Annotated in this window: 212 protein-coding genes, 2 tRNA genes, 2 rRNA genes, 2 pseudogenes and 1 riboswitch (1 of these 219 running past the window's edge); of the genes and pseudogenes, 99 read left to right on the top strand and 119 right to left on the bottom strand. The window is 59.8% G+C overall.

What is annotated here, in order from left to right; all coding sequences use genetic code 11:
* Positions 1–229: 229 nt before the first annotated feature.
* Entirely contained in the window at positions 230–766 is a 537-nt protein-coding gene (locus AC5YUO_RS10530; RefSeq protein WP_496153261.1) for a peroxiredoxin, read from the bottom strand.
* Positions 767–989: 223 nt separating this feature from the next.
* Between AC5YUO_RS10530 and AC5YUO_RS10525 the strand changes: the two genes are divergently transcribed.
* Entirely contained in the window at positions 990–1,493 is a 504-nt protein-coding gene (locus AC5YUO_RS10525) for a hypothetical protein (RefSeq protein ID WP_496153260.1), read from the top strand.
* Positions 1,490–1,816, top strand: coding sequence for a hypothetical protein (locus AC5YUO_RS10520; RefSeq protein ID WP_496153259.1), 327 nt, complete (start codon positions 1,490–1,492; stop codon positions 1,814–1,816). Before AC5YUO_RS10525 ends, AC5YUO_RS10520 begins: the two co-directional genes overlap by 4 nt.
* A gap of 18 nt (positions 1,817–1,834) precedes the next feature.
* Here AC5YUO_RS10520 and ureC read toward each other — a convergent pair whose 3' ends face one another.
* The 10 genes from ureC to urtE form a co-directional block, all read right to left on the bottom strand.
* On the bottom strand, positions 1,835–3,544 hold the full coding sequence (gene ureC, locus AC5YUO_RS10515) for an urease subunit alpha (RefSeq protein ID WP_496153258.1): 1,710 nt from the start codon (positions 3,542–3,544) through the stop codon (positions 1,835–1,837).
* Positions 3,545–3,548: 4 nt separating this feature from the next.
* Positions 3,549–4,193, bottom strand: a complete 645-nt coding sequence (locus tag AC5YUO_RS10510) for a Urease operon accessory protein (protein ID WP_496153257.1) — start codon at positions 4,191–4,193, stop codon at positions 3,549–3,551.
* Between the two features lie 5 nt (positions 4,194–4,198).
* Entirely contained in the window at positions 4,199–4,621 is a 423-nt protein-coding gene (locus tag AC5YUO_RS10505) for a lysozyme inhibitor LprI family protein (RefSeq protein WP_496153256.1), read from the bottom strand.
* A gap of 3 nt (positions 4,622–4,624) precedes the next feature.
* A complete protein-coding gene (locus AC5YUO_RS10500; protein WP_496153255.1) occupies positions 4,625–4,981 on the bottom strand; it encodes a GFA family protein in 357 nt (118 codons plus the stop codon).
* A 1-nt stretch (position 4,982) separates the two neighbouring features.
* Complete coding sequence (locus tag AC5YUO_RS10495) at positions 4,983–5,288, bottom strand: urease subunit beta (RefSeq protein ID WP_496153254.1); 306 nt, start codon at positions 5,286–5,288, stop codon at positions 4,983–4,985.
* A gap of 21 nt (positions 5,289–5,309) precedes the next feature.
* A complete protein-coding gene (locus AC5YUO_RS10490) occupies positions 5,310–5,567 on the bottom strand; it encodes a DUF1272 domain-containing protein (RefSeq protein ID WP_496153253.1) in 258 nt (85 codons plus the stop codon).
* Between the two features lie 10 nt (positions 5,568–5,577).
* Positions 5,578–5,880, bottom strand: a complete 303-nt coding sequence (locus AC5YUO_RS10485; RefSeq protein WP_063948239.1) for an urease subunit gamma — start codon at positions 5,878–5,880, stop codon at positions 5,578–5,580.
* Between the two features lie 107 nt (positions 5,881–5,987).
* Positions 5,988–6,842 carry an urease accessory protein UreD gene (locus AC5YUO_RS10480; protein ID WP_496153252.1) on the bottom strand — a complete coding sequence of 285 codons (855 nt, stop codon included), beginning with the start codon at positions 6,840–6,842 and terminating at the stop codon, positions 5,988–5,990.
* Positions 6,746–8,002, bottom strand: a complete 1,257-nt coding sequence (locus tag AC5YUO_RS10475; RefSeq protein ID WP_496153251.1) for a CE1 family esterase — start codon at positions 8,000–8,002, stop codon at positions 6,746–6,748. The genes AC5YUO_RS10480 and AC5YUO_RS10475 overlap by 97 nt, the downstream gene beginning before the upstream one ends.
* Positions 8,003–8,255: 253 nt before the next feature.
* Positions 8,256–8,951: an urea ABC transporter ATP-binding subunit UrtE gene (gene urtE / locus AC5YUO_RS10470; RefSeq protein ID WP_496153250.1), complete on the bottom strand. Its 696-nt coding sequence runs from the start codon at positions 8,949–8,951 to the stop codon at positions 8,256–8,258.
* 256 nt (positions 8,952–9,207) lie between these two features.
* Between urtE and AC5YUO_RS10465 the strand changes: the two genes are divergently transcribed.
* A complete protein-coding gene (locus AC5YUO_RS10465; protein WP_400819550.1) occupies positions 9,208–9,492 on the top strand; it encodes a GIY-YIG nuclease family protein in 285 nt (94 codons plus the stop codon).
* Between the two features lie 206 nt (positions 9,493–9,698).
* On the opposite strand, the gene urtD is transcribed toward AC5YUO_RS10465, so the two are convergent.
* The 5 genes from urtD to AC5YUO_RS10440 form a co-directional block, all read right to left on the bottom strand.
* Complete coding sequence (gene urtD / locus AC5YUO_RS10460) at positions 9,699–10,460, bottom strand: urea ABC transporter ATP-binding protein UrtD (protein ID WP_496153249.1); 762 nt, start codon at positions 10,458–10,460, stop codon at positions 9,699–9,701.
* Between the two features lie 7 nt (positions 10,461–10,467).
* Positions 10,468–11,643: an urea ABC transporter permease subunit UrtC gene (gene urtC / locus AC5YUO_RS10455; RefSeq protein ID WP_496153248.1), complete on the bottom strand. Its 1,176-nt coding sequence runs from the start codon at positions 11,641–11,643 to the stop codon at positions 10,468–10,470.
* Positions 11,640–13,253, bottom strand: a complete 1,614-nt coding sequence (gene urtB, locus AC5YUO_RS10450) for an urea ABC transporter permease subunit UrtB (RefSeq protein WP_496153247.1) — start codon at positions 13,251–13,253, stop codon at positions 11,640–11,642. Before urtB ends, urtC begins: the two co-directional genes overlap by 4 nt.
* Positions 13,254–13,537: 284 nt before the next feature.
* The gene (urtA, locus tag AC5YUO_RS10445) at positions 13,538–14,827 is read right to left on the bottom strand and encodes an urea ABC transporter substrate-binding protein (RefSeq protein ID WP_496153246.1); all 1,290 of its coding nucleotides are present in this window, start codon (positions 14,825–14,827) and stop codon (positions 13,538–13,540) included.
* A 345-nt stretch (positions 14,828–15,172) separates the two neighbouring features.
* The gene (locus AC5YUO_RS10440; protein ID WP_496153245.1) at positions 15,173–15,379 is read right to left on the bottom strand and encodes a DUF2735 domain-containing protein; all 207 of its coding nucleotides are present in this window, start codon (positions 15,377–15,379) and stop codon (positions 15,173–15,175) included.
* Between the two features lie 479 nt (positions 15,380–15,858).
* Here AC5YUO_RS10440 and AC5YUO_RS10435 point away from each other — a divergent pair, with 479 nt between their 5' ends.
* From AC5YUO_RS10435 to AC5YUO_RS10415, 5 genes are all read left to right on the top strand, one after another.
* Positions 15,859–16,893 carry a glutamine synthetase beta-grasp domain-containing protein gene (locus AC5YUO_RS10435; protein ID WP_003520621.1) on the top strand — a complete coding sequence of 345 codons (1,035 nt, stop codon included), beginning with the start codon at positions 15,859–15,861 and terminating at the stop codon, positions 16,891–16,893.
* Positions 16,894–17,103: 210 nt separating this feature from the next.
* On the top strand, positions 17,104–17,874 hold the full coding sequence (locus tag AC5YUO_RS10430) for an SDR family oxidoreductase (RefSeq protein WP_496153244.1): 771 nt from the start codon (positions 17,104–17,106) through the stop codon (positions 17,872–17,874).
* Between the two features lie 391 nt (positions 17,875–18,265).
* On the top strand, positions 18,266–21,661 hold the full coding sequence (locus tag AC5YUO_RS10425; RefSeq protein WP_496153243.1) for a hybrid sensor histidine kinase/response regulator: 3,396 nt from the start codon (positions 18,266–18,268) through the stop codon (positions 21,659–21,661).
* A complete protein-coding gene (locus AC5YUO_RS10420) occupies positions 21,658–22,587 on the top strand; it encodes a response regulator (RefSeq protein WP_496153242.1) in 930 nt (309 codons plus the stop codon). The genes AC5YUO_RS10425 and AC5YUO_RS10420 overlap by 4 nt, the downstream gene beginning before the upstream one ends.
* A gap of 281 nt (positions 22,588–22,868) precedes the next feature.
* Positions 22,869–23,402, top strand: coding sequence for an AAA family ATPase (locus AC5YUO_RS10415; protein ID WP_496153241.1), 534 nt, complete (start codon positions 22,869–22,871; stop codon positions 23,400–23,402).
* 95 nt (positions 23,403–23,497) lie between these two features.
* On the opposite strand, the gene AC5YUO_RS10410 is transcribed toward AC5YUO_RS10415, so the two are convergent.
* The 6 genes from AC5YUO_RS10410 to AC5YUO_RS10385 all read right to left on the bottom strand — a co-directional run bounded on the left by AC5YUO_RS10410 (position 23,498) and on the right by AC5YUO_RS10385 (position 29,181).
* Complete coding sequence (locus AC5YUO_RS10410; RefSeq protein WP_004430064.1) at positions 23,498–24,616, bottom strand: branched-chain amino acid ABC transporter substrate-binding protein; 1,119 nt, start codon at positions 24,614–24,616, stop codon at positions 23,498–23,500.
* Positions 24,617–24,734: 118 nt separating this feature from the next.
* Positions 24,735–25,088, bottom strand: a complete 354-nt coding sequence (locus AC5YUO_RS10405) for a DUF6867 family protein (RefSeq protein ID WP_400819581.1) — start codon at positions 25,086–25,088, stop codon at positions 24,735–24,737.
* A gap of 182 nt (positions 25,089–25,270) precedes the next feature.
* Positions 25,271–25,999, bottom strand: coding sequence for an ABC transporter ATP-binding protein (locus tag AC5YUO_RS10400; protein ID WP_400819584.1), 729 nt, complete (start codon positions 25,997–25,999; stop codon positions 25,271–25,273).
* A complete protein-coding gene (locus AC5YUO_RS10395; RefSeq protein WP_149741187.1) occupies positions 25,999–26,877 on the bottom strand; it encodes an ABC transporter ATP-binding protein in 879 nt (292 codons plus the stop codon). The genes AC5YUO_RS10400 and AC5YUO_RS10395 overlap by 1 nt, the downstream gene beginning before the upstream one ends.
* Complete coding sequence (livM, locus tag AC5YUO_RS10390) at positions 26,877–28,229, bottom strand: high-affinity branched-chain amino acid ABC transporter permease LivM (protein ID WP_496154840.1); 1,353 nt, start codon at positions 28,227–28,229, stop codon at positions 26,877–26,879. The genes AC5YUO_RS10395 and livM overlap by 1 nt, the downstream gene beginning before the upstream one ends.
* Positions 28,230–28,278: 49 nt before the next feature.
* Positions 28,279–29,181: a branched-chain amino acid ABC transporter permease gene (locus AC5YUO_RS10385; protein WP_004430050.1), complete on the bottom strand. Its 903-nt coding sequence runs from the start codon at positions 29,179–29,181 to the stop codon at positions 28,279–28,281.
* Between the two features lie 335 nt (positions 29,182–29,516).
* On the opposite strand from AC5YUO_RS10385, the gene cysQ reads away from it, so the two are divergent.
* From cysQ to AC5YUO_RS10365, 4 genes are all read left to right on the top strand, one after another.
* Positions 29,517–30,305, top strand: coding sequence for a 3'(2'),5'-bisphosphate nucleotidase CysQ (gene cysQ, locus AC5YUO_RS10380; RefSeq protein WP_496153240.1), 789 nt, complete (start codon positions 29,517–29,519; stop codon positions 30,303–30,305).
* Between the two features lie 369 nt (positions 30,306–30,674).
* Positions 30,675–31,715, top strand: coding sequence for a DUF2793 domain-containing protein (locus AC5YUO_RS10375; protein ID WP_496153239.1), 1,041 nt, complete (start codon positions 30,675–30,677; stop codon positions 31,713–31,715).
* Positions 31,716–31,906: 191 nt separating this feature from the next.
* A complete protein-coding gene (sciP, locus tag AC5YUO_RS10370; RefSeq protein ID WP_003491799.1) occupies positions 31,907–32,182 on the top strand; it encodes a CtrA inhibitor SciP in 276 nt (91 codons plus the stop codon).
* A gap of 223 nt (positions 32,183–32,405) precedes the next feature.
* Positions 32,406–32,687, top strand: a complete 282-nt coding sequence (locus AC5YUO_RS10365) for a GNAT family N-acetyltransferase (RefSeq protein ID WP_496153238.1) — start codon at positions 32,406–32,408, stop codon at positions 32,685–32,687.
* Between the two features lie 249 nt (positions 32,688–32,936).
* On the opposite strand, the gene AC5YUO_RS10360 is transcribed toward AC5YUO_RS10365, so the two are convergent.
* Complete coding sequence (locus tag AC5YUO_RS10360) at positions 32,937–33,140, bottom strand: DUF1059 domain-containing protein (RefSeq protein ID WP_003522925.1); 204 nt, start codon at positions 33,138–33,140, stop codon at positions 32,937–32,939.
* 295 nt (positions 33,141–33,435) lie between these two features.
* Positions 33,436–33,786 carry a flagellar export protein FliJ gene (locus AC5YUO_RS10355; protein WP_003491821.1) on the bottom strand — a complete coding sequence of 117 codons (351 nt, stop codon included), beginning with the start codon at positions 33,784–33,786 and terminating at the stop codon, positions 33,436–33,438.
* 479 nt (positions 33,787–34,265) lie between these two features.
* Between AC5YUO_RS10355 and ctrA the strand changes: the two genes are divergently transcribed.
* Entirely contained in the window at positions 34,266–34,970 is a 705-nt protein-coding gene (gene ctrA, locus AC5YUO_RS10350; protein WP_003522926.1) for a response regulator transcription factor CtrA, read from the top strand.
* Positions 34,971–35,044: 74 nt separating this feature from the next.
* On the opposite strand, the gene AC5YUO_RS10345 is transcribed toward ctrA, so the two are convergent.
* Complete coding sequence (locus AC5YUO_RS10345) at positions 35,045–36,196, bottom strand: DUF418 domain-containing protein (RefSeq protein ID WP_496153237.1); 1,152 nt, start codon at positions 36,194–36,196, stop codon at positions 35,045–35,047.
* A complete protein-coding gene (locus tag AC5YUO_RS10340) occupies positions 36,186–36,791 on the bottom strand; it encodes a TetR/AcrR family transcriptional regulator (protein ID WP_496153236.1) in 606 nt (201 codons plus the stop codon). Before AC5YUO_RS10340 ends, AC5YUO_RS10345 begins: the two co-directional genes overlap by 11 nt.
* Positions 36,792–36,937: 146 nt before the next feature.
* On the opposite strand from AC5YUO_RS10340, the gene AC5YUO_RS10335 reads away from it, so the two are divergent.
* Entirely contained in the window at positions 36,938–37,453 is a 516-nt protein-coding gene (locus tag AC5YUO_RS10335; protein WP_496153235.1) for a GNAT family N-acetyltransferase, read from the top strand.
* A 50-nt stretch (positions 37,454–37,503) separates the two neighbouring features.
* Here AC5YUO_RS10335 and AC5YUO_RS10330 read toward each other — a convergent pair whose 3' ends face one another.
* The 3 genes from AC5YUO_RS10330 to chpT all read right to left on the bottom strand — a co-directional run bounded on the left by AC5YUO_RS10330 (position 37,504) and on the right by chpT (position 39,942).
* A complete protein-coding gene (locus tag AC5YUO_RS10330; RefSeq protein WP_496153234.1) occupies positions 37,504–38,550 on the bottom strand; it encodes an alpha/beta hydrolase family protein in 1,047 nt (348 codons plus the stop codon).
* A 133-nt stretch (positions 38,551–38,683) separates the two neighbouring features.
* Complete coding sequence (locus AC5YUO_RS10325; RefSeq protein ID WP_496153233.1) at positions 38,684–39,211, bottom strand: GNAT family N-acetyltransferase; 528 nt, start codon at positions 39,209–39,211, stop codon at positions 38,684–38,686.
* Positions 39,212–39,294: 83 nt separating this feature from the next.
* Entirely contained in the window at positions 39,295–39,942 is a 648-nt protein-coding gene (gene chpT, locus AC5YUO_RS10320; RefSeq protein WP_269340271.1) for a histidine phosphotransferase ChpT, read from the bottom strand.
* 251 nt (positions 39,943–40,193) lie between these two features.
* Here chpT and AC5YUO_RS10315 point away from each other — a divergent pair, with 251 nt between their 5' ends.
* Both AC5YUO_RS10315 and AC5YUO_RS10310 read left to right on the top strand, forming a co-directional pair.
* Positions 40,194–40,790 carry a DUF1134 domain-containing protein gene (locus AC5YUO_RS10315; RefSeq protein ID WP_400819613.1) on the top strand — a complete coding sequence of 199 codons (597 nt, stop codon included), beginning with the start codon at positions 40,194–40,196 and terminating at the stop codon, positions 40,788–40,790.
* Positions 40,791–41,107: 317 nt separating this feature from the next.
* On the top strand, positions 41,108–42,349 hold the full coding sequence (locus AC5YUO_RS10310; RefSeq protein WP_496153232.1) for a coiled-coil domain-containing protein: 1,242 nt from the start codon (positions 41,108–41,110) through the stop codon (positions 42,347–42,349).
* Between the two features lie 63 nt (positions 42,350–42,412).
* Here the strand turns inward: AC5YUO_RS10310 and AC5YUO_RS10305 are convergent.
* The 4 genes and pseudogenes from AC5YUO_RS10305 to AC5YUO_RS10290 all read right to left on the bottom strand — a co-directional run.
* Positions 42,413–43,578: pseudogene (locus AC5YUO_RS10305) on the bottom strand (IS481 family transposase); the annotation flags it as partial.
* Positions 43,579–43,862: 284 nt separating this feature from the next.
* Positions 43,863–44,765, bottom strand: coding sequence for an RNA polymerase sigma factor RpoH (rpoH, locus tag AC5YUO_RS10300; RefSeq protein ID WP_003522581.1), 903 nt, complete (start codon positions 44,763–44,765; stop codon positions 43,863–43,865).
* Between the two features lie 167 nt (positions 44,766–44,932).
* Positions 44,933–45,757, bottom strand: coding sequence for a class I SAM-dependent methyltransferase (locus tag AC5YUO_RS10295; protein WP_496153231.1), 825 nt, complete (start codon positions 45,755–45,757; stop codon positions 44,933–44,935).
* Between the two features lie 286 nt (positions 45,758–46,043).
* On the bottom strand, positions 46,044–47,066 hold the full coding sequence (locus tag AC5YUO_RS10290; protein WP_496153230.1) for an RluA family pseudouridine synthase: 1,023 nt from the start codon (positions 47,064–47,066) through the stop codon (positions 46,044–46,046).
* A gap of 38 nt (positions 47,067–47,104) precedes the next feature.
* On the opposite strand from AC5YUO_RS10290, the gene AC5YUO_RS10285 reads away from it, so the two are divergent.
* Together AC5YUO_RS10285 and AC5YUO_RS10280 are read left to right on the top strand one after the other, a co-directional pair.
* On the top strand, positions 47,105–47,497 hold the full coding sequence (locus AC5YUO_RS10285; protein ID WP_496153229.1) for a hypothetical protein: 393 nt from the start codon (positions 47,105–47,107) through the stop codon (positions 47,495–47,497).
* Positions 47,487–48,341 (top strand): TrmH family RNA methyltransferase, encoded by an 855-nt coding sequence (locus AC5YUO_RS10280; protein WP_496153228.1) that lies wholly within the window; start codon positions 47,487–47,489, stop codon positions 48,339–48,341. The genes AC5YUO_RS10285 and AC5YUO_RS10280 overlap by 11 nt, the downstream gene beginning before the upstream one ends.
* Positions 48,342–48,406: 65 nt before the next feature.
* Here the strand turns inward: AC5YUO_RS10280 and AC5YUO_RS10275 are convergent.
* The 3 genes and pseudogenes from AC5YUO_RS10275 to AC5YUO_RS10265 all read right to left on the bottom strand — a co-directional run.
* Positions 48,407–49,572 (bottom strand): annotated as a pseudogene (locus AC5YUO_RS10275) (IS481 family transposase); the annotation flags it as partial.
* 329 nt (positions 49,573–49,901) lie between these two features.
* Complete coding sequence (locus AC5YUO_RS10270; protein ID WP_496153227.1) at positions 49,902–52,220, bottom strand: hypothetical protein; 2,319 nt, start codon at positions 52,218–52,220, stop codon at positions 49,902–49,904.
* A gap of 70 nt (positions 52,221–52,290) precedes the next feature.
* Positions 52,291–53,589: an adenylosuccinate synthase gene (locus AC5YUO_RS10265; protein WP_496153226.1), complete on the bottom strand. Its 1,299-nt coding sequence runs from the start codon at positions 53,587–53,589 to the stop codon at positions 52,291–52,293.
* A 240-nt stretch (positions 53,590–53,829) separates the two neighbouring features.
* On the opposite strand from AC5YUO_RS10265, the gene AC5YUO_RS10260 reads away from it, so the two are divergent.
* A complete protein-coding gene (locus tag AC5YUO_RS10260; protein WP_496153225.1) occupies positions 53,830–54,717 on the top strand; it encodes a DMT family transporter in 888 nt (295 codons plus the stop codon).
* Between the two features lie 92 nt (positions 54,718–54,809).
* On the opposite strand, the gene AC5YUO_RS10255 is transcribed toward AC5YUO_RS10260, so the two are convergent.
* Positions 54,810–55,343, bottom strand: coding sequence for a transglutaminase-like cysteine peptidase (locus tag AC5YUO_RS10255; RefSeq protein WP_496153224.1), 534 nt, complete (start codon positions 55,341–55,343; stop codon positions 54,810–54,812).
* A 661-nt stretch (positions 55,344–56,004) separates the two neighbouring features.
* On the opposite strand from AC5YUO_RS10255, the gene AC5YUO_RS10250 reads away from it, so the two are divergent.
* The gene (locus AC5YUO_RS10250) at positions 56,005–56,589 is read left to right on the top strand and encodes a transglycosylase SLT domain-containing protein (RefSeq protein WP_400819638.1); all 585 of its coding nucleotides are present in this window, start codon (positions 56,005–56,007) and stop codon (positions 56,587–56,589) included.
* A 197-nt stretch (positions 56,590–56,786) separates the two neighbouring features.
* Here AC5YUO_RS10250 and AC5YUO_RS10245 read toward each other — a convergent pair whose 3' ends face one another.
* The 5 genes from AC5YUO_RS10245 to AC5YUO_RS10225 form a co-directional block, all read right to left on the bottom strand.
* Entirely contained in the window at positions 56,787–57,401 is a 615-nt protein-coding gene (locus tag AC5YUO_RS10245; protein WP_496153223.1) for an alpha/beta hydrolase, read from the bottom strand.
* A 257-nt stretch (positions 57,402–57,658) separates the two neighbouring features.
* Positions 57,659–58,603, bottom strand: a complete 945-nt coding sequence (locus tag AC5YUO_RS10240) for a VOC family protein (protein ID WP_496153222.1) — start codon at positions 58,601–58,603, stop codon at positions 57,659–57,661.
* A gap of 194 nt (positions 58,604–58,797) precedes the next feature.
* A complete protein-coding gene (locus AC5YUO_RS10235) occupies positions 58,798–59,874 on the bottom strand; it encodes a siderophore-interacting protein (protein WP_400819645.1) in 1,077 nt (358 codons plus the stop codon).
* Between the two features lie 71 nt (positions 59,875–59,945).
* Positions 59,946–60,659, bottom strand: coding sequence for a uracil-DNA glycosylase (gene ung, locus AC5YUO_RS10230; RefSeq protein ID WP_400819647.1), 714 nt, complete (start codon positions 60,657–60,659; stop codon positions 59,946–59,948).
* Between the two features lie 18 nt (positions 60,660–60,677).
* Positions 60,678–61,073: a VOC family protein gene (locus tag AC5YUO_RS10225; RefSeq protein ID WP_080815914.1), complete on the bottom strand. Its 396-nt coding sequence runs from the start codon at positions 61,071–61,073 to the stop codon at positions 60,678–60,680.
* Between the two features lie 282 nt (positions 61,074–61,355).
* Here AC5YUO_RS10225 and AC5YUO_RS10220 point away from each other — a divergent pair, with 282 nt between their 5' ends.
* Positions 61,356–61,712 carry a YbaN family protein gene (locus AC5YUO_RS10220; protein ID WP_400819669.1) on the top strand — a complete coding sequence of 119 codons (357 nt, stop codon included), beginning with the start codon at positions 61,356–61,358 and terminating at the stop codon, positions 61,710–61,712.
* A gap of 16 nt (positions 61,713–61,728) precedes the next feature.
* On the opposite strand, the gene AC5YUO_RS10215 is transcribed toward AC5YUO_RS10220, so the two are convergent.
* From AC5YUO_RS10215 to AC5YUO_RS10205, 3 genes are read right to left on the bottom strand one after another with little or no spacing between them, the layout of a single operon-like run.
* The gene (locus tag AC5YUO_RS10215; RefSeq protein WP_496153221.1) at positions 61,729–62,511 is read right to left on the bottom strand and encodes a heme ABC transporter ATP-binding protein; all 783 of its coding nucleotides are present in this window, start codon (positions 62,509–62,511) and stop codon (positions 61,729–61,731) included.
* Positions 62,508–63,596, bottom strand: coding sequence for a FecCD family ABC transporter permease (locus tag AC5YUO_RS10210; protein WP_496153220.1), 1,089 nt, complete (start codon positions 63,594–63,596; stop codon positions 62,508–62,510). Before AC5YUO_RS10210 ends, AC5YUO_RS10215 begins: the two co-directional genes overlap by 4 nt.
* Positions 63,593–64,486: a heme/hemin ABC transporter substrate-binding protein gene (locus AC5YUO_RS10205; RefSeq protein ID WP_496153219.1), complete on the bottom strand. Its 894-nt coding sequence runs from the start codon at positions 64,484–64,486 to the stop codon at positions 63,593–63,595. Before AC5YUO_RS10205 ends, AC5YUO_RS10210 begins: the two co-directional genes overlap by 4 nt.
* Positions 64,487–64,673: 187 nt before the next feature.
* Here AC5YUO_RS10205 and hmuQ point away from each other — a divergent pair, with 187 nt between their 5' ends.
* From hmuQ to AC5YUO_RS10175, 6 genes are all read left to right on the top strand, one after another.
* Entirely contained in the window at positions 64,674–65,021 is a 348-nt protein-coding gene (hmuQ, locus tag AC5YUO_RS10200; protein ID WP_003522597.1) for a heme-degrading protein HmuQ, read from the top strand.
* Positions 65,022–65,030: 9 nt separating this feature from the next.
* Positions 65,031–65,555: a heme utilization cystosolic carrier protein HutX gene (hutX, locus tag AC5YUO_RS10195; RefSeq protein WP_496153218.1), complete on the top strand. Its 525-nt coding sequence runs from the start codon at positions 65,031–65,033 to the stop codon at positions 65,553–65,555.
* 338 nt (positions 65,556–65,893) lie between these two features.
* The gene (locus AC5YUO_RS10190; protein ID WP_496153217.1) at positions 65,894–66,670 is read left to right on the top strand and encodes a YbaY family lipoprotein; all 777 of its coding nucleotides are present in this window, start codon (positions 65,894–65,896) and stop codon (positions 66,668–66,670) included.
* A 238-nt stretch (positions 66,671–66,908) separates the two neighbouring features.
* Positions 66,909–67,793 (top strand): formyltetrahydrofolate deformylase, encoded by an 885-nt coding sequence (gene purU, locus AC5YUO_RS10185; protein ID WP_496153216.1) that lies wholly within the window; start codon positions 66,909–66,911, stop codon positions 67,791–67,793.
* Positions 67,794–67,838: 45 nt separating this feature from the next.
* Positions 67,839–68,135 (top strand): type II toxin-antitoxin system RelE/ParE family toxin, encoded by a 297-nt coding sequence (locus AC5YUO_RS10180; protein WP_400819842.1) that lies wholly within the window; start codon positions 67,839–67,841, stop codon positions 68,133–68,135.
* Positions 68,136–68,139: 4 nt separating this feature from the next.
* The gene (locus tag AC5YUO_RS10175; RefSeq protein ID WP_496153215.1) at positions 68,140–68,445 is read left to right on the top strand and encodes an addiction module antidote protein; all 306 of its coding nucleotides are present in this window, start codon (positions 68,140–68,142) and stop codon (positions 68,443–68,445) included.
* Positions 68,446–68,457: 12 nt separating this feature from the next.
* Here AC5YUO_RS10175 and AC5YUO_RS10170 read toward each other — a convergent pair whose 3' ends face one another.
* Both AC5YUO_RS10170 and AC5YUO_RS10165 read right to left on the bottom strand, forming a co-directional pair.
* Positions 68,458–69,852 (bottom strand): sensor histidine kinase, encoded by a 1,395-nt coding sequence (locus AC5YUO_RS10170; protein ID WP_496153214.1) that lies wholly within the window; start codon positions 69,850–69,852, stop codon positions 68,458–68,460.
* A complete protein-coding gene (locus tag AC5YUO_RS10165) occupies positions 69,849–70,529 on the bottom strand; it encodes a response regulator (RefSeq protein ID WP_003491888.1) in 681 nt (226 codons plus the stop codon). Before AC5YUO_RS10165 ends, AC5YUO_RS10170 begins: the two co-directional genes overlap by 4 nt.
* Positions 70,530–70,714: 185 nt before the next feature.
* On the opposite strand from AC5YUO_RS10165, the gene AC5YUO_RS10160 reads away from it, so the two are divergent.
* On the top strand, positions 70,715–71,794 hold the full coding sequence (locus AC5YUO_RS10160) for an ABC transporter substrate-binding protein (RefSeq protein ID WP_496154839.1): 1,080 nt from the start codon (positions 70,715–70,717) through the stop codon (positions 71,792–71,794).
* Positions 71,795–71,809: 15 nt separating this feature from the next.
* Here AC5YUO_RS10160 and AC5YUO_RS10155 read toward each other — a convergent pair whose 3' ends face one another.
* Positions 71,810–72,640 (bottom strand): hypothetical protein, encoded by an 831-nt coding sequence (locus AC5YUO_RS10155; RefSeq protein ID WP_496153213.1) that lies wholly within the window; start codon positions 72,638–72,640, stop codon positions 71,810–71,812.
* Between the two features lie 362 nt (positions 72,641–73,002).
* Here AC5YUO_RS10155 and AC5YUO_RS10150 point away from each other — a divergent pair, with 362 nt between their 5' ends.
* The 9 genes from AC5YUO_RS10150 to dps all read left to right on the top strand — a co-directional run bounded on the left by AC5YUO_RS10150 (position 73,003) and on the right by dps (position 81,217).
* The gene (locus AC5YUO_RS10150) at positions 73,003–73,947 is read left to right on the top strand and encodes a Bug family tripartite tricarboxylate transporter substrate binding protein (protein ID WP_400819835.1); all 945 of its coding nucleotides are present in this window, start codon (positions 73,003–73,005) and stop codon (positions 73,945–73,947) included.
* Positions 73,944–74,438 carry a tripartite tricarboxylate transporter TctB family protein gene (locus tag AC5YUO_RS10145; protein WP_496153212.1) on the top strand — a complete coding sequence of 165 codons (495 nt, stop codon included), beginning with the start codon at positions 73,944–73,946 and terminating at the stop codon, positions 74,436–74,438. The genes AC5YUO_RS10150 and AC5YUO_RS10145 overlap by 4 nt, the downstream gene beginning before the upstream one ends.
* A 106-nt stretch (positions 74,439–74,544) precedes the next feature.
* On the top strand, positions 74,545–76,062 hold the full coding sequence (locus tag AC5YUO_RS10140; protein WP_020809148.1) for a tripartite tricarboxylate transporter permease: 1,518 nt from the start codon (positions 74,545–74,547) through the stop codon (positions 76,060–76,062).
* Positions 76,063–76,189: 127 nt separating this feature from the next.
* Positions 76,190–76,447, top strand: a complete 258-nt coding sequence (locus AC5YUO_RS10135; protein WP_496153211.1) for a hypothetical protein — start codon at positions 76,190–76,192, stop codon at positions 76,445–76,447.
* Between the two features lie 321 nt (positions 76,448–76,768).
* Positions 76,769–77,707: a siderophore ABC transporter substrate-binding protein gene (locus AC5YUO_RS10130; protein ID WP_496153210.1), complete on the top strand. Its 939-nt coding sequence runs from the start codon at positions 76,769–76,771 to the stop codon at positions 77,705–77,707.
* Positions 77,708–77,924: 217 nt separating this feature from the next.
* Positions 77,925–78,890, top strand: a complete 966-nt coding sequence (locus AC5YUO_RS10125) for an ABC transporter permease (RefSeq protein WP_496153209.1) — start codon at positions 77,925–77,927, stop codon at positions 78,888–78,890.
* Positions 78,883–79,851 (top strand): iron chelate uptake ABC transporter family permease subunit, encoded by a 969-nt coding sequence (locus AC5YUO_RS10120; RefSeq protein WP_496153208.1) that lies wholly within the window; start codon positions 78,883–78,885, stop codon positions 79,849–79,851. The genes AC5YUO_RS10125 and AC5YUO_RS10120 overlap by 8 nt, the downstream gene beginning before the upstream one ends.
* Positions 79,848–80,606, top strand: coding sequence for an iron ABC transporter ATP-binding protein (locus tag AC5YUO_RS10115; protein ID WP_496153207.1), 759 nt, complete (start codon positions 79,848–79,850; stop codon positions 80,604–80,606). The genes AC5YUO_RS10120 and AC5YUO_RS10115 overlap by 4 nt, the downstream gene beginning before the upstream one ends.
* Positions 80,607–80,728: 122 nt before the next feature.
* Entirely contained in the window at positions 80,729–81,217 is a 489-nt protein-coding gene (dps, locus tag AC5YUO_RS10110) for a DNA starvation/stationary phase protection protein Dps (RefSeq protein WP_400819817.1), read from the top strand.
* Positions 81,218–81,293: 76 nt separating this feature from the next.
* On the opposite strand, the gene AC5YUO_RS10105 is transcribed toward dps, so the two are convergent.
* Positions 81,294–81,515: a hypothetical protein gene (locus AC5YUO_RS10105; RefSeq protein ID WP_004443464.1), complete on the bottom strand. Its 222-nt coding sequence runs from the start codon at positions 81,513–81,515 to the stop codon at positions 81,294–81,296.
* A gap of 387 nt (positions 81,516–81,902) precedes the next feature.
* Here AC5YUO_RS10105 and AC5YUO_RS10100 point away from each other — a divergent pair.
* Positions 81,903–81,977, top strand: a tRNA-Gly gene (locus AC5YUO_RS10100).
* A 150-nt stretch (positions 81,978–82,127) separates the two neighbouring features.
* On the opposite strand, the gene AC5YUO_RS10095 is transcribed toward AC5YUO_RS10100, so the two are convergent.
* Both AC5YUO_RS10095 and AC5YUO_RS10090 read right to left on the bottom strand, forming a co-directional pair.
* The gene (locus AC5YUO_RS10095; protein WP_496153206.1) at positions 82,128–82,961 is read right to left on the bottom strand and encodes an aldo/keto reductase; all 834 of its coding nucleotides are present in this window, start codon (positions 82,959–82,961) and stop codon (positions 82,128–82,130) included.
* A gap of 59 nt (positions 82,962–83,020) precedes the next feature.
* The gene (locus tag AC5YUO_RS10090; protein WP_496153205.1) at positions 83,021–84,202 is read right to left on the bottom strand and encodes an MFS transporter; all 1,182 of its coding nucleotides are present in this window, start codon (positions 84,200–84,202) and stop codon (positions 83,021–83,023) included.
* Between the two features lie 221 nt (positions 84,203–84,423).
* Between AC5YUO_RS10090 and AC5YUO_RS10085 the strand changes: the two genes are divergently transcribed.
* Positions 84,424–85,323 (top strand): LysR family transcriptional regulator, encoded by a 900-nt coding sequence (locus tag AC5YUO_RS10085; protein WP_496153204.1) that lies wholly within the window; start codon positions 84,424–84,426, stop codon positions 85,321–85,323.
* Between the two features lie 24 nt (positions 85,324–85,347).
* Here AC5YUO_RS10085 and AC5YUO_RS10080 read toward each other — a convergent pair whose 3' ends face one another.
* Positions 85,348–86,247 (bottom strand): LysR family transcriptional regulator, encoded by a 900-nt coding sequence (locus AC5YUO_RS10080; RefSeq protein WP_400819809.1) that lies wholly within the window; start codon positions 86,245–86,247, stop codon positions 85,348–85,350.
* Between the two features lie 248 nt (positions 86,248–86,495).
* Here AC5YUO_RS10080 and AC5YUO_RS10075 point away from each other — a divergent pair, with 248 nt between their 5' ends.
* The 4 genes from AC5YUO_RS10075 (at position 86,496) to AC5YUO_RS10060 (ending at position 92,370) form a co-directional block, all read left to right on the top strand.
* On the top strand, positions 86,496–87,302 hold the full coding sequence (locus tag AC5YUO_RS10075) for an alpha/beta hydrolase fold domain-containing protein (protein WP_400819807.1): 807 nt from the start codon (positions 86,496–86,498) through the stop codon (positions 87,300–87,302).
* Positions 87,303–87,359: 57 nt separating this feature from the next.
* The gene (locus AC5YUO_RS10070; protein ID WP_003522618.1) at positions 87,360–88,550 is read left to right on the top strand and encodes an efflux RND transporter periplasmic adaptor subunit; all 1,191 of its coding nucleotides are present in this window, start codon (positions 87,360–87,362) and stop codon (positions 88,548–88,550) included.
* A 131-nt stretch (positions 88,551–88,681) separates the two neighbouring features.
* Positions 88,682–91,876: an efflux RND transporter permease subunit gene (locus AC5YUO_RS10065; RefSeq protein WP_496153203.1), complete on the top strand. Its 3,195-nt coding sequence runs from the start codon at positions 88,682–88,684 to the stop codon at positions 91,874–91,876.
* Positions 91,877–92,166: 290 nt separating this feature from the next.
* On the top strand, positions 92,167–92,370 hold the full coding sequence (locus AC5YUO_RS10060) for a hypothetical protein (protein ID WP_400819802.1): 204 nt from the start codon (positions 92,167–92,169) through the stop codon (positions 92,368–92,370).
* Between the two features lie 48 nt (positions 92,371–92,418).
* Here AC5YUO_RS10060 and AC5YUO_RS10055 read toward each other — a convergent pair whose 3' ends face one another.
* Positions 92,419–93,264 (bottom strand): endonuclease/exonuclease/phosphatase family protein, encoded by an 846-nt coding sequence (locus AC5YUO_RS10055; protein ID WP_400819800.1) that lies wholly within the window; start codon positions 93,262–93,264, stop codon positions 92,419–92,421.
* A gap of 49 nt (positions 93,265–93,313) precedes the next feature.
* Positions 93,314–94,774: a phospholipase D-like domain-containing protein gene (locus tag AC5YUO_RS10050; RefSeq protein ID WP_496153202.1), complete on the bottom strand. Its 1,461-nt coding sequence runs from the start codon at positions 94,772–94,774 to the stop codon at positions 93,314–93,316.
* 226 nt (positions 94,775–95,000) lie between these two features.
* On the opposite strand from AC5YUO_RS10050, the gene pdxY reads away from it, so the two are divergent.
* The gene (gene pdxY / locus AC5YUO_RS10045) at positions 95,001–95,876 is read left to right on the top strand and encodes a pyridoxal kinase PdxY (protein WP_496153200.1); all 876 of its coding nucleotides are present in this window, start codon (positions 95,001–95,003) and stop codon (positions 95,874–95,876) included.
* 174 nt (positions 95,877–96,050) lie between these two features.
* Positions 96,051–96,692, top strand: coding sequence for a carbonic anhydrase (locus AC5YUO_RS10040; protein WP_035224474.1), 642 nt, complete (start codon positions 96,051–96,053; stop codon positions 96,690–96,692).
* 188 nt (positions 96,693–96,880) lie between these two features.
* Here the strand turns inward: AC5YUO_RS10040 and AC5YUO_RS10035 are convergent, their stop codons facing one another.
* The 3 genes from AC5YUO_RS10035 to AC5YUO_RS10025 all read right to left on the bottom strand — a co-directional run bounded on the left by AC5YUO_RS10035 (position 96,881) and on the right by AC5YUO_RS10025 (position 99,310).
* The gene (locus AC5YUO_RS10035) at positions 96,881–97,696 is read right to left on the bottom strand and encodes a lytic murein transglycosylase (protein WP_400819791.1); all 816 of its coding nucleotides are present in this window, start codon (positions 97,694–97,696) and stop codon (positions 96,881–96,883) included.
* Between the two features lie 222 nt (positions 97,697–97,918).
* Positions 97,919–98,953, bottom strand: coding sequence for an aspartate-semialdehyde dehydrogenase (locus AC5YUO_RS10030; RefSeq protein WP_003522626.1), 1,035 nt, complete (start codon positions 98,951–98,953; stop codon positions 97,919–97,921).
* Positions 98,954–99,064: 111 nt separating this feature from the next.
* On the bottom strand, positions 99,065–99,310 hold the full coding sequence (locus tag AC5YUO_RS10025) for a hypothetical protein (RefSeq protein ID WP_400819787.1): 246 nt from the start codon (positions 99,308–99,310) through the stop codon (positions 99,065–99,067).
* A 152-nt stretch (positions 99,311–99,462) separates the two neighbouring features.
* Between AC5YUO_RS10025 and AC5YUO_RS10020 the strand changes: the two genes are divergently transcribed.
* The 3 genes from AC5YUO_RS10020 to AC5YUO_RS10010 all read left to right on the top strand — a co-directional run bounded on the left by AC5YUO_RS10020 (position 99,463) and on the right by AC5YUO_RS10010 (position 104,583).
* Positions 99,463–101,346 (top strand): MFS transporter, encoded by a 1,884-nt coding sequence (locus tag AC5YUO_RS10020; protein ID WP_400819785.1) that lies wholly within the window; start codon positions 99,463–99,465, stop codon positions 101,344–101,346.
* 197 nt (positions 101,347–101,543) lie between these two features.
* The gene (locus AC5YUO_RS10015) at positions 101,544–103,118 is read left to right on the top strand and encodes a Re/Si-specific NAD(P)(+) transhydrogenase subunit alpha (protein WP_496153199.1); all 1,575 of its coding nucleotides are present in this window, start codon (positions 101,544–101,546) and stop codon (positions 103,116–103,118) included.
* 19 nt (positions 103,119–103,137) lie between these two features.
* Positions 103,138–104,583: an NAD(P)(+) transhydrogenase (Re/Si-specific) subunit beta gene (locus AC5YUO_RS10010; RefSeq protein WP_496153198.1), complete on the top strand. Its 1,446-nt coding sequence runs from the start codon at positions 103,138–103,140 to the stop codon at positions 104,581–104,583.
* A gap of 271 nt (positions 104,584–104,854) precedes the next feature.
* Here AC5YUO_RS10010 and rutF read toward each other — a convergent pair whose 3' ends face one another.
* The 7 genes from rutF to AC5YUO_RS09975 all read right to left on the bottom strand — a co-directional run bounded on the left by rutF (position 104,855) and on the right by AC5YUO_RS09975 (position 110,133).
* Entirely contained in the window at positions 104,855–105,379 is a 525-nt protein-coding gene (gene rutF / locus AC5YUO_RS10005; RefSeq protein ID WP_496153197.1) for an NADH-dependent FMN reductase RutF, read from the bottom strand.
* 26 nt (positions 105,380–105,405) lie between these two features.
* On the bottom strand, positions 105,406–105,996 hold the full coding sequence (locus AC5YUO_RS10000; protein WP_496153196.1) for a malonic semialdehyde reductase: 591 nt from the start codon (positions 105,994–105,996) through the stop codon (positions 105,406–105,408).
* A gap of 16 nt (positions 105,997–106,012) precedes the next feature.
* Positions 106,013–106,804: a pyrimidine utilization protein D gene (rutD, locus tag AC5YUO_RS09995; RefSeq protein ID WP_496153195.1), complete on the bottom strand. Its 792-nt coding sequence runs from the start codon at positions 106,802–106,804 to the stop codon at positions 106,013–106,015.
* Between the two features lie 13 nt (positions 106,805–106,817).
* Positions 106,818–107,204, bottom strand: a complete 387-nt coding sequence (rutC, locus tag AC5YUO_RS09990; RefSeq protein ID WP_496153194.1) for a pyrimidine utilization protein C — start codon at positions 107,202–107,204, stop codon at positions 106,818–106,820.
* A gap of 26 nt (positions 107,205–107,230) precedes the next feature.
* Positions 107,231–107,971 (bottom strand): pyrimidine utilization protein B, encoded by a 741-nt coding sequence (gene rutB / locus AC5YUO_RS09985; RefSeq protein WP_496153193.1) that lies wholly within the window; start codon positions 107,969–107,971, stop codon positions 107,231–107,233.
* Positions 107,968–109,059 (bottom strand): pyrimidine utilization protein A, encoded by a 1,092-nt coding sequence (gene rutA, locus AC5YUO_RS09980; RefSeq protein WP_496153192.1) that lies wholly within the window; start codon positions 109,057–109,059, stop codon positions 107,968–107,970. Before rutA ends, rutB begins: the two co-directional genes overlap by 4 nt.
* Positions 109,060–109,521: 462 nt before the next feature.
* Positions 109,522–110,133, bottom strand: coding sequence for a biliverdin-producing heme oxygenase (locus AC5YUO_RS09975; protein ID WP_496153191.1), 612 nt, complete (start codon positions 110,131–110,133; stop codon positions 109,522–109,524).
* A gap of 301 nt (positions 110,134–110,434) precedes the next feature.
* Between AC5YUO_RS09975 and AC5YUO_RS09970 the strand changes: the two genes are divergently transcribed.
* The 9 genes from AC5YUO_RS09970 (at position 110,435) to AC5YUO_RS09930 (ending at position 119,437) form a co-directional block, all read left to right on the top strand.
* Positions 110,435–111,319, top strand: a complete 885-nt coding sequence (locus AC5YUO_RS09970) for a dihydrodipicolinate synthase family protein (protein ID WP_496153190.1) — start codon at positions 110,435–110,437, stop codon at positions 111,317–111,319.
* A 21-nt stretch (positions 111,320–111,340) separates the two neighbouring features.
* Complete coding sequence (locus AC5YUO_RS09965) at positions 111,341–111,997, top strand: GntR family transcriptional regulator (protein WP_496153189.1); 657 nt, start codon at positions 111,341–111,343, stop codon at positions 111,995–111,997.
* Positions 111,998–112,101: 104 nt separating this feature from the next.
* On the top strand, positions 112,102–113,433 hold the full coding sequence (locus tag AC5YUO_RS09960) for an ABC transporter substrate-binding protein (RefSeq protein ID WP_065114123.1): 1,332 nt from the start codon (positions 112,102–112,104) through the stop codon (positions 113,431–113,433).
* Positions 113,433–114,371 (top strand): carbohydrate ABC transporter permease, encoded by a 939-nt coding sequence (locus tag AC5YUO_RS09955; RefSeq protein WP_065114124.1) that lies wholly within the window; start codon positions 113,433–113,435, stop codon positions 114,369–114,371. The genes AC5YUO_RS09960 and AC5YUO_RS09955 overlap by 1 nt, the downstream gene beginning before the upstream one ends.
* 14 nt (positions 114,372–114,385) lie before the next feature.
* The gene (locus AC5YUO_RS09950) at positions 114,386–115,207 is read left to right on the top strand and encodes a carbohydrate ABC transporter permease (RefSeq protein WP_031233854.1); all 822 of its coding nucleotides are present in this window, start codon (positions 114,386–114,388) and stop codon (positions 115,205–115,207) included.
* A 101-nt stretch (positions 115,208–115,308) separates the two neighbouring features.
* Positions 115,309–116,367, top strand: coding sequence for an ABC transporter ATP-binding protein (locus AC5YUO_RS09945; RefSeq protein ID WP_496153188.1), 1,059 nt, complete (start codon positions 115,309–115,311; stop codon positions 116,365–116,367).
* Between the two features lie 20 nt (positions 116,368–116,387).
* Positions 116,388–117,347, top strand: coding sequence for a sugar kinase (locus AC5YUO_RS09940; protein WP_496153187.1), 960 nt, complete (start codon positions 116,388–116,390; stop codon positions 117,345–117,347).
* 144 nt (positions 117,348–117,491) lie between these two features.
* Positions 117,492–118,550, top strand: a complete 1,059-nt coding sequence (locus AC5YUO_RS09935) for a P1 family peptidase (protein WP_496153186.1) — start codon at positions 117,492–117,494, stop codon at positions 118,548–118,550.
* A 20-nt stretch (positions 118,551–118,570) separates the two neighbouring features.
* Complete coding sequence (locus AC5YUO_RS09930; protein WP_496153185.1) at positions 118,571–119,437, top strand: D-amino-acid transaminase; 867 nt, start codon at positions 118,571–118,573, stop codon at positions 119,435–119,437.
* Between the two features lie 65 nt (positions 119,438–119,502).
* Here AC5YUO_RS09930 and AC5YUO_RS09925 read toward each other — a convergent pair whose 3' ends face one another.
* The 7 genes from AC5YUO_RS09925 to AC5YUO_RS09895 form a co-directional block, all read right to left on the bottom strand.
* Entirely contained in the window at positions 119,503–120,399 is an 897-nt protein-coding gene (locus tag AC5YUO_RS09925) for a LysR substrate-binding domain-containing protein (protein WP_496153184.1), read from the bottom strand.
* Positions 120,400–120,642: 243 nt separating this feature from the next.
* Complete coding sequence (locus AC5YUO_RS09920) at positions 120,643–122,154, bottom strand: serine hydrolase domain-containing protein (protein ID WP_496153183.1); 1,512 nt, start codon at positions 122,152–122,154, stop codon at positions 120,643–120,645.
* Positions 122,155–122,367: 213 nt separating this feature from the next.
* Complete coding sequence (locus AC5YUO_RS09915; protein WP_065114131.1) at positions 122,368–123,108, bottom strand: ABC transporter ATP-binding protein; 741 nt, start codon at positions 123,106–123,108, stop codon at positions 122,368–122,370.
* Positions 123,105–123,935: an ABC transporter ATP-binding protein gene (locus AC5YUO_RS09910; protein ID WP_496153182.1), complete on the bottom strand. Its 831-nt coding sequence runs from the start codon at positions 123,933–123,935 to the stop codon at positions 123,105–123,107. Before AC5YUO_RS09910 ends, AC5YUO_RS09915 begins: the two co-directional genes overlap by 4 nt.
* Positions 123,936–123,938: 3 nt before the next feature.
* Entirely contained in the window at positions 123,939–124,841 is a 903-nt protein-coding gene (nikC, locus tag AC5YUO_RS09905) for a nickel transporter permease (RefSeq protein ID WP_004433196.1), read from the bottom strand.
* On the bottom strand, positions 124,838–125,851 hold the full coding sequence (locus tag AC5YUO_RS09900) for an ABC transporter permease (RefSeq protein WP_065114132.1): 1,014 nt from the start codon (positions 125,849–125,851) through the stop codon (positions 124,838–124,840). Before AC5YUO_RS09900 ends, nikC begins: the two co-directional genes overlap by 4 nt.
* 2 nt (positions 125,852–125,853) lie before the next feature.
* On the bottom strand, positions 125,854–127,449 hold the full coding sequence (locus AC5YUO_RS09895) for an ABC transporter substrate-binding protein (RefSeq protein ID WP_496153181.1): 1,596 nt from the start codon (positions 127,447–127,449) through the stop codon (positions 125,854–125,856).
* A 233-nt stretch (positions 127,450–127,682) separates the two neighbouring features.
* Here AC5YUO_RS09895 and AC5YUO_RS09890 point away from each other — a divergent pair, with 233 nt between their 5' ends.
* Positions 127,683–128,723 (top strand): dipeptidase, encoded by a 1,041-nt coding sequence (locus AC5YUO_RS09890; protein WP_496153180.1) that lies wholly within the window; start codon positions 127,683–127,685, stop codon positions 128,721–128,723.
* Between the two features lie 59 nt (positions 128,724–128,782).
* Here the strand turns inward: AC5YUO_RS09890 and AC5YUO_RS09885 are convergent, their stop codons facing one another.
* Positions 128,783–129,076 carry a hypothetical protein gene (locus AC5YUO_RS09885; protein WP_400819852.1) on the bottom strand — a complete coding sequence of 98 codons (294 nt, stop codon included), beginning with the start codon at positions 129,074–129,076 and terminating at the stop codon, positions 128,783–128,785.
* A gap of 275 nt (positions 129,077–129,351) precedes the next feature.
* Here AC5YUO_RS09885 and mprF point away from each other — a divergent pair, with 275 nt between their 5' ends.
* The 3 genes from mprF (at position 129,352) to telA (ending at position 134,887) form a co-directional block, all read left to right on the top strand.
* Positions 129,352–131,952: a bifunctional lysylphosphatidylglycerol flippase/synthetase MprF gene (gene mprF, locus AC5YUO_RS09880; protein ID WP_496153179.1), complete on the top strand. Its 2,601-nt coding sequence runs from the start codon at positions 129,352–129,354 to the stop codon at positions 131,950–131,952.
* The gene (locus tag AC5YUO_RS09875) at positions 131,949–133,319 is read left to right on the top strand and encodes a virulence factor (RefSeq protein ID WP_496153178.1); all 1,371 of its coding nucleotides are present in this window, start codon (positions 131,949–131,951) and stop codon (positions 133,317–133,319) included. The genes mprF and AC5YUO_RS09875 overlap by 4 nt, the downstream gene beginning before the upstream one ends.
* A 239-nt stretch (positions 133,320–133,558) precedes the next feature.
* Positions 133,559–134,887, top strand: coding sequence for a telomere resolvase TelA (gene telA, locus AC5YUO_RS09870; protein WP_496153177.1), 1,329 nt, complete (start codon positions 133,559–133,561; stop codon positions 134,885–134,887).
* Positions 134,888–134,934: 47 nt separating this feature from the next.
* Here the strand turns inward: telA and AC5YUO_RS09865 are convergent, their stop codons facing one another.
* The 7 genes from AC5YUO_RS09865 to graD all read right to left on the bottom strand — a co-directional run bounded on the left by AC5YUO_RS09865 (position 134,935) and on the right by graD (position 141,603).
* A complete protein-coding gene (locus tag AC5YUO_RS09865) occupies positions 134,935–136,221 on the bottom strand; it encodes an MFS transporter (protein WP_496153176.1) in 1,287 nt (428 codons plus the stop codon).
* A gap of 220 nt (positions 136,222–136,441) precedes the next feature.
* The gene (locus AC5YUO_RS09860) at positions 136,442–136,780 is read right to left on the bottom strand and encodes a YciI family protein (RefSeq protein WP_496153175.1); all 339 of its coding nucleotides are present in this window, start codon (positions 136,778–136,780) and stop codon (positions 136,442–136,444) included.
* Complete coding sequence (gene graB / locus AC5YUO_RS09855) at positions 136,777–137,664, bottom strand: hydroxyquinol 1,2-dioxygenase (RefSeq protein WP_496153174.1); 888 nt, start codon at positions 137,662–137,664, stop codon at positions 136,777–136,779. Before graB ends, AC5YUO_RS09860 begins: the two co-directional genes overlap by 4 nt.
* Positions 137,665–137,679: 15 nt before the next feature.
* Entirely contained in the window at positions 137,680–138,735 is a 1,056-nt protein-coding gene (locus AC5YUO_RS09850; RefSeq protein ID WP_496153173.1) for a maleylacetate reductase, read from the bottom strand.
* Positions 138,736–138,738: 3 nt separating this feature from the next.
* Complete coding sequence (gene tsdA, locus AC5YUO_RS09845; protein ID WP_400819717.1) at positions 138,739–139,722, bottom strand: gamma-resorcylate decarboxylase; 984 nt, start codon at positions 139,720–139,722, stop codon at positions 138,739–138,741.
* 46 nt (positions 139,723–139,768) lie between these two features.
* Positions 139,769–140,998, bottom strand: coding sequence for an FADH(2)-dependent resorcinol hydroxylase oxygenase component (gene graA / locus AC5YUO_RS09840; protein ID WP_496153172.1), 1,230 nt, complete (start codon positions 140,996–140,998; stop codon positions 139,769–139,771).
* Positions 140,999–141,063: 65 nt separating this feature from the next.
* Positions 141,064–141,603 (bottom strand): FADH(2)-dependent resorcinol hydroxylase reductase component, encoded by a 540-nt coding sequence (graD, locus tag AC5YUO_RS09835; protein ID WP_400819712.1) that lies wholly within the window; start codon positions 141,601–141,603, stop codon positions 141,064–141,066.
* Positions 141,604–141,807: 204 nt separating this feature from the next.
* Here graD and AC5YUO_RS09830 point away from each other — a divergent pair, with 204 nt between their 5' ends.
* Together AC5YUO_RS09830 and AC5YUO_RS09825 are read left to right on the top strand one after the other, a co-directional pair.
* Entirely contained in the window at positions 141,808–142,239 is a 432-nt protein-coding gene (locus AC5YUO_RS09830) for a MarR family winged helix-turn-helix transcriptional regulator (protein ID WP_496153171.1), read from the top strand.
* A gap of 122 nt (positions 142,240–142,361) precedes the next feature.
* On the top strand, positions 142,362–142,751 hold the full coding sequence (locus AC5YUO_RS09825; protein ID WP_496153170.1) for a hypothetical protein: 390 nt from the start codon (positions 142,362–142,364) through the stop codon (positions 142,749–142,751).
* A gap of 131 nt (positions 142,752–142,882) precedes the next feature.
* Here the strand turns inward: AC5YUO_RS09825 and AC5YUO_RS09820 are convergent, their stop codons facing one another.
* Positions 142,883–143,512 (bottom strand): outer membrane protein, encoded by a 630-nt coding sequence (locus AC5YUO_RS09820; protein WP_496153169.1) that lies wholly within the window; start codon positions 143,510–143,512, stop codon positions 142,883–142,885.
* On the opposite strand from AC5YUO_RS09820, the gene AC5YUO_RS09815 reads away from it, so the two are divergent.
* Positions 143,502–143,720, top strand: coding sequence for a hypothetical protein (locus AC5YUO_RS09815; protein WP_496153168.1), 219 nt, complete (start codon positions 143,502–143,504; stop codon positions 143,718–143,720). The genes AC5YUO_RS09820 and AC5YUO_RS09815 overlap by 11 nt on opposite strands.
* 77 nt (positions 143,721–143,797) lie before the next feature.
* Here the strand turns inward: AC5YUO_RS09815 and AC5YUO_RS09810 are convergent, their stop codons facing one another.
* The 3 genes from AC5YUO_RS09810 to AC5YUO_RS09800 form a co-directional block, all read right to left on the bottom strand.
* Positions 143,798–145,186 carry a sensor histidine kinase gene (locus tag AC5YUO_RS09810; RefSeq protein ID WP_496153167.1) on the bottom strand — a complete coding sequence of 463 codons (1,389 nt, stop codon included), beginning with the start codon at positions 145,184–145,186 and terminating at the stop codon, positions 143,798–143,800.
* A gap of 35 nt (positions 145,187–145,221) precedes the next feature.
* Positions 145,222–145,896, bottom strand: a complete 675-nt coding sequence (locus AC5YUO_RS09805; protein WP_496153166.1) for a response regulator transcription factor — start codon at positions 145,894–145,896, stop codon at positions 145,222–145,224.
* Between the two features lie 151 nt (positions 145,897–146,047).
* The gene (locus AC5YUO_RS09800) at positions 146,048–146,686 is read right to left on the bottom strand and encodes a TetR/AcrR family transcriptional regulator (protein WP_400819699.1); all 639 of its coding nucleotides are present in this window, start codon (positions 146,684–146,686) and stop codon (positions 146,048–146,050) included.
* A 141-nt stretch (positions 146,687–146,827) separates the two neighbouring features.
* Between AC5YUO_RS09800 and AC5YUO_RS09795 the strand changes: the two genes are divergently transcribed.
* Positions 146,828–148,864 (top strand): oxidoreductase, encoded by a 2,037-nt coding sequence (locus AC5YUO_RS09795; protein WP_496153165.1) that lies wholly within the window; start codon positions 146,828–146,830, stop codon positions 148,862–148,864.
* Positions 148,865–148,938: 74 nt separating this feature from the next.
* Here AC5YUO_RS09795 and AC5YUO_RS09790 read toward each other — a convergent pair whose 3' ends face one another.
* From AC5YUO_RS09790 to AC5YUO_RS09775, 4 genes are all read right to left on the bottom strand, one after another.
* Positions 148,939–150,000 carry an ABC transporter ATP-binding protein gene (locus tag AC5YUO_RS09790; protein WP_496153164.1) on the bottom strand — a complete coding sequence of 354 codons (1,062 nt, stop codon included), beginning with the start codon at positions 149,998–150,000 and terminating at the stop codon, positions 148,939–148,941.
* Complete coding sequence (locus AC5YUO_RS09785; protein WP_496153163.1) at positions 149,997–152,228, bottom strand: ABC transporter permease; 2,232 nt, start codon at positions 152,226–152,228, stop codon at positions 149,997–149,999. Before AC5YUO_RS09785 ends, AC5YUO_RS09790 begins: the two co-directional genes overlap by 4 nt.
* 85 nt (positions 152,229–152,313) lie before the next feature.
* Positions 152,314–153,339, bottom strand: a complete 1,026-nt coding sequence (locus AC5YUO_RS09780) for an ABC transporter substrate-binding protein (RefSeq protein WP_046801267.1) — start codon at positions 153,337–153,339, stop codon at positions 152,314–152,316.
* A gap of 113 nt (positions 153,340–153,452) precedes the next feature.
* Positions 153,453–154,481 carry an ABC transporter substrate-binding protein gene (locus AC5YUO_RS09775; RefSeq protein ID WP_496153162.1) on the bottom strand — a complete coding sequence of 343 codons (1,029 nt, stop codon included), beginning with the start codon at positions 154,479–154,481 and terminating at the stop codon, positions 153,453–153,455.
* Between the two features lie 210 nt (positions 154,482–154,691).
* Here AC5YUO_RS09775 and AC5YUO_RS09770 point away from each other — a divergent pair, with 210 nt between their 5' ends.
* Together AC5YUO_RS09770 and AC5YUO_RS09765 are read left to right on the top strand one after the other, a co-directional pair.
* Positions 154,692–155,438: a response regulator transcription factor gene (locus AC5YUO_RS09770; protein ID WP_046801265.1), complete on the top strand. Its 747-nt coding sequence runs from the start codon at positions 154,692–154,694 to the stop codon at positions 155,436–155,438.
* Positions 155,435–157,540: a sensor histidine kinase gene (locus AC5YUO_RS09765; RefSeq protein ID WP_496153161.1), complete on the top strand. Its 2,106-nt coding sequence runs from the start codon at positions 155,435–155,437 to the stop codon at positions 157,538–157,540. Before AC5YUO_RS09770 ends, AC5YUO_RS09765 begins: the two co-directional genes overlap by 4 nt.
* Here AC5YUO_RS09765 and AC5YUO_RS09760 read toward each other — a convergent pair.
* Positions 157,537–158,871 carry an aspartate aminotransferase family protein gene (locus AC5YUO_RS09760; protein WP_496153160.1) on the bottom strand — a complete coding sequence of 445 codons (1,335 nt, stop codon included), beginning with the start codon at positions 158,869–158,871 and terminating at the stop codon, positions 157,537–157,539. The two genes, AC5YUO_RS09765 and AC5YUO_RS09760, sit on opposite strands and share 4 nt — an antisense overlap.
* Positions 158,872–158,974: 103 nt before the next feature.
* Here AC5YUO_RS09760 and AC5YUO_RS09755 point away from each other — a divergent pair, with 103 nt between their 5' ends.
* On the top strand, positions 158,975–159,823 hold the full coding sequence (locus AC5YUO_RS09755; protein WP_496153159.1) for a LysR family transcriptional regulator: 849 nt from the start codon (positions 158,975–158,977) through the stop codon (positions 159,821–159,823).
* A 201-nt stretch (positions 159,824–160,024) separates the two neighbouring features.
* Here the strand turns inward: AC5YUO_RS09755 and AC5YUO_RS09750 are convergent, their stop codons facing one another.
* From AC5YUO_RS09750 to AC5YUO_RS09725, 6 genes are read right to left on the bottom strand one after another with little or no spacing between them, the layout of a single operon-like run.
* Positions 160,025–160,900 (bottom strand): endonuclease/exonuclease/phosphatase family protein, encoded by an 876-nt coding sequence (locus AC5YUO_RS09750; protein WP_496153158.1) that lies wholly within the window; start codon positions 160,898–160,900, stop codon positions 160,025–160,027.
* Entirely contained in the window at positions 160,897–161,610 is a 714-nt protein-coding gene (locus AC5YUO_RS09745; RefSeq protein ID WP_496153157.1) for a glycerophosphodiester phosphodiesterase, read from the bottom strand. Before AC5YUO_RS09745 ends, AC5YUO_RS09750 begins: the two co-directional genes overlap by 4 nt.
* A complete protein-coding gene (locus AC5YUO_RS09740) occupies positions 161,607–162,740 on the bottom strand; it encodes an ABC transporter ATP-binding protein (RefSeq protein WP_496153156.1) in 1,134 nt (377 codons plus the stop codon). The genes AC5YUO_RS09745 and AC5YUO_RS09740 overlap by 4 nt, the downstream gene beginning before the upstream one ends.
* 4 nt (positions 162,741–162,744) lie before the next feature.
* Entirely contained in the window at positions 162,745–163,824 is a 1,080-nt protein-coding gene (locus AC5YUO_RS09735; RefSeq protein ID WP_496153155.1) for a carbohydrate ABC transporter permease, read from the bottom strand.
* The gene (locus tag AC5YUO_RS09730; protein WP_496153154.1) at positions 163,825–164,736 is read right to left on the bottom strand and encodes a carbohydrate ABC transporter permease; all 912 of its coding nucleotides are present in this window, start codon (positions 164,734–164,736) and stop codon (positions 163,825–163,827) included.
* A gap of 60 nt (positions 164,737–164,796) precedes the next feature.
* Positions 164,797–166,164: an ABC transporter substrate-binding protein gene (locus AC5YUO_RS09725; protein ID WP_496153153.1), complete on the bottom strand. Its 1,368-nt coding sequence runs from the start codon at positions 166,162–166,164 to the stop codon at positions 164,797–164,799.
* Positions 166,165–166,279: 115 nt separating this feature from the next.
* Here AC5YUO_RS09725 and AC5YUO_RS09720 point away from each other — a divergent pair, with 115 nt between their 5' ends.
* The 3 genes from AC5YUO_RS09720 to AC5YUO_RS09710 all read left to right on the top strand — a co-directional run bounded on the left by AC5YUO_RS09720 (position 166,280) and on the right by AC5YUO_RS09710 (position 169,010).
* A complete protein-coding gene (locus tag AC5YUO_RS09720; protein WP_496153152.1) occupies positions 166,280–167,416 on the top strand; it encodes an ROK family transcriptional regulator in 1,137 nt (378 codons plus the stop codon).
* A gap of 275 nt (positions 167,417–167,691) precedes the next feature.
* Positions 167,692–168,744 carry an alpha/beta hydrolase gene (locus AC5YUO_RS09715; protein WP_496153151.1) on the top strand — a complete coding sequence of 351 codons (1,053 nt, stop codon included), beginning with the start codon at positions 167,692–167,694 and terminating at the stop codon, positions 168,742–168,744.
* A 17-nt stretch (positions 168,745–168,761) separates the two neighbouring features.
* A complete protein-coding gene (locus AC5YUO_RS09710) occupies positions 168,762–169,010 on the top strand; it encodes a hypothetical protein (protein WP_496153150.1) in 249 nt (82 codons plus the stop codon).
* A gap of 47 nt (positions 169,011–169,057) precedes the next feature.
* On the opposite strand, the gene AC5YUO_RS09705 is transcribed toward AC5YUO_RS09710, so the two are convergent.
* The 9 genes from AC5YUO_RS09705 to AC5YUO_RS09665 form a co-directional block, all read right to left on the bottom strand.
* Positions 169,058–169,366 (bottom strand): DUF378 domain-containing protein, encoded by a 309-nt coding sequence (locus AC5YUO_RS09705; protein WP_496153149.1) that lies wholly within the window; start codon positions 169,364–169,366, stop codon positions 169,058–169,060.
* Between the two features lie 56 nt (positions 169,367–169,422).
* Complete coding sequence (locus AC5YUO_RS09700) at positions 169,423–170,457, bottom strand: AI-2E family transporter (RefSeq protein WP_496153148.1); 1,035 nt, start codon at positions 170,455–170,457, stop codon at positions 169,423–169,425.
* A 51-nt stretch (positions 170,458–170,508) separates the two neighbouring features.
* A complete protein-coding gene (locus AC5YUO_RS09695; RefSeq protein WP_496153147.1) occupies positions 170,509–171,945 on the bottom strand; it encodes a metal-dependent hydrolase family protein in 1,437 nt (478 codons plus the stop codon).
* Between the two features lie 116 nt (positions 171,946–172,061).
* Entirely contained in the window at positions 172,062–173,306 is a 1,245-nt protein-coding gene (locus tag AC5YUO_RS09690) for an arginine deiminase (RefSeq protein ID WP_496153146.1), read from the bottom strand.
* A 17-nt stretch (positions 173,307–173,323) separates the two neighbouring features.
* A complete protein-coding gene (locus AC5YUO_RS09685; protein ID WP_496153145.1) occupies positions 173,324–174,754 on the bottom strand; it encodes a basic amino acid/polyamine antiporter in 1,431 nt (476 codons plus the stop codon).
* Between the two features lie 91 nt (positions 174,755–174,845).
* The gene (locus tag AC5YUO_RS09680) at positions 174,846–176,276 is read right to left on the bottom strand and encodes a basic amino acid/polyamine antiporter (RefSeq protein ID WP_496153144.1); all 1,431 of its coding nucleotides are present in this window, start codon (positions 176,274–176,276) and stop codon (positions 174,846–174,848) included.
* Between the two features lie 3 nt (positions 176,277–176,279).
* Positions 176,280–179,432: an efflux RND transporter permease subunit gene (locus AC5YUO_RS09675; protein WP_496153143.1), complete on the bottom strand. Its 3,153-nt coding sequence runs from the start codon at positions 179,430–179,432 to the stop codon at positions 176,280–176,282.
* On the bottom strand, positions 179,429–180,571 hold the full coding sequence (locus AC5YUO_RS09670; protein WP_496153142.1) for an efflux RND transporter periplasmic adaptor subunit: 1,143 nt from the start codon (positions 180,569–180,571) through the stop codon (positions 179,429–179,431). Before AC5YUO_RS09670 ends, AC5YUO_RS09675 begins: the two co-directional genes overlap by 4 nt.
* A 200-nt stretch (positions 180,572–180,771) precedes the next feature.
* Entirely contained in the window at positions 180,772–181,299 is a 528-nt protein-coding gene (locus AC5YUO_RS09665) for a YqhA family protein (protein ID WP_496153141.1), read from the bottom strand.
* A gap of 243 nt (positions 181,300–181,542) precedes the next feature.
* Between AC5YUO_RS09665 and AC5YUO_RS09660 the strand changes: the two genes are divergently transcribed.
* On the top strand, positions 181,543–182,244 hold the full coding sequence (locus AC5YUO_RS09660; RefSeq protein ID WP_496153140.1) for an MgtC/SapB family protein: 702 nt from the start codon (positions 181,543–181,545) through the stop codon (positions 182,242–182,244).
* Between the two features lie 195 nt (positions 182,245–182,439).
* On the opposite strand, the gene AC5YUO_RS09655 is transcribed toward AC5YUO_RS09660, so the two are convergent.
* The 3 genes from AC5YUO_RS09655 to AC5YUO_RS09645 are packed head-to-tail and all read right to left on the bottom strand — an operon-like array spanning position 182,440 to position 185,006.
* Positions 182,440–182,940 (bottom strand): flavin reductase, encoded by a 501-nt coding sequence (locus AC5YUO_RS09655; protein WP_496153139.1) that lies wholly within the window; start codon positions 182,938–182,940, stop codon positions 182,440–182,442.
* Positions 182,941–182,966: 26 nt separating this feature from the next.
* Positions 182,967–183,995 carry a methionine synthase gene (locus tag AC5YUO_RS09650; RefSeq protein WP_496153138.1) on the bottom strand — a complete coding sequence of 343 codons (1,029 nt, stop codon included), beginning with the start codon at positions 183,993–183,995 and terminating at the stop codon, positions 182,967–182,969.
* A gap of 27 nt (positions 183,996–184,022) precedes the next feature.
* Positions 184,023–185,006 carry a DUF1852 domain-containing protein gene (locus AC5YUO_RS09645; protein WP_496153137.1) on the bottom strand — a complete coding sequence of 328 codons (984 nt, stop codon included), beginning with the start codon at positions 185,004–185,006 and terminating at the stop codon, positions 184,023–184,025.
* 290 nt (positions 185,007–185,296) lie between these two features.
* Positions 185,297–185,499, top strand: a riboswitch (cobalamin riboswitch).
* Between the two features lie 63 nt (positions 185,500–185,562).
* Here AC5YUO_RS09645 and AC5YUO_RS09640 point away from each other — a divergent pair.
* From AC5YUO_RS09640 to AC5YUO_RS09630, 3 genes are all read left to right on the top strand, one after another.
* Positions 185,563–186,429, top strand: a complete 867-nt coding sequence (locus tag AC5YUO_RS09640; RefSeq protein ID WP_496153136.1) for an acyl-CoA thioesterase — start codon at positions 185,563–185,565, stop codon at positions 186,427–186,429.
* 2 nt (positions 186,430–186,431) lie between these two features.
* Positions 186,432–187,313: a LysR family transcriptional regulator gene (locus tag AC5YUO_RS09635; RefSeq protein ID WP_496153135.1), complete on the top strand. Its 882-nt coding sequence runs from the start codon at positions 186,432–186,434 to the stop codon at positions 187,311–187,313.
* A gap of 80 nt (positions 187,314–187,393) precedes the next feature.
* Positions 187,394–187,969 carry a GNAT family N-acetyltransferase gene (locus AC5YUO_RS09630; RefSeq protein ID WP_496153134.1) on the top strand — a complete coding sequence of 192 codons (576 nt, stop codon included), beginning with the start codon at positions 187,394–187,396 and terminating at the stop codon, positions 187,967–187,969.
* A gap of 818 nt (positions 187,970–188,787) precedes the next feature.
* Here the strand turns inward: AC5YUO_RS09630 and AC5YUO_RS09625 are convergent.
* Both AC5YUO_RS09625 and AC5YUO_RS09620 read right to left on the bottom strand, forming a co-directional pair.
* Positions 188,788–189,138 (bottom strand): carboxymuconolactone decarboxylase family protein, encoded by a 351-nt coding sequence (locus AC5YUO_RS09625; protein ID WP_496153133.1) that lies wholly within the window; start codon positions 189,136–189,138, stop codon positions 188,788–188,790.
* Positions 189,139–189,147: 9 nt separating this feature from the next.
* Positions 189,148–189,981: an SDR family NAD(P)-dependent oxidoreductase gene (locus AC5YUO_RS09620; protein WP_496153132.1), complete on the bottom strand. Its 834-nt coding sequence runs from the start codon at positions 189,979–189,981 to the stop codon at positions 189,148–189,150.
* Positions 189,982–190,087: 106 nt separating this feature from the next.
* Here AC5YUO_RS09620 and AC5YUO_RS09615 point away from each other — a divergent pair, with 106 nt between their 5' ends.
* The 8 genes from AC5YUO_RS09615 to AC5YUO_RS09580 all read left to right on the top strand — a co-directional run bounded on the left by AC5YUO_RS09615 (position 190,088) and on the right by AC5YUO_RS09580 (position 197,025).
* Complete coding sequence (locus AC5YUO_RS09615; protein ID WP_496153131.1) at positions 190,088–190,591, top strand: TetR/AcrR family transcriptional regulator; 504 nt, start codon at positions 190,088–190,090, stop codon at positions 190,589–190,591.
* Positions 190,592–190,623: 32 nt separating this feature from the next.
* The gene (gene gcvA, locus AC5YUO_RS09610; protein WP_496153130.1) at positions 190,624–191,550 is read left to right on the top strand and encodes a transcriptional regulator GcvA; all 927 of its coding nucleotides are present in this window, start codon (positions 190,624–190,626) and stop codon (positions 191,548–191,550) included.
* Positions 191,551–191,669: 119 nt separating this feature from the next.
* On the top strand, positions 191,670–191,951 hold the full coding sequence (locus AC5YUO_RS09605) for a hypothetical protein (RefSeq protein ID WP_496153129.1): 282 nt from the start codon (positions 191,670–191,672) through the stop codon (positions 191,949–191,951).
* Between the two features lie 38 nt (positions 191,952–191,989).
* Positions 191,990–193,126 (top strand): flavin monoamine oxidase family protein, encoded by a 1,137-nt coding sequence (locus AC5YUO_RS09600; RefSeq protein ID WP_496153128.1) that lies wholly within the window; start codon positions 191,990–191,992, stop codon positions 193,124–193,126.
* Between the two features lie 3 nt (positions 193,127–193,129).
* Positions 193,130–194,170: an alcohol dehydrogenase gene (locus AC5YUO_RS09595; protein WP_496153127.1), complete on the top strand. Its 1,041-nt coding sequence runs from the start codon at positions 193,130–193,132 to the stop codon at positions 194,168–194,170.
* Positions 194,157–194,837, top strand: a complete 681-nt coding sequence (locus AC5YUO_RS09590; RefSeq protein ID WP_496153126.1) for a cupin domain-containing protein — start codon at positions 194,157–194,159, stop codon at positions 194,835–194,837. Before AC5YUO_RS09595 ends, AC5YUO_RS09590 begins: the two co-directional genes overlap by 14 nt.
* A 52-nt stretch (positions 194,838–194,889) precedes the next feature.
* A complete protein-coding gene (locus AC5YUO_RS09585; protein WP_496153125.1) occupies positions 194,890–196,122 on the top strand; it encodes an MFS transporter in 1,233 nt (410 codons plus the stop codon).
* Between the two features lie 45 nt (positions 196,123–196,167).
* A complete protein-coding gene (locus AC5YUO_RS09580; RefSeq protein WP_496153124.1) occupies positions 196,168–197,025 on the top strand; it encodes an alpha/beta hydrolase in 858 nt (285 codons plus the stop codon).
* Positions 197,026–197,063: 38 nt separating this feature from the next.
* Here AC5YUO_RS09580 and AC5YUO_RS09575 read toward each other — a convergent pair whose 3' ends face one another.
* Both AC5YUO_RS09575 and AC5YUO_RS09570 read right to left on the bottom strand, forming a co-directional pair.
* The gene (locus tag AC5YUO_RS09575; RefSeq protein WP_496153123.1) at positions 197,064–198,488 is read right to left on the bottom strand and encodes an ATP-binding protein; all 1,425 of its coding nucleotides are present in this window, start codon (positions 198,486–198,488) and stop codon (positions 197,064–197,066) included.
* Positions 198,485–199,204, bottom strand: coding sequence for a response regulator (locus AC5YUO_RS09570; RefSeq protein ID WP_496154838.1), 720 nt, complete (start codon positions 199,202–199,204; stop codon positions 198,485–198,487). The genes AC5YUO_RS09575 and AC5YUO_RS09570 overlap by 4 nt, the downstream gene beginning before the upstream one ends.
* A gap of 174 nt (positions 199,205–199,378) precedes the next feature.
* On the opposite strand from AC5YUO_RS09570, the gene AC5YUO_RS09565 reads away from it, so the two are divergent.
* Together AC5YUO_RS09565 and AC5YUO_RS09560 are read left to right on the top strand one after the other, a co-directional pair.
* Positions 199,379–199,651 carry a hypothetical protein gene (locus AC5YUO_RS09565; RefSeq protein WP_496153122.1) on the top strand — a complete coding sequence of 91 codons (273 nt, stop codon included), beginning with the start codon at positions 199,379–199,381 and terminating at the stop codon, positions 199,649–199,651.
* A gap of 98 nt (positions 199,652–199,749) precedes the next feature.
* A complete protein-coding gene (locus AC5YUO_RS09560) occupies positions 199,750–201,198 on the top strand; it encodes a multicopper oxidase family protein (protein ID WP_496153121.1) in 1,449 nt (482 codons plus the stop codon).
* Positions 201,199–201,260: 62 nt separating this feature from the next.
* Here the strand turns inward: AC5YUO_RS09560 and AC5YUO_RS09555 are convergent, their stop codons facing one another.
* The gene (locus AC5YUO_RS09555; RefSeq protein ID WP_496153120.1) at positions 201,261–202,160 is read right to left on the bottom strand and encodes a LysR family transcriptional regulator; all 900 of its coding nucleotides are present in this window, start codon (positions 202,158–202,160) and stop codon (positions 201,261–201,263) included.
* 113 nt (positions 202,161–202,273) lie between these two features.
* Between AC5YUO_RS09555 and AC5YUO_RS09550 the strand changes: the two genes are divergently transcribed.
* From AC5YUO_RS09550 to AC5YUO_RS09525, 6 genes are all read left to right on the top strand, one after another.
* Entirely contained in the window at positions 202,274–203,512 is a 1,239-nt protein-coding gene (locus AC5YUO_RS09550; protein ID WP_496153119.1) for a MalY/PatB family protein, read from the top strand.
* 135 nt (positions 203,513–203,647) lie between these two features.
* On the top strand, positions 203,648–204,664 hold the full coding sequence (locus AC5YUO_RS09545) for an amino acid ABC transporter substrate-binding protein (protein ID WP_496153118.1): 1,017 nt from the start codon (positions 203,648–203,650) through the stop codon (positions 204,662–204,664).
* 112 nt (positions 204,665–204,776) lie between these two features.
* Positions 204,777–206,030 (top strand): amino acid ABC transporter permease, encoded by a 1,254-nt coding sequence (locus AC5YUO_RS09540; RefSeq protein WP_496153117.1) that lies wholly within the window; start codon positions 204,777–204,779, stop codon positions 206,028–206,030.
* A gap of 1 nt (position 206,031) precedes the next feature.
* Entirely contained in the window at positions 206,032–207,321 is a 1,290-nt protein-coding gene (locus AC5YUO_RS09535) for an amino acid ABC transporter permease (protein ID WP_496153116.1), read from the top strand.
* A gap of 10 nt (positions 207,322–207,331) precedes the next feature.
* Positions 207,332–208,123 (top strand): amino acid ABC transporter ATP-binding protein, encoded by a 792-nt coding sequence (locus AC5YUO_RS09530; RefSeq protein WP_496153115.1) that lies wholly within the window; start codon positions 207,332–207,334, stop codon positions 208,121–208,123.
* 18 nt (positions 208,124–208,141) lie between these two features.
* On the top strand, positions 208,142–208,762 hold the full coding sequence (locus tag AC5YUO_RS09525) for a DsbA family protein (protein ID WP_496153114.1): 621 nt from the start codon (positions 208,142–208,144) through the stop codon (positions 208,760–208,762).
* Between the two features lie 65 nt (positions 208,763–208,827).
* On the opposite strand, the gene AC5YUO_RS09520 is transcribed toward AC5YUO_RS09525, so the two are convergent.
* The 4 genes from AC5YUO_RS09520 to AC5YUO_RS09505 form a co-directional block, all read right to left on the bottom strand.
* Positions 208,828–209,925 (bottom strand): quaternary amine ABC transporter ATP-binding protein, encoded by a 1,098-nt coding sequence (locus AC5YUO_RS09520; RefSeq protein ID WP_496153113.1) that lies wholly within the window; start codon positions 209,923–209,925, stop codon positions 208,828–208,830.
* Positions 209,918–210,805 (bottom strand): ABC transporter permease, encoded by an 888-nt coding sequence (locus tag AC5YUO_RS09515; RefSeq protein WP_496153112.1) that lies wholly within the window; start codon positions 210,803–210,805, stop codon positions 209,918–209,920. The genes AC5YUO_RS09520 and AC5YUO_RS09515 overlap by 8 nt, the downstream gene beginning before the upstream one ends.
* Before the next feature lie 81 nt (positions 210,806–210,886).
* Entirely contained in the window at positions 210,887–211,885 is a 999-nt protein-coding gene (locus AC5YUO_RS09510) for an ABC transporter substrate-binding protein (protein ID WP_496153111.1), read from the bottom strand.
* 488 nt (positions 211,886–212,373) lie between these two features.
* Positions 212,374–213,405, bottom strand: coding sequence for a GlxA family transcriptional regulator (locus tag AC5YUO_RS09505; RefSeq protein ID WP_496153110.1), 1,032 nt, complete (start codon positions 213,403–213,405; stop codon positions 212,374–212,376).
* Between the two features lie 452 nt (positions 213,406–213,857).
* Between AC5YUO_RS09505 and AC5YUO_RS09500 the strand changes: the two genes are divergently transcribed.
* The 7 genes from AC5YUO_RS09500 to AC5YUO_RS09470 all read left to right on the top strand — a co-directional run bounded on the left by AC5YUO_RS09500 (position 213,858) and on the right by AC5YUO_RS09470 (position 223,852).
* Positions 213,858–215,192 carry an MFS transporter gene (locus AC5YUO_RS09500; protein ID WP_496153109.1) on the top strand — a complete coding sequence of 445 codons (1,335 nt, stop codon included), beginning with the start codon at positions 213,858–213,860 and terminating at the stop codon, positions 215,190–215,192.
* A gap of 104 nt (positions 215,193–215,296) precedes the next feature.
* Entirely contained in the window at positions 215,297–216,349 is a 1,053-nt protein-coding gene (locus AC5YUO_RS09495; RefSeq protein ID WP_496153108.1) for a proline racemase family protein, read from the top strand.
* A 103-nt stretch (positions 216,350–216,452) separates the two neighbouring features.
* Positions 216,453–216,797 (top strand): cupin domain-containing protein, encoded by a 345-nt coding sequence (locus AC5YUO_RS09490; RefSeq protein WP_496153107.1) that lies wholly within the window; start codon positions 216,453–216,455, stop codon positions 216,795–216,797.
* Between the two features lie 13 nt (positions 216,798–216,810).
* Entirely contained in the window at positions 216,811–219,852 is a 3,042-nt protein-coding gene (ydiJ, locus tag AC5YUO_RS09485; protein ID WP_496153106.1) for a D-2-hydroxyglutarate dehydrogenase YdiJ, read from the top strand.
* 173 nt (positions 219,853–220,025) lie between these two features.
* Positions 220,026–221,414: an NAD(P)/FAD-dependent oxidoreductase gene (locus AC5YUO_RS09480; RefSeq protein WP_496153105.1), complete on the top strand. Its 1,389-nt coding sequence runs from the start codon at positions 220,026–220,028 to the stop codon at positions 221,412–221,414.
* Between the two features lie 15 nt (positions 221,415–221,429).
* Positions 221,430–222,404 carry an NAD(P)-dependent oxidoreductase gene (locus AC5YUO_RS09475; RefSeq protein ID WP_496153104.1) on the top strand — a complete coding sequence of 325 codons (975 nt, stop codon included), beginning with the start codon at positions 221,430–221,432 and terminating at the stop codon, positions 222,402–222,404.
* Positions 222,404–223,852 (top strand): aldehyde dehydrogenase family protein, encoded by a 1,449-nt coding sequence (locus AC5YUO_RS09470; RefSeq protein WP_496153103.1) that lies wholly within the window; start codon positions 222,404–222,406, stop codon positions 223,850–223,852. The genes AC5YUO_RS09475 and AC5YUO_RS09470 overlap by 1 nt, the downstream gene beginning before the upstream one ends.
* Before the next feature lie 173 nt (positions 223,853–224,025).
* Here AC5YUO_RS09470 and AC5YUO_RS09465 read toward each other — a convergent pair whose 3' ends face one another.
* Positions 224,026–224,775, bottom strand: coding sequence for an SDR family oxidoreductase (locus tag AC5YUO_RS09465; RefSeq protein ID WP_496153102.1), 750 nt, complete (start codon positions 224,773–224,775; stop codon positions 224,026–224,028).
* A 114-nt stretch (positions 224,776–224,889) separates the two neighbouring features.
* Here AC5YUO_RS09465 and AC5YUO_RS09460 point away from each other — a divergent pair, with 114 nt between their 5' ends.
* Positions 224,890–225,522 carry a TetR/AcrR family transcriptional regulator gene (locus AC5YUO_RS09460; RefSeq protein ID WP_496154837.1) on the top strand — a complete coding sequence of 211 codons (633 nt, stop codon included), beginning with the start codon at positions 224,890–224,892 and terminating at the stop codon, positions 225,520–225,522.
* A 286-nt stretch (positions 225,523–225,808) separates the two neighbouring features.
* Here the strand turns inward: AC5YUO_RS09460 and AC5YUO_RS09455 are convergent.
* The 3 genes from AC5YUO_RS09455 to AC5YUO_RS09445 all read right to left on the bottom strand — a co-directional run.
* Positions 225,809–225,885 (bottom strand) — tRNA-Met (locus tag AC5YUO_RS09455).
* 162 nt (positions 225,886–226,047) lie between these two features.
* Positions 226,048–226,162, bottom strand: a 5S ribosomal RNA gene (gene rrf, locus AC5YUO_RS09450).
* Positions 226,163–226,416: 254 nt separating this feature from the next.
* Positions 226,417–227,431 (bottom strand): 23S ribosomal RNA (locus AC5YUO_RS09445); it runs 1,921 nt beyond the window's last position.

The raw sequence follows: 227,431 nt of genomic DNA, 5'->3' as shown, positions 1-227,431 counted from the left end.
CCTCCGTCATGCCGGTCCCCGGAACCAGCCCGAGGATGACCCGGCATCCAGCCACGGCGCGTCTGCGCCGTGAAAAGACTCCCACGCAATCAAGGACTTGATCGCGCTGGACCCCGGATCAGGTCCGGGGTGACGGAGCTTGGAGAGGCCCTTGCGCGAGAAAGCAGCACCTCAGAAAAAGAAAAGCCCGACATCGCTGCCGGGCCTTCAGAAAATCATGAAACCGAAATCACGCCGCAGCGCGTGCCTTGAGGTTTTCGAGAATGTTCTGCGGCGAGGAAACGCCGTAGGGGTCGGATTCGCAATTGTCGGAATAACCCTCTTCCTCGAACCACTGCTCCACCAGACCGTCATTGATGACGGCGGCGTAACGCCAGGAGCGCATGCCGAAGCCGAGATTGTCCTTGGCGACCAGCATGCCCATCTTGCGGGTGAACTCGCCCGAACCATCAGGAATGACCTTGACGTTTTCGAGGTTCTGACCCTTGGCCCAGGCATTCATGACGAAGGCATCGTTGACCGACAGGCAATAGATTTCATCGACGCCGAGCGAACGGAACTCGCCCGCCAGCTTTTCGAAGTCCGGCAGCTGATAGGTCGAGCAGGTCGGCGTGAAAGCGCCGGGCAGCGAAAACAGCACAACCTTCTTGCCCTTGAAATAATCGTCGGAGGTCATGTCCTGCCAACGGAAAGGGTTGGGGCCACCAACGGCTTCATCACGAACGCGCGTGCGGAAAGTTACGGCAGGCACTTTTTTGCCGAGCATGTCTTGTCTCCTGTTCTGGCGTTTTACGTGGGTCGCTTGGGATCGATCCACGCGGAATTCTTTTGCCGTTTCCATAACGCAAGATGCGCTGCGGTGCAGCATAAAAATCCGGTCTCAAAAGAGATTCGAACAGGCGGTTTTGCTACCTTATGCAACTATAAAGTATAGTTTACAAAAATACACTTTTAAGTAATATTCCGCACCCAAAAGGGAGATATAGAAATTGATTTTGAAAGACCGCGTCCTCAATCATCTCGACAGTACCCTCAGGGCCTATTTCGATTATAGCGACGGCCCGCAATGCTCCAACCTGCGTGGCTTCGTCGCCGGGTTGGTAACCGATGTCTGCGAGAGGCTGGATACCGAATTGCTGCGGAAAGTTGCGGAGAAGGTTGACGGCAAAAGTTTTGCCGAATGGCGATCCTGGTACATTGATGAGGCCGTGACCCTGCAGGCCAATGCCGTCGGCGCCTTCGCCCATCGTGTCATCGATGTGGAAACACTCAGCCCCTCGGCGCTCAGCCGGAAAGTGCCCTGTGAACTTGGTTACAAACACGCGGATGAATTCATCACCTGCTGGCAGGAAACCTATGGAAAGCGGCTGGCCGAAAAGGAAAGGCTACCTTCATCGAAAAAATTTCAGGACAAGCGTAGCAGCCATACGGAGCCGCCCTACCTGATGAAAGATATCCTGGGGCTGTCCTGGTGGCGCAAGCGGGCGAAATGAAGGACGGCAACAAGGAATCGACCAAGGAAATGCTGGCGGTTTTCCGCATCATCGCCAGCGCCGGGCTTTCGCTGATCCTGTTGTTGGCCACATTCAAGAACAGGACGCCGGACCTCTCCGATTGGCTGGTATACCCGGCTACCCTCTTTTTCAGTGCCTCGTTGCTGTTCTGTCTTTACCTGTTTCTGCAGGCCATAACCTTGCTGGCCAGCGAGACGGACGCCATCATCGATCAACCGAGGATCAAAATCCCGGCGCTGGCGGCGATGGGGCTTTTTATGGCCGGCATCGCGAGCCTGCTGGCCGCGCTCATTTGCATCTGAGCGCGGAGCAACCGTTCCTCAAAACAGGAAATAACGCTGCGCCATCGGCAGCACGGTGGCCGGTTCGCAGGTCAGCAGCTCGCCATCCGCCCGCACTTCATAGGTCTCGGGATCAACCTCGATATGCGGGGTCAGCGAATTGTGGATCATCGAGGCCTTGGAAATGCCGCCGCGCACATTCTTCACCGGCAGCAGCTTCTTGGCGACGCCAAGGCGCTGGGCAAGGCCGGCATCCAGCGACGCCTGCGAGACGAAAGTGACCGAAGAATTGGTGCGCAGCTTGCCGTAAGCGGCAAACATCGGCCGGTAATGCATCGGCTGCGGCGTGGGAATGGAGGCATTCGGGTCGCCCATCGGGGCTGCCGCAATCGAACCGCCGAGCAGCACCATTTCCGGCTTCACCCCGAAAAAGGCCGGGTTCCACAAGACAAGATCGGCACGCTTGCCGACTTCGACAGAGCCGATCTCGTGGCTGACACCCTGAGCGATGGCCGGGTTGATGGTATATTTGGCGATGTAACGGCGTACCCGGAAATTGTCGTTTTCGCCGGTCTCTTCCTTCAGGCGGCCGCGCTGGCGTTTCATCTTGTCGGCGGTCTGCCAGGTGCGGATCGCCACTTCGCCGACACGGCCCATGGCCTGGCTGTCGGAGGAAATGATCGAAAACGCGCCGATATCGTGGAGGATATCCTCCGCCGCGATGGTTTCCTTGCGGATGCGGCTTTCGGCGAAGGCGATATCTTCAGGAATGGACGGCGACAGGTGATGGCACACCATCAGCATATCAAGATGTTCGGCGAGCGTATTGACGGTATAGGGCCGTGTCGGGTTGGTGGAAGACGGAATGACATTCGGGTTGCCGCAGACCTTGATGATATCAGGCGCGTGCCCGCCGCCCGCACCTTCGGTGTGGAAAGCATGGATGGTGCGCCCCCTGATGGCGGCGACCGTGTCTTCCACGAAACCGCTTTCATTCAGCGTATCGGTGTGGATCATCACCTGCACGTCATATTCGTCGGCGACCGTCAGGCAATTGTCGATGGCGGCGGGCGTCGTGCCCCAGTCCTCATGCAGCTTCAGCGATGAAGCGCCGGCAAGGATCATTTCTTCGAGCGGCGCCGGCAGCGAGGCATTGCCCTTGCCGGCCAGTGCGAGGTTCATCGGAAAGGCATCGAAACTTTCGATCATGCGCTCGATGTGCCACGCGCCGGTGCAGGTTGTGGCGAGCGTGCCATGCGCCGGGCCGGAACCGCCACCCAGCATGCAGGTCACACCGCTCATCAGCGCTTCCTCGATCTGCTGCGGGCAGATGTAATGGATATGCGCGTCCATGCCGCCGGCGGTGAGGATCTTGCCTTCGCCGGCAATCGCTTCCGTCGAAGGGCCGACGATGATCGTCACACCCGGCTGCGTATCGGGGTTGCCCGCCTTGCCGATGGCGTGGATGCGGCCATTCTTCAGGCCCACATCCGCCTTGTAGATGCCGCTATGGTCGACGATGACGGCATTGGTGATGACGGTATCGACAGCCCCTTCGGCCCGTGTCGCCTGGCTCTGGCCCATGCCGTCGCGAATGACCTTGCCACCACCGAATTTCACTTCCTCGCCATAGGTGGTGTGGTCCTTCTCGATCTCGATGAAGAGTTCGGTATCGGCCAGTCGCACCTTGTCGCCAACGGTCGGGCCGAACATGCCGGCATAGGCGGCGCGGGAAATCTTGTAAGGCATGGGCTCAGGCTCCTTGGGACGCGGAGAAAATCGATGTGGGAGAAATTCGTGTCAGCCGGCCCTCGTTTGACAGGGCTTCGACCAGTTGTTGTTCGGCGGCAAAGGGATGACCGCTCCAGCCCTGATGGCCGAAACCGGCAATCGCCACCTCGTCACCATCGCCGCTCACGCTCTCGAGAACATGGGCAATGGCAAAAAGGCCGGTGCTGGGGCAGACATAGGGTGCCGGCGCATAGGCTTCGAGCGCCGCATCGAGCCTTTCATGCACAGCGCGTGGAATGACGATATGGCTCTTGCCGGTTTCGCGTGCGATGGCCGTAAAACCGGGGGTATAATCGGCGCAGAAATCGGTGAGCTCCGGCCAGCCCGCGCGGATGCCCGACTCCATCTCTGAAAACTTCGCGGGATCGCGCACCGACCATAGGGCGGAGGCCTGCCGCACGCCGTCATTTTCGCGCCAGTCGCTGCCTTCCGTCATCTCCTGGCCCGGCCGCCCGGTATTGCAGACGGCCACCACATCCGTGCGGCTGCCGCCGGCGCCCAGCGACCGGCAATCATTGAAGCGGATGACGATGTCGGAACGGTCGATGAAACCAGCCACACCCGGCGGCAGTTCCCCGTTTCCGACAATCATGATCCGCCGCCCCATGCCGTTCAGAAACCTTCCGACAACTGGCGCAATTCATCGGCGCGCTTGCTGCTCATATCGGCGAGGCAGGACGCGATCAGCATCGGCTCCATCGTGCCGCCACGCGCCTGAAAACCGGATAGCGCGCAATTGGCGTCGCGAAAAACCACCCATGCGCGCTGGGCCGTCACCAGAGCGTCGGTCGCACCCTTGCTGCTTGCGTCGGCCGTCTTGTCGCGCTCGGCAAGCTGCTTGCGAAGCTTCTGATAGGCGGCGTTCAGATCCTTGTCGGCCTTTTCATGGTCCTTGCCGGCGCAGATGGTCATATCCGCCTGCGTCTGCGGCGCCTTGCAATCGGGCTCGGTCTGCGCGGCGACCGGCATGGAGATGCCAGCAGTCACGCTGAAGAGGATGGCCGCCATGACGACGTTATTTCGGGTCATCGCCATCGCTCAAGCCGCCGCGCCGTCAAAAGCCTGCGATTTCAGCGCCCTTGGATCGACGCCGTCGAGACAATTGGCATTAACCGCCACCATGGGCGTACCGTCAGGCCCATCGGCATAGGCAAAGCTTTCAATGCCGCAGGTGGAGCAGAAGAAATGATGGATCTTGTGTTTGTTGAAGAGATATTCGCTCAGCTTGTCCTCGCCGGAAAGCAGGGTGAATTTCTCCCGCGGTGCAAAGGCGAGCGTGGAGCCGAGCCGCTTGCAGCGCGAACAATTGCAGATGACGGTATGGTCGAGATCGGCATCGACCTCGAAGCTGACGCTGCCGCACTGGCAGCTTCCATGATAATGCGCCGTCGTCATTTCATAACCTCCCCATGACCTGTTGACGGAAACCATAAACCTCACGCTTGCCGGAAAGCGGCACCAGCGTCACTTCCCGCTTCTGGCCGGGTTCGAAACGCACCGCCGTGCCGGCCGGAATATCGAGACGCATGCCGCGCGTTTTGTCGCGGTCAAACAGGAGCCCCGCATTGGTCTCGAAGAAATGATAATGGCTGCCCACCTGCACCGGCCGGTCGCCCGAATTGGCCACCTCGATCGTCACCGTCGGCTGGCCGGCATTGAGTTCGATGGTGCCTTCTGCGGCAATGATTTCGCCTGGCTTCATGGTGCTCCCCTTGTTTCTGTCTCAGGCGGCGGTCGCAGCCGCGCAGCCTTCGGCCTTCAGCACGCGCTTTGTGGACGCCGGATTGGTGACGAGTTTCACTGCGGGGCGAACCGGCCTGCGAACCAACTCGCCTCCGCAGTTCGGGCAGGCGCCTTTGAGCACATCCGTCACGCAATCGGCGCAGAAGGTGCATTCGAACGAGCAGATCATCGCATCCCGGCTATCGGGCGCAAGATCGCGGTCGCAGCATTCGCAATTGGGCCTCAGTTCCAGCGCCATGCCACCCTCCTCACCGGATCGGTTCGTGAACGGTCACCAGCTTGGTGCCATCAGGAAAGGTCGCTTCCACCTGCACATCATGGATCATCTCGGCAATGCCATCCATCACCTGATCGCGGGAAATCACATGCGCGCCGGCTTCCATCAGATCGGAAACGGCGCGGCCGTCACGGGCGCCCTCGACCACGAAATCGGTAATCAGCGCAATCGCTTCGGGATAATTCAGCTTCACGCCGCGCTCCAGCCGGCGGCGCGCCACCATGGCGGCCATGGAAATCAAAAGCTTGTCTTTTTCTCTTGGGCTAAGGTTCATCGTCGTCCCGCAGCTTGGCATCCGCTCCGCAAAGCAGCTTTGCAGGAGATCAGATCCGACATTTGACAGACCCCGAAGGATGCCCGTCACGCGGCGATCCGAAGGGATTACAGATTCCAGACTTTCGGCACTGGCGCGCCGTTTCGCAAGAGCGAAATGATCGGAAAAAGCAATTTTCTCAAGGAGAAACCATCGGCGGCGGCAACCCGCACCACGAGCTTGCCCTGCCATTCGCTGGCACCGCCGCTTTCCCCGGCAATCGCCCGGATTTTAGGCAGAAGCGCCTCGGAAAGAGGCCCGATATAGAGAAGCGTCGCAAAGGCGACCTGCCCGGCCAGAACCGCCGTCTTCGCCGTCAGCTCCGCCACCTCGCCCTCAAGCAGAAGCTCTTCGGCATGCACCAGCTTGCCGCCATGGCGAATGCGCCAGCGGTCGCGAAAAAGGCCATGCGTCATCGCCTCGCCCATGGCCTGACGGCCGAGCAGCACGGCTTCGACGGCGATGAATTCGGAAGATTGATCGAGATCGGCTTCCAGCCGGCGGGTGAGCGACGCCCGGTCGAAAAGGATGGTTTCCTGTGGCAGCCAGTGCAGTTTCGCACCCGGCCCGGCGGAAATGCGGGCGGTGACAGTGGCTGTGCCTGATGATGCCTTGTAAACCTTCTCGCAGGCCTGCGTGGTCACGACAAGCGACGTGCTGGCACCGGCGACCGCATGCCATTCGATCTCGTCTCCGCCGGTCAGCCCGCCGGAGGAATTGATGAGAATGGCTTCGGCTTCGTTCGAAAAAGTGTCCGGCAGGCGGATTTTGGCGCAGCCTTCCTGGAACAACTCGTCCAGCCGGCTGCGCCCTTCAACCGCCTTGGTTACAATGCGTCCTCTGCCACGGGCGCGTTGCTGCCGGACAGGTTGTTGAGCGTCTTCACAACCGGAAGGGCCGATGGCTTGCTGTTCTGGCTGCACGCGGTCTCCGAAGCACTTGCGGAAGCGGATCCGGCCTTGGCGCCACAATCCTTCTTGACGACGGCGTCCACCACCATCTGCCCTTCCGTGTTGCGGAAGAAATCCCACATTCTTTCGGCCGCATCAACCGTGCGCGTCACTTCGCCTGTGGGCATCTTGCGCTCCACGGCGGGTTCGGCCTTCGGGGTCTGCTCGCCGCCCGGCTTGCGGGTGACGACGGCGCTAGCGGCCAGCACTTCCGCCTTCATCGTCGCGCGCGGCCAGGCATGGTCCCAGTTCTCGATGACATAGGATTGAATGCGTGCACCAGCCTTGCAGACATCGTAGGAGTTGACGGTGAAGCTCTCGCCCACCTTGCTTTTGGCAGCGCCCTTGCAGCCGTCCATCTCGGCCCAGCGCTTCAAGGCAGTCTCACCGCCATATTGCCAATAGGACTTGCCGCCGCCCTGATAGGGATTGGCAGGATCCTTCAGCCCGGCAAAGGCGATGATCGACATCGGCCGGGCAGGCGTGCAGCTTGCCGCATCCGGTCCCCATTTGCCTTCGGTCTCCAGCGGATAACCGGCGCGCAGCGAGGCGACGAAGCCGGCAGCATTAAAATCCGCGTTGCCGCTGCAGATGAATTGCGACAGCATGCGCCCGCCGCCGGAATAACCGGAACCGTAAAAGCGCTCCTCATCCACGCAGAACCTGCCCTTCACCATGGCGATGGCATCGCGGATGAAACCGACTTCATCCAGCCCGCCCGGGCGCTTGGTGACACCGGGAACGTTCCAGGCATGGGTGCCGGGCAATTCGCCATTGAGGCTGCCGGCCAGCGCCACCACCACAAGGCCGTCACGCTCGGCCAGCTTGTCCCAGCCGCTGCGGTTCAGCTGGCCGTGCGGATTGCTGTTCGAGCCATGAAAATCGAATATGACGGGCAGCGGCTTTTTCCCGTCATAGGCGGAGGGAACAAAATAGACGCCGTCGCGTTTCTCGCCATTGGAGAGAATGGAAAAATCATGCCGACCCGGCTCCATGCCCGGGCCGATGCCCTGACCGCAGGTCGATGCCGACGCTGCGGCCCCTGCGCTTGCGCTGATCACCAGCCCAAGGAACAGGCTGCATGCGGAACGAACCAACCGGGAAGCCCGGCCCACTGCAAAGTCTTGAATCATTGACACGCCTTTATTGGCACAGTGTCCCGACGATACGTCGAGCGTGCAGGAAATGTAAGGGATCAACTGTCGCGGCGTGCGAATAGACTTTTCCTGTGTCTCGCATGCAGCATTTGCGCTGCCAATATCACAGGCTTTTATTCAACGAAATGCTAAAATTGCGCATAAAAGCTATGCTCAGGCGCATAGGCTTTCAAAATATTAATCGGCCGTTTGCACGCCGTGATCGGCGTGCGGTCCTTTTAGTCTCGATTTATACTGTCAGATGCCGCCGCGCCTCGGGCGTATCCAGCGTCTCGGCCAGCCCCTCATGCACGATTTCACCGCGATCCATGATGTAGACGTAATCGGCAAGTTCGCGGCAGAAATCCAGATATTGCTCGACCAGCAGGATCGCCATGCCGGTGGAATCGCGCAGATATTTGATCGCCCGGCCGATATCCTTGATGATCGACGGCTGGATGCCCTCGGTCGGCTCATCGAGCACGAGGATTTTCGGCCGCGTCACCAGCGCCCGGCCGATGGCAAGCTGCTGCTGCTGGCCGCCGGAGAGATCGCCGCCGCGCCGTGACAGCATGGATTGCAGCACCGGAAACAGGCTGAAAATATCGTCCGGGATGAACCGCTCCTTGCGCGGCAGCGGCGCATAACCGCTCTCCAGATTCTCCTGAACGCTGAGCAGCGGAAAGATTTCACGCCCCTGCGGCACATAGCCAACACCGCGCTTGGCCCGCTGATAAGGCGCCAGCCCGTCGAGCGTCGTATCGCCGAAACGTATGGTGCCGGCACTGGTGGCCTGCTGGCCGGTGACGGCCCGCAACAGTGAACTTTTGCCCACGCCGTTGCGGCCGAGGACACAGGTGATCTTGCCCATCTCCGCTTTCAGTGACACGCCGCGCAAGGCTTGCGCCGCGCCGTAGTGGAGGTTGATGTTTTCGACTGTCAGCATGGTGCTACCTTGTCTGAAAAAGCGTAGTGGGAGAGTGGGGCATGGATCCTCGGGTCAAGCCCGAGGATGACGTAGGGGCAAGCGGGACGCACAACAGCGCTGTCAAATACCGATTTCGGCGCGCAATTTCGCCGTGCTGACGGGTCACGACAGAGCGAAAATTTCCTGTAATATTCCCGGAGTAACCTCCAGGCATTACCCCCACCCAGCTGTCATCCTCGGGCTTGACCCGAGGATCCACTCCCAGGAACACACCGTGGCCGGCTTCGTCTATATCGTCGCGAGCGGCAGACACGGAACGCTTTATATCGGCGTGACGTCGAACCTTGAGCAGCGAGTTTACGAGCACCGCGAAGGACTGACCAAAGGTTTTACCAGCCTTTATGGGTGCACGAAGCTCGTCTGGTACGAAGAGCATATGAGCATCGGCACCGCGATCCAGAGGGAAAAATCCTTGAAACGCTGGTATCGCGACTGGAAGATCAAGCTGATTGAGGATTTTAATCCGGAGTGGCGTGATCTTTACGAGGAATTTGGCTGAGTGGGTGGCGATGGATCCTCGGGTCAAGCCCGAGGATGACGGCAGTGGGTTTCTCAATCTTGGAGGTTGACCACCACTCCATGTTTCCCAGAGCGGTGAAGGACAGTGTGGTACCCCTATCGACCAGTCCTCCACCGTCATCCTCGGGCTTGACCCGAGGATCCACCGCGACAAACGCCCAAATGTCGTTGTGATACGCCGCACCATCACCGCCCCAGATAATTCTCAATCACCTTCGGATCACTCGACACAAAATCGATCGACCCTTCCGCCAGCACCGAGCCTTCGGCAAGACACGTCACCTTCACCCCCAGTTCGCGGATGAAGCCCATGTCGTGCTCCACCACGACCACAGAGCGGGTCCTGGCAATCTCCTTCAGCAGCACGGCGGTTTCCGCCGTTTCCGCATCCGTCATGCCGGCCACCGGCTCATCCACCAGCAAGAGCTTCGGCTCCTGCGCCAGCAGCATGCCGATCTCAAGCCACTGTTTCTGGCCGTGCGAAAGATTGGCGGCGAGATCGTTGCGGCGATGGCTGAGGCGCACGGTGGCGAGGATTTCCTCGATGCGGGCCTTGTCTTCCTCGCTCAGCCGGTAAAACAGCGTGGCGAACACGCCGCGCTTGCGGTTCAGCGCCAGTTCCAGATTGTCCCAGACGGTGTGGCTTTCAAACACCGTCGGCTTCTGGAATTTTCGGCCGATGCCGAGCTGGGCAATATCCGCCTCATCCTTTTTGGGGAGGTCGATGCTGTCTTCGAACAGCACCGTGCCGGTATCCGGCCGCGTCTTGCCAGTGATGATATCCATCATCGTCGTCTTGCCCGCGCCATTCGGGCCGATGATGGCGCGCAGTTCCCCCGGCTCCACCACGAAGGAGAGGGAATTCAGCGCCCTGAACCCATCGAAGGAAACGGAGACGCCGTCGAGATAAAGCAGGCTCTTTGTTCTTTTTTCGGAAACCGTGTTCATATCCGCCTCACTCCGCCGCCTGTTGCGCCACTGTCGAGCCGCTGTCATTGCCCGGCTGTGCGCCGCCTGCCGCAAGCGCAACCCGCTTTTCGCGCCGCCCCGCCAGATAATGCTGCAGGGTGCCGACAATGCCCTTGGGGAAAAACAGCGTCACCGCAATGAAGAGCCCACCCAGCGCAAACAGCCAGAATTCCGGGAAAGCGCCGGTGAAATAGCTCTTGCCGCCATTGACCAGCAGCGCGCCGATGATCGGCCCGATCAGCGTGCCGCGCCCGCCCACCGCCGTCCACACCACAACTTCAATGGAGTTGGCGGGCGAAAATTCGCCGGGATTGATGATGCCCACCTGCGGCACGAACAGCGCACCGGCAATACCCGCCATCATGGCAGACACGACGAAGGTGAAGAGCTTGATGTTTTCCACCCGGAAACCGAGGAAACGCACCCGGCTTTCGGCATCGCGCACCCCCACCAGCACCTTCCCGAATTTGGAATTGACGATGCCCGACGCAATCAGCAACGAAAGCGCCAGCATCACGGCCGTCACGGCAAACAGCACGGCGCGTGTGCCATCCGCCTGCACGGAAAAGCCGAGGATATCCTTGAAATCGGTAAGGCCGTTATTGCCGCCAAAACCCATGTCGTTGCGGAAGAAGGCAAGCAGCAGGGCATAGGTCATGGCCTGGGTGATGATCGAGAGATAAACGCCGTTGACGCGTGAGCGGAAGGCGAACCAGCCGAACACGAAGGCGAGCAGCCCCGGAACGACAAGCACCATCAGCGCCGCAAACCAGAACATGTCGAAGCCTTGCCAGAACCACGGCAGTTCCTTCCAGTTGAGGAACACCATGAAATCGGGCAACACCGGATGGCCATAAACCCCGCGCGTGCCGATCTGCCGCATCAGATACATGCCCATGGCATAACCACCGAGCGCGAAGAAGGCGGCGTGGCCGAGCGAGAGAATGCCGCAATACCCCCAGACAAGATCGAGCGCGAGCGCCAAGAGCGCATAGGCCAGATATTTGCCGAGCATCGACATGATATAGGTCGGGATGCGGAACGCGCTGCCCTCCGGCAACAGCAGGTTGGAGGCGGGCACCAGCACGGCGATGGCCAGAATGATGCCGATGGCGATGGAGATGCGGCGATCGAGCGCGCGCAGGAGGAAGCCGGTAATCATGCTTCGATCGCCCTTCCCTTGAGTGCGAAGAGACCGCGCGGCCGCTTCTGGATGAACAGGATGATGAGGACGAGCACGAGGATCTTGCCGAGCACGGCGCCCACCGTCGGCTCGAGGAACTTGTTGAGCACGCCGAGCGACAGCGCCCCGACCAGCGTTCCCCAGAGATTGCCAACGCCACCGAACACCACCACCATGAAACTGTCGATGATGTAGCTCTGGCCGAGATTGGGCGAGACATTGTCGATCTGCGAGAGCGCCACACCGGCAAGACCGGCAACGCCGGAGCCGAGCGCGAAGGTGAAGGCATCCACCCAGGGGGTGCAGATGCCCATGGAGGAGGCCATGCGGCGGTTCTGGGTCACGGCGCGCATCTGCAGGCCGAAAGCGGAGCGTTTCAAGAGAACCAGCAGCGCGAAGAACACCGAGAGCGAGAAACAGACGATCCACACCCGGTTCCAGGTGAAATTGAGATAACCGACGCTGAAGGAGCCGGACATCCAGCTGGGGCTGCCGACTTCCCGGTTGGTGGGGCCGAAGATGGAGCGCACACCCTGTTGCAGGATGAGCGAGATGCCCCAGGTGGCGAGCAGCGTTTCAAGAGGACGTCCATAGAGGAAACGGATGACACCGCGCTCCATGACAAGTCCGACGCAGGCCGTGACCAGAAAGGCGGCTGGCAAGGCGATGGCGAGCGACCAGTCGAACAGGCCGGGGAAATGGCTGCGGATCACCTCCTGCACCATGAAGGTGGAATAGGCGCCGATCATCACCATCTCGCCATGCGCCATGTTGATGATGCCCATCACGCCGAAGGTGATGGCAAGGCCGATGGCGGCGAGCAAAAGCACGGAACCGAGCGACAGGCCGTACCAGACATTCTGCACGTAATCCCAGAAGGCAAGGGAGCTTTCGATGCCCGATATGGCGCTGTCGATATCCGGTTTCAGGCTCTGATCCACGGAGGGGGACGCCGCCATGAGAATGCCGATGGCATCGCGCCCGCCCAGGTTCTTGATGGTGGCGATCGCTTGCCTCTTGGCCTCCAGCGGGCGGTCGGAGGAGAGCAGCGAGACAGCCCGCGCCTCCTCCATCCGGGTCCGCACCTCTTGATCGGTTTCCCTTGATATGGCCGCTTCCAGCAATTCGAGATTTTCAGCGCTCGGCGCTTTCAGAACGGCATCGGCGGCGGAAAGCCGCACGGATTTTTCCGGGCTGAGCAGGGTCAAACCGCCAAGGGCTGCGCGGATGACGCGGCGCAGATTATTGTTGACCTTGATCTTGGTAACCGCCGCCTTCGGCGCCTCGCCCGCGCTTTCGCCCGTCAGCGGGTCGATCAGCGTAAAATTGGAGCCTGCCGGCTTGGTCATGAACACCAGATTGTCGGACTTGCGTACGTAAAGATCACCCGCCGCAAAAGCCTCGAGCGCCGGAACGACGCGCGCATCGCCGGTCGCGGCGATCTGGCCGATCAGGACTTCGGCCTGTTTGAAGTCAGCCGTGCCGAGCTGGTCGATCAGCGCCTTCGGATCGCTTTGGGCGAAGGATTGGGCGGCGATCCCCATGGTGAGCCAGAGGAAGATGGCTCCGAGAAAAGATCGGATCGTCATGTCGGGGTCCTTGGGCGTTTTACGGCGGGGCGTTTGTGTGGCGCCCGTTGAGTATGCGGCTTTACCCCCCTCTGCCCTGCCGGGCATCTCCCCCTCAAGGGGGGAGATCGATCTGCGGCGAGGTCCCGCCCATCTCAAAGTTCGAGAATGAAGTGGCGGGAAAGCGTCTTGCCGATCTCCCCCCTTGAGGGGGAGATGCCCGGCAGGGCAGAGGGGGGTAATTCTTGCTCAGCTTCGAATGATAAAACCGCCCCCCCAATAAGGGAGCGGCACCCACCCCGTTATCAGCTACCCTTACCGCCGCACTTGCCGCTGGCCACATTAAAGTTGCCGCAAGACATCGGCTTCCGCCAATCCGAGATCAGATCCTTCGAATCCGGCAGGTAATCCGACCATTCATCCCCCACCACCTGCGGTGTCTGCTGTACGATCTCAAACTGCCCATCGGCCTGGATTTCACCGATCAGCACCGGCTTGGTGATGTGGTGGTTCGGCATGACGGTGGAATAACCGCCCGAAAGGTTCGGCACCGAAACGCCGATGATCGAGTCGAGAACCTTGTCCGTATCGGTGGTGCCGGCGGATTCCACGGCCTTTACCCAGGCGTTGAAGCCGATATAGGCGGCTTCCATCGGGTCGTTTGTCACGCGTTTGTCGTTCTTGGTAAAGGCATGCCAGGTCTTGATGAACTCGGCATTGATCGGCGCATCGACGGACTGGAAGTAGTTCCAGGCGGCAAGGTGGCCGACCAGCGGCGCGGTATCGAGACCGGCCAGCTCTTCTTCACCCACCGAGAAGGCGACGACCGGGATATCCTCGGCCTTGATGCCCTGGTTCGCCAGTTCCTTGTAGAAAGGCACGTTGGCGTCACCGTTGATGGTGGAGACCACGGCGGTCTTCTTGCCGGCCGAGCCGAATTTCTTGATGTCGGACACGATCGTCTGCCAGTCGGAATGGCCGAACGGCGTGTAGTTGATCATGATGTCCTCTTCCTTGACGCCCTTCGACATCAGGTAGGCCTTCAGGATCTTGTTGGTGGTCTGCGGATAGACATAGTCCGTGCCGGCCAGAACCCAGCGCTCCACACCTTCGGTGCTGGCGAGATAGTCGACGGCCGGAATGGCCTGCTGGTTCGGAGCCGCGCCCGTATAGAAGATGTTGCGCGAGGATTCTTCACCCTCGTACTGAACCGGATAGAACAGGATCGAGTTCAGTTCCTCGAAGACCGGCAGCACCGACTTGCGCGAGGAAGACGTCCAGCAGCCGAATACGGCGGCGACCTTGTCCTGCGAAATCAGCTGGCGGGCCTTTTCGGCGAAAAGCGGCCAGTCGGAAGCCGGATCGACCACCACGGCTTCGAGTTTCTTGCCGAGCACGCCGCCCTTCTTGTTCTGCTCGTCGATGAGCATCAGCATGGCGTCCTTCAGCGTCGTCTCTGAGATCGCCATGGTGCCGGACAGCGAATGCAGCACGCCGACCTTGATCGTGTCGTCTGCTGCAAAAGCGCCATGAAAGGCGGTGGTGGACAGGATCGCGCCAAGCAGCGCGGCACTAAGCGTCTTGCGGAACATCATCGGAAGAACCCCTCTCCTTGTTGGCCTCTCGTGGAGGCTCAGCGGCATCTGCGGCCGCTGCTGGGAGGGACTATCGATCTCGCGGAGGCGAAACCGTATACGTCAATTGACGTAGGCGGGGTGGCGAAAGGTGCAGGGGGAGGTTTTGGGGGATTAGCGCCTAGGGCGGAACTGCCTATATGGAGAGAGACGTCTCCCCTTGTTTCTTCTCCCCGAGGGGGAGAAGTCCGCGGCAGCGGGATGAGAGGGCAAGGGTGGAGATGTACGGAGAGCGAGCCCCCTCATCCGACCCTTCGGGCCACCTTCTCCCCCTCGGGGAGAAGAAGCCTGCGGCACGGTCTCACATCACGAATGCGGCTTGCCGTCCCGCTCTTCGTCGCGGATCGCATCGTCATGATACCAGGAGCCGAAATCCACATGCGGCTCCTGCGCCTCACGTTCAAGCTTGCTCAGCCCGCTGTCGCGGAACTTGGAAACGCCCGCGCGCCCGCCGACCGGGAATTGATAGATCGTTGCCGTCTCGCGATGAAAGCCAGTTGCCATATCGGTCATCTCACTCTGTTTGCATCGAAGCACTTGTCTCTGGAACAAACCAGCAAAGGCCGGATTCGCTCCGTTTGATTAAAAAAAAATCACGTTGCGAAAAATATAGGCATTAATCGTCTCATCTACAAGAAAAACCATTCCGAAAGCGCCGGTTTTTGGGGCAAATGCCAATCCCTCGCGCGCAATCGAAATCATTGCGCCGCAGCAGGGCATTCCCCCGGAAGACGCCGGCTATCTATCAGGATTCAATGATGAAACATGAGGGGTGAATTTGCCTGCCGCAGTGCAGCAGAACCATCCCCGCGCGATATCCAGGCTCCTGCGCGACAGGGGGCCTGAAAGATTTTTCGAAAAAATCGTCGGATATCGCCAATCTGGCACGCGGCATGCATCTAAGGGGTCAGCCCTTGAACGCGAATGCGCTTCGGTGGCCAAAGCCACGGGAGGCCTCAAGGCTTCGCATTGTTACCTATGAGAGGTTCGTAATGACTAAGTTCAAACTCGAGTACATCTGGCTGGACGGATACAAGCCGGTCCCCAACCTGCGCGGCAAGACCCAGATCAAGGAATTCGACGAATTCCCGACACTCGAGCAGCTGCCGCTCTGGGGCTTTGATGGCTCCTCCACGCAGCAGGCCGAAGGCCATTCGTCGGATTGCGTGCTGAAGCCCGTCGCGATCTATCCCGACCCGGCCCGCTCCAACGGTGCGCTCGTCATGTGCGAAGTCATGATGCCCGATGGCGTCACCCCGCATGCTTCGAACAGCCGCGCAACCATCCTCGACGACGAAGATGCATGGTTCGGTTTCGAACAGGAATATTTCTTCTACCAGGACGGCCGCCCGCTCGGCTTCCCGGAACAGGGTTACCCGGCTCCGCAGGGTCCTTATTACACCGGCGTCGGCTTCAAGAACGTCGGTTCGGTTGCCCGCGAAATCGTTGAAGAGCACCTCGACCTCTGCCTCGAAGCCGGCATCAACCACGAAGGCATCAATGCCGAAGTGGCCAAGGGCCAGTGGGAATTCCAGGTCTTCGGCAAGGGCTCCAAGCGCGCCGCCGACCAGATCTGGATCGCCCGCTACCTGCTGCTGCGTCTTTGCGAACAGTACGGCATCGACGTTGAATTCCATTGCAAGCCGCTCGGCGACACCGACTGGAACGGTTCGGGCATGCATTGCAACTTCTCCACCAAGTTCATGCGCGAAGTTGGCGGCAAGGACTATTTCGAAGCCCTCATGGCCGCTTTCGCCAAGAACTGGAAAGAGCACATCGACGTTTACGGTCCGGACAACCACCTGCGCCTGACCGGCAAGCACGAAACCGCTCCGTGGAACAAGTTCTCCTACGGCGTTGCCGACCGTGGCGCCTCGATCCGCGTTCCGCATTCCTTCGTCAACAACGGTTACAAGGGTTACCTCGAAGACCGTCGTCCGAACTCTCAAGGCTGCCCTTACCAGATCGCTTCCGTCGTTCTCAAGACGATCGCAGAAGTGCCGCTCGCAAAGTCGGCTGCTGCCTGATTGATAAAGACATGGCGTCGCCCGAAGCCGGGCGACGCCATTTTTGTGTCCACCGAACGGCCGCAGGCTGGGGCGACCTTTCGTCAGCCGCCGCACGCGGCATAATCTTCCGGCGCGCCAACGGAGTGCGCGGCTTTCAACAACGGCATCGCATATTCGGCAAACAGCTGCATGTTTCCGCGCCGATGCCCTGAAGCAAGAAGGTGAGCGATGGGCATTCTCGACAAATTTTCTCTCGAAAACCGCACGGCCATCATCACCGGCAGCGGCCGCGGCCTCGGTTTTGAAATTGCCAGCGCCTTTGCCGAAGCGGGCGCCCATGTCTGGCTGACTGGTCGCAATGCCGAAACGCTGGAACAGGCGGCAGATGTGCTGCGCAAGGCCGGCGGAAAAGCCGATTACGCCGCCTTCGATATTGCCGATACGGCCGCCGGCAGCGCCCTTGTCCGCCGTATCATGGATGAAGCCGGCCACCTCGATATCCTCGTCAACAATGTCGGCGCGCGCGACCGTCGCCCGCTTGCCGAATTCAGCAATGATGACGTGCTGGAACTCATCCGCACCGACCTCACCTCCTCCATCTCCCTGTCGCGGGAGGCCGCAGAGGCGATGAACACCAACGGTTACGGCCGCATCATCACCATCACTTCCATTCTCGGCCACATCGTCCGGCCGGGCGATGCCATCTATCCCGTCGCCAAGCAGGGGCTGACCGGGCTGATGCGGGCGATCGCCGTCGAATACGGCGCACGCGGCATCACCAGCAACGCCATTGCGCCCGGCATGTTCGCCACGCAAACCAATGCCGCCCTTTCCGAAAACCCTGAGATGGTGGCCTTCGCCAAGCTGCGCGTGCCGCTGGAGCGCTGGGGCCGTCCGGATGAAATCGCCGGTGCGGCGCTGTTTCTGGCCAGCGACGCGGCCTCCTTCGTCAACGGCCATGTGCTGACGGTGGATGGCGGCATGTCGGTGCGGCTATGAGAGTGCCGAAATACTGGAGCGCCGGATGAAAAGCGGACACCACGGTACACGACACTATGCTTCGAGGCCGGTGCGCCGACGACGAAATTCGCTGTTTTCTCGTGCGCTTTCCTTCCCTCATCTCTGTGCTCGTCACAGAGATCCAGCCAGCCCAAGTCCTTGGGCTGAGAGGACTTTCTCTCGCCGCGCAGACGCGCGTCGGCTGGATTCCTGTGACAAGCACAGGAATGAGGTTAAGGGGGATGTTTCAACACACAAAACCTTGTGTCGTGTACGATGAGCAGAATCCCGTCCGCCGCTCTACCTTTCTGTTTAAGCATAGGATTTCTCCGAAAAGCGTGTGCGGTTTTTGGTCCGGTGCTCTATCCGCAGAAGGGCGTGGAATCCTAGCATGGCCGCACGGCAACGCATCATCCCCGTCAGGCGCGAATATAACCGCTGGGTCGCCAACCAGACGCTGGAAGATTATGCGCTGCGCTTCACCGCCAAAAGCGCCCGGCAATTTTCCTCCAACCGCATTTCCCACACCGCTATCGGCGCGATCTCCTTTCTGGCGCTGGAAGCCATCGGCGGCGCCATCACGCTCTCCTACGGCACCACCAACGCCTTTTACGCCATCCTCGTCGCCGCCATCGCCATGCTTGCCGTCGGCCTGCCGATCAGCCGTTATGCCATCCGCCACGGCGTCGATATCGATCTTCTGACGCGCGGCGCGAGCTTCGGTTATATCGGCTCCACCATCACCTCGCTGATCTATGCCGCCTTCACCTTCATGCTCTTCGCCATCGAGGCGTCGATCATGTCCGGGGCGCTGGAGCTGGCGCTCGGCATACCCTTGTGGATCGGCTACATCATCTCGGCCGTCATGGTCATTCCGCTCGTCACCCATGGCGTGCGCCTCATCAGCCGCTTCCAGATCATCACCCAGCCCTTCTGGATCGTGCTGAACATTCTGCCCTTCGTTTTCATCGCCTTGATGGACTGGGAAAAATACGATCTCTGGCGGGCCTTTGCCGGTATTCACCACGCCTCGGGGCCATCAGGCACGGTGGCGGATTTCAACCTCGTGGAATTCGGCGCGGCCTCGGCCGTCATTCTGGCGCTGATGTCGCAGATCGGCGAACAGGTGGATTTCCTGCGCTTCCTGCCGGCCGAAGGCCAGAGCCGCCTGCGACACCGCATCGCCGTCTTTCTGGCCGGCGCCGGCTGGGTGGTCGTCGGCGTACCGAAGCTGCTCGCCGGCTCCTTCCTCGTGGTCTTGACCTTCAGTTCCGGCGTCTCGGTGGATCGCGCCGCCGATCCGGCGCAGATGTATCTCACCGCCTTCGGTTACATGATCCCCAACGAAACCGCCGCCATGCTGCTGATGGTCGCCTTCGTCGTCGTCTCGCAGCTAAAGATCAACGTCATGAATGCCTATGCGGGTTCGCTCGCCTGGTCGAATTTCTTCTCACGGCTTACCCACAGCCACCCCGGCCGCGTCGTCTGGCTGGTCTTCAATGTGGCGATCGCGCTGCTTCTGATGGAACTCGGCATTTACCGGCTGCTGGAAGAAACGCTCGGCATCTTCTCCATCATCGCCATGGCGTGGCTGTGCACCATTTCCGCCGATCTCTTCATCAACAAGCCGCTCGGCCTTGCCCCGCCCGGCATCGAATTCAAGCGCGCCCATCTTTACGACATCAATCCCGTCGGCGTCGGCTCCATGGCGCTTTCGGCCACCATCGCGCTGATGGCGCATTTCGGCGCCTTCGGGCCGCTCGCCGCATCGCTCGCACCCTATCTGACGCTGATCGTCGCTTTCATCGCCTCGCCGCTGATTGCCTGGGGCACGAAGGGCAAATTTTATCTCGCCCGCAAGCCGCGCCAGAAGTGGCGTGAGGAAAGCAGCATCACCTGCTCCATCTGCGAGCACCCGTTCGAGCCGGAGGATATGGCGTGGTGTCCCGCCTATGCCGCGCCGATCTGTTCGCTCTGCTGCTCGCTGGACAGCCGCTGCCACGACATGTGCAAGCCGAAGGCCAAGCTCAACTATCAGGTCGCAACCGTCGCAAAAACCTTCCTGCCAAGGCAGCTGGTGGCGAAGCTCGCCACCCGGCTCGGGCGCTACGGCATGGCGGCGGCGATTGCCGTCACGGCCATCGGCGGCATTCTCTCCATGATCGCCCATCAGGTCGGCACCGCCTCGCCGGAAACGGCCGATGTGGTGAACCGCACCATCCTCATCGTGTTTTTCGTCTTCGCCGTCATTGCCGGCATCGTCTGCTGGTTCCTCGTGCTTGCCCATGACAGCCGGGTGGTGGCGGAAGAGGAATCGTCCCGCCAGAACACGCTGCTGCTGAAGGAGATCGCCGCCCACAAGAAGACCGACGCCGCCCTTCAGGACGCCAAGGAAACCGCTGAGGCCGCCAACCGCGCCAAGAGCCGTTACGTGGTCGGCCTCAGCCACGAATTGCGTACGCCGCTCAACGCCGTGCTGGGTTATGCCCAGATCCTCGAACGCGACGAGACCATTCCCCCTCCCCGGCAATCGGCGATCAAGGTCATCCGCCGCTCGGCCGATCACCTGTCCGGCCTGATCGACGGGCTTCTCGATATTTCCAAGATCGAGGCCGGCCGTCTGCAGGTCTATTCCAACGAGATCAACATACAGGACTTCCTCGACCAGATCGTCGACATGTTCCGCCCGCAGGCGCAGGCCAAGGGCCTGGAATTCCGCCACGACCGCTCCCGCGCCCTGCCGCAATATGTCCGCACCGATGAAAAGCGGCTGCGCCAGATCCTCGTCAACCTCATCTCCAACGCCATCAAATTCACCGATGAGGGCGCCGTCACCTTCGATGTCGGTTATCGCAGCCAAGTGGCAAGCTTCACCGTCTCCGACACCGGCCGTGGCATTGCCGAAAAAGACCTCGCCCGCATCTACGAACCCTTCCAGCGCGGCGAGGCAGAGAGCGTGCGCCCCATGCCGGGCCTCGGTCTCGGCCTCACCATCACACGGCTTCTGACCAATACGCTCGGCGGGGAGATTTCCGTATCCAGCGAAAAGGACGAGGGCTCCACCTTCCGCGTCCGCCTGATGCTGTCAGCCGTGCACCGGCCCAGCACGGCGCCTGCGGCGGAAAAGACCATCCGCTCCTATTCCGGCCCACGCCGCACCATCGTTGTGGTCGACGACAATGAGGATCATCGCGAGCTGATGCGGCAGGTGCTGGTGCCGCTCGATTTCGTGGTGCTGACCGCCCAGAACGGGCCGGAATGCCTGACGCTCATCGAAGGCGTGAAGCCCGATCTCTTCCTTATTGATATTTCCATGCCCGGCATGACCGGCTGGCAGCTTGTGACGAAACTGCGAGAAGCCGGGCAGACCGCGCCGCTCATCATGCTCTCGGCCAATATCGGCGATGGCACCGTCGCGGGCGCAGGCGAGGATAACCACAACGACGCCATCGCCAAGCCGGTCGATATCCGCCACCTTTGCGACAGGCTTGCGGTGCATCTCGGCCTGAAATGGATTTACGATACTGATCTGCCCATGCCAGCCGCGCCGCAGCCTGCACCGCAGATCATCCATCCCGGCGCAATCCATATCCAGGATTTGCAGCGGCTCGGCGAAATCGGCTACATACGCGGCATCGAGGCGAAACTCGCCGATCTCGCCCGCAATACGGAAAACCTGCCCTTCACGCAGGAGCTCGGCACCTATGTGCAGGCCTTCGATCTGGCCGGTTACGCGCATTTTCTCAAGCGGTTCGAAAACGGTGACAGGGGAGACGGCAAGGCATGAGCGGTCAGGCAACAGCGGCTCCGAGAGATATCGTCTTGCTGGTGGATGACAGCCCGGAAGCGCTCGGGTTCCTCACCGACGCGCTGGAGCAATCGGGCTTTTCCGCCCTTATCGCCACCTCGGGACAGGCAGCCCTCAACATCGCCGAGCGCATCACGCCCGATATCATCCTGCTCGACGCCGTCATGCCCGTTATGGACGGTTTCGAAACCTGCCGGCGCCTGAAGGCCAATGCGGCGGTGGCGCAGGTGCCGGTCATCTTCATGACCGGGCTGACGGAGACCGAACATGTGGTGCGGGCGCTGGAATCCGGCGGCGTCGATTATCTGACCAAGCCGATCAACATCGACGAGTTGCGCGCCCGCATCCGCGTGCACCTTTCCAATGCCCGCTCGGCCCAGAGCGCCCGCGTGGCGCTCGATGCCGCCGGCCGCCACCTGCTGGCCGTGCGTGCCAGCGGCGCGATCCACTGGTCCACCCCGCAAGCGACGCGACTGGTCAATGCCGCAACCGGCCGCGATGACGGCATGGAGACCGTCGTCACCCATATCGGCCGCTGGCTCGGCGAAAGGGCGGCAGCGGAAACCGGCCGCGATGCGCCGCTGACGATCACCGAGGCCGGACGGCCCGCCTTGCAACTGTCTTTCCTCGGCGCCATGGGTCCGGATGAATTCCTCTTCCGCCTCACCGCCGCCAATGAGAAATCCGGCGACCACCTGCTGCGCGAGCATTTTTCCCTCACCGCCCGGGAATCGGAAGTGCTGTTATGGATCGCCAAGGGCAAGTCCAACCGCGATATCGGCGATATTCTCGGCCTTTCCGCGAGAACGGTGAACAAGCATCTGGAACAGATCTATGTGAAGCTCGGCGTCGAAAACCGCGCTTCGGCGGCTGTGAAGGCAGCGCATATTCTGCATCAGGGGTGACGGCAGCGCTGGGTGTCGTAAGGTTCGACCAACATATATTTTCCGCTTGAGCGCATAACATCGGCTTTCAGTCCGAGCGGCGGCCCCTTGTTTCTTCTCCCCGCCGGGGAGAAGTCCGCGGCAGCGGGATGAGGGGGCAAGCTCTCCGAAATCCGGCAACGTTTCCCCCTCATCCGACCCTTCGGGCCACCTTCTCCCCGGCGGGGAGAAGAAACGCGCGGCCAACTATCACCCCAAAATCACCGTCCGATCCCCTGAACCCAACACAGGATTAAACACCCATGGACCGTTTCATCATACTTTCCGGCTGCTCCGGCGGCGGCAAATCCACGCTTCTCGCCGAGCTTTCCCGACGCGGTTTCGCCACCGTGGAAGAGCCCGGCCGGCGCATCGTCATCGAAGAAAACCGCAATGGCGGCACGGCCCTGCCGTGGATCGACATCGAAGCCTTCGCCCGCCGCGCCATCGCCATGGCCCTCGAAGACCGGCAGAACGCCCCGCCGGAACGCCGCGTCTTCTTCGATCGCGGCCTGATCGACGCCGCCTCGGCGCTTCGTCATATAAATGGCGATGCCTTCATCGAGACGCTGCGCCATGCGCATCGCTATAATTCTCTGGTCTTCCTTACCCCACCCTGGCCGGAAATCTACCGCGGCGACGATGAGCGCAAACACGGTTTCGATGCGGCGGTTGAGGAATATGAGCGGCTGGTCCGGGATTATGCCCGGCTGGATTATGAAACAGTGATAGTGCCGAAGGAGCCGGTTTCTGAGCGGGCCGCCATGATGCTGGAGCGCTTGGCCAAAGTTGTCTGAAAAGATGGCCGGGATGACGAAGGTCAGGAGGCTTAATTCGGAAAACAAAAAGCCCGGCATCGCTGCCGGGCTTCGATCATGTGTCGCAGAAGCGCTTAGCTGCCCTGCTGGATGTAGGTGAACTTGCCGTCCGGGCCCTTCTTCCATTCGTACATGACGTAACCGGGAAGCTTCGGGTCGCCCTTCTCGTCGAAGGAGATGTCGCCGAGCGCGGTCGGGAAGGTGCCGGACTTCAGGGCTTCGGCAACCTTTTCCGGCTCCACGGAACCGGCGGCCTTGGCAGCGCCTGCAATCGCCTGCATCGCGGCATAGGAGTAGAGCGTGTAGGCTTCCGGGTTGAAGCCGGCGGCCTTGAACTTCTCTACCAGTTCCTTGTTTTCCGGGCGCAGCGTCGGATCGGGGCCGAAGGTGTTGAGCGTGCCTTCGACGGCATCGCCGGCGATGGAAGCAAGTTCGTTCGAGACGATACCGTCGCCCGAAACGAGCTTGGCCTTCAGGCCCTGATCAGCCGCCTGACGGATGATGAGGCCGGCTTCGGTGTGCAGGCCGCCCCAGTAGATGATGGAAACGCCGGCTTCCTTCATCTTGGAGATCAGCGCGGAGAAGTCCTTATCACCGACGTTGACGCCTTCATACATGACTTCCGTTACACCAGCGGCATTGGCAGCCTTCTTGGTTTCATCGGCAAGGCCCTGACCGTAAGGGGTCTTGTCGTGAATGATGGCGACCTTGGCATCCTTGAAATGATCGGCCAGGTACTTGCCGGCGATGCCGCCCTGCTGGTCGTCACGGCCGCAGGTACGGAAGGTGTTCCACAGGCCGCGCTCGGTAAAGACCGGGTTGGTTGCGGCGGGGGTGATTTCGAGAATGCCGTTTTCGGCATAAACTTCGGACGCCGGAATGGAGACGCCGGAGTTGAAGTGACCGACAACGAATTTCACGCCGTCAGCGACGAATTTGTTGGCAACCGAAATACCCTGCTTGGGGTCGGATACGTCGTCGCCCAGCACGATCTTGATCTGTTCGCCATTGATGCCGCCGGCGGCGTTGATGTCTTTCGCGGCCTGTTCGGCACCCTTCTGGATCTGAGCGCCGAAAGCAGCGTTCGGGCCGGTCAGCGGTGCGCCGACAGCGATCACGACATCGGCCCAGGCCGAACCGCCAAACGCGACCATGGCGGTCAGCGCAACAGCGGAAAGAAGAGACTTCTTCATTACTTTACTCCCAGTTCCTTTGGATGGGTTGATTGCGAGAACCCATTCGGTACCCACCTTAACCGAACAGAAACGTTCCACTCTGCCGAGTATTAGTGACCCCGGAAAAGACCGGCTGTCAATTTTTCTTTTTATAGGAAAATGCCGACGTCCGATCGTAGAGCCAATAGTAGTTATTGACCATCTGGCTCGTCCGGCGCATGCGGAAACCGATGCTGGAAAAGACCAGAAGAAGAACGACGTCAAACACGTAATAAAAGCCGTTGATGAACGGCCCGTTGAAGAGCGCGTGATGCAGAAACCGCATCACCAGCCCCAGTGCGAGGGTGTAGATCACCACCCGCGTATAACCGCCCCAGCCATCGGCCACGGATTTGCCCGTGCGCCATGCCGTCCAGAAGCCCAAGAGGACAACCAGTGCGCGCAGAACATAACGCACGCCGTTATCGGTTTCGAAAAAAAGGCCCTGCATCTCTTTCCCCATCAGTGCCGGGCTGAAACGCCCTGGCCCTGCCTTGTCTGTCGTCCCGTCGTTTTCCCGCCGGGCATTTTATTGTTTGCGTCCCGCCATGGATCCTTAAGGTTTGGCCGAAAGGACAACAGGCCGCCGTTTGCAGTCTTGCGCCGCAAAATTTCCGGCGCAAGTAAAATCTTTCAGTGCCGTCCGCCTTCCAGATAGGCGGCGCGCACCTGCGGATCGGCCAGCAGTTCCCTGCCCGAACCGCTCATCGTCACCTTGCCGTTGACCATCACATAAGCGCGGTCGGAAAGCTTCAAAGCGGCAAAGGCGTTCTGCTCCACGAGGAAGACAGTCAGCCCCTCTTCCTGGTTGAGTTTCTTGATCGCCTCGAAGATGCCCTTGACGATCAGCGGCGCGAGACCCAAGGACGGTTCGTCCAGCAACAACAGCTTCGGCCGTGCCATCAGCGCGCGGCCGATGGAGAGCATCTGCTGCTCACCGCCGGAAAGCGTGCCGCCGCGCTGGCTCTGGCGCTCCTTCAGGCGCGGGAACATCACGAAGATCTTCTCGACGTCTTCCTTGAAATATTTCAGGTTATCGAGATTGGCGCCCATCTGCAGGTTTTCCAGCACCGTCATGCGCGGGAAAATCCGGCGGCCTTCCGGCGACTGGGCAATGCGCTTGCGCGCGATCAGGTGGGTCGGCAGATGGGTAATGTCCTCGCCGTCGAAGATCACCTGACCGGCACGCGCCTGCGGGCTGCCGCAGATGGTCATCATCAGCGTCGACTTGCCGGCGCCGTTGGCGCCGATCAGGCTGACGATTTCACCCCTGTTGACTTCGACATCGACACCGGCCAGAGCCCGGATATTGCCATAATAGGTTTCAACACCCTGGACTTTCAGAAGCGGTTCACCGGACATCAGGCCGCTCCTCCGTCGAGTTCTTCCGCAATCACGTCTTCCACTTCATCATCCTCGACACCCAGATAGGCGGCGATGACCTTCGGGTCGTTCTTCACATGGTCCGGCGTGCCGTCGGAAATCTTCTGGCCATATTCCAGAACCACCACATGGTCGGAAATCTGCATCACCACGGACATGTCGTGCTCGATGAGAAGCAGCGACGTGCCTTCATCGCGAATGCCGCGCAAGAGCGCGTTGAGCGCCAGCGATTCCTTCGGGTTGAGACCGGCGGCCGGCTCGTCGAGGCACAGAAGCTCCGGCCCCGTGCACATGGCGCGGGCGATTTCCAGACGGCGCTGTGCACCATAGGGAAGGTCGCCGGCCGGATCGTCGGCGCGGTCGATCAGATCGGCCTTTTCCAGCCAGTATTTGGCCTTTTCAATCGAGGCATCCACCGCCCGCCGGTAAGCGGGCAGGCCGAGAAGGCCGAGGATCGTGTAACCCGAGGCCTTCATCAGTGCATTGTGCTGCGCCACCAGCAGGTTTTCCAGAACCGTCAGCCCTGAAAACAGCCGGATGTTCTGGAAGGTGCGCGCCACCTTCGCCTTCTTGGTGATTTCGAAATCCGGCAGGCGCTCGAGAAGATGCGCCTCACCATTCTGCTGGCGCATGGTGATCATGCCCATGGTCGGCTTGTAAAAGCCGGTGATGCAGTTGAAGACCGTGGTCTTGCCCGCACCATTGGGGCCGATCAGCGCCGTGATCTCGCCGCGCTTCGCCTCGAAGGAGAAGTCGTTGATGGCCATCAGGCCGCCGAAGCGCATCGAGAGATGTTCGACCTTGAGGATCGTATCGCCAGTCGTATTGGGTGTCATTGTTGCCGTTCCGGAAGCCATCAACCGTGACCTTCCTTGGTAAAGCTGCCGGAGACGGCCTTGCGTTCTTTAAGGAAGGCCGTGGGTTCACGCGAACCGACGAAGCCGCGCGGCTTGAACAGCATGACGATGACCATGGCAAGACCGAAGAGCAGCATGCGGTAGAGTTCCGGCGTGAAATCGGGCCCGAAGACATGCTTCAGGAATTCCATTTCACGCAGCAGCTCCGTGCCGCCGACCATGACGAGCGCCGCAATGGCGATACCCGTCAGCGACCCCATGCCGCCGAGAACGACGATGGCGAGAATGACGGCGGATTCGAGGAAGACGAAGCTTTCCGGCGACACGAAACCCTGGCGCGCGGCAAAGAAGGAGCCGGCAAAACCGCCGAACATCGCGCCCGTGGCAAAGGCGGTGAGTTTGGTGATGACGGTATCGATGCCGAGCGAACGGCAAGCGATCTCATCCTCGCGCAGCGCTTCCCATGCACGGCCGATCGGCATGCGGCGCAGCTTGATCGTGACATAGGCCGTCAGCATGCACAGCAGCAGGATAACGTAGAACAGGAAGATCTTGTAATAGGCCGACGACATTGACAGGCCGAAGGCCTTGGCGAAATTGTTCGACGCGCCGACATCGAAGGACCAGATGCCGAAGACCGACGCCTTGGCAATACCGGAAATGCCGAAGGTGCCCTTGGTCACTGCCGTCCAGTTCAAAAGCACCAGACGGATGATTTCACCGAAGGCGAGCGTCACGATCGCCAGATAGTCACCGCGAAGTCTCAGAACCGGGAAACCGAGGATGATGCCCCAGAAGCCGGCGAGAATGCCGGCGACGGGCAGGAGCACCCAGAAGGACAGGCCGAAATGGCTCGACAGAAGCGCATAGGAATAGGCGCCCACCGCATAAAAGGCCACATAACCGAGATCGAGCAGGCCGGCGAGGCCGACGACGATGTTCAGGCCCCAGGCCAGCATCACATAGATCAAGATCTGGATGCCGAAATTATCGACGAATTTCAGCGAACCCTGAAAGCCGAACAATTGCACGGCAATGACAGGATAAAGCAGCAGCAGGACCAGCGCCAGCTTCAGGAAGTGCTTGTGGAAAAAGCCCTTTTGCTCGGAAATCTCCAGCACGCCGCTCTTGGCCTTGGCGAGCTTGCGACGGTCCAGCGACGGCTTGATGAAGCCGACCACGAGGAAGCGGCCAACGGCGGCAATGCCGACGAAAACCGCCAGAAGCCCCCAGCGGGTGCCCCAGATCAGCTGGTTGTTGATATCCTGATAGGTGACGATGCCGACATAAAGAATGAACATGCCGAACGAAATGAGGCCCGCAATCAGGCCCTCCTTCACAGCCGCCGCCATCAGGCTCGGGCTGGAAGCAGCGTTGTCGGAAGCGATATTGGTCATGGGATCACACCTTCTCGACTTCCGGACGACCGAGAATGCCGGTCGGCTTGAAGATCAGCACGAAAGCCAGAATACCGAATGCCGCGACATCCTTATAGGCGATGGAGAAATAGGCCGACCACAGCGATTCGATGAGGCCGATCAGCAGGCCGCCGAGAACGGCGCCCGGAAGCGAGCCGATGCCGCCGAGAACGGCTGCGGTAAACGCCTTGACGCCGGGAATGAAGCCATCGCTGAAGGAGGCAACGCCATAATACATCAGATACATGGTGCCCGCGACAGCAGCGAGCGCCGCACCCATGATGAAGGTGATGGAGATCGTCTTGTCGACATCAACGCCGAGCAGTGCGGCCATCTTGCGGTCCTGTTCGGTGGCGCGCTGCGCCCGTCCGAGCGGGGTCTTGTTGACGATGTACCAGAAGGCGAAAAGCAGTACCGAGGTGACGACCATGATGATCAGCTGCTTCAGCGATACGGTAATGGCGCCGAAATGATAGCTTTCCGTGACCATGGACGGGATCGGCTTGTTGCGCGGACCCTGCGTCACCTGAATGAAGTTGGACAGCGCGATCGACATGCCGATGGCCGTGATCAGCGGTGCGAGACGGAAGGAGCCTCTGAGCGGCCGATAGGCGACGCGTTCGATCACCCAGTTCCATAGGCCAGTCATCAGCATGGCGACGACCATCATCAGAAGCAGAAGCAGCGCCACCGGAATGCCGGCGACGAAGGATGTCACGATCAGGAAAACGATCAGCGCGGCAAAGCCGCCAAGCATGAAAATATCGCCGTGGGCGAAGTTGATCATGCCGATGATGCCGTAAACCATCGTATAGCCGATAGCGATGAGGCCGTAGATCGATCCAAGAGTCAGCCCGTTGATGAGCTGCTGGATAAAATACTCCATGTCTTTCCCCCGGGCACGACCTCGAATGGGCCACGCCTCGTTATGTTAATTATAGGAGCGCCCTTGCAGGCAGGCCCCCACCCCCAAAATGCATATCGTGTTCGTTAAAAATGTGAAGTCAAAAACGGGCGATCCTGCACAAAATTTGGAATTTCCACATGGACTGCCGCTTTCCCGGTCAAAAGAGCCATGATTTTGGCAGGAAGTGCTGAAAAAATGACGGCCGGATGCTTATTTTAGCATTGTCCAATGCCATTATTTGACGGGCAGCGGGCAAAGGAGTAGCGAAGATCGGAACGGCGAGATCCCGCAGACGGGATATAATTGGCGAAGAGATGATCGACATATTGACGAAAGCGGCGCTGGACGCCGGGCAGGCCATCATGGCGGTCCACCGCGCCGGCCCGCATGTGTCATACAAGGACGACTGCTCGCCGGTGACCGAGGCCGATCAGCGCGCCGAGACGATCATTCTTGCGGCGCTTGCTGCCCATTTTCCCGATATTCCCGTGGTTGCCGAAGAGGCGGTGTCGAGCGGCATCCTGCCGGAAACCGGTGCGGAGTTCTTCCTCGTCGATCCGCTTGACGGCACAAAGGAATTCATTTCCGGCAAGGACGATTTCACCGTCAATATCGCGCTCATCCGCGACGGCGTGCCGGTGGCCGGCGTGGTTTACGCCCCCTGCCGCGGGCAGGTCTGGACGGGCGAGGACAACGCCGCCGAAAAGCTCGCAATATCAGGCGAAGGTACGATCCTGTCGCGCCACCCCATCCGGGCACGCCGGCGCGGCGCCTCGCCCGTGGCGCTGATCAGCCGCTCGCATTGCACGGCGAAAACGGAAGCCTTCGTGGCCGAACACGGGCTGAAGGACTGCATCTCCGTCGGCTCCTCGCTGAAATTCTGCATGCTGGCGGAGGGTGCCGCCGATATCTATCCCCGCTTCAGCCGCACCATGATGTGGGACACGGCCGCCGGCGACGCCGTACTGCGCGCCGCCGGCGGCAGAACGCTCGATTGCGAGGGGCGGCCGCTTGCCTATGCCGTCAGCGGTAAGGGCGAGGATGCGCTGGCCAATCCGGATTTTATCGCCGAGGGGGCGATGGCGGTGGAGATCGCGGGGTAACAGGCGGTTGCCGTCTCCTGCGGCTGTCATGGTGCACAGCGTCAAATTTCTGCTTTGGTGAGCTTCGGCGTGTGCCGCTTTACCCCCCTCTGCCCTGCCGATCTCCCCCTCAAGGGGGGAGATCGGCAGGAGGCTCTTTCACTGCTCCATTCTCAAGCGTCGAGATGGGCGATACCTATCCGCGAGGCGATCTCCCCCCTTGAGGGGGAGATGCCCGGCAGGGCAGAGGGGGGTAAAGCGGCACACGCCGAAGCCCCAAAAAACCCCATCCCCGCCCCCCCAAAAATAATTCCACCCCCACTCATCCCCACCCCACGCCGCCACCCCACAATGCCCCGCAAACGAACACAACCGCGCGGAAGGCACATCATGACGGAACAGACGGCAAGACTTCAGCTTCCCTATATCCTCCCCTCGCAGGCACAGAAACACGTCACCCATAACGAAGCCCTGCAAAGGCTCGACGCAATCGTGCAGCTCGTCATCAGGGCCGTGGTCACGACACCACCCGATAACGTAGCGGAAGGCGACTGCTTCCTCCTCTCCGCCGATGCCGCGGGCGACTGGACCGGCAAGGGCGGCAGGCTTGCCTTCCGGCAGGATGGCGCGTGGCTTTCGATCACGCCGCAGCCCGGCTGGGCGGCGTGGTTTGCGGCCGAGAACAGGTATCGCATCCTGCGCGACGGCAGCTGGCGCGACATGCCGCTGCCGGCCACCGGCCGGCTGGAAAGGCTGGGCATCGGCACGGAGGCCGACGCCACCAACCGGCTGGCGCTCGCCTCCCCCGCCAGCCTCTTCACCCATGCCGCAGAAGATGGCAGCCACCGCATGACGGTCAACAAGGCGGGCAAAACCGATACCGCCTCGCTGCTGTTCCAGTCCGGCTGGAGCGGCCGGGCGGAAATGGGCCTTGCCGGCAATGACGGTTTTTCGATCAAGACCAGCAAGGATGGCGCCTCATGGCACACCGCACTTCTATGCAGCGGCGATGGCCGGGTCTCGATGCCGAACCGCCCGCTTGCCGTTGCCGGCCTGCCGGCGGGCACGACAAAACCCGCCAATGGCGCGGCGGCAGGTTTTTCCGTGCTCTCCATCGCCGAGGGCGGCTTTGCGCTCGGTGATGCGGTAAGCGGTGGCGGGCGTGAACTCGTCGTTCCGGCAAAGGGCCTTTATCTGGCGGCCTTGATGCTCGCCGTGGTTTCCTCGTCCGGCCACCGGGTGACGCTTTTCATCAACGGCATGGCGGCCAGCTTCGGCATCGCCGGCAATGCATCGACGTCAGGCACATCGCAGTCGGCAACCTCCATCCTTTCCCTCGATGCCGGCGACCGCCTGCGGCTGCAGCATGAGGGAACGGCGGAATTTACCCAGGGCAGCGGGAAAACGTGCCTATCGCTTGCGGCACTCTGAAGGAAACAACCGATGAGAGAGAAAAATTGCGATTTTTGGAAAAATTTTTTCCCGGCAAAATAAGGCGACTCGAACAAATCAGGCGAAACCGTTCAAATTCTTAATAAATTGTCACGAGCTGCTTAGGCAATTTTTAAAGGTACGGGGATAGAGTTGCCGTCATATGGTCTTGAGTTTGTATAGAGTGTCCAATGACCGAAATGATACGCCCACGAGTTAAATATGTCATCGGCCCCGATGGCAGCCCTCTGACGATTGCGGATCTTCCGCCTGCCAATACCCGTCGCTGGGTCATTCGCAGAAAGGCGGAGGTGGTTGCAGCGGTACGCGGTGGACTGTTGAGCCTCGAGGAAGCCTGCGAGCGTTATACGCTCACCGTTGAAGAATTTCTGTCCTGGCAGTCCTCGATTGCCGATCATGGCCTTGCCGGCCTGCGCACCACGCGCATTCAGCAATATCGCCACTAAACAGTGCGCCGGCGCGAAAACGCGCCCAGACCGAATGTCCAGAACGCCCCGCCGGATCATCGACGGGGCTTTCGGTTTGATTTTGGATTTCCCCTGAAAATTGCCTGACAGAGCCGGCGATTGTCGCCGGTTTGTGTCCGCTGCGTTCGCTATCGTGCTGTTTCAATTCAGGCTGAAGCCGTTACAGTGGCGGCAACGAACAGCAATGTGGAAGGCGCTCACCATGGACATCAAGACAACCGAAACCGGATCGCACGGCGAATATTCGGCAACCATCGACGGCCACAAGGCGGAGATGACCTATTCGCGCACCTCCCCTTCCCTCATCATCATCGACCATACCGGCGTGCCCGATGCGCTGCGCGGCAAAGGTGTGGGCCAGGCGCTCGCCGCCCATGCCATCGATGAAGCCCGCAAGGGCGGCTGGAAGATCATTCCGCTTTGCCCGTTCTTCAAGGCCCAGACGCTGCGCCATGCCGACTGGGCGGATGTGATCCAGGGGTAAGGGGCGCTTAATTCTGTAAAAGGGCAGAATATTCGCAAACATCGCGGCATATTTCTTCTCCCCGAGGGGGAGAAGGTGGCCCGAAGGGTCGGATGAGGGGGCTAGCTCTCCTGATATCTCTACCCTCACCCCCTCATCCCGCTGCCGCGGACTTCTCCCCGGCGGGGAGAAGAAACAAGCGGCATACGACCGGTCTCTCGCAGCCCCTTCCCATATTGTGCCATTCATAAATACGCGTCGAACCTCCCGTCACGCCACCTTCAGCGGCGGCGTCCCGGCATGCATGCTCCTGCGGACTTCTTCACGAAATTCCAGTGTATCCTTCGCGCCATGCACCGCCACGGCGTGCTGCACGGCCGCTTCCATAAGCTCCTCCGGAGAATCGGCGGAGATGGCGACGGTGCATCTGCTGTCGCTGGGGAATTCGCGGCAATCTATATATTGGCGGGCCATTTTTTCCTCCCTGAAATAGCCGCCCGCGCCCGCTTGAGGCGCGCGCGCAAAACTCCGGCTCATGGTCGGAACCTGCATAAAATACGCCTTTACCCACCCCCGGACAATCGAAATCGGGGTTGGTCGTCCGGCGCGAAACACCGGCGACACAGCAAAACAAAAGGCCGCTCCCCAGGGAGCGGCCTTTTAAAAAATTGCATGGCGTCCCGTCATTGAAAGCTGCCTCCTGATCCACCGGCAGCCGTCAATGAGGACGATCTTCGTAAACTCCTGCGCCAATCATCAGACGCGGGCGTCAGGCGCGGGCGCGGATGGCTCCGTCGCGGTTTTCGAGGGCCGCGGCCTTTTCATATTCGGCCTGCACCTCTTCCAGCGAAGCTTCCGCAGCTTCCTGCTGGGCCTTCAGTTCCCGAATGGAGACCTGAAGATTATCCGCCCGCTGGCGCGCGGCCTTGGCGAAGGTCGGATAGGCGAAATGTGTCGGATCGGTAATGCCCGACTTGCTTTCTTCCAGAGATATCTGATGCACCAGTTCCTTTGCCATCCGCTCGAATTCGGACATCATCTGCTGCAGCTGGTTAAGCTGCCGGCGTTTTTCATTGACCTGAAATTCCTTCAGGCGAACCAGGCTGTCACGCGACTTCATACGCAATACTCCATGGATAGCGAGACCCGGATCAAAAAGGCACTATGCCCCTTTGCTCGGCCCGTTTAACCCGCCCGTTTTTCCTTAAGGGTTGCCCCTGTCCCGGAATGATTCCCAAAAGTTACCCGACGTTAATAAAAAACCGCCGTCGTTAACCTTTCGTTTACGGGCATCGTTAATGATAACGACGATCATTTAAGGGTCGGTAAATGCCAGGTCCAAAAAAATGGGCCAGACGATGTAAGAGTCGATTGAATCACTTAGCGGGAAATCCTCACGTTAAGCTTCAATTTTGGCGATGGTGGATTCACGTGCAAAAACAGCGAAATGCCTAGTTTGCTTAATAAATTCGATACACCTTGCCAAAGGCAATTAGAATTTGTTAACCATTTGGTGGCAGCCTGCAAATCAGGCAACGTCTGGATCCGCATCGCGCGAGGCAATGATTTACCGGTTCGCGGGCGGCAAAGGGGATAATTATGCGGGTTCTACTGATTGAAGACGACAGCGCAACAGCGCAGAGCATTGAACTGATGCTCAAGTCGGAAAGCTTTAACGTCTACACGACCGACCTCGGCGAGGAAGGCGTGGACCTTGGCAAGCTCTACGACTACGACATTATTCTTCTCGACCTCAACCTGCCCGACATGTCGGGTTACGAGGTACTGAGAACGCTTCGCCTCTCCAAGGTCAAGACGCCGATCCTCATCCTCTCCGGCATGGCCGGCATCGAGGACAAGGTGCGCGGCCTCGGCTTCGGTGCCGACGATTACATGACGAAGCCGTTCCACAAGGACGAGCTTGTTGCCCGCATTCACGCCATCGTCCGCCGTTCCAAGGGCCATGCGCAATCGGTCATCGCCACCGGCGAGCTGATCGTCAATCTCGATGCCAAGACGGTTGAAGTGGGCGGCCAGCGCGTTCACCTGACCGGCAAGGAATATCAGATGCTCGAGCTGCTTTCGCTGCGCAAGGGCACGACACTGACCAAGGAAATGTTCCTGAACCACCTCTATGGCGGCATGGACGAGCCGGAACTGAAGATCATCGACGTCTTCATCTGCAAGCTGCGCAAGAAGCTCGCAAACGCCGCCGGCGGCGCAAACTACATCGAAACCGTCTGGGGCCGCGGCTATGTTCTGCGCGAGCCTGACGGCGCCACGGAATTCCTCGAAACCGCCTGATCCGTTTAAGGACAGGGCAGTTGTTAAAAACCCGCCGGGAACGGCGGGTTTTTGTTTGGCCCCTGCGGCAGATATCATCTGGTGACGAAGCGCAACAGCCATTCCACCGGCCCCTGACGAAACGCCCGAAGCCACAGGGTACTGACCGCAAGCTGCGCAAAAAATATCCCCCACGCGATACAAACGACCGGCAGCATATCCAGCCTGTCGATGAGGCCGAGGCCGAAACCATAAAAAATCGCCCCGCATAGGACCGATTGCAGCAGGTAGTTGGATAGAGCCGTCCGACCGGCATTCACCAGCCAATCATAGAGCTTCCCGCCGCGAATTCTCTGAAAAGCACCAAGAATGAGAGCGATATAAGCGGCGGCAAGCAAGGGCGCGGTGAGGATCGAAACGGCAAGACCGGCAGTTTCCCACGGCGTTCCGGCCGCAAGCTGCGTGGCTACAGCATATAAAAATGCGCCCGGCATGCCCAGGGCAATGCCATAACCGAGAACAGGCCGCAGATAATGGCGGAAACTCTCCGGCCTTGCGAGCAATTGCCTGCGGCCCGCGATATTGCCGAAGAGGAACATCGCGAAAGCGCATGGCGCCTGAACCAGAACCAGAAGCGGCACCGTTGCCGCCCAGTCCCGAATGTGCTGGCCGACAATGCCGGTAAAGTCACCTCGATAGGCCGAAAGCGCCGCGATGCCCTGCGCCGGGGGAAATGTCGCCGATTGAGCGCCCATACTCTCCCATTGCAGCATCGCGAGAAGCGCCCAAAGCGCGGAACAGGCAAAAATGAGACCCGCCGCGATCTGAACCTGCCTACGGTCGGAAAGACCCCTCGCCCACAGGAGACCGAGGCCAAGCACGGCGTAAGTCACCAGAATATCGCCATGAAACAGCAAGGCGGCATGCGCCAGACCGATAACAAGAAGCCCCGCCTGGCGCCGCAGAAAACGCGTGGGAAAGGATGCTCCGGCCTTCTCGGCGGATCGCACCTGAAGCGTGAAGCTGTAGCCGAAGAGGAAGGAGAAGATGAGATAGAACTTCAGTTCGAAAATAATCGAAATAAAAAGCTTCACGAGCAGGGTCGAGGCGGAGGACGCCACGGGCGATGGTAAGCCCGTACCATAATAGACCGATGAAAAGGCCAGAATATTGACCTGCAGGATGCCCAGCAGGGCAATCCCGCGAAGGGCGTCCACATCGCCGATACGGGCAACCCTATTGTGCATCGGCAACCCCGAGCGCTGCCGTGAGGATATTGCGAATTGAAGGAGCGGCCTGCGCCGCAGAATAATCGGGATCCGTGCTCGAGCGACTGAAAATACCGTCTATGACAACGAGCATGAAATCCGCAAACTGCGAAGGTGAAACGACGGGTGCGAATGCGCCAGTCTCAACGCCCTGCCGGACAATCGCCTCCAGCCCATGTCGCAGGGCCTCGTCGCCGGTCTTGCTCAAGGTTGCGACATCCACATCTCTGGCTGATTCGGCCGCGATTTCCAGGACAAGATTGCGTTCGGTGCCGTCGTCCACCGCCTTCACGATACCATCGAGAAAATGCTCCACGGCGCTGACCGGATCGTCCAGCCTGGACAATGCCTCCATGGCCGCCGCGATGTCGCGGCCTTCCTGCTCGACCAGCGCGAGAATGAGGGCTTTTTTGGTCGAGAAATAGTGGAAAAGACTGCCCGAACTGATGCCCGCCGCCTTGCAGATCATATCGGTGCTGGTTCGGTGAAATCCATGCCGGGCAAAAATGACCCGTGCGGAAGACAGAATTTCCAGTCGTTTTGCAAGGTGCTGATCGGGATCGACAATTCTCACGGCAAACCTCATTAATAAAGTGACTACTCGGTTTATTAATACCTCCCTGAATTCATTTCCAGCTTTTTCTCGCTTGCATCGATCCTTTCCGCCGATGATAGGAAAGGGGCACAGTCAGACCCGCCGCCGCCGAGGAAGAAAAAGACATGCAACACGCCATCCCCACACTTGGAACCGACCGTCTTTTATTGCGTCCGCAGGTCATGGCGGATTTTCCCGCCTATCTCGACTTCATGGCCTCGCCCCGCTCCGTCGGCGTCGGCGGCCCCTATGACCTCTGGAAGACATGGGGTGTTTTCTGTCACGATCTCGCCAACTGGCATTTCTTCGGCCATGGCGCGCTGATGATGGAACTTCGCGAAACGGGGGCGTGCGTCGGCCAGGTGGGCATCAATCATGGCCCCCTGTTTCCGGAGAAGGAGCTCGGCTGGCTGCTTTACGACGGCCATGAGGGTCGCGGTTATGCAGCGGAAGCCGCAATTGCGCTGCGCGACTGGGCTTTCAAGACCCTGAACCTGCCGACACTGGTCAGCTACGTCTCGCCGCAGAACCGCAAATCGGCAGCCGTCGCCGAACGAATCGGCGGCACTCTCGATCCCTCGGCGCCACGCTCCGACCCTGAGGACCTCGTTTATCGTTATCACCAGCTCAAGACGGCCTGAAAATCGCAAAGCTTCGGGGCCGCCACAGCCCCCGAAGCGCTTCAAAAGTCCTACCGCATTTCCACTTTCAGGAAGCCGAGGATGGCCTCGGAAATCTGTGCATGCAGGGCCGCGCGGTCCCTGCCGCCGCCATCGCGGCAGACGAACCCTTCGCCCGGCGAAAGCTCCTCGACGATTTTTTCGCCGTTCGGCTTGCAGATTTGCATGAAGCTGAAATGGCTGGCATCCGGTATTTCACGGTAGACGGTCGTGGCGCCGCGCAAATGCCGGGCAATATAGTCCGAATCGGCCTTGATGGCGGCAATCTCCGGCGTTTCCACACCCGCGGCCAGAACCAGAACCGGCACTTCCACCTGTTGCAACGTCTCCGGCAGAAAACCGGCGGCCGGCCCGAGATCGAGCGCCACGACCGCGCGGATGCGGGCATCTCGCCAGTCCATCGCAAGACGCGGATCGGCCTTGCCGTCACCGACGATGCCAACCTTGCCCAGCAGCCGCGGCGCCTTGCATTGCGGCGGGAGCTTTGCCCTGTTGCAATCCTTCAGGGCAAGATCGGCGCTGTAACGGGCGCCTGCCAGCTCCATCGCGGTCCAGCCGCCGAGCGAATGGCCGATCACGGCTATGCGCCCGCGGTCGATCCCGCCGGCAAGAGCGTCATGATCGAGCAGCACCGTCAGCGTTCGGCTGATATCGCGCGGCCGTTCCCACAGGGGAACGATCTCGGTCGCATCGGCCTCGGTAAATGATTCGCCCTTATGGTCAGGCGCGGCCACCACATAACCCTGCCGCACAAGCGCGCCGGCAATCCAGTTGAGATTGCGCCAGCTTCCGCCAAAACCGTGCGACATCAGGACAAGAGGGCGAGACCCCGTGAGGAAGGGCGCACCTGGCTGCACTTCAAGGCCATAAAAGGCGGCGTTTTCTCCGACGGTCTCGGTTTTGCCCAAGGGCGCGGCCGGATACCAAAGGGATATGGTGAGCGCATGCCCGCCGGCATCAGCATGCAATTCCGTCTGCTTGAAACCGATGGCGCTGTCAGCCATCGCAACGCGAAGGGTGGAAAGGACGGCGATTGCCGCCAGGAGGAAAAGACGCATGGGAGGCTCCGGAGTTGATATGGCCAACCCTTGCCTCAAACCGCCATCTGCCGAGACCTCAATCAGGTTCAAGCACGTTCTGAAACCTGTTCGAGGTCTCCGCCCCGCCATGTCCCCCGCCGCAATGCAGGCGCTATTTCCCGCCTACCCGCTCGAAAAGCCGGACAGGATTGTTGCGGAACATCGTCTCGCGAAACGGATGAAAGCCGAATCGGGCGGCAATCGCCAGCGACGGCGTGTTCAGCGCATCGATCATGCAGACGGTCCGGCGCGAAATTCCGCTCTCGTCGAACCAGCGCGTCGCGGCCTCAACCGCTTCGGTTGCAACGCCTTTGCCCGTCAGTTGCCCGTCGATTTTCCACATCGCCTCGGGCACCCCATCGAAATCGGCGCCGTTGCCGCGGCGCATATGGGCAAAGCCCACCTCGCCGACGATGCGCCCGGTGGCAAGCTCTTCCACCACGAAGGGGCCGAAACCGAAAACGGACCAATGGCCGATGAAACGCAACAGGCGCGCGAAGGCAAGTTCCGGGTCCAGCGGGGCAATCGACGTAACCCCCGCGATCGGCCGAACGGCCGCCCCCCAGAAGGCGCAATAAAGCGCCTCATCCGAAATGGCATGCGGCCGCAGGACAAGGCGGGCGGTTGCCAGACGCGTCATGAACATGCTCCCCAAAATAAAAAGGCCGGCGCGTCGGTTGACGCGATCCGGCCTCTCACAAATTCATATCGGTAATTGCACCGTCACTCGGCAACCGTCTTGGCGGTAAAGACGATGCGGTCTTCATGCACCTTGTATTCCACCGCCATATTGGCCTCTTCGGCCAGAAGCAGCGTGTAATAGGGCTGCACGGAATGGGCATCGACCGCCTCTTCCAGCCGGCCTTCGTAGATTTCCACGAACTTGGCCGGAACGCGCATCATCCGGCCCTTGACGGTGATTTCGAATCTGGCGTCACCATCAGGATTTTCCAGGAGCACATCCACATTGCCGCCGCGCGGTATGGCGCCATAAGCGACGAGGAAGAGGTTGAGCAGAAGTTTGACACGATTCTTCGCAACGATGGCGCGCGGGCCGTTCCAGCTCACTTCCGCTTTCTTTTCGGCGGCGGCGAAATCCTGGGCGGCCTTTTCGGCCTCGCCGGTGTCGATCGATGCACCGGCCGAGCCGGAAGCGCCGAAGGCAAGGCGGGCGAACTTAAGCCGCACGGATGCGTTAAGCGCTGACGTGCGGATGAGATCGAGCGCATCGTCATCCGTGCCGCCCTCGTCCAGCAGTTCGAGGCCGTTATTGATGGCGCCGACAGGAGAAATAACGTCATGGCACACACGGCTGCACAGAAGAGCCGCCAGATCGGGACCGGACAGCGTGATATTGAGTTTGCTCGTCATAAAATTCTCTCCTGCGCAAGGGAGGCGCGGACGGTGTGGAAATTGTTAAGCCATAATGACACCATATTTGGTAAACCGATTGTTAATAGGATGGTTTCAAAATGCCAAATGCCTTAACAGGCCACACTGGAGCCCCGTGTATCCGCAAGGATGCACGAAACATGCTGTAGAACTTTGACTCTGCGCAGCGGCCCCTGCGAAAACCGATTCGGGTTTGCGGGATTGTTGCGCTAACGAACAGACGGACGGACATGACGATGCGCCTTACGAAAACCCGCACCATTGCACGCCTCGGACTGGGAAAGATTGTCGCGCTCCTTGCGAGCCTCCTGATGTGGGTCGCACCGGCCGCGGCCCAGAACAGCGATCAATATTCTTTCCAGGAAGTCGTGGATGCAGGCCACGGATTCTTCGGTGAAACCACCGGCGGCCTTGCCAAGGTGGTGGAGCGCGCCTTCCAGCAATACGGCCTTCCGAACGGTTACATTCTCGGTCAGGAAGGCTCCGGCGCCTTCGTCGCGGGCCTCACCTATGGCGAAGGCACGCTTTACACCAAGAATGCCGGCCAGCACCCGGTCTTCTGGCAGGGCCCCTCGCTTGGCCTCGATTATGGCGGGCAGGGCACCCGCGCCATGATGCTGGTCTACAACCTGCCCTCGGTCGACGCGCTTTACCGCCGCTATGGCGGCGTCAGCGGCTCCGCCTTCATCGTCGCCGGCGTCGGCATGACCTATCTGAAAAGCAGCGATGTGACGCTCGCCCCCATCCGCACCGGCATCGGCGCGCGCCTCGGCATCAATGTCGGTTACCTGAAGCTCACCCAGCAGCCGACCTGGAACCCCTTCTGATTCGTTGAAGTCGAAGTGCAGCCGAGCCAACGGTGAAATAAAGGACGAGAGATTGCGGCAGTTTTCTTCTCCCCGCCGGGGAGAAGGTGGCCCGAAGGGTCGGATGAGGGGGGCTAGCTCTCCGTACATCTCCACCCTTGCCCCCTCATCCCGCTGCCGCGGACTTCTCCCCCTCGGGGAGAAGAAACAAGGGGCACCGACACCGCCTCTGTAATTGCCGGGAGACACCCCTCCCCATGGTTGCAATAATAGCGTAACGTGCTTTCGCGCCCCTCTTTCCGAATGCGCGCGTATCTGAGTTTCGGAGACTGTCCCGCGTGATCGAATATGCCATTCTCTTCGGATTGGGTTTTCTCACCGCAACCCTGCTGGCCCTGTTGATCGCACCCGCGATCCACCGCCGCATCGTCGCCTATACGGAAAACCGCATACGCGCGACCATGCCCATCAGCCCGCAGGAAGTGCGCGCCCAGAAGGACATGGCGCGCGCCCTTTACGCTGCCGAAAACGCCAAGGTCCGCCAGGAACTGGATACCGAACGGGAAAAAAATACCTCGCTGCGCCTCGCCAACGAGGCGGCGTCCAGCGATGCCTACCGGCTCGGTGAGCAGAATCGCGGCTTCTCCCTGAAGATCGAGGAGCTGACGCTGGAGATCGGCGAATTGCGCGCCGCCCTCGATGCCAGCGAAGAACGCGCCGGCACGATTGCGGCCAATCTCCTGCAGCAGGAACAGGCTGCCAACGAGCGCGCCAGCCAGATGTCCGATCTCACCGCCCGCCTCACCAATCTGACGCGCGAGCTGGATGATTCGAAAATCACCGCCGCCACCCGCGATCTGGAGGCCGAGCAGGCCAAGCAGAGTGCCACGCGTTTCCGCAAGGAAGGCGAGACCGCGACCCGCGAATTGCAGGATGTCGCCGCCCGCAACAAGGAAGCGATGACGGCGGTTGCCCGCGAAAGCCGCAAGGTCACCCGGCTGGAGGAACAGCTCGCCACGCTGATGGCGAAAAATGCCGATCTCGACACGATGCTGACCCTGCGCAATCAGGAGGTCGCCCGGCTGAAGGAGCAGCTTGCCGCAACCGGCGGCCGCGCCAACGACATGATCATCCGCCTGTCGAACCCGGCCGTGCCGGTGGAAAAAGCGGTGAACCCGCCGCAACCGGCAACAGCCCCAGCGCCCATCGCCGCACTGGAGACCGCGCCTGTGGTCGCGACAGAAGACGCGGCACAGACAGTGGCCGCAGAAGAGACCGCGGTCGCCCCGGTGGTTGAGCCAGCGGCAGCGGCGCCGGAAGGTCTGGAACAGGAAATCGAGGATATCCGCAATCAGGGAACGGCGCTCACCGAACGCCTGCTGAATGTGCGCGGCACCGGCAATGACGAACCGATCCGCCGCGAAATTGCGAGGATCGCCGCCGAGATGATCGCGCTCACGGCTGCGCAGGAGGGTGAGACATCGCCCATTCCGGGGTTGCTGGCCAAGGCGTCGGGTTCGTCAGGGCGGGAGAGCCTTGCCAAGCGGGCGACGGTGGTGATGGAGAAGCGGAAACGTTAGGTCTCGAGGGTGTGGTTTACCCCCCTCTGCCCTGCCGGGCATCTCCCCCACAAGTGTAAAGACCGGAGACATCCCTGACAGGTGTTCGGAGACATCCCTGACAGTCAGAGTTTGTCTTCGAGGTTGATCTTTGCGATCTGGGTTGCCCCGAAGAAGACGCCGAAAAGACCTGTGCGGTTAAGGGGCCGGATGGCCAGGCGCTCGCTTCTGAAGGCGTTGGGTATGCGCCATGTCTTGCCCTTGAAACTGACATAGCCTTTGGTGGAACTGACGCACCGAATGATCTCGCTTCTGTCGTAGACGGGCTCAGGAAGCTGGTGGGGAAAAGTGCGTGGGGAAGGTCGATAACGGCTTGCAGGAACGGCCATGCCGATCGCTTCATGCGGGCGATGGTGATTGTAGACCTCACGCCAGCGATCAAAGGCTCTCTGGGCATGTGTCTGATCGCTCAGCGTGGCGAAGTCCGTTACTTCAGCCTTGAGGCTGCGATGAAACCGTTCGTTTTTCCCACGCCCCTGTGGATGATAGGGTCGTGAATGGATCAATTCGATGCCAAGCTTCAAAAGCCAGACCCGCAAGCGTGTCCACTGGTTGGGCACACCCGCACCCCATGGATTGCCGTTGTCGCAGTAGATGGCCAGCGGCATGCCATAGCGGCGAAAGATCGTCTCCAGCTTGGCCTGTACGGTCTCTAGCTGCTCGTTGAGGCAGGCCTCGATGGCGATGGCAAAGCGGGAGTGATCATCGATGATCGTCAGAGGGTAGCACCAGTTGCCGCAGGCCATCTGTGCGCGCGCCTTGAAATCCATCTGCCAGAGAAGATTAGGGGCCTCACGCTCGAAGCGGCCCTCTGCCATGCGCTCACCTGCCTGCGTTCCGATCCGGCCATGGCGAGAAAGAACAGCATGTACGGTGGAGGCCGAGGGAGGCTCCATGCCCAGGTCCTGCATGCGCCTTGCGATCTTGCGAGCACCCCAGGCAGGGTGCTCGTCACGCATATCAAGAACACGGCGCTCCAGATCATCGGATGTACGTCGAGGGCTTGAATGCGGACGACGGGAGCGATCCTGTACAGCCTCTCCCGCCTTTGCCCGCCGCAGCCAGAGATAACCCGTCTGCCGACTGATCCCGAAGCGCTTGCACAGGGCCGAAACATTGGCCCCATCCAACCTCGCAAGCATCACAAACTCTTTGCGCTGATCCATGACAGACAACTCCCGCCAAGCCATCCCGACCTCCTCTGCCAAGCAGAAAAAGTGTCAGGGATGTCTCCGAACACCTGTCAGGGATGTCTCCGGTCTTTACACTTGTGGGGGAGATGTCCGGCAGGACAGAGGGGGGTAAGCGGCATCCCCCGAAGCGAGGATATTCTCCCTACCGCTTTTCCTCCAGCACGATCGCGGGTCTCAGAGGCAGACCATTTCCCATCGCCCGCCTTTTACAAACAAAAAATCCCCGGCCGAAGGCCGAGGATGATTCATGGTCAGCGCTTTGGCGTCGAGAGCGTGCTGCCTTACGCATCCACCACGCGCAAGGCACGCGCCGCTTCCAGCGCTTCCTTCTGTACCGCTTCCTGCACCTTTTCGAAGGCGCGAACCTCGATCTGGCGCACGCGTTCGCGGCTGATGTCGAACTCGGAGGAGAGTTCCTCCAGCGTCACCGGGTCTTCGGCAAGGCGGCGGGCCTCGAAGATGCGGCGCTCACGGTCGTTCAGCACGCCCATGGCCTTGGCCAGCATGCGGCGGCGGGTTTCCAACTCGTCCTGCTCGATCAGCACGTCTTCCTGGCTGTCATGGTCATCCACCAGCCAGTCCTGCCATTGGCCGGACTCGCCTTCGGACGCCTTGATCGGCGCATTCAGCGAGGCATCGCCGTGCAGGCGGCGGTTCATCGAGATGACTTCTTCTTCAGACACCTGAAGCTTCGTCGCGATTTCCTTGACGTGTTCCGGCTTCAGATCGCCATCGTCGATTGCCTGTATACGGCCTTTGAGCCGGCGCAGGTTGAAGAACAGGCGCTTCTGGTTGGCGGTCGTGCCCATCTTCACCAGCGACCAGGAGCGCAGGATATATTCCTGGATCGAGGCCTTGATCCACCACATGGCATAGGTGGCCAGACGGAAACCGCGCTCGGGATCGAACTTCTTCACCGCCTGCATCAGGCCGACATTGCCTTCGGAGACGACTTCGCCGATCGGCAGGCCGTAACCACGGTAACCCATGGCGATCTTGGCGACGAGACGCAGATGGCTGGTGACGAGCTTATGCGCGGCGTCGCGGTCGCCATGCTCAGCATAACGCTTGCCAAGCATGTATTCTTCCTGCGGCTCCAGCATCGGAAATTTACGGATTTCGTCGAGATATCTATTGAGACCGGCTTCGCCGGCTGTAATCGTAGGCAAACTATTGCGGGCCATAAAGCACCCCCTTATCTATGGTCTGGAACGGCACCCTCTTTGGCGTGGCAAATCGTCCGCCCGAGGCACACCGTAAGCTGCGGGTCGTTACCGACCCCGCACGAACCCATGTGACAGATATGTACGCGCCCGCCGCGTTTCAAGCGAACGCTGCGTTCACACATGCGTTATGTTCCGGTGACACCTTCTCTCACCTGTTTAACTTTCGAACGGTAGATTCGTTCCGAGAAACCGCCAAGGCCGGAGCGCACCATAAGCTCATACATGACCCGTCGGCGCATGGGATTGTGCAGGCGCACCACCTTCGAGCCGAGGAACTGCGTCTCGACATGGGAAAGCGCCTGCAGATCGGGATCGGCGGCAATCGCGTCCGCATAGGTCGCGTGAAATTCCCGGCGGCAGACATAGGTTTTGTATTTCGTCATGCCGAAGCAGACGAGGCTGTGGCCGTGTGTGCGCAGGAAATCCGCGACGCCCACCGTCACCTCCGGCCAGGCGGGGTTGAAGGTGTCATCGAAGACGATGATGCCATGCGGTGCGATCGCCTCCATCGCCAGCTTCGCATCGGCCAGCACATGATGCAGATGGTGGCCGCCATCGATGCTGAAGAAGCGCGCCGGGCCGATGCGCGCGGTGATCTCGGCAGGCGCCAGCCGGGTGCTGTCGCCTTTGATGATGAGGTCCTCATCCATTGGAAATCCCAGCCGGCGGCCGTTTTCCATCAGGCGCTCATATTGATCGAGGCTGCCATCGTCGGGCGGATCGAGATCGAAAAGATCGACGCCCAGCACCTTTTCCTGCGTCTGCGCGAATTTGCGCAGCAGGAAATAGGAGCGGCCATAATAAACGCCGATTTCCGCCATGCCGCCTTCAAGGCCGCTTTTGGTCTGGGCCTGCAACAGAGCCTTGAAGACAAGCGCATCGGGCGGGTCGATGTAACCTTCGACGCTGCGCAGATCCTGGAATATAAACCGGCGGTCTTCGATATTCATAGGTGATAAATCCCGTCATCATGCCGGTTCCGTTCGGGCTATGCGACTTGAACGAATGGCGTTTCCTGCGGCGTCTTTCCCGGCCAAGCTGTTGTGCGGCCACGGTTTTCACAGCGGCGCTTTCAAGCTTTGCGCGGGGCCGAGGAGGTGCGACGATTGAAGCGAAATTGGGGCGGTCTATAAAAAGGACCGACTGCGGAATATCGCTATCCGCTAATCTTTTTTTATTATCCGGGGCTTCCGGCGAAATGCATGGCGCAGTTTTTTGACCGCGCCATGCAGGTTTTTAGCTGCGCAGGGCAGTCAGCAACTCTTCCATGTCTTTGGGCATGTCGGTTTCGAACTCCATCACCTCGCCCGTGCGCGGATGTTCGAAAGCCAGCAGATAGGCATGCAGGGCCTGCCGCGGAAAGCCGCGGACGGTGCTCCTTGCCGGCTCTTCGAGAAGGTTCGCCTTGGTACGGAAGGCCGCGCCATATTCGGGATCGCCGATCAGCGGATGACCGATATGGGCCATGTGCACGCGGATCTGGTGGGTGCGGCCGGTTTCCAGCCGGCATTCCACCATCGAGGCGAGGCAGGTGGCATCGGGCCGTTCATGGTAACGCTCCATCACCTCGTAATGGGTGATCGCCTCGCGGGCGTCGTCTGAATCCTCATGCTTGACGGCGCGTTTGGTGCGGTCAGCGCTGCGGCCGAGCGCTGCGTCGATGGTGCCGCGCAGGGTGCGCGGGCGACCCCAGACGACGGCCTTGTAGGCCCGCTCCAGCGGCCCGGTGCGGCCATGGTCGGCAAATTGCGCGGCGAGATGGCGATGGGCATTGTCGTTCTTCGCCACGACCATGACACCGGAGGTTTCCTTGTCCAGCCGGTGCACGATGCCCGGCCGCTTGACACCGCCGATGCCGGAGAGGCTGTCGCCGCAATGGTGGATGAGGGCGTTGACCAGCGTGCCGGTCCAGTTGCCGGCGCCCGGATGCACGACGAGACCGGCGGGTTTGACCAGCACGATCAGGTCTTCATCCTCATATTCCACGTCGAGCGGAATATCCTCGCCCTGCGGCACGGGGTCTTCCGGCTCCGGCATGACGATCTCGATGCGATCGCCCGGATGCACCTTCTTTTTCGGCTCCGTCACCGGCTTGTCGTTGATGGAGACGGCGCCCTGTTCGATCAGCGCTTTCAGGCGGCTGCGGGAGAAGTCGCCGCCGACTTCGCCGGCCAGCCAGGAATCGAGGCGGCCTTCGGCGTCTTCCCCGGCAATCAGGACTTTCCTTGCGTCTCCGCCTTGTTTAAAGGGGTCGTTCATTCTTATTTTTCCGATCCATCAGCATTTCAGGGAACCCGATGACGCAGATCGAGCAAGACGAACAGGAAGACAAGCCGCTTGATCCGGCCATGGAAAAAGTTCGCCGCAAGATGATCCGTTTGCAGATCGTGTCGGGCTCCGTGATGTTTATCAGCCTTATGGCCGTCTTCGGTGCGGTTGTCTACAAGGCGATGGGGCCGTCGAAAACGGTTCAGACGCAAAGCGAAGCGCCGAACTTTGCGGTTCCCACCGGCAACGGACCGGTTGCCGTCACCGCCAGCCTGCCGCAGGGCTTTGTGATCGACAATGTCAGCTATTCCGGCGGCGACATGCTGTTTTACGGCCGGCTTGCCAACGGCACCCGCAAGGCGCTGGTCTTCAACGTCGCGGCTGGCCGGTTCCTTGCCGATGTGACGGTCGATGGCCAGTGAGGGCAATGACCGGCTGGAGGGTCGGGCGCTGATCCCGGTCGAGGATCCCGCCGATCCGCGCATCGCCGCTTTTCGCGACATCCGCGAGCGCGATCTCACCGGCCGGCAGGGCCGCTTCATTGCCGAAGGTACGGTGGTGCTGCGCATGCTGGCCGCTGCCCATAAAGCGGGCGGGGCCTTTGCGGCGGAAAGCATCCTGATCCTGCGCAACCGGCTTTCCGGGGTTGCGGATATTCTCGCCGATTTTCCTGATGACGTTCCCGTTTATGTGGCTGAAGCGCCGGTGCTGGACGGTATCGTCGGTTTTCACCTGCATCGCGGCATTCTGGCGCTCGGCCGCCGGGTGCGCGATGATGGGCTGGCGCAGATGACGGCGGCGCTTCCCGCGTCTTCTCTGGTGCTCGTGGGCTGCGGTATTTCCAACCATGACAATCTGGGCGCGATGTTCCGCAATGCGGCGGCCTTTTATGCCGATGCGGTGTTTTTGGACGAGACGTGCTGCGACCCGCTCTATCGTAAGGCGCTGCGGGTTTCCGTGGGATCGGTGCTGTCGGTGCCCTATCATCGCGGTGGCGGGGCGGTGGAGATGCTGGAGCGGCTCTCTGGGGCCGGATTTGCGATCTGGGGCCTTTCGCCTGACGGCAAGACGGAGATACGCGATATTCCCCGATCCGAACGCATGGCGCTGGTGATCGGCACGGAGGGCGAGGGGCTGCCGCAATCGGTGCTGTCACGTTTTCAGACGGCGCGGATTGCGCAGTCGCCGCAGCTTGATAGCTTGAATGCGGGGACGGCTTCCGGGCTGGCGCTTTATCAGATGGCGGGGGTGATGGGGCGGGTTTAGGTCTTCGGTGGCTGTAGCTTACCCCCCTCTGCCCTGCCGGGCATCTCCCCCACAAGTGTAAAGACCGGAGACATCCCTGACAGGTGTTCGGAGACATCCCTGACAGTCAGAGTTTGTCTTCGAGGTTGATCTTTGCGATCTGGGTTGCCCCGAAGAAGACGCCGAAAAGACCTGTGCGGTTAAGGGGCCGGATGGCCAGGCGCTCGCTTCTGAAGGCGTTGGGTATGCGCCATGTCTTGCCCTTGAAACTGACATAGCCTTTGGTGGAACTGACGCACCGAATGATCTCGCTTCTGTCGTAGACGGGCTCAGGAAGCTGGTGGGGAAAAGTGCGTGGGGAAGGTCGATAACGGCTTGCAGGAACGGCCATGCCGATCGCTTCATGCGGGCGATGGTGATTGTAGACCTCACGCCAGCGATCAAAGGCTCTCTGGGCATGTGTCTGATCGCTCAGCGTGGCGAAGTCCGTTACTTCAGCCTTGAGGCTGCGATGAAACCGTTCGTTTTTCCCACGCCCCTGTGGATGATAGGGTCGTGAATGGATCAATTCGATGCCAAGCTTCAAAAGCCAGACCCGCAAGCGTGTCCACTGGTTGGGCACACCCGCACCCCATGGATTGCCGTTGTCGCAGTAGATGGCCAGCGGCATGCCATAGCGGCGAAAGATCGTCTCCAGCTTGGCCTGTACGGTCTCTAGCTGCTCGTTGAGGCAGGCCTCGATGGCGATGGCAAAGCGGGAGTGATCATCGATGATCGTCAGAGGGTAGCACCAGTTGCCGCAGGCCATCTGTGCGCGCGCCTTGAAATCCATCTGCCAGAGAAGATTAGGGGCCTCACGCTCGAAGCGGCCCTCTGCCATGCGCTCACCTGCCTGCGTTCCGATCCGGCCATGGCGAGAAAGAACAGCATGTACGGTGGAGGCCGAGGGAGGCTCCATGCCCAGGTCCTGCATGCGCCTTGCGATCTTGCGAGCACCCCAGGCAGGGTGCTCGTCACGCATATCAAGAACACGGCGCTCCAGATCATCGGATGTACGTCGAGGGCTTGAATGCGGACGACGGGAGCGATCCTGTACAGCCTCTCCCGCCTTTGCCCGCCGCAGCCAGAGATAACCCGTCTGCCGACTGATCCCGAAGCGCTTGCACAGGGCCGAAACATTGGCCCCATCCAACCTCGCAAGCATCACAAACTCTTTGCGCTGATCCATGACAGACAACTCCCGCCAAGCCATCCCGACCTCCTCTGCCAAGCAGAAAAAGTGTCAGGGATGTCTCCGAACACCTGTCAGGGATGTCTCCGGTCTTTACAACAAGGAGGGAGATTGGCAAGACGCGCCCGCATTGCGCTATCTCGACTGTCAAGAAAGGCGAAACCTTGCCGCGAGTCGATCTCCCCACCTGTGGGGGAGATGCCCGGCAGGGCAGAGGGGGGTGAGCCACACTCACCAACATCTCCAAAACCCATCCCCCGACAAAGCAAAGACACCGCCGCAGCCGTTCAATAAGCCCGGCACCTGCTGTGTTAAAATGATAAGGGCGGCCCTGAGCCGCCCTTAAATCATCACTGCCCGGTCGCCGGCGTTGCCGCCGCCCATTCGCTGAGCGCCTTGTCGAAGGCGGCGATGCCGTCATTGCCCTTTTGCAGGGTCAGCAGCGCACGCCGGCCATTGCGGTAGGATACCGGAATGTCGATCCAGTTGCGCGTCTTCAAGAGCTCCAGATTGGTCTTCATCGCATCCGGGAAATCGTTGAGCGCGATCATGTGGAAATCATCGGTGATCTTGGCCGGAACCGCGATCAGCGCGTTGCCACGGTCCTGCTCGGTGCTCTTCATCGCGATGCGCTGGACGCTGTCGATAGCGCCACCTTCGAAGCCGGGCGAAACCGAGAAGACAATCTCGATCAGATGGCTGGCAGGCAGCGACGGATCGGTATTGCGCTTGAAGGTGATCAGCGCGCTGAGACCACGGCCGGGAACGGTGATCTGGCCCTGCACGGTGGGCGAAGGCTTGCCGTCACCGTCATTTTCCTGCTGCAGCGACCAGGAAACGCTGCCCTGAATGGCGGTCGGAACCGTCTGGCCCAGCACTTCCTCATAAAGGAACATGCGGTCGCCGGTGGCGGCAGCGGCAGGCTGCTGCGCCGGCGGGGTGCCGGCGGGCGCACCGGCAGTATTGGCCGGAGCCTCGCCCGCAGGCGGCGGCGCGACATTCTGCTCATAGACCGACTGGCCTTCGGCCGTCACCGGCTGGCCGTTCACACCCGTGGCAGGTCCCTCGTCACGCTCGGTGCCGTCGGCCAGAAGCCGCTGGGTAAATTTGGTGCCGGTGACGGAGCCGTCATCGCCATGGGTCGGCGTCTGATGGTTGGTCGGGGTTGTCGGCTGCTGCCCCGTGGCGGGCGGCTGCTGGGTCGCCGGCGGTGTCGAGGTCTGCGCCTCACCCGTACCGTTCGAAGCCGTCTGGCCATTGCCGCCGTTCTGCGCGGAACTGACCAGCCCGCCGACCATGTCGTTCAGCGCATCGCGGTTCATCCACACGGCATAACCGCCGCCGGCAAGCAGCGCCACGCCGACAAGGGCCAGCACCAGCGACGCATAATTGCGGCGCGGCTTCTTCTTGACCATATAGGCGGGCGTCGCGGCCACAGCGCCGATACCATTGGTTTCGTCCGAAGCCTGACGGGTGGAGGACGACGCGCCGTCATAACCGATCAGCTCGTCCAGATCGTCCCAGGGCGTCCGTTCCTTGTTGTCCTTTGCCGCTGCCTGATCGCCGAAGGGATCGTTATCCGCACGCGGCAGCGCCGGCGCGTCCTTGGCGGGAATGGCAATATCCGCATCCTGGAAATAGGACGAGAAATCCTCGACCACGGCCGCCTTTTTCGGAGCCTGCTCTTCCGTCCGGTGATGGTCGTCAAAATCGTGCCGGCCGCCAAACACCGGAGCATGCTCCACGGCGGCGGGGCCCAAATGGTCATCCGCCTCGCGCCGCTCATCCTTTTCATAAGGGGCGGGCTTTTCGTAAGGGGCGGGCTCGAAACTTACGTCCGGTTCCTGGTAATGCTGCGCGGCATAACCGGCAACGAGCGGACGTTCGTCGGTCTCGTTGCGAACCTCTTCATATTCCTCGGCGGCCGGACGCACATCCTCGCCCTGCGCTTCATCGAGCTTGCGCCAGTCATCCTCATCCACCGGCTGCGCCCAATGGGAGGGAACGGAATCATCGGCAGCACCGGGCGCCGCTTCAGGCTCCTGCTGGTGAGCCGGCTCTTCATCCGCCCGGGTGAAATAGGTGCCGACGGTTTCCTCGGAGGCGTGTGCCGGGGCAGGAGCTTTATGAACCGTTTCCGGCGCATCATAAAGCTCTTCCGGCTCGTGTTGACCGTGACGCTGCGCGTCATCGGCAACGGTATCAATGTGCCGGGGCTCTTCTTCTTCGGCGGCTTCTGCGTAAGCCGGCTCCGATTGTGCGGGTTCCGATTGTGCGGGTTCAGGGGGTGCGGGCTCTTCGTAGGCCGGCTCGTGCCGCTCCTCTTCCCGGTCGGCATGCTCTGCCGGTTCGGCGGCGCGGGCCTCGTCTTCGTCGGCAGCATCCCGCTGGTAATAGGATGCCGCCGTCTCTTCCGCGGCAGGCGAGACAGCGTCATCCTCCTCCAGCGCCGGAAGCGCCTCGGCATATTCGCTGTCCACCTCGGCAATGGCGGCGTCCAGCTTGGCGATCTGCCGGCGCAACAATTCTTCCGGCGGACGTGGCTTCATATTCTCGAGCTGGCGCACAACCGCACTGCGCGCCTTGTCGTAAACCTTCGCCCGGTTTTCGGGAGTATTGTTCGCCAAGCCATCCACGGCCTTGCGAATGACTGCTACAAAATCCGCCATAAGCACTTTCTCGTCGTGACCGGCGACGTACCGGCCCGATATGGTTTATGAATCTAGATCGCCGAGGACATTAATCCTCAAACGGATCAGTCACAAGTATGGTGTCGTCACGCTCCGGACTTGTCGACAGGAGCGCGACAGGCGCCCCGATCAATTCCTCGACCTGACGGACATATTTGATTGCCTGAGCAGGCAAATCCGCCCATTTTCGGGCACCGACGGTAGATTCCTTCCAGCCTTCCAGCGTGATGTAGATCGGCTCGACGCGCGCCTGTGCGCCCTGGCTGGCCGGAAGATGGTCGATTTCCTGCCCGTCAAGCTTGTAGCCGACGCAGATTTTCAGCTCATCGAGACCGTCAAGCACGTCAAGCTTGGTGAGCGCGATGCCGGTAATACCATTGGTGGCGACCGACTGGCGCACCAGTGCGGCGTCAAACCAGCCGCAGCGGCGCTTGCGGCCGGTGACGGTGCCGAATTCATGGCCCTTTTCGCCCAGGAACTGGCCGATCTCGTCATTCAGCTCGGTCGGGAACGGACCTTCGCCGACGCGGGTGGTGTAAGCCTTGGTGATGCCGAGAATGTAGCCTAGGGAACCCGGACCCATGCCCGAACCGGCGGCGGCCTGGCCGGCAACCGTGTTGGAAGAGGTCACGTAAGGGTAGGTGCCGTGGTCGATATCGAGCAGCGAACCCTGAGCGCCTTCAAACAGGATGCGCGCGCCGGCGCGACGCTTTTTGTCGAGCAGCAGCCAGACGGTTTCGCTGAACGGCAGGATGCGCTCGGCAATCGAGCCCAGCTCTTCCATGATCGTCTCATGCGCAACTTCGGCCGCGCCGAAACCACGGCGAAGGGCATTATGGTGCGTGAGGATACGGTCAACCTTGGCGGAAAGCGCCTCCATGTCGGCCAGATCCATGACGCGGATGGCGCGGCGGCCAACCTTGTCTTCGTAAGCCGGGCCGATGCCGCGACGGGTGGTGCCGATTTTCGTACCGCTGTTGGAGGCGGCGTCTTCGCGCATGCCGTCCAGTTCGCGGTGCAGCGAAAGAATAAGCGTGGCATTGTCGGCAATGCGCAGGTTTTCCGTCGTGACCTTGACGCCCTGCGCTTCCAGACGGCCGATTTCGGCGATCAGCGCATGCGGATCGACCACGACGCCATTGCCGATGACGGCGAGCTTGCCGGGACGCACGACGCCGGACGGCAGAAGCGAAAGCTTGTAGCTGATGCCATCGATGACAAGCGTATGGCCGGCATTATGACCGCCCTGATACCGCACGACGACATCTGCCCGCTCGGACAGCCAGTCGACAATCTTGCCTTTGCCTTCGTCGCCCCATTGCGAGCCGACCACCACAACATTCGTCATTTCTTGCTTTCCTGCTCATGGCGCTTGCGCGCCCGATAACCCGATGGGAAACCCAAACCCGCGAATGTATACTGTGTTGTTTTACGGAAAGCGACCCTGTTTCTTATGGAGAATTTTGCTTTTTCCGTGACAAGGCGCGGATTTCCCGCATTATCTCGCCCCGTGGGGGCCAGGCGCGGGCGCAAGGCCGCCGCTCACCCCTCTCCATTTTCCCGCCCCTTGCAGAAGCGAAACATCAGCGTGCCTTCGAAAGCCTATATCGCCCTCATCATCGCCACGCTCTGCTGGGGCGGCAACACCGTTGCCGGCAAGCTGGCCGTCGGCCACATCAGCCCCATGGCCTTCACCTTCTTGCGCTGGGTCCTCGCCGTCGCCATCATCTTCGCCATTTCCGTGCCGCAGCTCATCAGGGATTGGCCAGTGGTGAAAAAGCGCCTGGCCTATTTCCTCGTGCTCGGCAGCGTCGGTTACACCGCCTTCAACGTGTTTCTCTACACGGCGCTGCAGCACACCTCGGCCATCAATGCCGCCGTCATCCAGGCCGGCATTCCCATGGTCATTTTCGTTCTGAACTTCATCCTGTTCCGCACCCGCGTGCTGTTCGGCCAGATCGCCGGCTTCTGCCTCACCATCGCAGGCGTGGCGCTGCTTGCCTCGCATGGCGATCCTCTCTCGCTGCTGCAGCTGGAAATGAATGTCGGCGACGCCGTCATGCTGCTCGCCGTGCTGGTCTACGCCATCTATACCGTCATCCTGCGCTGGAAACCGGCCGTCGACTGGCGCACGCTGATGGCCATCCCCGCCTTTTTCGCCCTCCTCACCTCGGTGCCGCTGGTCTTCTGGGAGATTTCCCGCGACAGCGTCATCTGGCCGGATCAGAAGGGCTGGGTGCTGGTGGTCTATGCCGCCATTTTTGCGTCGCTCATCGCGCAGATCCTCTACATCAAGGGCGTGGAGCAGATCGGCGCCAACCGCGCCGGCCTCTTCATCAACCTCGTGCCCGTCTTCGGCACATTGCTGTCCGTTGTCGTCCTCAGCGAAACCCTGCATACCTACCAGATCATGGCACTCGTCATGGCGCTGGCTGGCATTGCCGTCGCGGAACGAAAAAAATCGCCGGCCTCCTGAACCAACAGGGTCAGGAAAACCGGCGCAGTCTGGCAGGCATGAAAGAATGGAGCGTCGGATCGAAAAATCTTTCCGATGCTCGAGCAGAAAGGTCAGAGCGCGGTTTCGCGCTTGGCCGGAGAAAAGACGGCATTGCCGAGAACGATATCGCCCTTGTCGGTGGTAACGATCAGCACTTTTTCGAGCGATCCGTCATTGTTCAGCGAAAAGGCAAGGCGCAGCGCGCTCGAAGACCAGCCGGCGCCGGCAAGGGCCGTGCGCTTGATGGCGGCGCAGTCACCGCAATCGCCAAGGCTCAACGATGGCGTTGCCGGAAGATCGGTCGCAAAACCGGAAAAATAATCGTCGAGCGCGCCCATGGTGGCGTTCACGTCGCGGTTGACGCGCAGCAGTTCCTCACGGCGCTGGACCGTCAGCGGCGCGGCGATGGTCGAAACGCATTGGCCGGCGGCAAGAACGCAGCCATCGAAACCGCCCGGCGCGGAAATACCGATCTGGGTGACGGCGGATTTCTCGGCGGCGGCGAAACCACGGGCAAAACCGGCAGCGCCGGCCGCATCGGCATGGTTGGACATGGAAGCAACGGCAATTCCGCAGATGGCGGCAGCAATAATCTTCTTCAGCATTTCATACCCCGTTTGCGATCCGCCGGCTTGTGCCGGTCTCGATTTCTGTTTTGCGGAGCACCTCTTTCAAGGCCGCTCCCCGTCTGTGATCCCACAATGGCACAGCACTGTTTTCGGCGGCTTTAAGCCGATTGCTACAATTTTATCGGTTTTCATTTTTGTACAGCGGACGCTTTTTTTCGAATATGCGCCGATACCGTCACCGCGAATTCCGCGGCGACGTTGGGAAGCAATGAAGGGGCCGCATCGCTGCGGGGGTATTGAAGGGTATTGCAGGGTTTGCAGACGATGCGGCCCCGGCTTGAAACATATGCCCGCCCGCCAAACCGGTTCCTGTTTGGAGGATGGGCATGTGCCGGCTGCCTTGACCGTGACATCGGGAAACTCCCCGGTTTCGGCCGCCTGCCCCGTCCATCCTGCGCCGCGCGCACGCCTGATGACCGGGATGGGCCAAGTATAGCCGGGCCGGCGGAACCGTGGACGCGCGGGGATAAATACATCTTGAAAAAAGGCGTCCGGAAGGCCGTTTCGCCCCATCCCGGACACAGGAATTTTCAGCGGGTTAACGGGCCTCCGATCGGCGGCATTTGAATTAACCTTGTCTTAAAACCCGACGTTAATGGTTAGCAATTTAAGAATAGCGGAACGAAAGGGTTCCGTTATGCGTGGCGTATCTGCCGTTGTCTTTCTGATGCTCGTCCTGGCCGGCTGCGCCACCGCACCGTCGCAGGTGACCAACGCCTGTGCGATTTTCGAGCAGCGGAACGGCATCTTCAACAATTGGCGGCGCGATGCGAAAGCGGCCGAGCGCGAATTCGGCGTGCCCGTACCTGTCATGATGGCGACGATCTATACCGAATCCGCCTTCCGCCCCTATGCGCGGCCACCGCGCACCAAGCTTCTCGGCTTCATTCCCTGGACGCGCCAGTCCAGCGCTTATGGTTATGCCCAGGCGCTGGACGGCACATGGAGCGTCTACCAGCGTGAAACCGGCCGCTGGTCGGCAAGCCGCACCGATTTCACCGATGCCATCCACTTCGTCGGCTGGTATCACGCCAAGAGCCGGCGCGAAAACGGCATTTCGCTGAACGACCCCTATAATCTCTACCTCGCCTATTATTCCGGCCATGCCGGTTATGCGAAGGGCAGCTGGCGCAACAATTCCGCCGTCCAGAAGGCCGCCCGCCGCTCCGCCAACATGGCCCTGCGTTACGAGGCGCAGCTGCAGCAATGCGGATATCGCTGAGGCGAGACTGGACAAGTTCACTTGAGAACAAGGGGCGGAGTAGCAAACATCCTCCGTCATCCTCGGGCTTGACCCGAGGATCCATGGTCACGCCGGGCGGTGGATCCTCGGGTCAAGCCCGAGGATGACGTTTTGTCGGGAGCGGCATGGTGCCGGAATGGTCGCGCCAGACGGAGAACGCCTGTGCAGCCACACGCCTATTCCCCATAAGCCGCCAGAAAACCCCTGACCGCATCGATCTCGCCGGAGCGGATTTCATGCCCGCCCAGGTGCCACACGGTTTCCACCGTGCCGCCCTGCGCTTTAAGGCTCCGTTCCAGCGCCGTCGTCAGCGGCACCGGGCAGATCGGATCGCGCTCGCCGGCCGTGATCAGCACCCGGCGCGAGGCCTTGGCAGGGGAGATTTTCGGTTCGAACGGGATGAGCGGATGCATCAGCACCGCGGCGTCGAAAAGCTCCGGCTGTTCGATCAGCACATTGGCGAGAATATTCGCGCCATTGGAAAAGCCGAGGCCGATGACCGGACCCGCCTGATAATGCTCCCGGTTCGCCTTGATGAAATCCGCCATCTTGACGGTCGCCCGTTGAAGATCGGCCATGTCGTAGACGCCCTCTCCCGTGCGCCGGAAGAAACGCGCCGCGCCGTGTTCGGAAACATCGCCGACCGGCGAGAGAATGGTGGCCTGCGGCAACAGACGCGCGCCGAAATCGAAGAACTGGTTCTCATCGCCGCCGGTGCCATGCAGCAAAACGAAGAGCGGTGCACCGGCAGCACCTGCGCGGGATTTGTGGAAATAACTGTCCTTGGTCATGGGACGATCCTTTCTGAAAGGAGGAGGTTCAGCGGCTTCCGCACGGCTTTTTCAGCCAGGCGGAGCAATGTCATGTGGAGCGAGCGAGCGCCGCTTGTTTCTTCTCCCCGCCGGGGAGAAGGTCGCGGCAGCGGGATGAGGGGGCGAGGGTCGAGATATCCGGAGAGCTAGCCCCCTCATCCGACCCTTCGGGCCACCTTCTCCCCGGACGGGGAGAAGAAATACGCGGCAATGTCCTGCCAAACGCTATCGAGAGGTTAGGCCGCCTTCTCATCCCCCAGCGGCTCCAGATGCTCCTCCAGCACGGAGCGCAGATGCGCGTGCTGGGTCGGCAGCTTCAGCGCCTCGCCGAGATGGGCAGTGTCCTCGTCGCGGTCGAAACCGGGTTCGTTGGTGGCCACTTCGAACAGCACGCCGCCCGGAGTGCGGAAATAGATCGCCCAGAAATAATCGCGGTCGATCACCGGCGTCACCTGATAACCGGTGTCCATCAGCGCCTTGCGCACCTCCAGCTGCTTTTCACGGTTTTCGACCGCAAAGGCGATGTGGTGCACGGACCCCGCACCCAGCCGCGCGCCAGAAATATTCGGCATGGTTTCGATGTCGATAAAGTCGGCGCCGTTGCCGCCGGGAATACCGAGGCGCAGCACGCCATCCTGGCGATCCACTTCCTGATAGCCCATGAATTTCAAAAGCTCGGCCGTCGCACCTTCGTCGCGAAGACGCAGCGACGCGCCCTGAAAACCATGGATCGCCTGATCCGCGCCGACGCCATTGCCGATCCATTGCGCACGGTTGTCGTCCCTGACCTCGACCAGCGCAAAGCCGTCACCATCGGGACCGGCGAAATGAAGGCGCTTGTTGCCGAAGGCTTGATCGGCCTTCAGGCCATCCACTCCGGCCTTCGAAAGGCGCTCCTGCCAGTAGCCGAGCGATCCCTCGGGAACGGAAAACAGCGTCGTGCCCACTTCGCCGGTGCCGGGACGGCCACGGGCGATATGCGGGAACGGAAAATAGGTCATGACGGAGCCGGGCGTGCCGATCTCATCGCCATAATAAAGATGATAGACGTCAGGCGCGTCGAAATTGACCGTCTTCTTCACCCGGCGCAGGCCGAGCGTATCGGTGAAAAAACTGTTGTTCTGGCGCGCGCTCGCCGCCATCGAGGTGACGTGGTGCAGGCCCTTGATCTGGTTGAGCATGATAAACCCCTTTTCGCCTGGCGGGCCTCGCATTGGGGCCTGCCCTGTTCATGGCGTAAAGATGGGGTAAGAGCGCTCTCAGGCATAGAGTGGGCAACGGGAACGGATTGTTCCCGAATGATGAACGATAAAGTTTACTGTTCAATCAGCCCCGCAAGGCAATCTCAAGGATCGTCGGCTCAGTGATCCTCGGCTCAATGATCGTCGGCGACGCCCATGGTCCAGTAACCGACGGCGCGCAGCGCCGCCTTCGGCAGGGCGATCTCGTCGGTGAGGAAGGATTTTGCCGCCCTCGCCTCGGATTTTTCGCAGGCGACAAGGACATGCAGGCCTTGATGATCCGCGCTCCAGGAATGATCGCGCAGCGCCTTTTCGATCAGGCCGGCGGTGCCGGCGGGCTTGCCACGACGATAAAGCCATGTCCATTCCACATCGGCCGCGCAGGCGATCTCCTGCCGCTCGGCTTCGTCGTCGATTTCGGCATAGACGCTGAGCTTTTTCCCGGCCGGCATTTCGGCCGCCATGCGCAGCATCACCGGCAGCGCGGTCTCGTCACCGGCAAAGACATAACGCTCGGCTTCCGGGCAGACACCGCTCGGGCCGATGATGCCGAGAACATCGCCGGGCTTTGCCGTCGCGCCGAAGGTCGCGCCCGGCATGTGGTCGCCCTCATGCATGACGAAGTCGATATCGACTTCACCGCGCGCGATATCGCCGGAGCGGATGGTATAGACGCGCCGTGTCAGAAGATCATCGCCCGCCGGCCAGACGATCGCCCCGGTGGGCGCAAGATAAGGCCAGACCGGCGCACGGGCCTGATCCGGCACCAGAAGCAGCCGCACATGCATGCCGCCGGAGAGCAGCCTTTCGATGCCGCTTTCGACGGACACCACCAGCCGGCGCATATGTGGCGTCAGATTATAGGCGCGGGCAACCTTGCCGACGAAAAGATTGGGCAGTTCACGCTGTTGCGCGCCATGGCCGCTCCAGCGGAAATCCAGCCCCGTCTCGCCGGAAAACTCGACGATATGCTCGGCCACCATGGCCTTTACCGACATCAATATATGTTCGGAAATGCAGCTGACGCTTGCCGCGAAACGGCCGCCCTCGGCGCTGAAGCTGCCATGGCCGTATTCCGTCTTGAACCGCACCGTAGCACCTTCGCGCTCCATCTCCATATGCTCGGAAAAATGATCCTCGAAAGCATCGACGATCGACAGCGGATCGGGCAGCGAGACGGAGGTTTCGGCAGACAGGAGAGACACGGGCATAATCCTTCACTTTATAGTCCGGTTATCTTTAATCCCGACAACCGCAAAGCGTAAAGGTATTTTATGAGTATCTAGAGAAGGTTTTTGTCGCTTCCCACCGTTTCCGGCAATTGCCAGTCGATCGGCTGGCGTCCGTGGGAGGCGAGAAAGGCGTTTGCCTTGGAAAAATGGCCATTGCCGAAAAAGCCGTTATGGGCCGAAAGCGGGGACGGGTGCGGCGAGCGCAGCACCAGATGCTTGCGTTGGTCCACGAAGGCCGCCTTCTTCTGGGCATAGGAACCCCAGAGCAGGAAGACGACATGATCGCATTCGTCGTTGACGGCGCGGATGACGGCGTCGGTGAACCTTTCCCAGCCCTGCCCCTGATGCGAGGCGGCGCGGGATTCCTCCACCGTCAGCACGCTGTTGAGCAGAAGCACGCCCTGTTTCGCCCAGCTTTCCAGAAAACCGTGAGCCACCGGGCGAATGCCGAGATCGCTCTGCAATTCCTTGTAGATATTGACAAGCGAGGGCGGAATGCGCACGCCGGGCTGGACGGAAAAGCACAGGCCATGCGCCTGGCCAAGCCCGTGATAGGGGTCCTGCCCTAAAATGACGACCTTGACCTCATCGAGAGGCGTGAGATCCAGCGCCCGGAAATATTCCGCGCCCTTGGGGAAGATGCGCTTGCCGGCGGTCTTTTCGGCAAGCAGGAACTCTTTCAGCTTGAGCATGTAGGGGCTGGCGAATTCGCCGGAAAGAACACGTTTCCAGCTATCCTCGAGTTTGACGCCTGCCTCTGCCATGCCTGCCTCCATCAGAGCTTATTTGAACCGGTTGCCGCGCTGCAGCACTTCGATCTTGTAACCATCCGGATCGCAGATGAAAAAGTATTTCGCGAAAGGCTGGCCCTTATAATCGGCTTCGATGATCTTTCCGGGGGAAAGGCCGATCTCGGTGAAGCGCTGGTGCTCGCCATCCACATCGGCCACGCTGACCGCAAGGTGACCATAGCCGTCACCCAGTGCATAGGGCACTTCGCGACCCCGGTTGACGGTCAGTTCCAGCTCGAAATCGCCTTCGGCATTGCTGAGATAGATCAGCGTGAAGTTTTCGAACTCGGCGCGTTCCGCAACCTCGAGCCCGAAAGCCTGCCTGTAAAATTCCACCGAACGCTTTTCGTCCAGCACCCGGACCATCGAGTGGATCAGCTTGGCCATGGTGTTTTCCTTCTTCTTCTTAACCTTTGACGGCCCGGTTGTGCTCCGGGCATCGCGGCCCAAGGGGATAAAGACTGCGTGCCTCGCTTTCAACCCTAAAGGCGCCCCCGACCGACGGGCGAAGCACCGATCACGATAAATGTGATGGAGAAAACCTTCGCTTCGCCCCGTGCGGTAAGGTTCCGCGGTAAGGCGCTGCGACAGGGGCCTGCGGCAACAGGGCTCGCAGATTTCGCACCGCCGCTCTATCATGAGTAGGGAACTCATGATACCGGCTTATGCATGCGCCTTCTTTATCTCTGTCTTGGCTGGCTTATGGTCGCGACCGGCATTGTCGGCGCGTTTCTTCCCGTTTTGCCCACCACGCCGTTCCTGCTTCTGGCGCTCTGGTGTTTTTCCCGCTCTTCGCCAAAACTCGAGGCATGGCTGCTGGCCCACCCCAGATTCGGCCCTTCTTTGCGGCGCTGGCGCGAACGCGGCGCAATCGCCCGCAAGGCCAAGATCGCGGCGCTTTCGGCCATGTCCGTCAGCTACGCCGCTTTCTGGTTCCTGAGCGAGCCGCCGCCGCTGCGCGCGGCCATCGTCGCCGCCGTCATGCTCGGCTCTGCGCTCTTCATCGTCACCCGGCCGGAAAGCTGAGGCGAAGCACGGCCCTTTAACGGTGGCGCGACTGCGGCAGCACGTAAGGAATATGCCGCGCCGGCAGCCGGCCGACGACACCGCCAATGCCATAGACCCTTGCAATCGTCTCGTCGCTGATCGTTTCCAGCGAGGGACCGCTCGCCGTCACCCGGCCGCCATGCATGACGATAAGTTGATCGGCAAATTCCGCCGCAAGGTTGAGATCGTGCAGGATGGCGAGCACCAGACCGCCGCCGCTTGCAAAGTCGCGCGCCGTTTCCAGCACGGCGATCTGGTGGCCGATATCGAGACTTGCGGTGGGCTCGTCGAGGAAGAGCGCCCGCGCCTCGCCATTTTCCATCGGGTTCGGCACCTGCGCCAGCGCCCGGGCAAACTGCACCCGCTGCTGTTCGCCGCCGGAGAGCATGTTGTAGGACCGCTGCTCGAAACCGCGCAGCCCGGCCTTGGCGAGCGCCCGGCGGGCCTGCTCTTCCGGCGCGCGGGACCCTTGTGCGACAGCCCCCATGCGCACGATTTCGAGCGCGGTGAAGGGGAAAGCAAGCTGGGTGCTCTGCGGCAGCACGGCCCTGAGACGGGCGAGCTGGACCGGCGTGAAGGCCGGCAGGTCGACATCGTTATAGGTCACCGAACCGCTTTCCGCCCGCATCTCGCCCGAGAGAACCTTCATCAGCGTGGATTTGCCGGCACCGTTGGGGCCGATGATGACATTGACCTTGCCGGGCTTCAGATCGACGCTGACCGCATCGAGAAGCCGGCGACCGGAGCGGATGAGGGTGAGGTTTTCGGCCCGGATCATGACATGTTCCGCATGGAAAAACCGCCGCGTCCCAACAGCAGGAACAGGAAAACCGGCGCGCCGATAAGCGCCGTGACGACGCCGATCGGCAGTTCCGCCGGCGCCGCCACCGTGCGGGCGAAACTGTCGGCCAGAAGCAGCAGCGCCGCCCCGCCAAGGGCGGAGGCGGGCAGCAGGAAGCGGTGCGACGGGCCGACGGCGAGCCGCAGCAGATGCGGCACGACGATGCCGACAAAACCGATGGAACCGGCCGCCGCCACACTTGCCCCGCAGGCGGCGGCAACGGCCAGAATGACGATCCGCTTCAGCCGCTGCACCGGGATGCCCATGTGAAAGGCCGCGGCATCGCCCAGAATCAGCGCATCCAGCCCGCGGGCAACGAAGGGAATGATGGCGAGTACGACGATGATGAAAGGCAAGGTGGCGAGCACCTTGGCGGGGGTCGCCCCGCCGAGCGAACCGAGCGACCAGAAGGTGATGTCGCGCAGCGCCCGGTCATCGGCCATGAAAATCATCAGCCCCGTCAGCGCAGCGCTGATCGCCGCCACCGCAATGCCGGCCAGAATGAGCGTGGTGGTGGAGGTGGCGCCATCCTTCGTCGCGATCAGGTAAAGCACCCAAGTGTTCAGCAGCCCGCCGAAAAACGCCATCAGCGGCAGGAAATGCGGGCCGAAAAACACGGCGACGGTGGCAAGCGCGCCTTCTCCGAGAGAAATGGCCGCGACCGCAAACAGCGCCGCACCCGAGGTGACCCCGACAATGCCGGGATCGGCCAGCGGATTGCGGAACAGGCCCTGCATCATCGCCCCTGAAACGGCAAGCCCCGCGCCGATCAACATGCCGAGCGCCGTGCGCGGCAGGCGAACCGCCTCGAGAATGATCCTGTCACGCGCATCGAGTTGATCCGCCCCACCGGTGAGGTAGGTCCAGAGTTCGGACATGCCGACGCCCGTGGGTCCGCTGACAAGCGACACACCACAGGCAAACAGCAGGATGCCGACGAGCACGGCGAGGGTGACGACCCCCTGACGGGATCTGTCGCCCGCGACCCTGCCTTCAGCCGAACTCAAGACGGCAAGGCTCACGGCTTCACCACGTCAGGATAGAGCTTGGCTGCCAGCTCGCGGCCCGCAGCGGGCGTGCGCGGGCCGAAACCGATGAGATAAAGCCCATCCATGTTGATGAGCGCCTTCTCCGCGGCGGCAGGCGTGGACTGGAAGGCCGGCAGCGCGAAGATCTCTTCCGCCCTGGCGGCATGGTCGCCGCGCGCCATGGTCAGCACCAGATCGGGTGCTGCGGCAATGACCGCCTCATCCGTCAGCGGCTTGTAACCATTGATCTCCTGAGCCGCATTGATACCGCCCGCCATTTCGATGATCGCGGCGGCTTCGGTATCCTTGCCCGCCGCCATGATGCGGCCGCCGGCGGTGGAAAGCACGAAGAGAACCCGCTTCCTGCCCTTTTCCGGGACGGCGGAGACATCTTTGGCGAGCGCATCGAGCCCGGCTTTGGTCTCGGCGGCCAGCGCCTTCGCCTTGTCCGAAAGACCCACGGCCGCGCCGACATCCTCGATCTTTTTGGGGATGGCGTCGCCGCTCGGCGGCGTATCGACGGTGACGAAAGGCACGGCACTTGCCTTCAAGATGGCGATGACATCGGCCGGGCCGGATCCGTCCTCGGAGAGAATGAGATCGGGCTTCTGCGACAGGATGCCTTCGGAGGACAGCGCCCGCATGTAACCGATGTCAGGCTTGGCAAGCGCATCGGCCGGATAGCTGCTGGTGCTGTCACGCGCCACGATGCGGTCTCCCGCGCCCAGCGCATAGAGGATTTCCGTCACCGTGCCGCCCACCGCAACGATGCGTTTCGCCTGCGGATTACCCTTGTCCGAAGCCATGGCGGCCGGTGCGGCAAAGGCGATGGCCGCGGGCACGAGGGCGGCGAAAACGAAGGTGCGAAGGCGGGAATTCAACATGGCGCTATCCTGAAACACGACCCGGCACAGCTTCGCCGGCGTCATTTAATCTTGAGTTCTTTACACATGTTTATGAGCCGCGCAATCGATAAGTGGAGTAAATTTGTTCGCTTTGTCGTGAACCCCTTCCCAACCTCCCTGCGGCTGGATATCCTGACTGAAACTGGAAACTTAAAGGGAGAATTTCATGTTTATCGCAATGAACCGCTTTCGCGTCGTGCCGGGTTATGAAGAAACCTTCGAATCCATCTGGCGCGAGCGCAAATCGCACCTCAGCGAATTGCCGGGTTACATCGAATTTCACATGCTGAAAGGCCCGAAGGCGGACGACCACACGCTTTATGCCTCGCACACCGTCTGGGCGACCAAGGACGATTTCCTTGCCTGGACGAAATCCGAACAGTTCCGCGCCGCCCACGCCAAGGCCGGCGAAAACCGTGGCAAGGTGGAATATCTCTCCGGCCCGCATTTCGAAGGCTTCGACGTCATCATCCATGAAGACAAGAATGGCGAACGCCGTTCGATTGCCGCCTGAGGCCATCAGATGAGCATTGCAGCCCAAAAGACCGACGACGACAGGCAGGCCCGCGCCGCCGCTGCGCTCGCCGAAAAGCCTGATGGCATCGTGGAGGCCATCGCCGCCAAGGCCGAGGTGACGCCGGCCGAAATTCTGGCGATCCTGCCCGAAGGTGCGGCCGTTTCCGCCGCAGCCGACCGCTTCGACGCCATCTGGAACGAGATGCGCGGCTGGGGCGAAGTCCTGATGATCGTGCAGACCGGCGATATCGTGCTGGAAGTGCCGGGCCACCTGCCGGAAGGTAGCGAAAGCCACGGCTGGTTCAACATCCACGGCGACAGCCCCATCGGCGGTCACATCAAGAAGGACAATTGCGCCGGCATCACCTTCGTCGACCGCGGCTTCCACGGCCGCCGTTCCTGTTCCGTCTGGTTCATGAACGCCACAGGCGGCGCCATGTTCAAGATTTTCGTCCGCCGCGACGAGAACAAGGAATTGCTGACGGAACAACTGGCGAAGTTCGAAGCGCTGCGGGACGGTTTTCGCGGCTGAGACCCTGGGGAGGCCGCTGGCAGGGACTTGTTCCCTTGGGCGATGCGGCCTCCCCTCTCTCCTCATTCCTGTGCTCGTCACAGGAATCCAGCCAGCCCAAGTCCTTGGGCTGAAAGGACTCTCCTCGCCGCGCAGACGCGCGTCGGCTGGATCCCTGTGACAAGCACAGGGATGAGGGGTGGAGCGGACGCAAACAGCATAGAACCCTGAAGCACTCCCTCGCCACCCACACCAAATGCCTTCGCCTGCACAGGTGTGAAAATCCGGTTCATCGCCCGTTCAGTGCCGTTTTTTATCATCCCCTGAAATTCAAACGGAACCAGCACGGAGCAAGCATCATGACCGACCAACAGCCTCTTCTTTCGCGCCGCAATTTTGCCGGTCTCCTGGCTCTCGCCCCGCTTTTTGCGGCGGGCGGCGCGGCGGCGGCGCCGGCAAGCCTGCGCGGCAGCGTCTCCTATCGCGAACGCATCGCCCTGCCGCCGGGCGCGACCGTCACCGTGCGCCTCATCGACGTTTCGCTGGCGGACGCGCCGTCGCAGACGATTGCCGAAACCACCATCCGCCCGCGCGGCCAGGTGCCGGTCCCCTTCGTGCTGCGTTATGATGACCGCGACATCCGTGGCCGCCGCTCCTATGCGCTGAGCGCCGAAATCCGCGACCGCGACCGGCTGCTCTTCACCACAACGCGCCGTTATTCCGTCCTGACCGGCGGTCGCGACGACACCGATCTGGTACTGGAGCGCGTCGGCGCGGGTCCGGGCAGGCCGGAGCCGGAAGCCGGCATCGACGGGCGCTGGCTGGTGCAGGAGATCCGCGGCGAGCGGGTTCGCGGCCGTCGTCAGGCGACGCTCGAAATTTCCCGCGAGGGCCGGGTTTCCGGTAATGCCGGCTGCAACGGCATCGGCGGTGAAGTGAAGATCAGCCGCAACCGTGTCGATTTCGGCCGGATGATTTCCACCCAGATGGCCTGCGCGCCTGACATCATGCGTCAGGAACGGCAGTTTATCGAAGCGCTAGAGGGTACCCGCTCCTTCCGGCTGGAGCCGCGCCGAGGCACGCTGGAACTGATCGACGGCCGCGGCCGCACGGCCATGCGCCTGCGCCGCGCCTGAGGCCCGTAACGCCCCCCGGTAAAACACCCGCGCCGCCGTGCTGGCCCCAACTGTGCTGGCCCCCAACTGTGCTGACCATGGAACATTCCATGTCGCTTCCGGCACGGCGCGCTCCCCTTTCCCGCCCTATGACTTTGGTTGTGTTCGTCTTGCCGCTTTGCTCCGCCGCCGAGCTGCGCTATGGAACGCGCCGAACTGCGCCGGTTGACGCCGGCGCGCCGTCTTTGAGGGAAAACGCATGACATCCTATGTTCTGACCGTAGCCTGCAAATCGACCCGTGGCATTGTCGCCGCGATTTCCGGTTATCTGGCGGAAAAAGGCTGCAACATCGTCGACAGTTCGCAGTTCGACGACCTCGAGACCGGCAAGTTCTTCATGCGCGTCTCCTTCATCTCCGAGGAAGGCGCTTCCCTTGAGGCCATCACCGACGGCTTCAAGCCGGTGGCGGAAAAATTCGGCATGGAGGCGGATATCTACCCGGACGGCCAGCGCATGAAGACGCTGCTGATGGTGTCGCGTTTCGGCCATTGCCTCAACGACCTGCTCTACCGCTGGAAGATCGGTGCGCTGCCGATCGACATCGTGGGCGTCGTTTCAAACCATTTCGATTATCAGAAAGTGGTGGTCAATCACGACATTCCCTTCCACCACATCAGAGTGACGAAGGAGAACAAGCCGAAGGCCGAAGCCCAGCTGATGGACCTGATCGAGACCAGCGGCACGGAACTCGTCGTGCTGGCGCGCTACATGCAGGTTCTCTCCGATGACCTGTGCCGCAAGATGTCTGGCAAGATCATCAATATCCACCATTCCTTCCTGCCTTCCTTCAAGGGCGCCAACCCCTATAAGCAGGCCTATGAGCGCGGCGTGAAGCTGATCGGCGCAACTGCGCACTACGTGACCGCCGATCTCGACGAAGGCCCGATCATCGAACAGGACACGGTGCGCATCACCCATGCCCAGAGTGCCGACGACTATGTCTCGCTTGGCCGCGATGTGGAAAGCCAGGTGCTGGCCCGCGCCATCCACGCCCATATCCACCACCGCACCTTCATCAACGGCAACCGCACCGTCGTCTTCCCGCCAAGCCCGGGAAGTTATGCTTCCGAGCGGATGGGGTGAAACCTTCGTCATTGACGAAATGACAACCGCAGTTTACATTCGGTCATGTTTACGATCCGGGAAACAAACGAGTTTGCCGATTGGATGGCGGGTCTGCGCGATGTGCAGGCGCGTGCCCGCATCGCACGGCGCGTTTACCGGCTGGCAGACGGCAATCCCGGAGATGTGAAACCCGTTGGCGAAGGCGTCAGCGAACTCAGGATCGATCTTGGCCCCGGATATCGGGTCTATTTTGTCCGGCATGGCGATGTCGTCATCATATTGCTGTGTGGTGGCGACAAGGCGTCTCAGACCCGCGATATTGCCAAAGCCAAGAAACTGGCCAGAGCGCTCAAGGAGTGAGAACATGCCACTTTTGACACGCGATTACGATGCTGCTTGCTACCTTGATAGTGACGAAGCGCTTGCGGCTTACATAGCAGACGCCACCGAGAGCGGCGACGCACAGGAACTTGCCCATGCTCTGGGCGTCGTGGCGCGGGCCAAGGGCATGACCGATCTTTCCAGACAGACCGGCCTTCCCCGCCAGACTTTGTACAAGGCGCTCAGCGGCGAAGGAAATCCTGAATTGGCAACGATTGCCAAGGTAGCTGATGCATTGGGCTACAGGCTCTCGCTGGTGGCGAAGTCATCCGCGGATACAGCCGCCTGACAAGCCCGCAGTCTACGACGCCTTTGCCGCCCCACCAAACACCACCCGCGCCCTCAGCCCACGCCCGTCCGCGCCATCCTCCAGCGTAAGCAGCCCCCCGAACAGCCCGGCAATCTCCTCGATGATGGCAAGGCCGAGGCCGGCGCCGGGGGCTGTGTTGGCTTCGCCGCGGGCGAAGCGCTGGCGCACCATGGCGCGTTTTTCCGGGGGGATGCCGGGGCCGTTATCTTCCACTTCCAGCCAGACGGCGCCCGTCTCCTTGCCGACGCGCACGGTGACTTCCGCGCCGCGCCCGGCATAGTTGATGGCATTGGAAACGAGATTGCCGATCAGCTCGCCGATCAAAAGCGGCTCGGCGAGAATGATCGCCTCGCCCTCGCCTTCGAAACCGAGATCGATACCGGCCTCCGCCGCCCGTGGCACGAAATCGGCCGTCACATTCTGCGCCACGGCCACGAGGTCGACCGCGGAAAAATCATGTTTCTCGCTGGAGCCTGCCGCATCGATATTGGCCATGCGCAAGAGCTGGGCGAGGATATGTTCGGCATGCGCCACCGAAGCGCCGCCCTTCAGCGCCGCCGCCTGCGCCTCCTCAAGACTTGCGGCACGGGCGGAAAGCGCAAGCTGGGTGCTGATGATGGCAAGCGGCGTGCGCAGCTGGTGGCTGGCATTGCCGGTGAAATGCCGGAGCGCATCGAGCGCCGATTGCAGCCGCACCATGAAGGAATTGACCGTCTCCACCAGATTTTCCACCTCCACCGGCACGGATTGGCGGATGGGGTGCAGATCGTTCGGGCTTCGCTCGGCGATCGCTTCGCTGAGCCGATAAAGCGGTCTGAGCGAAATCGTCACCGCGATCCAGACGATGATCGCCGCGCCCACGATCATCAGAAGCAGGCGCAGCGCGGAGCGCAGGATGATCGCCTGCGCCAGCTGGCTGCGGGCGATGGTGGTTTCGGCCACCGTGACGGAAAAAGGCACGGAATTGATGCCGGTCGAGGCAAAACGCCTGATGGCGGCGATGCGGATCGGTTCATCGCGGAACACGGCATCGCGATAGACGGGCATATCGCCCGCCGGGTTCGCAACCGTCGGCAGGTTCTGGTAGCCGGTGAGGAATTGCCCGTTTGGCCCGTCGACCCGGTAAAACACACGGTCCTGTGCGGCCGATGTCAGCATTTCCAGCGCCACATAGGGAATGTCGACTTCCAGCGAGCCATCCTCGGCCACCACCACCCGCTCGGCAATGGCGAGCGCCGAACCTGAAAGCACCCGGTCGGAGACGACATTGGCGGTACTGACCGCCTCGCGCCAAGTATCGGTAAGCGCGACACAGCCGATGATGGCGGTGGAAATGAGAAGCCAGCCTAAAAGTCGCCGCCTGAGCGAATAGGCGGCCTGTCTCATTCAGCCATCTCCGGCAGCTTTTCGAGATAATAACCGATACCGCGCGCCGTCTTCACCGTCAGCCCGTGGGGAGCGAGCCGTTTGCGCAGGCGGCTGACATATTGCTCGATGGCATTGGCGGAAATATCGTCGTCGAAGCCTGTCAGCGACTGGACGATGGCTTCCTTGGCGACGACCTTGCCGGCCCGCATGAACAGCACTTCGAGCAGCGCCACCTCGCGCGCGGGAATATCGAGCGGGCGCCCATCCGCCGAAAAGGTGCGGGAATTGAGATCGAACAGCACCTTGCCGAAACTGAGGGCGGAGGAGCGCAGCCCGGCATTGCGGCGCAGCAGCACCCGCACCCTTGCCTCGAATTCGGTGATATCGAAGGGCTTGATCATATAGTCGTCAGCGCCGAGATCGAGCCCCTTGACCTTTTCCTCCGGCGTGCCGCGCGCCGTCAGGATCAGCACCGCCGCCTTGTCCTGGCGCGAACGCATGGAGCGCAGCACCTCGATGCCGTCCATCTCCGGCAGGTTGAGATCGAGAATGACCAGATCGAAACTTTCAGCCGCAATCGCCGCATCGGCGGAAGCGCCATCGGAAACCACGTCCACCGCATAACCGCTGCCGCGCAGCAGCGCCGACAGCCCTTCCGACAGCACCTGATTGTCCTCGACCAGCAAAATACGCAAATCTTCCCTCCCGCAGCATGCGCAAGTTTAACCAAGCCGCCGATCACGCTTCAAGTCATAAGCTTGATAAACTTATGACTTGAAGCGTGATCCGGCTTATAAAATTGGAGCGGGATTTGAAACGAAAACCGCTGACACTTTTCGCAATCCCGCTCCGGCGCTTGTGAATGGCAAGCGCCTGCGGCATGATCTTTTCCATGCGTATCTGCCTTCTTCTTTGCCTCTGTCTTTGCATGGCCTTACCCGCGCTTGCGCAGGTGGCCGTTTTTCCCGCCCCGTCAGGTAAGGCGGATGCCGAAACACTGGTGGTCTATTCCTCGCTGGATGAACCGCTGGCGACGCCGATGATCGAGGGTTTTCAGAAGGCCAATCCCGATATCGCCGTCCATTATGAGGATATGCTGACGGGCGAGATTTACGACCGCATCGTGAAAGAAACCGACGCCGGCAAAAAGACCGCCGATTTCGCCTTTTCCTCGGCCATGGACCTGCAGGTGAAGCTGAGCAATGACGGTTACGCGCAGCGCTCGGATCTCGCCATGAGCGCCCGCTGGCCGGCCTGGGCGAACTGGCGCAACACGGCTTACGCGCTGACCTTCGAGCCGGCGGTCTTCGTTTATCACAAACCGAGTTTCACCGCGGAAAAACCACCGGCCACCCGCGCCGAATTCGTCGATTATCTCGAACGTCACGCAAAGGAGGTGCATGGCCGCATCGCCACCTATGACATCGAGCGTTCCGGTGTCGGCTTCCTGTTCATGTCGCGCGATCAGGAGCAGTTCGGCGATATTTGGAGCGTCATCAAGGCCATGGGCGCGGCGGGCGTGAAGGTCTATTCCACCTCCTCGGCCATTCTGGAGCGCGTGTCCGACGGGCGCTTCGTGCTGGGTTACAATATTCTCGGCTCCTATGCGGCGGACTGGGCCTCGCGCCACCCCGATGTCGGCATCGTGCTGCCGAAGGATTATACCGTCGTCATGTCACGTATCGGGCTGGTGCCGGAAGCCGCCGCCAACCCGGCGCTCGGCCGCCGTTATCTTGAATTCTTCATGTCCAAGGAGGGCCAGACGATCATGGCCCGACAATTGCAGATTCCCGCCGTCAGCCCGGAAGTGGCGGGGGAGAACACCGCCAACACCATGCAGGCCATCCACGGCGCGCAATTGCGTCCCGTCCCCGTCAGTCCCGGGCTTATGGTCTATCTGGACCAGGTCAAGCGCAGCCGGCTGATCGAGCGCTGGAACGAGGCGCTGCGCTCGCAATAGTTTCCCCGATGGTCTTCAGCCCATTGCAGTTGGGTTGAGTTCGGCGATCCTGCTCTGCACACGTTGCGCAATATCGGAAAATACCTGCAAAAGCCTAGATATGTGAGGCAGCGGATCCTCAATTGGTTGCCCTTCTTGAGTTAGCCCATTTCGGTGCACGCAGTCGTGACGGACACTTAACATTTTAAAAAGGAAAGCTTTGTCGTTTCGATCAGTTGGTAAGATGCCTATCCCCATAGCATGAAAGAAAAGCGAATTAGCACGGTCAAAATTATGGAAAGATACGGACTTCAAATGTTCCTGCAAAGTTTCGAAAACGAGCTGTGGAGACTTCTCTATTTGATAAAGTGAAAATTTCTTTTCTTTTAGTGCATCTATATTCTCAGCTAGCGCCAGTCTTGCGGGAGGGTAGTGGGTCACAAAATCGTCCAGGCTGTCATACAAAAAAGCTTCAAAATTCGAGAACGCCTGCATCAAGTACATTCGATGCAGCATAGGAATGGAGACATGAGAAAGCGACTTTATAACGGTCTCAAGACTTTGCAGCGCATGATAATATGATTCCAAGCCGCGATTGGCGGAGTTGAAGCTGCTAATGTACTTCACGTCGTGTGGGACTGGTTGAAGCGAACCACTTGGAAGTATTCGCATTTTAAAACCACCAATATTACCAGTAATTTCAATGTCTCTTATGCTTCCGCAATTTCCGCATTTCTCATGTAGCGTTGAAGTTGCTTCAATCTCGTTGACATATTGCGAGCCGGCAGCTTTGGGAGCCGGGCGTTCAAAACGAACGATCCCACCGCAATTCGGACAATTGATTATTCCAATAACTACAGTCTCCATTTGTTCCAATCCATTATGACGCTGACCAGCAAATCCGATCCATCTCTCCCTGTAACAAACACAGAATAAGGGAAGCGGCCCCCCGCGGTAAATCGCCCACACACGCCGCAGTAGACGCCCGGCGGAAATTAATAGAGAGTAAATGTGCAAGGACTTGCGTAGCGTCAGTTAGATGACAGCTTTTTGTGATGCTCTGCAATCCTTCTTCATTCCGTGGAGGCGGAAGAAGATGCGGGAGGAAATCCAGGACGATTGCCAAGGCTCCACGCTGAGTTTTCAGCGCCGGTACGGCTGCGTCTGAAATCCCTTCCGCATAAACGAAAAACGACGCCCAAAAGGGCATCCTGAGGAGGGTTTTCCAAGTGAAGCATTTTCTTATCGGCACATTTCTGGCGGGCGTGATCGCTCTTCCGGCCGTTGCGGCGGACTACACCATCATCGCGCCGGCCAATCCCGGCGGCGGCTGGGACCAGACCGCGCGTTCCCTGCAGACCGTGCTGCAGGAAGAAGGCATTTCCAAGAGCGTTCAGGTGCAGAACGTACCGGGCGCCGGCGGCACCATCGGTCTTGCGCAGTTCGCCAGCCAGCAGAAGGGCAACCCGAACGCCCTCATCGTCGGCGGCTACGTGATGGTCGGCGCGATCCTCACCAACAATGCGCCCGTCACCCTCAAGGAAGTAACGCCGATCGCCCGCCTGACCGGCGAATATGAAGCCATCGTCGTTCCGGCATCCTCGCCGCTGAAGACCATCGGCGACCTCGTCGACCAGCTGAAGAAGGACCCGGGCAGCGTGTCCTGGGGCGGCGGCTCTGCCGGCGGCACCGACCATATCGCCGTTGGCCTGATTGCCAAGGCGGCCGGCGTCGATCCGACCAAGATCAACTACATCGCCTATTCCGGCGGCGGCGAAGCGCTTGCCTCGATCCTCGGCTCGCAGGTTACGGCCGGTATTTCGAGCTATGGCGAATTTGAAAGCCAGGTAAAGGCCGGCACGCTGCGTCTGCTCGCCGTTTCCAGCGAAGAGAAGCTGGAAGGCGTCGATGCCCCGACACTCAAGGAAAGCGGTCTCGATGTCGTCGTCCAGAACTGGCGCATGGTCGCCGCTCCTCCCGGCCTGACGCCGGAACAGGAAAAGGCCGTTAATGCCGACATCGAAAAGCTGGTGAAATCCGCCAAGTGGCAGGAAACCCTGAAGACCAAGAGCTGGATGGATACCTATCTCGCCGGTGACGACTTCAAGGCGCAGCTTGCCAAGGATACCGACGCTACCGCCGCCATCCTCAAAGACATCGGACTGGTAAAATGAGTCAGGGTTCCAACCCTTTAGAGCATCAAAAGCGCCGCCCTGACTGGGCGGCGCTGGCGATCGCCGTCTTCCTCGTCCTCATCGCCTGCGTGATCTTCTGGGACAGCGCCCGTCTCGCCAGCGTCACCGGTTATTCGCCGGTCGGCCCGGCAACGGTGCCTTACGCCATCGGCTTCTGTCTTGTCGGCCTGGCGCTCTGGACGGCCATCGAGGCCTGGCGCGGTGATTTTCCCGAACGCGACAAGCAGGAAATCGCCCCGGTCATCTGGGTCGTCGCCGGCCTTGCCGCGCAGATGCTGCTGCTGAATGTGGCCGGTTTCTCCATCGCCACCGGCCTGCTTTTCGCCTTTACGGCGCGTGCCTTCGGCAAACGCAAGCTCTGGTATTCGATCCCCATCGGCATCGCGCTCAGCTTCTTCATCTGGTTCATCTTCGCGCGGCTGCTGCAGCTTTCGCTGCCCGCCGGGCCTCTGGAACGGCTGTTGTTCTAACAGCCATTCCGACCAAATTCGAGATCACAGGAAACCGCAGGCGCGCGATGACGCATACGCCAGCCGTTCCGCCCGCCCATCGGGTCCACTTGGGGGACATCTGTCCATGAGTACCTTTGAATTCCTGCTGCACGGTCTTGAGGTTGCCGCCCAACCCATGAACCTGCTCTATGCGCTGATCGGCGTCACGCTCGGCACCGCTGTCGGCGTTCTGCCCGGCATCGGGCCTGCGCTGACGGTGGCGCTGCTTCTGCCCGTCACCTACAGGCTCGACCCCGCCGGTTCACTCATCATGTTCGCCGGTATCTATTACGGCGGCATGTATGGCGGCTCGACCACCTCGATCCTGCTCAACACGCCGGGTGAAAGCGCCTCGATCGTCACCGCACTCGAAGGCAACAAGATGGCCCGCAAGGGCAGAGGCGGTCCGGCGCTCGCCACCGCCGCCATCGGTTCCTTTGTCGCCGGCCTCATCGCCACCATCGCGCTCGCCTTCATCGCGCCCTATATCGTCAAGCTGGCGCTGGTCTTCGGCCCGCGTGAATATTTCGCGCTGATGGTTCTCGCCTTCGTCACCGTTTCCTCCGCTTTCGGGGATTCGGCACTGCGTGGCCTCACCTCGCTGTTCATCGGTTTTGCGCTTGCCATCGTCGGCATCGACCAGCTGACCGGCCAGACCCGCATGAGCTTCGGCATTCCCGATCTGCTCGACGGTGTGGAAGTGACGACGCTTGCGGTGGCCATGTTCGCCATTGGCGAGACGCTGTTCATCGTCGCGCAGGGCAGCACCGGCCCGGACAAGGTCGAAGCCGTGAAAGGCTCGGTCTGGATGAGCGCGCAGGACTGGGCACGCTCCTGGAAAGCCTGGCTGCGCGGCACGCTGATCGGCTTCCCCATCGGCGCCATGCCGGCAGGCGGTGCTGAAATCGGCACCTTCCTGTCCTATGCCACCGAAAAGAAGCTGACCAAATATCCGGAAGAATTCGGCCATGGCGCCATCGAAGGCGTCGCCGGTCCGGAAGCCGCCAACAATGCGTCTGCCGCCGGCACGCTGGTGCCACTGCTGACGCTCGGCCTGCCGACGACGGCAACCGCCGCCATCATGCTCGCCGGCTTCCAGCAATATGGCCTGCAGCCCGGCCCGCTGCTGTTCGCCACCAATCCGCAGCTCGTCTGGGGCCTGATCGCCAGCCTGTTCATCGCCAACCTGATGCTGCTGGTGCTCAACCTGCCGCTCGTCGGCCTGTGGGTGAAGCTGCTGACCATTCCGAAGCCATGGCTTTATGCCGGCATCCTGCTGTTTGCGACACTCGGCACCATCGGCGCCAACCCGTCGGTGTTCGAACTCGGCATGCTGCTCGCCTTCGGTATCCTCGGCTACATCATGCGTATCTTCGGTTATCCGATTGCGCCTGCGGTCGTCGGCCTCATCCTTGGCCCGCTTGCCGAACAGCAGCTGCGCCGCGCGCTCGCCATCGGCCAGGGCGACCCGACGGTGCTGTTCACCTCGCCGATCGCCGTTGGCCTGTTCATCGTTGCGGCCGCCGCCTTCATCATTCCGCTGATCATGCGTATCCGCGGCCGTGGCGAAGTGCTGACCCAGCTTGCCGCCAACGAGGACTGAGAAACCAGGAACCTCCCAAGGCAACTGGCCCCGTATCTTCGGATGCGGGGCCTTTTTTATTCACGCCAACGGGATGTGTGATGCGCGCACGCCCATGATAGAATTGCGCCAACCGCAGGAGAAAAACATGCGCACGATCGCGATCATGATGGTTCTGGCGCTTACCGGCTGCACCACCGCCCCCGATGTCGAGCCCATTCCCGGCAGCATCACCTATGGCGGACAGCCCCGCACCAAACTGACCAAATCCCCCATCGGCAGCACGCTCAGCAACGAATTCGTGATGGGAGACGGGCGGCTGGCAATCGAGACCTACCGTATCCAACCGGATCGGTCGCTGAAGCTGGAGAGGCGCGACATCGTCGGCGACTGGCCACCGGATTGAGGGAAGCCTGTTTCCCTGTTGCTGCCATTGAGACCCCGTCATGCCGGCCTTGATCCGGCATCCAGCCAGCCCAAGTCCTTGGGCTGGCTGGACCCTCATCGCCGCGCAGACGCGCGTCGGCTGGATTCCGGCTCAAGGCCGGAATGACGAATGGGGGTCTGCTTCCTGCGCTGCACATTTCCCGCTCACCGCAATTCAGAACCGTTCTAAAACATAATTTTGATTTCCGCCGACCTTGCCAATAAAGCTGATCACCAACATCAAGTTAACCCGGCGGAACAACCTCCCGCCGGCTTTGAACATAGTGCAAGGGACATATAAGTGGCCATCAACTTCACCTTCCCCGTTCGGCTGCTGGCGGCAGCGGCCTTCAGCCTCGGCGCGATGACTGCGAGCGCTGAGGAAATGACGATCAAGCACGCGCAGGGCGAGACCGTGCTGAAGGCGGCGCCGAAGAAGGTTCTGGTTCTCGATATTCCCTCGCTCGACAATCTCGATGCGCTGGGCGTCGAACCCGCCGGTGTCGTCGGCTCCAACCTGCCGACCTATCTGCAGAAATATGCCGATGGCAAATATCTGAAGGTCGGTACGCTGTTCGAACCCGACTATGAGGCGATCAATGCGGCGGAAGCCGATCTCGTCATCGTCGGCGGCCGCTCGCGGGCGAAATATCCCGATGTCGCGAAGATCACGCCGGCCATCGACATGTCGGTCGATTCCAAGGAGTTCATCGCAAGCGTCAAGGCCAACATCACCAAGCTCGGCGATATCTTCGGCAAGCAGGAGGAAGCCAAGAAGCTCGATGCCGCGATCGATGAAAAGGTGGCGAAGCTGAAGGAAATCGCACCCAATTCCGGTACGGCGATGATCCTCGTCACCAATGCCGGCAAGGTCGGCGTTTATGGCCCGAGCTCGCGCACCGGCTGGCTGCACACCGAAATCGGTTTCAAGCCGGTTGCCGCAGATATTGATGACCGCTTCGACCGCGGCGATGTTGTCTCCTTCGAATATCTCGCCGAGGTCAATCCCGAATGGCTGTTCGTGATCGACCGCGACGCCGGCATCGGCCGCGCCACCGACCCCGGCAAGGCGGCCGCGCAGGTGCTGGACAACGAGCTGGTGCACCAGACCAATGCCTGGAAGAAAAAGCAGATCGTCTATCTCGATCCGCAGGCGGCCTATATCGTCAGCAGCGGTTATACCGCGCTCACCACTTTGCTCGATCAGGTCTACAAGGCCGTCTCCGAGAAGAAGTCTTAAAGACCGCAGGGCATCAGCTTGTGAAAGCTGCTTCACACGCGCTCTCGGAGGCTGCTCCACACGCGACGTCATCCTCGGGCTTGACCCGGGGATCGATCGTTGACAACAGCCTGTGGATCCTCGGGCCAAGCCCGAGGATGACGGTGGAAAGTTTGGCGCTCTCCCGGCAAGCTGCAGGATCGCTGAAAACCTCTGCCATTTTCGAAACACCATCGACGTGAAATCCCTGTCTCTCATCCTTGCCCTTCTTCTGGCTCTGCTGCTCGCCGTCACCAGCCTGTTCGTCGGCGTCAGCAACGTCTCACTGGCCACGCTCTTCGCACCGGACACCAGCACGGATGCGCTGCGGGTGTTGCTGGTCAGCCGCATACCGCGCACGCTGGCGCTGATATTGGCCGGCAGCTCGATGGCGATTGCCGGTCTCATCATGCAGATGCTGGTGCGCAACCGCTTCGTGGAGCCTTCGACGGCGGGCACGACCGAATCCGCCGGCCTCGGCCTTCTGGCCATCACGCTTCTCGCACCCGACACGCCGATCTTCGGCAAGATGCTGGTGGCCGCCGTCTTCGCGCTCGCAGGCACCGCGCTGTTCCTGCGGATCCTGCGGCAAGTGCCGCTGCGCGACGTGCTGCTGGTGCCGCTGATCGGCATCATGCTGGGCGGCGTCATTTCCGCGGTCACCACGTTCTTTGCCTATCGTTTCGATCTCCTGCAATCGCTCGGCGCATGGATGACCGGGGATTTTTCCGGCGTGCTGCGCGGCCGTTATGAATTGCTGTGGGTCGGTTTCATCCTGGCCATCGCCGCCTACCTCGCCGCCGACCGGTTTACCGTGGCCGGCATGGGCCGCGATTTCACCACCAATCTCGGCCTCAATTATCGCCGCGTCATGGCGCTCGGCCTCACCATCGTTTCGCTGGTCAGCGCCGTCGTGGTCGTCACGGTCGGCATGATCCCCTTTCTCGGCCTGATCGTGCCGAACGTCGTCAGCCTGATGATCGGCGACAATATGCGCCGCTCGGTGCCCTGGGTGGCAACACTCGGTGCGGTCTTTGTCCTCTCCTGCGACATCATCGGCCGCACCGTGCGCGCGCCTTACGAAATACCGATCGGAACCGTGGTCGGCGTCATCGGCAGCGCGCTGTTCCTCTATCTCCTGCTGCGGAAACGCCACCATGCATGAGAGACATCCCGACCGGCGCGCAAAAACCGTTCTTATCGTGCTTGCGGCATTCGCACTCATCTCCATGGCCGCCTTCATGACACTTGGCGCAAAGGGCAGCTGGAGTTTCGTGCTGCCCTTTCGCGGCATCAAGCTTCTGTCGCTGCTGCTGGTGGCCTATGCCATCGCCGTCTCCACCGTGCTGTTTCAGACGGTCACCAACAATCGCATCCTCACCCCGTCGGTGATGGGTTTCGATTCGCTCTACGTGCTGATGCAGACCGGGCTGATCTTCGTCTTCGGTTCGGCCACCGTCGTCATGATCGATCCGCAGGTGAAGTTTCTCGCCGAGACCGCCCTGCTCGTCGCCTTCTCCGCTTTGCTCTACCGCTGGCTTTTCGTCGGCGCGGAACGCAGCCTGCATCTGCTGGTGCTGGTCGGCATCGTCTTTGGCATCTTCTTCCGCAGCCTTTCGGGCTTCATGCAGCGCGTGCTGGACCCCAATGAATATACGGTGCTGCAGGATGTGCTCTTCGCCAGCTTCAACTCCATCGATCCCACCCTTCTTGCCGTTTCCGCCATCATCATCGGCGTGGTGACCATCATCGGATTGCGCCTGATGCACACGCTCGACGTTCTCTCGCTCGGCAGGGCAACGGCCATCAGCCTCGGGGTCGAATACAAACGCACGGTCACCATCATCCTCGTGCTGGTCTCGGTGCTCGTCGCCGTCTCAACCGCGCTGGTCGGGCCAGTCATGTTCTTCGGTCTCTTGGTCGCCGCCCTTGCCCATTATCTCACCGGCAACGGCAAACACGCCTATGTGCTGCCGGCGGCGATCCTCATTGCCGTGATCTGCCTTGTCGGCGGGCAGGTGGTGCTGGAGCGGATTTTCGCCTTCGATACGGCGCTCTCGATCATCATCGAATTTCTCGGCGGCATCGTCTTTATCGGTCTTATTCTGAAGCGAGGTGCGCGATGATCATCGCCAGTCAGATCAGCAAATCCTATGGCGACAGCCTCGTGGTCGACGGCGTCTCCGTCTCCATTCCGGCAGGCGGCGTCACCTCCATCATCGGGCCGAACGGGGCGGGAAAATCGACGCTGCTTTCCATTGTCGCAAGGCTGATGTCGATGGACGCCGGAACCGTGACGGTGGACGGTCTGGATGTTACGAAAACCCCTTCCGATACGCTGGCGAAGCGGCTCTCCATATTGCGGCAGGACAACCATATCTCCTCACGCCTGACGGTTCGGGACCTCGTCGGTTTCGGCCGCTATCCCTATTCGAAGGGCCGCCCCACCATCGAGGACAAGGTCCATATCGACCGGGCGCTGGAATATCTGCATCTCGAACCCCTTGCCGGCCGTTTTCTCGACGAGCTTTCCGGCGGCCAGCGCCAGCGCGCCTTCGTGGCCATGGTGCTGTGTCAGGACACGGATTATGTGCTGCTCGATGAACCGCTCAACAATCTCGACATGAAACATGCTTCCAGCATGATGAAGATCATGCGCCGCGCCGCCGGCGAGCTGAAGAAGACCGTGGTTCTGGTGCTGCACGACATCAACTTCGCTTCCTGGTATTCCGATACCATCATCGCCATGCGCGAGGGCCGCATCTGCCATCAGGGGCGGGCGGAGGAGATCATCCGTCCGGAAATTCTTGAGGACATCTATGACATGCCGATCCGCGTCAATGAGATAGACGGCCGGCGCATCTGCCTGTTTTACGAATGACATGATGATTGTGCAGGATTTTCGCTGTCATGTTGCCTAACATGGAACAGGGCCACAGGCCCGGACGTTAAACGACGGACTTTTCCAAAGCGGCATTCCGTCCGCAACTTCAGGAGACATCGATGAAGACGCACAAGACGAAGAACGACCTGCCTTCCAACGCCAAGTCGACCGTGATCGGCATTCTGAACGAATCGCTGGCCTCGGTGATCGACCTTGCGCTCGTCACCAAGCAGGCGCACTGGAACCTCAAGGGCCCGCAATTCATCGCCGTGCATGAACTTCTCGACACGTTCCGCACGCAACTCGACAATCACGGCGACACGATCGCCGAGCGTGTCGTGCAGCTTGGCGGCACGGCGCTCGGCAGCCTGCAATCCGTCTCCTCGACGACGAAGCTCAAGGCCTATCCCACCGATATCTATAAGATCCACGACCATCTCGACGCCCTGATCGAACGTTATGGCGAGGTCGCCAACATGATCCGCAAGGCAATCGACGATTCCGACGAGGCCGGCGACCCGACGACGGCTGACATCTTCACCGCCGCCTCGCGCGATCTCGACAAGTCGCTCTGGTTCCTCGAAGCGCATGTGCAGGAAAAGAACTGAGCGGAAACGGTTCTCGCCTCACAAACAGCAAAGCGCCCGAGATGCCCCGGGCGCTTTTTTAACGGAATGGCGCAAATCAATGCCGACGTAAGACCGCAAGTCCTATATCGCGCAACATTTCATGGTCGAGAATACCGCGCTGGGCGCTGCGGATCAGAACCGCTGCGCACTCATTGGCAACATGGCTGCTGCGATCTTGAAGGCACTCGAAACATACGCCATCGAAAATATTCTGTAGATCGGTGATCTGCTCTGGCGACAATTGTGCGCCAACTCTTTCAAAAGCTGCGTACGACAAGGCTCATCCTCCCGATGATGATATGCCAAGTATCGTTCCCAATATCGTTTCGATTTTTTCGTGGACAGGGAATTTGTACACCCGAACGAATCACTTGTCGAATCAGATTTTAACCAAATGTAAATAGGTTATTTTCTGGCCTGCCCGCTGGCTGCCCTCCCGGCGAGAGAGCCATAAAAACCAGCTGAAACAATATGTTCAGCAGAAATCCCTCCGGCGCTCCCGCCCGTGATGCCCGCCAGATTTCGGATAAATCCGCAGGCAGGTGGATTTCCACCGAAACCGCAAAAGAAACTGTTGCATTCCAAAAACGATTGAGCGATATAGCACCCGTCGCCGCTTCGGCGGCCCACGGTTCAGCGAACTACCCCGGACCGGTGGATTTGAGCGGGTGTAGCTCAGGGGTAGAGCACAACCTTGCCAAGGTTGGGGTCGAGGGTTCAAATCCCTTCGCCCGCTCCAAATTTCCAGATCAGGCAGATAGGTTTTCACCGCCCGCGATGGGAGCCCCGTCGTTTCTGCGGGCTGTAAAACGCGTCGCCGTGCAGAATGCACGAGGCTTTTCCACGCATCGGGAAACCGGGAAGAGCATTCCCTCCCCGGTCTTTGTCATCAGGCAGCCTGGTCCCAGACGGGCGCAAGCCCCTCCGGCGAGACGATGCGGCCATCGGGTGTGGCGAGCGAACGGATCGCCGCCATTTCATCGGCTGAAAGCTCGAAATCGAAGATGGCGAGATTTTCATCGACGCGGGCTTCGCTGACCGTTTTCGAAAGGGCAACGACATCCTGCTGCTGCACCAGCCAGCGCAGAACCACCTGCGCCACCGATTTGCCACAGCCTGCGGCAATCTCTTTCAGCACCGGATCGGTAAACACCTTGCCATCGGCCATGCCGTAATAACCCGTCACCGACATGCCGGCAGCTTTGGCAGCGGCGATAACCACGTCCTGATCGATATAGGGGTGGTATTCGATCTGGTTGGTCACGATCGGTGCCCGGGAAAGCTTCACCGCTTCTGCCATCAACGCCGTGCTGAAATTGGAAACGCCGATATGGCGGACCTTGCCGGCTTCCTTCACCGCGTTCAACGCGCCGATCTGTTCGGCAAGCGAAACCGCCTCGTTCGGCCAATGCAGAAGCAGCAGATCGACATAATCGGTCTTCAGCTTTTTCAGGCTCTCATCGACGGAGGCGAGAAAGGCATCGTGCCTGTAGTTTTCGACCCAGACCTTGGTGGTGAGAAACACATCGCCGCGCGCCACGCCCGAAGCAGCGATGGCTTCACCGACTTCGGCTTCGTTGCCATAAATCTGGGCGGTATCGACATGGCGGAAACCAGCCTTCAGCGCATGGGGAACGATGCGCAGCACATCGGGACCGGGGATGCGAAACGTGCCGAAACCGAGTGCCGGGATCGAAGCGCCATTTGCGGTGACATCAAACATATATTTTCTCCTTTGAGGTTGCCCGGCCGGCTTGGGAGCGGCCGGGGATTTATGAAGGCTCAGGCGGTTTTCAGCGTCAGCGCGGCGCGGCGGTCGAGCGCGCTGCTCCAGAGCGTCAAGAGCAGGGCGACGGCGACGAGGATGGCGCCAACCCACGGGGTTGCGGCAAGACCCATCGGCGATTCCACCACCAGACCGCCGAGCCATGCGCCGATGGCGATGCCGAGGTTGAAGGCAGCGATGTTGAGCGCCGAGGCGACATCAACGGCGCCGGGGCGATGTTCCTTGGCGAGCTGCACCACATAAAGCTGCAGGCCGGGAACATTGGCGAAGGACAGGAAGCCGAGCGCGGCAAGCGTGATGAGCGTCAGCACCGGCGAGAAGGCGGTGAAGGAAAAGACGAGCAGTACGATGGCCTGCGCCAGGAAGAGGCCGATCAGCGCCCTGGCCGGGTTATGGTTGGCGATCCTGCCGCCGCCAATATTGCCGGCGGCAATGGCGATGCCGTAAAGCACGAGGATCAGGCTGACGCTCTTTTCCGAAAAGCCGGTGACATCCTGCAGGATCGGCGCAAGGAAGGTGAAGGCGACGAAGGTGCCGCCGTAACCGAGCGCGGTCATGGCGAAAACGATAAGCAGCCGGCCGGAACCGAGAACCCGGACCTGATCGAAGAGGCTCGCCGGCGGCGCCTTCTTGAGCGTGTTCGGCAGAAGCGTGGCGATGCCCAGGAAGGCGATGACGCCAAGGGCGGCAACGGCCCAGAAGGTCGCACGCCAGCCGAAGACCTGCCCGATATAGGTACCGAGCGGAACGCCGGTGACGATGGCGACCGTCAGCCCCATGAACATCATGGCAATGGCCGAGGCGCGGCGGTTTTCCGGCACGAGATCGGCGGCGATCGTGGAGCCGACCGAGAAGAAGACGCCGTGGGCAAAGGCGGCGATGACGCGGGCGACGAGCAGCATCTCATAGCTGGGTGACAGTGCCGCGGCGCTGTTGCCGATGATGAACAGGGCCATCAGGCCAAGCAGCAGCGGCTTTCTTTCGATCCTGCCCGTCAGCGCCGTCAGGATCGGCGCACCGAAAGTGACGCCCAGCGCGTAGACGCTGACGATAAGGCCGGCAAGCGGCAGGGTGATGTGAAGATCGGTCGCCACCGTCGGCAGCAGGCCGACAATGACGAATTCCGTTGTTCCGATCGCATAGGCCGCGATCGTCAGGGCAAATATGGCCAATGGCATGATGAGTACCTCTCCGCCCGGAGCGGGATCGCGGGCGTTCTGGACAGCGACGCTGTCGGTTTGGATCATTTGGACAGCGATGCTGTGGGGTTAGATCATTTGGACAGCGATGCTGTCCGGTTGGATCAAATCTATGGACGCAATATGGGCGAAGGGGACTTGCATGATAATCGGCAAGATCGGATAAATACCTTTGAATTGATTTCACAGGTGGTGCGGCGATGGACAACAGGGCCGGAGAAATGGAAGTCTTCGTGGCGGCGGCGGAACTCGGCAGCTTTTCCGCCGCCGGGCGCAGGCTGAAGCTTTCACCCTCGGCGGTGAGCAAGCTTGTCACACGTATCGAAGACCGCCTCGGCACCCGGCTGCTGGCCCGCTCCACCCGGCTTGTCACGCTCACACCGGAGGGCGAAGTCTATCTTGCGCGGGCAAGGCGCATTCTCGCCGACATAACCGAGACCGAGCAGATCGTGGCAAGCGGCGGCAAGGTGGTGCCGCGCGGCCTTTTGCGCATCAACGCCACGCTGGGCTTCGGCGAACGTTATCTCCTGCCGCTCGCGCCGGAATTTCTGTCGCTTTATCCGGAAATCGAACTGGATATCTCGCTGACCGACGGCGTCATCAGCCTGATCGAGGAACGCACCGATATTGCCATCCGCTCGGGCGCGATGGGCGATTCATCGCTGAAGGCGCGAAAGCTGAAAGAGGTCCGCCGGGTCATCGTCGCCTCCCCCGCCTATATCGAAAAACACGGCATGCCGGAAACACCGCAGGATCTGACCCGTCACAATTGCCTGAGCTTCAATTTCAGCCGCAGTTTGAACGAATGGCCTTTCCGCGACCCCGGTTCGGCCGAGATTTACCGCCTCCCCATCACCGGCAATGCCTCCGTCAATAGCGGCATGGCCATGCGCAGGCTCTGCCTGACGGGTCTCGGACTGGGAAGGGTCGGGGAATTTCATATCGAACCGGATATCGAGGCCGGCCTGCTCGTTCCTGTCCTTGAGGACTACAATGCCGAGGACATGGAGGTGATCCACGCCGTTTATGCCGGCCACGAGCATCTGGCCGCGCGTGTGCGCGCCTTCATCGATTTCGTCGCCGCAAGGGTCGGACGGTGATTGCGCCGGAAGTGTTTGGTCGCCTCACACCAGCCCGTGCACAAGCTTCGCCAGCCAGTCGACAAAAACGCGGACCTTGTTGGTCACATGCCGGGTCTGCGGATAAACCACATAGATCGGCATGGCCTCGCGCCGCCATTCGGAGAGCACCGGCACCAGCTCTCCGCGCGAGAGCGCATCCTTCACCATGAAGACGGGCAGTTGCACGATGCCCATGCCGGCCAGAGCCGCATTGAGATAGGTGCGGCTGTCATTGACCGAGACGACATAATTCGGGGTCAGTTCGACGCTGCGCACGCCGTTGTCAAAGGAGGCCGGCATGATCTGGCCGGTGGTGGCATTGAGATAGCCGACCGAATAATGATCCTTCTCCAGATCCTCCGGTTCGCGCGGCATGCCGAAATTTTCGATATAGAAGGGCGAGGCGAAGGTCTCGAACCGGAGTTCACCGACTTTACGGGCAATGAGCGACTGATCGCGCAGCACGCCGACCCGGAGCGCACAGTCGACATTCTCCGCTATATAGTCGACCAGACGGTCGCCGACGCCGAGGTCGAGACGGATTTGCGGATAACGCTGGTAAAATTCGCAAAGATGTGGGATAACCACCAGGTCCGCAAAAACACCGGCCATTTCCACCCGCAACCGGCCGGAGGGCTGCACCTGCGCGCTGGACATACTGCCGTCCAACTCTTCGATTTCCGATAAAATTTGTGATGCCCGCTCATAATAGAGAGCGCCGTCCGTCGTCAGCATCACCCGCCGCGTGGTGCGGTTGAGAAGCGTGGTCTGCAAATGCGCCTCGAGCGCCTGCACCATATTGGTAACCGTGGTTTTCGGCATGTTCAGCGCGGTGGCAGCGCGGCTGAAATTGCCGGTTTCCACGACCCGCGTAAAAACCCGCATGGCGGAGAGCTGGTCCATTCACTGCCTCGAAGATATTATTATCCGTGATTTCGGAATAGTGTTTTCAAATTTGCATGCTTGATCGTTTCGATCCGAACAATAATATGGATTTCAGATTTTGCAATATGATCCACCTCAAGCATGTCGCGCAAAAGCGCGTTGCAGTTTTGCGGTTACGACATGTGGCAAGATAAAAACTTAAAGCGCAGGAGCGTATCCGAAGGATCGCAACACGCTTTAAGTGGTGGCGCAAAGGATCTGGAGTCATGAACGCGCATTGGGAAAATATGGGTAGCGAGACGTCCGCGTCGAAGCTCTCCGTGCGCCGTTATGAAGGGTCCTGTCTCTGCAGCCATCCGCCTGTCGTGCTTTATCTGCGCGGCGGATCGTTTCTGGAACCCGGTATCGAGCCGGGCGGCAATTGCCCCGAGCTTCCGGTGGCCCGCGCGCTTGCGGAAAGCGGCGCGGTGGTCGTGGAAGCCGATTACAGCAAGCCGTCCGGCAACGAGTTTCCGATGGTCATCGACTGCGCCTATGAGGCGCTCGATCATCTGAGCCGGGACCGCAAGCATTATGGCGGCGCGAAATCGCTGCTGTTCGTGGCCGGCGAAGAGGCTGGCGGCAATGTGGCGGCGGGGCTTGCCTTGAAGGCCCGTGACCGCATGCCGGGCAAACTCGCAGGCCAGATTCTTCTGTCGCCCATGATCGACCCGATGATGACGACGGAATCCTTCCGCGACGCGGACAGGATCGGCATGCGCCAGCGCTGGGCCGATGGCTGGAGCCATTACCTTGCCAAGGCGTGCGGGTTTTTCCACCCCTATGCCGCGCCCTGCCAGTGCACGCGGCTGAACCGGGTGGCGCCGGCGCTGATCTTTACCGCCGAGGACGACCCTCTGCGCGACGAAACGGTCGGTTATGCCGACAGGCTCATCGCCTCCGGTGTCAGCGTCCGGAGCCATGTTTTCCCCGCCGGCGTCGGCTGGACGGGGCTTTATCAAGGAGAGGGCGGCGGATGGGTCTCATCCGTCTGTTCGGAGTTCAAGACCTTCGTTGACCAGTTGAGACACTGAAAATTCGCATTTATTTATGAACGACCTGCTCCCGATCGGGGAGCCAAGGAGAAACCCATGACGCTGAACACAAAGCGCCGGGCCCTGACGGGCGCCGGTATCGGGCTTGCTATGTCCGTTGCAGCCGCAGCACTGTTTTTCGACCTCCCCACCAGCCGCGACGCCACGGCCGCTTCCACGCCTGCCGAAACGCCGGCTATCCCGGTCACCGTCGCCAAGGTGGAAAGCCGCGACGTCATGCGCTGGGAAGAATTTTCCGGCCGTCTCGAAGCCGTTGACCGGGTGCAGATCCGCTCCCGTGTCGCCGGCCAGATCAAGGCCGTGCATTTCCGTGAAGGCGCGCTGGTGAAGGAAGGCGACCCCCTCTTCACCATCGATCCCGCCCCCTATCAGGCCGCCGTTGCCGGCGCTGAGGGTCAGGTCGCTTCCGCCGAAGCCAAGGTCAGCCTTGCAAAGACGGAACTCGACCGTGGCCGCCGGCTTTCCGATAATCGCACCATCTCCCAGAGCGATCTCGACCAGCGTCAAAGCTCGTTTGCGGATGCAGAAGCCCAGCTTCGCGCCGCCCGCGCCGCACTGACCACGGCCCAGCTCGATCTTGGTTATACCGAAATCCTCGCCCCGGTTTCCGGCCGCGTAGGCCGCATCGAAATCACCGCCGGCAACCTCGTCGCCGCCGGCTCCACATCGCCGGCGCTGACGACACTGGTATCGGTCAACCCGATCTATGCCAGCTTCAATGCCAGCGAAGGCGTGGTGGCCAAGGCCCTTGCCGAACTGCCGCAGACGGACGGCGCCCTGCCGGCTCTCGAACAGATCCCGGTCGAAATCGGCACGCTTTCGGATGAAGGTACGCCGATCAAGGGCACGCTGCACCTGATCGACAACCAGGTGGATTCGGCAAGCGGCACCATCGGTGTCCGCGCCGTCTTCGAAAATCCGGATGGCAGGCTGATCCCAGGCCAGTTCGTGCGGGTGCGCATGGGCGAACCGAAGCCGGAAAACCGTATCGTCATCAGCGACCGCGCCATCGGCACGGATCAGGACAAGCGTTTCGTCTTCGTGGTCGATGCCGAAAACAAGGTAAGCTACCGCCAGATCAAGCCGGGCGCACCGGCTGATGGCCAGCGCATCATCGAAAGCGGCCTTGCCGCCGGTGATACGATCGTCGTCAACGGACTGCAGCGCATTCGCCCCGGTGCCACCATCGCACCGCAGGCGGAAGACAAGGTTGCTGCCTCGCAGTAATCAGCCTCTTTGATCAGTAAGCGTCCCGCCCTTTCGCGAGACGCCCCTTCAGACAGAACCGGCCTTCACCGGCGGCAGAATTGCCGCCGGAACGGCCTTCGCATTCCCAAAGACCCGGAGAGGGACTGGATATGAATATTTCCAGATTTTTTGTCGACCGGCCGGTATTCGCCGGCGTGTTGTCGATCCTGATCGTGGTGGCAGGCCTTCTCGGCATGCGCGCCCTGCCGATTTCGGAATATCCCGAAGTCGTTCCGCCGTCCGTCGTCGTGCGCGCCACCTATCCCGGTGCGAACCCGACCGTTATTGCCGAAACCGTCGCGACACCGCTGGAAGAACAGATCAACGGCGTCGAGGACATGCTTTATATGGGCAGCCAGGCAACCTCTGACGGCGTGCTGACGCTGACCGTCACCTTCAAGCTCGGCACCGATCCCGATAAGGCGCAGCAGCTGGTGCAGAACCGCGTGTCGCAGGCCGAACCGCGCCTGCCGGCGGAAGTCCGCGCACTCGGCATCACGACAGTCAAAAGCTCGCCCGACTTCATCATGGTCGTCAACCTCGTCTCGAAGACCGACGCCTATGACATCACCTATCTGCGTAACTACGCGACGCTGAACGTCAAGGATCGCCTCGCCCGTATCGAAGGCGTTGGCCAGGTGCAGGTCTTCGGCGCCGGTGACTATTCCATGCGCGTCTGGCTCGACCCGCAGAAGGTGGCAGAGCATGATCTGGCCGCCAGCGACGTCTCCGACGCCATCCGCCAGCAGAACGTGCAGGCCGCAGCCGGCGTCATCGGCGCTTCACCAAGCCCTAATGGTGTCGACCTGCAGCTCAACGTCAATGCGCAGGGCCGTCTGACGACGCCGGAAGAGTTCGGCAACATCATCGTCAAAAGCGGCGCCAACGGCGAAATCACTCGCCTGCGCGATGTCGCCCGCATCGAACTGGGTGCGGCCGATTACACGCTGCGCTCGCTGCTCGACGGCGAACCCGCCGTGGCTGTCGCCGTGCTTCAGGCCCCCGGCTCCAACGCCATCGAAATCGCAGACAATGTCCGCGCCACGATGGACAATCTGCAGCTGGCAATGCCTGACGGTGTGAAATACGAGATCGTCTACGATACGACGAAATTCGTGCGCTCCTCCATCGAGAAGGTCGTTGACACACTCCTCGAGGCCGTTGGCCTCGTGGTACTCGTCGTCATCCTGTTCCTGCAGACCTGGCGCGCTTCGATCATTCCGCTGATCGCCGTTCCGGTCTCGATCATCGGCACCTTCGCCGTCATGTATGCCTTCGGATTCTCCATCAACGCCTTGACCCTGTTCGGCCTTGTGCTGGCCATCGGTATCGTGGTGGATGACGCGATCGTGGTCGTCGAAAATGTCGAGCGAAACATTGAAAACGGACTCTCGCCGCGTGACGCCACCTATAAGGCCATGCGCGAAGTGTCCGGCCCGATCATCGCCATCGCGCTGGTTCTGGTCGCCGTCTTCGTGCCGCTCGCCTTCATCTCCGGCCTGTCGGGTCAGTTCTACCGGCAGTTCGCGCTGACGATCGCCATCTCCACCGTCATTTCGGCGATCAACTCGCTGACGCTATCGCCCGCCCTTGCGGCCCTGCTGCTGAAGGAACACGGCGCGCCGAAAGACTGGCTGACCCGCTTCATGGACAAAATCCTCGGCTGGTTCTTCCGCGGCTTCAACCGTGCCTTCGGCGCCGCCTCGAACGGCTACGGCAAGACCGTCGGCGGGCTGGTGACGCGCAAGAGCCTTGTCATGATCGTCTATATGGCGCTGGTGGCGGCCACCTACGGCATGTTCACGACGGTGCCGAGCGGCTTCGTGCCGGCGCAGGACAAGCAGTACCTGATCGGTTTTGCCCAGCTCCCGGATGGCGCAACGCTTGACCGCACGGAAAACGTCATCAAGCGCATGAGCGACATCGCCCTGGAAACCCCGGGTGTGAGCCATGCCATCGCCTTCCCCGGCCTGTCGATCAACGGCTTCACCATTGGCTCCAATTCCGGCATCGTCTTTGCGGTTCTCGATGACTTCGAAAAGCGCAAGACACCGGAACTCTCCGGTGGCGCTATCGCCATGCAGCTGAACCAGAAATTTGCCGGCATTCAGGATGCCTTCATCGCCATGTTCCCACCGCCGCCGGTCAACGGTCTCGGCCAGACGGGCGGCTTCAAGCTGCAGATCGAAGACCGCGCCGGCTACGGCTACCAGACGCTGGATGAAGCAACGAAAGCGGTGATCGGCAAGGCCTATCAGACACCGGAGCTGGCGGGCATCTTCTCCAGCTACCAGATCAACGTGCCGCAGCTCTTCGCTGATCTCGACCGCGCCAAGGCCGAGCAGCTGGGTGTCTCCGTCAGCGACGTCTTCCAGACGCTGCAGATCTATCTCGGCTCGCTCTATGTCAACGACTTCAATGCCTTCGGACGGACATACAGCGTTCGGGTACAGGCAGATTCGCAGTTCCGCGCCCATGCGGAAGATATCGGCCGCCTGAAGGTGCGTTCGGCAACGGGTCAGATGATCCCGCTCTCGACGCTCTTGAAGGTGGATGCGACGACGGGACCGGAACGTACCAACCGCTATAACGGCTTCCTTGCGGCCGATATCAACGGCGGACCGGCACCGGGCTTCTCCTCGGGACAGGCACAGGCGGCGATTGAAAAAATCCTCGCCGAAACCCTGCCCGCCGGCGTCGATTACGAATGGACGGACCTAACCTATCAGCAGATTCTGGCCGGCAACTCCAGCATCGTGGTCTTCCCGCTGGCGCTGCTGCTCGTCTATCTCGTGCTCGCTGCGCAATATGAAAGCCTCACTTTGCCGATCGCGATCATCCTGATCGTCCCGCTCGGTGTACTTGCGGCCCTCACAGGCGTCTGGCTGACAGGAGGGGACAACAACATCTTTACGCAGATCGGCCTTGTCGTCCTTGTGGGTCTTTCGGCGAAGAACGCGATCCTGATCGTGGAATTCGCCCGGGAGCTGGAATTTGAAGGACGAACGCCGCTTCAGGCGGCCATCGAGGCAAGCCGGCTTCGCCTTCGCCCGATCCTGATGACCTCGCTCGCCTTCATCATGGGCGTGGTACCGCTGGTCATCTCCACCGGTGCGGGCGCTGAAATGCGCGCCGCCATGGGTGTCGCGGTGTTCTCCGGCATGATCGGCGTAACCTTCTTCGGCATCTTCATGACACCGGTTTTCTATGTGCTGGTGCGCAGGCTGGCGGGCAACCGCCCGCTCATCCAGCACAAGCAGGAAGAACCGGCCAATTCGGACTACAAGCTCGAAAAGGCCGGCTGAGACCACACTCCCATCCACCGCGACCTTCAAAGCAAGCCCGCCGCGCATCATCAGATGCGCGGCGTTTTTCATGGTAGAAACGTCTATGCGACTCCACTGAAATAGAATCAGTTTCAAATGCTTAAGTGAAAAAATCACCTATATTGTCCCGCATTGAACCTGTCAAAAATCAATATATCCGCACCAGCTCGACAGAACGGCAAGAAACGATGCTATTTTATGCTTTGTATTTTGTGGTAAATTCCCAAGAACAGGGTGATTCGGACTAAATGATTTAGTTCAGGGGCGACATGATGGAGCAGGACTACGAAAACTGGGCAACGATCGTTGCCTATTCGATAGTGATGCATGAGGGTCTTGATCTCGCGCTTTCCGCGCAAAATCTCGACAGAGGCAAGACCAGAAACAATCGCGAGCGGCTGATGGAAGCCATTCGCACATCCTTGCTGGAAGCACGCTCGCGCAGTCACATGACGGCGGCGCAACGGGTTTAAGCCGGCCCGCCTTCACCTTTGCTCGCGGCACACCGTGCCGCAGCAGGATCAGGCCGGAAGCAGGTCGGTCCGGATCGCGGCTTTCAGCGGCAGGTGGTCCGAGGCGATGCGCGCCAGCGCGCTGTCATGGGCCTCCACCTGCTCGATCAGCCCTTCACGATTGGCGATGATCCTGTCGAGCGCCAGCACCGGCAGGTTGGACGGAAAACTCGGCACTGCCGGCGGCAGGCCGCCGAAAGCATCCCGGAACGTATTGAGCGACGAGCCGTTGCCGAGACGCCATTCATTCAGGTCCCCCATGAGAATGGTCGCGCATTCATTGCGTGCTTCCAGAAGGCCGATCAATGCTTTCGCCTGCTGGGCGCGGGAATGTCGGAGAAGCCCGAAATGGGCGGCGATAACCCTGAGCGTGCCGCCGCGTTTCAGATCCAGCTCCACGACGAGCGCGCCGCGCGGCTCCAGCCCCGGCAATTTCAGCGTATGCACATCCCTGACCGCCCCTTCCTTGAACAGCACGACATTGCCATGCCAGCCATGCGCCTTCACGCCGGCCTGCACCGGCACGGGAACAAGGCCGCTTTCCCGTTCCAGCCGGGCGAGATCGAGCAGGCCTGTCCGCTCGCCAAAACGGCTGTCCGCCTCCTGCAGGGCAATGATATCGGCACCGATTTCCTGAATGACGCGGCTGGTGCGGTCAGGATCGAACTTGCGGTCGCGGCCGACGCATTTATGCACATTGTAGGAGGCGATGACGGGGTGGGAATGGTCTTTCGTCGCTGGCGCCGCATTCTGGCGCTGGCGACGGTCGCGCAAAGACTGCATGACGAAGGCGGACAGGCTGGTGTTTTTCGTCAAGGCCGTTTTTTCATCATCCAGCAAACCGTTCTTTTTCACGCGTTTATGCCTCCGGTCTCGCGCAGCACCCTGTCGGACGCACCGCACTCTAAAGATAAGGCGAAGCGAGCCACAGGACACGCTCCACAAAACGGACAACGAATGGCCGCGCATTCAGTTCGCTGAGCCGCACCGGCAAGGCGGTTGCCCGTGCATCCCGGATGCGCTCGCCGATTGTCGCGGCGAATTCCTCATCCATGACTTCGAGATCGATCTCGAAGTTCAAGCGCAGCGAACGGGGATCGAGATTGGAAGAACCAATGTAGCTCCAGCGCCCGTCTATCACCAGCAGCTTGGAATGATTGAAAGCCCCCGTCGCCCGCCAGATGCGGCAGTAATTCTTCAGCATCTGGTCGAACTGCGCCGTCATCGCCCTGTCCACAAGCACCAGATTGTTGCTTTGCGGCACGATGATATCCACCACGACTCCCCGCCTCGCTGCGGTTATGAGCGCCGAAATAAGCTCCCGATCGGGGAGAAAATAGGGCGACATGATGAGAATCGAGGAGCGCGCGACGGAAAACGCGCCCATCAGCATCTTGTGACTGGTCTCGATGCTTTTGTCCGGCCCGGAGGAGCAGACGCGGGCGACGATCTGCGAGCCCGGTACCCCATCGGGAATGGCGATATCCCAGACCGGCGCATCCAGAAGCTCCCCTGTCGTGAAACGCCAGTCCTCCGCCGCGATGGAGAAAAAATCCGATACAACCGGCCCGGTGATCTTGAAATGCGTGTCGTGCGACTGGCTTTCGCCGCCGAATTCCTGGGTGAAACCCTCGCGGATATTCATGCCGCCGCTGAACGCGATGCGACCGTCCACCACGAGGATCTTGCGGTGGGTGCGCAGATTGGCATAGGGCAGCCGCAACCCCATGATGACATTGCCGTTGAAGACATCGCAGACGATGCCCTTTTCCCTGAGCGTCGGCAGGATGCTCGGCACCGAATAACGCGCACCCACCGCATCCACCAGCACCCGCACCTCCACGCCGCGAAACTTCGCCCTTTCCAGTGCAGCGACAAAGCGGGCGCCGATCCGGTCATTGTCGAAAATATATGTTTCGAGAATGATCGACCGCTTCGCCTCGCCGATCGCCTCCAGCATGGCGGCATAGGCGGCATCCCCCGTCACCAGCGGCTCGATGCCGTTACCGGTCGTCAGCGCATGGCGCGTCACCCGGTCGCCCAGCGTCTTCATCGCCTCGAAACGGCGTCCGAAGCGCGCGGCTATCATGTCGCCGCCGGCATCCAGACGCGCCACGCGATCCATGATCTCGTCCTGCATGAAGGACCGCTGCTGGGTGATGTTGGACCGGCGAATGCGGTTGATGCCGGCAATGGCATAGATGACCGCGCCGACGATGGGCGACAGCACGATGACGCCGACCCAGCCAAGCGCGGAGCGGACCTCCTCCTTCGTCATCGTGGCATGCACGGCCGCCACGGTTCCCATCAAAATGGAGAGAACGGCAAGGATATGCGGCCAATAGGCAATGACGAGATCGAGCATGAATACAACTATAGAGTAGTTCGGCAATCTCGCAATGACAGGCAGGTCGCGCCGGCAGAGACAAAGAACCTGACCACGCCATGCTTTTGCGGGACAGACCCTTGCGGGATTAAAGGTGGAAACCGGCCTTGCGATATGTCATGAGAGCGCATCTTGATCTTTGGGCAGTGGCAAGGCGGGGTGCACTTGCGGGCTTTCTGCCTCGTTTGAAAGCAAGAAGGCCGTGATGCAGGAAAATACACAGGGCGCCGTCATCGTCATTTCCAGCCATGTCATGCGTGGTTCCGTCGGCAATCGCGCCGCCGTTTTCGCGCTGGAGACACTCGGTTATCCCGTCTGGGCGGTGCCGACCATCGTCATGCCCTGGCATCCCGGCCACGGCCCTTCCACCCGCATGCGCTTTCAGGACGACGATTTCGACAAGGCCATGACCGACCTCGAAAACGCCAAATGGATCGGCGAGGTCAAGGCTGTCCTGACCGGTTATTTCGGCAGTGCCGGGCAGGTGCGCTCCGTCGCAAGGCTGATCCGCAATCTGAAGGAAAAGAACCCGTCGCTGATTTATGCCTGCGACCCGGTCATGGGCGATCTGGGCGGGCTTTACATTCCGCTTGAGACCGCCGAAGCCATCCGCGACCACCTCATCCCGCTTGCCACCGTCGCCACGCCGAACCGTTACGAACTGGCCTGGATGAGCGGCGCGGAGCTTGAGACCAACAATGCCATCATGGATGCCGCGCTTGCGCTGGGCCCGCCGAAAATGCTGGTCACCTCGGCCGTGCCGATGATGACGGGCGGCACCGGCAATCTCTACCTCAGCGGCCGGCACGCCCTGCTTGCCGAACACCGCGCCATAGAGAACGCGCCGAACGGCCTCGGCGACCTGATGTCGGCGCTGTTTCTCGCCCGCCTGCTGGAGGGGCTGGACGATGAAAAGGCGCTGCAGCTCGCAACCGCCAGCGTGTTTGAAATTCTGGCCCGCACCAAAAAACGCGAGATGAACGAACTGACGCTGGAGACGGACTCTTCAAGTCTCTCCACACCCATGGCCATGGTGCAGATGCGTCATCTCTTGCATCCTTCACGGAGCAAGCGCAAATAGCGGCTGGAGCATTTCCAGGAAAAGTGGCCCTCGGTTTTCCGTCCGGAAATGCGGCAACAGGAAATTGGAGCGGTTTCGCGGTTCGAAGAAAAGCGAAAATGCTCTAAAGGATTGGTCTTCAACGCGCCAGGTTCGCCCCGTGATCTTGGTCCAAGCATAACGGTACTGCGATAGATGAAAGATTTTCCGGAAACACTTCTCAACGGCTACAAGAACTTCATGAGCGGCCGCTATGTCGACGAACGCGAAAGATACCGCGTTCTGGCCGACACCGGACAGAAACCGCAGACCCTGTTCATTGCCTGTTGTGACTCCCGCTCCGCGCCGGAAACCATTTTCGACTGCGGACCGGGAGAGCTTTTCGTCGTCCGCAATGTCGCCAACATGGTGCCGCCCTTCGAGCCCGACGGGCAATATCACGCTACTTCGGCGGCTATCGAATATGCCGTACAGGTTCTGAAGGTGAAGGATATCGTCGTCATGGGCCACGGCCGCTGCGGTGGTATTCAGGCAGCACTCGATCCCAATCTCGAGCCACTGTCGCCGGGCGATTTCATCGGTAAATGGATGAACATGGTCAAGTCGGCGGCCGAGCAGATCCAGAGCAATGACGTCATGACCGCCTCCGAGCGTCAGACCGCGCTGGAGCGCGTTTCCATCCGCAACTCCATCGCCAACCTGCGCGGCTTCCCCTTCGTCAAGGCGCAGGAGACCGCCGGCAAGGTGAAGCTGCACGGCGCATGGTTCGATATTTCGACCGGCGAATTGTGGGTGATGGACGGCAAAACGGGCGATTTTCGTCGTCCGGATCTGTGAGTGAAGCAGGTGGTTGTATAGGCACCTTTCGGGCCCGCTCCGGTAACTCCCGTCATCCTCGGGCTTGTCCCGAGGATCTAACCACCTCGCACAAATCGGAACGTAGCAGATCCTCGGGACAAGCCCGAGGATGACGACGAAAATGCGGATAAGGCCTTGTGATCACAAGGCCTGTCAAACCAACGACCTTATTGGCCGTCGATCGCCTTGCCGATAAAGGCGATGGCCTGCTGGTAGACGCTTGCGGCGTTCCAGCCCTGGATGGCCGCGTAATTCGCCTGTCCCTGCTGATAACCCGCACCGCGCTGCCAGCCATGGCCGACGAGGAAGTTCGCGGTGGACGCCAGCGCATCGGCGCGCGAGCCGACGAGATCGATACGGCCGTCGCGGTCGAAATCAACGCCGTAACGCACGACGTTCAGCGGCAGGAACTGCGTCTGGCCGATTTCACCATGGGCCGCACCCTTGGCATTGACGTTCAGCGAACCGCTGCCGACGAGCTTCAGGGCCGCATAAAGCTGCTCGGTAAAGTAATCCGAACGGCGGCAGTCGAAGGAGAGCGTCGCCACGGCGGAAAGCGTGTGCTGGTTGCCCATGAAACCGCCAAAACCGGTTTCCATGCCCCAGATGGCGAGCAGCGGACCGGCCGGCACGCCATAGGCGCGCTCGATGGAGGCAAACAGCGCGGCATTGTTCTTCTTCATGGTCTTGCCGCGGGAAATGATCGTCTGACCGCCGCGCTTCTGCATGAACTGTTCGAAGGACAGCTTGAAGCTGTGCTGGCCGCGATCGGCGCGGATCGTCGCCTGATTGTAGGAGACGCCGGAGAAGGCACGGTCGAGCACCGAGGCGCTGACGCCGCGGCCCGCCGCTTCCTGCTTGAAGGCGCTGACCCAGGCATCGAAGCCCGCCGAAGTGTTGCCGCATTGCGCAGCCATAACCGGCGTCGCTGCCAGAACCGAAACCATGGCCACACCAGCCAGAATTACCTTCATTGCCCGCATCAAAATCTGCCTTCGATATCCTTTGGGGAATTTTTCCCGAGAACCAAACCGTCAATACTGTATGATTCAGGTGCCAAAACTGTCTTTTGGCGGCCTAAATTGCCTTTCGGCAGCAAGGCCTGCAAATAAACTGGCCGTGATGACCGCCAATTATGAAACCCGCCTGCCCCACACAGAACAGACGGGTTATACTTAACGAACCTTAAAAAATCGTATCGTGGATCAGGCAGCCGCCTTGCGGGGCTTGATGAAACCACGATTGATCAGCAGTTCGGCGATCTGGACGGCGTTGAGAGCCGCACCCTTGCGCAGATTGTCGGAAACAACCCACAGGTTGAGGCCGTTTTCGACCGTCGCATCTTCGCGGATGCGCGAAATATAGGTCGCGTCCTCACCGGCGGATTCGACCGGAGTGATGTAGCCGCCGTTTTCGCGCTTGTCGATGACGAGGCAACCCGGCGCTTCGCGCAGGATGTCACGGGCCTGATCGGCGGTGATCTCGTTTTCGAACTCGATATTGACCGATTCCGAATGGCCGATGAAAACCGGAACGCGCACGGCCGTGCAGGTTACCTTGATCTTCGGATCGAGCATCTTCTTGGTTTCGGCCAGAACCTTCCACTCTTCCTTGGTGTAGCCGTCTTCCATGAAGACGTCGATATGCGGAATGACGTTGAAGGCGATGCGCTTGGTGAACTTCTTGGCTTCCACCGGATCGGCCACGAAGACGGCGCGGGTCTGCTGGAACAGTTCGTCCATGCCTTCCTTGCCGGCGCCGGAAACCGACTGGTAGGTGGAGACGACGACGCGCTTGATCTTGGCGAAGTCATGAAGCGGCTTCAGCGCGACAACGAGCTGTGCCGTGGAGCAATTCGGGTTGGCGATGATGTTCTTCTTGGTGAAGCCCGCGACCGCATCGGCATTGACTTCCGGAACGATCAGCGGAACGTCTTGGTCGTAGCGCCATGCGGACGAATTGTCGATGACGACGCAGCCCTGCTGGCCGATCTTCGGCGACCACTTCTTGGAGACATCGCCACCGGCCGACATCAGGCAAATATCCGTGTCGGAAAAATCGTAGTTTTCGAGGTTCGAAACCTTCAGCGTGCGGTCGCCATAGGAGACTTCCGTGCCCTGGGAGCGGGCGGAAGCAAGCGGCACGACTTCATCGGCAGGAAAACCGCGTTCGGCCAGGATATTGAGCATTTCGCGACCGACGTTGCCGGTGGCGCCTGCAATTGCAACTTTGAAACCCATGATCAAGCTCTCTTTCTGTCTCTCCTCTTTTTGGTGAGGTGGGGAACCCGCATCAGATCGCGGCTTCCTCGATCCCCGGCCAAACCGGGGAGAGAGCGGTGGCCAGAGACGTCAGACGGTTTTAATCGTCGTTTTGGCCGTAATTCGGATAGAATAAGAAAGGCGCGGATCATCGCCGGCCAATTGTGCCGGTCCTTCCATGACGAACATGTCTGCAACATGCATGCGCAAGGTGATGCTCCTTCTTCGCGGAAAGCTATTAGAAGGTTTCTTGATTGTGTCAAGAAAAAAGGCGCTTGAAGAGGCCACCTGAACAAAAGTCAAAATCAGCTGCGCGACATTTTCGGGACGCTTCACATTAGACTAAAGTCATAATCCGAAAGCATCGCTCTTATTGGGGTTAATTTTCTGTCACTCTCACACTCCGCGCATTGCAGCCGCAAGGTGAGTCCGGAGGAGAGAGATGGGCTCCGCAATGCGCCAATTGGGACATCTGTGGAGGACAGACAATGGCAGATATTGCAGCCGCGAGCGGCGCCGCCCGTCCAATGACGGGTGAAGAGAAGAAGGTGATTTTCGCCTCTTCTCTCGGAACAGTCTTCGAATGGTACGATTTTTATCTGTACGGCTCGCTCGCGATCTATATCGGCGCGAACTTCTTCAGCCAATATCCGGAAACGACGCGCAACATCTTTGCGCTTCTGGCCTTCGCCGCCGGCTTCCTCGTGCGTCCCTTCGGCGCGCTGGTGTTCGGCCGCCTCGGCGACATTGTCGGCCGTAAATATACCTTTCTGATCACGATCCTCATCATGGGCGTGTCGACCTTCCTCGTTGGCGTCCTTCCGGGCGCATCGCAGATCGGCATTGCCGCTCCGATCATCCTGATCGTGCTGCGCATGCTGCAGGGTCTGGCGCTCGGCGGTGAATATGGCGGTGCGGCAACTTACGTCGCCGAACACGCGCCGAACGGCCGCAGGGGCTACTACACCTCGTGGATCCAGACGACGGCCACGCTCGGCCTGTTCCTGTCGCTGGTGGTCATCCTCGGCGTGCAGTTCGCCCTCGGCAAGGAAGCCTTCGCCGCCTGGGGCTGGCGCATTCCCTTCCTCGTCTCCGTTCTGCTGCTCGGCGTATCGGTGTGGATCCGTCTGAAAATGAACGAATCCCCCGCCTTCAAGAAGATGAAGGAAGAGGGCAAGACCTCGAAGGCCCCACTCAGCGAAGCCTTCGGCCAGTGGAAAAACGCCAAAATCGCGCTCATCGCACTTGTCGGCGCCGTCATCGGCCAGGCCGTCGTCTGGTATACGGGCCAGTTCTACGCGCTGTTCTTCCTGCAGAGCATTCTGAAGGTCGACGGCCAGTCCGCCAACATCATGGTGGCGGCAGCACTCATCCTCGGCACCAGCTTCTTCGTCATCTTCGGCTGGCTTTCCGACAAGATCGGCCGCAAGCCGATCATCATGGCCGGTCTCATCCTTGCCATGCTGACCTACTTCCCGCTGTTCAAGGCACTGACATGGGCCGGCAACCCGGCGCTGGCACAAGCCCAGTCCAGCGTTCGCGCCACCGTGACCGCAGCCCCCGGCGACTGCAAGTTCCAGTTCAACCCGACGGGCACGGCGAAATTCACCACATCCTGCGATATCGCCACCTCGTTCCTGACGCGCAACTCCGTTCCCTATGACGTGGTTGCGGGAGCAGCCGGCCAGCCAGCCAGCATCAAGATCGGCGATGCCACCATCGCCAGCTATGACGCGGCCGCCGCCGGCGCGGATGCGGCAGCCAAGGACAAGGCCTTCCAGAAGCAGGTCAACATGGCGCTTCACGATGGCGGCTACCCGCTGGTTCGCGGCGCGGCACAGGTGCCGGACGCGAAACTGGATGCCTTCATTGCCGCAAACCCGGAGCTTAACCTCAATGCGGAGGCCGTTCGCGCTGCCGACAAGAAAATGGTCGCGACCGACAAGCTGGTGGCGGACAAGCTGCTGACACCGGCAGAAACCGCTGGTGCCGCGGAAATGGCCGTCTACACCGTGGCCGGCGGCGGCGCCTTCTCCATGGTGGCCGATCCGGCCGCCGTGAACTGGGTCGTCATCATCGCGGTCCTGACCGTCCTCGTCATCTACGTGACGATGGTCTACGGCCCGATTGCGGCGCTGCTGGTCGAACTGTTCCCGACCCGCATCCGCTACTCCGGCATGTCGCTGCCATACCACATCGGCAACGGCTGGTTCGGCGGCCTTCTGCCCGCCACCGCCTTTGCGATGAGCGCGGCGAAGGGCGACATCTATTACGGTCTCTGGTACCCGATCATCTTCGCGGGCATCACGCTGGTCGTCGGCCTGCTGTTCCTGCCGGAAACCAAGGATCGCGATATCCACGCCATGGATTGAGCCACACCCCGTTTGACATTTTCGGAACCCGGCGCTGAAGCGCCGGGTTCTTTTATTGCGCGATGCGCCCACATATCGAACAAGACTGTCGCAGCGGGCTGTCATTCCGTCGCAGGCAAGACAAAATCAATATGGAGACAAAGCCCCCCTGAATAGGTTATGACCCCCCTATATTATCAGGCAGAGGGAGAGCCATTTTGAGAATCGGGACGCCTAAGGAATTATATGAGGGCGAGGCGCGCGTCGGCATGACGCCCGACAGCGCGCAAGCTTTGCAGAAACTCGGATATGATTGCATTCTTGAAACCGGTGCAGGCAAGGCGGCGGGTTTTTCCGACGACGCCTATCGCGCAGCCGGTGTGACGATCGTCGACAGCGCCGATGCGCTTTACGCCGGTTCCGACATCATCGCCAAGGTTCGTCCGCCGGAAACGTCGGAGATTGATCGCCTGTCTTCGGACAAGACGCTGATCTCGTTCTTCTATCCCGCCCAGAACAAGGACCTTCTGGAGCAGGCCAGGGAAAAGGGCGCAAATGTCATCGCCATGGACTTGGTGCCGCGCATTTCCCGCGCCCAGAAGATGGACGCCCTGTCCTCCATGGCCAATATCGCCGGTTATCGCGCGGTCATCGAGGCCGGCAATAATTTCGGCCGCTTCTTCACCGGTCAGGTCACCGCCGCCGGCAAGGTGCCGCCCGCCAAGGTGCTGGTGATCGGCGCAGGCGTCGCCGGTCTTGCCGCCATCGGCACGGCCACATCGCTCGGCGCCATCACCTATGCCTTCGACGTTCGCCCCGAAGTGGCCGAACAGATCGAATCCATGGGCGCGCAATTCGTCTATCTCGATTTCGCCGATCAGCAGCAGGACGGCGCCGCCACCGGCGGTTATGCCGCCCCCTCCTCGCCGGAATTCCGCGAGAAGCAGCTCGAAAAATTCCGCGAACTCGCGCCGCAGGTCGATATCGTCATCACCACGGCGCTCATTCCGGGCCGCGACGCCCCGAAGCTGTGGCTCGCCGACATGGTGGCGATGATGAAGCCGGGTTCTGTCATCATCGACCTTGCAGCCGAACGCGGCGGCAATTGCGATCTGACGGTTCCCGACAGCCGTGTCGTTTCCGACAATGGCGTCATCGTCATCGGCTACACGGATTTCCCGAGCCGCATGGCCACCCAGGCCTCGACGCTCTATTCCACCAATATCCGCCACATGATGACCGATCTGACGCCCGCAAAGGACGGCAAGCCGGTTCACAACATGGAAGACGACGTTATCCGTGGCGCGACGGTCACCTATCAGGGTGAAATCACTTACCCCCCGCCGCCGCCGAAAATCCAGGCCATTGCCGCGCAGAAGCCGAAGGAAAGAGCAAAAGAACTGACGCCCGAGGAAAAGCATGCCAAGGAACATGCGGACTTCAAGGCGCAGACGAAAAGCCAGGTCGGCCTGCTGGCCATCGGTACGGCGATCCTGCTTCTGGTGGGCGCTTTCGCGCCGGCAAGCTTCATGAGCCACTTCATCGTCTTCGTGCTTGCCTGCTTCGTCGGTTTCCAGGTCATCTGGAATGTCAGCCACTCGCTGCACACGCCGCTGATGGCGGTGACGAACGCGATTTCCGGCATCGTCATCATCGGCGCATTGCTGCAGATCGGTTCCGGCAACTGGCTGGTGGTGATCCTCGCCTCGCTTTCCGTCCTGATCGCGACGATCAACATCGTCGGCGGTTTCCTCGTGACACGGCGCATGCTCGCCATGTTCCAGAAGTCCTGAGCCGTGTAGGGGACATTCAATGACCATTGGTATCGTTTCCGCGGCCTATGTTGCCGCAGCCGTTCTTTTCATCCTTTCTCTTGGCGGCCTTTCCGGACAGGAAAGCGCCAAACGCGCCGTCTGGTACGGCATCACAGGCATGGGTCTCGCCATCGTCGCCACCGTCTTCGGCCCTGAGATCAGCAAGGGCGTCGGGCAGTGGCTCGTCGTGCTTCTGATGCTGGCGGGCGGCTCCGTTCTCGGCTACTTCGTCGCAAGCCGCGTGCAGATGACCGAAATGCCGCAGCTTGTGGCAGCCCTTCACTCCTTCGTCGGCCTCGCCGCCGTCTTCATCGGCTTCAACGCCCATATCGAAGAAGCGCATGTCGCCTCGCTCGATGAGACCGCGCGTTCGCTGCTGACGGGCTTTTCCGCCATCCTCGCCCACAAGACGCCGGTGGAACTGGCGATCATGAAGGTCGAGGTCTTCCTCGGCGTCTTCATCGGCGCCGTCACCTTCACCGGTTCGGTCGTCGCCTTCGGCAAGCTTGCCGGCAAGGTGGACGGCAAGGCGAAGAAGCTGCCGGGCGGACATCTGCTCAATGCCGGCGCTGCGATCCTGTCGCTCGTGCTGCTCATCATGTATTGCAACGGCGCCGGCGCATGGACGCTGGTGCTGATGACGCTCGCCGCCTTCTTCATCGGTTATCACCTGATCATGGGCATCGGCGGCGCCGACATGCCTGTCGTCGTTTCGATGCTGAACAGCTATTCCGGCTGGGCGGCGGCGGCCATCGGCTTCACGCTCGGCAACGATCTCCTGATCGTCACGGGCGCGCTGGTCGGCTCCTCGGGTGCGATCCTGTCCTACATCATGTGCAAGGCGATGAACCGCTCCTTCATCTCGGTCATCCTCGGCGGCTTCGGCGGCACGACGGGTCCCGCGATGGAAATCGAGGGCGAGCAGGTGGCGATCGACGCCGAAGGCGTGGCCGCGGCGCTGAATGACGCCGACAGCGTCATCATCGTTCCCGGCTACGGCATGGCGGTGGCGCAGGCGCAGGCCGCGGTTTCCGAACTGACCCGCAAGCTGCGCGCCGACGGCAAGACCGTGCGCTTCGCCATCCACCCCGTCGCCGGCCGTCTTCCCGGCCACATGAACGTGCTCTTGGCCGAAGCGAAGGTGCCCTACGACATCGTGCTGGAAATGGACGAGATCAACGACGACTTCCCGAGTACCGACGTCGTCATCGTCATCGGCTCCAACGACATCGTCAACCCGGCGGCGCAGGACGATCCGAACTCGCCGATTGCCGGCATGCCGGTACTGGAAGTGTGGAAATCGAAACTGGTCATCGTCTCCAAGCGCGGCCAGGGCACGGGTTATTCCGGCATCGAGAACCCGCTGTTCTACAAGGACAATACCCGCATGTTCTATGGCGATGCGAAGAAATCGATCAACGATCTGCTGCCGCTGATCAAGTAATGAAAAGGGCGTTTCCGGCAGACCGGGAACGCCTTCGAATTTCTGAGAAACGACGATACGTTTCGTCCGTCATGCCGGACTTGATCCGGCATCCAGCCACGGCGCGTCTGCGCCGTGAAAAGAGTCTTACGCGATCAAGGACTTGATCGCGCTGGACCCCGGATCAAGTCCGGGGTGACGGTGTGCGGATGCTACGGCCGCGCCAAACGGAACCGTTCCGCGGGACTTTGTCGATAGACTGCCGCCACTTCCAACTTTCAAAAGACCGCCCTCAAAGCACCCGGTAACGCCGGTTGAAATACATCAGCGCCTCATCACCCGCATTGATCCGCATATCGACGACATCGCAGATGAGGATGTCATGGGTGCCACCGTCATGCGCCTCGCGGATGCGGCAGTCGAAAGAGACGAGCGCATCTTCCAGAACCGGGGCACCGGTTTCGAGCACGCCCCAGCTGCCGGCGGCGAAACGTTCCTCCGCCGGGGTCTTGCCGCCGAAAAGCGTGCTCAGCACTTCGTGATGCGCGGCGAGCGTGTTGACGCAGACGACGCCATTGGCCTTCACCACCCTGTAAGCGGAAGAATTGCGGTTGAGGCAGACGAGAAGCGTTGGCGGATTGTCGGAAACGCTGCAAACCGCCGTCGCGGCAAAACCGGCACGGCCTGCCGCGCCGTCCGTGGTGACGATGTTGACCGCCGCACCGAGCCGCGCCATGGCGTTTCTATAATCGAGGCTGCGCTCTTGTGCAGTCTTCGTCTCCATTTCCGCTTCCTTTTCAAGAGACATCATCTGCATCTAACCCATCCTTCCTTAACAGGCCATCAAGCCAGCACGCAGGCGTCTTCAAAGCCAAGGCGCGGCAGCCGCCCGAAAAGCTTCGACGGATCGCCATAGCCGAGATTGATCAGGAAATTGGACTTCCATGTCGTGCCGGCGAAAAACGCCGCATCCACCTTGCCCTTGTCGAAACCGGACATTGCCCCGGTATCCAGTCCCAATGAGCGGGCGGCAAGGATGAGATAACCCGCCTGCAGCGTGGCATTGCGGAAGGCCGTTTCTTCGGCCACGGCCGGGCTGGACGTGAACCACGAACGGGCATCGGCATGCGGAAACAGCATCGGCAGTTTCTCATAAAATTCGCGATCGATGGCGGCAATCACGGTGACGGGTGCCGCCATGGTCTTTTCAAGATTGCCCGAAGAAAGCGCCGGCCTCAGTTTTTCTTTCGCTTCCTGGCTGCGCACGAACACGAAACGCGCCGGCGAGCAATTGGCCGAGGTTGGCCCCATCTTCGTCAGATCGTAAAGCGCTCTCAGCGTCTCGTCGTCGACCGGCTTGTCAGCCCAGCCATTATGGGTGCGTGCCGCGGTGAAAAGTGCTGCAAGTGCCTTGTCGTCGAGTGCTGTCGTCATTGTCCTGAAAATCCTGTCAGAATGTTTGCTGGGCCGGCAGCAGAAACTGCAAAAGCCGTCTGTTGAAAAGCTGGGGCTCGGTGATGTTGACCGCATGCGCCCCGAAATCGAGAAGACAGAGTTCGCCCTGCCGCAGACCATCCGCCAGCCGCAGCGAGCGGGTATAGGGCACCAGCAGATCGTCCTTCGTCGCCACCACCAGCACCGCGTTGCCGATCTCGGCAAGCCGGGCGTCCACATCGAAGGCCCTCAGCGCCGCGATACGGCGAAGCACATTCGTCTTGCCCTGAAAATGCGCGACACCATGGGCATCGTCCCGCGCCAGCCGCTCCTGATGCTCCGACATCCAGGCGGCCGGATAGAGAAACAGCGGCTGGGCTTTGACAAACGCCTCGACACCGGATTTCTCCAGAAGCTCGATCCGCACATCGAAGCAGCGCCCGGAATGCGGATCGACCTTGCTCCAGGCATTGATAAGCACGAGCCGGTCGATGAGGCCGGGATGGCTGAGCGCGATATCGAGACCGATCAGGCCGCCAAGCGCATGGCCCATGAAGTGGAATTTTTCGAGGTTCAGTGCCGCGGCGATTTCCAGCACATCATCCGCCATCGCCGATATGCCGCCATCCAGCGGCACCTCGCCGCCGGTCCCGCCGGTTCCGCGATGGTCATAGGTGACGATCCGGAAATGATCGGAAAGGGCTTCGATCTGTGGTGCCCAATAGGCGCCCGATCCGCCCAGCCCCGATGACAGCAGGATTGCAGGCGCCTCGGTATCGGTGCGGCCATGAACCTCGAAATGCATCATCTGCCGTTTCGCCCTATTTGCCGATATGGGCGACGGTGGCGATTTCCACCAGCGCGTCCGGCTTTACGAGGCCGCACTGGATGCAATAACGCGCCGGCTTGTCGCCGGGGAAATATTCGGCATAGACCGTGTTGACGGCCTGATAATTCACCCAGTCGGTGATGAAGATATGGTTCATCGTCACGTCCTCCATCGTGCCGCCGGCGGTTTCGATGACGGATTTGATGGTTTCCAGAACATGGCGCGTCTGGGCGCTCGCATCGCCCACATGCACGACATTATTGTCCTTGTCGAAGGGAAGCGTGCCGGACACATAAACCACGCCATCGGCAAGGGTTCCCGGCGAAAAGGGAGCGATGGGTTTGCTGGTACCGGCAGGCACGACGATCTTTTTCGGCATTTCGTTCTCCTCTTTGTGGTTGGATATCAAGCGCTGACGGGCGCGGCCTGCGAGATGACGCCGCAGAAATCATTGACGGTGGCGACCCAGCCGAAAAACTTCTCGACATTGTAGACCGTCGCCTGCTGGATAAAATCCGGCCCCAGATGATGCGTCGCATCCTCCAGCATCACCCCGAAATATTCGAGGTGGAAGGCATCGCGCAGCGAGCTTTCCACGCAGACATTGGTGGCGATGCCGACGAAGACCAGATTACGGATACCGCGAGCGCGCAAAACACTGTCCGTATTGGTGTTGAAGAAACCGCTATAACGCGTCTTCGGCACCAGAATATCGCCGGGTTGCGGTTGTAGCTCATCGACGATGGCATAGTCCCATGTGCCCTTGGCCAGGAGCTGGCCCTGCAGTTCCGGTCTTTTGCGCATGGTCTTCAGGGCATTGGACTTGTGCCAGTTGGGCGAGCCCGGCCCGCCCGCCTCGACATAATCCTTGTCCCAGCCATTCTGGAAATAAATGACCTGAACGCCCGCCGCCCGTGCGGCATCCAGCGTCTTCTTGATGTTGGCGATGGTGCCCTTGGCCCCGGAAATGTCGAAACCGGCAAGATCGACATAACCGCCTTCGGTCGAATAGGCATTCTGCATGTCGACCACGACAACGGCGGTCTCGCTGGGTTTGAGGGTGATCGGCTCCGGCCTTGCGGGAAGCGTGACACTTTCCGAACGGCTTTCAGGCCCCTTGTAACCCGCCACGACGGCTTCACTCATTCCGCTGCCTCCAGTGCCGCCTGAACATGCGCCCGGCTCTTCATCAGCGGCTGCACATATTTGCCGAATTTTTCGACGCCTTCGAGGAAGTCGTCGAAGGTCAGCATCACGCCGCCCGTTCCCGGCACTTCGCTCATCTCGTCCAGCATCGCCGCCACTTCCTCATAGGAGCCGATCAGCGTTCCCATGTTGATGTTGACCGCCGAGACGGGATTGGACATGTGCCGGACATTGGTGTCGGAGCCGGATTTGGTATCGACGGCGCTTTGCAGGCCGAGCCACTTGATCGCGTCCTCATCCGCACCCGCCTTGTAATGCTCCCACTTCGCCCAGGCGTCTTCGGATTTTTCCTCGGCAAGTACCATCGTCAGCACGACGGACTTGACCTCGCGGCCGGACTTTTCCGTTGCCGCCAAAAGCCGCTCATTGGTGGGCGCGAAGGCCTTCGGCGTATTGACGCCAACACCGAAGCAGAAGCTGTAATCGGCAAATTTGGCCGAAAACGCCATGCCGGAATTGGACGAACCGGCGCAGATGAGCTTCACATCACCCTGCGGCACCGGCTTCATGCGGCAATCGTCCATCTGGAAGAACTTGCCCTTGTGGTCCGACTGGCCGTCCGTCAGCAGCTCTTTCAGAACAGTCGTATATTCACCCAGATATTCATAACGGTCCCCGAAATAATCATCGCCGGGCCACAGTCCCATCTGGCTATATTCCGGCCGTTGCCAGCCGGTGATCAGGTTGATGCCGAAGCGGCCGCCGGAAATGGAATCGATCGTCGTCGCCATGCGGGCGACGATAGCCGGCGGCATGACCAGCGTTGCGGCCGTGCCGAACAGCTTGATCTTGGAGGTGACGGCGGCGAGGCCCGCCATCAGCGTGAAGGATTCCAGATTATAATCCCAGAACTCTGTCTTGCCACCAAAGCCGCGCAGCTTGATCATCGACAGCGCAAAGTCGAAACCATATTGCTCCGCCTTCAGCGTGATCGCCTTGTTCAGATCGAAGCTCGGCTTGTATTGCGGCGCGTTTTCGGAAAGAAGCCACCCATTGTTCCCGATCGGGATAAAAACACCAACTTCCATTTTGCTGTTCCCTTTTTAACGTCAGGTGTCTCCTGACTTGACAAAAGAGTAGCAGGTTCTGTGCCAGACCAAATAAAATAATTTTATCAAATGGATAAAATTTGGGGGCGTGAGGGAGCCTTGACCGAAAGATAAAAAATTTATCATTTGGTCAAAATATTTGCCTGTTTATTCGGCAAATATTGAGAGCGATACGTCAAAGGTGAGCGGCCCTCACCACAATCGCAGACCGATGTAAGAAATCCGAAGGCTCTCCTCCGTCATGCCGGACCCGATCCGGCATCCAGCCACGGCGCGTCTGCGCCGTGAATAGAGTCTTTCGCGATCAAGGACTTGATCGCACTGGACCCCGGATCAAGTCCGGGGTGACGACGCAGAGGTGCTGAGACTCAATCAAACTCGCACACGCGACGGGGCACTTCTGCGCGATGAGGACAACAATCGCGCAGCTATGCCAAAACCTCAACCCAGCCGCTGCTGCGCATAGGCATGAACCGCCCTGAAAGCCTCTTCGGCGCCGGCGATGACGCGCTCTTCCTCTTCGACCGTCAGCGAAATTTCATCGAGTGCTGCGGTGAAGGTGCGCCAGTGCAGGCCGCGTCCTTCCGGCGCGCCGGCCAGATGGCGTGCACCAAATTCCTCGCCAAGTCCGAGCTTCGCCGCGTCTTTCAGCAGAAACGCCGCGCCGAGATTGGAGCCTTCGACCACATAAAGCCAGCCCATCGCCTCCGGCAGATCGAAAGCTGTCTTAGCAGTAAAACGCGGCTCGGCCGTTTCAGGAATGGCAAGACCGAGATCGGAAAGATCCTGCTCGATCATGGAAAGACGACGGCGGCCCTTGAGGTCGGGCAGCAGGCCATCAAGCGTGGCATTGGAGAAAAAGACATCGAGATCGCGATGGAAAAGATATTGCGTTTCGACAAATTTGCCGAAGTTCTCGCGGCTCTCGAACGGCTTCGACGCCATGATGAAGCTATCGAGATCGCCATGCGCGCCACGCGTCGCTGCTTTCAGGCGCTTGACGCGGCTCTGCTCGATCTCTGTTACAGGCGCTGCCGGCTCCACAATGGTCATGATGATGGTCCCTTATCCCTATATTCAGACTGCCTGATAAAAATCTTTACTCCAACAGTCAAATTTTATTTTGGCATGCAGCCTCCTCCCGGAAAAGGATTGGTATTTGCGATCTCCCTGAACCGGCGCACCTCTAAAGGGCACAATCGCGCGCCGCCCATCTCACTGGCCCCACGCCCAGACCACCACCAAAGCAAATTCCATTGCGCTCACCCTCCGAACAATCATATTGCGATTACCTCTTTACAACTAACATGTCAGTATGTCATCAATCTGCCGTCACCTTGGAGGAGCATCTTAATTGACCCAGAAATTCGGCCTTTCGGCAGCCCTGACGACCCCTTTCAAAACGGACGGAACGGTCGATATCGATGCCATGATCGCCCATGCCCGCCGCTGCCTGTCCAATGGCTGCGACAGCGTGACACTCTTCGGCACGACAGGTGAAGGCTGCTCCGTCGGCAGCCGCGAACGGCAGGCCATCCTTTCCAGCTTCATCGCGGCAGGTATTTCGCCGTCGCGCATTGTCACCGGCGTTCTCGTGGATTCCATCGAGGATGCGGCAGACCAGTCGGTCGAAGCCCTGAAAGCCGGCGCCCGCAATATTCTGCTCGCCCCGCCCTCCTATTTCAAGAATGTCAGCGATGACGGCCTGTTTGCCTGGTTCTCGGCGGTTTTTTCGAAGATCGGCAAGGATGCACGCGACATCCTCGTCTACAACATCCCCTCCGTGACCATGGTGACATTGTCCGTCGAACTGGTAGGGCGGCTGAAGGCGGCGTTTCCGGGCATCGTTACCGGCGTCAAGGATTCCTCAGGCAACTGGAGCCATACCGAGCGCCTGCTGAAAGAACATGGTGACCTTGCCATCCTGATCGGCGATGAGCGTGATCTCGCCAGGGGCGTTCGCCTTGGCGGCCAGGGCGCCATCTCCGGTGTCGCCAATTTCCTGACGCAGGAAGTCCGAGCCATGGCCGTTGACGGCAAGGACGACAAGCGCATCGTCGATCTTGTTGTGGAACTTCTGAAATTTCCGGTTACGCCTGCCGTCAAGGTGCTGGTATCACACACGACAGGCGAAAATATCTGGGCGGATGTGCGCGCACCGCTCGTCGCCATTTCACCTGAGGATCGGCGGCAGATCGAAGGCGCTTTCGACGCGCTGTTTCACAAACAGGCCGCTTGAACAGACCTTGAAAGGCTGAGCATGGACGATACCGGCGAACAGACATTGCGGGAACGGGCGTATGAAAGCTTTACGCATCACCTTCTCTCGCGTGATGTTCGCCCGGGGCAATTCATCTCGCAACGCCGCCTCGTGGAATTGACGGGTCTGCCGCTGGGGGCGATCCGGGAGGCAATTCCGCGGCTGGAGGCGGAAGGGCTGATCAAGACCGTGCCGCAGCGGGGCTTGCAGGTCGCCCATATCGACATCAACCTTATCCGTGAAGCATTCCAGTTCCGCATCTTCCTCGAAAAGGAGGCCGTGGCGCTGTTTACCCGCTCGGCTTCCAATGAGGCCATCGCCAAGCTTTTGAAACAGCATCGCGATATTGCCGAAGCGGCTGAAAATAGCGGAGAATCGCCGGAGCTCGATCAGCATGCCCAGCAGGTGGACTGGGGCATGCACGATGCCTTCATCGATAGTCTCGGCAATTCGATCATATCAAATGCCTACCGCGTCAATTCCATCAAGATGCGCCTCATCAACCAGGAGCGTTTTCGCATCGCCGGCCATGTGAAGTCGGTGATGAAGGAACATCTCGCCATTCTCGAAGCCATCGAGAAACGATCCGCGGAAGACGCCGTGGAACGGCTGACCGCCCATATCCGCAACGCAAGGGACAGGGCGCTGGCGGTGTAAGGCAACTCCGGCAGGGGCTAAAGAGGGTCTGCGCCGGAATTGCATGAAAATAAGCAACAAGCCGGGGTGAGGAGAATTTCCGGCTAATCTGGAGGAGAACTGACATGACGCATTCATTGCTCAACCCCACGCGTCGCGCCTTTCTGGCAGGCACGGCCGCGATTGGCGGCAGCGCGATGCTCGGCATTCGCCCGGCATCGGCGGCGGTGAACTGGAAAAAACACGCCGGCACCACGCTGGAGGTCAATCTCGTCAAAAGCCCGCGCAGCGAAACGCTGATCAAATATCTCGGCGAATTCGAAGAGCTGACCGGCATCAAGGTCAATGCCGAGGCAACGCCTGAACAGCAGCAGCGCCAGAAGGTCGTCATCGAGCTTTCCTCCGGCAAGCCGAGCTTCGACGTCGTGCATCTGAGCTATCACGTCCAGAAGCGCCAGTTCGAAAAGGGCAAGTGGCTGGCCGATATCAGCGGCTTCCTGAAGGACCCGTCGCTTACCGATCCGTCGCTCGTCGAAAAGGATTTCGCCGAAGCCGGCATGTTGTTTGCCAAGGATAGCGACGGCGTTCTGCGCTCGCTGCCCTTCTCGGTGGATTACTGGATCGTTTACTGGAACAAGGAACTCTTCGAGGCCAAGGGCCTGAAATACCCTGAAACCTTCGAGGAACTGGTAACGGCGGCGGAGAAGATCACCGATCCCGCAACCAACACCTATGGTTTCGTCGCCCGCGGCCTGAAGAACGCCAATACCCCGGTCTGGACCTCACTGATGTTGGGTTATGGCGCCAAGCCGATCGGTGCGGACGGAAAGATCGACACCGAATCCAAGGAAGCGGTGGAAGCGGCAGCGCTTTACCAACGCCTGATGACCAAAGCCGCCCCTCCCGGCGTCTCCGGCTTCAACTGGGCGGAAGCGCAATCGGCCTTCCTGCAGGGCAAGATCGGCATGTGGTTCGATGGCGTCGGTTTTGCACCGCCGATCGAGAACCCGGAAAAATCCCGCGTCGTCGGCAAGGTCGGTTACGGCGTCATGCCGAAAGGCCCGGCAGTTCAGGCCGCCGGCACGTTTGGCGATGGCCTCGGCGTCGTCGAAGCCAGCAGCAAGAAGGAAGCCGCTTACCTCTTCTGCCAATGGGCGATCTCGCATGAAATGGGCGCGCGTCTGTTGCAGGCCGGCGCCGGCGTTCCATTCCGCCAGTCCATCCTCGAAGACCAGAAGGTCCGCGAAGGCGTGAAGATGCCGGCTGCCTGGCTGGACGCCGTTGTCGGTTCCGGCAAGGTCTCGCAGCTTGCGCTTCCCGTCATCATTCCGGTGACGGAGTTCCGCGACATCTACGGCGTCGGCCTCACCAACATGATCGGCGGCGCGGACCCGGCGGCTGAACTGAAAAAGGCGACGGAACAGTTCGCACCCGTTCTGGCACGTAGCGAGGGATAATGGCCTCCGTGAGCATCGAAAACACCAAGACAGGCGTCAGTCGTAGAGAAGGGAGCAGGCCGGCAAGGCTTGCTCCCAACTACTGGCCCTTCGTCATACCGGCACTTATCGTCATTCTGGCTGTCATCGTTTTTCCATGGGTCTTTACCCTGTGGATGAGCGTGCACCGCTGGACGCTCGGACAGGAGCAGAGCTTTATCGGTTTCGAGAACTATATCCGGCTCGCCGGCGATATCAGGTTCTGGGAATCGCTCTGGCACACGCTCATTTATACCGTGCTGTCGGTGGTCGCCCCGCTGTTCCTCGGAACACTGGCGGCGCTGGTTTTCGATGCGCAGTTTCCGCTGCGCGGTTTTCTGCGCGGCGTTTTCGTCATGCCGATGATGGCGACCCCGGTCGCCATCGCGCTCGTCTGGACCATGATGTTCCACCCGCAGCTCGGCGTCCTGAACTATCTGCTGTCGCTCATCGGCATCGGACCGCTGGAATGGATCTACAACCAGTCGACCGTCATTCCCTCGCTGGTGCTGGTGGAAACCTGGCAGTGGACGCCTCTGGTCATGCTGATCGTGCTCGGCGGACTGGCCGCAGTGCCGCGCGAACCCTATGAAAGTGCTGAAATCGACGGAGCCAATGCCTGGCAGAAATTCCGTTACCTGACCATGCCGATGATTGCGCCGTTTCTGATGATCGCCGTCATCATCCGCTCCATCGATGCCGTCAAAAGCTTCGACATCATCTATGCGATGACTCAAGGCGGGCCCGGCACGGCGTCTGAAACCATCAACATCTATCTCTATAATACGGCGTTTTCCTATTACGACATCGGTTACGGCTCGGCCATGGCCGTCGTCTTTTTCATCATCATCGTGGCGCTGTCCTTCGTGCTTTTGATGGTGCGCCAGCGCTCGCAATGGAACGAGATGGAGGATCGCTGATGTCTGGAAAAATTCTGAAACGCAAGACACTCGACCGCATCGGCCTTTTCTTCGTGGCGCTGGTGATGATCTCGCCGGTCATCCTGTTCTTCATCTGGATGATCTCGCTGTCCTTGAAATATGAAATCGACAACGGCGCCTATCCGCCGATCCTCATTCCCGAACGTTTCGCCTGGTCGAACTATGTGAAGGTGTTCGAGGAGAACAATTTCTTCCTCTATTTCTGGAACTCGGTGCTCGTCACCGGTGCGGCCACCATTCTGGCGCTCGTCATCGGCGTTCCCGCCGGTTACGGCATCGCCCGGCTGAAGGCGGAAAAATCCGCCGTCGTCATCATGATCGCCCGCATGACGCCCGGCCTCTCCTTCCTCATTCCGCTGTTCCTGCTGTTCCAATGGCTGAACCTCTTGGGCACGCTCTGGCCGCAGATCATCATCCATCTTGTGGTCACGGTACCGATCGTCGTCTGGATCATGATCGGTTATTTCGAGACCACCCCGAAGGAACTGGAAGAGGCGGCAAGCATCGACGGCGCATCCTCCTGGCAGGTGTTCCGGCTGGTAGCGCTGCCGATTGCCAAGCCCGGCATCGTCGTCTCCTTCATCCTCGCGGTCATCTTTTCGTGGAACAACTTCGTCTTCGGCATCGTGCTGGCCAGCCGTGAAACGCGCACCCTGCCGGTCGCGGTCTACAACATGCTGTCCTTCGAACAGGTCAGCTGGGGGCCGCTGGCCGCAGCCGCGCTCATCGTGACGCTGCCGGTGCTGCTGCTCACCATGTTCGCACAGAAACAGATCGTGGCGGGTCTCACAGCCGGCGCCGTCAAGGGCGGCTGAATTCAAGAAGGGCATTCCATGCCCTTACTCTTTTAACGCAATTCCGGACGCAAAACCACGACGCACTTTTGCTGGAATTGCTCGTAACGGGAACCAAAAACATGGCACCGGTCAATATTCAAAATGTCCAGAAGCGCTTCGGCTCGGTCAACGTCATCCACGGTATCGATATCGACATTAAGGACGGAGAATTCGTCGTCCTCGTCGGCCCTTCCGGCTGCGGCAAGTCCACCCTGCTGCGCATGATCGCCGGGCTGGAGGAACTGAGCGACGGCGAAATCCACATCGGGGCGCGCGAGGTGAGCCACCTGCCCGCCCGTGACCGCGATATCGCCATGGTCTTCCAGAACTACGCGCTTTATCCGCACATGACGGTCAAGGACAATATGGGCTTCGCGCTGAAGCTGAAGAAGGTCAGCGCCGAGGAAACCAGGGCCAAGGTCGACAGGGCCGCCGCCATTCTGGGACTGGAAAAGCTGCTGGACCGTTATCCGCGCCAGCTTTCCGGCGGCCAGCGCCAGCGCGTGGCCATGGGCCGGGCGCTGGTGCGCGATCCGCAGGTCTTCCTGTTCGACGAGCCGCTTTCCAACCTCGACGCCAAGCTGCGCGTGCAGATGCGCGGCGAGATCAAGGCCATGCACCAGCGCATTGGCACCACCACCATCTATGTCACCCACGATCAGGTGGAAGCCATGACCATGGCCGACAAGATCGTGGTGCTGCATGATGGCGTGATCGAGCAGATCGGCGCACCGCTCGATCTTTACGACAATCCCGCCAATCTCTTCGTTGCCGGTTTCATCGGTTCACCGGCCATGAATTTCATTCGCGGCCGGGTGGAGGAAGGCGTCTTCCGCACCGCAAAGGGCCTCAGCCTGCCGCTGCCCGCCAATGCCGATATCGGCAAACTGGGCGGCCGCGACCTCGTCTACGGCGTGCGGCCGGAACACATCCGGGCCGCCGAGACCGGCATTGAAGGCCGGGTAGAACTGGTCGAAGGCACCGGCTCGGAAATCTACGCCAAGCTCAATTGCAAGGGCGACGAAATCGCCTGCCTGTTCCGTGAGCGCCTCGATGTCCGCTTCGGCGATACGATCCACATTGCCATCGATCCGGCAACCGTGCATCTGTTCGACAAGGACAGCGGCAAGCGTATGTGAACACGGCAGGAGCGAAGAGAATGGTAAAGGAAGCGGGCGGCAAGCATGTGCTCTGCGTGGGTGCCGCCGTGCTCGACACCCTGTTCCGTGTGCATGACATGCCGAAGGGCGAAGGCAAGGTCCTGCCCTATGAGATGCTGCAGATTGCCGAAGGCATGGCCTCGAGCGCTGCCTATGCCGTGCATCGCATGGGCGGCCGCGCCAGCCTCTGGGGCGCGGTGGGCGACGACGAAACCGGCACCCGCATCCTGCGCGATCTCGCCGAAAGCGGCATCAATGTTACCGGCATGACCATCGCCGCCGGCGCGCGCTCGGCCCTGTCGACGATCATCATCGATGACCGGGGAGAACGGCTGATCGTGCCTTTTTACGATCATCGTCTGCATGAGAAAAAACGCGCCTGCACGCCGGCAGATATTGCCCCGTTCGATGCCGTTCTGGTTGATGTGCGCTGGCCGGAACTGGCACTCGATGTGCTGACTGTGGCGCACGCGCTTGGCAAACCCGCCATTCTGGATGGCGATGTGGCGCCGGTGGAAACGCTGGAGAAGCTTGCGCCCGCCGCAACCCATATCGTCTTTTCCGAACCCGCCGCCGCCCGGCTGACCGGACTTGAAACGGTGAAGGACATGCTGCCGGTGCTGCATTCCCGCTACCCGCAGACCTTCATCGCCGTCACCGCCGGTCCACAAGGCTGCTGGTGGACGGAGGCCGGCGATCCCACGGTGCATTTCCAATCAACGATGCAGGTTCAGGCAGTGGATACGCTGGCGGCGGGCGATATCTTCCACGGCACATTTGCGCTGGCGATGGCTGAAGGCATGCAAAGCCGCGCCGCCATCCGCCTCTCCTCCGTAGCCGCCGCGCTGAAATGCACGATCTTCGGCGGCCGCATCGGCGCACCGACGCGCGAAGAGACGGAAGACGCGATGCGCCAATGGCTGGAGCGTGAAGGCGAAGCCGCGCTGCGCGCCTCCTGAGCGCATCCATTGCCCGCATAAAACTATTCCATTTTTGCGATGCCGTTTCCCGGCGAAGTAGTCTAACGTCAAGTCAGAGCAAAGCTTTTCATGAAGCCGCGCCTGTTCCACCTTGAGCCTGCATTCCGCAAAAGTGATCGCCCGATGCATCAGACGACCCGCCCGAGACTGCGCGAAATCGGTTTCCGGCCCGGCCATTTCGAGACCGGCCCGCTCAACGCCATCACCGATGTCGAAGGCGTGACCATCGGCCATTCGACCGTCATCGAAGGCGACACGATCCGCACCGGCGCAACCGCGATCCTGCCGCATGGCGGCAATCTCTTTCAGGACAAGGTGCCCGCCGCCTTCGCCGTCTATAACGGCTTCGGCAAATTTGCCGGATCCACCCAGATCGAGGAACTCGGCGAACTCGAAACACCTGTTATCCTCACCAATACGCTGGCAACAGGCCGGGCCATCGAAGCGATCAACCGCCATACGCTGGCGCAACCGGGCAATGAGAAGGTCGTCTCGATCAATGCCGTCGTCGGCGAAACCAACGATTCCCGGCTGAACGACATCCGCGCCAGCCGCCCGACCGTCGATGAGATATCAGCCGCGCTGCAAAACGCTGCCACAGGTCCGGTGGCCGAGGGCGGCGTTGGTGCGGGAACCGGTACGGTCGCTTTCGGCATGAAGGGCGGCATCGGCACCGCATCCCGCATCGTCACCATCGCCGGAAAGACCTATACGCTCGGCATTCTCGTCCAATCCAACTACGGCGGCCATCTGCTGGTCTGCGGCAAGCCCTATATCAGCCCTAGCCATAAGGACAAGGACGGCTCGATCGTCATCATTGTCGCCACCGACGCGCCACTTTCCTCCCGCAATCTGAAGCGTCTGGCGGCCAGAAGCTTCGGCGGGCTGGCGCGCACGGGTGCAGCACTCAGCAATGGCTCCGGCGATTACGCTCTGGCCTTTTCCACCGATGAGCGGCTGCGCCGCACGCCAGCACGCCGCAAGGCGGTGGCGGAATATCCTGAGCTTTCCAATGATGCGATTTCGCCACTCTTCGAAGCCGCGATAGAGGCGACGGAGGAGGCGATCCTCAATTCGCTCTGCGCGGCAACCACGACCACGGGCTTCAATGCCGGCACCGGCAAGGCCTCCACGGTCGAGGCCATTTCCATCGACGCCCTTAAAACCCTTCTTTCAGCCTGACTTTTCCAGACGGAGTTTTCATGACTAGCCCATCCGGTCGCATCGTTTACGTCAACGGCGAATTCCTGCCCGAAGCGGACGCCCGCCTCTCCATCTTCGACCGCGGTTTCCTGTTTGGCGACGGCATCTACGAAGTTACCTCCGTTCTGGAAGGCAAGCTGATCGACAGCGACCTGCACATGGCCCGGCTGGAGCGCAGCGCCCGCGAAATCGACGTGCCGCTGCCGGTCACCACGAAAGAGATCGTCGAGGCAGAGCGCCGCCTGATTGCCGACAACAACCTCGTCGAAGGCATGATCTACCTGCAGCTGACGCGTGGTGCCGAAGACCGCAATTTCCTGTTCTCCCCCGATCTGAAGCCGACGCTGGTCATGTTCACCCAGGCCAAGAAGCTGATCGGCACCCCGGTCGAAGAAGCCGGCATCGCCGTCAAATCGGTTCCCGACCAGCGTTGGGAACGTCGCGATATCAAGACCGTCTGCCTTCTGCCGCAGGTCATGGCCAAGCGCATCGCCAAGGCCGAAGGCTGCGACGAGGCGTGGATGATCGAGGATGGTTTCGTCACAGAAGGCGCGTCCTCGACTGCCTACATCGTCACCGCCGACAAGAAGATCATCACCCGCGGCAACAGCAATAAGACCCTGCCCGGCTGCACGCGTCTAGCTGCCCTGCAGCTGGCAAAGGAAGCCGGCTTCACGCTGGAAGAACGCCCCTTCACGCTGGAAGAGGCGCTTGACGCCGACGAGGCCTGCCTGACCAGCGCCTCCAACTTCGTGGTTTCGGTCACGAAGATCGACGGCAAGCCGGTGGGCAACGGCAAGCCCGGCCCGATGGTGAGCCGCCTACGCACGCTCTACCTCGAAAACGCCCGCCGCACCGCCATCTGATCGAAAGCGTTTTGTTTGTCGCATTTCCGGATGGAAAACCGGGGGCCACTTTTCCCGGAAATGCTCTAACTTTCGAGAACCGCCCAGATGCGCTCAACCACGGGCCGGCGGTTCTCCTTGGAACGATAAAGCCTGATATCGACGGCAATATCGAAACTTGAATCGGCGGCGCGCACCAGAGCGCCGCTATCCAGCTCGTGCCGCATCAGGCTTTCCGGCACCCAGGCGACACCCCAGCCGGCCATCGCCATGGCTTTCAGCCCCACCGACATGCTGCCCTCATGCACCCGTTCGAATTGCGGCAGGCGCGCGCTCAGGAGATCGCGCAGCAACGGCCCGAAGAAAGAGGCCTTTTCATAGTCCAGATAGGCAAAGGGTTTTCGCGCATTTTCCACCAGTTCATGCAGCGGTGAACCATCTTTCGCCGGCGCGGAAACGGGAATGATGTTTTCCGCACCCAGCACGCGGAATTCGAAGGTCTGCGCATCGAGCAGCATCGGCACTTCGGGATGGGCATAGGTCAGAAGGAAATCACTCTGCCCATCCACCAGCGAATTGAGGTTTTCCTCCATGCTGCCGGAATCCGGCCGCAGAACCGAAAACAGTGGCCCGGCCGTCTCGTTCACCCGTTTCAGCCAGTCGGGAAAAAAGGTGAAGGACAGGGTATGCAGCGCCGTCAGCCGAACGGTTCTTGCATCGGCTCCCTCTTCCTGAAGAAGCGTGCGCCGTGCATGGTAAAGCTGTTTCAGCGTCTCCTGCGCCACCGGCACGAATTTCACACCGGCCTCGGTCAGCCGGGAGGGATAGGAGGCGCGGTCGACCAGCGTCGCCCCCACCCAGGCTTCCAGCTGCTTGATGCGCCGGCTGAAGGCGGATTGCGTCACATGCCGCTCATCGGCCGCCTTCGAGAAATTGAGCGTTCCGGCCAGCGCCAGGAAATCCTCGAGCCATTTGACTTCCAAGGGCCTGTTCTCCCACAAAGATGTTGTCCCGGCCTGCCGGGAACACGGGTCTTTATTAGGAGCAATGGAAGCCGATTGAAACCCTTTAGAAAGCTTCGGGTCGTTTAGCAAACTGACTAGAGCCCGCTTGCGTCATCCTCGGGCTTGACCCGAGGATCCACAACCAAGTGCGACAATGGATCCTCGGGTCAAGCCCGAGGATGACATCGAGTTTGTGGGGCGCACCGGGATCTGCCTCAATCGTTAACGGCCCCTTGAATATTCGATCATCCGCGCCCGGCTGGACACCAGCTCGATCCGGTCGTCACCCAGCCGGTTGAAGCAGACGCGCTTCGTCCACGGCCCGTCGATGAGCGTGAAGAGGAAACGGCCATTGCCGAGCGCCGTCAGCGGCATACTCCGGCGCGTGGGGCCGATGCCCATCGTCAGCGACGAACCGCTGATCGAAAATTCAGCCCCCTCATCCGAGCGCCACGAGCCCGAAAGATCATCCGGCACGACATGCTGGCCGACCGGCAGGAATCGGCGGGCGGCGTGGCCGGCCTCGCCGACAATCGCATCGCCCTCAAGCCTCAGACGCATGGGCGACGATGCCGAACGCGACGATACCCAGCCATCGACATCTTCATAAAGCGTGTCGTCACCATCGATGAAGGTGGATGTGCTGCCCTTGATCTCCAGCCACCACGGCCCGCTTTCGGTGACATAGAGGCCTTCCGGCAGACTGGCGGCGGGTTGGGGCAAAGGCAGGCCGGTCAAAGCCGCCATGCCTTCCAGCGCGATCTTGAAACCATTGGTATCCTCGCGGTTCGACACCACGACGAAGCCAGTGCCATTTTCCGGATCAAGCAGAAAGTAAGTCTTGTAACCCGGATGCGAACCGCCGTGACCGACGAAACGCCTGTCACCGAGATGCGACCAGCGCAGGCCGAGACCATATTCGCTCATCCGTCCATCGGCGAGCGGCCGCTCAGCCGAAAGCGCGTCAAGGACACCCGCGAAGCTTCCCTCGCCGCGCATCAGACCCTGCAACCAACGGGTAAGTGCTTCGGCACTGCCGGCAAGACTGCCGGAAGCGGAGATATGCAGGCCGGCAGCCGAAAGCTGCCAGTTGTCTTCGGCTTTCCAGTAGCCCGGCACCAGCCCGTCGACTGGATCGTTCCAGACATCCGGCGCCTTCAGAAACACGCCAAAGGGATCGGCAATCTGTTCCTGCACGAAATCATCGAAACGGAAACCGCCACGCTCCAGCGCCGCTTCCACCAGCCGGTAACCGGTATTGGAATAGGACACCTCGCTGCCGGCAGGAAAATTCAGCCGGGTGAGCCGCGACAGATATTCGAGAAGCGGTTCGGCCTTCGTTTCGGTATAAACGGAAAGACCAAGCAGCGAGAGGCATTCACGCGTATCCGGCAGGCCACCGCTCATATCCAGCGCCTGCCCCACCGTGACGTCGCGGAGCGGCGACTGCAACTCCGGCAGATGTTTGCCGAGTGGATCGTCAAGGCCGATCAGATCGGAATGCGCAAGCACCATGGCACAGAAGGCATGTTTGGTGACGGAAGCATACCGCACCACGCTCTGCGGCGTGAAGGGTGCGAAGGTCGAGAGGCTCTCGACACCGCCGGTATGGGCGAAACAGATGCCATCGAGATCGAAACCAATGACCGCCCCGCCCGGCTCATTGTCCGCCCATTGTGAGACGAAGCTTTGCGAAAGGGTTGAAGCGGCGTTCCAGTCGAATTCTTTTGGCATGGCTCGGTCTCGTGTCTTGTCGTCTCTACAGAAAGCCTCGGCATCGCCGCTTGTTTCTTCTCCCCGAGGGGGAGAAGGTGGCCCGAAGGGTCGGATGAGGGGGCAACGGTAGAGATTTACGGGAAGCTTGCCCCCTCATCCCGCTGCCGCGGACTTCTCCCCCTCGGGGAGAAGAAACTCGTGGCACCCGCTCGATTTATTGGCAACGTAGACTCAGGCCGGTTCTTCCAGCCGGATACTCAGGCTACGCAACTCTTCCGTATGCGGATGTTTGGTCCGGCCATCTCGCAGATCGCCGGCACTCAGCTGCTCCACCATGTCGCCATTCAGCATCACCCCAACCTGCGGGCACAGATGCGCAATGACCGCAAGATTGTGGCTGACGAGAATATAGGTGAGGTTGCGCGCCGCGCGCAGGTCCTGCAACAGGTTCAGGATTTCCGCCTGCACCGAGACATCGAGCGCCGAAGTCGGTTCATCGAGCAGCAGCACCTGCGGATCGGCAATCAGCGCACGCGCAATCGCCACGCGCTGGCGCTGGCCGCCGGAGAGCTGGTGCGGAAAACGGAACCGCACCGCCTGCGGCAGCGCCACATCGGACAAGGCTTGCTGGATGCGTTTTTCAATATTGTCCATGCCGTGCACCAGCGGCAATTCGCTGAGAATGCGGTCGATGGTCTGGCGCGGATGCAGTGAGCCATAGGGGTCCTGAAACACCATCTGCACCTGCCGGAAGAATTCCGGCGTGCGCTTCAGCGGTGCGTCCTTGCCGGCAAAGGCGATGCGCCCTTCCCAGCTTTCATTAAGGCCCGCCATGGCGCGCAGGATGGTGGACTTGCCCGAGCCGCTTTCGCCGACGATGCCGAAGCTGCCGCCCTTTTCCACCGAAAAGGACACACCCTTCACCACTTCGCGGTCGCCGAACTTGATACGGAGATTATCGACGTCGATCATTGGCTGGACCACGCTGCATCACGGTTGAGAACGGGAAGACGCTCGCGCGGATGCGTCAGCGAGGGAATGCAGTTCAGAAGTCCCTTTGTATAGGGATGTTCGGCTTTCAGGAGTTCGGAAGCCTTCAGCTCCTCCATCACCCGGCCGGAATACATGACGGCGACGCGGTCGCAGAAATGCGAAACGAGCGGCAGGTCGTGGCTGATGAGGATAAGGCCCATGCCGCGTTCCGACACCAGTTCCTCGATCAGCCGCAGGATTTCCGCCTGCACCGTCGCATCAAGCGCGCTGGTCGGCTCGTCGGCGATCAGCAATTCCGGATCGGGCGCCAGCATCATGGCGATCATCACGCGCTGGCCCATGCCGCCGGAAACCTCATGCGCATAGGACGAGGCGACCTGACGCGGATTGCGGATCTTCACCTGATCAAGCAGACCGATGGCCGCTTCCATGGCGGCACGCTTGCTGCCGCCCTTATGCGCGCGCCAGGCTTCAGCGATCTGCGCACCCATGGTCTTCACCGGGTTCAGCGAATATTTCGGGTCCTGCAGAATGAAACCGGCCCGTTTGCCACGGATCTGGCGCATCTGCTTTTCACTGGCGGAGAGCACGTCGATGCCATCAAAGGCGAGCTTGTCAGCGCGGATATCCGCATTGGAGGGCAGAAGCTTCATCAGCGCCCGCGCCGTCAGGCTCTTGCCCGAACCGGATTCGCCGACAATCCCGAGCTTTTCAGTGCCAAGCTTCATGGAGACACCGCGCACCGCCTCGAAACGGCTGGTGCGGGTTTGGAAAGCGATCTTCAGATTTGCGATTTCGACCAGCATGGCTCAATGTCCCTTCGGGTCGAGAACGTCACGTAAACCATCACCTAAGAAGTTGAAGGCGAGCGAAACGAGGAAGATGGCGATGCCGGGAATGGTGGCGACCCACCATTGTTCGAAGATGAAGCGCTTGGCCGTCGCAATCATCGCACCCCATTCCGGCGAAGGCGGCTGTGCGCCCATGCCGAGGAAGCCGAGGCTGGCGGCGGTGATGATGATCGAGCTCATGTCAAGCGTGATACGCACGATAAGGCTCGGCACACAGAGCGGCGCAATGTGACGCGCAATGATGCGCCAGGCGGAAGCGCCCGTCAGCCGGTAGGCCGCGACGAAATCGCTGCCGCGCACCGTCATGGTTTCTGCACGAGCGAGACGCGCATAGGGCGGCCATGCGGTGAGCGCGATGGCGAGAATGGCGCTTTCAACACCGGGCTTCAGCGCCGCGACGAAGGCGAGCGCGAGGATGAGGCGCGGAAAAGCCAGGAACACATCCGTCACCCGCATCAGCACCGTATCGACAATGCCGCCGAAATAACCGGCGATGCAGCCGATGGCGAGGCCGATGGGTGCCACGAGAACGACGACGGCAATGACCATGCCGAGCGTGACGCGGCCGCCGTAAAGAATGCGCGAGAGAATGTCGCGGCCCAGCTCATCCGTGCCGAACCAGTGTTCGGCGCTGGGGAATGCCAGGCGATTGCCGAGATTCTGCGTCGCCGGATCATAGGGCGCGAGCAGCGGTGCCAGAAGCGACAGCGCGATGAACAGGACGATGATGGTCAGACCGATCACCGCCAGCGGATTGGACTTGAGGTTGAGCCAGATGCGATACCGGTTTCCCCAGGCAGCCTGTGTGCGGGAATGCGGCGTCTCATCCAGCGCCCAGTTTCTGAAATTAGCTAACATCATCGAACGCGAGGATCCATAACTCTGTAAAGCACGTCTGCGAGCAGGTTGAGGGCGACATAGATGAAGCCGATCAACAGGGTTGCTCCGACGACCGGGTTCATGTCCGCGTTCATGAGCGAGACGGTGAGGTATTGACCAAGGCCCGGCCAGCTGAAGACGGTTTCCGTCACCACGGCACCTTCGAGAAGGCCGGCATAGGTGAGCGCCAGAACCGTGACGAGCTGCACGGCGACCGTCGGGAAGGCGTGGCCCCAGATCACGGTCATGGCCGAAAGCCCCTTGGCGCGGGCGGTGATGACATATTCACCCTTCAGCGCGTCGATCATGAAGGCGCGCGTCATGCGGGTAATATAGGCCATGCTGAAATAGGCGAGGATGCAGACGGGCTGCACCATATGGGCGATGGCGTCGTAAAAGGCGTCCCAGTCACCGGCAAGCAGCGTGTCGACCGTCATCAGGCCGGTGACCTGCGTGATCATGCCGTCATAGATGATGTCCTGACGGCCCGGTCCCGGTGCAACGCCAAGCGTGGCGTAAAAGACGAGCAGCGAAATCAGCGCCAGCATGAAGACCGGCACGGAGTGACCGGCAAGGCAGACGACGCGGATCACCTGATCCGTCAGCTTGCCCTGTTTCACGGCGGCCCAGACGCCGAGCGGAATGCCGATCAGCGCGGCCAGAATGAGGGCTGCGGTGGCAAGTTCGAACGTGGCGGGGAAAACGCGCTTGATATCGATCCAGACCGGATTGCGGGTCAGGATCGAATTGCCGAAATCGCCATGCAGGACCTGCGTGACATAGTGGAAGAACTGCACGACCAGCGGCTGGTCGAGACCCATTTCGGCCCGCACCCGCACGATGACGTCTTCGGGCGCGTTGTCGCCGACCGCCGCGATGACGGGATCGACGGGCATGACGCGCCCGATCATGAAGGTGATGACCATCAAACCGAACAGCGTCAGGAGGACGCTGCTCAGTATCGACGATATGCTTTTAACGCGCTTGTTCAATGTCACGCTTTCTTCGCATCGTGGTAGGAATTGCCCTCGGAGAGAACGCCGAGTTCGAAACCGGAAACACCCTTGCGGAAGGCTGCCGTCTTCGTGGTCTGGAACATGAACACGAAGGGGCTGTTTTCCATGTGCTCGCGCTGCAGGGCTTCATAAAGCTCCACGCGCTTTGCCGGGTCCTTCTCGTCACGGGCAGCTTCCGCCTTGGCGGCGAAGTCATCGTTCTTGAAGCGCGAACGCCACAGGAAGGGCTTCGACTTGGCGTCGTCGCCATTGTCCTTGTTGATGTTGAAGACATCGGCATTGGAATGCGGATCGAAATAATCCGTGCCCCATGCGGAAAGCGCCATCTGGTGTTCGCGAGCGCGCATCTTGGTCAGAACCTGACGGTTTTCAGCCGATTGCAGACGCACCTTGATGCCGATATCGGCAAGATTGGCCTGAATGGCCTGCGCCAGATCCGGGTAAGGCTGGGCGGAATAGTGGTCCATGCTGATCTCGAAACCGTCGGCAAGGCCGGCTTCGGCCATCAGCGCCTTCGCCTTTTCGACATCGCGCTGGAACGGAATGTCGTTAACGGCGCCGGGGAAACCCTTCGGCTCGAAGCTCTGGTGGATCTCGTGGGTCAGCGACACCAGGTTTTCCTGCATGCCCTTATAGTCCAGCGCCCACTTGATCGCCTGCCAGACCTGCGGCTTGGCAAGGTTCTCATTGCCCTGGTTGAGCGAGACCAGCACCAGCGAGGCGATGGACTTGCGCTCCAGCTCGATATTGGCATCGTCCTTGACGGTGCGCAGCTGCTCCGACGTCAGGTCGCGGGCAATGTCGATATCGCCCTTCTGCAGCATCAGCAGCTGGGAAGACGGATCGGTGACGTGGCGCAGCACGATACGCTTGATATTGCCCTTGTAAGGACCGTTCGGGTTGACGGTGAGCGCGACGCTTTCGCTCGGCTTCCAGGCCTGCAGCATGAAATCGCCGGAACCGGCGCTGTTCTTCTGCAGCCAGCCATTGCCGAGGTCCTCGCCCGACGCATTGGCAAGAACCGCCTTCTTTTCGACGATCGCACCGATATTGGCGGAGAGGCAATAAAGCAGGAAGGAGATGGCGGTCGGCTTTGCCGTCGTCAGCTTCACCGTCTTGTCGTCGGCGGCAACGATGGTCGTTTCGGCATTGTCGGGCGTGAAGCCGAACTGGCTGATGATGAAGGCCGGGCTCTTGTTCATCTTGATGGCGCGCTGCAGCGAGAAGGCGACGTCTTCCGCAGTCACTTTCGCACCGCTCGCGAAGGTCGCTTCGTCACCGATGACGAAGGTGAAAACCTTGCTGTCCGCATCGGCTTCCCAGGATTTCGCGATGACGGGATCAACCTTGGTGGAATCCTCGCGGTTAGCGCGCACCAGCTTCTGATACATGTTGGAGATGATTTCACCGCCGACGGCTTCGAAACCTTCATGCGGGTCAAGGCTCGTCATATTGTCCAGCTGCTGCGCGACGACAAGAATGTCCTTCGGTGTCGCGGCGAATGCCGGAATGCGCGCATAGGACAGGAACGGAACGGCAGCGCCGGCAATCAACAGGTTGCGTCTTGAAATCATCGAAAATCCCCTTTCGGACCTTATTTTTCGGAAAACGGTGGGTTTGCCCCAATCCAGTCATTTTTTTTATGTTTTCCCGCGATTACCACGAGCAAACGAGGCCCGACCAATTCCAAATTTGGCAGAGCCTATGCACGGATTGCATTTGCTCCCGCCTTGACCTTTCCTCTACCAATTCTGAAAACTCTCCCGCAGGCGCGTCCGCGCAACTCCGTTTCCAAAGGTGAATGACCATGACCGATCAAAAAACCGTACCCGTCTTCGACGGCCACAACGACGTGCTGCTGCGGTTATGGCGCTCGGGCAATGCTTCCCCCGAAACGCTTCTCATCGAAGGCGATACGGTCGGCCATATCGACCTGCCGCGCGCCAGAAAAGGCGGCCTCGCGGGCGGCCTCTGCGCCGTCTACGTGCCTTCGCCCAGCATGGAAAAGGACGCCAACGGTGATTTCTCGACACCTGCCGAGGCTGATGCGCTGAAGGCGACGCTTGCCATGGCCGGCCTTTTGTTCCGCGCCGAGAAACAGTCGAACGGCGCGCTCAGGGTCTGCCGCACCGCCGCCGATATCCGCGACGCAATGGCGAAAGGCGCTTTCGCCTCCGTCTTCCATATCGAGGGCGCGGAAGCGATCGGCGCCGATCTGGATGCGCTCCACGTTCTCCACGAAGCGGGCCTGCGCACGCTCGGGCCGGTCTGGAGCCGCCCGAACATCTTCGCTTATGGCGTTCCCTTCCGTTTCCCCTCAACGCCGGATATCGGTCCCGGCCTGACGGACGCCGGCATGCGGCTGGTAAAAACCTGCAACGAGCTGAAGATCATGGTCGACCTGTCGCACATGAACGAGCAGGGCTTCTGGGACATCGCGAAGATTTCAGATGCGCCGCTGGTGGCCTCGCATTCCAACGCCTATGCCGTGTGCAACCACAGCCGTAACCTGACGGATCGTCAACTTGACGCCATCCGCGACACGGGCGGCCTTGCAGGCATCAATTTCGGCGTGCTGTTCCTGCGGCAAGACGGCGTGAAGAACCCGGATACCGACCTGAGCGAGCTGGTGCGCCACGTGGATTACATCGTCAACCGCATCGGCATCGATCACGTCGCGCTCGGGTCGGATTTCGACGGCACCACCATTCCTGCCGCCATGAAGGATGCGGCTGATCTGCCGCTGCTGGTCGAAGCCCTGCGCCACGGCGGTTATGACGAGGAGGCGCTTGCCAAGATTTGCCACGGCAACTGGATCCGTGTGCTCGAAAAAACCTGGGGCGCGTGAGGCATAAAGTGCGATCCAATCTCCGGCGCAGGGCGCCGGAGACACGAAGCGGCAGAGCCTTAAGCTTTCGCCGCTTTTTTCTTGCCGGTCGCCCGGAAAGCCAGAAATCCGGCGACGACACCGATCAGCGCCCATTTCATCGGCAGCACATCCGCCGTCTCGCTGCGGATCGGCAATACGGTCACGGTGCCCGGACGGGATTCATAACCCATCTGCCCTTTTGCCTTGGCCTCCGCGATCTGTTGCGGCGAAACGACCCACTCGGCACCGCGCATCTTGTCCACCGCCATATATCCACCACCGGCCGCGAGCGCGACGACGAGCGAAATAACTATTCTTAGGGGCATGTTCATTGGCATCTCCTTCAATCGAAAGGAGCGTGTAGTCGCATCAAACGGCACCACCAAGCAACCGCAACGGTCAATTTGGTGCCATTCGGAACAATCCCGCAAATCATGCATTCCATAGTTGTATTTTCTGCCGTAAACCTGGTGAAATTCACGCATGATCCGACACAAACTTCACATCGACACTTCATGCTTTTCTGCTAATCACATTTCCGCAACCGAAACGAATTAGCGACACAATCCTGTGGTTCGCCAACAGGAACTGGCGCTGGGCAAAGTAAATGGCAGACAAGAGCGAAATTACACAGACCGATGTTACGGAATCCGCGGTTGAAAGCTTTTTTGCCAGAAACCGTCCCTATCTGACCGCGATCGCCATCACGCTGGTCTTCGTGATGATGACGTTTGCCATCTATCAACTGACCTCCGAAGTCCGCTATGACGACGTCATCGATGCTTTGACGGAGACGTCGGCCTCAGCCGTGCTGCTCGCCATCGTCTTCACGGCTCTCAGCTTCCTGGCATTGATCTTCTACGACGCCAATGCCATCGAATATATCGGCCGCAAGTTGCCCTTCCCGCCCATGGCGGCGACCGCCTTTGCTGCCTATGCCATCGGCAATACCGCCGGTTTCGGACCCTTGAGCGGTGGCGCGATCCGCTTTCGCGCCTATTCGCGCCTTGGGCTGTCGCCCGGCGAAATCGCCCGCGTCATCGCCTTCGTCACGCTGTCCTTCGGGCTCGGCCTGCTGTCGGTCAGCGCCATCTCCACCTTCATCGTCGCGCCACGCATTGCCGCCATCATCGGCGTTGATGCCCTGGTTCTGAGAGGCGCGGCACTGGCCGTCATCGCCATCCTCGTCGTTGCCGCCTATGTCGGGCGCAACGGGCACGCGATCCGGCTTGGGGCATGGCGTTTGCGCCTCCCCGACAGCCGAACGTCTTCACGCCAGTTCCTCGTCTCCGCCTTCGATATCGCCGCTTCCGCTTCCGTGCTTTACGTGCTGCTGCCCGATACGCATCTCGGCTGGCCGACATTTTTCGCGATCTACGCCACGGCCGTCGGCCTCGGCGTCCTCAGCCACGTACCGGCCGGTCTCGGCGTCTTCGAAACAGTGATGGTCGCGGGGCTTGGCAATGCCATCAGCGTTGACCAGCTGCTCGGAAGCCTCGTTCTCTACCGCGTGATCTACCACGTCCTGCCGCTGGTGGTCGCCATTCTGGTGATGCTCGTCTCCGAGATGAAGCAATTCGCGGCAAAGCCTGTCGTCTCGGATATCAGCCAGCTTGCCGTGCGGCTCGCGCCGCCGCTGCTATCCACCTTCGCGATGATCCTCGGCACCATGCTGATCTTCTCGAGCGTGACGCCGACGCCTGATAGCAATCTGGATTTCCTCTCCAATTTCGTACCGCTTCCCATCGTCGAAGCGGCGCATTTTCTGACGAGCATTCTCGGCCTCGTGCTTGTCGTCGCCTCGCGCGGCCTCGGGCAGCGGCTGGACGGCGCCTGGTGGATCGCACTCGTCGCCGCCTCGCTGGCGCTGGTTCTCTCGCTGCTCAAGGCCATCGCCGTGTTTGAAGCCGCCATTCTCGGCGTCTTCATCGCGGCCCTTTCCGTCAATATGCGCAGCTTCAACCGCCATGCCTCGCTGGTGAAACAGGCGCTGGGCCCAAGCTGGCTCGCCGCCATGGCCGTCATCATTGCCGGCGCGGCGACAATCCTGCTCTTTGTCTATCGCGATACGGATTACAGCCAGACATTATGGTGGCAGTTCGAATTCTCCGAGGAAGCGCCGCGCGGATTGCGTGCCCTTCTCGGCCTCGTGCTGGCCTCCTCCACCATCGCCATCTTCAGCCTGATGCGGCCGGTGGCCTTCAGGCCGGACGCCATCAAGGCCGACGACGTCACCAGTGCCACCGGCATCGTCATGACGCAGGATGCGGCCGACGCCAATCTGGTGCGCATGGGCGACAAACACGTGATGTTTTCCGAAAGCGGCAACGCCTTCATCATGTATGGCATTCAGGGCCGCTCATGGATCGCCTTCGCCGATCCGGTCGGCGACGAGGATGATTTCCCGGATCTGGTCTGGCAATTCGTGGAAGCCGCCCGCGCCGCTGGCGCCCGCGCTGCCTTTTACCAGATTTCGCCTTTCCTCCTCTCCCATTGCGCCGATGCGGGCCTGCGCGCCTTCAAGCTAGGTGAGCTGGCGCTGGTCGATCTCACCGCATTCGAACTGAAGGGCGGCAAGCTTGCCAATCTTCGCCAGTCGCTGAGCCGCGGCGCGCGCGACGGGCTGACCTTCGAGGTGGTCGAGCAAGCAGAGGTGGCGGATATTCTGGATGAGCTGAAACAGGTCTCCGATGGCTGGCTCGCCCACCACAATACCCGCGAAAAGCGCTTCTCGCTTGGCGCTTTCGAACCGGATTACATTCTGTCGCAACCCGTCGCCGTGCTGCGCAAGGATGGAAAGATCACCGCCTTCGCCAATCTGATGGTAACGGACACCAAAAAGGAAGCCACCGTCGACCTCATGCGTTTTTCGCCGGATGCGCCGCGCGGCTCGATGGATTTTCTCTTCGTCAGCATCATGCAATATCTGCGTGAGGCGGGCTATGAGAGCTTCAATCTCGGCATGGCCCCCATGTCCGGAATGTCGAAGCGCGATGCAGCCCCCGTCTGGGACCGCATCGGCAGCACGCTGTTCGAACACGGCGAACGTTTCTACAACTTCAAGGGACTTCGCGCCTTCAAGGCGAAGTTCCACCCGAAATGGGAACCGCGTTATCTTGCCGTGCAGAATGGCGCAGACGCCGCCATGGCGCTGATGGATGCGACGGTTCTGATCAGCGGCGGTGTCAGAGGAGTGATCGGAAAATGAGAAAATCCCCCATGCTGAAGGCGGCTCTTGCCGCCTCCGTCCTGTTCGCTTCCACCTCTGTTTACGCACAGGAAAAGCCCACCTATGAGACGGGCATGATCCCCGCCGAGCACATCATGGTGCCGGACGGCGATATCCTCGCCAGCGTCTTCCTGATTTCCGACGCCGATGGCTGGACGGCCGCCGACGAGACCCGCGCCAAGGCGCTGGTGGAAAAGGGCGCCGCCGTGGTCGGCATCGATTTCAAGGAATATCTGAAGGCGCTCGAGGCCGATGACGACGAGTGCATCTATATGATCTCGGACATCGAGTCGCTGTCGCAGCAGATCCAGCGCACCGCCGGCACGAGCAGCTATCGCCAGCCCATCCTCACCGGCATCGGCAAGGGCGGAACGCTGGCGCTGGCGATGATCGCGCAGAGCCCCGTCTCCACCGTCCGGGAAGCCATCGCCGTCGACCCCAAGGCCGGCCTGCCGCTTGAGAAAATCCTCTGCACACCCGCCACCAAGGACAAGGCGGATGGCGAAACGGTCTATGGCCTGACCGATGGCCCGCTGCCCGCCCCGGTCAGCGTGCTGTTTACGCCCGCTGCGGACCAGAAGGGCCGCGACCACGTCAATGCGCTCGTCAAGCTGCATCCCGATATCGACGTCACTGACGTGGATGACAAGGCGGACGAGGTGCTGACCCAGACCCTGTCCGACCAGATCGACGCCGCAGGCGACACCGACAGCCCGCTCGGCCTGCCGATCAAGGTTCTGGAAACCAGCCCGGTCATGGATACCATGGCGGTGATCTATTCCGGCGACGGCGGCTGGCGCGATCTCGATGAGGAAGTGGGTGGCGCTTTCCAGAAGGAGGGCATACCCGTCATCGGCGTCGATTCGCTCCGTTATTTCTGGAAGGAAAAGAAACCGCAGGAGGTCGCCACCGATCTCGGCCGCATCATCGACACCTATCGCAAGGAATGGAAAGTTCGCAATGTGGTGTTGATCGGCTATTCCTTCGGTGCCGATATTATTCCCGCCACCTATAATCTGCTGCCGGACCGCGACAAGTCGCATGTCGTGCAACTGACGCTGATGGGACTTTCGACCGAAGTGGATTTCGAGATTTCCGTCGAAGGCTGGCTTGGCGTTGCCGGTGAAGGCAAGGGCGGCAAAACGCTGGATGACATCGCCAAGATCGATCCGAAGTTGGTGCAATGCATCTATGGCACGGACGAAGAGGATGAAGACCCCTGCCCCGGCCTGAAAGCCAAGGGCGTGGAAGCGGTCGGCATCGAGGGCGGCCACCATTTTGACGAGGACTATGAGGGGCTGGCCAAGCGTATCGTGACATCGCTCAAGACCCGGCTGCCGAAATAAGCTGCATCACGCTCCGCGATCGTCGTCTCCAGCCCGGGCACAGGCGTTCCGGGTGATCTTTTGACGGCCGAAGCATCGCCGATGCTTTTCCGCATCGCCGTCATGCTTGCGGAATCGGTTAAACTATTATTCAAAAGAAACCGGTGTGCGGCGAATGTTCATCACATTCCCGCAACCCTTCTGTTGTTGATCGCCAACCATGGATTTTATATTTCCGGACCGGTTCAGGGAGCCGCCGCATGCTCGCCGCAAAACGAAAAACAAAAACTCCGGTCCTCGTGGAACGCATTGATCAATTCGTCAGCCAAGTCAAAGAGGCGATGAAAAGCGACGATGCCTCGCGAAACAGAAAAATCCGCGATCTGTGGGATGCCGAGGTCCGCTACCATTTCGACAATGGCCGCACCGAAAAGACGCTCGAACTCTACATCATGAAATATCGCAATGCGCTGAAGGCCGAGTTCGGGCCGAAGACTACACCGCTTGCCATCTGCAACATGAAGAAACTGCGCGAGCGGCTGAACACCTATATCGAACGGGCCGACTATCCGAAAACCGGTGTGGCAACCTCCATCGTCGAAAAAATCGAGCGGGCGGAATTCAATACCGCCGGCCGCAAGCCGACCGTCCTGCTGCGTATCGCCGATTTCATTTCGGCGATGAACGGCATGGGAACGAAAGAAGAGATGCAAACCCTGTGGAATGCTGAAATCAGCACCATGAAGGGCAGAGCCCAGACCACCATCATTTCCTACATCACCAAATATCGTAACGCCATCCGCGAAGCCTTCGGCGACGACCATCCGATGCTGAAGATCGCCACCGGCGATGCCGCCATGTATGACGATGCGCGCCGGGTGAAGATGGAGAAGATCGCCAGAAAGCACGGCGCGCTGATCACCTTCGAGAATTACCGGCAGGTTCTGAAGATCTGCGCCGAGAAGCTCCTGTCCGCCGATCCCCTGATGATTGGCATCGGCCTGATCGGCATGACGGGCCGCCGCCCCTATGAAGTCTTTACCCAGGCCGAATTTTCGCCTGCCCCCTATGGCAAGGGCGTTTCCAAATGGAGCCTTCTGTTCAACGGCCAGGCCAAGACGAAACAGGGCGAAGGAACGAAATTCGGGGTAACCTATGAAATCCCCGTACTTGCCCGCTCGGAAACCATTCTGGCTGCCTATAGGCGCCTGCGCGAAAGCGGACAGGGAAAATTGTGGCACGGCATGTCGATCGATGATTTCTCATCCGAAACCCGCCTGCTGCTCAGGGACACGGTTTTTAACCTGTTCGAGGATATCTGGCCAAAGGAAGAGCTTCCCAAGCCCTATGGCCTCCGGCACCTCTATGCCGAGGTGGCCTTTCACAATTTCGCGCCGCCGCATGTGACCAAGAACAGCTATTTCGCCGCCATTCTCGGACATAACAACAACGACCTCGAAACGTCGCTGTCCTACATGACCTATACGCTGCCGGAAGATCGCGACGACGCACTGGCACGGGCCAAACGCACGAACGAACGCACGTTGCAGCAGATGGCGACAACAGCGCCGGTTTCCCGAAAAGCATGATCTGTGTCGGCCGCGGATTTCAGTCCAGCGGCCGGCAGCTTCATTCCTCAAACCCGCGCGTCACCCGAGGTGCGGTAAAGCAGGGTCAACACCGTCAGCATCAGCCCGAGGAGCGCAACCGAGCCGAAAATGTAGAAATTCCACTCGGGCGCCAGACCCCGTTGCAACACCAGGCCGCCGATCATCGGGCCGGCAATACCGCCGAGCCGCCCGACCGCCAGCGAGAAGCCGAGACCCGTGCCGCGAATATGAACGGGGTAGAGCCTGCCCACCAGAACATTGGCGAGAATCTGGGTTCCGATGGTTCCGGCCCCCGCAAGGGCGACAAAGGCATAAAGAAGCGGACCCTTGTTGACAGTCAGGGCGAAGATCGAGGCGGCGCCGATGGGAAACAGGATTGCCACGACCACCTTGACGTTGCCCTTATCCGCAAACCGCCCGCCGATGAGGATGCCGATCGCGGCCCCGACATTGAGCATGACGGAAAAGCTGAGCGCCGAACTGATGTCATAACCCATCTTGTTCATGATGGTAGGCAGCCAGTTGACCATGCCGAAGGTGAGCAGCAGCGAGCAGAAGTGGATGCCCCAGGCATTCAGCGTCGAGAGCAGCCGGCCTTCCGAAAACAGCGCGCCGACACCACCCTTTTGAATTTTCGCATGCGGCACGATGCGTTGCAGACCGTAGCTGTCGCAAATGCCGTCAGCCTCCGCCTGCCGGCCCTTGCTCGCCAGCCATTCGGGCGATTCCGGCAGGAACCGCATGAAGATCGGCAGAAGAATAAGCGGCAGACCGCCGATCAGCATCAATGGCCGCCAGCCATAGGTCTCCAGGAGCAGGATGCCCATGACGCCGGAAATGATGCCACCGACAAGATAACCGAGGAAGGACAGGGAATTGGCCTGTGCCCTGCGCTGCGGTGGCGAAAATTCCAGCACCAGCGCCGTCACCGTCGGCAGCAGCGCGCCAAGCCCGAGCCCGGCGAAGAAGCGCGTGATTTCGAAGGCGAGAAAATTCGGCGTCATGGCCGAGGCGATCATCATCGCCGAAAAGCCGGCGAGGCTGAGAAGAACCACCTTTCGGCGGCCGATGCGATCGGCCATGGTGCCGGCAAAAAGCGCGCCGAGCAGCATGCCCACCAGCGTCAGCGCGGCGGCGCGCCCGACCATGGCCGGGTTGAGCGCCCAGGCGCTTTCTTTCAGCAGTGCCGGTGCGACGGCGCCATAAACGACCAGATCGTAACCGTCAAACATGATCATCAGGCCGCATGTCGCGATAACGCCGGCCGGGTTTTTCGTCCGCGCTGACGCGGCGCTCAGATAATTTGTGGACATGTTCCTCCCTTTCACGCATGAACGCGCCACCCGGAATGGATAAGCGTCTTCCCGTTCTGCGATATCCTCCGTGAGTGCCCGGCGTTCTCCACCCTGATACGTGTCCCACTCCTGTCAAGCCACATATCGCCAGCATCACCCGTCTTCGATTAAATATTGCATTTGCAAAAATTGCAAATGCAATATTGACCAATGCCAAGCGCACGACACCGACGAAATTTCAGCCGGGCTCCAGCCCGGAAATCGTCGAAAGCGTCGGCGTCCAGCTGAAAATATGAATGCGGTTATAAACACCGTGAATGACAAATGGGTCGGCATCGCTGAAGGCGATGACGTCTTCGATCGAGTGCGCCTGCGCAATGATAAGGGCGGCGGATGGGCCGTTGGCAACCGCGCTCATCGGGCCAGAGACAAGAATCTTGAACCCTTCGGCCATCGCCTCGCCATTGCGCAGATGGGCCTTGTGAGCCTCAATCTGCGCCGCGCGTTGCACGGCCGCAGCGGGATCGCTTTCGGCGAAACGCACGTAAAGCCGGGCTCGGTTGCTCGCGCCGCTCATCGGGCGAGCACGAAATCGTGGTTCACCGACCAGAACCAGTCGCTGATGAAACCCAGATCCCGCGCCTTCTGCGCATCGTCCACCCGCTGGAAATCAGCAAGCAGACTTTCCTTCACGCCGAAGACCGCATCCGAACGGATATAGGGGTCATCGGGATCGAAAATATGGGTGACCAGCGTGGTAAAACCTTCCGCCGAAACGATGTAGTGCAGATGCGCCGGCCGGTAGGGATGCCGCCCCATGGCCCGCAGTAGCTGGCCGACCGGGCCGTCATCCGGGATCGGATAATATTTCGGCTTCGCCGCCCGGAACCAGTAGCGCCCGTCTTCCCCGGTCACGAAAACGCCGCGCAGGTTGAAATCGGGCTGAATGCCCTTCTGCTGCACGTCATAAAAGCCTTCGTCATTGGCCTGCCAGACATCGATGCGCGCGCCGGCGACCGGCGCCCCCTCGGTATCGAGGATGCGGCCGGTGACCACCATATCCTCGCCCTTGCCATCGAGGCAGATATTCGCACCCATCGGCATTTCCGGCGCATCCGCCACATGGAAGGGGCCGAGAACGGTCGATTCAGACGCACCGCTCGGCTTGCGATGGTTGATGGCGTCGACCAGCATGGAGACGCCGAGAATATCGGAAAACAGGATCCATTCCTGCCGCCACTCATTGCAGATCTGGCCGACCTCGGTGAGAAAATGAATGGCCTTCATCCACTCCTCCTCGGTCGGTTCGATTTCCTTCACCGCCTCGTGCAGCTTGCGCGTCACGACCGCCATGATTTCCTTCAGACGCGGATCGTCACAGTCGCGCATCCGCGCGATCACGGTTTCAGCCGAGCGTTCCTCAACGAAGTAGCCGTCATCATTGCTCATCTTCATATCCATCGTCTCCTCCTCCCATCACTCCGGCCGCGCGCCCTCGAAGGCGCGTTGCAAAAGGTCGCGGATCGCAGTTTTTTCGATTGGCCGCGGGCACCAGTAAGGATTGGCGGTCGCCAGCTCAGCCATGGGGTCAAGATCGTCCGGCTTGACCCCGAGAGCAGCAAGGCTTGACGACACGCCAAGCCGGCTGGCGAAATCGTAGAGCCCCGCCCCGGCCCTGCCGCCGACAAGGGCAGCAAGCGGCGCGAGGAGATCCGGCACCGCCTGCTCCACATAGGCGATGGTATGCGGCAGAAGCACCGCATGGGTCTCCGCATGCGGCAGATCGAGGCTGCCGCCAAGCGTATGGCAAAGCTTGTGATGCAGCGACATGCCGACGGCGCCAAGTACCGTGCCGCTCAGCCATGCGCCATAAAGTGCTGTCTCGCGGGCCTTTACATCCTGCGGCGCTGTTTTCACGCCGGGAAGCGCTTCGATCATCGCCCGCAGCCCCTCGACCGCCATCAGGCCGGCGATGGGATTGCGGTCCTGCGCGTAGAGCGCCTCCGCCGCATGCGCCATGGCGTTCAGCCCACTCGTCATGCTGATGCCAACAGGCAATCCAAACGTCAGTTCCGCATCGTAGATCACCACTTCCGGCAGGATTTCCGGCCCGCGCATGGTGGTCTTCACCCCGTTTTCCGTCTGGCCGAGAATGGGCGTCACCTCGGAGCCGGCATAGGTGGTCGGGATCACGATCTGCGCCGCATCGGTACGCAGCGCAATGGCCTTGCCGAGACCGGTGGTGGAACCGCCGCCGAGCGCCACAACGCAGTCCGCACCGGCGGCGCGATAGGCCTCGACCGCTTTTTTCGTCACCTCGACCGGCGTATGCATGGCCGCTTCGGAGAAAATGCCGACGGCAAGCCGGCCGAGCCGGGCGGCCAAGGCCTCCGCATCGCTCTTCTGCTGCGGCGTGGAAAGCACCAGCGCCCGCGACAGGCCAAGGCGACGGATTTCCTCCGCCACACCCGCGGAACTGCCCGCGCCGAAGACGATGCGGGCGGGAGCAGCCACATAGACGAAGGGCTGCATGGTTCAGCGCCCGTCGAGCTTGAACAGTCGGCGCGCATTGGTGCGGCCGATCTTCACCCGGTCGGCCTCGGCGATGGTCGTCGCGTTGAACCAGTCGGAGGCATGGTCGATATTCTCGAACGGCCAGTCGGTGGAAAACAGGATGCGGTCCGCACCGATTTCCAGAATGGCGTCGATCAATGTCTGGGTGCGGAAATTGCCCGAGGTGGTGATGTGGAAATTCTCGTTGAAATAATCCACGAAACGGCGCTTGGCGGGATAACGCGGCGGCAGCTTCACCCAGGCATTGCGGTGGTCGATGCGCCACATCATGTAGGGCAGGCCCTCGCCCATATGCCCGAGAATGATGTTGAGACGCGGATGCTCGTCGAACAGGCCCGATGCCATCAGACGCAATGCGTGCACCGCCGTTTCCTGCGCGAAAGCCCAGGTGGGGCCCAGCAGCCATGGGTGGCCGTCATAGATGCGCGAATCCTGCGGCAGCGGGTTGCGCGGATGCAGGTAGAAGGGCACGTCGAGCTTTTCCACCTCGCCCCAGAACGGACGATATTGTGGCAGGTCGTAATAAAGCGGCGTCTGACCATCGCCCTCCTGGCTGAAACCGTTGACGAGCGCGCCGACGAAGCCAAGCTCGTTGACGCAGCGCCGAAGTTCTTCGGTCGCCGCATCCGGGTCCTGCAGCGGCAGGGCGGCGAAAGCGAGGAAACGATCCGGCCGTCTGGCGCATTCTTCGGCCAGCACGTCATTGGCCCGCCGCGCAATCTCGATCGCCTTCTTCCTGTCGGGAATGGCCTGCACCGCGGGCGCATTCAGCGACAGGATCATGGTTTCGATGCCATGCGCATCCATCAGCTTCAGGCGCGTATCCTGAATGTCGAGCAGGCGATGCTGCAGTTCCTTCCAGTAGTCGCCGGGTACGAACCCGGCCGAATCCTGAAGCGTTTCCGGGATTGCGAAATGCTCCTCGAGAGCGACCTTGCCTTGCATGTGGTTTCCTCCGAATTCAATGTATGATTTGCCGCCTGAGAGACGATCAATATTGGCCCTTGGGTTCCAGCCCGAGCATGCTCTGGCCGATCATGGTGCCCACGGCATCCCAGTTCATGCTGATATGGCGGCCGACCGCATTGGCGTCCCGCCAGGCCCGCTGAACGGGATTGGCAAGATCAAGCCCGACACCGCCGGTGGAGTCGTTGAGCGCCTGCACGGCACGCAGGGCGAGAGACACCGCAAAGGACTGGCCGCGACGGCTCAAAAGACGGTCATCCACCGTGAATTCCGCCCGGCCTTCAACACGGGCCTGGGCCAGCGCCTGTGCCTTTGCCACATCGCGCAGCAGGATTTCGCAAGCCGCATCGACGCTCGCGGCAGCTTCCGCGACACGCAGCTGGATGGTCGGGAATTCGGCCATGCGATTATTGCCGCCCGCCACCGCACCGCGCGTCACCCGGCCGCCGACATGATCGACATAGGCGGCAAGCGCGCCCTTGGCCGCACCGACGCCCGCCGCCGCGAGACAGGAAGGAATGCCGGTCAGAAGCGGCATGTTGAACAGGCCCTCTTCCGCATAATAATGCCCGCCGGGCGTCTTTCCGCTGGTGGCATCCGGAAAGGTCAGAACCCGGTGTCCGGGAATGAAGACATCGTCGAGAACGAGGGTCTTGGAACCCGTGCCGGCCAGGCCCACCACATGCCAGGTGTCTTCAATCACATATTGCCCGGCGGGAACGAGCAGGAAGGCCGGAACCGGCTTTCCTTCACCCCGCGGCGGCAGGATTGCGGCGCAGAGAGACCATTGCGCGTTTTCGCAGCCGGAGGCGAAGGCCCATTTGCCGCTCAGGCGATAGCCGCCATCGGCGAGCTCCGCCATCTTTACCGGCGCGTAGGAGCCACACAGAAGCGCATCGGGGTTTTCGGCCCAGACATCAGCCTGCGCCTCTTCCGGAAACATCGCCAGCAGCCATTGATGGGCGGACAGCAGGCCGGCGACCCAGCCCGTCGAAGCACAGGCAGCCGAAAGCTCGATATTGGCCTCGACCAGTTCGGCGAAGTCTCCACCCTTGCCGCCGAAGGCACGAGGCTTGACGATATCGAAATAACCGATACCGCGCAGCGCCTCGATATGGCTGGCCGGAACGCGCCGGGCCTCCTCCGTCTGTCTGGCGCTCGCCCGGAAAAGATCGGCTATGCCGGCGACACGGCTGGCGAGGCGGACACGCGGGTTCGTTTGCGCCGGCAGCGGCGCATGGCTCATATCATTCATGATTGTCTCCTTCCGGACTTTACTGGCCGGACGTTATCTCACCGGGTTTATCTGGGCGGCCATGATCAGGCGGGCAGGCTCGCGGGGCTTGCGGCGCAATATTGGGCGTTTTCATAAAGCAGCGGCCGCGTCGTCTCGCTGACATCGGCGGAAACCACCTGCCCGATGAAGACGGTATGAGTTCCATAGGGCATGGCCGCAACCCGGCGGCAGGCGATGGCCGCATGGGCCGTGGGCAGATAGAGAACGCCATTGTCGTGGCGCTGCCATTGACCGTCGCGAAAACGCTCTTCCGGCAACACCTTGCCGCTAAAGGCATCCGACAGGGCAATCTGATCCTGCGTCAGCACATTGACGATGAAATCGGGCCGACACAGCAGCAGTTCATGCAGCAGGGTGCGATTGTTCAGGCAAACCAGCAGGGACGGCGGCTCCATCGAAACCGAAGTAACGGCCGTGACCGTCATGCCGTGATCGCGCTGGTCACCGGAAGCGCAGGCCGTGATGACCGTCACGGTCGCCGGAAAACGGCGCATCGTTGAACGGAAATTCTGGCCGACGCCTTCAGGCGCAAGGCTGCTCAGGCCAAACAATGCTGATGTCATGAGATCCTCCCAAATCCTGCACTTCTATTTATTTGCATTTGCAACATTTGTCAACGCAAATGTTTTTCGTCATTTTTGAGAAGGGAAGAACCCCGCATTCCCCGTCTTATGGGGCGAAGCTATTGAAACGGATGGATTGTGCCGGTACAGCCGATAGGCGCACATCAGCATATGCGCAGATGGCTCTCAAACAGGGATTTGCTCGTGTCTTATCAGTTCACCGATTCGGTACCCTACCTGCTCAACTGGGTGGGTGTTCGGCTTGGCGAGCGCTTTTCTCTGAGGCTCGCCTCCTATGACATCACCCTGCCGATGTATCGCGTGCTTGCGACGTTGCGGCAGCAGGAGAGCAAGACGCTGACCGAGCTTTCGGACATGGTGTCGGTGGAGATTTCCACGCTGTCCCGGCTCGTGGGGCTGATGGTCCGGCGCAACCTCCTCAGCCGCGAACGGCCGGCCGACAATGCGCGCATCGTGCGCATCACGCTCACCCCGAAGGGCGAGGAACTGGCCGATGAACTCATGCCCATCGCCGCCATGTTCGAAAAAACCGCGATCGAAGGCCTCGATCCCGCGGAAGTGAAACTTTTCAAAAGCATCCTGCGCCATATCGGCCGCAATATTGCCGGTCTCTGATAGCGGCAATCCGGACAGCGTCGCTTTCAGCGGAAGCCCCTGCCTCGCTCCGCCTTGCCGTGCAATGTACTTGCAATAACCGCTTCCTATCCCTGCGGACATCACCGCAGAAAGGAACTTCCATGTCCAACAGATCGTCCCTTACAGTGCCGGCGGCAATCTTTCTTGTCACCGGCGCATCGATACTGCTCACGGCCTGCGCCTCGACTGTCATGAAAAGCTATATCGGCGCGCCCATCACCAGCGTGATGCTGGACTACGGCCCGCCGGACAATGTCTACAGCCTGGGTCCCGGCCAGCAGGCCTATCAATGGCGGAAGAACAAAACGCAGGCTGTTGCCGGATCGTCGAGTGGTGAGGTGCGGACAACACGGCATGGCGAACGTTACGAAGTGTCTGAAACGCCGGGTTACATCGAGCGCATCGACTGCTTCTACACCTTCTACACCCGCAACTCCGGGGCGGAATGGTATGTTACGAGCTTCCGGCAACCTTCGCTCGAATGCGAATGATCGTCCAGGGTTTCAAATTTCAGCCCCGGTCCCGCATGTTTTGCGCCCGATCTGTTTACCGCCGCTTCCAGGCTGAAAGCGGCGGCGTTTTTTTGAAAATTCTCCCTGAAATCTGTCATAGGACGGGCCGATCAGAAACGATAGTTGAGGCCGGCCTTGATGACATGATCGCTGACATCGGTTTTCGACCTGCCGCTGGCCGTCGTCGTGGCCACATTTCCCGTGCTCACATAATTATATTCGAACTTTGCCGAGAGGCCGCCGCCGAAACTCTGTTCGACGCCTGCCCCGACCAGATAGCCCTGTTTCCAGCCATCGGGACCGGTTACGCCATTGCCATCCTTAAACTTCGTCGTGGTCAGGCCGGCAGTACCGTAAACAAGCGTCCGGTCGAGCGCCACGCCAGCCTTCATCTTGGCCGCGCCCCGGAAACGCTCCCTCAAACGGCCGTTCGGCACACGCGCTTCGTTCCCGAGGTAGGAACCTTCGAGTTCCGCGCCAACCACGCCCGAACCGAACTGGAAGTTATAACCGGCCTGAACGCCCCCCGTCAGACCCCGGCCGCTCGCCAGCGGGTTGAATTTCGGGGAGGCGACGCCACCATGCACACCGACATAGGCCCCACCCCATGAGAAGGCTGGCTGACTGCCATAATCGAAGGACTGCTGCGTATTGTAGTTCGTAAGATCGGCGGAATAGGCATTGGCTGCAACCGTGAGGGCGATAGTCGCGGCGACAAGCGATTTCTTGATGATCGACATGAATGACTCCAGACGAAACCGATGCGCCGTCTTCCGGCGCATGCAGGTTTCAGTTCGCGTTGAAGAACCGGAAACCGGCTCCCGTTTGTCTGCTGCCGCCGGCCGGCATGATGTGCGGATGCGTTCAGCAGATAAGGGGATTTTCTGCGCGAGAATTACGCTTGCATTGCATGGAGCAAATTTTGTGAGAAATAATTTATTTATTTAAATGACTTAGATGAATTTTCTTAACCGGATCGTAAGAAATTTCATTGTCGGAACGCCCTTTGCTCGTTCAAAGAGCTCTTAAGCCGGAGTATCTTTCAAAGCTATCGATCGCATTTCGAGCCGAACACAAAAGCCGGGATCGCGGTCGAAGAAGAGAACACGGCCGCAATGAAGCTCCGCCGCCTTCTGGACCAGATTTAACCCAAGGCCCGCTCCGGGCGCATTCGCGTTGATGCGGTAGAAGGGCTCGAATACCTGCTCCCGCTCGGAGACCGGGATGCCCGGGCCTTCATCGCAGACTTCGATGGCTCCCATCACGTCGACCCGGATCGTGATCGCACCCTTGCCGCCGGCATGGTCGATTGCATTGCGCAAGAGGTTGACGACCGCCATCTCGATAATCGAGGCCTGCACCGTAAAGACGGCCGCACCGGCGCTTGGCTCGAAATCGAATTCATATCCGGCATCCATAGCAATCGGGGCAAGGTCGGTCGCGATGCGCTCGACAAGTTTGTTGAGATCGCGTGGCTCCGCCGGCAGCGCCACCGCACCCACGGCCTGCATCTCCAGCAGCTGATGCGCAACGCGGGTGAGGCGATCGATATCGGCCCTGATCTGACGGCTCAGCGCGTCATCGGGCAAGAGGTCGGCTCTGGTGCGAACGATGGCGATCGGCGTCCTCAGCTCATGCGCCGCATCGGCAAGAAAGCGGTTACGGCGATTATACCCGTCATCAAGCTTCGACAGCGCGACGTTGAAGGCATCCACCAGCGGTATGATTTCAAGGGGAACTTTGGAACGGTCGATACGCTCGGAACGGTTCTCGAAATCGATGGACTGTGCCTGCTTCACGGTTTCCATCAGCCCGCTCAAAGAACGGCCAACCGCCCGCGGGGTCACGAGCAGCGTCGCGATGCCCGTCAGGATCAGCATGGGCACGACGGCGATGAGGATAATGAAGCCCAGAGCCGGCAGCACGGTCAGCCAGCGGATGGCGCCCTCGGCATCCTTTTCCAGGTCCAGCTGAACATTGATCCAGATACTCAGACCGTCGTTGGGAATCCCTTCCTCCGTCCCGGCGATGAACTGAAGCCGCCCTGCGGCTGTATCGCGGTTTTCCACGGTGGCGCGGAGTGTTCCGGCTGCTTCCAGGCGTGCGCGGTCAAAACTCCAGGGAAACACCGCCGACAGGACGGTCGGCGGGACAACCCCGTATTGCAGGACGACATCACTGGCGTCGCGCACGACAAACCAGAGATTCGGATAACGCCGTTTCAGCTCCGACAGCTCCGGCGTCGCCGAAAGTTGCGGCCTGCCCTGTCCGTCCTTCGTCACACTCTCCGCGACGATGCGCGCAGCCTCTTCATTCGCACCTTCGAGCCGCGGATCGATGATCCATATCCAGCCGATGAGAAGGATGACAAAAAGGACGAGCAGGAACGCCTGCAATGCGAAAAGGCGCTTCATCAGCCCCCATCGCAGGGATCGATTGCGTGCTCTCTTCATGTTTTCAACCGGATGAGATAACCGATGTTCCGCACGGCTCTTATCTCCACCGTGGCCTCGGCCTGCGCCAGCTTCTTCCTGATACGGGAAATGTGGGCATCGAGAGCGTTGGATTCGATCTCGTCGTCGAGCGTATAGACAGCCTCGATCAGGTTCGACCGCGTGACAATGCGGTTGGGACGCCGCATCAGCGCTTCAAGCACGAGATATTCCCGGCGCCGCAACTCGATGATGCAGCCGGCAATGCTGACTTCATTGCTTCGGGCATCGATGCTCAGATTTCCGAAACGCGCATATTTGTCGGAAAGAGAAGGGCCGCGCCTGTGCAGCGCCCTGAGGCGGGCGAGCAGTTCCTCTATCGCAAAGGGCTTGGCAAGATAATCATCCGCGCCGGCATCGAGTCCATCGACGCGATGATCGACACTTCCGAGCGCCGTCAGAACAAGGATCGGCACGGAGTGTCTGCTCCGGCGAAGCGAGGCCACCAGGTTCAGCCCCTCGCCATCGGGAAGGCGACGATCGAGGACCAGCACATCGTAAGACCCATCCCGGGCCAGAGCATCAGCGTCGCTGATGGTGCTGACATGATCCGCAAGCACATCGCGCCGGCGCAGGGCTTCGAGAAGCGCGCGCGCCATTTCGGGTTCATCCTCAAGAAGCAAGATTCGCAATGACTTTCCCCAAAGATGGATTCTTGCCATCCCCACCACTGGTCGGCGAATGTTGCAGCTACATTGCAGGAGGACGGGCAGACAATTTGTCTTGTACCCCTTGCCGATCATAATCCGAAGTCGTGGCGTGCATTTTCGCGACGCCGGTCCATCAGGTCGATGAACCCGGCCTATACCCGTGTCTCGCATAAAACCGGTCAAGCTCGCGCTGCTGCGGCATCTCACCGGTATAGATGACGATATAGTCCGCAATCCGCTGCATCCGCACCGCCACGTCTTCCTCGGACTGCATGGAAATGTAACCGATCTGCACGAGATAGGTTGTCCGGGCACGCACATCCGCCGTGTTTTCATTGAGGCCGAACCGCACGAACATGCGGGAAAGCGCCGCCATTCTCATCTCGTCGGCCTTGCGAACCTCCGCAAGAATCTCGTCGGACTGAAGGGCCCAGCTTCGCACGGCGAATTCAAATCGGCTGTCGAACAGCGAGGAATCCAGCCAGCAATCGAAAACATTCAGCATGGCCTCGGCCAGCGTCTCCGCATAGGCTTCCGACTGCCGGACAATGCTTCCGGTATTTTTCTCCCGCCAGCGGGCAACCAGCGCGGCCAGCAATTCCTCCCGGTCCTTGAAGAACCAGTAGAAGCTCGTGCGAGACAGGTTGAGCTTTTTTGCCAAAGGCAGGATTTTGACGGAATCCACGCCCGATTCCAGCAAAGCCTGATAGGCGGCCTCAAGCCAACCCTCCTGCGATCCACGCCAGCCGGTTTCGTTCAATGTCGCTTCCATGACGCGTTCGTAGCAAATTGGTCTCTGCGCGACAAGCGGGATGTACACTCATGTCAAAAGGAAAGACAATTATGTTTTGTAAATTGACACAAGTGTACATTCGCGCTTAGCCTTGGGACAGAAACCCTTTTGGAGCAGGCCATGTCGAGTGATCCCCTTCTTCAGCCTTACCAGCTAAAACACCTCACGCTGCGCAACCGCATCATCGTCACTTCGCACGAACCTGCCTATCCCGAGGATGGCATGCCGAAGGGACGGTACCGCGCCTACACCGTGGAACGGGCGAAGGGTGGCGTTGCGCTCACAATGACGGCCGGTTCCGCCGCCGTCTCCAGGGACAGCCCGCCCGTCTTCAACAATCTGCTCGCCTACAAGGATGAGATCGTCCCGTGGATCCGGGAAATGACCGACGCCGTGCATGAACAGGGTGCGGCGATCATGATCCAGCTCACGCATCTCGGCCGCCGCACCCGCTGGGACAAGGGCGACTGGCTGCCGATCCTTGCCCCATCCCATCATCGGGAAGCGGCGCATCGGGCTTTTCCGAAGAAGATCGAGGACTGGGATATCGAGCGTATCATCAAGGACTTCGCCGACGCGGCCGAACGCATGAAGGCGGGCGGAATGGACGGGGTGGAACTGGAAGCCTATGGCCATCTCATCGACCAGTTCGTCTCGCCGCTGACAAACGAGCTGGATGGCCCCTATGGCGGCCCGCTCGAAAACCGCATGCGCTTCTGTCTCGATGTTTTCAAGGCGATGCGCGAACGCGTGGGCGACGATTTCATTCTCGGTGTCCGCTACACCGCCGACGAATGTCTTGAGGGCGGCACCGGAAAGGCAGAGGGCATCGAAATCGCCAGACGTCTGAAGGACAGCGGCCTGATCGATTATCTCAATGTCATCAGGGGCCATATCGATACCGACCCGGGCCTTACCGACGTCATCCCTATCCAGGGTATGGCCAATGCGCCGCATCTCGATTTCGCCGGTGACATCCGCGCCGCGACCAGCTTCCCCACATTCCACGCCGCCAAGATTCCCGATGTCGCCACCGCCCGCCACGCCATCGCTGCCGGCAAGGTGGACATGGTGGGCATGACCCGCGCCCACATGACCGATCCGCATATCGTGCGCAAGATCATGGAAAAACACGAGGACGACATTCGCCCCTGCGTGGGCGCCAACTATTGTCTCGACCGCATCTATCAGGGCGGTCTCGCTTTCTGCATCCACAATGCGGCAACGGGCCGTGAAGAAACCATGCCGCACGAGATACCCAAAGCGGCGGAACGCCGGAAGGTGGTGATCGTCGGCGCCGGTCCGGGCGGGCTCGAGGCCGCGCGTGTCTGTGCCGAACGCGGCCATGAGGTCGTCGTGTTCGAGGCCGCCAACAATCCCGGCGGGCAGATCCGGCTGACCGCACAGAGCGAACGCCGCCGTGAGATGATCAGCATCATCGACTGGCGCATGAGCCAGTGCGAGAGGCTGGGCGTCACCTTTCATTTCAACACCTGGGCGGAGGCGGACACGGTTCTTTCGGAAAACCCTGACGTGGTCATCATCGCCACCGGCGGGCTGCCGCATACCGACGTGCTTTCGAGGGGCAACGATCTCGTCGTCTCTGCCTGGGATATCATTTCAGGAGATGTCAAACCGGGAACGAATGTGCTGGTTTTTGACGATGCCGGCGATCATGCAGGCCTGCAGGCCGCCGAATTCCTCGCAAAGGCCGGGGCGAAAGTGGAGATCATGACACCTGACCGCGCCTTCGCCCCGGAAGTCATGGCCATGAACCTCGTTCCCTATATGCGCTCGCTGCAGAAACGCGATGTCACCTTCACCGTTACCTACCGGCTGGAATCGGCGGAAAGAAACGGCAACCAACTTGTCGCCCATGTCGGCAGCGATTATGGCGGCGTGACGAAATCGAGAACCGTCGACCAGATCGTCGTCAACCACGGCACGATCCCGCTCGATGACCTTTATTTCGACCTCAAGCCCGGTTCGAAGAATCTCGGGGAAATCTCCTACGACGCCCTGCTTGCGGGAGCATCCCAAATGGTCGAGCGCAACCCGGAAGGCGCATACCGGCTCTTCCGGATCGGTGACGCGGTCGCCGCGCGCAATACCCATGCGGCGATCTATGACGCGCTGCGTCTGGCAAAGGACATTTGAGCCTGACGCTCCTGACAGACAGAGGCAGACCAAGCTGCCTCTGTCGCAGCAGCAGGAATGCAGGACCGGCGGCGTCAGGCCTGAATCAAGGCAATGCCCCGGTTCTTGAGCCCCAGTGTCACATCGCTCGCCGCCGGCAGGCTGGTTTCCACGGCATGATCGACAATGAAAAGCGTACCGATATCGGTTTCCACCTCATATTCGACGTGCCCGCCGAGATAGGCGCTGTGCAGCACCCGCCCGGCAAGCCCCTGCCCGCCCGGCTGTCCAATGGAAATCGAGCCGGGCCGCACCGCGAGTGTGGCCGGGCCCGGCCGGGCATTGCGGGCTGAAACCCGATGATCGATCCCCCCGACACGGATCAGCGCATCGGCGCCCTCAACGCCGATGACCTCGCAACCGACGACATTCGCCTCGCCCATGAAATCGGCGATGAAGGCGGAGGCCGGTGCTTCGTAGAGATCGCGCGGCGCACCCGACTGGGCGATTTCGCCATCCTTCATCACGATGATCCGGTCGGAAACCGCCAGCGCCTCATCCTGATCATGCGTCACATAAACGGCGGTGAAACCCAGCCGCTGCTGCAATTCGCGAATTTCGGTACGCACCCGGCGGCGAAGGCGGGCATCGAGGTTGGAAAGCGGCTCGTCCAGCAGCAGCACCTGCGGTTCCAGCACCAAAGCGCGGGCGACCGCCACGCGCTGCTGCTGGCCGCCGGAAAGTTCGGCAGGCAGGCGATGGCCCATGCCGGCGAGGCCGACGAGCTTCAGCCCCTCTTCCGCCTTTTCCCGCGCTTCCGCCTTGCGCAATCCCGAGGATTGCAGGCCGTAGGCGACATTGTCGAGCGCCGTCATGTGTGGGAAAAGCGCATAGGACTGGAAGACCATCGAGACATCGCGCTCATTGGCAGGCAGCATGGTCACATCCTTGTCGCCGATGAGGATGCGGCCGGAGGTCGGATGTTCGAGACCCGCCAGCATGCGCAGCGTCGTTGTCTTGCCACAGCCGGAGGGGCCGAGCAGGGTGACCAGCGTGCCGGGTTCGATGGTGAGCGACAGGTCGGGAATGGCGGTGAAGGCGCCGAAGGTCTTGCGGACATTCTGAAAGGTGACGGAGCCGGGTTTTACGGAAATCATGCGGTTTTCTCCTGGGCAAGAGGAACGGAGGAAGCGGATGGCAGGCCGGCGACGCGGTTTTCGCGCCGCAGGCGTCGCTCACCAACAATGAGCTGGAAGCCGGTAATGACGGTGATCATCACCACGATCAGCATCGAGGAATAGGCGATCGCCACACCATATTCGCCGTTCTCGACAAGGCCGACGATGTAGGACGTCGCCATGTTGTACTGGGCGCTGACAAGGAAGATGACGGCGCTGATGGAGGTGATGGCGCGCACGAAGGAATAGACCAGTGCGGCCGTGATTGCAGGCCTCAAGAGTGGCAGGATGACCTTGCGGATGGTGCGGAAACTATTGGCACGCAGCGTCAGCGACGCCTCGTCGAGGCTCTTGTCGAGCTGGCTCATCGCCGCGATGCCGCCGCGCACGCCGACCGGCATGTTGCGGAAGACGAAGCAGGCGATGAGGATGAGTGCCGAACCGGTCATTTCCACCGGCGGCAGGTTGAAGGCCATGATGTAGCTGACGCCGATGACCGTGCCGGGAATGGCAAAGCTCATCATCAGCGCAAATTCAAACAGGTTCCGCCCGGCAAATTTCTGCCGCACGATGATATAGGCGGTCAGAAGACCGACGGCAGCGGTGAGCGGTGCCGAAACCAGCGCGATCTCCATCGTTGTCCAGAACGAGTTCCAGGCAACGCCCGTCCAGGCGATCGAGCCGTTCGAGAAGCTGACGGAAAAGGCGCGGATGTAGTGATCAAGCGTCAGGGAATTATCGAGACCCCAGGTCTTCACAAAACCACCAACGAGGATCATGCCATAAACAACGATGGTGAAGATCATCCATGGCACGACGATGGCGTGAACGCCGATGGACAGGCCACGTGGCAGGGCGATATGCGCGCCGCTGTCGCCCTTGCCGGTCACCGTGGCGAAATTCTTGCCTGCCAGCCAGAAACGCTGGGCAAGGAAGGCCGAAAGCGTGAAGCACAGGAGGATGATCGCCAGAACCGCGGCGCGGGACGGATCGTTCTGCGAGCCGACGACGGCAAAGAAGATTTCCGTCGACAGCACGCCATGGGTGCCGCCAAGCACCAGCGGATTGCCGAAATCCGCCATGCTTTCAATGAAGCCGATAAGGAACGCATTGGCGAGACCGGGTTTCATCAGCGGCAACGACACCCGCCAGAAGGTGCGCCAGCGATCGGCACGCAATGTCTGCGAGGCTTCTTCCATCGACGGGCTGACACCTTCAACCACGCCGATCAGCACCAGAAACGAGATGGGCGTGAAGGAAAGAACCTGCGCGATCCAGATGCCGGTCATGCCATAAAGCCACCGACCGGGTTCGATGCCGAAAAGATAGGAAAGCCATTCGGTGACGACGCCGGCGCGGCCGAACAGCAGCGTCAGGGCAAGGCCGATGACAAAAGGCGGCGTGATGATCGGCAGAACGGTGAGAAGCCGCAGGCCCTTCTTGAAGGGAAAGCGGGTGCGGGTGGCGATCAGCGCAAAGCCAAGCCCGAGCACGGTCGAGCCGAAGGCGGTCATCAGGGCGAGAAACAATGTGCGCCAGGCAACGCCGCAACGCTCTTCACCCGTGACGCAGCCAAGGCTCCAGATGCCGGGATCCTTGATATTGCGAATAAAGCCATCGGCATTGAAGGAGCCGTCGAAATCCTGAACGGAGGCGATCAGCATGCTGCCGATCGGATAAAAGACAAAAACCGCAACGAGGAAGACCAGAACGGAAATGGCGCCGACGACAAAGGCGTCGCCTTTCATGACGCCACGTTCGGCAAGTCCGAAGGCAAAGAGAAGCACGAAGACGAACGACAGGACGACGGCGCCGGCACCCATCGAAGGCTGGCCATCGGCAAGCAGGCCGAAGAGGTTTTCACTCACCGTCCAGGTCCAGCCGGTAAAGCCGATCGCCAGCCCCTGCAAGGCAAGGAAGACGAGACCGGCAGCACCGATAAAGGCAAGCAACCCGCCCCGGCGCATCGGATCACGCATCGGCCGGACAAGGCATGCGGCAAGGAAGAAAAGAACGATGCCGACAAGCCATGGTTTTCCATAGGACAGTATCTGCAGCACGCCCGGCGCATTGCTGGCGGTGGAGAAAAATCCGGACAACCAGCGGAAGCTGAAAAAGCCGCCTTCGATGCGATACCAGGGGAGAAGAATGAGGGCAAAAGCCCCGAGCGCCAGGACGATGTCCAGCCTGCGATTGCCACGTGTCATGGCCGACCTCGCTTATTTCATGCCGATGAAAGAGTGGCGGACACCCCGGCTTTAAAAGCCGGGATGCCTGTCGCCGGAGTTAAGATCAGTTGGCGACTGCACCAACTTCGCGGTCCCAGCGCTCCAGAAGCGCCTTGCGCTTGGCCGGGTCGCCATAGGTCTTGAAGTCGTAGTCGATGAGCTTGATGTCCTCGAACTTCGGTGCTTCCTTCGGCACTTCCGCCGTCTTGTTGGAGGGAAGCTGGAAGGACTTGGCGTCCTTCATGCGCGACTGCACTTCCGGCTTCAGCGCCCAGTCGTACCAGGTCTTGGCATTGTCGAGGTTGCGTGCGCCCTTGATGATCGACATGGAGCCGATCTCGTAACCCGTGCCTTCGCAAGGCGCGATCGACTTGACGGGGAAGCCTTCCGCCGTCTGCGCCACCGCATCATGCATGAAGACGATGCCGAGCGCCGTCTCGCCACGCGCCGCCGCCTTGACCGGTGCGGAACCCGACTTGGTATATTGCGAGATATTGACGTTGAGCTTCTTCAGATAGTCGATCGCCTGATCTTCGCCCATGATCTGCGCGAGCGAGGCAAGCGCGGTATAGGCGGTGCCCGAAGAGTTCGGATTGGCGATCTGGATTTCGCCCTTCAGTTCCGGCGCCAGCAGGTCGGCCCAGCATTTCGGCTCCTTGTAACCCTTCGACTTGAAGATTTCGGTATTGTAGCCCCAGCCCAGCGCGCCGGCATAAACGCCGACAGTCCTGTAACCCGTGCTTTCGGCCTGTTTCACGGCCCAGTCCTGCAACTGGTCGAGCATCGGCGACTTGTATTCCAACGTCAGGTTTTCCGAGGCCGCCTGCATATGCGGATCGCCGGTGCCGGCCCACCAGATATCGGTCTTCGGGTTGCGGGCTTCCGCACGCACCTTGGCATAGGTCTCGCCAGAAGACAGGCGCACCATATTGACCTTGATGTCGTGCGACTTTTCAAAATCGCCCTTCATCTGTTCGCAGATCACGACATCGGCCGAGCAGATGAGGTTCAGTTCGCCCGCCGCCTGCGCGGAAACGGCGCTCAGTGCCGTGCCGGCAAAAAGCAGGGTGGAAAGTATCGTCAGTCGCATGGTTATCCTCCTGTCGCTTGCGTCTGAATTCCTGGGCCGCGCGGACATGGCGCTGCCGGTCGCGGCGCCCTGCGGCGCGCACGCTGTCGTTTGGGATGTCGGTTTTCTGACCCCTACTGGGTCTGGCTCGGGTGGATTTCGCTGTCGAAGCGGCTCAATAACCGACTTCGCTCTTCAGGCTGGCCAAAAGTGGCAAAGTCGTAATCCACCATCTTGATCATCGATATATCGGGTGCGGTCAGCGGCAATGTCGCCCGGGCATTGGAAGGCACCTGGTTCTGGCCCGCTGCGGCCCCGGTCGCCTGCCCTTCCGGGCTCAGCGCAAATTCCACGAAATCCTGCGCAAGGGCCGCATTGCGGTTGCCCTTGACAATGCTAACCGCCCCGATCTCGTAACCGGTGCCTTCGCAGGGGGCGACGATGACCAGCGGAAATCCTTCGATCTTCTGGGTCACGGCGTCATGCATGAAGGAAATCCCGATCAGCACCTCGCCCCGCGCCGCCGCCTTGACGGGCGCTGCACCCACCTTGGTATAACCCACGACATTCTGGTTCAGTTTCGTCATGAAACCGAAGGCCTCCTCCTCGCCAAACAGCTGGACCAGCGTGGCGAGCATGGTGAAGGCGGTGCCGGAATAGTTCGGATTGCCGGTCAGGATATGGCCGCGATAAATATCCTTGGCCAGATCCTTCCAGCATGTGGGCGCCGGCAGATTGTTTCTGGCGAGCAGTTCAGAATTATAAGCGAAACCTAGCGCCCCGGCATAAATGCCGGCGGACCTTGAGCCGGACATCGCATAAAAATTCTGCGCCCAAGGCAACAGATCCTGCGGATGCAGCGGCTGATATTCGTCCAGCAGCCCTTCCGAGCCGGCCTGCAGATGGGTATCACCGGTGCCGCCCCACCAGATGTCGACTGTCGGGTGGGAGCGTTCGGCACGAATCTGGTCGAGAATCTCGCCTGTGCTCCTGCGAACCATCGAAATCTCAAGGCCGCTTTTTGCCTCGAAAGCCCGCTGCATGGCCACGCACCAGGCTTCGTCGACGCCGCAAAGGACGTTCAACTTCGGCTCGGCCATGCCATGCCCTGCGCCGCACAGCCATAAAGCCATGCTCGCCGCAAGTGCGGTCAATCGTTTCACTTAAAGCCTCCCTGCCTGGAACCTCCCCGTTCCAGTCTCCACCAACAGCATGTCACATTCGGCCCGTACCGCAATCGAAGAATGGTTACCAATCTTTCACCGCACCGCCGAACAAGATTACAGATATTACAATTATGACAGAGGAGATAACCAGCGAGCCTTTGAAGATCGCCGCAGCCGCGCCTATGATGGCAGCGGGAGGAAGATGCAGTGCTTAATCAGAAGGTTCGCATTCTGATCGTCGAGGACGATCCTGATATGGCCGAGCTTATCTCGGACCTCGTCGAGGCCGAGGGCTGGCTGCCCACCTGCGCCCGCTCCGCCGAGGAAGCGGACGAGATACTGGCGCGGGACAGGATGCAGCTGGTGCTCGTTGACCATAATCTGCCCGGCACATCCGGCCGCACCTTTGCCCAGCGGCTGCGCGGCAAGGTCGATAGCGATATCGGCATTGTCATGGTCACGGCCGCCGGCAGCGCCGCCGACCGGGTTCTCGGTCTGGAAACCGCCGCCGACGATTATGTCGTCAAACCCTTCGAACCCATCGAACTGACGGCGCGGATCAAGGCCGTGTTGCGCCGGACGATCCCCTCGCTGAAACAGGAGAAGGACAGCGAGCGTGATCATGGCCGCACGGCCCTTCGCCTCGGTGACTGGGCGATCGATCTCGATGCCCGCCGGGCGGTCTGCCTCGCGGACCGCAGCCGCACGCTGACCAGCGCCGAATTCGCGCTGCTGGAAATTCTCGCAGAAACGCCCAACCAGCCCGTCAGCCGCTCGCAGATCCTCGACCGGCTGGGTTCGGAAAGCGACCGTTATATCGACCGCAATGTCGATGTGCTGGTGCTGCGGCTCAGGCGCAAGATCGAGATAAACCCCGATCTGCCGCGCCATATCAAGACGCGGCGCGGCAAGGGATATGTGCTCCATACCGATGAGGGCGAGCTTTCCCCGTGATCAGCCGTTCCTTCCTTTCCTCGATTGCCTTTCGCCTGCCCTTTGCGATCGTCTTTACCTGCGTCCTCGTCTTCAGCCTGTCGGCCATCGCCATTTATGGCCTGCAGCGGGCCCGCGATGAGATGGCGGCCTATGGCTTGCAGGCCTTCTCCAGTCTAGCCAAGGCATCGCTGGTCTCGCGGCAGGTCTCCGATCTCGTCTCCAGCGCCCCGTTCCTGATGAATGCTGCCTCGCCCTATCGCGTTTCCAGCGAAAGCCGCTCCGTGGTCCAGCAGGTCGACCTGCTGCTTGAGATGACCGGGCCGGGCAGCGGCGAACGGGCCGCACGCGGCTTTGCGAGCGAACGCATCGTTGAACTGCTCCAGCTTATCCGGGCCCAGACACTCGATCTGGCAAAGGACGCCGATGCGGCACAGGGCCATAAGGCGGAAGCGGCAGCGGCGCTCGGAGAAATCGCCACCGGTCAGGGCATCCTCGATCCCGAACTGCGCCGGCGAATGAACGGCATCGTGCAGGCCGCATCCGCATCCGACAGCCTTTTCCAGCTTGGCGAACTGCGCCGCCGTTACGTGGCGGAAACCACCGCGCGCCAGCAGGGTTACCCCGGCGAGCGCCTGCCCGTGGCGGAACTGAAGCCCTATGAGCGGGTCTTCGAAGCCCAGAGCCGCTACCTTCTGGAAATGTTCGCCATCCGCGCCTCGGTCTCCCGGCTTCACACCGTGTCGCGTGACCTTTCCCATGTGACCGAGACCCAGGGCGATGCGGTTGCGCGCAGCCTGAACGAAGACCTGATTTCGACCTCCGATGCTCTCAACCGGCTGCTGATCATTGTCGCCGTCGCCTCGCTTCTGGTTCTCGTCGTCGCGATCTTCTCGATCCGCTCGGTGATGCGTGTCTCGCGCGGAATCGTGACGCTCTCCAACGGTATGAATGCCCTTGCCAAGGGCGAGACGGATGTCGGCCCGCCCTCCTATTCGGGGCCGGAGACGGAATTGATCCGTCTGCTCGATGCATTCCGCGCCTTCCATGACAGCGTCGACCGCGTGTCACGCCTCAGGCGCACGGCGGAAGCGGCGGCCCGCACCATCCGCTCGACCTTTCGCACCATGAATGAGGGAATAGCGCTGTTCGATCCGGCTGGGCGGCCCATCACCATGAACCGCCGCATCATCGAACTTGTCGGACGCTCCGGCTCATCGCGAAAACTGCCGCTTCGCCGGTTTGTCGAACCGATCCCGGAAATCGATCCGGCTCTGCTGCCCTTCGATACGGAGCCGGGAGAACTGCTCGACCGCGCAGTCTTACGCCATCGCACTGACGATCAGCGGGTAATCGAAGTATCGATCTCACGCCAGCCGGACGGCGGCATCGTGCTCCTCGCCCGCGATGTGACCGCTCTCGATCGCCAGGAAGCGGAGGCCGTCAAAGCCCAGAGGCTTGATGGCATCATGCGCATGACCCACCAGGTCAGCCATGAGGTTGGCAACATGATCGGCATCATCACCGGCAGTCTTGGACTTCTGGAACGGGAAGCCGGTTTCAACGATCGCCAGAACCGGCACATCGCCCGTATCCGCAAGGCGGCGGACCGCGGTCGGTCTCTGGCCAGCAGCATGCTGACCATCGGCAGCCAGCAGCCGATTCATCCAAGCGTCATCAATGTCGCAAGCCTGCTGCGCGGCATGGCCGATATTCTCGAAATCGCCGTTGGTCCTAAATGCCGGATCGCGCTCGATATCGATGACGACCTTCCCTCGATACCGCTCGACCCGGCCCTTTTCGAGCAGTCCATCCTCAATCTCTGCCTGAATGCCGCAGCCGCCATGCCCGATGGCGGCCTGATTTCCATCGAAGCCGCCTTCCGAAAAGAGATGCTTGTGATCGCTGTCACCGACGAGGGCATCGGCATGACGCCGGAGGCCGTGGACAAGGCATTCGAGCCCTATTTCACCACGCGGGGCGACCATGGCGGTGCGGGCCTCGGCCTCGCCATGGTCTATGGTTTCGTTCGCCAGAGCGGTGGCGAAGCGCATATCAGCTCCAGGCCCGGCGAAGGCGCAAGGGTGGAACTGACCTTCCCGGCAAATGCCGGCCACACCTAGCGGGCAAGCTGGGCGGATTCGATCGAATCCGCCAGTATCTCCAGCCCGAGGTCGATTTCCGAATCCGATACGGTCAGTGCCGGCGCAATGCGGAAAACGCCGCCCATGCCGGGCAGCTTGACGATATTCATGCTGAGGCCGCGCAGCATCGCTTCCTGCATGATACGCGCGCCAAGTTCGAAACCCGGGGCTTTCGTATGCCGGTCGGCGACGACTTCAAGTCCGAGCAAAAGCCCGCGCCCGCGCACATCTCCAACGCATTCGAACCGTTGCTGCAGAGAGAGCAATCCCTCTTTCAAACGATTTCCGCGGACAATCGCCTGTTCCACCAGGCCATCACGCGCCACCACATCGAGAACCGTCACGCCGACTGCCGCCGGCAGGGGATCCGAAACATGGGTCGTGTAGAACAGAAAACCCCTCTCGAAGGCCTTCTGTTCGACCTCCGCACTCGTCATCACCGCCGCAAGCGGCAGGCCGGCGCCGAGTGTCTTCGACAGCGTCATGATATCGGGCGTCACACCATCGCGCTGGAAGGCGAACATATGCCCGGTCCGGCCGACACCAGTCTGCGCTTCATCGAGGATGAGCAGCATGCCCCGCTCCTCGCACTTTTTCTTCAGCGCAGCGAGATAACCGACGGGCAATTCGAGGATACCGCCGCTCGACAGGATCGGTTCGGCAATAAAGGCGGCGAGATTACCGGTCGACTGGCGGTCGATCAGTTCGAAGGCATCGTCGAGCTCGGCCTGCCAGTCATTCGATCCATCGGGGTTCCTGAAGCGCGGGCGATAGGCATTCGGCGCGGGAATAACGAGTGAGCCGGCCGTGGCCGGGCCATAACCCCTGCGGCCGGCGCTATAGGTCGCGGATGCCGCAGCCCCGGTCATGCCGTGCCAGCTCTGTGCGAAAGCGACGATCTCATGCGCGCCGGTCACGAGCTTCGCCATGCGGATCGCCGCTTCGTTGGATTCAGCGCCTGTTGTCAGCAATTGCACGCGATCGAGACCCGGCGCGAGCGTCGCCAGCCGCGCCGCGAGCTCAACGACCGGGCGGGACAACATGCCGGAGAAGAGATGCGCAACCGATGCCATCTGCCGGTTGACGGTGGCAACGATATCCGGGTGGGTATGCCCGAGCAAAGCGCTCATCTGGCCGGAGGTGAAATCGAGAATGGCGCGCCCATCGGCATCGTAAACGAAACTTCCCTCGGCTCGTTCGACGATGATCTCCTCAAAGGCCGGTCCGTAGCGGGTCAGGTGTTTGTTGGCAGCCTCCCAGAAGGCCGGTTCGTCATTGAGCGAGGCGAAGTTCTTCGCAAGATTGTCCATGGCACATTCCCCAAAAGTTTATCTTGCCGAACCATAACAGCCCATTGCCACCCCAGTCTAATTGATAGTATTTTACTCCAATATTGATAATTTTGATATCGCCATGCTCGACCTTACGCTGCTGAAGAACTTTATCATTGTCGCCCGTGCGGGCTCCATCAGCGTCGCCGCCACGCAGATCGGCCGCACCCAATCCGCGCTCAGCACCCAGATGCAGCGGCTGGAAGATTTGGTCGGCCACACCCTGCTGCAGCGAACGGGCTCTGGAGTGCGCGTAACCGCGGCGGGCGAAAAACTGCTTGCCCATGCCAGCGCCCTGCTTGCCCGGCATGATGAAATCCTTGCCGATATGGGCGAGGCGACGCTGCAGGGAACCGTGAGCCTGGGCTGCCCTGAAGATTACTCCATCGCCTTCCTGCCGGAACTGTTGAGAGGCTTCTTCGGCACTTACCCGAAAGTCGATCTGCGCATGGTCTGTGCGCCGACGACGGAATTGCGGCCCCTCCTGCAGCGTCGCCAGATCGACATGGCGCTGGTTTCGCAATCCGATCCGGATCACCGCGACGTGCTCCGCAGGGAAAGCTTCGTCTGGGTGGCGGACAGGCCGGAGCCGGATCTCATCACCAAGGACGTGCTGCCGCTTGCGCTCTCCGCACCCGTGACGCTGGATCACCGCGCGGCGTGCGACGCCATGGAAACCGCCAATCGCCGCTACCGTGTCGCCTTCGCCAGCAACAGCCTTGCCGGCCTCATCGCAATCGCGCGCTCCGGCCACGCCATCAGCGTTCTGACAAGGACCGCCGTTCCACCCGACCTTCATATCGTCAAAAGCGGACTACCACCCCTGCCGACGATCGGTATTGCCATCGAGTTTGCCGATCCGCAGACATCTTCGGCGGCCAAGGCGCTGCGCGATCACATCCGCACCGTTCTTCCGGGGCTCAGCCTTTAGCCAGGAGCGATCTATCCCTCCCCGGTGCACTCGCCGTCGCGGCGCGGCCAGAAATAGCGACTGCCGCCCGCGGTCAAGGGGTTACCATCGTTAGGCCGCTCGAACATGAGCACTAATCTGCTGCTTTCAGGGAACGCCGTCCTGAAGCGAGGAGGAACCGGAGCGCCTGACGCCATCCTGCCCTTCGATCGCCACGGGCCCTTATGCGGCGCTCAAGTCGTCCAGTTCCGTCCAAAGGGGATAGTGATCCGAGCCTTTTGCCGTTTTGTCAGCCCAGCAGCGTCTTACCTTTCCCGCCTGCGATGCGGAAACGAAACAATGATCGATGCGGCCCCCTTGCGGATGGGTGCTGCCCTCACCTTCCGGGTTCCCCCCGGCAACCCAGGCATCGGCAAGCCCGTCGCGATTGACGAGGCGGCCGTATTGGCCCGCCTGCGGTCCGATCATGCGGGCATATTCAGCGCTGTCGGCGGTGAAATTCATGTCGCCCATCACCACCATGTCGCGCGGCATCGGCGGCATGTCGCCCTCCGTCCAGCCGGCGGCGGGATCGGGATGGCCACCACACCATGCTCCCCCCTCCGCGGGCGCCCGCGCGAAAATATCGAGCATGGCCTCCACCTGCGGCAGGCGGGTCTCCGCGCAAAGATGGCTGAGATGGACGCTGTAGACGCGCAATGCCCCTTCGCCCACCGCGATCACCGTTTCCAGCATGCCCTGCTGGATCGAGTGCTGCGTTAGCGTGGCGAATTTCGGCAAGGGGAAATTGCGGCTGGAAAGGATCGGAAAACGCGACAGGACCATGGTGCCGAACTGTCGGCGGCGGGAGACGAGGCGTCCTTCGCTGCTCCGAAAACTCGCATCCATGTCGGCATTGGCGCCATAGACCCAATAGCGATCACCGAGCGCGTCGGCGATGACCTGCGGCTCATCGACCATGCCGGAGCGCGCCCAGTAACGGTCCACTTCCTGCAACGCGATGATATCGGCATCGCGGATTTCATCGGCGATGCGGGCAAGGTCGTAGCGCCCGTCGGCACCGAGCCCGTACTGGATATTGTAGGAGACAAGCTTCATGCCGCGATCCTCCCGCGTGCTTCGGCAAAGAGGTCGGGACGATCGAGATTGATGTAATCCACGCCGGCTCCGGCGATCTCGAGATGCGTGGCCGGATCGTCGCCACCGTAATAAACCATGACGTCCAGTCCGGCAGCACGGCAGGTGTCGACAAGACCCGGACGCATCATCTGCGCGGGCGTGATCTCCAGGATCGACGCATGATGCAGCGGCCCCGCCAGCGACGGCGATTTCGCCATGTCGAGCGTGATCATCTTGCGAAACTCGGGAGCAGCGGCATGAAGACCGTCGCGCATCTGCGCGCTGAAGGAGAAATAGAACGTGTCACTTACCATGCCGAGATCGCGAACCAGTGCCGCAAGTTTGACCGGGTCGCAAAGCTTCAGCTCGATATAGACGCCGCAGCGGCCGCGCAGATGCTCCAGATAGGCATCGAGACGCGGCACGGGCTCGCCCGCGAACTCCACCCCGAACCAGGCGCCCGCATCGAGCCTGTCGATCTCCTGCGCGCAGGCGTGACCGATGGGGCCGGTGCCGTTCGTCGTCCGCTCGAACGTCTCGTCATGTAGCACATACAGCACGCCGTCGGCGCTTTCGCGAACATCGAGTTCGATGTAATCCGCCCCCTGTTTCAGGGCCAGATCCGCCGCAGCAAAGGTGTTTTCCGGTGCAAAGGCGTTTGCACCGCGGTGGGAAACGATCAGCGTCATTGGGCGACCTCCGCCGCATGGGAAGATTGGAACGTGGACGGCACGGGCTCATGGATGGTCGTGGTGATATCGGCGTGGAGGCCCGGAAGCCGATTACCCTCGGCATTAAAGAACAGCGTGCGCTCCGCATCAAAGGCGAGGCCGGCGGCTTCGCCGATCGCGAAGCGCGCCTTCTCACCGGCTTCCAGCGCGTGCAGACGGCCGAACGGGGTGTCCAGCGTGTAGAATATCTCGCGGCCCATCGGCTCGATCAGCGATACTTTGCCAGTCATCGCCGCCTCCGCCGGTGCAATCATTGCGATATCCTCGGGCCGCAGGCCGAAGGTGATATCGCCGCGGTAGGTCGCGGAAAGGTTCATCACCCGTTCGCCGACCAGCACCGTGTCGACACGCGCCTCGCCCTTGATCAGGTTGATCGGCGGCGAGCCGATGAAGCCGGCGACGAAGATGTCGCGCGGGCTGCGGTAGAGTTCGTCGGGCGTACCGGTCTGCGCGATGCTGCCATTGTTCATGCAGATGATCCGGTCGGCCATGGTCGTCGCCTCGATCTGGTCGTGGGTGACGATCAGCGTGGTGATGCCGAGGCGGGCCTGGATCGCCTTGATCTCGGCGCGCATGGCGATGCGCAGCGTCGCATCGAGATTGGAGAGCGGTTCGTCGAGCAAAAGGATGTTCGGCTCCTTCACCAGCGCGCGGGCCAGCGCCACACGCTGCTGCTGGCCGCCGGAAAGCTGTCCGGGACGGCGCTCAAGCAACATGTCAACCTGCACGAGGGCCGCCGCCTCGCGCACCCGCCTGTCGGCTTCGTCCCTCGGGACATCCTTGAAGCGCAGCGGAAAGGCGATGTTCTGCTGCACCGTCAGATGCGGATAGAGTGCATAGGACTGGAAGACGATGCCGACATTGCGGTCGCGGGCGTCGACGCGATTGACGGTGTGATCGTCGAAGAGGATCTGTCCCGAGGTCGGGGCATAGAGGCCCGCGAGCAGGAACAGCGTCGTCGATTTCCCGCACCCCGAAGGACCGAGGATGGCGACAAATTCGCCGTCGTTGATGGTGAGGTCCATCGGCCGAAGCACCTGGGTCTGGCCCCAGCTTTTGGTGACTTTGTCGAGTGTGATCTTTGCCATTCTCTTATCCCTTGATCCCGCCGAAGCTCATCTGGGTCAGGTATTTTTGCGTGAAGATGTAGAGGACGAGCGCCGGCAGCACGTAGACGACGCCGACGGCGGCGACGAGGCTGTAGTCGACGCCCATGCTGTCCTCCGAAACGAAGAAGAGGTAGAGGCTCATCGTCAGGCTGGTCTTTTCGATCAGCAGGGTCTGCACAAAGACATATTCCTCCCAGCCGCGCAGGAAGGTGAAAGTCCCGACCGCGATCAGCCCGCCGACGACCTGCGGCAACACCACCATGCGGAAGGCCTGAAAACGCGAGGCGCCGTCCGTGATCGCGCTCATCTCGATGTCCCAGGGAACGGCGTCGAAGAAGCCCTTGAGCACGAAGATCGCGAAGGGCAGTTCGAGCGCGCACAGGACAAGGATGACGCCGGAGAGCGAGTTGAGAAGACCCATCCAGTACATCTGGATGAAGATGGCCACTGTCAGCGCCAGCGCCGGAAAGGCGTGCAGCAACAACAGCCCGCGCAGAAAACTTTCCCGCCCGGCGAAGGAAAAGCGCGACAGCGCATAGGCGGCGGGTGCGGCAACGACTGTCACGATCAGCGTCTGCGCGCCGGCAAAGGCGAAGGAATTGCCCATCGCCGACCAGACCGACGGCATGAGGCCGATGCGGCTCTGGCTGCCGCGCTCGGCCGCCACGCTGGCGGGGTCCCAGAGAAAGGCAAAATTGTCGACAGTCAGGTAGGGGCCTACTCCGAGCGCGAAGACGGCGACCGTTGCAAGCATCACCCCCCACCGCAGCCGCCTGGCTGTTTGCCCCTCGGGGGCAAAGAGTGCAATGGCGATCAGCGCGAGATAGCCGGCCGCAGCGACAGCGAACAGCCGCCAGAGGATGGCGGTTCCATCGCCGCCCTTATCCGTCAGCGAGATTGCCAGCAGCCAGAGGTAAGGCAGGACGATCGGCAGCGAAATGACGGTAAGGAAGCCGATGACGATGGCCAGAAAGCCGGTGCGGTTCCAGAGCGTCCGGCGGGCCAGGCGGCTCCAGTCCGTGGCTTTTCGGTCCGGAGCCCCTGCGATGGTGGTCATGGTCATTTACAATACCTCGATTTTCGGGGCCGTGAAGCTCTGCTTCATGCCGGTCATGCGCCATTGCACCAGCGTGACCGCAACGCCGATCACCATCAGGCCGAGCGCCAGCGCCGCACCATAGGCATAGGCGCCGCTTTCGAAGGCGCGGCGATAGACGTACAGCGCGTAGGTGGTGGAATCGTAGACCGGTCCGCCGTGGGTAATCAGCAGGATGTATTCGTAGGTCGTCATCAGCGAGAGCGCCTGGTAGATGCTGATGAAGCGCAGCGGCGGCAGCAGCGCCGGCAGCACCACATGGCGCAGCACCGACCATTCGCCAGCGCCATCGATGCGGGCGGCGCTGAACAGATGCAACGGGATGGAGCGGATCGTCGAGGTCATGATGACCATGGCAAAGGAGGCGCCGACCATGCCGTTTGCGATGACGATCAGAAGCAGCGGCTGGTCGTTGCGCAGATTGAGCAGCGGAAAGCCGAGCGCGCCGCCGATCTGGTTGATAAGGCCGTAGGAGGTCGGATCGGCGACCCAGATCCACAACACGCCGTAAAGCACCGCCGGGCTCATGCGCGGCAAAAGCCAGAGGCCGCGGAAGAAGGCGCCAAGCCGCTCCGGCACCGCCGTCGTCGTAACCGCAAGGATCGCCCCGAGGCCGATATTGAACAGGAACAGCGTGGCCGTCACGTAGATGAACGTGGTCATCAGCACCATTGGCAGGCGGCTGTCGCGGCCGAGCATGCGCATGACGTTGTCGAAGGTGAATTTCTCCACCTTCAGATTTGCGCCCATATTGGTGAAGGCAATGACGACATCGATCAGGATCGGCGCGATGAAGAAGACCGACAATATGACGATCGCAGGCATCAGATAGAGGATCGGGCGGGCGGGCCGGTGGTGTCTTGGCGGTCGTGACATCATGGATGGGTCCTGAATGCCGAAGGCAGGCGGAAGCTTGGGCCCGCCTGCCTTCGCTGATCGTCAGTTGGAGAGCGCGTCGCGAATTTCCACCTCGCTGCCGAACTGGACTTCCAGCTCGTCGGCGATGAATTCGACGGCCTCGGCAGCGCTCATGCGGCCGGTCTCGACGGCCTGGAGGCCGCTGAACAGCACCTTGTTATAGCTGCCGAACTTGGTGTGGTTGGGTACGAATTTGGCGTGCACCATCATCGGCGATGCAGCTTCAAGCGCCCAGTTCGCCTTGTAGTCGGGCATCGCAGTCTGGGCGTTGCTGATGGCGGTGTGGTAGGAAGAAACCGCGTGCTTGGTGTTGAAATAGGGAAGCGAGGCGAGCGCCACCAGATCGGCAGCGATCGCGGCATTCGTTCCCTTCGGATTGATCGCGTAGGCGATCGGGTGCGACAGGTTGGCGGGTTTTCCGCCCTTTTCGGCGGCCGGCGCCGGGATCCAGCCGATCTTGTTGAAATAACCCTTGCCGTCCGTCGGCCAGGTTGCGCCGAGCTTGTCGCCGACCTGCCAGGCAACAGCCCACACGCCCTGATGGAAGACGAAGGCCTTTTCCTGCTTGAAGGCGGTCTGGATCGCCTCCCAGCTCATCGCCGTGTTGTCGACGGGGGTGACACCTTCCTTGGCGTTGCGCTCATACCAGGAGAGGGCCGCTTCCATTTCCTTCTTGGGGAAAAGCAGCTTGCCGGTTTTCTCGTCGGTAAACTTCACGCCATTCGACGCGAAGACCATCAGATAATCGATACCGACATTAGGGCGATGCAGCATCCCGTACTGGGCGGCACCCTTTTCGACCACTTCCTTGCTGAGTGCGGTGAAGTCGTCGAGCGTGAACTCACCCGTCTCGACCTTGGCGGGAATGGCATCGATAAAGGCTTCGTCCTTGCCGATCTTGCGCAGCATGTCCTTGTTGTAGAAGAACATGCGGATCTCGGCGTCCTGCGGGATCGCGTAGACCTTGCCATCGGTGCCCTTGACGGAATTCCACAGCACCGGCAGCACATCGCCATAGACCCATGGCTTGGCGGCGATTTCCTCATCCAGCGCCTTGGCATAGCCGTCGGTCGCAAACTGGCCGATCCATTCGTGCGGCAGCAGATAGATATCCGGGCCCTGATTGACCGCAAAAGCCTTCAGCGTATCGAGAGCGTAGTCGTCCCAGCCCTTCTGGCCGCTGTTGTTTGCCTCGATCACGATCGTCTTGTCGATGCCGGCGGCCTTGTACTGGCTGTTCAGGATAGCGGCGGCGTCCTCGATGTTGGTGATGCGCGCAGGGCCATTGCGATCGGCAAGGGTCCACAACTTCAGCTTGATTTCCTCGGCATTTGCGGCCGATGAAAGGAGAGCGATAGCGGTCGCTGCGAGAGTCAGGGTTCGAAACATGATTACCTCACTTGGATTTGGTGGAATAACGATGGTTGAGTAATTAATTAAGTTGCTTACTTAACAATCGAATGACAATCCTGTGGTGGCACGCGATTTTTTTGAGACATCGAAAATGCTGAATGAAAAAACTGATTTAATGGGACTGAGCGGCAGCCATCAGCGGCTCATCCACCTTCTGCGGCGCTCGGCGCCGGCGTCACGGGCAGAGCTGGCAGCCCTCTGCGGCCTCACCCCGGCAGCGGTCAGCATGCTGATCCACGAGCTGATGGTGCGCGGCATCGTTGTCGAGAGCGGGCGGCGGCAAGGTCATCGGGGACCACCGCAAATCGATTTGCGGCTTTCCCCGGAGGCGGGCTATGCGCTCGGCATCCATGCCGATTACTATTCCGTCTATCTGACGCTCCTCGATTTCTGCGGCACGCTCCTCGGCGAGCACCAGATCCGCAACAGCGCCGCAACCTTCGATAACGTTGCGGCAACGATTGCGGAAGGCGCGGAAGCGCTCCTGTCGCGAACCGGCATATCGGCCGCCGACCTGATCGGCGCCGGTTTTGCGCTGCCCATCCGTTTCCGCAGCACGGAGCCCGCGCTCGATCTGGCCGAGGACGTGGGCCGATGGGGCGGCATCGATATCGCGGCCACCTTGTCGGATGCGCTGGGCTGCTCCGTAATCGTGGAAAATGACGCCAATGCCGCCGCCATCGGCGAGTTGACGGTCGGCAACCCGGAACACCACAAGAGCTTCTTCCACCTCTATCTCGGCAGCGGTATCGGCGGCGCGGTCGTTCTCAACGGCAATCTCCATCGCGGCGCCATCGGCAATGCCGGCGAGATCGGCGCGCTGCGCCCCCGCTCCATGTGTCGGCCGTCATTCGACGACCTTGCCGCCTGGCTCAAGGCCGACGGCGTTGTCCTGCCACAGGGGCGAGACCCCGATGAATGGGAGACCGTGCTGGCCACCGCACCGGAAAGCGTGGAACGGTGGCTGCAACGGGCCGGGCCGGAAGCCGCGCGCCTCGCCTTCGCAGCCGGCGCCATTCTCGATCCGCCCGCTATCTATATCGGCGGTACGCTTCCAAAAAGTGTCCGCCGCGCCCTGATCGGATGGATGGATTTCTCGCAGCCGGCGCTTTTCGACGGCGCCACGCTTGGCCAGCCCCGCATTCTTCTGTCGGAAATCCCGGCCACGAACAGCGCCGCCCTCGGCGCGGCAGCGCTCGTCCTGCACCATATGACTTCGCCGCCCTAAGCCGTCCCTGAAATGCGCCGGCGACAAGCCGCGGCAGTCACGCAACGCGGGGGCTACGCAAGTACGGTATCCCGACCCTGTCCGCATCGGCGCCGGTTCCGGCTCTCCCGGCGTGTTGCCTATTTACGATGACAACCCAGCTGTGTTTTAATCCCGGCATCATGGTAGGGAAACCAAGGTATTTCAGGGTATCCGCCCTTCAGGCAATATGCCTCTTGCTTAGTGTTTCTGTTCTTTTTCTCCTGGCCTCCTGTGCGAGGCCAGGCCAAGCGGCCTTGAAAGTCGTAAAGCCGGCGCAGGGCGCGATACAGCAGACAATCCTGGTCGTAACGACACGCGAACCCGACAAGCTGGGCAATAACGGGTTTACCAGCGAAAGGTCGCAAGACCCTACCTATCTCCGTCTGGTCGTTTCGGTTCCGCCGGGACATAGGCCGGGCATGATCGAATGGCCGAGTGGTATGCCGAATGCTGCGTCTTCCTTCGCCGTGATCGAAAGCAAAGTCATTTCACACGAACAATTCGTTGGTATGGCTGCCGCTAATCGCTCGGCATTGGTCTTTGTCCACGGCTACAACAACAATTTCCAGGAAAGCCTGTTCAGGCTCGTTCAAATATCCGCCGATGCCGATGTCAGAAGCACGCCCATATTGTTTGCCTGGCCATCCCGCGCGAATTTCTCAAGCTACCTTGCGGACAGGGATTCCAGCAATTTCTCACGCGATGAACTCGTCCAGACGCTGGAGGATCTCGGCACCGGAAAAGTCGAGACCACGATTTTGGCCCACAGCATGGGAAGCTGGCTGACCGTCGAGGCCCTGCGGCAACTGCGCCTTCAATCCAGCAATCGTGCGCTCGGCCAAATCGACCAAGTGATACTGGCCGCGCCCGATGTCGACATCGATGTTTTCCGAAAACAATTAAAAGTCGTGGGCAAACTGAAAAAGCCAATCATCGTACTGTCCACACAGGACGACCTGGCACTCGCGACCTCACGCTGGCTCGCAGGTGCCTCGGCAAAGGTCGGGGCGCTCGACATCGAAGATCCCCGCACCATCGCACTGGCCGAAGAACGCAATCTTCAAATCATCGATATCAGCGATGTCAGGGCTCAGACGAGGATAAGACACGACAGGTTTGTCACGCTTGCAACCATGTTTCCCAGAATACCCTTGCGGGCCTTGACGGGCGGGAGGGTCGGAACAGGTACGCTTTCCGCCGCGTCGGCGAGTTCGGAAGATGGACGTATCCTGAGACAGGCGATTGAACTGCTGGACGAGGAGAAAGATCTGGCGCCACCACGCAAATCCGCCGTTTCAACGCAATAAAGAGAGAGGAGAGCGACATGGAAAGACATCGCAGATTATTTCTTCAGCTCATCGGCACATTGATACTTGTACCAGGTGCAGCTTCCGCGCAGACAGCGGGATCGCGTGCTCCCGTGGGCAGGCGCCCCCCGCCGCCGCCGAATCTGGAAGAAAAAGCTCCACCTTCCCGGAAAGGCTATCGATGGGTTCGCGGAAGATGGGTGTGGAGCATCCGGCGCAGCAGATATGTCTGGGTGCCCGGACGCTTTCAGCGCTACCGGTCATAGGACGAAGTCCGGCCATCAATGTTGACCCCAAATCGAGGCTATATCACCTATGGCCGATGGGCGTTGCTGCGCTTTATTTTCTCCTCGGCATCCCGACGGTGCGCGGCGCCGAAGAGAGGCAGGAGTTGCCAGAGCGCGGAAACGCCTATCAACGTATAGGCAATCCGGGCGAGGATGGCACCGGGGCCTCCTAACAGCAGCCCGACAGGATCGAACTGGAAGAGACCGATAAGAAGCCAATCCAGTCCCCCAATAACAATGAGGGTCAACATAATGACGTTCAATGTACGCATCTTGCCAATCCTATCCACAAGACGAAATTTCACCTTGGCTTTCAGTTCTCCAAGCGAACTCAACAGATCTGCGCTGCTCAGTTAGGCCGGCTCTCTCGCAGGCTTCCACAGCTTGACTCTCAGCCGGAACTTGCGGTTTCGGGGCCTGAAAGGACGGTCGCGATCCATTTCGTAGAGGCGGCCATCGAACAGAAAACGATGAAGGCGATCAAAATCGGAACCCCTATGAACGCTCCCGCCAGCCCCCACATGAAACTCCAGAAGAACACAGCAAATATGACCGCAAAAGGAGATATGGCCAGGGATGCGCCTGCCAGCCTCGGCTCAAGATAACTGCCGATGATGAACTGTATGATGTTGAGGCTCGCGAATATGAGCAAGGCAGGTTGCCATGTATCGAACTGGGCAATGGCAAAGAGGGTTGGCAGGGTCGTCGCCAACAGCGGCCCCAGAAACGGAATGTAGTTGAAGGCAAATGCGATGACACCCCAGGCCGCAGCCAGTTCCAATCCCGCACCGATAGACAGGAGCCATACGAGCAACCCCGTGAGAATGCTGGCGAAGGTCCGCACCAGCATGAAACGGCGAAATTTCATGGCGATGATGCGGTTCGCGTCAAGAATGATCTGGCCGTAGGGCTGTGCCGCCGGCAACCGCAAACGCACGGCGAAATCCCCGACCTCCAGAAGCCCGAGCATGACGAAGATCAGCACCAGCACGGCAAAACCACCGAACCGATTCAAGCGGCTCACTGTTCCCTGCATGACGGACAGAAGCCTGGAAACATCGAACCAATCCGCAATCGGCCGGGCTATTGCAATGCCATGTTGCTCCAGCCAGTCCACAGCCGCCGAATAAGCGACCTGCAGACGGTCCGCATTCGTGAACAGCCACTGTCCCAACCGGCTTAATCCCCAGGCAAGCGACGAGCCGATCACGGTGATGAAGCCGATCGTGATGATGAGTGTGATCAGCAGCGCCAGCAGGCGCGGTAGCCTCGTCTGCAAGGCGACCTGGCAGGGCCACACGATCGCGATGATGAACAGGGCGAAAAACAGAGGCGCAAAAACCGACTGCGCCACAAACAAAAGAGCAATAACGAGAATGCCGGCAATCAGCATACCTGTCATCGGCCTGCGTGGCGCTTCCGGCATTTTCCGCTCCTGATAACTGCCAGACGTCTTCGGCACCGGCATGAATTTATTTCAAAGAATATTCTTGTGGATGCGGCCATCTTTCATGATGAGGGACAGGGACTTCTGAGGATCTTCCAGCAGACCGATATCATCAAGCGGATTACCGTCGACGACAATAATATCTGCCAATGCTTCCGCTTCGATAACACCAAGCTTGCCGGGATAGGGATTGCGGAAACTGGAAAGCGCCAGCAATTCGGCGTTGCCTGATGTCGCCATCCGCAGGATTTCCGCATTCGAGTACCAGTTACTCAGATGTGTCAGCATGAAGTTCTGACGTGGCCCGAGCTGGGGCGAAAACAGGACATCGGACCCCCAGGCCGTCTTTATCCCGTACTTCCGGGCAAATTCATAGATTTTCGGCGTACCGGCAAACAGTTGCTGTATGCGCTCCAATCCCGGTCCGCTCTGCGACGCGGCGTCCTCCATCGTCAGGAAAGGTTGCGTGCTGAGCCATGCGCCCTTGTCGGCGATCATTCTCGCCGTATCCTCGTCGATCAGATGCGCGTGCTCGATACAGGCAACACCCGCAGCCAGCGCACGTTGAACCGCCCGAGGTGTATAGGCATGGGTCGCGACATAGGTGTTCCAGTCGCGGGCGACCTCGACCGCAGCTCGAAGCTCTTCCTCGCTGAATGTCGTCATGTCGAGCGGACTTCGGGGAGAAGATACCCCTCCGCTTCCCACCATCTTGATCTGCGAGGCTCCCTGGAGCAATTGCTCCCGGACCCGCAACCGGATATCGCCGATACTGTCGACGATTGCCGATGCGCCCATCAATTCGCTTGAGCTTAACTTCGCTCCATCCCTTGGGATTTCCGTCGGCAGACGTAGATCGCCGTGACCGCCTGACGTCGTTATCATTGCCCCGCACGGGAATATGCGCGGGCCGGAGATGATCCCCCCATCCACGGCCTGTTTGAATGAGAATACGGGCCCGCCAAGATCGCGCACGGTCGTGAAGCCGCGCAGAAGCGTCCGCTCGGCTTCCGCCGTCGCCGCCGCGAAAATGATGCCGGGGTCACCCGCCAAAAGGATATTCAGGGGAACCGCCGCAAAAATCGTATGCCAATGAGCATCGATCAAACCCGGCAGCAGAACACCATTGCGGCAATTTATGACAGTCGCATCTGCCGGTGCGGGATTGTTGGCCGGGTCAACCGCGGTGATTTTACCGTTCTCAACAAGAACCTGCACACCCGTCTGGACTGTACTCGATTTGCCGTCGAAAAGACGCATCTCGCGGAACGCAAATCTTGATGGAGCATCTTGAGCAGTAGAAGGCTTCGGCATTCCGCCTGAAAGCGCCGCAGCTCCAAGACCCACCAGGAATCCACGTCTCGACAGGGCTTCCAGCCGACGCGAAACGATCTGCAGTGAAGGATTGAAGCAGGCACACCCGGAATTATGGACCAGATGGCTATATTTCTGTCCTAAACTTTGCATGAGACTTGGTCTCCCCAATAGGGTCACCCACCATCGCTGTCATGGCGGCATCCCGATACGGCAAATCAGGGAGCGCGGTTGTTTCCTATGCGCTCCCGGCAGTTTCGTGAAACACCTCAATAGTCGACGGCATCACGGACAATCGGGCACGTCATGCAATGGCCGCCGCCACGACCGCGCCCGAGCTCCGCACCCGTGATCGTAATAACCTCGATACCCTCCTTGCGCAGCAGGGTATTGGCGTAGGTGTTCCGGTCATAGGCGTAGACGACACCGGGTGAAGCACAGACGAGGTTTGGGCCACTGTCCCACTGGGTTCGCTCGCGCATATAGTCGTTGCCGCCGGTCTCCACCACGCGCATCTTTTTCAGGCCGAGGGAATCCCTGACAGTCTCAACAAAGCTGCCCTTGTCCTTGTGCAGCTCCACCCCGCCATTGCCATCCGGGCGGAAGGAAAAGGCCTCAATACCATTGACGATATCCGGATAGAGCAGGACGCAATCGCGGTCGGCGAAGGTGAAGACCGTATCGAGATGCATGGCCGCGCGCAGCTTGGGCATGGCGGCGACAATCACGCGTTCCGCGGCCCCCTTCTCGAACAATGCGGCAGCGACCTGACTGATGGCCTGGCGGGACGTTCGCTCGCTCATGCCGATCAGGACATTGCCTTTGCCGATCGGCATCACGTCACCGCCTTCCAGTGTTGCAAGGCCCCAATCCTTGGTCGGGTCGCCCCACCAGACATTGACGTTCCCCGCAAAGTCCGGGTGAAACTTGTAGATCGCAGTCGTAAGGATCGTTTCCTCATGACGCGCAGGCCAATAAAGCGAGTTGAGGGTGACGCCGCCATAGATCCAGCATGTCGTGTCACGCGTGTAGAGCGTATTGGGCAAAGGCGGCAGAAGATATTCGTTAACACCCGCAGCATCGCGGATCAGTGCGAGCTGCGCCCCGCCGAGGCTGTCAGGAAACTCATAGGTCGACAAACCGCCGATCAGCGTTTCGGCAAGTTCCCGGTCTCCCAATCCCTCGAGATATGACCGGACCTCATTGATGAGCCCCAACCCTATCTGATTGGGCACAACCTGATGATCGAGAATCCAGGCCTTTGCTTCCGGCACGGCGACGGTCTGCGCCAGGAGATTGTGCATCTCCAATACCTCGACACCTCGATCGCGCATTTTCGTCATGAAGTCGAAATGGTCGCGCTTGGCATTTTCAACCCACAGGACGTCGTCAAAGAGAAGCGCGTCGCAATTGCTCGGTGTCAGTCGCTGGTGCGCTCGGCCGGGCGCGCAGACCATTACCTTGCGCAGTTGCCCAACTTCGGAATGAACGCCAAAAGCTGTCGTTTGTGTCATGACCTTCGCCTCTCCGTTTAGGGTGTGATGATACCTGTCAGCAAACCGTAAGCCCCAACCAGACCTCCGATGAGCGTCACTGCAAACACGATGAGTTCAGCCGGCGTGAACAATGTGAGCTTCTGCTCCCGTCGCGCCCAGAAATAGAGAACCGTGCCCGGAACGAACAACACCGCAACGAGCAGGACATATTTCAAGCCCGCGGCGGCAAACATGAAGAGCGTGTAGACAACGGCGACCCAGGCGAAGAACTGATCGCGCCCGCGTTGTTCCGGTGTCGTCTCGTAACCCTCACCCCGGCGAGCCAGCAAAACGCCATAGCCGGCAACGAGAAGATAGGGCAAAAGCGCCGTCACGCTTGTCATGTCGAGCATGACGTTGAATGCATCTCGCGACCAATAGGTCGAAATGACGAAAAGCGAAACGACGATATTGGTGAGCCAAAGAGCGTTGGCCGGCACCCTGTTGCCATTCTGTGCAGCGAAGATTTTCGGCATGTCCTGCGACTTGGCCGCGGCAAAAAGCACTTCGGCACAAATGAGAGACCAGGCCAGATAGGCACCGAGAACGGAAACCAGGACACCAATGGAGATGAACACGGCACCCCAATGCCCCACGACCGCTTCAAGAACGCCCGCGATGGAAGGCTGCTGAACCGCCGCAATGGATGATTGCGGCAATACGGCATATGGCAGCAGGGTTACGGCGACCATGAGCCCTGTAACGCCAACGAAACCGAGGATGGTCGCCGAGCCGACATCGGACCGTTTCTGGGCGAAACGGGAATAGACGCTTGCCCCCTCAATGCCAAGGAACACAAAGACGGTGATCAGCATCGTGTCCCGCACTTGGGCGATCAGCGATTTAGCCGGCATGTCTGCGCCACCGAAAAAATTCTCGGAGAACTGCGTGTAGTTGAAGAAGACGATCAGCGCCACGATGAAGACCAGGATCGGGACAATCTTGGCAACGGTGACGATCGTATTGATGAAGGCTGCCTGCTCCACGCCTCGCAGGATCATGAAGTGAAACAACCATATGCCGATAAGCGACACGATGATCGCCGTGGCACTGCTTCCATCACCAAAGATTTCGGGGAAGAAGCGTCCCAGGGTGGAGCCGATCAGAACCCAGTAGAAGACGTTGCCAAGGCAACTGCCGAGCCAATAACCGAAGGCGGAAAGGAAACCCATGTAATTTCCAAACCCTTCCTTCGCATAGGCAAAAACGCCGGAATCTATGTCAGGTTTTTTCTCGGCGAGAGCCTGAAAGACACGCGCGAGCATATACATGCCTGTCCCGGCAATGGCCCAGGCGATTATCGCGCCGAAAGGTCCCGTGGCAGATCCGAAGCGACCCGGAAGATTGAAGATACCGGCCCCCACCATGGAGCCGACAACCATTGCCGTTAGCGAAAATAACGTGAGTTTCTGTTGCGGCGCTGCCATAGACCTACCTCCAACCAAAGTATAAATCCAGATTCAAGCATGCAATAGACAAGAAAAATCGCGCAGTGAATCATACATTCACGGCAAAACCCTATATAGTCATGTATCCTTTTGTAATACTAAATATAACCGCGAAAAACCCGAAACTTAAAATCGCGAAAACAATCAATTCCACATAGTTAAATATCCCAACACCCTGCTCATTCCTCGCCATGAGGAAAAGAACGGTGCCCGGAACATAGATCAAGGTTGTCAGAAGAAGATATTTCACCCCTGCCGCATAGATAAGTCCGGAAGTATAGATCAGGGCCAGGAGTGACTGTATCGTTTCAGCACTATTGCGCCCGGCCTGTGCGAAAGGGGAATCTCCCTGCAAAGCCGTTTTCACTCCAAATGCCGCGACGAGAAGATACGGTACAAGGATCATGGAGCTTGTCATTGCGACGGCGAGCATGAAGGCATAGTCGGAAAACATCGACACGATCAGGAACAGCTGCACGATAATGTTCGTCAGCCAAAGCGCATTGGCCGGAACACCGGAACTATTTTCCCGAGCCAGAAACCTTGGCATGGTCTGATGCGTGGCGGCGGAGTGGAGGATTTCCGCCGCCAGCAGCACCCAGGCGATGTAGGCGCCGGCGACGGATATGACCAGGCCGATGCTGACGAAGATCGCTCCCCACGGCCCGGTGACAGCCGCCAGCACCCCTGCCATCGACGGGTTGCGCAATTGGGCAAGCTCTTCCTTCGGCATCACCCCATATGAAAGCAGCGTGATGGCCAGCATCAGGGCCAGAACGAACAGAAAGCCGCCGACAGTGGCGGTGCCGACATCGGTGCGTTTTCGCGCATATCTCGAATAGACGCTCGCGCCCTCTATCCCGACAAAAACGAAAACGGTGACCAGCATGGTGTTTCTGACCTGGCTGGCAAGCACCCCCAACCCGGCCTCATCCACGCCCCAAAAGCTTTCGCGAAAGGTCTCCCAGTCGAAAGCCAGCAAAACCAGCAGAAGAAACACGAAGATCGGCAGAAGCTTGGCTATTGTCACCACCGTATTGAGAGCCGTTGCCTGCCGGATACCTCTCAGGATCAGACTATGAAACACCCACAACAAAACGGACGATGTGGCAACCGCAACCAGAGTGTTGCCGTCACCGAAGGCCGGGAAAAACAGACCAAGCGTCGATTTCACCAGTATGAAGTATGTGACGTTTCCAAGCAGCGCCGCCGCCCAGTATCCAAGCGCCGACAGAAACCCCAGATAGTTGCCGAAGCCTTCCCGCGCATACATGAAGATACCCGCATCCAGATCCGCGCGCCGCTGCGCCAGCGTCTGGAAAACGAGAGCCAACATAAGCATGCCAATTCCGGCAATGGTCCAGGCGATAATCGCGCCAAGCGGGCCCGTTGCCTTTCCGAATGCCTGCGGTAACGAAAATATCCCGGCTCCGACCATCGAGCCGACCACCATCCCGGTCAACGTCACCAGCGATAACTTTGCTTCACCATGTACGGCCATCGCTCATTCCCCCTCGCCAACCTTGGTGTGTTGTGGTTGTGCACTCCCTCCGAACCAGGATGACTTGATCCTCTCCCGCATGGTCTGAACGAGGATGTATAGAAGTGGGATGATCAGGATACCGACCAAGGTGCCAACCAGCAGGCCACCAAAAATGGAGACGCCGATCGCCTGCCGGCTTGCCGCCCCCGCCCCGGCCGCAAAAACCAGTGGAAGCACACCAAGCACCGAGGCCATGGCTGTCATGAAAACCGGCCGGAAACGCTGGAATGTCGCCAAACGAGCGGCCTCGGTGATCTCCAGCCCCGCCTCTCGCCGTTCCTTGGCAAATTCGACGATCAGAATGGCATTTTTCGCCGCCAGTCCTATCAGGAGAACCAGTCCGATCTGTGCGTAAACATTCAGATCGAGGCCCGTGATCAGAAGGCTGAACAGCGCCCCGGCCGCAGCTGCACATACGGAAAGTATGACGGCTAACGGCACCGACCAGCTTTCATATTGGGCGACGAGAAACAGGTAGGTGAAGACTATTCCCATGATGAGCAGGGCTGCGGTTTGCGCTCCAGCCTGCCGTTCCTGCAATGCCAGCCCGGTCCATTCGAAACCGAACCCCGCAGGAAGCGTCTCGGCGGTGACGCTCTCCATCGCAACCAGCGCGTCTCTCGTGCTCACGCCGGGGCCCGGCTGGCCGTTGATCGAGGCGGCGGGAAAAAGATTGTACCGGTTGATGGAACTTGGGCCGTATATCGTCGAAACGGATGCCACCGCCTGTATCGGCACAAGTGCATTGTTTGAAGACCGCACCCTGAGGCGCTGGATATCCTCGACACGAGACCGGAATTGGGTGTCGTTCTGCAACCGCACCTGAAAGACACGGGAAGAGAGATTAAAATCATCGATATAGGCGGAACCAAGCTGTGTCTGCGCGGCACTGAAAATAGCCGCCGGTGACACGCCGTACAGCTCGGCCCGGTTCCGGTCGATATCCATGAACAATTGTGGAGAGTCTGCCGAGAACGTGCTGAACACCCCGGCGAGTTCGGGCGATTGATTGGCCTTGCCGATGAGACCCCGCATGACCTGGGCAAGTTCGCCTGGCTGCTGTCCGTCCCGCGCCTGCAGCCGGAAATCGAACCCGCCGGTGGTACCCAGTCCGGGAATTGCTGGTGGATTGAAAGCAACGACTGACGCGTTGGAAAACACGGTAAAATCGTGTCTCAGCTTCGCCAATATTGCATCGGCGCTTTCGTCCGGGCTGCGCTCGCTCCAGGGCTTCAAGGCTGCAATCACCATCCCGGCATTCGACCCGCCTCCTCCAATGAGACTCATGCCTGAAATACCGATGACATTTTCAACGCCGGGCGTGTTGCGCAGGATTGTCTGGACCTGTGACACCGTCTGCTGCGTCCGCCCGATCGCCGCAGCATTGGGGAGCTGGATATTTGTGAAAAGATAACCCTGATCTTCCGAGGGGATGAAGCCTGTTGGCAGCACCCGTACCAACGCATAGGTCCCCGCGAAAATCCCCAGGATGACCAGGATTGAAATGGCGACGCGCGTCGACAGTGCCAGGAGCATCCGGATGTAAAAATCTCTGATCCAGCCCAGTGAATAATTGAACCACTCAAAGATCTTCGGCCGGTGCGTCGCCGGCGGCTTCAGCAGCATGGCGCATAGTGCCGGGCTGAGCGTGAGGGCGTTAATCGTCGAAAAGCCGATCGTCACCAATATCGTGACGGCAAATTGCCGATAGAGCTGTCCGGTTATTCCCGGCAAAAAGGACACGGGCACGAATAATGCCCCAAACACAAGTGTCGTTGCGATGATCGGGCCGGTAACCTGCTCCATTGTTTTGAGCGTCGCGTCGGTAATCGACAACCCGTCTTCCTGCATGACGCGCTGCGCATTTTCCGCCACGATGATCGCGTCATCCACCACAAGGCTGATGGCCAGAACCATTGCGAACAATGTAATCGTATTTGCCGAATAGCCGATGAAGTAAAGAACGGTAAAGGCTCCGATCAACGAAACCGGAATCGTAAGCGTTGGGAGAATTGTCGCCCGCCAATCCTGCAGGAAGATATATACAACGGCGACCACCAGAACGAATGTAATGGCAAGGGTTATTATGATCTCTTTGATCGTTGCATTGAGAAAATTTGTTGTATCGAAAACGACCGTATAAGCGATATCTTCGGGAAACTGTTGCTGTAAACGCTCCAGTTCGGCCCTGGCGGCCTGCGATACCGACAATGCATTCGCATCAGCCGATTGATAAAGAACGATCGTCGCACTCGGCCTGCCGTTGAAAGTCGATACAGTGTCATAGGACTGCGCACCAAGCTCAACCCTCGCCACGTCACGCAATCTCACGATTGCACCATCGGTATTGGTTCGGACAACGATGTTCCCAAATTCCGAAGGGTCGCTCAACCTGCCCTTTGCCAGTATGGTAAGTTGCAGTTGCTGTCCATCTGCGGTTGGTGGCGAGCCAATCTGACCCGCTGACGCCTGAGCGTTCTGAGCTTGGACCGCGGCGCTCAGATCGGCCGCGGTAACACCGAGAGCCTCCATGCGATCGGGATTCATCCAGATGCGCATGCTGTAGGCAGGACCGAAGACGCCAGCATCTCCAACACCCGAGATACGCGCCAATGCATCTCTGATGTTGATCGAGGCATAGTTGCTGACAAAGAGCTCGTCCCTCGTGCCCTTCGGCGAGTAGATCGCAACCCCCATCAACATGCTTGACGACCGGCTTCTGACCGTGACGCCTGTCTGCGCAACGGCCGCAGGCAATCGCGGCGTTGCCGTCGCCACCCTGTTTTGCACGTTGATCTGTGCAATTTCCGGGTCTGTCCCGACAGCGAATGTAACGGTCAGCGAATAGGTGCCGTTGTTGGTGCTGGAGGAAGACATATAGAGCATGCCTTCAACGCCATTCACCTGTTCCTCAATCAGCGCGCCGACACTTTCAGCCATGACATTGGCGTTAGCGCCGGGATAGGTCGCGGAAACCTGTATTTCGGGGGGCGTGATTGGCGGAAACTGCGTGACCGGAATCTGTGTCATCGCAAGTGCGCCGGCAATCACCATGACAATCGCGATCACCATCGCAAAGCGTGGAAGCCGGATGAAGCTTCCGGGGCTCATCATGGCTTCGTTCCAGCACTACTGATATCGGCGGGCATCACTTTGAGCGACATGCCTTCCGCGACGCTCTGGAGATTGCCTGTGATAAGCCGTTCACCGCCAACGAGGCCTTCCTCTACGATCCAGTTCCCCGACATTTCGCCATCAGCCTTGATGCGGCGCAATTCCGCGCGGTCGCCCGTACCGGCGAGCAGCACGTATTTCCCATCTCGATCCTGTTGCACGACCTCCTGTGGAACCACCGGTTTCATCAGAGGTTCTCCCTCACTCACGACAACAGTCACGAATTGGTTCGGCAAAAGCAAAGCGTCCGGGTTCGAAAACAGCGCCCGCACCGCAAGCGTCCCGGTCTGCATATCAACCTGATTGTCCAGAAACTCGATTTCACCCGTCTGAATATAGATTTGGCCGTTGGACAAACGCAGGTTCGTCTTGAAGTGTTTGGCGAGCTCCTCCTTGGAAGCTCCCCCGGCTGCGGCGCGCAGATCGAGAATGGAGCGGCCACTCACCGAAAAAACGACACGAATGGGATCCATCTGGACGACACGGGCAAGCGCTGTTGTCGTATTGCCCACGAAGCTACCCACCGAAACATGTGAGACGCCTATTCTTCCCTGGATCGGCGAAGAAATCCTCGTGTAGCTGAGGTTCAGCTTGGCTTGGTTCACCCTGACATCGGCCGAACGCAGACTGGCGGTTGCGGAATCGCGTGCAGCCTGACTTTGCTCAAGCACGGCCTGGGAAACGCTGCCTCTCGCAAGCGAAAGGTTTCGGTTCAGGCTCTGTTCGGCATTGACGAGGCTCGATTGCGCGGCCTCGCGCGCAGCCTCCGCATCGTCCAAAGCCAATTGATAGCCTTCTTGTTCGATCACGAACAAAGGCTGGTCTACAGTGACCAGCTGCCCTTCCTGAAATATCCTTTGTTTTACAAACCCCGGCACCCTCGCGAGGATATCAACCGAATTTGCCGCTTCCACGCGACCAACAAATTCGTATCTCGGAGAGACATTCATCAATTGTACTGGAAGAACCTCTACGCTTTGAAGTGACTGTGCGTTGAGATCAAAAGAAATCGCCGAGAATAACAAAGCCCCGCAAAGCCATCTCAACTTTAGGATAAGGATAAAGTAATACTGACGCATTCAACTCACACTCTACCACTCTAGCTGGCAAGTAACTCGCCGGCTATCTACTCGGACATAGAGTCTATGCGGAAAACCGCAAATGCACGTTGAAAACTAAGGAATGCAGGCAGTTGGAGCCGCATTCATTCACAATTCCATTTACTGATGTATTAGCTGTAACGTAAAAAAAGCAAGATACAACTCCAAGAAGTAACGAGTTATTTCCCCCTCTCAAGAGAAGAGCTTTCGCCTTTCGTTGCCTCTACATCGCCGGGAGAATAGTGTGCGGATGCCGTCGCTATGATTTTCATGGCAGCCGCGAGGAGCAGGATGGAAACGGGTAACACCAGCGCATTCCAGTCAGGCATCTCCTCCAGTTCTGCTACCAGCGTCACGAAATGCACGACGAGATAGAGAATAATCATCTGAAAGAAGAGATTCTTGAGTTCGGCGACGCCTTCAATGAGCATCCAGCGAGGCAGTTGCGCTCTCCAGTGTGCGGTTGGGCTGGCGACAAAGCCGACCGTAATTGCGCAGCCGAAAATCACGAGGACGATAGCGAATAGAAGCTTGTCCACGCCTTGCAATACTGCGGCGACGATTGCCTGATCCGGATTTACGCGCATCTGGACAAAGGCGTTGCCAATGGCCAGCAATCCTTCCCAGAACATAAGAAAAGAAGCTGCGATCACGCCGATGGACGCAAGCCCCATGACATACCGAAGGCTGAGCAAAAATGACAACATTGCTTCCTCTCCCCGATAGCGCTTGGAAACACACTGAACGCCAGTTTCCGCATCTCCGTTTCCGGCACTGTGCCTCAATTGTCATCGGAAGGGCAAGAATACATACCCAGGTCGCTATAATTCAGAAAAACTGGAAACCAATTTGTTTCCATCTGTCAGTTCCAGTCCCGTTTTGTGCTAAAACGCTTTTTGGCAATCTGGAGTTTCAATTTACAGTGCACTCAAAATCGATCGGTGACACTCGTGATAAACGACTTCATTCCCTGGCTTTACGACACATTATCGATCTCGGCTCGCCTGATTGCCGCTGTCGTGTTTGGAACGGTCATCGGCCTTGAGCGACAGTGGCGACAAGGTGCCACCGGGCTGACAACCCATGCGCTTGTGGCTTTTGGCGCCGCAGCTTATTGCGCATTGCCGGCTATTCTGGAGGTCAATGAAGACATTCGCATGGGCGGACAGGTCGTCACGGGAATAGGCTTCCTTGGTGCTGGTTTGATCATGCGCGACGGACTTAATATTCGCGGCTTGAGCACCTCGGCAACCGTATGGGCGACCGGCGCAATCGGTGTTTTGGCCGGCTATGGAAGATTGTTTGAAGCCACCGAAGCCACGCTCCTTATCCTGCTGATCAACATGGCCTCCCCGAAATTGGTCCGACTTGTCGAGCGCTTCGTGCCTCATCGTCCCGTTGCCGCACAACAGCATACGATCGAGGTTCGTACGGCCCCTGAAAATGAGGCAGAGGTCCGAGCGCGTCTGATGGCGCAGACCGGAGATCATCAACTGGCGGTGAAGTCGCTTGCACGGCGCGTCAATTCGACTGATCAAACAATTACCATTGATGTCGTCATTTCAGGGGACGTGATCGATAGCGACATCATTAGCGCCCTTGTCCAATCGCTTAGCCTTTCTCCGACCGTCCTCTATTGCGCTTACAGATAATTTTGATACGGCGGCTCGAGGCCTTAAATCCCCGGCCTGCCCGAACGCAGAAAGCCCGCTTGGTAGCGGGCTGTGTTTTTGGTTACGGGCAGGATCTAATTTTAACTTGCGATCATCGCAACCGCGTTGTGCGACCCTATCGGACTATTTCGTGCCGCAGCGTAGGAGCGACGGTGGCGCGACGGCCTGTATCCGCTATCCCTTGAGATAACGACGCATGCAATAGAGCAGCGTTGCCTGCTCTTCGCTCTCGCGAATGTCGATCACTCGTCCGAAAATGATCCGGTGAGTTGCTTCGTCGACGGCATTGATCAGCTCGCATTCAAAGCTGACCGAGGCGTCGGCCAGGATCGGAACACTCGTGAGGCCATCTTTCCATTCGCCAAGCGAAAACCGTTCCTCCATTGGCGTCTTTCCCCCAAAATGGATCGATATAGCTTCCTGGCCAGGCATCAACGTATTGACGCAGAAGTGGCGCGCATTCTCAAAAGCATGAAAACACGAACTGGCGCGATTGATGCAGACGAGAAGCGTTGGCGGCGTGTCGCTGACGCTGCAAACCGCCGAGGCGGTGAAGCCGTAACGCTTCCCGCCGTATCTGGTAGTGACGACGGTGACCGCAGAGCCGAGACGCGACATACCGTTGCAAAACGCGGCCTTGTCGACAATGTCGAAGCGGTGATTCACCATAGTCATGTCAGCCTCCTCCGGCTCAGCCAACGCTACGCCGCGAGTTCTTTTCGGACGATTTCCGCGCCCGCCGCGAGAGCATTTAGCTTGCCGCGCGCCACACGACGGGACAGCGGTGCCATGCCGCAGTTCGTGCATGGGCAAAGTTTGTCGGCATCGACGAATTGAAGGGCCTTTCGCAGGGTGGCGGCCACTTCTTCTGGGGTTTCGATGGTGTTGCTTGCGACGTCGATGGCCCCGACCATCACCTTCTTGCCCCGGACCAGTTCGATGAGATCCATCGGGACATGCGAGTTATGGCATTCCAGGGAGATCATGCCGATCCTGGATTTCTGCAGTTTGGGAAGGGTTTCCTCATACTGCCGCCATTCCGATCCCAGAGTCTTTTTCCAGTCCGTATTGGCCTTGATACCGTAGCCATAGCAGATGTGGACGGCAGTTTCGCACTTGAGCCCTTCGATCGCCCTTTCCAAAGTAGCAACACCCCAGTCATTTACCTCGTCAAAAAAGACGTTGAATGCGGGCTCGTCGAACTGAATGATATCGACGCCCGCAGCCTCCAGTTCCCTGGCCTCCTCGTTGAGGATCCTGGCAAATTCCCAGGCCAGTTTTTCCCGGCTTTTATAATGGGCATCAAAGAGTGTATCGATCATCGTCATCGGCCCCGGCAGGGCCCATTTGATAGGCTGCTTGGTCTGCTGACGCAGGAACTTGGCATCTTCAACGAAAACAGGCTTCTGACGAGACACGGCGCCGACGACCGTCGGGACACTCGCATCATAGCGATCCCGGATTCTGACGGTCTCGCGTTTTTCAAAATCAACCCCGTCGAGGTGCTCGATAAACGTCGTGACGAAGTGCTGGCGCGTCTGCTCACCATCGCTTACGATATCGATGCCGGCCTGTCGCTGATCGTCAAGGGACAGACGCAAAGCGTCCTGTTTGCCTTCGACCAATTCTTCATCCTGCAGTTTCCAGGGCGACCAGAGCTTCTCAGGCTCTGCAAGCCATGAGGGTTTCGGTAAGCTGCCGGCGGTTGACGTTGGCAACAGTGTTTTCATGATAGGCCACCTTATGCTTTTGGTTCGTCAGCGAACGTGATTGGCAGACCACTGCTCGAGAATGGTCTTGTACGGTTTTATGAGATGCTCCTCCGCAAACCTTCCCTGCTCGACAGCCAGGCGGCTACGCTCTTCACGATCGTAGACAATGCGAGTCAGTGAATAATCCTGGTGCTTCAGATTTGGTCGATAACAGGCACCCGCCGCGGAATTTGCGTTGTAGATCTCCGGCCGGTAGATCTTCTGAAACGTCTCCATCGTGCTGATGGTGCTGATGAGCTCCAGATTAGTGTAGTCATCGAGCAGATCGCCGAGAAAATAAAAGGCAAAAGGCGCAACGCTATTCGGCGGCATGAAAAAGCGAACCTGCAGCCCCATTTTCTGGAAGTAGAGATCCGTCGAAGACATTTCATCCTGTTGGTATTCTGCCCCCAAAACAGGATGCTGATTTCCGGTCCGGCGATATGTTTTGCTGCTCGATGCGCTCAGGCATATGACCGGCGGCTTTTTGAAGTGCGCTTTGTAAGCATCTGAGTTCAGGAAACATTTGAACAGGTTCCCGTGCAGATCGCCGAAATTCTCCGGCATGCTGAATTCAGGCCGGTTTTTATTATGCTCCGGCAGCACGATGCTGAAATCGTAGTCTCGGACATAGGAGGAGAAATTATTCCCGACGATGCCCTCGATGCGCTCGTTGCTTTTTCGGTCAACGATGTTCGTTTTCAATATTTCGATCAGAGGGAAGGCATCATGGTTCCCTCCAGCACCAATGGCCATCTCAACCGAAATGATTTCGAGTTCGACGGAATAACGATCGCCTTTCGGGTTATTCCAATGCGCCAGGGCGTTGAAACGATTGTCGATCATTCTCGAGGCGTTTCGAAGGTTGTCCCGCCGGTTCTCGCCTCTTGCGAGATTGGCAAAATTTGTCGTGGCCCGCGTATTGTCCGAGGGGCGATAGTCCTCATCGAAGGGAATGCTTTTAATCGTAAAGGTGAAGTCTGTGTTCATCGCGATCTGGCGTCCTCGTTCCGAGATCGAACCTGCATCGATTGCTCCATTGGTTCTCTCCGTCGGCAGTTTTCATACCCTCCGTCGTCGAGAGCCGTCCCTGTCTTATGCCTGAGCCATCATTCAGGAAAAATTGGTATTATCTCATTGAAGCATGAGCGATGTTCATGATTGGACGCGAGAATTGTTTTCTCTCGACAAGCCGGAGAGACGACAGAAGCGAGAACAACCGGACGTCGACTTCCTCCACATCACTGCAACAGACGCCTTGACCACGTCAGCGGCATGCGACATTGGTTCACTATCGTGGTTCTGCGGACGAAAGTCCGGAGCTAAGAGGGAATTCGGTGAGGGCTTTGCCTGAAGCCGAAGCTGCCCCCGCAACTGTAAGCGGCGAGCGAAAGTCCATTCAAGTCACTGAGGCCTGCCTCGGGAAGACGGACAGGAGCGACGACCCGTAAGCCAGGAGACCTGCCGCGATAGATAACGTCCACGGGCGGGGTGTCCCGGAGTGCCGCTTTCGCGACCGGCATTCCCGTGCCATCGTTTCTGCGTCATGTTCCTGCCCTGCCACAACCTGATGGCAGCGCCGATGACAAATATAAACAAGCCCATGCAGCAGCACGGCTCAACAACCAAGCTCATAGATATCGTCTTTCCGGGCGACACCAACCATCACGGCACCCTGTTCGGGGGCACCGGCCTCGCTCTCATGGATCGCGCTGCGTTCATCGCGGCTACCCGATTTGGGAGGGTCCCTTTCGTGACCGCCTCTTGTGAGCGCATCGATTTCGAACAGCCCGCACGCATCGGTCACATCGTCGAATTTGCGGCAAGACCAGTCAAGGCCGGTCGCCGTTCCCTTACCGTTGAAGTCGAAATGGTGGCGGAAACCATTGTCAGCCGTCAGCGGCACACCTGTACGCGCGGTATTTTCCACATGGTCGCGATTCCGGAGGATGAAGTGGCCGCGATCTACGCGTTGCCCGAGCTCGTTCCAGCGGAAGCCCCGGATATCAAAGATACCGTTGCCATGGTCGAGATCGTCTTCCCGGATCAGGCCAACAGCGCTGGTCGAATGTTCGGGGGCGAAGCAATCTCTTACATGACCAAAGCCGCATTCGTTGCCGCATCGCGCTACTCCGGCAAGCTGGTGGTCCTTGCTTCATCCGAACGCATCGACTTTGCGAGAACAATCGAGATCGGTGAAATCGTTGAGGCGCAGGCACGGGTAGAGCGCGTTGGCCGCAGTTCGATGTCCATCGAGACAAAACTCTGGTCGGAAAATCTTCTAACGGGAGAGAGGCACATTACGGCCACCGGACATTTCACCATGGTCGCGGTCGACATGAACCACCGGCCGGTTTCTGTGCACGATGATGCGCCGGGAGCGAGCGTCCCACCTGACCATGGGCGGGCATAACTATGCTGGACAGGCAACATCTGTCGATTCTGCGTGAAGTTGATCGCCTGGGCAGCCTGACGGCGGCGGCGGAGCGGCTGAATGTCTCCCAGTCCGCTCTCAGCCATACGATCCGCAAGCTCGAAGAGCGCTATGGCGTGGCGATGTGGGAGAAAGACGGTCGTAACCTCCGTCTCACCGAGGCCGGTCGCTACATCGTAACGGTGGCGCAGCGTGTTCTCCCCCAAATTGAGAGGGCCGAGAATGTCCTGTCGGATTATCGCCACGGCCAGAGGGGCTCGCTGAAGATCGGCATGGAATGCCATCCCTGCCACCAGTGGCTGATGGGAGTGACAAAGCCCTATCTCATGGAATGGCCGGATGTGGGTCTGGAACTGACGACCTCATTTGCCTCCGGCGGTGTGTCAGCGCTGACGGGATATGAGATCGATATCCTGATCACGCCCGACCCCATCGAGGCGCCCGGCATCCACTATCGTCCGGTGTTCGACTATGAGCTGGTGCTTGCCGTTCCCGCCGGCCATCCTCTGGCGCAGAAACGCCATGCCGAACCCGCGGACCTGCTTGATGAGACACTGTTCACCTATCCTGTCCCGCCGGAGCGGTTGGATGTGTTCACGCAATTTCTGGTGCCAGCCAATTGCCGTCCGCGTCACCACAGAAATGTCGAAACGACAGAAATGATGCTCCAACTCGTGGCGGCAGGCCGCGGGGTCAGCGCCATTCCCGACTGGCTGGTGCGTCGGGAAGCGGCAGCGCTCGGTGTCCGCCCCGTCCGTATTGGTCCGGACGGCATACAAAAAAGCATCCATCTCGGATTAAGAAATGGCGACGACGCCGTCGATTTCATCGCCGGGTTTGTTGAGACGTCGCACCAGAGATGAGCGTTATGAAACAGTGTGGCAATTGACGCTGTTATACCCAAAATTGCCGCCGTTACGGCCATGGTCAAGGGAGCACATGAATGCCTATTGATGGCCCGTCGTTGGTATGGCTGACAGAGGAGGCCGGAAGTGAGCTAAGAGCGGAAGCGCGTGCTTTCTGCCTACGGATGATCAATGAAGTCTACGAGATCGATTACACGCCAACTTGGCACGCCGATCTGGACTCGCTGCTGAGCGCTGGCACCGAGAACTGGTTTTCAGATGAGATGCGCGGACGTTTTCTCATCGTCCAAGGCGCCGGAGGGCGCATCGTCGCAACTGGAGGATTCTATGACTTGGAAAGAAAGCCATCAACGATGGACCGCTTGCGAGATCGTTACAGTGACGTGGAGAAGGTGTGTCAGATCGTCAGGGTCTATGTGGAACAACGCGCCCGAAGGAAAGGGCTAGGATCATTAATTGTGAAGGCTCTCGAGAGCAAGGCGCGCAAAGTCGGATACTTAGCCACATATCTTCATGCCGATGCGAAAACGCCTGGCGCGCTTGGCTTCTGGAGAAGTCAAGGTTACAGCGCGTTTGGTCGCTTCTCATATCCGTCATCGAGAGGAACGGATAGCAGTGTGGACTTCGAAAAGGTTGTCCACGAAGACGATTAATCAAAAACCATCTTCACGTTTTAATCGATTGGGCTACGACGATTAGCCTTGAGGTGCGCTCTACAGTAGACGAACGTGAAGCCCATGATAAAATCCGAGCCAGTTAAGACTGGCTTGGCTTACCGAGGTGTACGCATTAATTTCAGACCGCTTGGCGCCGGACAGGTTCTCCGGGCAGCGACCTAAAAGCTCACCGGCGGCTGTTCACCATAAAATGGGCCTCAGAGCCCCTCTTATCCATCGGATAAGCGGCATTATCAGGAATTGCCCCAGCGCCTGCTTTGCATCTGTGGGTCTCGGATTTTGTGTTTTATGTCAGGGATTTAGCGCCGACGATCGCAGTGCTAACCGAATCGAAATCTTCGGCTGTTGCGGGATCGTGTAGCGTAGGATTTGGTTGCGGGACCTGAGTGCACAGAGACTTGTTAATTCAAAGATATAGGCCGATTGGCACCCACGAACAGTGTAAATATCTCCGGCTCAAGCTGCCCAAACAGCCGTGTGGTAGGTTTTTCAACTGAAGGTGTAAAACTGCTTTCTGCCAAGACGTCCCCCTCTCCCTGGGAAATTTCGGCAAAAAAAAGAATCCGTCAAGGGTAGATCGTCACGAAATCAATCATAAATAGAACTCGTTAAAGTTGCCGACAGATAAACTCCAATGGGTCTGACTGTCGGAAAATTCTGATTCCAAGCGTTAGCTCCAGCGAACCACGCATGAATACGGCCTCGTCGGATGCCGAAAAAATTGAGAATTCGAGAAACAATCCAGCTACATGCACGATCAGCGCGAGGATAATCCCGCGCTGATCGAACTTACATCACTCACTCGGCAGGCTTTTGATCGCATCGAACACGCGAGCCGTATAGGTCAACGCAGCGCCGGCATTAAGCGAGATAGCCACGCCGAGGGCCTCGGCGATCTCTTCTTCGCTGGCACCCAGTTCGATGGCCTTCCTGCCATGAACGGCGATGCATCCGTCGCAGCGGGTCGTGACCGCAACGGCCAGAGCAATGATCTCGTGCATCTTCGGCTCAATCTTGCCGGTCTTGTCGCCGCTGGCTTCCATGATGTTCAACCCGCGAAGAACATCGGGGCTAAGCTTTGCGAAATCGCCGACGCGGCCGATCAGGGCGCCGCGGTATGAATTCCAGTCCTGCATGTTGCTCATGAAAGCCTCCTACTGGCGGCCGGCGGTGACGCCGCCGTCTACGGGAAGGATCGTGCCGGTGATCCATGATGCCTGTTCGGACGCCAGGAAAAGGATCGCTTCGGCGACGTCGCGCGGCTGGCCATTACGACCGAGCGGATGAAAGGCATTGAAGGTCGGCAGAACCTGTTTGACCTGATCGTCCGACAGGAAAGTGTTGTAGACCGGCGTTTCGACAACGGCCGGAGCGACGGCATTGATGCGGATATTATAGGGCGCAAGCTCTATGGCGAGGTTGCGAACCATGGCATGGACGCCGGCATTGATGCGGATATTATAGGGCGCAAGCTCTATGGCGAGGTTGCGAACCATGGCATGGACGCCGGCATTGGCCGCGGAATAGGCGGCCGACGGCGTTGCGCCAATCGCCTGGATCGCCCATAGGGAGCCGGTCTGGACGATCGCGCCGCCCTTTTCCTTCATCGCCTTCGCGGCGGCCTGTGCCGTGAAGAACTTGCCCTTCAGGATCGTGTCCAGATACCAATCGTAATCTGCCTCGGTCAGGTCGAGGAACGGTTTCGGATTGAAGACGCCCGCATTATTCACCAGCACGTCGAGCTTGCCGAACCTCGAAATAGCGGTATCAACGAGCGCGGCACCAGTCTCCGGCTTTGCGATGTCACCTGCAGACACGACGACATTCTGCCCGCTCGGATCGATCTCTTTCGCAGCAGCCTCCAGTTTTGCCAGATCGCGGCCATTGATGGCGACCTTTGCGCCCTCCGCCAGGAATCGGGCCGCAGCTTCCTTGCCAATGCCTGAGCCGCCACCAGTGATCGCAATTACCTTGTTTTCAAAACGCATTCTCTGTCTCCTTGTTATCTATCTAACGTTAGATAGGCAGCCTACTTATGGATTGCGTTTCGCGGATGCAAGCCCTATCTAACATTAGATAGAGAGGATTTTGAAAATGACCGATACGACGGCTGCTATTCTGGATGCTGCGGAGAGACGAATTCGAAGCGGCGGCTACAGCGGCTTCAGCTTCAGGGACGTGGCCGCAGATGTCGGCGTGAAAGCGTCTTCCGTCCATTACCATTTTCCAGCGAAGGAGAAGCTCGCCGCGGCTGTGGCCAAACGTTACACGGACCGTTTCATGGCTGCCGTGGACGCCGAGATCGACCGGGGAACGGGCGCCATAGAAGCCTGGAAACGGACCTTTTTCACCGCTTTGCGGCGTGACGGGCGCATGTGTCTGTGCGGCACGCTGGCGGCAACCTCACACGATCTGCCGGAAGAGGTGCGCATGGAAGTGAAACGTTTCTTCCTGCTGGGCATCGAAAAACTGGAGGCCGCCGGCCTCGGCAGGGAAGAGGCGTTTCATGCGCTTGCGACGCTGGAAGGCGCGATGCTGATCGCAAACGTTCTGGAAAACCCGTCAATATTCGAGAATGGCAGCGCTGCTCTCGTATGAGAGCATGCGCCGGCCAGGGAGGAAAGTCCGCCATGCAGAAGAAAGCGCCGGTCTATCTCAATGCGCTGCGCGCCTTCGAGGCCAGCGCTCGGCACGGCAGTTTTTCCGCGGCGGCAGAGGAACTCAACGTTACCGCGGCGGCGGTCGGCCAACTTGTACGCGGACTGGAAGAGTGGCTCGGCATGCCGCTCTTCCATCGCAGCACCTCGGGCAAAACCCGATTGAAGCTGACGGAGCCGGCGGAAAATGCACTTCCGGATATTCGCGCCGGTCTCGACAGGCTTGGCATCGGGCTGCAGCGCCTGCACGAATCGACGACGAGCGGCATCCTCAATGTTACCGTCAGTCCCGCCTTTGCGGCCAAATGGCTGATGCCTCGGATCGACCGTTTTCAGACCAGATGCCCGGACACGGATATCAGGATCGAGACGAGCCTGAAACTCGCCGATTTCAAGGCGCAGGGCCTCGATATCGGCGTGCGCTACGGCGACGGGACATGGCCGGAGCTTATCGCCGAGAAACTGATGGACGAGGATATTTTTCCCGTTTGCTCGCCCGGTTTTCACACCGCACATGATCTGGCATCACTACAGGACCTTCAAAACGCGCCTCTCATTCATGATCTGTCCGTTGACCCTTCGGTGGGTTTCATTGGCTGGCCGGCTTGGCTGGAGGCCGCGGGCGTCGCAGGGCCGCCACCGCAAAGAGGCATGAGGATCAACAACTCGGCTGCTGTGCTGCAGGCCGCGATCGAGGGGCGAGGCATCGCCCTGGCGAGAAGCATTCTCGCCCATGACGATTTGGCCGCCGGCCGGCTCAAAAGGCTTTTTCCCGATGTTCGGGTGGCCTCGAAACTGGCCTATTATGTTGTCTACCGAACAGAATATGCCGCGCTGCCGAAACTGAGGGCCTTCCGCGATTGGCTATTCGATGAAGCGCAGGCACGCTTCCTATCGTGAGATAGTTTTTCTTTCCCGTAGCGAAGAAAGTCTCATTTGTCCAAGAGGCGACTTCCGTTGAAGTTTGCGCATGCAAACTGCTGACGGCCGATGGCCGTGCACGAACCGAAAGGGAAATCATGGCCTACCTCGAAATTACGCTTCAAATCAAGGAAAGCGACCGCGCCGCGGCGGCGAACATCTATCAGAAATACAAGCAATCATTCCTGTCCGAGATCGCCGGAGCCACATCCAAGGAGTTGTTGATCCGTCCGGATGACGTTCAGGTCCTGCACGGCTTCAACACGAGCGACCATGCGAAAGCCTATCTCGAAAGCGCAATGTTCAACGACGATGTCGTGACCGGGCTGAAGCCCCTGCTTGTGGCGGCACCTGAAATCCGCATCTACGAGGTTGTCTGAGGGCCGGCGGAGTGCTCACTTCAGGTTCCAGCAATCAGATGATCCCTATCGGCACCAGACGCATACTCATTGTCGGCGGCGGACTTTCCGGCCTGGTGACGGCCTACAGGCTGCATCAGGCGGGCCTGCCCGTTTGCCTGATAGAAGCCCGCAGCCGTCTCGGCGGCCGCATCCTGTCGGCGGGCGAGGACAACCGCCCGTCGAACGACGGCCTCGATCTTGGACCGTCCTGGTTTTGGCCGGATATGACGCCGGAGATTTTGCCTCTTGTCGATGAACTCGGGCTGACATTCATTCCGCAACACACCGATGGCTTGATGCTTTTCCAGCGCTCGCAAGGCGGAATGCCGGAGCGCTATCCTTCATTTCGCCATCAACCTTCATCGATGCGGCTGGCGGGCGGCACCGGCGCCATGGTCTCGGCGCTGGCCGCTCGTCTCCCGCAGGATTGCCTGCACCTCGAATCGCGGGTTACCAATATCGCCCGCACGCAGGCCGGCCTTACCGTGAGAGTTTCGACGGCATCAGGTGTCGAAACAATCGAAGCCACGCATGTCGTCTTCGCATTGCCGCCGCGTCTCCTTGAGGCCACGGTGGAGTTCTCGCCGCCACCCGGGAACGCGACACGCGCCCTGTGGCGAGCCACACCGACCTGGATGGCCCCGCACGCGAAGTTTTTCGCCATTTACGAAAGGCCGTTCTGGCGCGAAGCCGGCTTGTCAGGTGCTGCACAAAGCATGGCCGGGCCATTGGTTGAAATCCACGATGCGACGACGGCGTCCGGCAAGGCTGCGCTTTTCGGATTTGTCGGCATTGCCGCCCGGAGCCGGATGCAACTCAATGAAAAGGCCCTGCTTTCCGCCTCCATCGCCCAACTCGGCCAGATATTCGGTGCGGAAGCACTCCATCCGGTTGCCACGCTTTACAAGGACTGGGCCATCGACACCCTGACCGCGACGGAGCTTGACCTGACGGCCGCAGGACATCCCGCGGGCGGCCAACATGACTGGGTCGATGTGGACTGGAGCGGGTGGATTACCCTCTCCGGCAGTGAAACCTCAGCCAATTCGCCCGGCTATCTGGCGGGAGCCATTGAAGCAGGCGAGCGGGCCGCAGCAGACCTTATTCGCGGTAATTCAGATGTCATTGAACCTGCCTCACCGAAAGGGCAATAGCGCATGAAATCCACCTACAAGGCCGTGCAGATATCCAGCCCCGGAAAGTTAGAGATTGTCGAGCGGCCGACGCCCTCACCGCCGGCCGGCGAAGTGTTGATCGCCGTGGAAGCCTGCGGCATCTGCGGCGCCGATGCCGGCGACATCGATCGCGCCGATCCGGCACTTCAGCCGTCCCGGGTGCCGGGGCATGAGGTCGTCGGACGGATCGTCGCTCTCGGCGCCGATACGCCGGCGATCTGGAAAATCGGCCAGCGCGTGGGTGTCGGCCGTCTCGGCGGCCATTGCAACGAATGTGACCAATGCCGGCGCGGCCGCTTCAATCTCTGCCGCAACCAGCCCGTATTGGGATCGTCAAGGGACGGCGGCTATGCGGAAATGATGACGGCCAGAGCAACCGGGCTTGTATCGATCCCCGACGATCTTTCTTCGGAGGAAGCGGCCCCCATCCTTTGCGCCGGCATCGCCACCTTCAATGCGCTCAAGAAAAGCGGCGCGGAAGCAGGCGATACGGTGGTCGTCCTCGGCATTGGCGGCCTCGGTCATATGGCATTGCAATATGCCCGGAAGATGGGATTTCGTGTCGTCGCCATTGGCCGCGGTGCGGATATAGCCGAGGTCGCGCTCAGCCTTGGTGCCCACCGATATATTGATACAAATGCCGAAAGCGCGGTCGACATCCTCCTTGAAATGGGCGGCGCAAAGGCGATCCTGACAACGATTGGCAATGTAACAGCGGTCGCCGATCTCATGCTCTCGGTGGCTCCCGGCGGGCGCCTTGTCGTGCTCGGTATCGGCAAGGACCCCCTTCCCGTTTCCACGGGCTTCCTCGTCGGCGGCGAACGCGGAGTGATCGGCTCGATCACGGGCTCTCCCTTCGAAAACGAAAAGACGCTGGATTTCAGCGTTCTGACCGGAATTCGACCGATGATCGAAACCATGCCGCTGGAGCGCGCCCCCGAAGCGGTGGAACGCATGAGATCCGGCGATGTCCGGTTCCGGATGGTGCTGACCATGGGAGATCGGGCCGATGCTGATCAATGAAGACCTGACCGTCCCCGTCATCGTCCACGCATCGAGGCTCAACTGGACCCCGAGCCCGGCAGCCGGCGTTGATCGACGGATGTTATATCGCGTCGGAGCGGAGGTGGCGCGAGCAACGTCGATTGTACGTTATGCGCCGGGCAACGCATTTCCGCGCCATGTCCACGCCGGCGGCGAGGAAATACTGGTTCTCGAAGGCGTATTTCAGGATGAACACGGCGACTACCCGGCCGGCACCTATTTCCGCAACCCGCCGGGGACGTCCCATGTGCCGGCATCCATCAACGGCTGCACGATTTTCGTTCGCCTCTGGCAATTTCGTGAAGGCGATGACGTGCAGATCGTCAAACAAGCGGGAGATGGTGTGCAAGGCACTGCGCGCAGCGAAAGCATATCCTCTCGGATACTGTTCGATGACGGTCACGAGCGCGTCTGCATCGAACAATGGCGCCAGAACACACAGGTCCGCGTCGAAAACCCTTCCGGGCTGGAATTTCTCGTCATTTCGGGGAGCATGATCCGGGACGGAGAAATACTATCCTGCGAATGCTGGGGGCGATTGCCGGCCGGAACGGATATGGACGTCACCACCGGCACCGATGGCGTGCGGATATGGCTGAAGCGAGGCCCTCTCCTGCATCCTGACGTGTTGCGCATGCCGGAGTAGGCGCATCGACTGCCGCCACTTATGAATATCTCGATCTGAAGGAATATGACGAATGAACATCGTCAAACCGACATCCTGCGAGGACGCGGGTTCATCGGAATATGAAACCATTGCGTCAAGGAACGTTTGGATATTGACGGCGGCGCAGTCTCTTGGCGGCGCCAACTCTCCCATCGTCATTTCGCTGGGAGGGCTGGTCGGTCAGCAACTGGCCTCAAACCCGGCTGCCGCTACCTTGCCGGTCAGCCTGCTCAATCTCGGGCTTGCCGCCGGAACGCTGCCGGCGGCAGCCATGATGCTCCGGTTCGGCCGCAGGGCGGGTTATCTCCTTGGAGCAACCCTTGGCATCGCGGCCGGCCTGGTAGCGACGATCGGCGTCGTCCAGTCCAGTTTTGCGCTCTTTTGCATCGGCACCTTCCTCGCCGGCTTTTATAGTTCCTACGTGCAGAGCTACCGCTTCGCGGCCACGGACGGCCTCACAGGCGCCGATCGCGACAAGGCGATCTCCCGTGTGATGATCGGCGGCCTGATCGCGGCCGTGATCGGGCCGCAACTGGTAATCTGGACGCGCGAGGCCTTTCCGGGTCATTCTTTCGCGGGTAGTTTTCTCAGCCAGGCGGTGCTGGCCGGCCTTGCCATACCGGTCCTGCTATACCGCCGCCGCCCGCCCCTGTCGGGACTGACACGGGCCGATACGACAGGCGTCCGTCCCCTCTCCCGCATACTGCTTTCGCCGCGCTATATGCTGGCCGTCGCCACAGGTGTCGTGTCTTATGGGCTCATGACCTTTGTCATGACCGCCGCCCCGATGGCGATGGTGGGCCACGGCCATTCCGTCGATTCCGCTGCCCTCGGCATCCAATGGCATGTCCTGGCCATGTTCGGGCCCAGTTTCTTCACCGGTCGTCTGATGGCACGTTTCGGCAAGGAGCGGGTTGCCGCCGTTGGCCTTCTCTTGATCGGCATATCGGCCCTGATCGCGCTCGGCGGTCTCGACATCGCGCATTTCTGGGGTTCGCTGATCCTGCTGGGTATCGGCTGGAATTTCGGCTTCATCGGCGCCACGGCCATGGTCGCGGATTGCCATACGCCGGCAGAGCGCGGTAAGGCACAGGGCGCAAACGATTTTCTGGTCTTCGGAACGGTTGCTTGCGCTTCGTTCTTCGCCGGCTCGCTTCTCTATAATTCGGGATGGGGCAGCATCAACAGACTCGTCCTGCCCGCCGTAGCGATCATTCTTGTACCTTTGGTCTGGCAGGCCGCCCGATTGACGAAAAGCCGATAAACAGAGCGACGAGAAATGACATCCATATCAATCTGGAGATCGGCATTGGTTTTGCTGGCGGCATTCGTCACGGCCGTAACGCTCGCATTCTCCTCACCGTCTGAAGCGAAATCGCTTTGTTCGAAAAGTGAAGTCCTGACCGTGCTACTACCGGATCCCGCGTCGGGCCGCCGCTACGAAATCTATATCAGCCTGCCCGCAGATTATTCGGAGCGCCCAGAAAGAACCTATCCCCTGGTCGTCATCGCCGATGGGGGTCGCGCCTTTCCAAAGTTGAGCTGCGACGCCCGCGTGCTCGCACAAAGCGGCCAAGTCGATGAGGCCGTTATCGTCGGCCTTTCCTATGCGCTCGGAGAGAAGCTGGAGGACAGTCGCCGTCGCGATTACACGCCTGTACAGCTCCCGGAAAGCGGCAGAATCTATGGCGGTGCCGCCGCCTATCAAAACTATCTGCGCGACGTCGTCCTGCCTTATGTTGAGGATCGCTACCGGATCGCATCCGGCCGCCGCGTTTTCTGGGGACATTCCTATGGAGGGCTGCTCGGTGCCCATATCCTTCTGACCGAACCTGCGCTTTTCCAGACCTATATCCTCGGCAGCCCATCCTTCTGGTTCGCCGATGAAGCCATCTACAGGCTCGAAGACGACTACGCCCGAAGACGCCACCAACTCAATGCGCATGTGCTCTTCTATGTCGGGGGCCTCGAGACGTCTCGCCAAGATCCTGCGCGGCAGGGAAAGACGCGCGATATGGTCACCGGCATGCAGAAGTTCCAATCCCGTCTTCGCTCACGCGGCTACGAGGGATTGAATATGTCCTCGAAGGTCATAGAGGGCACAGATCACATCAGCGCCGTAAGGCCGGGTTTCATGTGGGGGCTCCAGGCGACGCTCGGCCACTGACTTTTGTGTTGCGAAAACGAGCGTTCGGGTTCTACTGGCTAGCTTGCTTCGGTCCGCGGAAAAGATATCAGCGCCCGAAGCCCGCCTTCCGCCCGGTTTGACAGTGTGAGCTGCCCTCCATGGGCGCGAATGATGGACAGGGCGATCGCAAGCCCCAACCCCATCCCGCCTGTTTCCCGGCTGCGTGAACTTTCCAGCCTGTAAAGCGGCTCGAAAACATGCGTGAGTTCCTCTTCGGGAATACCGGGGCCTGCGTCATCGATCGTGATTTCGATCTTCCCCGGCACCTTATGGATTGCAAGCTCGGCGCGGCCGCCATATTTCACGGCATTGTCGATCAGATTGGTCAATGCGCGTTTTAGCGTTGCCGGGTCGCAGGCGTAGATGATCGGCTGAGCGGTATCCATATGGACCGGCAGGCCGGCATCGGCAAGATCATCCGCCATGCTCTCCATCAGGGCCGCAAGGTCCGTCGGACGGCGGACCGGCTGTTGTGTCGCACCGCTCGCGAATTCCAGTGTCGTTGCGACCATTTTATTGAGGTCGGCTATGGTCGAGAGCATTTTCTCCCGCTCGGCCGCATCTTCGACATTCTCCACCCTCAGCCGCAACAGCGTCAGCGGCGTGCGGAAATCGTGAGAGATGGCGGCCAGCATTTTCGTGCGATCATCGATCATGCCGCGCAAGCGCGCCTGCATGGCGTTGAAGGCGCGTGCGGCCTGCCGGGTCTCGACCGTTCCGACCTCCGGCATCGGCGGCGCGTTCAGGTCTTCCCCCAGTCGCAGAGCTGCCTTTGAAAGCGCCGTCAGCGGTGACGATACCCGCCGGACGACCCAGATCGTCACCAGCACGGTTATCGCTGCCATCATCCCCATCGACACGAGGAAGCGCAGGGAAAAGGCGCCGCCGCTTTCGGGCAGAACCGTATTAAAGGTCAGCCACTGTCCTTGCTCAACCGGAATGGCGACGTGCAACTCGCGAAATCCCGCGAACGGACCCAGGCTGCCAAACCCGGACATCATCGGGGTCTCGCCCATGCCATGCTGCGCCATCATTCGTTCTGCCATGCCCGCCATCATGCCGCGCGGCCGGGAGGCCGAGACCCGCGGTTCGGAAGAACCATCCAGCGAGAGGCGCTCGATAAGGAGCTGTTTCAGTGCCTCCGCCGCAGATGTGTCGCTGTCGGTCAATATCGCCGGGGGCGGCTCCGGCGAAAGCGCGACGTTAAACGTCTCGTCGCTGGAATCCTGCGTGATACGATCCCGCCACTCCGCGGGTGCATCGCGCACGAGCCGTGTCAGGTTCGTGATCCGTTGTGCTATCGCGAAACCGCCGACCGCACGCACAATCTGTCCGCGGTCGGCGCTGTATATCCATGTGCCGATGAGATGGGACGCCAACAAACCGGCCAGAAGAATAAGCAAAGTCTGGCCGAACAGGCTCTGTGGAAGCAAGCGCTTCATGCGGATGTTACCTCTGGCACAAACAAATAGCCGCCGCCCCAGACGGTCTTGATAATTTTCGGTGTGGTGGGGTCGACCTCGATTTTTTTACGCAGCCGGCTCACCTGCGTATCGATGCTGCGGTCGAACGAGCCGGCGGCCCTTCCCCGGGCCAGATCCAGAAGTTGATCGCGGCTCAGTACCCGTCCGGGTCTTTCTATCAAGACAAGCAGAAGATCGAACTCACCGGTGCTGAGCGGCACCGTAATCCCGTCATCACGCTGGAGTTCTCTTGCACCGGTGTCGAGGCGCCAGCGGTCGAAACAATATTGCCCGGCGCGCCGGGTCTGCTCTGCCACCCCCTCATTCTCGCTCCGGCGCAGCACCGCCCTTATCCGGGCGATCAATTCACGGCTGCCGAAAGGCTTCGAGACATAATCGTCGGCGCCGAGCTCAAGACCGACGACGCGGTCGATCTCGTCTCCCTTGGCCGTCAGCATGATGATCGGGATCGCCGATTGCGCGCGCAACCCTCGACAGAGCGAGAGACCGTCCTCCCCCGGCAGCATCAGGTCAAGGATGATAAGGTCGATGTGAGCATCCGCCATGACCTTTCGCATCGCCCGCCCGTCGGCGGCGACACTGGTGCGAAAACCCTCCTTGACGAGCGCGCGCGAGACCAGTTCGCGGATTTCGCGGTGATCGTCGACGATGAGTATATGAGGACTGCTTTGCATGACTTTCAACTTATCCCAATCATGAAGAGACTGTCTGGAAAAGATGAAACAAGTTTTGCCTGAAAGCCTCTCTGTAACAACTTGTCACAAAAGCGCAGCGTCCTGAAAAACTTGGGTGACGTTTGCCGCGCCAGATGGTGGCCATTGAACGGCTAAAACCATCTGGAGAAAACCATGAACCGCAGAACGAAACTCGCCACGATTTCCATCCTCTCGCTGCTCACCGGCGTGACAATAATCGCCCTGTATCACAGTTTCGGCCCGGTTCGGCCCTTCCCGGTACCGGCGAGCTTCAACGGAATGTCACCCATGACCGAAATGAGGAATGGAATGGGCTGGATGATGCTGTTCGGGCCGCTCGCCATGCTCCTCACCTTCGGCGGCTTCGTTACCCTGACCGTTTTGCTGGTCACCTCGCTTGGCCAGTCTTCGGCAAAGCCCGACTGACAGTCGCCGGCTATGCTTTCATAGCCTTGGTCTTCCTGCCACCTGCGGACCCGACCTCAATGACGGTCCGATTGTGGGAAAAATCGCGAGATTGAACAATGACCCATCCTATCTCACGCCGCAGCTTTCTTGCGGCTTCCGCCGCCACGACCGCCGCACTGTTCTTGCCCGCCCGCGTCGGGGCCGCCCCCGGCGCAGCCACGCTCACCGCCACGACACGCACGATCGAGGTGGCAGGACGCGCCGCCACCGTCATGGGGCTCGTCAATGCGAAAGGCGGGCTCGGACTTACCCTTGATCCCGGACAACGATTTCGCGTGGATCTGACCAACGGGCTCGACAGAGAGACAATCATCCATTGGCACGGCCAGATTCCGCCCAATGCCCAGGACGGCGTGCCCAACACCAGCCCGATGCTGGGCCCGGGTGAAACGCGTTCTTACGATTATGCCGCCAGACCGGGCACCTTCTGGATGCATAGCCACATTCCGGCACAGGAGGTCGGCCTTCTCGCCGCACCGCTGATCGTGCGTTCTGAGGCCGATCTTGCCGCTGACCGGCAGGAGGTGGTGCTGTTTCTGCACGACTTCTCCTTCAAGGCGCCTGAGGCCGTGCTCCAAGAAGCGGCAGGCGGAACGGGCATGGATCACGCCGCGATGGGCCATGGCGGCGCACCGGACACAAAAGCAATGCCGGAAATGTCCGGTATGATGGACATGGCATCCATGAAGATGGATCTGAACGATTTCGAGTTTGACGCCTATCTGGCGAATGATCGCACGCTCGATGACCCGGACGTGGTGCGCGTCGAACGCGGCGGACGGGTTCTCCTGCGGGCGGTGAACGCCTCGTCGATGACGTCTTTCTGGATAGATCTCGGGACCGTGCGCGGACGGCTCGTGGCCACCGATGGCGAAGCCTGCGTCCCGCACGAGGCGACCCGTTTCGGCTTCGCCTCCGCCCAGCGGCTCGACATCGAGATCGAGATGCCGGCTGACGGAGCGGCGCTGCCGGTCCTCTGCCTTCGCGAAGGTGGGCGGCAACGGACAGGCATCGTCCTTGCACCCGAACGCGCAGCCATCGCCCGGATAGCCGATCTGTCGGACACGCAACACCCGGCCTTCTCCCGCAATCTCGCCCAGGAGAGCGTATTGCGCGCCATGACGCCCTTGGCAGAGCGCGAGGTCGCCCGACGCCACGATGTCGTGCTGGATGGTTCGATGATGCCCTATCGGTGGACGATCAACGGCCGCGGCTGGGGCGATCGCACCCCCATTGCAGCCCGCACCAGTGAGCGGGTGGAGATAACATTCCACAACATGTCGATGATGGCCCATCCCATGCACCTGCACGGCCATGTCTTCCAGGTGGTCGGTGTCGGCATGCGGCGTATAGCAGGCGCCTTGCGCGATACCATCCATATCCCGCCTATGAACAGGGTGACGATCGCATTCGATGCCGGTGAGGCCGCACCGTGGATGCTCCATTGTCATCACATGGGTCACCTGGAAACCGGCATGATGACGGAGTTTCAGGTTCAGGCTTAGGACTTGCGGGAGGAAAAGGAGCGCCGGCTCCGACCGGGCGGGCGCTCCTTGCCCTGTCCGGATCATGGCAGGGGCGAACGCCCCATCTCTCGGGCAAGTTCGAGGAAACCTTCGATATAGGAGGTCGTCTCCTCGCCGCGGCGCACGCCGAGATTGATGCTCTTGCGAATACCCGCTTCGCCAAGGCTGAGTGCCCGAATTGGCAATCCGGCGGCATCTTCCTGCAAAAGCCAATCCGGCAGGACAGTGACTCCCCTTCCCGCGCAAACGAGTTGCAGCATCAGATCAATGGTCTCGGCGGTACGATGCTGACGGGGTCTGCAATGGGCAGGAACCAGAAACCGGGTATATATGTCCAGCCGTTCCAGGGTTACCGGCACGGTGACCAGCTCCTGATCAATCAAATCCTGGGGCCGCACAAAAGCCTGCCTGGCAAGCGGATGTGTCTCATGCACCATCAGGACAAGTTCGTAATCGAAAACAGGTGTGAATAGCAGCTCCGGCGTATCAACCGGATCCGGGGTAATGAGCAGATCGACTTCGAAGCCGAGAAGCGCTTCGACGCCATCAAAGCGAAAAGCCGTGCGAACATCGAAATCGACATCGGGCCAGCGTGTGAGATAGGGAGTGGCGATACGCGACAACCAGCGCTGACATGGATGACATTCCATACCAACGCGCAACGCTCCTCTTCGCCCCAACGCAAAGTCTGTCAGGACCCGTTCCGCATACTCCATCTGCGGCAATATCCGTTCGGCGACGCTCAACAGGTATTCTCCAGCTTGGGTCAATCGCAATCCGCGGCCTGTCTTTGTCCAGACCTTGATGCCCTGGCGTTCCTCGAACTTGGCGACCGTATGGCTGAGCGCCGACTGCGTGACGTTCAGCCTCTCGGCAGCCGCGGTGACACTGCCACGGCGGCTGACTTCCCGTAAAATCGCTAGATGCTGCCGGTCGAGCATTATGAACTATCCTCATTGCCAAATGAAATAATACCATTTCCGCTCATAATGTATTGAGACTAACCTTTTCGTCAACGGGTGGACCCAGCCTTAATGGACGAAAGGACATAGCAGTGACAAAACCGGCGACTGCGGCCCAGCACGCGATGAGCAATGGATTTTCTCCCTCGATTTTCGACGAGGTCATTGATCGCAAGAACAGCAACTCGATGAAATGGGCTTATGCGGACAAGTTGCTGGCACCGCACGAAGCTGTGGCCGATCCCCTGCCGATGTGGGTCGCCGATACCGATTTCAAAGCGCCTCAAGCTGTCATCGACGCACTGCATGACGCCGTCGAGCACGGGGTATTCGGTTATCCCGGCGGTGCAACCCGGTCCTATGTGGACGCCGTGGTCGGCTGGCAGCAACGGCGCTTCGGCTGGGATGTGCCGAAAGAATGGGTTCTCCAGACCTCGGGCATCATCACCACCTTGAAGACAGCAGTGCAGGCTTTTTCGGCGCCGGGCGATACCGTCCTGATCCAGCCGCCGGTCTATGCACATTTCCATAACGACGTTCTGTTGAACGGCCGTCATCTGGCCTTTGCACCGCTCGAATTCACCGGCGACGGCTATCGCTTCAATGAAAAAATCTTCGAAGCGGCCATACGCGGCAACACGAAGATTTTCATCCTGAGCCACCCCCATAACCCCACTGGAAATGTCTGGTCGGAAGACGAATTGCGCGCAATGGGCGAAATTTGCGTCCGCAACGGCGTCCTCGTCATTTCCGATGAGATCCATGAGGATCTCATTCTCAATCCGGACAGGAAACACATTCCCTTCGCCTCGCTCGGCGAGGAATTCGCACAAAACAGCATCACCTGTACCGCCCCGAGCAAGACCTTCAATCTGCCGGGGCTGCAAAGCGCCAATGTCTTCGTCCCGAACAGAAGGCTGCGGGAAGAATTACGCCGTCAATATGAGCGCAACGTCTTCGAACTGGTGAACATCATGGGGATGGTCGCCGCAGAGGCGGCTTATGCCCACGGCGAACCGTGGCTTGAGGAGATGCTGACCTATCTGCGCGCAAATCACGCACATTTCGCCAGATCGATCAACGCAGCGGACCCGCGCCTAAAAGTCCTTCCTACCGACTCCCTCTATCTGGCGTGGATGGATTGCCGCAGCCTCGGACTGGATGCCGAAGCGCTTAACAAATTCATGCTGACCAAGGCGCGGGTCTGGCTCGACAAAGGCCAGAAATTCGGGATCGAGGGACACGGCTTCATGCGCGTCAATCTCGGCTGCCCACGCTCCACGGTTGATGAAGCGATCCGGCGCATTACCGCCGCCGTCGCCGTGCTTTGAGCGGGGGCCGATATCGCGGTCAATCGAACAGGCGCATTCAATCAAGACATAATGGAATAGGGAAACCAACCGAACCGGGCAGCGGAGAAATCGGCAAAAAGCCCCCGCTGCCGGCTCACAACTGGGAGAATAACAATGAAAATGACAATTGCGCTCGCCACCCTCGCAATGGCGACACTTACGGGCGGCGTCGCTTCGGCCGGCACGATGGCCGATGTTCAGGCGCGTGGCAAACTGAATTGCGGCGTAAGCACCGGCCAACCCGGCTTCTCCGCACCCGATGCATCCGGTGCCTGGCAGGGTCTGGACATTTCCTATTGTCGAGCCGTTGCCGCAGCGGTCCTGAAAGATCCCCAGGCGGTAACTTTCGTTCCGACCACGGCGCAGACCCGTTTTTCGGCCCTCGCTTCGGGTGAAATCGATATCCTCTCGCGTACGACGACCTGGACCTTCTCACGCGATGTCGATCTGAAATTCACTTTCGCGGGCGTGACATATTATGACGGCCAAACATTCATGGTCCCCCGGAGCCTGGGAATAACCTCCGCCAAGGATCTCAACGGCGCCACCGTCTGTATCACGAGCGGAACAACCACGGAACTCAACCTCGCCGAATACTTTAAAAAGAACAACCTCACCTATGAACCGGTTCCCGTCGAGAACGGCGCTGAGAACCAGCAGAAATACCTGGCAGGCGCATGCGACGTCATGACGAGTGACGGTTCCGATCTGGCCTCCATCCGCTCCAGTTTCGCGAACCCTGATGACCACATCATTCTTACCGAGGTTATGTCGAAGGAGCCGCTGGGACCGCTGGTTCGCCAGGGAGACGACCAATGGGCCGACCTCGCGCGCTGGACGCTGAATGCGCTCATCTCCGCCGAGGAACTTGGCATCACGGCCGAGAATGTAAAACAACTCGCCGCCAGCACCGACAATCCGGAAATCAAACGCCTTCTGGGCAAAGATGGAGACCTCGGCAAGCAACTCGGTCTCGACGCCGCCTGGGCGGAACGTGTGATCGCAGCGGGCGGAAATTACGGCGAACTCTTCGCAAAAAACCTTGGTGAGCAAACCCGGATCAAATTGTCCCGCGGGCAGAATGCTCTGTGGGAACAGGGTGGCCTGATGTATGCGCTGCCGTTTCGTTGATGCGCTTTTGCGGCGTGGACCTGTCCACGCCGCATCGCATTTTATGAATTCAAACTCATCGCGCGACCAGCGCGGACCAAGGTAACCCTCCACTGCTACATGGAGACAACTCATGACTACGAGAAACGCCGCTCGGAACGAGCCGTTTCGCCTCGGCATGCTCCTTCGCGACACCCGTTACCGCAATGGCACGATCCAGATCATAACCTTCGTACTCTTGGCAATCGGCCTTTTCTGGCTTGTCGACAACACGATGCGGAACCTTACGGCACTGGGGAAGGATTTCTCCTTTGATTTCCTGTGGCGCACCGCCGGCTATGACATATCGCAACGGCCGATCGACTACTCGAGTGCGAATACTCATGCGCGTGCAGCCTTGGTGGGATTGCTCAATACCCTGATCATCGCCGCAATGGCCTGTATCACCGCAACTGTCCTCGGTATATTCGCGGGCGTCCTGCGGCTTTCCAACAACTGGATCGTCGGGCGGCTGATGACACTCTATGTGGAGAGTTTCCGCAATGTGCCGGCGCTTCTGTGGATTATCGTCATCGCTGCGATCATGTCCGAGGCAATGCCTGCGCCAACCGATTTCCGCGGCGAAAATCCTGACGCCTCGATGCTTCTATGGAACAGCGTTGCAGTGACAAACCGGGGAATTTACGTTCCTTTGCCGGGTTTTTCGCGCAGTCTTGGACAAGTCGACCTCCCCTTTGGGTCCGTCAGCCTCGATTTACTAGCCATTGCCGCTGTGCTTGCCGGTTCGTTCGCCATGCATCGCCTCCTCTTCGACAATGCGCAGCGGCGGCAAAGCCGCACCGGCAAGCGTCCCCATATCTGGTGGAAGAGCGTCGCCGTTTTCGCGATACCTTCTCTGGCATTGCTGTATTCGCTCGGATTTTACTTGCAGCTTCCCGAATTGAAGGGGCTGAATTTCACCGGTGGCTTACAGCTTCGAAATTCCCTGATCGCGCTCTGGATCGGGCTCAGCATCTACACCGGGGCGTTTATCGCCGAGATCGTGCGCTCGGGCATTCTCGCTGTTTCTCGGGGGCAAACGGAAGCGGCCCATGCCCTCGGCCTGCGGCCGGGACAAACGATGCGTCTGGTGATCCTGCCGCAGGCTCTCCGCATCATCGTTCCACCGCTCATTTCGCAATATCTGAATATCACCAAGAATACGTCGCTGGGGCTTGCGGTAGGCTACATGGACCTGCGCTCCACGCTTGGCGGCATCACCATCAACCAAACCGGCCGCGAACTCGAGGGAATGCTGCTCATGATGCTGGTCTACGTCTCTATCAGCCTCACCATTTCCGGCGCCATGAATATCTACAATAACCGTATCATGCTGAAGGAGCGCTGAGATGAATGTCCATAGTGTCTCCTGGGTCCGCGACAACATATTGATGCCCTCGGAACGACCGCCAGGCCAAACCGGTGTGTTCCAATGGATGAAGAAGAACCTGTTCAGTGGCTGGATCAGCACGATTCTGAGCATCGCCTCGATGGCCGCAGTCTTATGGCTCGTATCGGCTGTTGCCCCATGGCTTGGCAATTCCATCTGGAAAGCCAATTCCCTTGCCGAGTGTCGGCAGATTCTCGATGGAGCATCCGGTGCTTGCTGGGGCGTCATACGGGATCGGTGGACGCAGTTGCTCTTCGGCTTTTATCCGCCGCAATCATACTGGCGGCCGGTAACAGCCTCCATACTGCTCGTTCCTGCACTGGCACCGGCTCTTTTCGCCGCTCTCCCCCGAAAGATGCTGTGGTTCAGCGCCCTGTATCCAGGGCTCGTCTACTGGCTCATCTGGGGCGGCTCGCTCTGGTTTCCCGCCATGTTCTACCTGGCATTCGCCGCTGGCGCGGCCGCCAATGCCCTGTTCGCGCGGAAAAATTCGGCTCTGGCAACCACGGCAGCAATCTTCACGGCGATCCTCTGGTGGTCCTGTCTCGCTGGCCCGCTCGCGGCACTGCTTGAGAATGCCCTTCCCCTTTCGCTCGAAAGCGTGGCATCAAGGCAGATCGGCGGGTTCCTGCTGTCGATCATAATCGGCATCACCGGTATCGCGATGTCGCTGCCGCTCGGCATCCTGCTCGCACTTGGCAGGCGGTCAGCCATGCCTCTCATTCAGAGCCTGAGTGTGGTTTTCATCGAATTCATCCGCGGTGTTCCGCTGATCACGCTGCTATTCACGGCCTCGCTCCTCCTCAACTATTTCCTGCCGCCGGGCACGAATTTCGATCTCATCCTGCGTGTCATCATCATGGTAACGCTCTTTGCCAGCGCCTATATGGCCGAGGTCATTCGCGGGGGGCTGGCGGCGCTGCCGCGCGGTCAGTACGAGGCCGCCGAAGCGCTGGGACTGGACTATTGGAAAGCGCAGCGGCTGGTCATTCTGCCGCAGGCGCTGAAAATCTCGATACCCGGTATCGTCAACTCGTTCATCGGACTGTTCAAGGACACGACGCTCGTCATGTTCATCGGCCTTCTCGACCCCATCGCCCTCGCCGCCGCCATTCGCGCCAACACCAATTGGCAAGGAATATACTGGGAACTCTACATCTTCATCGGCGCAGTGTTCTTTGTCTTCTGTTTCGGCATGTCGCGCTACTCGATGTATCTCGAGCGCCGGCTGAAGACAGATCATCGTTAGGAGAATATGGATGACGAATACAAACACGCAACGCGCTTTTTTGCATGACGAGCGGATCGGACTTCCGGATATCGCAGTCGAGATCACTTCCATGAACAAGTGGTATGGCGACTTCCATGTGCTGCGTGACATCGACCTGACCGTGCGGCGTGGAGAGCGGATCGTTATTTGCGGACCGTCCGGTTCTGGAAAATCGACCATGATCCGCTGCATCAACAGGCTCGAGGAGCATCAATCCGGCAAAATCACAGTCGATGGTATCGAACTCTCCAGCGACCTGAAGAAAATCGAAGAAGTTCGTCGTGAAGTCGGGATGGTATTCCAGCACTTCAACCTCTTTCCGCACCTGACCATCCTTCAAAACTGCATGCTTGCCCCGGTCTGGGTCCGCAAGATACCGGAAAAACAGGCCAAAGAGCTTGCCATGCACTTCCTCGAGAAGGTCAGGATACCCGATCAGGCACACAAATATCCGGGCCAATTGTCAGGCGGCCAGCAGCAGCGCGTCGCGATCGCGCGGTCATTGTGCATGAAGCCGAAGATCATGCTCTTCGATGAACCCACCTCCGCGCTTGATCCGGAAATGATAAAGGAGGTACTCGATACAATGATCACGCTTGCCGAAGACGGGATGACCATGCTTTGCGTGACCCACGAGATGGGCTTTGCCCAGGCGGTGGCTGACCGGGTGATCTTCATGGACCAGGGTCAGATCGTCGAACAGAACGAACCGAAGGCTTTCTTCAGCGCGCCGCAATCGGAGCGCTCGCGAGCATTCCTCGGTCAGATATTGGGACATTGAGTTTTTGACGGACTGAAGATGGTTACATTGCTATTCAAACCCATCCGCCGCGCCGCGGTAATTCTCGGTATCGCGCTCGTTTTACCGTTTGCCGCCGGAGCAACCGATCTCCTGCAACCGCTCGGCCGTGCGGACCGCCCGGCAGGTTCTGCGACTGCCCCGGTAACGGTGATCGAATACTCATCCCCCACCTGTTCTCACTGTGCGACATACAGGAACGAGACCGCGCCGAAGATCGAGGAGGAATTTGTTGAAAGCGGGCAGGTTAGAATTCTGTTCCGGCCTTTGGTTCGCAATAATGTGGATCTTGTTATTTTCATGCTGGCAGAAGCGCAGCCGCAACCGAAGCCCGTTCTGGACAGATTTTACGCCCGTCAGGACGAGATCGCGAACTCCAATGATCTGGAACAGACGTTACGCGAAATCGCAGCCTCTGTGGGAATCGATCGCGACGCTTTTAATGCGGCGGTGGCGGACCAATCTGTATTAAACAACCTCAAGACGCTTACCAATCAGGCGCAGGACGACTTCAAAGTAGAGGGCACGCCGACATTCTTCATCAACGGCAAGAAAATTACCGGCGCCCCAAGCCTTGAAGCAATGCGGCGCGAGATCGCCGCCGCTCTGGAAAGGAAATAGCCTCTGTTGCCACCTGGCGCGAAACCTGGTGGGGATGGAGAGTTCGACAGCGGCGGAACTCATGTTTACGAGCTTCGGCGATCACCAAAGCCCCGGCTTTTCTCCAGGAAACTCGCCTCCTCAAGAGACGTGCTGCCTACCAACGCACCGACAAGACGGCGGAACTCGACACGTCCGACCCTTGCACCCGTCTCATCAACGATATCGGCTTCGGCACTGGCCGAATTTGTCATAAGCCGGGCGGCATCCTCGATCGTCGTACCAAGCTTCAAGATTTCGCGCGCGTTGTCGTCGCTCTGGTGTCGCGGCTCCATGAGCTGCTCGACCCGGATCACCCTTCCGCGATTGACCTCCTTTACGAAACTGGCGACGTAGTCATCGGCAGGGTTGAGCACGATATCCTGACTGGTCCCCTGCTGTACGATTTCCCCATTGCGCAGGATCGCGATCTGGTCTCCGAGACGAAGCGCCTCGTCCAGATCATGCGTGATGAACACGATGGTTTTTTTGATCTCCTTCTGCAGATCGAGCAAAACGGTCTGCATGTCCGTGCGAATGAGCGGGTCCAGCGCAGAATAGGCTTCGTCCATCAGCAGAACGGGAGCGTCGTTCGACAAGGCGCGGGCAAGGCCGACGCGCTGCTGCATGCCGCCGGACAATTGGTTGGGGTACTTCTTCTCGAAACCCTTCAGCCCTACCCGCTCGATCCATCGCATCGCGATGTCAACGCTTTTCACGCGGGTAACGCCCTGGACTTCGAGCCCGTATATTGTGTTGTCCAGCACGGTCCGATGCGGCAGCAGAGCGAATTTCTGAAACACCATCGCGGTCTGATGCCGGCGGAAGTCGCGTAACTCAGCATCGTTCATCTTGACGACATCCACGCCATCGACGAGCACCTCACCGGCGGTCGGATCGATCAACCTGTTGATGTGGCGTATCAGTGTCGACTTGCCGGAACCGGAAAGCCCCATGACAACCTGAATCTGGCCCGATGGAATTTCGATGTTGATGTCTTTCAGACCGAGAACATGTCCATGTTTTTCGTTGAGTTCGCTCTTGTCGAGGCCGCGCTTGACGGCTTCGATGTAAGCGTCGGGATTGGATCCGAAAATCTTGAAAAGGTGGCGAATCTTGATGCCGCCGAACTTGTGCTCAGCCATGAAAAACTTCCCGGTGTTTTTGAAGGCGGCGGCCGTAAGCCTGTGTAGCCCTGTCGAAGATGATCGCAATGCCGACGATGGCTAACCCACCGAATGCACCGAGACTGAAATATTGGTTCACAATCGCACGCAGGACCGGCTGCCCCAGCCCCTGAACCCCGATCATCGACGCAATGACAACCATCGCCAATGCCATCATGATGGTCTGGTTGACGCCGGCCATGATCGTCGGCAGAGCGAGCGGAAGCTGCACTTTGAAGAGTTTCTGCGAACTGGACGATCCGAATGCGTCCGCAGCCTCCAGCACATCCTTGTCCACGAGACGAATGCCATGGTTGGTAAGACGGATCATCGGCGGGATGGCATAGATAATGACCGCAATCAGGCCTGGCACGCGCCCTATACCGAGGATCATGACGACGGGGATCAGATATACGAAGCTTGGCAGCGTCTGCATGATATCGAGAGCGGGATTGACGATCTTCTGCACCCTGTCGGAACGAGCCATCAGGATACCGATCGGCAAACCAATGGCGACCGAGAGAATGGAGGCGACGAAGATGAGCGAGATGGTGCGCATCGCATCTTCCCACATCCCGAAATAACCAATCGCCATCAGAATCAGGAAGCAGCCCAGCACAAGCTTCACGCTTCGGCTCGCCGCATAGGCGATGACGAGAACAAGCCCGACGATAATCGGCCAAGGCGTCTGCGTCATGAATCGCTCGGATGCGAGCAGAAACTGATTCAACGGCGAAAAGAAGCTCTCGATCGTGTCACCGTAGGAGCGCGAGAACGTGAGGAAACTTTCGTCGATCAGCTTCTTGAAATTCCGCAGCGACTCGTTGTCCATCTGCGGAAACTGATAAAACCATTCCATATTCGTTGTGCCTTCCCTGAAACTTGTGGCCTTGTTGCCTGAAGGGCTGGCGGAACATCGCGTGGATGCTCCGCCCTAACCTCAGCGGGCGGCCTTCACCTTTGCCGCGACATCTGCGGGAACCCATGCCGTCCAGACGGGCTCATAGGCCTTGAGGAACTGCTGCGCCGCATCCGCGCCCGTCGCCTGGTTGTCCGTCATCCAGGCCAGCATCTCGCTCACGACCTTGTTCGGCCACGAACGTTTTGTCAGGAACTCATAAGCAGATCCGCCACGCTCGGCGAAGGCTTTGGTCACGACTGTTCCGACTTCGTCAGTCGGCCATTCATTCGGCTTGGGATCTGGGCAGCTTTCGACTTCGTTGCAGCGCGCCCATTCGGCGGCATCATAGGGAACACCGGCTGACAGGCGAACCATCTCGTATTTCCCGAGCAGTGCCGTCGGATCCCAGTAATATCCGATCCAGCCACGGCCTTTGTTATAGGCATTGATCAAGGCGCCGTCATGGGCGGCAGCGGAACCGCTGTCGATGAGATTGAAGCCGGCGTTCTTTGCCCCATATGCCTTGTAATACTGGGTCGCAAAGATAGTCGCGCCCCAGCCCTGCGCGCCGGCATACCAGGCCGCCTTCGAGGAATCCTGCGGATCGGGAAAGAGTTCGGGATGTTTCAGCGCATCCGCAATGGTTTTGATGTCGGGGTGTTTTTCAATGAGGAACTTCGGCACATAAATGCCCTGCACACCGCCATCCGTGAAGACCTTGCCGGCAACGACGAGCTTGCCATCCTTGATGGCCTGTTGCGTGACCGGAGGACGCGTACTCGTCCAGGACTCCGATACGATATCGGGCTGCCCGCGCTCCGCCATGGAGGTCTGCGTCGGCACGGTATCACCGACAACCACGCTTGCATCGCAGCCATAGCCGTTCTTCAAAATGAATTCATCGACATAGGCAAGAAGTTCGGATGACGCCCAACTTAGGCTGACGATGGAGACGGAACCGCAATCCGCGGCTTTCGCTCCGCCGAAACTCAGCAAAACTCCAATGGTCAGGCAGGTGGTAGCAAGTAGTTTCTTCATGTTCTTCCCTCTTGCGCGGCTTTATTGCAAACGACAGGTTCGCCGCGTTCTCCACCTGTCGAAATTTTCTGGAGGGTTGATAACAAGGCGCAGGCAATCACAGTCTCGGCCGAATTGCCGATCCTTTCTGCTCGCCATGCTGCGGTGTTTATTCTCTCAACCGATTGCGTGACATGCCTGTGCATGCCGCCGACCGGACGCGGATGTAGCCGCACCTGAAGGCCCCTTGAGTCTTCGGGTTATGACCGTCATGTTTTTTAAAAAATCGCTTTAGCCGTTCGGCCCCGCGCTCTAATCCGCGTTAAGCTATTGGCTAGCCGAACTATTTTACAGAACCGACACCGATTTCATGCACTTGTTTCAAACTCCACTCCCTGCGAATAAACTGCCATCTGTGGAGCCGCACGCCTATAACGGAAGCGACCAATGCTATGTTGTTTATGTCATAAACGCTGGCAGCGAGGCGCAAGATCTCCTCAAGCACCGGATCAGGCGGGGATAAGCAGCCGCTCGACCTCGTGACGACGCTTCCGGTAGGCATGCGGGGTTTCACCGTAAAGCTTTCGGAACCACAGAATAAAATGCGATGCGTCCGAAAACCCGCATTCGAACCCGATGGACGTGATGTTCATGCTGGTATCGGCCAGGAGTTTGCGGGCACGTTCGAGCTTCAGTTTGCGCCAGTAGTTTGCGGGCGGCGTATTCGTGTTGGCGATGAAGAGCCTGTGCAATTGCCGCGGATGAGTGCCGATGAACTTCGCCACGTCCTTGAGCGATCCGTTCGCATCGAGGTGGTCCTTCATATAACCGATCGCGCGCAAGACGAGGTCGTTTTGATAGACGGACATTTCCGAGGAATCCGGTGTCGAGCTGCCGCCGGCCTGCTTTCCTCTCTCGTCTCCAATCAGCAGATATTCGATGCTCTTACGGGCTCTTAAAGCGCCGCAATGGCGCCGGATGAGGTGTGAGGCAAGATCAATCGCAGGTCCGCCGGGACAGGTGATGATGCGTCCGTCATCGATGAAGGTCTTGTCGACCATGGCTGTCGCGCCCGGAAAGCGTTGAACGAACTCGTCCCGGATCGTGAAATGCACGGCGCAGCGATGCCCATCCAGCAGCCCGGCCTTTCCGAGCACGAAGGAGCCTGAACAGAGCGCGATGATCGGCGTTCCCTTGGCGTAGAGAACACGCAAGGAATCCAGCAACCACTCCGGAGGATTACGAGTCTCGCTCAGCAATCCGCCAGCGATGACGACATAATTGTAATTCGCGCTGAGATCGAGCGGTCTGGTCGGGACTATCGGCATGCCGCAGCTTGCGGTAACGGGCTGGTCGTTACAGGTCATCCAGTCCCATTGGCAATAAATCTGCTGGCTGCGAAACGACTTGTCGGCGGCAAAACGCAACGAGTCCACAAATCCCGCGACCGGAGCCAGCGTGAATTGGTTCATCAGCACGAATGCCACGCGCAGATCCGGATGGCCGGAATTGGCTGCGGACGGGTCATCAGTCTCATGCAAAAAAAACGGCTCTGCTTCGCAAGCCTCATCATCCACTATAGTCGGGAATTCTGTCATTGCCGAACCTCCGCCGCACTAAGTGCGTCCCAATCGCAATATAATTCCTAAAAATAGAACATTTCAGCCGCCTCTAGCAAGTTCTTTTGCAAACGCGGCAAGGTCGACTCATCGCCCACAACCATTTGCGATCAGGGAGCACATGTTCAGCAAATCCCCTTTCAATCCAGGGCTGCGAGCCTATCTGAAGGCCCGCGTCGGGTCGGTTTTTGATGCAACAGATGGCATAAACGAGACACTATTGGTCACTCCCATTATAGCGCAATGCCGCCCTGAAATGTCAGCATTTAAGAGCCGGAAATTGAGGAATTTCTCGAGCTCATCCGTATCGCCGGGCAATGTGATTGCCAGTTTAAGTTCGATTGAAGACGTGTCTTTGGTCGGGGAGGAATTTGATGCTACATAGGACCAGAGTATCTCTCGAAGATGCTCCGCTGAACAGTTTTCACAAACGCCTGACCGTATATTCCTCTGCAGCGCCGTTTCTTGATGGTTATGTTCTGAGTATTATCGGCGTCGTTATGGTGCAAATGAGCACAGCGTTGAACCTCACGACCTTCGAAGAGGGCATGGTTGCCGCATCATCCCTGATCGGAATGTTTTTTGGCGGCTTCATAGGCGGCATTTTCACCGATAAGATCGGCCGCAAGACACTTTATCTTCTCGTTCTTGCCGCACTCGCGATCTTCTCCGCCGCACAATTCTGGGTCACTGCCGCCTGGATGCTCATCGTGCTGAGGCTGCTTCTGGGTGTCGCCATCGGGGCAGACCATCCGCTTGCCACATCGCTGCTGGCGGAGTTTCTTCCCAAGAAACATCGTGGGCCACTTCTTGCCAGTCTCGTGATGATCTGGTTCGTCGGCGCGGCCGCCGCCTATATCGTCGGCGAACTCATCATGCGCAATGCCGGCGAAGACGCCTGGCGCTGGGCGCTCGCAAGTGCTGCCGTTCCCGGCTTCATCTTCCTGACCCTGCGTGCAGGCACGCCTGAATCGGCACGCTGGCTGCTGAGCAAGGGCCGCGTGGAGGAAGCCGATCAGGTCATCAAAAGGGTCTATGGCGAAGACTATTCCGTCGAGAATATCTCGGAAAATGCGCCCGAGAGCCATGTATCCGCCTGGTCGCTGTTCCACAGCGCCTATGGCAGGCGGATTTTCTTCGTGACCGTCTTCTGGACCTGCGCGATCGTGCCCCAGTTCGCAATTTATGCATTCGCTCCGAGGATCCTGCATGCCATGGGTCTGGTGGGCGACTGGGCGTCCTGGGGTTCGGTCGCGATCACGATGATTTTCGTTCTCGGCTGCCTGCTGGCGGTGAAGCTTATCGATCCGCTTGGCCGCAGAAAGCTTCTCATTCACAGCTTCCTGTGGTCGGGTCTCGCCCTGCTGCTGCTGGGCGTGTTTCCCGATGGCCCGTCGATGCTGACCCTTTTCCTGTTCGGAGCCTATGCCCTGTTCATCGGCGGCGCCCAGGTTCTGGAATACGTCTATCCCAACGAATTGTTTCCCACGGAAATTCGCGGATCCGCCGTTGGGCTGGCGACCTCATTATCAAGAATCGGCGCTGCCATCGGCACCTATCTCGTTCCGCTTGCGCTGAGTTCGATCGGCATCGCAAATACGATGTTCGTGGCTTTCGGCATCTCGATGGTTGGACTGGTGGTGAGCCTGGCAATGGCGCCGGAAACCCGCGCGATGGACCTGCATCGCGCTGGCTCGCTGAAACATTGATCGACGGACCGTCCGGCCCGACCGTGCAGCGCCGTCTTCAGTCGCGCAGCCCAAACGGCCTGATGGATACCATTTGAAATCGAAAGGCCTACAGGAGGATTCTCATGGCTTTCAAACGTACGATACATGCCGTCGACACCCATGCCGGAACCCCCATGCGGGTCATCACCGGGGGTGTGCCGAATATCCCCGGCAATTCCGTCTACGAAAAGATGAAATGGCTGGAAGCGAATGACGATCAACTGCGCAAGCTGATGCTTCGCGAACCACGCGGCTATCCGGCTCACTGCTGTAACATCATCGTGCCGCCGTCACATCCGGAAGCGGATGCGGGCTACATCATCATGGAGCAGGTCGAATATCCGGTCATGTCCGGCGGCAATACCATTTCAGTGGTAACCGTATTGCTCGAAATGGGTATGCTTCCGATGAAGGAGCCGGTAACCCAACTCACTCTCGAAGCGCCCGCTGGCCTGATCCGTGTCTCGGCCGAATGCAGTAATGGCAAGGTCAAGAACGTCACCTTCCGCAACGTGCCCGCCTTCGCCGCCCATCTGGATGCCGAAATCGACGTTCCCCATCTCGGCAAGGTGCGGGTCGATGTTGGCTGGGGCGGGATGTTCTACGCCATTGCGGATGTCAGGCAGTTCAAGGGGCTAGAGCTGATCCCCGAACATGGCAGCGAAATCGCCCGCATCTCCGCGATGATCCGCCACGCCGCATCCGAGCAACTGCCGGTATCGCATCCCGACTATCCGGGCATCGGCATCACCATTTCCCAGCTTTCAGGGCCGAGCAGCAATCCGAACGCGGACTGGAAAAACGTCGTGACGATGGCCTCGGGCGAACTCTCCTGGGACAACCCCGCAACCTGGACAGGCGCACTCGATCGCTGCCCCTGCGGTACGGGCACCTGCGCCAAGATGGCTGTTCTCCACGCGAAGGGCGAACTTCCGCTCGATAAGCCTTTCCGCCACGAGGGCATCATCGGCAACATCTATACGGGCCGCCTCGTCGAAGAAGCGAAGGTCGGGGACAAACCCGCCGTCGTTCCGACGGTCACCGGCACAAGCTGGATCTACGGTATCAACACCTTCGTTCTCGATAACGACGATCCGTTCACTGAAGGGTTCACGATCGGCGATATCTGGGCGTAACGCGACCCATCCGCAAATCCTCCCCGGCCGGGCTGGAAGACGATGGCTCGTCCGGCCCGGCCAACCCCGTCACGCCCCCTTCAAGGGAAACGAGAGGCTTAAAATGACTTCAGTTATCACCGTCGTTCGCAATGCCGAGGCAGCCGCCATGGGCGAAGCGCAAGCCGCCAGGCTTCCCATCGGAGACGTCGTCGCCAGACAGGCCACGTCACAGCATCGGGAAATCGAGGGTGTAAGCGCCGGCGTCTGGGAAAGCACGCCGGGCGTCTTCCGGCGCTTCCTCAAGAACCGGGAATTCAGCCACATCATCAGCGGCTGGTGCATCTTCACGCCGGATGGAGGCGAGCCGGTTGAAATCCGGGCCGGAGACGCCGTTCTTTTCCCGGCCAATTGCGAAGGGATCTGGGACATCCGGGAAACCCTGCGCAAGACCTATGTCCTGTTCTAAAACATTGAACAAGATGACAATCGCCCGACTGCCCCCCTCTGCCGATCGCGTGGATGACGTCTATCGGCAGTTTCTTTCTGTTCTCAAGGCTTCCGGCTTCAAGGGCGAAGTAGAGGATGACTACGCGATACGAACCGTGCTGGCGACGGACAATTCCATCTACCAGCGAATGCCGCAGGCGGCGATTTTCCCACACGATGCGGAGGACGTGACCATTGTCGCGGCCCTACTCGGAAAGCCCGAATATCGCAGGATCGTGGTAGCGCCGCGCGGTGGCGGCACCGGCACCAATGGCCAGTCGCTGACGGAGGGATTGGTGGTCGATCTCTCGCGGCACATAAACGCCATCCTGGAGATCAACCCGAAGGAGGGCTGGGTTCGCGTCCAGGCCGGGGTGGTCAAGGACCAGCTCAACGCAGCCCTGGAATTGCACGGCCTGTTCTTTGCCCCGGAACTCTCCACCTCGAACCGCGCCACGATCGGCGGCATGATCAATACGGATGCCAGCGGTCAGGGAAGTTGCACCTATGGCAAGACGCGCGATCACGTTCTCGAACTCGATTTCGTATTGCTGGGCGGTGAACGCTTTTCAAGCCGCCCCGTCACCGCCGATGAACTCGATTCTCTCTGCGCAGCCGACAGCGCGGTCGGACATGTCTACCGAACCGCGCGCCGGATCAGCGACGACCGCGCCGACCTGATCGACGCGAAATTTCCCAAGCTCAATCGCTGTCTCACGGGGTATGATCTCGCCCATCTGCGGCAGGACGACGGCGGCTTCAATCTGAACAGCATATTGTGCGGCGCTGAAGGATCGCTCGGCTTCGTTGTCGAAGCCAGACTGAACGTGCTGCCCATTCCGAAATATAGCATTCTCGTCAATATTCGTTACGCCAGCTTCATGGATGCGCTGAAAGACGCGCAGGCGCTTTTGGCCCACAGCCCGCTTTCAATCGAAACCGTCGATTCCAAGGTTCTGCTGCTGGCCATGCAGGATATCGTCTGGAATTCCGTCGCGGCCTATTTCCCGTCCGAGGACGAGCGCGAGACGCTGGGCATCAACCTCGTCGAATTCAGCGGCGATGACGCGGAAGCATTGGACGACCGGGTCGAGCGCTTCATCGCCCATATCGGCCACGATACCAGTGTGATGCGCCTCGGCCATACGCTTGCTAAGGGCCATGAGGCCGTGAAGCAAGTCTATATGATGCGCAAACGGGCCGTCGGCCTGCTCGGCAATGTCAGCGGTGAAGCCCGGCCCATTCCCTTTGTGGAAGATACGGCCGTTCCACCCGAACAGCTTGCGGACTACATCGCCGAGTTCCGGGCGCTTCTCGACGGTCACAAACTGCAATACGGGATGTTCGGCCATGTGGATGCCGGCGTGTTGCATGTCAGGCCGGCGATCGACATGAAAGACCCCACCCAAGCAGCCCTGATACGGCCCATTTCGGACGCCGTCGCAGCACTTACGCAGAAATATGGCGGCCTGTTATGGGGAGAACACGGGAAAGGTGTCCGCTCGGAATATGCTCCGGCCTTTTTCGGCGCGCTTTATCCGTCACTTCAGGAAGTGAAGGCGGCCTTCGATCCCTTCAACCAGCTTAATCCGGGCAAGATCGCCACACCAGCAGCATCCACCGACGGTCTTTTGAGGATCGACGGCGTGCCGACGCGCGGCGAACGCGACAGGCAGATCGACGAACGTGTCTGGCGCGATTATGGCGCCGCCATGCACTGCAACGGCAATGGCGCCTGCTATAATTTCGATGTGGACGACGCCATGTGCCCCTCGTGGAAAGCGACGCGGCAGCGCATCCATTCGCCGAAAGGCCGGGCGTCGCTCATTCGCGAGTGGCTGCGCCTGCAACAGCAGGCCGGTATCGACGTCCTCGCGGCTGCCCGCCGGAAACCAGCATTTCTGGCGACATTTTTTGCGCGGATGCGCAACAGCCTGGGCAAGAGACGGGGGGAGGCTGATTTCTCCCATGAGGTTTATGACGCCATGGCCGGCTGTCTCGCCTGCAAATCCTGTGCCGGCCAATGCCCGATCAAGGTCAACGTCCCCGAATTCCGTTCAAAGTTTCTCGATCTTTATCATCGCCGATACCTGCGGTCGCCGCGTGACTACGTTATCGGTTCGCTGGAATTCATCCTGCCCTATGTCAGCAAGGCCGCATGGCTGTATAATCTGGTCATAGGCAACGCTGCGGTCGCCAAGCTAACGAAAGCCAGTATCGGCCTCATCGATACGCCCCTCCTCAGCCGTCACGATCTCGGCACCGTGCTTCGCCGGCACAATGTCCGCACAGCGACGCCAAAGGCGCTTGATCGGCTATCGACGCAAGAGCGTTCGAAAAGCGTCATCATCGTGCAGGACGCCTTTACCCGCTATTTCGAGACCGAGCTTCTTTCAGCCTTCATCGAACTTGCGAGCCGTCTTGGCTTTCAGGTGTGGCTCGCTCCCTTCAGGCCCAACGGAAAGCCCCTGCATGTCCAGGGTTTCCTCCATGCCTTTTCGAAGGCTGCGGCCAGAAATGCGTCGTGCCTTGAGACCCTGTCGGCATTCGGCATTCCGCTGGTCGGCGTGGATCCGGCGATGACCCTGGTCTATCGGCAGGAATATAAATATCTCGAAGGCGTAACAACACCCCCGGTCCAGCTTCCGCAGGAATGGCTGACCGAAGTACTGCCCGCAAGGGGCGGAAAAAATGGAACGACCGAGTTCCAGCTTATGCCCCATTGCACGGAAAAAACCAACGCGCCCGACAGCACAAGCCAATGGCAGGCGCTGTTCTCGCGGTTTGGCATGCGCCTGACGACCGAAGCCACGGGATGCTGCGGCATGTCCGGCACCTATGGTCACGAGGCGAGAAACGCCGAAACGTCGCGGATCATATTCGGCCAATCCTGGGAGCGGAAGCTCAATGGCGGTGACCGGAATATCGAGCGTCTGGCGACCGGATATTCCTGCCGCAGCCAGGTGAAGAGGTTCCAGAACCGCCGGCTTCGCCACCCCATCGAAGCGCTTCTTGAGGTCCTTCGCGCCTCCTGACCGCTCTTCATCCGTGCCCCGGCGCATCGAAAACCGGTGCATCGGGGCACGATTTCCAGAATCTGTTTTGCACCGTCAGGACCGTTCTAAAAATTGTCATAGGCGTGATAGCTGCGGCGCGGTCGGCGCGATACGCCTCAAGGAAGAATTGAAACTTTTGGGGAGGTATGACCATGTACCGCGGTTTTTGGTATGCGCAGGCGCTTGATCGGGACAGCCATCTGGCGCCATCGCTTCAGGGAAATGTGAAGGCTGACATCTGCATCATCGGCGGTGGATATCTCGGCCTGTGGTCGGCCATCCGGCTCAAGAAGGCAAATCCCGCGCTGTCAATCGTCATCATCGAACGGGACCGTTGCGGATCGGGCGCGAGTGGCCGCAACGGCGGCGACGCCGCTGACTGGTGGCCGAAATATCTTTCGCTATCGAGCATCTGCGGAGAGGAAGAAGCAAGGCGCATCTGCGCCGCCGCCGAATCCGCCGTCAGCGAGATCGGCGAGTTCTGCGACGAGCATAACATCGATGCGCAATATCGCCGCGAAGGCTGGCTTTGGGCAGCCAGCAACGAGCGCCAGATCGGCTCCTGGCATGGCCTGGTCGAGAGCCTCGAAAAACATGGTGTGAACCCCTTCCGTCCGGTCAGCAAAGAAGAGATGCAATCCCGCACCGGCTCGCCGCGCACGCTGGAGGGGATTTACGACCCGAACGCTGCAACAGTCCAGCCGGCTCTGTTGGCTCGCGGTCTCCGCCGCGTCGCCCTGGAACTCGGCGTGACCATCTATGAAAAATCGCCCCTGATCCATCTCGAGCGCTCTAAAGAGCCGGTGGTCAAGACAACGCAGGGCCAGGTGACGGCAAAAAAGGTCGTCATCGCCATGAACGCCTGGGGCGCACAGTTCCCCGAGCTGCGGCGGATGATCGCCGTCATGTCCAGCGACATGGTTGCGACGGCAGCCGTCAAGGAACGGCTGGATGCGACGGGCTTCAAGGGAGGCGAGGCAATCACCGACTCGCGCACCGTCCTGAACTACTGGAGAAACACGCCCGATGGCCGCATCGTCTTCGGCAAGCCGCTCGGAAAATTCGCCTTCGGCAACAAAATCGGCAATCTTTATGAGCGGCCGACGCCCGCAGCCGACAGGGTGACGGCCGAACTTCGCAAATTTTATCCGCAGCTTGCCGACGTGCCGATCGTCAGCACCTGGACCGGTCCGCTGGACCGCGCCATGAAGGGTATTCCGAATTTCGGCCATTTGGGCGGCCATCCGAATATCGTCTTCGGCATCGGCTTTTCGGGCAGCGGCGTCGCAACCACCGTCTTCGCCAGCCGCATCATCAAATCGCTCGTCGAGGAGGCGAATGACGAATGGTCGAAATGCGGCCTCGTCGATCAGAAGATGCAGCTTCTTCCGCCCGAACCCTTCCGCTACTTCGGCGCCCACCTCGTCCGCGATGCGCTGGTGAAAAAAGAAACGCTGCAGGATGCGAACCGCGATGCAGGCATCGTGACCAACCTGCTCGCCAGCTTGGCGCCTGCCGGTTACGTCCCCAACAAAAAATAAGGAGAGAACAGCCAGATGAGCCAGCATATCGTATTTCTCGACAGCGAAGGCCTTGGCCCGACGGTCAAGCTCCCCGTTCCCTCCTTCGCCCATACATGGGAAAACCATTCCTACACGCAGCCACAGGAGGTCGTCGAACGGCTGAAAGACGCAACCGTCGCGCTGACCTGCAGCGTCCCGCTGCGTGAAGAGCACCTGAAGCAATTGCCGAAGCTCAAGATGATCTCACTCGCCCTGACCGGCACCGATATCGTCGATCTCGACTATTGTTTCGAGAACGGCATCATGGTCACCAACGTGCCGGGATATGCCCAGAATACGGTTGCCGAACACACCATCGCCCTGATCCTGGATCTGATGCGCCGCACTGGCCACTACCACGATCTCATGCGCCGCGTGCATCGTGGAGAAGCTGAGCCCAAGAACATCTATTTCGACTACCGCATCCGCGATCTGCGCGGCAAGATTCTCGGCATCGTCGGTAGCGGACCGATTGCGCGCCGCCTGGCGGAGTTCGCCCGGGTCTTCGGGATGACCGTCTATTATCAGGATTTCTTCGGCCGCATTACAGGCGACGAATTCATTCCGATCGACCAGCTCATCCGTATCAGCGACGTCATCTCGGTCAATTGCCCGCTGACCGACGAAACCCGCGATCTCATTGACGGATCCGCCTTCAACCGCATGAAACCGGACGCCATCGTCGTGAATACGGGGCGCGGCGGCGTCATCAACGAGCCTGCGCTGATCGCCGCCCTGAAAGCCAACCGTATTGCCGGCGCTGCACTGGACGTAATCGAGCATGAGCCCATCGAGCCCGACGATCCCATTTTTGAGTTGATCGACAGACCGGATTTCATCTTGAACCCGCATGTCGCCTGGAGCAGCGAGGACGCCATGCAGGGGCTGATCGACAGCGCCGTCAGGCACATATCGGAATTTGTCGAAGGCAAGATTCCGCAGGCCGCCCTTCGTAAGGAAGTCGCATAATGAGCACCATTAAATCGAGCTTCATCGCCGGGGAATTCGTATCTGGCACCGATACGGGATCCATTCTCGAGAATATCAACCCGTCGGAACCGAAGGATGTGGTCGAACGGTTTGCGCGCGCTGACGCCGAGCTCACGCAAAGGGCCATCGCAGCGGCAAAGGATGCGAGCTATCGCTGGGTACGCAGCACACCCCAGTTCCGTGCCGACATTCTCGATCGGATCGGAACGGAAATCCTGGCAAGGCGCGAGGAGCTGGCAACGCTGCTCGCACGGGAAGAAGGAAAAATCCTGCGCGAGGCCCTTGGAGAAGTCGATCGCGCCGGCCGTTCCTTCAAGTTTTACGCCCAGGAGGCCCTGCGCGCGAATGGCGAAAAATACGACTCCGTGCGGGAAAACGTCGGCATCGATGTGATCACGCAGGCCGTCGGCGTCGTCGGCATCATCGCGCCATGGAACTTCCCGATCGCCATTCCCGCCTGGAAGATCGCCCCCGCGCTGTGCTTCGGCAATACGGTCGTTTTCAAGCCTGCCGAACTCGTGCCCTCCTCCGCCTGGGCGCTTGCCGAAATCATTTCCCGCTCCGGGCTGCCGGCCGGCGTTTTCAACATGGTGATCGGTTCCGGCCGTATCGTGGGCGATGTGCTGACCAAGTCCGAAAGCGTGGACGCCATCACCTTCACCGGCTCCGAACAGGTCGGCCGTGGCGTGGCCGCGGCCGCGGCGCAGCGCCTCGCGCGTGTGCAACTGGAAATGGGTGGCAAAAATCCGCTGGTGGTTCTGGATGACGCCGATATCGATCTCGCCGTCGATATCACGGTGCAGGGATCGTTTTATTCGACCGGACAAAGATGCACGGCAAGCTCCCGCCTGATCGTTACCGAAAATATCCATGACAGGCTGGTGGAAAAAATCAGGGAGCGGACCGAGAAACTCCGTATCGGCCACGCGCTTGACCCGCAGACGGATATCGGTCCGGTCGTCGACCGTAAGCAGTTGGAGCAAAACCTCGCCTATGTCGGGATCGGCCTTCAGGAAGGTGCCAATCTCGTCCATGGCGGCAGGCATATCGAAAACGAAAAAGGCGCGTATTCGTTCACGCCAGCAATCTTCACGGACGTCCGTTCTGATATGCGGATCTACCGCGAGGAGATTTTCGGGCCGGTGCTGAGCGTCCTGCGGGTTAAAAACTACGAGGAAGCCTTTACGGCCGCGGAAGACACACCTTTCGGCCTTTCCGCCGGTATCGTCACGACCTCCTTGAAACACGCCGAACATTTCAAGCGGAACTCATCGGCCGGAATGGTCATGGTCAACCTGCCAACCGCCGGCGTCGATTACCACGTTCCGTTTGGCGGAAATCGCGGCTCAAGCCTTGGCCCTCGGGAACAGGGCACATATGCCCGCCAGTTTTTCACGCGGGTAAAGACGAGCTACCAGCTTTCCTGATGTCATCGGCTCCAATGGCCGGCCCCCAGGACCGGACATGGCCCACTGCTTTGGACGCTTGAATTGTCGCAACTTCTGCAAGTGTAACGCAGTAAGCCTGACGGGCGATCCTCCCGAGAGCCATCGGCACACAGGTGTCGATGGCTTTTCATTTCGTCACTCGCCGATTTGCCTCACCAGGGGATCAGGCCATCAAAATTGGAGAAGCATCCCGAGGGGCCATCGGGTCCAAGCATGGCGAGCCGAACGGGCTCGCGTGCGGCATCCTCGACAGTGCCGGGCCCCAAGAACTTGTTGTTGTCGGTTGCGGTGAAACCCGGACAAACAGCATTCACCTTGATGTTGGAATTTTCCAATTCGATGGCGAACGCCTGCGTGACGGCGTTCAACGCGGTTTTCGAGGAGGAATAGGTTCCAGCATAGCGGCGCATGGGGTGTCCGGGATCGGCGTTCATCGTCAATGAGCCCGTCATGCTCGATACGTTGACAATTCTTCCGGTCGGCGCTTCTCGCAGCATCGGCAACATTGCCTGAGTGACCGCAACGACACCGAAGAGGTTCGTTTCATACACGGCGCGCAACTCATCCATGTCGACGACCGAAAGAAAAGTCTCACCCATCATCTGTTCGGGTGTGCGGCTTTGCGCGCCCGCGTGGGAGATGCCGGCATTGTTCACGAGAACATCAAGCCGACCATAAACGTCGCGGATATGTTTAGCCGCCGCCGTAATGGAGGCCTGATCGGTCACGTCAAGCTGGATCGCCTTGGTGTCAGCACCAATCTTCTCGGCAGCCGCTTCGCCCGCTTCTATTCTGCGGGAACCGATGAGGACAAAAAAGCCGTTTTTCTCAAGGTCCCTGGCGATCTGCAGGCCAATCCCCTTATTCCCTCCGGTAACGAGCGCAACGCGTTTTTCATGCATGGTAGAAATCTCCGAATGAGTGCTAGGCAAATCGCCTTCATACATTATATCTGGAACATCCGTCCGGATAACAATATGTGGAATCATGTTCCGTTTATCAAGAGGGCTATGCCAATGTCTGGTGAGAACAGGGAATCATTGGACGAAGCGATGATCAAAACCGGCAAGCGGCGCCATGTGCGAGCCGATGCGCAACGTAATATCGATGCACTTCTCCAGACCGCCAGTGAGATTTTCGCCCGCTCAGGCGTGAATATTCCGATGCGTGAGATCGCGGACAAAGCGGGGGTGGGTGTCGGCACACTTTATCGCCATTTCCCGGCAAGATCCGATCTTATCGTCGCCGTGCTGCGCAAAGAGGTGCACGAATGCGTCGAGAAAATATCCGCTCTGGCGAACAGTCATTCTCCCGGTAATGCATTGGCCTTGTGGGTGGATTACTACGTCGACTTCATCGTTGCCCATCGCGGACTGGCAGCAGCTCTGAATTCGGGTGAACCGACACTGGAGAGTCTGCCCGCCTATTTTCAGCAGCAATTGGGCCCTGCCGTTCAGACCTTACTTGATGAGGCCGCAACGGAGGGTGAAATGCGCGCCGGAGTTAAATCAAGCGAGCTTATTCACGCAATCGCGATGTTGTGCGTGCTTCCCATCTGCGGTGAGCCCACTGATCCGAAACGAATGGCTGGGCTATTCGTCGACGGCCTGCGCTATGGTGCAGTTGGCAGTCGTAAACAACAGAGCTAAGTTTCACTTCACAGGCGTGCTGTATTGATGGCCAGACTGATCTCAGTACCGCGAGATATCCAAGATGGCCTGATACGGCATATCAACTACACGCAACGTCCATTCCTCTGCCTTTACAAAGAGTGGCCAGCCCTTTCATGGAATCCACGGCCATTCTGGATAAGCAGTTGGCTGTGCTGAAGGGCGACGACTATGTGGAGACGTTTCGTACTGGCGAGCTTGAGTTGGAGCAGACAGCCAAAAGGGCTCCGAGTTTCCCCGGATCCCTTTGATAATTGGATAGATTTGGTTGCGGGGGCAGGATTTGAACCTGCGGCCTTCAGGTTATGAGCCTGACGAGCTACCGGGCTGCTCCACCCCGCGGCACCAGCGAGAAGTCGGAAGAACTTGTCGCCTAGATCTGGTTTTTGCTTTTGGCAAAGAACCGAAGTGATTTCATTATAACACAAAGGCCGCTTACGCGGCCTGTTGATTTGGGCGCTGGCCCTTATTTGTGAATGAGAAGATTTGTGTTGCGTTTTGCAGACCTGGCAGCGACCTACTCTCCCGCGTCTTGAGACGAAGTACCATTGGCGCTGGGGCGTTTCACGGCCGTGTTCGGAAAGGGAACGGGTGCAGCCGCCCCGCGATAACCACCAGGTCGGCAAAACGCAACATGCTCCATGTTTTCACATGGAAACTGCTGTTTCGAGAAGCTGGAGAGCCAAGGCTCTATTTAATTTACACGTCTTTCTGTGACCCATCCTCATGTTGCCTTGCTCGAGATCGAGTTTGGCAGCCATACAGGACGCTAGTCCGTCGCCGGTTGTCCGGCGCGCCGTCCGCAGGGCCTTTGGCCCGTGAGGACAGAAGATGATGTCATCAAGCTTTGCTTGATGAACATATTCAATGGGAACGAAGAAGTCGATCGAGCTATTAGTAACGGTAAGCTTCACACATTGCTGTGCTTCCACACCCGTCCTATCAACGTGGTCGTCTTCCACGGCTCTGATAGGGAACACTCGTTTTCAGGTTGGTTTCCCGCTTAGATGCCTTCAGCGGTTATCCATTCCGTATATAGCTACTCTGCTATGCCCTTGGCAGGACAACAGATCCACCAGAGATACGTCCATCCCGGTCCTCTCGTACTAGGGACAGATCCTGTCAATATTCCTACACCCACGGCAGATAGGGACCGAACTGTCTCACGACGTTCTGAACCCAACTCACGTACCGCTTTAAATGGCGAACAGCCATACCCTTGGGACCTGCTCCAGCCCCAGGATGCGATGAGTCGACATCGAGGTGCCAAACAACCCCGTCGATATGGACTCTTGGGGGTCATCAGCCTGTTATCCCCGGCGTACCTTTTATCCGTTGAGCGATGGCCCTTCCACACGGGACCACCGGATCACTATGACCGACTTTCGTCTCTGCTCGACTTGTCAGTCTCGCAGTCAGGCTAGCTTATGCCATTGCACTCGACGACCGATTTCCGACCGGTCTGAGCTAACCATCGCGCGCCTCCGTTACTCTTTCGGAGGCGACCGCCCCAGTCAAACTACCCACCATACACTGTCCCGGATCCGGATGACGGACCGCGGTTAGACATCCACGAAGATAAGGGTGGTATTTCAAGGATGGCTCCACAGGAACTGGCGTCCCTGCTTCAAAGCCTACCACCTATCCTACACATGCCTTGGCGAATGCCAGTGTAAAGCTATAGTAAAGGTGCACGGGGTCTTTCCGTCTGACCGCAGGAACCCCGCATCTTCACGGGGAATTCAATTTCACTGAGTCTATGTTGGAGACAGCGGGGAAGTCGTTACGCCATTCGTGCAGGTCGGAACTTACCCGACAAGGAATTTCGCTACCTTAGGACCGTTATAGTTACGGCCGCCGTTTACTGGGGCTTCAGTTCAGAGCTTGC

This window comes from Agrobacterium sp. LEGMi-208b (assembly GCF_059511785.1).
Note: the sequence above shows the minus strand (reverse complement) of the source record. Positions and strands in the feature narration are given on the sequence as shown.

What these genes read in the sequence shown, in the direction of transcription:
- AC5YUO_RS10530 (WP_496153261.1), bottom strand. Translation starts at nt 766, where the DNA reads ATGCTCGGCAAAAAAGTGCCTGCCGTAACTTTCCGCACGCGCGTTCGT.
- AC5YUO_RS10520 (WP_496153259.1), top strand. Translation starts at nt 1,490, where the DNA reads ATGAAGGACGGCAACAAGGAATCGACCAAGGAAATGCTGGCGGTTTTC.
- ureC (WP_496153258.1), bottom strand. Translation starts at nt 3,544, where the DNA reads ATGCCTTACAAGATTTCCCGCGCCGCCTATGCCGGCATGTTCGGCCCG.
- AC5YUO_RS10510 (WP_496153257.1), bottom strand. Translation starts at nt 4,193, where the DNA reads ATGGGGCGGCGGATCATGATTGTCGGAAACGGGGAACTGCCGCCGGGT.
- AC5YUO_RS10505 (WP_496153256.1), bottom strand. Translation starts at nt 4,621, where the DNA reads ATGGCGATGACCCGAAATAACGTCGTCATGGCGGCCATCCTCTTCAGC.
- AC5YUO_RS10500 (WP_496153255.1), bottom strand. Translation starts at nt 4,981, where the DNA reads ATGACGACGGCGCATTATCATGGAAGCTGCCAGTGCGGCAGCGTCAGC.
- AC5YUO_RS10495 (WP_496153254.1), bottom strand. Translation starts at nt 5,288, where the DNA reads ATGAAGCCAGGCGAAATCATTGCCGCAGAAGGCACCATCGAACTCAAT.
- AC5YUO_RS10490 (WP_496153253.1), bottom strand. Translation starts at nt 5,567, where the DNA reads ATGGCGCTGGAACTGAGGCCCAATTGCGAATGCTGCGACCGCGATCTT.
- AC5YUO_RS10485 (WP_063948239.1), bottom strand. Translation starts at nt 5,880, where the DNA reads ATGAACCTTAGCCCAAGAGAAAAAGACAAGCTTTTGATTTCCATGGCC.
- AC5YUO_RS10475 (WP_496153251.1), bottom strand. Translation starts at nt 8,002, where the DNA reads ATGATTCAAGACTTTGCAGTGGGCCGGGCTTCCCGGTTGGTTCGTTCC.
- urtE (WP_496153250.1), bottom strand. Translation starts at nt 8,951, where the DNA reads ATGCTGACAGTCGAAAACATCAACCTCCACTACGGCGCGGCGCAAGCC.
- urtD (WP_496153249.1), bottom strand. Translation starts at nt 10,460, where the DNA reads ATGAACACGGTTTCCGAAAAAAGAACAAAGAGCCTGCTTTATCTCGAC.
- urtC (WP_496153248.1), bottom strand. Translation starts at nt 11,643, where the DNA reads ATGATTACCGGCTTCCTCCTGCGCGCGCTCGATCGCCGCATCTCCATC.
- urtB (WP_496153247.1), bottom strand. Translation starts at nt 13,253, where the DNA reads ATGACGATCCGATCTTTTCTCGGAGCCATCTTCCTCTGGCTCACCATG.
- urtA (WP_496153246.1), bottom strand. Translation starts at nt 14,827, where the DNA reads ATGATGTTCCGCAAGACGCTTAGTGCCGCGCTGCTTGGCGCGATCCTG.
- AC5YUO_RS10440 (WP_496153245.1), bottom strand. Translation starts at nt 15,379, where the DNA reads ATGACCGATATGGCAACTGGCTTTCATCGCGAGACGGCAACGATCTAT.
- AC5YUO_RS10435 (WP_003520621.1), top strand. Translation starts at nt 15,859, where the DNA reads ATGACTAAGTTCAAACTCGAGTACATCTGGCTGGACGGATACAAGCCG.
- AC5YUO_RS10430 (WP_496153244.1), top strand. Translation starts at nt 17,104, where the DNA reads ATGGGCATTCTCGACAAATTTTCTCTCGAAAACCGCACGGCCATCATC.
- AC5YUO_RS10425 (WP_496153243.1), top strand. Translation starts at nt 18,266, where the DNA reads ATGGCCGCACGGCAACGCATCATCCCCGTCAGGCGCGAATATAACCGC.
- AC5YUO_RS10420 (WP_496153242.1), top strand. Translation starts at nt 21,658, where the DNA reads ATGAGCGGTCAGGCAACAGCGGCTCCGAGAGATATCGTCTTGCTGGTG.
- AC5YUO_RS10415 (WP_496153241.1), top strand. Translation starts at nt 22,869, where the DNA reads ATGGACCGTTTCATCATACTTTCCGGCTGCTCCGGCGGCGGCAAATCC.
- AC5YUO_RS10410 (WP_004430064.1), bottom strand. Translation starts at nt 24,616, where the DNA reads ATGAAGAAGTCTCTTCTTTCCGCTGTTGCGCTGACCGCCATGGTCGCG.
- AC5YUO_RS10405 (WP_400819581.1), bottom strand. Translation starts at nt 25,088, where the DNA reads ATGCAGGGCCTTTTTTTCGAAACCGATAACGGCGTGCGTTATGTTCTG.
- AC5YUO_RS10400 (WP_400819584.1), bottom strand. Translation starts at nt 25,999, where the DNA reads ATGTCCGGTGAACCGCTTCTGAAAGTCCAGGGTGTTGAAACCTATTAT.
- AC5YUO_RS10395 (WP_149741187.1), bottom strand. Translation starts at nt 26,877, where the DNA reads ATGGCTTCCGGAACGGCAACAATGACACCCAATACGACTGGCGATACG.
- livM (WP_496154840.1), bottom strand. Translation starts at nt 28,229, where the DNA reads ATGGCGGCGGCTGTGAAGGAGGGCCTGATTGCGGGCCTCATTTCGTTC.
- AC5YUO_RS10385 (WP_004430050.1), bottom strand. Translation starts at nt 29,181, where the DNA reads ATGGAGTATTTTATCCAGCAGCTCATCAACGGGCTGACTCTTGGATCG.
- cysQ (WP_496153240.1), top strand. Translation starts at nt 29,517, where the DNA reads ATGATCGACATATTGACGAAAGCGGCGCTGGACGCCGGGCAGGCCATC.
- AC5YUO_RS10375 (WP_496153239.1), top strand. Translation starts at nt 30,675, where the DNA reads ATGACGGAACAGACGGCAAGACTTCAGCTTCCCTATATCCTCCCCTCG.
- sciP (WP_003491799.1), top strand. Translation starts at nt 31,907, where the DNA reads ATGACCGAAATGATACGCCCACGAGTTAAATATGTCATCGGCCCCGAT.
- AC5YUO_RS10365 (WP_496153238.1), top strand. Translation starts at nt 32,406, where the DNA reads ATGGACATCAAGACAACCGAAACCGGATCGCACGGCGAATATTCGGCA.
- AC5YUO_RS10360 (WP_003522925.1), bottom strand. Translation starts at nt 33,140, where the DNA reads ATGGCCCGCCAATATATAGATTGCCGCGAATTCCCCAGCGACAGCAGA.
- AC5YUO_RS10355 (WP_003491821.1), bottom strand. Translation starts at nt 33,786, where the DNA reads ATGAAGTCGCGTGACAGCCTGGTTCGCCTGAAGGAATTTCAGGTCAAT.
- ctrA (WP_003522926.1), top strand. Translation starts at nt 34,266, where the DNA reads ATGCGGGTTCTACTGATTGAAGACGACAGCGCAACAGCGCAGAGCATT.
- AC5YUO_RS10345 (WP_496153237.1), bottom strand. Translation starts at nt 36,196, where the DNA reads ATGCACAATAGGGTTGCCCGTATCGGCGATGTGGACGCCCTTCGCGGG.
- AC5YUO_RS10335 (WP_496153235.1), top strand. Translation starts at nt 36,938, where the DNA reads ATGCAACACGCCATCCCCACACTTGGAACCGACCGTCTTTTATTGCGT.
- AC5YUO_RS10330 (WP_496153234.1), bottom strand. Translation starts at nt 38,550, where the DNA reads ATGCGTCTTTTCCTCCTGGCGGCAATCGCCGTCCTTTCCACCCTTCGC.
- AC5YUO_RS10325 (WP_496153233.1), bottom strand. Translation starts at nt 39,211, where the DNA reads ATGACGCGTCTGGCAACCGCCCGCCTTGTCCTGCGGCCGCATGCCATT.
- chpT (WP_269340271.1), bottom strand. Translation starts at nt 39,942, where the DNA reads ATGACGAGCAAACTCAATATCACGCTGTCCGGTCCCGATCTGGCGGCT.
- AC5YUO_RS10315 (WP_400819613.1), top strand. Translation starts at nt 40,194, where the DNA reads ATGACGATGCGCCTTACGAAAACCCGCACCATTGCACGCCTCGGACTG.
- rpoH (WP_003522581.1), bottom strand. Translation starts at nt 44,765, where the DNA reads ATGGCCCGCAATAGTTTGCCTACGATTACAGCCGGCGAAGCCGGTCTC.
- AC5YUO_RS10295 (WP_496153231.1), bottom strand. Translation starts at nt 45,757, where the DNA reads ATGAATATCGAAGACCGCCGGTTTATATTCCAGGATCTGCGCAGCGTC.
- AC5YUO_RS10290 (WP_496153230.1), bottom strand. Translation starts at nt 47,066, where the DNA reads ATGAACGACCCCTTTAAACAAGGCGGAGACGCAAGGAAAGTCCTGATT.
- AC5YUO_RS10285 (WP_496153229.1), top strand. Translation starts at nt 47,105, where the DNA reads ATGACGCAGATCGAGCAAGACGAACAGGAAGACAAGCCGCTTGATCCG.
- AC5YUO_RS10280 (WP_496153228.1), top strand. Translation starts at nt 47,487, where the DNA reads ATGGCCAGTGAGGGCAATGACCGGCTGGAGGGTCGGGCGCTGATCCCG.
- AC5YUO_RS10270 (WP_496153227.1), bottom strand. Translation starts at nt 52,220, where the DNA reads ATGGCGGATTTTGTAGCAGTCATTCGCAAGGCCGTGGATGGCTTGGCG.
- AC5YUO_RS10265 (WP_496153226.1), bottom strand. Translation starts at nt 53,589, where the DNA reads ATGACGAATGTTGTGGTGGTCGGCTCGCAATGGGGCGACGAAGGCAAA.
- AC5YUO_RS10255 (WP_496153224.1), bottom strand. Translation starts at nt 55,343, where the DNA reads ATGCTGAAGAAGATTATTGCTGCCGCCATCTGCGGAATTGCCGTTGCT.
- AC5YUO_RS10250 (WP_400819638.1), top strand. Translation starts at nt 56,005, where the DNA reads ATGCGTGGCGTATCTGCCGTTGTCTTTCTGATGCTCGTCCTGGCCGGC.
- AC5YUO_RS10245 (WP_496153223.1), bottom strand. Translation starts at nt 57,401, where the DNA reads ATGACCAAGGACAGTTATTTCCACAAATCCCGCGCAGGTGCTGCCGGT.
- AC5YUO_RS10240 (WP_496153222.1), bottom strand. Translation starts at nt 58,603, where the DNA reads ATGCTCAACCAGATCAAGGGCCTGCACCACGTCACCTCGATGGCGGCG.
- AC5YUO_RS10235 (WP_400819645.1), bottom strand. Translation starts at nt 59,874, where the DNA reads ATGCCCGTGTCTCTCCTGTCTGCCGAAACCTCCGTCTCGCTGCCCGAT.
- ung (WP_400819647.1), bottom strand. Translation starts at nt 60,659, where the DNA reads ATGGCAGAGGCAGGCGTCAAACTCGAGGATAGCTGGAAACGTGTTCTT.
- AC5YUO_RS10225 (WP_080815914.1), bottom strand. Translation starts at nt 61,073, where the DNA reads ATGGCCAAGCTGATCCACTCGATGGTCCGGGTGCTGGACGAAAAGCGT.
- AC5YUO_RS10220 (WP_400819669.1), top strand. Translation starts at nt 61,356, where the DNA reads ATGCGCCTTCTTTATCTCTGTCTTGGCTGGCTTATGGTCGCGACCGGC.
- AC5YUO_RS10215 (WP_496153221.1), bottom strand. Translation starts at nt 62,511, where the DNA reads ATGATCCGGGCCGAAAACCTCACCCTCATCCGCTCCGGTCGCCGGCTT.
- AC5YUO_RS10205 (WP_496153219.1), bottom strand. Translation starts at nt 64,486, where the DNA reads ATGTTGAATTCCCGCCTTCGCACCTTCGTTTTCGCCGCCCTCGTGCCC.
- hmuQ (WP_003522597.1), top strand. Translation starts at nt 64,674, where the DNA reads ATGTTTATCGCAATGAACCGCTTTCGCGTCGTGCCGGGTTATGAAGAA.
- hutX (WP_496153218.1), top strand. Translation starts at nt 65,031, where the DNA reads ATGAGCATTGCAGCCCAAAAGACCGACGACGACAGGCAGGCCCGCGCC.
- AC5YUO_RS10190 (WP_496153217.1), top strand. Translation starts at nt 65,894, where the DNA reads ATGACCGACCAACAGCCTCTTCTTTCGCGCCGCAATTTTGCCGGTCTC.
- purU (WP_496153216.1), top strand. Translation starts at nt 66,909, where the DNA reads ATGACATCCTATGTTCTGACCGTAGCCTGCAAATCGACCCGTGGCATT.
- AC5YUO_RS10180 (WP_400819842.1), top strand. Translation starts at nt 67,839, where the DNA reads ATGTTTACGATCCGGGAAACAAACGAGTTTGCCGATTGGATGGCGGGT.
- AC5YUO_RS10175 (WP_496153215.1), top strand. Translation starts at nt 68,140, where the DNA reads ATGCCACTTTTGACACGCGATTACGATGCTGCTTGCTACCTTGATAGT.
- AC5YUO_RS10170 (WP_496153214.1), bottom strand. Translation starts at nt 69,852, where the DNA reads ATGAGACAGGCCGCCTATTCGCTCAGGCGGCGACTTTTAGGCTGGCTT.
- AC5YUO_RS10160 (WP_496154839.1), top strand. Translation starts at nt 70,715, where the DNA reads ATGATCTTTTCCATGCGTATCTGCCTTCTTCTTTGCCTCTGTCTTTGC.
- AC5YUO_RS10155 (WP_496153213.1), bottom strand. Translation starts at nt 72,640, where the DNA reads ATGGAGACTGTAGTTATTGGAATAATCAATTGTCCGAATTGCGGTGGG.
- AC5YUO_RS10145 (WP_496153212.1), top strand. Translation starts at nt 73,944, where the DNA reads ATGAGTCAGGGTTCCAACCCTTTAGAGCATCAAAAGCGCCGCCCTGAC.
- AC5YUO_RS10140 (WP_020809148.1), top strand. Translation starts at nt 74,545, where the DNA reads ATGAGTACCTTTGAATTCCTGCTGCACGGTCTTGAGGTTGCCGCCCAA.
- AC5YUO_RS10135 (WP_496153211.1), top strand. Translation starts at nt 76,190, where the DNA reads ATGCGCACGATCGCGATCATGATGGTTCTGGCGCTTACCGGCTGCACC.
- AC5YUO_RS10120 (WP_496153208.1), top strand. Translation starts at nt 78,883, where the DNA reads ATGCATGAGAGACATCCCGACCGGCGCGCAAAAACCGTTCTTATCGTG.
- AC5YUO_RS10115 (WP_496153207.1), top strand. Translation starts at nt 79,848, where the DNA reads ATGATCATCGCCAGTCAGATCAGCAAATCCTATGGCGACAGCCTCGTG.
- dps (WP_400819817.1), top strand. Translation starts at nt 80,729, where the DNA reads ATGAAGACGCACAAGACGAAGAACGACCTGCCTTCCAACGCCAAGTCG.
- AC5YUO_RS10095 (WP_496153206.1), bottom strand. Translation starts at nt 82,961, where the DNA reads ATGTTTGATGTCACCGCAAATGGCGCTTCGATCCCGGCACTCGGTTTC.
- AC5YUO_RS10090 (WP_496153205.1), bottom strand. Translation starts at nt 84,202, where the DNA reads ATGCCATTGGCCATATTTGCCCTGACGATCGCGGCCTATGCGATCGGA.
- AC5YUO_RS10085 (WP_496153204.1), top strand. Translation starts at nt 84,424, where the DNA reads ATGGACAACAGGGCCGGAGAAATGGAAGTCTTCGTGGCGGCGGCGGAA.
- AC5YUO_RS10080 (WP_400819809.1), bottom strand. Translation starts at nt 86,247, where the DNA reads ATGGACCAGCTCTCCGCCATGCGGGTTTTTACGCGGGTCGTGGAAACC.
- AC5YUO_RS10075 (WP_400819807.1), top strand. Translation starts at nt 86,496, where the DNA reads ATGAACGCGCATTGGGAAAATATGGGTAGCGAGACGTCCGCGTCGAAG.
- AC5YUO_RS10070 (WP_003522618.1), top strand. Translation starts at nt 87,360, where the DNA reads ATGACGCTGAACACAAAGCGCCGGGCCCTGACGGGCGCCGGTATCGGG.
- AC5YUO_RS10065 (WP_496153203.1), top strand. Translation starts at nt 88,682, where the DNA reads ATGAATATTTCCAGATTTTTTGTCGACCGGCCGGTATTCGCCGGCGTG.
- AC5YUO_RS10060 (WP_400819802.1), top strand. Translation starts at nt 92,167, where the DNA reads ATGATGGAGCAGGACTACGAAAACTGGGCAACGATCGTTGCCTATTCG.
- AC5YUO_RS10050 (WP_496153202.1), bottom strand. Translation starts at nt 94,774, where the DNA reads ATGCTCGATCTCGTCATTGCCTATTGGCCGCATATCCTTGCCGTTCTC.
- pdxY (WP_496153200.1), top strand. Translation starts at nt 95,001, where the DNA reads ATGCAGGAAAATACACAGGGCGCCGTCATCGTCATTTCCAGCCATGTC.
- AC5YUO_RS10040 (WP_035224474.1), top strand. Translation starts at nt 96,051, where the DNA reads ATGAAAGATTTTCCGGAAACACTTCTCAACGGCTACAAGAACTTCATG.
- AC5YUO_RS10035 (WP_400819791.1), bottom strand. Translation starts at nt 97,696, where the DNA reads ATGCGGGCAATGAAGGTAATTCTGGCTGGTGTGGCCATGGTTTCGGTT.
- AC5YUO_RS10030 (WP_003522626.1), bottom strand. Translation starts at nt 98,953, where the DNA reads ATGGGTTTCAAAGTTGCAATTGCAGGCGCCACCGGCAACGTCGGTCGC.
- AC5YUO_RS10020 (WP_400819785.1), top strand. Translation starts at nt 99,463, where the DNA reads ATGGCAGATATTGCAGCCGCGAGCGGCGCCGCCCGTCCAATGACGGGT.
- AC5YUO_RS10010 (WP_496153198.1), top strand. Translation starts at nt 103,138, where the DNA reads ATGACCATTGGTATCGTTTCCGCGGCCTATGTTGCCGCAGCCGTTCTT.
- rutF (WP_496153197.1), bottom strand. Translation starts at nt 105,379, where the DNA reads ATGCAGATGATGTCTCTTGAAAAGGAAGCGGAAATGGAGACGAAGACT.
- AC5YUO_RS10000 (WP_496153196.1), bottom strand. Translation starts at nt 105,996, where the DNA reads ATGACGACAGCACTCGACGACAAGGCACTTGCAGCACTTTTCACCGCG.
- rutD (WP_496153195.1), bottom strand. Translation starts at nt 106,804, where the DNA reads ATGATGCATTTCGAGGTTCATGGCCGCACCGATACCGAGGCGCCTGCA.
- rutC (WP_496153194.1), bottom strand. Translation starts at nt 107,204, where the DNA reads ATGCCGAAAAAGATCGTCGTGCCTGCCGGTACCAGCAAACCCATCGCT.
- rutB (WP_496153193.1), bottom strand. Translation starts at nt 107,971, where the DNA reads ATGAGTGAAGCCGTCGTGGCGGGTTACAAGGGGCCTGAAAGCCGTTCG.
- rutA (WP_496153192.1), bottom strand. Translation starts at nt 109,059, where the DNA reads ATGGAAGTTGGTGTTTTTATCCCGATCGGGAACAATGGGTGGCTTCTT.
- AC5YUO_RS09975 (WP_496153191.1), bottom strand. Translation starts at nt 110,133, where the DNA reads ATGACCATTGTGGAGCCGGCAGCGCCTGTAACAGAGATCGAGCAGAGC.
- AC5YUO_RS09965 (WP_496153189.1), top strand. Translation starts at nt 111,341, where the DNA reads ATGGACGATACCGGCGAACAGACATTGCGGGAACGGGCGTATGAAAGC.
- AC5YUO_RS09960 (WP_065114123.1), top strand. Translation starts at nt 112,102, where the DNA reads ATGACGCATTCATTGCTCAACCCCACGCGTCGCGCCTTTCTGGCAGGC.
- AC5YUO_RS09955 (WP_065114124.1), top strand. Translation starts at nt 113,433, where the DNA reads ATGGCCTCCGTGAGCATCGAAAACACCAAGACAGGCGTCAGTCGTAGA.
- AC5YUO_RS09945 (WP_496153188.1), top strand. Translation starts at nt 115,309, where the DNA reads ATGGCACCGGTCAATATTCAAAATGTCCAGAAGCGCTTCGGCTCGGTC.
- AC5YUO_RS09940 (WP_496153187.1), top strand. Translation starts at nt 116,388, where the DNA reads ATGGTAAAGGAAGCGGGCGGCAAGCATGTGCTCTGCGTGGGTGCCGCC.
- AC5YUO_RS09935 (WP_496153186.1), top strand. Translation starts at nt 117,492, where the DNA reads ATGCATCAGACGACCCGCCCGAGACTGCGCGAAATCGGTTTCCGGCCC.
- AC5YUO_RS09930 (WP_496153185.1), top strand. Translation starts at nt 118,571, where the DNA reads ATGACTAGCCCATCCGGTCGCATCGTTTACGTCAACGGCGAATTCCTG.
- AC5YUO_RS09920 (WP_496153183.1), bottom strand. Translation starts at nt 122,154, where the DNA reads ATGCCAAAAGAATTCGACTGGAACGCCGCTTCAACCCTTTCGCAAAGC.
- AC5YUO_RS09915 (WP_065114131.1), bottom strand. Translation starts at nt 123,108, where the DNA reads ATGATCGACGTCGATAATCTCCGTATCAAGTTCGGCGACCGCGAAGTG.
- AC5YUO_RS09910 (WP_496153182.1), bottom strand. Translation starts at nt 123,935, where the DNA reads ATGCTGGTCGAAATCGCAAATCTGAAGATCGCTTTCCAAACCCGCACC.
- nikC (WP_004433196.1), bottom strand. Translation starts at nt 124,841, where the DNA reads ATGATGTTAGCTAATTTCAGAAACTGGGCGCTGGATGAGACGCCGCAT.
- AC5YUO_RS09895 (WP_496153181.1), bottom strand. Translation starts at nt 127,449, where the DNA reads ATGATTTCAAGACGCAACCTGTTGATTGCCGGCGCTGCCGTTCCGTTC.
- AC5YUO_RS09890 (WP_496153180.1), top strand. Translation starts at nt 127,683, where the DNA reads ATGACCGATCAAAAAACCGTACCCGTCTTCGACGGCCACAACGACGTG.
- AC5YUO_RS09885 (WP_400819852.1), bottom strand. Translation starts at nt 129,076, where the DNA reads ATGAACATGCCCCTAAGAATAGTTATTTCGCTCGTCGTCGCGCTCGCG.
- mprF (WP_496153179.1), top strand. Translation starts at nt 129,352, where the DNA reads ATGGCAGACAAGAGCGAAATTACACAGACCGATGTTACGGAATCCGCG.
- AC5YUO_RS09875 (WP_496153178.1), top strand. Translation starts at nt 131,949, where the DNA reads ATGAGAAAATCCCCCATGCTGAAGGCGGCTCTTGCCGCCTCCGTCCTG.
- telA (WP_496153177.1), top strand. Translation starts at nt 133,559, where the DNA reads ATGCTCGCCGCAAAACGAAAAACAAAAACTCCGGTCCTCGTGGAACGC.
- AC5YUO_RS09865 (WP_496153176.1), bottom strand. Translation starts at nt 136,221, where the DNA reads ATGTCCACAAATTATCTGAGCGCCGCGTCAGCGCGGACGAAAAACCCG.
- AC5YUO_RS09860 (WP_496153175.1), bottom strand. Translation starts at nt 136,780, where the DNA reads ATGAGCGGCGCGAGCAACCGAGCCCGGCTTTACGTGCGTTTCGCCGAA.
- graB (WP_496153174.1), bottom strand. Translation starts at nt 137,664, where the DNA reads ATGGATATGAAGATGAGCAATGATGACGGCTACTTCGTTGAGGAACGC.
- AC5YUO_RS09850 (WP_496153173.1), bottom strand. Translation starts at nt 138,735, where the DNA reads ATGCAGCCCTTCGTCTATGTGGCTGCTCCCGCCCGCATCGTCTTCGGC.
- tsdA (WP_400819717.1), bottom strand. Translation starts at nt 139,722, where the DNA reads ATGCAAGGCAAGGTCGCTCTCGAGGAGCATTTCGCAATCCCGGAAACG.
- graA (WP_496153172.1), bottom strand. Translation starts at nt 140,998, where the DNA reads ATGAATGATATGAGCCATGCGCCGCTGCCGGCGCAAACGAACCCGCGT.
- graD (WP_400819712.1), bottom strand. Translation starts at nt 141,603, where the DNA reads ATGACATCAGCATTGTTTGGCCTGAGCAGCCTTGCGCCTGAAGGCGTC.
- AC5YUO_RS09825 (WP_496153170.1), top strand. Translation starts at nt 142,362, where the DNA reads ATGTCCAACAGATCGTCCCTTACAGTGCCGGCGGCAATCTTTCTTGTC.
- AC5YUO_RS09815 (WP_496153168.1), top strand. Translation starts at nt 143,502, where the DNA reads ATGATCGACATGAATGACTCCAGACGAAACCGATGCGCCGTCTTCCGG.
- AC5YUO_RS09820 (WP_496153169.1), bottom strand. Translation starts at nt 143,512, where the DNA reads ATGTCGATCATCAAGAAATCGCTTGTCGCCGCGACTATCGCCCTCACG.
- AC5YUO_RS09810 (WP_496153167.1), bottom strand. Translation starts at nt 145,186, where the DNA reads ATGAAGCGCCTTTTCGCATTGCAGGCGTTCCTGCTCGTCCTTTTTGTC.
- AC5YUO_RS09800 (WP_400819699.1), bottom strand. Translation starts at nt 146,686, where the DNA reads ATGGAAGCGACATTGAACGAAACCGGCTGGCGTGGATCGCAGGAGGGT.
- AC5YUO_RS09795 (WP_496153165.1), top strand. Translation starts at nt 146,828, where the DNA reads ATGTCGAGTGATCCCCTTCTTCAGCCTTACCAGCTAAAACACCTCACG.
- AC5YUO_RS09790 (WP_496153164.1), bottom strand. Translation starts at nt 150,000, where the DNA reads ATGATTTCCGTAAAACCCGGCTCCGTCACCTTTCAGAATGTCCGCAAG.
- AC5YUO_RS09785 (WP_496153163.1), bottom strand. Translation starts at nt 152,228, where the DNA reads ATGACACGTGGCAATCGCAGGCTGGACATCGTCCTGGCGCTCGGGGCT.
- AC5YUO_RS09780 (WP_046801267.1), bottom strand. Translation starts at nt 153,339, where the DNA reads ATGCGACTGACGATACTTTCCACCCTGCTTTTTGCCGGCACGGCACTG.
- AC5YUO_RS09760 (WP_496153160.1), bottom strand. Translation starts at nt 158,871, where the DNA reads ATGGACAATCTTGCGAAGAACTTCGCCTCGCTCAATGACGAACCGGCC.
- AC5YUO_RS09755 (WP_496153159.1), top strand. Translation starts at nt 158,975, where the DNA reads ATGCTCGACCTTACGCTGCTGAAGAACTTTATCATTGTCGCCCGTGCG.
- AC5YUO_RS09750 (WP_496153158.1), bottom strand. Translation starts at nt 160,900, where the DNA reads ATGAAGCTTGTCTCCTACAATATCCAGTACGGGCTCGGTGCCGACGGG.
- AC5YUO_RS09745 (WP_496153157.1), bottom strand. Translation starts at nt 161,610, where the DNA reads ATGACGCTGATCGTTTCCCACCGCGGTGCAAACGCCTTTGCACCGGAA.
- AC5YUO_RS09740 (WP_496153156.1), bottom strand. Translation starts at nt 162,740, where the DNA reads ATGGCAAAGATCACACTCGACAAAGTCACCAAAAGCTGGGGCCAGACC.
- AC5YUO_RS09735 (WP_496153155.1), bottom strand. Translation starts at nt 163,824, where the DNA reads ATGACCATGACCACCATCGCAGGGGCTCCGGACCGAAAAGCCACGGAC.
- AC5YUO_RS09730 (WP_496153154.1), bottom strand. Translation starts at nt 164,736, where the DNA reads ATGATGTCACGACCGCCAAGACACCACCGGCCCGCCCGCCCGATCCTC.
- AC5YUO_RS09725 (WP_496153153.1), bottom strand. Translation starts at nt 166,164, where the DNA reads ATGTTTCGAACCCTGACTCTCGCAGCGACCGCTATCGCTCTCCTTTCA.
- AC5YUO_RS09720 (WP_496153152.1), top strand. Translation starts at nt 166,280, where the DNA reads ATGCTGAATGAAAAAACTGATTTAATGGGACTGAGCGGCAGCCATCAG.
- AC5YUO_RS09710 (WP_496153150.1), top strand. Translation starts at nt 168,762, where the DNA reads ATGGAAAGACATCGCAGATTATTTCTTCAGCTCATCGGCACATTGATA.
- AC5YUO_RS09700 (WP_496153148.1), bottom strand. Translation starts at nt 170,457, where the DNA reads ATGCCGGAAGCGCCACGCAGGCCGATGACAGGTATGCTGATTGCCGGC.
- AC5YUO_RS09695 (WP_496153147.1), bottom strand. Translation starts at nt 171,945, where the DNA reads ATGCAAAGTTTAGGACAGAAATATAGCCATCTGGTCCATAATTCCGGG.
- AC5YUO_RS09690 (WP_496153146.1), bottom strand. Translation starts at nt 173,306, where the DNA reads ATGACACAAACGACAGCTTTTGGCGTTCATTCCGAAGTTGGGCAACTG.
- AC5YUO_RS09685 (WP_496153145.1), bottom strand. Translation starts at nt 174,754, where the DNA reads ATGGCAGCGCCGCAACAGAAACTCACGTTATTTTCGCTAACGGCAATG.
- AC5YUO_RS09680 (WP_496153144.1), bottom strand. Translation starts at nt 176,276, where the DNA reads ATGGCCGTACATGGTGAAGCAAAGTTATCGCTGGTGACGTTGACCGGG.
- AC5YUO_RS09675 (WP_496153143.1), bottom strand. Translation starts at nt 179,432, where the DNA reads ATGATGAGCCCCGGAAGCTTCATCCGGCTTCCACGCTTTGCGATGGTG.
- AC5YUO_RS09670 (WP_496153142.1), bottom strand. Translation starts at nt 180,571, where the DNA reads ATGCGTCAGTATTACTTTATCCTTATCCTAAAGTTGAGATGGCTTTGC.
- AC5YUO_RS09665 (WP_496153141.1), bottom strand. Translation starts at nt 181,299, where the DNA reads ATGTTGTCATTTTTGCTCAGCCTTCGGTATGTCATGGGGCTTGCGTCC.
- AC5YUO_RS09655 (WP_496153139.1), bottom strand. Translation starts at nt 182,940, where the DNA reads ATGACTATGGTGAATCACCGCTTCGACATTGTCGACAAGGCCGCGTTT.
- AC5YUO_RS09650 (WP_496153138.1), bottom strand. Translation starts at nt 183,995, where the DNA reads ATGAAAACACTGTTGCCAACGTCAACCGCCGGCAGCTTACCGAAACCC.
- AC5YUO_RS09645 (WP_496153137.1), bottom strand. Translation starts at nt 185,006, where the DNA reads ATGAACACAGACTTCACCTTTACGATTAAAAGCATTCCCTTCGATGAG.
- AC5YUO_RS09640 (WP_496153136.1), top strand. Translation starts at nt 185,563, where the DNA reads ATGTTCCTGCCCTGCCACAACCTGATGGCAGCGCCGATGACAAATATA.
- AC5YUO_RS09635 (WP_496153135.1), top strand. Translation starts at nt 186,432, where the DNA reads ATGCTGGACAGGCAACATCTGTCGATTCTGCGTGAAGTTGATCGCCTG.
- AC5YUO_RS09630 (WP_496153134.1), top strand. Translation starts at nt 187,394, where the DNA reads ATGCCTATTGATGGCCCGTCGTTGGTATGGCTGACAGAGGAGGCCGGA.
- AC5YUO_RS09625 (WP_496153133.1), bottom strand. Translation starts at nt 189,138, where the DNA reads ATGAGCAACATGCAGGACTGGAATTCATACCGCGGCGCCCTGATCGGC.
- AC5YUO_RS09620 (WP_496153132.1), bottom strand. Translation starts at nt 189,981, where the DNA reads ATGCGTTTTGAAAACAAGGTAATTGCGATCACTGGTGGCGGCTCAGGC.
- AC5YUO_RS09615 (WP_496153131.1), top strand. Translation starts at nt 190,088, where the DNA reads ATGACCGATACGACGGCTGCTATTCTGGATGCTGCGGAGAGACGAATT.
- gcvA (WP_496153130.1), top strand. Translation starts at nt 190,624, where the DNA reads ATGCAGAAGAAAGCGCCGGTCTATCTCAATGCGCTGCGCGCCTTCGAG.
- AC5YUO_RS09605 (WP_496153129.1), top strand. Translation starts at nt 191,670, where the DNA reads ATGGCCTACCTCGAAATTACGCTTCAAATCAAGGAAAGCGACCGCGCC.
- AC5YUO_RS09600 (WP_496153128.1), top strand. Translation starts at nt 191,990, where the DNA reads ATGATCCCTATCGGCACCAGACGCATACTCATTGTCGGCGGCGGACTT.
- AC5YUO_RS09595 (WP_496153127.1), top strand. Translation starts at nt 193,130, where the DNA reads ATGAAATCCACCTACAAGGCCGTGCAGATATCCAGCCCCGGAAAGTTA.
- AC5YUO_RS09590 (WP_496153126.1), top strand. Translation starts at nt 194,157, where the DNA reads ATGCTGATCAATGAAGACCTGACCGTCCCCGTCATCGTCCACGCATCG.
- AC5YUO_RS09585 (WP_496153125.1), top strand. Translation starts at nt 194,890, where the DNA reads ATGAACATCGTCAAACCGACATCCTGCGAGGACGCGGGTTCATCGGAA.
- AC5YUO_RS09575 (WP_496153123.1), bottom strand. Translation starts at nt 198,488, where the DNA reads ATGAAGCGCTTGCTTCCACAGAGCCTGTTCGGCCAGACTTTGCTTATT.
- AC5YUO_RS09570 (WP_496154838.1), bottom strand. Translation starts at nt 199,204, where the DNA reads ATGCAAAGCAGTCCTCATATACTCATCGTCGACGATCACCGCGAAATC.
- AC5YUO_RS09565 (WP_496153122.1), top strand. Translation starts at nt 199,379, where the DNA reads ATGAACCGCAGAACGAAACTCGCCACGATTTCCATCCTCTCGCTGCTC.
- AC5YUO_RS09560 (WP_496153121.1), top strand. Translation starts at nt 199,750, where the DNA reads ATGACCCATCCTATCTCACGCCGCAGCTTTCTTGCGGCTTCCGCCGCC.
- AC5YUO_RS09555 (WP_496153120.1), bottom strand. Translation starts at nt 202,160, where the DNA reads ATGCTCGACCGGCAGCATCTAGCGATTTTACGGGAAGTCAGCCGCCGT.
- AC5YUO_RS09545 (WP_496153118.1), top strand. Translation starts at nt 203,648, where the DNA reads ATGAAAATGACAATTGCGCTCGCCACCCTCGCAATGGCGACACTTACG.
- AC5YUO_RS09540 (WP_496153117.1), top strand. Translation starts at nt 204,777, where the DNA reads ATGACTACGAGAAACGCCGCTCGGAACGAGCCGTTTCGCCTCGGCATG.
- AC5YUO_RS09535 (WP_496153116.1), top strand. Translation starts at nt 206,032, where the DNA reads ATGAATGTCCATAGTGTCTCCTGGGTCCGCGACAACATATTGATGCCC.
- AC5YUO_RS09530 (WP_496153115.1), top strand. Translation starts at nt 207,332, where the DNA reads ATGACGAATACAAACACGCAACGCGCTTTTTTGCATGACGAGCGGATC.
- AC5YUO_RS09525 (WP_496153114.1), top strand. Translation starts at nt 208,142, where the DNA reads ATGGTTACATTGCTATTCAAACCCATCCGCCGCGCCGCGGTAATTCTC.
- AC5YUO_RS09520 (WP_496153113.1), bottom strand. Translation starts at nt 209,925, where the DNA reads ATGGCTGAGCACAAGTTCGGCGGCATCAAGATTCGCCACCTTTTCAAG.
- AC5YUO_RS09515 (WP_496153112.1), bottom strand. Translation starts at nt 210,805, where the DNA reads ATGGAATGGTTTTATCAGTTTCCGCAGATGGACAACGAGTCGCTGCGG.
- AC5YUO_RS09510 (WP_496153111.1), bottom strand. Translation starts at nt 211,885, where the DNA reads ATGAAGAAACTACTTGCTACCACCTGCCTGACCATTGGAGTTTTGCTG.
- AC5YUO_RS09500 (WP_496153109.1), top strand. Translation starts at nt 213,858, where the DNA reads ATGCTACATAGGACCAGAGTATCTCTCGAAGATGCTCCGCTGAACAGT.
- AC5YUO_RS09495 (WP_496153108.1), top strand. Translation starts at nt 215,297, where the DNA reads ATGGCTTTCAAACGTACGATACATGCCGTCGACACCCATGCCGGAACC.
- AC5YUO_RS09490 (WP_496153107.1), top strand. Translation starts at nt 216,453, where the DNA reads ATGACTTCAGTTATCACCGTCGTTCGCAATGCCGAGGCAGCCGCCATG.
- ydiJ (WP_496153106.1), top strand. Translation starts at nt 216,811, where the DNA reads ATGACAATCGCCCGACTGCCCCCCTCTGCCGATCGCGTGGATGACGTC.
- AC5YUO_RS09480 (WP_496153105.1), top strand. Translation starts at nt 220,026, where the DNA reads ATGTACCGCGGTTTTTGGTATGCGCAGGCGCTTGATCGGGACAGCCAT.
- AC5YUO_RS09475 (WP_496153104.1), top strand. Translation starts at nt 221,430, where the DNA reads ATGAGCCAGCATATCGTATTTCTCGACAGCGAAGGCCTTGGCCCGACG.
- AC5YUO_RS09470 (WP_496153103.1), top strand. Translation starts at nt 222,404, where the DNA reads ATGAGCACCATTAAATCGAGCTTCATCGCCGGGGAATTCGTATCTGGC.
- AC5YUO_RS09465 (WP_496153102.1), bottom strand. Translation starts at nt 224,775, where the DNA reads ATGCATGAAAAACGCGTTGCGCTCGTTACCGGAGGGAATAAGGGGATT.
- AC5YUO_RS09460 (WP_496154837.1), top strand. Translation starts at nt 224,890, where the DNA reads ATGTCTGGTGAGAACAGGGAATCATTGGACGAAGCGATGATCAAAACC.